Source organism: Micromonospora tulbaghiae, from assembly GCF_900091605.1.
In the GTDB taxonomy this organism is placed as follows: Bacteria; Actinomycetota; Actinomycetes; order Mycobacteriales; family Micromonosporaceae; genus Micromonospora; species Micromonospora tulbaghiae.
The window spans coordinates 1-225,139 of the sequence record NZ_FMCQ01000009.1 but is presented as its reverse complement, the minus strand read 5'-3'; the positions used below and the strand labels follow the sequence as shown (position 1 = coordinate 225,139).

Here is a 225,139-nt window from a genome sequence, read left to right as displayed (position 1 = left end):
CCAGGTAGGCGACCGCCGGGCCGAGCAGCACCGCCACCCCGCCGAGCAGGAAGATCCCGACCCCGGAGAGCACGATGTTGCCGGCCACGATCGTCGCCTCCACCTGCCCCATCCGCTCCCGGGGCGCCAGCCGCGCGAACGTGGCCTGGGCCCCGATCAGCCACCCGCCGCCCGCTCCGACGAGCGCGTTCGCCACGGCGAGCGCCCACGCCGGGGCGTCGAGCGCCACCAGCAGACCGGCCAGCAGCAGCGCGGCGCCGAGCGCGCTCGCCGCCACCACCTGGCCGGTCACCCGGGCCAGCCAGCCCCGCCGCCCCACCACCAGCACGAACACCGCACCACCGAACGACGACGCCGCCAGCACGACCGGCCGCCACCCGCCGGCAGCCAGATCCGGGGCGAGCGTCTCCGGCAGCCCGCCGGACAGGACTGTGGCCAGGGTCAGCAGCGCCACGCCCCGCAGCACCGGATTGGCGGCGATGATGCGGATGCCGGCGGTGGCGGGCGGCCGTGGACCCCGGCGCTCCTGCCGGCGCACCGGCAGGCCGGCGAGGACCACCGCCGCGAGCAGGAACGAGACCAGATCGATCACGAGCGCCACCCGGGGGCCGAGCGCCACCGTCACGCCGGCCCCGGCGAGCAGGCCGACGACCTGGCCGCTCTGGTTGGCGAAGGCGGAGAGCCCGAACAGCGGCAGCCGCAGCGGCGCCTCCACCGCCTCGGCCGTGATCGCCACGTGCACGCTCGCGTACGCGGCCCGGACCGCGCCGAGCAGCCCGGCCGCCACGATCGCCGGCACCGGCCGGGGCGCCGCCGCCGGTACGGCGATGAGCACCGCACCGGCCAGCGAGAGCCCGACCAGCATGGTGCGCCGGGCCGGCACGTCCAGCCAGCCGCTGAACACTGTCGCGACCAGCAGGGCGGGCACCGTGCGGGCGGCGTACACGGCGGCCGGGCCGAGGACCGAATCGGTCTGGTCGTAGGCGAGCAGCAGCAGGGCCGCCAGCCCGACGAAGTCACCCAGCTCGGAGACGCCCCGGGCGACGAGCAACCGGGCGGCGACCGGATGCCGGAACAGGGCCCGGTAGCCGGGCGCGGGCGTCGCGGTGTCGGTCATCGATCCGACGGGTCCGTCTCCTCGACGCCGACCGGCTCGTAGTCGGCCCGCTCACGTAGCCGGCGGACCTGCTCCCGCCGGTAGCTGCCGCGGATCTGCGGATCCTGCCGGCGGCGGCGCAGCGCCACCAGGTCCGCCCACAGGTCGTCCGGCCACTCCGCGATGCCCTGCCCGGTGACCAGTTCGGCCTGCCGCGTCGCCGCGAGCGTCGACCGGTGCACCGGCTGGAGGCACATCAGGGGGATGTTCCGGTAGAGCCGGACCACGTGGCCCGGCTCGGTCAGGCGCAGGATGGTCGGCAGGAACGACGTGTACCAGTCGGTCTCCACCACGCCCTCGTAGAGCTGAAGCCCGCGCTGCGCCGGCCAGTTCGGCACCCCGCGGCCCAGCAGGCACCAGCCGGGGGAGGTACGGGCCACCACCCCGGTGACCATCTCGATCGTGTGCGGGGCGCGCGGGTCGGCGTCGATGAAGGGCATGGTGCCGCCGTAGCGGTCGAAGATGTCCAGGCCGTCCCGGAACCGCTCCGGCAGGTCCGCGAGCTGTGCCGGCGCCTGCGGCAGCGTGCCGTCGTACCCGCCGGCCAACGACCGCCAGCCGGCCGGCTCGTTCTCGTGGAGGAGACTCCACTCGGTGTCGTGGCCGTCCCAGCGCAGCGCCACGTCGGCGGGCGGGTAGACGTACCACCCGAGACCGGAACCGGCAGCCACCGGTGGGCACTGCTGGACCGCGCGGACCGGCAGCGAACCCCGGAGGGTGGCGGACGCGGGCTCGGCGGGCCGTGCGTCGCCGTACAGGGAGTAGATCTCGACCCGCAGCGGCGCGACAGCCATGCCGCTCATCCGACCTCCGATCACGGCGGCGGCCGACCCGCCGTAGGCATGGACTCCGTTCGATCACCGAACCTACTCGTTCCCGGCGGGTAAGGCAGCCCCGCGCCGGCCGCCCGATGTGACCGACTCGACCACCGGGCCGGTCACCAGGAGCGTTAGGGTCGGAGGCTGACTCACTCGTTACTTCCCGGAGGTGCACACCGTGGCCGCACTGCGCCAGTACCAGGGCGTCTGGCGGATCCCCGGCGCGCCGATGCTGCTGATCCTCGGCATCATCGGCCGGCTCGGGATCGGCATGACCCCGCTGGCGCTGCTGCTCGTCGTCGAGCAGGTCACCGGCCGGTACTCCCTGGCCGCCGTCGCGGGCGGCATCTACGCACTCTCCGGCGCCGCGCTCAGCCCGGTCGCCGGCCGGATCGCCGACCGGGTCGGTCCCGCCCCCGTCCTGCTGCTCACCGCGCTCGCCCACCCGCTCGCCCTGATCGGGCTGCTCGTCGCCACCCGCTCCGACAGCGGCAACCTCGGCCTGATCTACCTGGCCGCGGGCGTCGCCGGCGCCACGTACCCGCCGCTCACAGCCGCGATCCGGGGAGCCTGGAACGACCTCACCGCCCCCGCCACCGGCCGGGCACACCTGCGCAACACCGCGCTCGCCGCCGAGACCACGCTGTTCGAGGTCGTGTTCGTGATCGGCCCGCTGCTGGTGGCGGGCTTCGTGCTGTTCGCCGACGCCTCCGCCGCGCTCGTCGGTGCCGCGGTGGTCACCCTGGTCGGCACCGCCACCGTCGCGCTCGGCCGGGTCATGCGCGGCTGGCGCCCGCACGCGCGCGAGCACCACGCCCGAGGGCTCGGCCCGCTGCGGCTCGGCGGCTTCCCCGCGCTGCTGCTCTGCGTGGCGAGCCTCGGCATCGCGTTCGGCGCCTCCGGCGTCATCGTCCCGGCCTTCGCCGGGGACTCCGGCGCCGACGACCCGCAGAGCCTCGCGGGCGTGCTGCTCGCCGTCTGGGGCATCGGCAGCGCCATCGGCGGTTTCTGGTTCGGCGTACGCAAGCCCGCCGCCAACATGACCCGCCAGTTCGCCTGGCTGCTCGGCACAGTCGCGGCAAGCCTGATCGTCTTCGCGTTCATCCCTGACCCGATGGCGCTGGGCGTCGCGCTGGTGCTCGGCGGCGCGGCCATCGCCCCCGCGCTCACCCTGGAGAACACGCTCGTCGGGCGGATCACCCCGGCCGGCATGCTGAACGAGGCGTACACCTGGGTGGTGACCATGTCGGTCGCGGCGAGCGCCGCCGGCGGCTCGATCGCGGGCCTGATCATCGACCACGCCGGCGGCGTCCCCTGGGCGTTCGTCTTCGCCGGGGCGGCGGTCGCCGTCGGGGCCGCGGTCGCCGCGCTGCCCGGCGGCCCGATCGCCCGGGCCGAGGCCACAGCGGTACGCGCCGAGCAGTCGCTCGCCGCCTGACCGCTCACCCGTCGACGGTCACCACCCGCTCCACGCCGGGCAGCTTCTCCACCGCGGCCCGGATCGGCGCCGGGTCCTCACCGTCCGCCAGCAGCACCGACAGGACGACCCGTCCGTCGGCGTCCGGCCGGGCCGCGGCAGTGGTGCCGCGGCAGCGCAGCCCGGTGTCCCCGCGCGCCTGCCCGATCCGGTAGTCGACCTCGCCGAGTTGCGGCGCGCCGGCACCGGGCCGGAAGACGACGTCCAGCCGTACCGGAGGGTCGGCCCGACACGCGGCCGACGCCGAGGCGGACGGGGTGGCCGCGCTGCCGGCGGACGGCATCGGCGCCGCCGGTCCGGACAGCGTCGCCATGGTCGCGGCGCCGCCGGTGACAGTCACCGCGGCCACCCCCGCCAGAACCGTGGCCCGTCGCCGGCTCCTGGCGCGCCCCCGTGCGCGCACCTCGGCCGCCGGGCTGAGCCGCAGCCCGGTCATGTCCTGCTCCAACTCCCGCAGAGCCTCACCAATGCGTGCCGACATCGACTTCCTCCTTGTCGTCGGTCAGTAGAACGGCGAGCGCGGTACGGCCCCGGGACAGGTACGACTTGACAGTCCCCTCGGGCATGCCGGTGGTCCGGGCGATCTCCGCCACCGGCAGATCGTGGAGGTGGTGCAGGACGACGACCAGCCGTTGCGCGTCGGGCAGTTGCCGTAACGCCGCCAGCAACGCCACCCGGTCCGGGTTGGGCCCGGGCGCCGGAGTCTCCCGGCCCAGCCGCGCCCGCGCGGCGAACCAGCGCCGCAGGCCGCGCCACCGGTTGGCCGTCAGGCGCCAGGCCACCGTCCGCACCCAGCCCTCCGGATCCTCGTACGCTCCGACTGTCGACCAGCGCTGCCAGGCCCGCGCGTACGCCTCCTGCGTCACGTCCTGGGCCTCGGCCAGGTCGCCGCAGAGCGCGTAGACGTGGTGCACGACCCGCCGCGCGGTCGCCGTGTAGAAGGCGTCGAAGTCCTCGGGGCCGTCCATGCCCACCTCCCGTGTCCGCTCTCACCACACGACACCCCGATGCGGCTCCGGCGGTTGCACGCGGATCAGGTCGCTCCGGGTCGTACCCGATCCGGCGCGTCCACCCGGGCGGGCGGGCCGGGCTCGTCGTGTGGGCCTGTCGCCTGCGGTCCGGGCGGGCCCGCCCGGACCGGTCCGCTCTGTGTTCTGCGCCCCGGGGCCGGGGCGTGCGGCGGCCGTCGCGGCGACCAGACCAAGCGCGAGGATCGTCACCGCGCACGCCAGGAGCGTGGGGCGTGCCCCGAGCAGTGCCGTCGCCGGACCGCCGAGCATCGTGCCCAGCGGCACCGCCAGCACGGTGACCGCCCCGTTGGCCGCCAGCACGCGGGGGAGGTCCACGGTGCCGGCGCGGCGCTGGAACAGCGCCGTCGCGGTCGGCTGGTAGGGCGCCCAGACCAGGCCGGCGAGCGCGAACGCGGGCAGCGACAGGACGACCGGCGCGCCCAGGCCGAGCGGGAGCAGCGCGGCGCCGAACAGCGCGACGATGCCGGCGAGCGTGGTCCGCAGCGGCCATCCACGCAGGTGGCCGGTGAGCAGTCCGCCGAGCAGGGAGCCGACGCCGAACGCGGTGTAGTAGGCCGCGAGCGTCCCGGCGGAGGCGTGCAGATCGTCGGTGACGTGCACCGGCATGGCCACGTAGAACGGTCCGAAGAGGTAGAAGAACGCGAAGGACAGCGAAAGCAGGCCGAGCAGCGACCGGTCCCGCGCGATGATCCGGAATCCCGACGTACGCGACGGTCCGGTCGTCGGCTTCCCGTGGCGGTCTCCGTCCTCGTGCTGGTCTCCGGGCTGGTGGCGGACGGCGCCTTCACGGCGGGCACCTTCGCGGCGGGCGGCGCTTCCACGGCGGGCGGCGGCTTCACGGCGGGCGGCCGGGACGACGAGGCGGTAGCTGACGGCCAGCACGGCGAAGCTGGCGGCGTCGACGGCGATCACCCACACCGCGCCCACCCAGGCGATGAGCAGGCCGGCCAGCGGCGGGCCGACGATCGTCGCGGCCTGGCCGAAGACCCCGAGCAGCGCGTTCGCGGCCAGGTGGTGCCGCTGCGGCAGCAGCTCGGCCACGAGCGTGAACCGGCCGGCCGACCCCCACGGGTGCAACAGCGAGGACACCGCGAGCAGGGCGACGTACAGGCCGACGTCCAGCACCCCGGCGAGGTGGGCGACCGGAATCGCGCCCAGGGCGGCGGCCCGCACTGTCGCGTCCCAGCCGGCGAGCTGCGCTCCGCTCCGCCCACCCAGCCACCGGCCGAGCAGCACCGTGCCGGCCGCACCCGGCAGCGTGTACGCCGCCACCGCGAACGCGGTCCAGGTGCCGCGCTGCCCGTCGGGTGCGAGTTGCAGGGCCAGCCAGGTCACCGCGACAAGGGCGAGCCCGTCACCGAGAGCGGAGGTCGCGAGCCCGGGGAGCAGCCTGCGCAGCACCGGTTGACCGAGCACCGGGCGGTAGGGGCGGAGCATCGCGAGCGTCATGGCTCCCACCTGACCGCACGCCCGGCCCGTACCCCAAGGAAGTTGCCTGACGGCAGAAGGAGCCGCAGCTGTTCGCGGCCGAGACGCTGGCCGCGCGTTCCGGCCCTTGGAGGATGCCTGATCCCGCACCGTGGCAGGTGACCGCGCCCGGTCACCTGCCACGCAACTCGATCGTCGTGGCTACCGGTAGTTGGTGAACTGGAGCGCCAGCCCGAAGTCCTCACCCTTGAGCAGGGCGATGACGGCCTGGAGGTCGTCCTTCTTCTTACCGGTGACTCGGAGCTGGTCGCCCTGGATCTGCGCCTGCACGCCCTTCGGGCCCTCGTCGCGGATCTTCTTGCTGATGGCCTTGGCCTTGTCGGAGTCGATGCCCTGCACCACCTTGGCGTCGATCTTGAAGGTCTTGCCCGACTGCCGGGGCTCGCCGGCGTCGAGCGACTTCAGCGAGATGTTCCGCTTGACCAGCTTCTCCTTGAAGACGTCCAGCGCGGCTCGGACCCGCTCCTCGGTCTCCGCCTGGAGGCTGATCGCCTCCTCGCCCGACCAGGAGATCTCCGCGCCGGTGCCGCGGAAGTCGAACCGCGTCGCGAGCTCCTTCTCCGACTGGCGGACGGCGTTGTCGACCTCCTGCCGGTCGACCTTGCTCACGATGTCGAACGACGGGTTCGATGCCATGCTCATGCTCCTGCTGTCCGGCGGTCTGTCCTGGTCCGTCCCCCGCTGACCAGCGTGGGACCTCCTGACGGTACCCGGTTGCGGCAGTGCCGGGGACAACCGCTATCCTTGCTTCCGCTGCCGCGTTGCGACGCGGTGGTGTGCCCTGGCGGGTTGCCCGAGCGGCCAATGGGAGCGGACTGTAAATCCGTCGCGAAAGCTTCAGAGGTTCGAATCCTCTACCCGCCACCAGGTACAGATACGGCCCCTGACCAGCAGGAATGCTGATCAGGGGCCGTTGTCGTTCGTCCGGCCGAGTCCGGCTGAGTCCAGCCGTCTACGACTCGTTGTGGGCAGATGGTGGGCAGGTCGATCTTGCCCGCTGAGGGCTCTTCTGGGGCTGCGGACGCTGGGTTGGTGACCTTGGTCCGGTCTGGCGGAGTCCGTGCGTGTAGCGATCGGCTGAGGGGTTCGCGGTGAGGTGTCGCCGGCTGCGGGAGAGGGACCTGGGGCAAGCCAGTCCCGGGGTTGGACTGGCGCGGCAGCCGGAAGCCCTGATCGTTGACGAGGCCGACCGGTTCGGCTTCCGTACCGCCTGGCCGTGATCGTGCGGTCGGCCGGACCAGCTGGACTCGGGGCGGCGGTCCGGCGGCTGTCGGTGGCTCTCCGCCCCGGCGCCGGAGGCGGCCGGGGCGGCTTGCCGCCGGCCGGGTTACCGCCCCGCGACGCGCGGAGCGCGGCGCCTTGATCCAGAACAGAGGAAATCGGCAGCAATCTTAGGCATACCGTGCGACTTGGTCGAGACGGGAGCGTAGACATCTTGCGTCGAGCACCAGCGCCCCTCGTCCGCAGATGTCGGGAGTGCTGCCTGGCCTTTGTCCGAGCTGGCACCTGACAGCGTGCGTCGTCCGGCGACCTTGCTGTCAGCGCAAGGCTATCGTCTACCTGTTACATATAGCGAGAGCCGGCTTGCCCGCCGCAGTTTTAGCTATCTACACCCGATGTCTTATCGGATTTGCTGCACCTCCGTGGCCTCCCGATCTCGCCGTTGCGGCACTCAAGCGGGCATTCGAGGGGTGGGCCAATCGGCATCGCTACAAAATAGCTTCGTCACTTCGGATCAATGACCTGGCCGCCAAAAAGCCTTGCTGTCAGGACCCCCGAATCAGTAGCCTAGTCTGTCCTCCGCATTCCCTGCTCGTGTCGTTGATCTAGTGCATGGCTGGGAGCAGCACGACATGCCCGCAGACCCACACAAAAGCTGTAGCGCAAACCACGAAAAGTATGAGATACCCCTCATGCCAGCGAAGCGCATTCTTCAAACGCGGAGGATCTCTGAATCCTGGATAAACGATTTGATCCGTCAGTTCGCATTCCTCCTTCCGGTAATCGAGCCAGCTCAAGATGCCAATCAGTAGGAGCAGTATAGTAAAACTCGCAATAATCGTGAGAAGCCACAGCAGCGCAACCAAGCCTGAGCGTGCTATAACTGGATCAATCTCCCAATTCCTGTAACCAACGAAGAGGGCTAGCCCAGCGCCAATAGTCGCGGTGGCCAACGTTTGATATAGCGCGAGGACCTTGAATGAGTTCTCGTTCAGTGCGTTCAGCTGCTGAAGAATAAACTTATATCTCTCAAGGGGCGCCGCATCGACGGCCGGACCTCCGCTCCTAAGCCGTCGGCTACCGTCGACGTGACTGAGGGAAGCTGGATTTCTCCCTTTACGAGCCGGGCGGTTCCTATTCAATGCGTACTCCAACTGGCGGCGAATGGGTGATCCCAAACCACGTTCGATGACCTCTTTGGCGGTGCTATCAGTTAAGGGATTAATCTGGCCGCACCAGACGATGCACCCGGGAGCCGACCCGTCGTCCGTTCGGCAGGGTTCCCCATTCTCGATAAAGCGGGTGAGTCGGGTCCTCTAGGGGTTGTGATATATGGGTTTCCTCCAGGCGATTCGCGACTCGAATCTGCTCCTCAACTTGTTCAGCAAGGCTTGGGCCTGCATTCCAACACTCGGCAATGCATTCCACAGCGTATTCGTACATCATTCTAAGCGGCACCGGCCACTCCTCCCAGTCAATGTAAAGATCTGACTGGCCGGACCAGTATCGCTCTTTATGGTTGAGCGGGATCTTTCCGGCCGTCGACATGACAAAAGCATCGTCATCTAGAACGCTCAAGGGAAGTTCGTCCCTCCTTCCACGGTCAGCGAGCGCGAAAGCGGCGTCCTGCACAAGGTGCACCTCACGACGATCCCGCGCCCAATTCTTCAAGTCCTGATCTGTTAGCCACCCATGGCGCGTCCGGCAAAAGGTTAACCCTCGAATATCAGCCCCAAAACTAAATGCGTCGGCGGCGAATTCGGCTTGCAATTCGGGTGGCGGATCCTCGGCGAGGTAAAGGCGAACCTGCTCTGAAGCCCAGGCGTACACGGACTGCTGGTCAGCTAAGGGCGAAGCCGTGTCTCTTGCGGCACGCTTCGTCCGGCCAAGAAAGACTCCTATCACGGGATTTACTGTCGACTGCGCTCTCGCTCCATCAACAGTAATTGGGGCGCGAAGATCACCGCGATCACCCGAAATTCTCTTTGAGGTCACAATAGCGGCGCGACCTATCGGCTCTCCGGATGCGCCTAAAATTGGCCGGATGCGTTTCACTGCGTCTTCCATAGCGAGCGAAACGCTGGGGTATAGGCGACGGACCAGGCCCTCTGCAGGAAGTGAGGTCCAGTCACCCTCAACAACTGCATTGCAAAGGGCGCCGGAGTTGTTGACGGCGTCTACATTCACGTCCATCGTCGGGAAAAGCCAAGCGCATAGTACTGCGATGTCTCCATCATCCGTATTGCCCAAAAGGCGTCTCCGGGTATCGCCGGCAAGTCGTACCGAGACCTCTGTTCCTCCGTAATCGAGACCCTCGGTGCGGGGCGTAGCTGGCCTAAGGATTGGTCGAGAGTTTAGACCTTGGCGGAATTCTAGGACGAAGGTCTCATCGGCACCACGATCAAATCTGCGTGACACCACCCGAACCTGCTCGCCGAGCATAAAGATAGAGAAGAATCCGATCCCGAATTTGCCAGTGGGAGTAAAGCCGGAACTCATCAGTCCCGGAAGGTCTCGTCGCGCCTCGTCGCTAGACCAATAGGACTTTCCGAAATCGAGCAATGCGCCGCTCATGACTTCACGCGACATGCCGATGCCGTTGTCGCGCACTACGAGCCACTCGCCATCGTCCGTCTTCTCGATCGCTACCTGAACTCGGAGGCGAAGTTCACTCTGATGCATCTGAAGTAGACGTCGGGCGCGAACAGCATCAGCGCCGTTGCTGATCAACTCACGTAATGCCGCACGAGGGGTGTTCCCGTATAGCTGTTCTCCGCCGAGCTTCTGCACTAAATCGATTACGTCGCTCACCCGAACTGATGCATCGATTGGAAACCAATCTTGAGCAGGGATTAGTCGGGAAATCCGCTCGAGATCGTCAACGTAGCCGACGGACCGTGCCTTGAAGCGAGGCCGCCCGTTATCCGCTAGCAAGGTGTCGCAGGATCTCAACTCGTGATCCACGACCCGCAACGTTTCAATGCATAGCCACCATGCGCTGGCTTCCTCTGGTCCAAACGGTTGAGATGCTGTGTACACCAGGCGATCGTGATCAAGCCATGGTCGTTGCAACTTCTCTTGAAAGATCCAGTGAGGTCGCGACGTTTCATCCAGTTCCGTCAGCGCTCGCAAGAATCCTGGCGCCCGGCGGTTATCGATGTGCGACACATCCGCACTTCTCATAATGCAGGCTAGCTTAAGTGGATCGATGGTCCACTCCCTCGGTAAATCTCCAGGAGCGCCAATAATGGAGGAGAATTCTTCTGCAACTTTCGAGTGGGGCCACCAGTGGCTAGCCGCGATTCTACCAATGAGAACGCCGTACGCATTTCTTAAACCCGGATCGGCGATAAGGAAGTACTGCGACGAGTGTGGCCCTTCGCTGAAACACTCTTGCGGTAGGTTGGCGGCCTGGTGTGCATGGAGTTCGCGGAGCAGCTCTTTCTCCGCGGCAGAAAGAACTTCATGTGGCGGGGAGGTGAGCTCTTGCGCGGAGGGAGGCCTTCCTATCTTCCTTTTGAAATGCGTGTATACGGTATCACGCCAGCGAGGTAATCCAACCGAGGCCTCTAGGCCGCCAGGGAATGCCGCCTTGCTCATCGCTAGGTCGTGAACGAGAAAGGCGCACCCTAAGACAAAAGATTCGAGCGGATTGACTGGGTAATCCGGCCCTGCGATCAGATCTGCAGATTCCCACAGCGCATCTGGATGCGAAATGTCGTGCAGTGTTAATTGCGGCAGGTCTCGTCGAATCTCTCCCGCAAGCACGGACGTTTTCTCATGGCAGTGCTGATAATTGGAGAATAGCCGCTGTCGGGCGGCTTCCTGGGTTGCATTCTCGAGTGTGTCGACCAGAGTTCGGTGAAACAGTCCGCTATCCAACGATGCCTCCGCATCTGCCGCTCTTGCTACTGTCAGTGGTTCGACGCCCCGGAGACTGCCGCTAGGACTGTGGGGGGCTTGTGTGTTCCAGCGCTAACAGACTATCGATAAGAACAACTAATACGGCTCGAGCCGGCTCCCGTCGGACATGAGATCACTGCTTGACCTGCAGTGAAGCTACTGAATTAGCCACGCAGGAGCGAGGAACGTGACGCCCTTGCGACAGCGCTTAACCGACTGCGAGGTCTAGCTAGCGGCTCTGTGTCTCACGTTCGTACCCGCCCGGCCACGCAGGGCCATCGCCCAGCGATGCGTAGGCGGCGGCGCGTGCGTCCGGCATGCGAGCCGTCGTGAAGAGGTATCGAAGGTACGCAAAGGCCTACTGGTTGGGTCCAGGTAGTCGATAGACCCTGACGACGGCTCCGACGGCTCCATTGGTCAGAGTGACGGTTTGTTGTTCAACCAGGGCTGTACCCACTGCTACAGCGAACAGCGCTGCAAGCTCCGGATCCGCCGCTACCTGGCGCTCTCGCGTCTTAACCTCAGAGCGTTCGCCTGGTCTGCCCTCGGGGCGACATGGGTTCACGTATGTGCCGCGGCCGTGTTCGGTCGCGACCAAGCGCTCATCCCGCAAGATGGCGATGGCCTGGCGGATTGTTCCGCGACTTGCCTGAAACTCGGCGGTAAGCGCGCTCTCCGCAGGTAAGAGACTCCCTGACGGGATGGCACCGCTCTCGATGCGCCGCCTCAGCTCGTCGGCGATGACGCGGTAGCGGGGCTGGCCGTAGTGCGGGGTGGGCACCCGCTCACGGTACCTGGCACTTGTCTTACCAAGTGACAACCAAGTGATCCGTTTCGACGTATAGACAACACGTCCACTTGTAGGTACGTTTCCCGGTGTGCGGCGAGGGTGACGGCTCGTATCAGGGGTGGTGCCGTGCCGGCCCTGGCCGCACCTGATGCGCGGCGTCCTGTCGGACCGGTTGCGGTAGCCGCGCGGACAAGTTGGCTCGGCGATACCCGACCCGTCTGTGTCGGACGGTGCGCCGTGCCTTCATCCGGGCCGGTGGCCGGCTGCATTCCCCCGTGGCTGGCCACCGGTCCCCGCCTACCTGTGGAGGTGCGATGTCCGGCTCTCATCGTCGGCGCGGTTGGTTCTCGACTTGGTGGTCCTGGAGGCGCCCGCCGGCTGTGGCCACCGACAGCAACGTCTCGCCGATGCGGCGCGCGCCGACCAATGCCGTGCCGACGTACTGGTGGGGTGTGGGACCGACTCGGGAGTTGCCTACGCTGCGGTACGCGCCGTTGATGACGCTGGCGCAGTCCTACCGGGGCAATGGTGGGCGGTGGCCGCGATGAGGCGGACGAACAAGCCGACCGAGATCACGGGTCACCCGGGCTGGTGCGCGCCGGATCGCTGCGGCCATTTAGTGCCTCCGTTGATGGCGCACATGGCTCGGCGTCACCGAGGACCGATGTTCCGGGTCGGTGACGTCCGATCGAGCGGAGGCGTCGTCACCTACCTCATCGGTGCTGACGCCCTGGCGCCGTTGGTCGCTGTGCACTCGACGTGCCGGGCGGGGAACGGCTGGGCAGAGTTGTCGCTGTCCCAGGTGGCCGAACTGGTCGAGCATCTGCGCAGTCTGTTGAAGCAGGTCGGCGACGACCGGGGAGCCGGCGATGAGTGAGGGCCGGCCCATGACCGACAGCGCCGCGCCGTCGGTCCCGTCGGTCGTATGCCCGGGATGGTGCCGGGGCTGCGGACCGAGCGACCCGATGCACCGCGGCTTCATCGCCACTATTGGCCGGGAGCGAACCGGCTGGGTCAGCCTTCAGCTGCTCATCGACCGCTTCGCGCGTCGCGATCTGGCCGTCAAGCTCGACGCGACCCGCTACGGCGCGACGCAAACCGTGCTCCTCTCGGCGGCGCAGCTCGACCGGCTAATCGACGAGCTGACGCGCGCCCGTGAGGTGATGCGAGCACCGGTCAGTCAGTGCGATCGGACGGGGAAGGCGCGATGAACTCCGGCAGCCGTCGGGGCGTAGCCGTTCCTCGTACTCCTGGCTTACGTCGTGGGCAACCGCCGCGAGCAGCGGTAGCGGTCCCTCCGGTTCCTGAGCGGCCCGCCGGCGGGACCACCTGGCAGACGTTGGAACGTCTAGGGGGTACGGTGACCGGTGTGCATGGCCGGGACTGGCGCCCTCGATACCTGCAACTCGCGGAGGAGTTGCGGGTAAAGATCATGAGCGGAGAGATGGCTCCGGGCACCCTGATGCCGAGCGAAACGGAGTTGGCCGAGTCGTCCGGCCTCTCCCGTACCAGCGTCCGCAATGCCATCCGGCAGCTCCGGGAATGGGGCCTGGTCCGGGCCGAGCAGGGTCGCGGCACCTACGTCCGGGCACCTCGGCAGCGGGTACGCCGTCGCAACAGCGAGCGGTACCAGTGGGAGAAGGACCGGGTCCTACTCGACGAGGCCGAGCGGTTGAAGACCGGCGCCACCGAGCACGACACCGGCCTGACCGTCGACGACCTAAAGTTCCACGCCGAGTACTCCCGGGTGGAGGCGGATGCGGAGATGGCTGCGGCCTTGCAGGTCGAGCCGGGTACGCCGCTGCTGCGCCGTGTCTACTGGACCTCTTCCCGCCACGAGAGCGCACCGCTGACCGTGTCGTACTCCTACCTGCCGTACGACCTGGTGGCCGCGAACCCGGACCTGCTCGACGAGAGCAAGGAACCGTGGCCCGGCGGCACGCAGCACCAGCTCTACACGCTCGGCATCGAGCTGGACCGGATCGACGACGAGATCCGCGCGCGTCCGCCGTCCCCGGACGAGGCCGAACTGCTGGACATCGACCCGGGCGTCTCCGTGCTCACCGTGCGGAAGACCTCCGTCGACACCACAGGGCGGGTCGTCGAGGTTGCCGACGTGGTGATGCCGGGTGACCGGACGGAGCTTGTCTACTCCCACAAGCTCCAGCGGTGGAAGACTTGACGCAGCTCGTCTCGGTCATCACTCCGGTCCACGCGCCCAGCATCGAGCACCTTGCTGGCGCCTATGAGTCGTTGGCCAAGCAGGAAATGCCGGCCGGGTGGGACTGGCAATGGCTCGTCCAAGAGGACGGGCAGACCGGCGCCCTGGTTGACGTGCTGTCCGACGATCCCCGGATCAGTCTCGGCACCGGCCGTCCCGGTGGGCCTGGCGTCGCCCGTACCCTCGCCCTTTCCCGGGTCTCCGGTGACCTCATCAAGGTCCTGGACGCTGACGACCAGTTGACACCCGGCGCGCTCGCCCGAGACATCGCTGCGTTCGACGCGCACCCGCACATCGGCTGGACCACCTCGCGGGTACTCGACCTGCTGCCCGACGGATCGACCGCCGGATGGGACAAGGACCCAGATGGCGGAGTCGTCGACCGCGGTGAGGTCCTGTCGTTCTGGCAAGCCAACGACTACCGCGCATCAGTGCACCCGGCGACTCTGTGCCTGCGGCGGGATCTCGTCTTCGCCCTGGGCGGCTGGATGGCGCTCCCCGCGTCCGAGGACACGGGCCTGCTGCTCGCTGCCAGCGCCGTCAGCGCCGGCTACTTCACCCGGGAGTACGGCCTGCTCTACCGCAAATGGCCCGGTCAGGTGACCAGCCAGGCCGCGCATCGCGAACCGGCCGAGTATCAGGCTCGGATGAGGATCATCGAGGCCAGAGCCAACACCCTGGCCTCGATGCTGCCGAACGGTTTACCGCTCACTCCTCTGGCGTAGCCTCGTGCCCCGGCATGCCGTGGGTACGCCGCCGCTCCTTCATTTCCGCCTCGTAGATGTGCCGCCGGCCGCCGGCTAGCTTTTCCCGGGCATCCCGCTCGATCTCCTGGAACGCCGCGTAGTAGCCGTCGTCGAACTCCTCCACGATCTGGAACGTCCAACGGCCGGGCAGCAGGTTGCGCCCCAACAGCTCGTGCTCTACTCGGTCGGCCGTTCCGTCGTGCCCGGCTTCACGGAGTAGCTTCACCACCCGGTCGAGGGTGAGATCCGCGCCGCCCACTAGTTGGTGCGCCGAGTACAGGTGGCCCCGTACGCGGTGGACCGTCTCTAACGCCTTGCTGAGTTCGCCTAGAGCTTCGACGGTCGTGTCATCCATGCCGGTTGGGCGTAACCGGCTCTCTCGCATGTCTTTCTCCATGCTCGCATCCATAGCGCCATAGCTACCCGGCGGCAAAGGCAATAACCCGCTGTTTTGGCGGCAGCTTAGTGCAGTGCGGGCCACAGGCTGATCACTAGAAGCAGGACGTATACGACGACGACGACGCGCACATTGAGCGAAAAGCTAACCGAGAGCACGGACCTCTCCATCCTGGTGATTCGTCGCCACTTGCGACTTCCAGAAAGTACAACCCAAGGGCGATTGGCGCAAGGATTAATTTTAAGTCTCCGTCACATGGTATTGCACTTATGACGTATGTACCCCCCATTCGTTACCGGCTCGCGTAAATGCAATACACGTCGGCTTGCATTTATGCGGCTGCGGTTCTGGCGGGGCAAATAGTAAATAGGGGGTGATACTGGTCATGGATGTCCCGGCCTTAGGTTGTTGACTTGTCTGCCAAGTGCCGTCTACGTTGGAGTCTCGACTTGGCAGACATGCCAACAACTTGGAGGTTGGGCGATGGCTCTGCGTGGCGGTACGAGGTTCGCCGTGCGTTGTGAGGACGTGTTCCCGGCGGGATGCGCCCTGGTCCCCGAGTCCCTCGGTGAGGTCGAGGACTACGACGAGAAGACCGGCCGGCGTAGCCCGGCGAAGGACAAGCTGACCGGCCAGCGGGTGTGGCAGGTCCGCGTGATGGACCTGGACCCGGAGCTTGGCAAGCGCTCCCGGGAGACGACGGTCAAGATCTCCGCCGACTACCAGCCGGTCCCGCCGACGGGCGCACCGTTCGAGGCGGTGGAGTTCGAGGGCATGACGGTCACGCCGTACGTGACCAACAACAACCGGATGGCGTACTCGCTGCGGGCGACCGGTATGCGCGCTCCGGCGGGCGTGACCAAGAAGGCGGCGGCGTAGCCGCATCAGGTGGGGGCGGGGCTGTCAGGTCTTGGCGGACGGCAGCCCCGCCCTCTGTCTCTTCCCCCTGCTCTGTCGAGAGAGGTAGTGACGTGTCCAAGCGTAGGCGTTCGCCTGCCCCGGCTCAGCCTCGGTGCGGCGTGTGTCAGTCCCGGCTCGACGCGGCCGGCGGTGCGGCTGACCGCTGCCCGCTCTGCGTCGGGCAGCTCGCTCTTCCCTTCCCTCCGGTCCGGGATACGTCGGGTCGGTTCGTGTCACTGCGGGGTGCGCGATGATGCGCCGGCCGCGTGGCGAGGTGGTGTTGACGACCGCCGGGGATCTAGTGGTGGTCCGGCCAAAGCGGTTCGTCCTGCCGATGTGGGCGGTCGTGCTCGGCCTGGTGCTGCGCTGGCTCGCCCGGGGCTGCTGGTGGTGCCTGCGCCACCCGGTCATCGTCGGCCTGGTCGTGCTCGCCGTGGTCCTCTACGCCGACTACGGCTGGGCGGGCCTGGTCGTGCCGCTGGTCCTGGCGTCTGCGGTGTCGGCCCTTTGGCGGTGGCGGGACGAAGCGTCGTGGTGGCGGTGGTGCGCCGGGCCGCTGCTCGGCCGGTTCCGTCATGTCTTCGTGTACCGGCGAGCGTGGCACGAGGCCATGACCCTCTGCGGCCTGGCCGAGACGTACGACCGCCGCGCCGTCCTGCCCGAGCTGCTGCGCGTGCGTTCAGATCAGGCCCTCGATGTGCTGACCATCCGCATGGTCCGCGGGCAGACCCCGGCCGACTTCCAACGGGTCACAGCGAACCTCGCGTACGCCTTCGGTCGGCGGCACGCCCGGGTCTACTCCGAGCGGCCCGACGACCCGACGACCCGTACCGGCTACTGGGCGCTGCTGCTGGGGTGGGTGGACCGGGTGCGGTTCCGGGACCGGCCGACTGTGGTCTACCTGGTCCTCGTCCGCACCGACGCCCTGCGGCCGGTGGTGGCGCCGTTTGACGCCCCGGCCGTACCGGACCTCACCGCTCTGCCGCTGGCGCGGCGGGAAGACCTGGGCACCTGGTCCCTGCACCTGCTCGCCACACATGTCCTCATCGGCGGGGCCACCCGGTCTGGCAAGGGCTCGGTGCTCTGGTCGCTGGTTCGCTCGCTGGCCGGCGGCATCACCTCGGGCCTGGTCCGGCTCTGGGTGATCGACCCAAAGGGCGGGATGGAGTTCGCCATGGGCCGGCCGCTGTTCGCCCGGTTCGCCTGCAAGTCGTTCGAGGCCATGGCCGACCTCCTTGACGAGGCCGTGACGGTCATGCGGGAGAGGCAAACCCGCCTCGCCGGCAGGGTCCGCGTGCACACCCCGACCGAGGCTGACCCCCTGGTCGTGGTCGTCATCGACGAGATGGCTGCGCTGACCGCGTACCTGCAAGACATCGAGCTGCGCAAGCGCATCGCCGGCTCGCTCGGGCTGCTGCTGTCCCAGGGTGCCGGCGTCGGAGTCCTGGTGGTCGCCGCGTTGCAGGACCCCCGCAAGGAGGTGCTGCCGTTCCGGGACCTGTTCCCGACCCGCATCGCGCTCGGCCTGACCGAGGCCGCTCAGGTTGACCTGGTGCTGGGCGACGGTGCCCGCAACCGGGGCGCCCTGGCCGACCAGATGCCCCGATGGGCAAAGGGCGTCGGGTACGTGATCCTCGACGGCACCCCGGAACCGATGCGGGTCCGCTTCTCGTACGTCACCGACGACCACATCCGCGACCTCGCCCGCGAATACCCGGCTCCGGCCGACGCTGCGGACATCCTCGCCCAGGTCGGCCGCGAGTCGACACCGGAACCGGTCCGGCCGGCCCTGCCCCGGCAGCGTCGCGGGCCGCTGCTGCCGGACGCGCTGCGCAACATCCTCGACGCCGACGGGGGTGAGTCGCGGTGACCGCCCCGACCTTCTACCGGCTCCGCGCACCGAACCCGGACGGCGCGAGCAGCACGGCGGTATCCGTCCGTGTCGACCCCGACCGGCCCGACCCGTACCCGGTCTATCTCGCCGTCGGCGGCGGCCGGCGCCGCATGCACCTGACTCCCGACGAGGCGTGGGCGCTGTGGCGCTGCCTCTCCGAAGCGGTCGCCTCCCTCGGCGACCCACCCGACCACATCCGTACTCGCGTCACCCCGGACCGGAGGTAGCCCCGATGTCCCTCAAGCGCTTCTTCCTCGGCACACACCGCGTCAAGCCGCTGAACATCGACCTGGACGGCTCCCCGGACCGGCTCGCCGCCGCGCTGCATGGCCTGGCGCACATGGTCCGCCGCCGGGACGACCTCGACGGGCAGCGCATCCGCATCACCGTCACCATCCGCATCCCGGAGGGCGACTTCGAATGATCCGCCACCGAGCCGAGTCCGGCGTCCGGGTGCTGATCCTGCTCGCCATCGGGATCATGGCCGGCGCCGCCGCGTTCACCCACGTCCACGATCTGACCGTGGCCCACGGCCAGCCCGACTGGATCGGCTGGGCCAACGCCGTGGCGGTCGAGCTGATGGCGATCTACCTCGGCCTGGAGCTACGCGCCCGCCGTCGCGCGGGTCGCCCGGTCGGCCTTGTCGGCGTGCTCCTGGTCGCGTTCGCCCTGCTCTCCCTCGCCGCCCAGGTCGCGGAAGCCGAACCGTCCGTGTGGGGCTGGATCGTGGCCGCCGTGCCGTCGCTGGCGTTCCTCGCCCTGGTCAAGGTCGTTCTGTCGAGCGCACCCGCCCCGGCACCGGAACCGGACCAACCGCCGGTCGACTGGACCTACGAGGTCCCGGAGCAGGTCGTCACCGAGCCCGAGCCCCAGCAGCCGACCGCGCCCGCCCCGGCGGTACGCCCGGCGCCGGCCACGGTGCTGCCTCCGCTCGGCGTCGTCCAGCCCAACCGACCCCAGGTCGTCGGGATCATCCGATGACCGCTCCCACCCTGCCCGGCCTCGCTCCCGCCGCCCCGACCCCGGTTGCTCCTCGCCCGGGGTCGCGGGCGGCCCGCATGGCGTTGCCCCGCTCGGTCGAGGTGCTCAAGGAGATCGCCGCCGAGTACGGCGTCTGTGTGCGCCCCCTGGCCATGCGCCGCACCGACCTCGACACCGGCCTGACCGAGGTCATCGACCTGCCCTGCGGCGCGACCCGGGAAGACAAGTGCGCGCCCTGCGCAAAGAAGAACCGCCGGCTGCGCCAAGCCCAGATCCGTGAGGGCTGGCACCGCGACGACGAACCACTACCCGGCCCGGAACCTGCGACCGAGGCGCAGAAGTCCTTGATCCTGTTCCGCGCACACCTGGAGTTCTCCCGCGACGAGGCCGTACGCGGCGCCCAGTGGGACCAGGTGACCGACCTCGACGAGGCGATCCGCGAGGTAGAGGAAGCTATCGCTGCCGAGGGCCTGCGCGGTCGCGTCGGGCCACCTCACGCCACCGACGACGAGGACTCCGACGACGAATCCGGCCGCCGGCGCAAGCGTTCCACCAGGCGACGTCAGGACGCCCCCGAGCTACCTCGGCGCAAGGTCGAGCGGCGCACCGTCGGCAAGACCTACACCGCTTCGGACGGCGCGACGTTCCGGCCGTCGATGTGGCTCACGCTCACCCTCGACTCATACGGCCCGGTCCGCCCCGACGGCACCCCACTCAATCCCGACCGATACGACTACCGTCGCGCCGCCTGGGACGCCGTCCACTTCCCCCGGCTGCTCGACCGGTTCTGGCAGAACCTGCGCCGCTGCGAGGGCTGGAACGTCCAGTACGCCGGCTGCGTCGAGCCGCAACGTCGACTCGCCCCACACGCCCACTTCGCCATCCGGGGCACCATCCCCCGGGACGTCCTGCGCACCGTCGCGGCGGCGACCTATCACCAGGTGTGGTGGCCGGCGGTCGACGTCCAGCGCTACACCCTCGACCGGCTACCCGTCTGGGAGGAGCAGGCAGCCGCGTGGGTCGACCCCGACACCCGGGAGCCGCTGACCACCTGGACGGAAGCCCTCGACGCCATCGACGACGACTCGGACGCCGAGCCCGTGCACGTCGTCCGCTTCGGCGCCCAGGTCGACGCCCGCGGCGTCATGCCCGGCACTGGGGACGCCGAACGGACCATCCGGTACGTCACGAAATACATCACCAAGCACACCGGCGACGTCCACAAGGCGACCACCGACCGGCAACGCAAGCACCTCGACCGGCTCTGGCAGCAACTCCAGCTCACCCCCTGCACCGAGCGATGCGCCAACTGGCTGCTCTACGGCGTCCAGCCCAAGAAGGCACACGCCAAGCTCAAGCCCGGCCGCTGCAAGGGCAAGGTCCACCAGCGCGACACCCTCGGCATCGGTGGCCGGCGCATCCTCATCTCCCGCGACTGGTCCGGCAAGACCCTCGCCGACCACAAGCACGACGTACGGGCCTGGGTGCGGGCACTGCTCGGTGCCCCCACCGACAGCGCCACGGCCGGGCAGCTCGTCGACGACCAGGACGCCACCGCCGAACGGGTCCGGCACGCCTGGGAACTCGCCCGACCCGACGACCCCGACGTGGGACCGCTGGCCCACCGGCTCATGCGCTCCATCAGCGAACGCGCCCGCTGGCGGTCCGAACTGCTCGCCGCCAAGGACCGGGCCGCGCAGGGGTCCACAGATCTTTCGGCAACTCAGCACAGCGCACAGCACGACGGGGAGGGGACGCAGTGAACGAGGAGTTGTTGACCGTGCCGGAAGTGCTCGCCGAACTGCGGGTACCGCGCTCGACCTGGTTCTACTGGCGGCAGACCGGCAAGGGACCACGGGTCATCAAGCTCCCAAACGGGCAGCTTCGAGTCCGCCGGTCGGCGCTCGGTCGGTGGCTCGGCGACCTGGAGCAGGACGCCGCGTGAAGAGCTACGAGGTCCAGATCTGGGAGATCGGCAAGCGCGCTGACCGGAAGGCTCGGCCATGGCGGGTCCGCTGGGCGGTGAGCGGCCAACGCTTTGAGGAGATGTTCCGTACCAAAGCCCTGGCGCACTCGTTCCGCGCCGAGCTGGTCCAGGCGGCCAACGCGGGGGAGCCCTTCGACCCGGCCACCGGCCGCCCGGTCTCCGAGGCCAGAACCAAGAACCCCACCACCTGGTACGCGCACAGCCGCGCGTACGTCGAGATGAAGTGGCCCCGGGCGGCGGCCAAGACCCGGCGGTCGATCGTCGAGGCGCTGACCTCGATCACGGTGACCCTGACCCGCCCGGCCAAGCGGGGCAGACCGGCTGACGCCCTGCTCCGCGAGGCGCTGTACCTCTACGGCCTCAACCCGCGCCGCTGGTCCGATGAGATCCCCACCGAGCACGCGGCAGCCCTCGCCTGGCTGGAAACCGCGTCCCTGCCGGTCGTCGAGCTGGACTCACCCGCGATGGTCCGCCGAGTCCTCGACAGCCTCTGCGTACGCCTCGACGGCAAGCCCGCGGCTGCCTCCACCGTTCAGCGGAAGCGGGCCACCTTTTACAACGTGCTCGGGTACGCCGTCGAGCTGGAGCTGATCGACTCCAACCCGGTCGACAAGGTCCAGTGGACCGCCCCCGAGGTCGCCCAGTCCATCGACCGGCGGGTGGTGGCGAACCCGGCCCAGGTCGCCACGCTGCTGGAGGCGGTGAAATCTCTCGGCAAACGCGCGGACAAGGTCACCGCGTTCTTCGGCTGCCTCTACTACGCGGGCATGCGGCCCTCGGAAGCTGCGGATCTCCGGCGAGAGGACTGCGATCTTTCGGGCCGGTGCGCCGACTGCGGGGCCGACTTCGACGACCTGGCGGCGGTCAAGCCTTCCCGGTCCTGCGACCACGAGAAGATCGAATACCGCTGGGGCCGCCTGGTGCTCGCCGGCACCTCACCGCGCGCTGGCTCCCACTGGACCGACCACGGCGGCTCCCACGAGCGGCGCGGACTGAAGCACCGAGGGAGGGCTGAGACTCGGACGGTTCCGATCCCGCCCCGGCTGGTCGAGCTGCTGTGCGCGCACGTCGACAATCACGGGGTCGCGCCGGACGGTCGGTTCTTCCGGGGCCTGCACGGTGGGCCGCTCTCCGAGTCCGTCTACGACCGGTGGTGGAAGCTCGCCCGCGAGAAGGCGCTGACCGAATCGCAGGTTGCCTCGCCGCTCGTCCGCCGACCCTACGACCTGCGGCACGCGGCGGCCTCGCTCTGGCTGAACGCTGGTGTTCCGCCGACCGAGGTCGCCCGGCGCCTGGGTCACGGGGTCGCTGTCCTGCTCCGCGTCTACGCCAACTGCATCGACGGGGGAGACGACACCATGAACGACCGCATCGGTGGGGCGCTCGGTTGAGCCAAAGGTTAACTGAACCGACAGAACTCCAGCTCTAGGTCGTTAAGAGGTGCCGGTCGAGTGATTCCACCCGGTAGACGAGTCAGATCGTCTACCTTGGCGCAACGGACACCGTCCTTCGTGAGATTCACTGCACCTCGCAGGTCCGCGCCAGTCAAATCTGCCATCGCCAGCGCCGCGCCAAGCATGTCGGCGCCTCTCAAATCGGCGCCTCGAAGATCCGCCCAAGTGAGATCGGTGGCATGCATCTTGGCGTACCTGAGATCGGCACCGACCAGGAAGGCTTTGCTCAGATTGGCGACGCTGACAGTTGAGCCGTACAGGTTCGCCCTTCCCATGAAAGCACCCTTGAGCTGCGTCTTACTCATGAAGGCACCGCGGAGATCAGCGTTGTCGAGGTTTGCACCGTCTAGCTGGGAATCGGCGAGGTTAGCCCCGCCCAAGTTCGTGCCAGCGAGGTTCAGGCCGTGGGGTAAGTAATCATGATCTCGGTTGCGACGACCAAGAACTGTCAGTGCAGCCTGAATGTCAACGGACGTCGTGGGGACTCTGAAATTTTGTGGGCTTGCGGTTGGCGCGATGGGATTTGCCGCAGACGCAGGGGCATGCACCCTAATGAAGGCGGCCACAACCTCTACAACCGCTGGTTGGTCGATGGCGGAGTCGCGCATTATGCGTTCGAGGGAGTAGAGCGCCCCAAGTCGTACATCGATCTTGTCTGCGCCTGCTTGTCCGAGTTGATCAATGGCTTGAGCGAACCGGTCTGCGATCTGTCCTGCTGCCGCGAGGTCCTGCTGTCGGCGGGTGGCCTCCTGCTGGTGCCGGTTGGCTGCGTTGGTGATGAATAAGCCGACGCCGAGGACGATCACCGAGAGGATGCTGCCGATGGCGAGCAGGCGCTGCCAGGGATCGGGTTTCAGCTCAAGAGGTGCGACCGACGCAAGTTCGAGTCGCAAGGACTGTCCTTGGTTGGCAAGCCTTCGGTGGGTAACCCCGGTCGTCGGGCGGTTGGGAGTCCTTGCCCTGCGGGAGGTCGGGCTGGCGGGGCGGACGCTGCCAGCGCGCCAGCCGCTGTGGGCAGCAAGGAAGCGGTCTCTGATCGATGGCACGCCCTCTATTGGACGCCACGCGCTCAAGTTCCGGCGTCAGGCGCGGAGGCTTGTCGTGGGCGGATCGTGGGCGGTCCGCTGATCAGATGGCTCTCAGGATGGAGAAGGCGCAGGTCAGGGGTCAGATGAGGAGCACGACCGCAGACGCTCTGTAAATCCGTCGCGAAAGCTTCAGAGGTTCGAATCCTCTACCCGCCACCAGGTGCAAGAACGGCCCCGTGAGCTGCGAAAAGCGCTCCGGGGCCATTCTCGTTCAGGCCGTGCGGTGCGCGTCGGCCCTGCCGAGATGCGCCGTTGAGCTGAGCCATGTTCGAAGCGGGCAGCCGCATGCGCGGTCAGGCGCCTCCCCCGGCCGTCGTCTTCGAGGCGCTGACCGAGCCCGACCGCGATCCGGCCCGCCCGTGGCTGCGGTTGCTCGACGACGAACAGCGGCCGCAGATCCTGCGCCGCGAACGCCCGACCCTGGTCGTCTGGTCATCGCTGTGGCCGAAGCGGCCCGACGCGCAGGTGCGCTTCGATCTCGCGTCCGACGGGCATCAAGGCACCCTGCTCCGGTGGACGCTGCTGCTCGCTGAGCCGCTACCCGATCCCTCGCTGCTCGGGCACCTGCGTAAGCGGCTGAACGAGCTGATCAATGCGAATCTGCGGTACACCTTCGGCCAGTAGTCACGCCGCCGCTCCGCCGGGCCGCGTCCACCGGCGGACGGGCCGGTAGATCGATACTGGGTCGTGGATCAGGATGAGGTTCGGGTGCTGGCGACCGCCGAGTTCACCAGACGGATGCGCGCCGGCAAGCCCCGAGGCGGGTTCCGGCTCGACGACTGGCAGATCTCCGAGCCGTACGAAACGCAGGTACGAGGACTCCGCGGAACCGAGCGCTTGCTTGTCGTCGACTTCGTCCCCCGTGTCGAGGCCCGAGCCCGGGGACACTTCAAGCTCAGCGTGGCGGTCGACCCGGGCACCGGCGGGGCGGACATGCTCAGGTAGACGTGCGCCGAAGGCGGAGGCCACCCGGTGAGCCGCTGAGCGGTTCCGGCGTGAATGAGGGAATCACCCTCTGGCGTTCATGACACGGGCAGGTATGGTGGTCAATGCCCGTGGGTCCGGTGGCGACCCGTCGGAGGATCGGCCAGGTTGAGCCGGCCCGGGCGACCCAGGGTTGGTGGTGTGGGGTTTCGTATGACTTGATCCCCTTCGTGGGTGAAGGTGGGAATCCGCAATGGACGAAGCGGCTGACGTCCCTTCACCCCCATGACCTGGCTGCGTGTCGTGGGTGGCCGGGCCGAACGGCGGAACCTGACAGCTACTCGGGCTGGGCGGGTCCTCTCCGCTTTTCTGCCCCTCAGGCTTGTGGCACGATCGGGAAACCTTCACCATCCCTGTGGCAATCTCCCGACAGGAGCAATCATGTCTGGTCGAACGCTGGGCCGGCTGCTTGGCTCGCTCCTCGTGCTCGCCGCCGTCGCAGGTGCCTTCGGCATCCTTCCCGGTACCGGTGCGGTGCAACTCGCCGACATCGTCTGGACGATGGACACCCCGCGCTGAATCATCGAGTCGTCCGCTAGCCGGCGGACGACGTCTCGGGTAGGAGGGGCATGGCAAGCCAGGGCCGACCTCGTAGGTCAACGGAACGTGCCTGGCTCGTCACCGCCCCTCTGGCGCTGCTGGCGGTGGTCTTCAGCACGTGCATCGCCCTGGTGGCGGACCACCCGTTCGGCAAGTGGCCGCTCGCCTTCGTGTTCTTCGTCGTCATGGCGGGGATCAGCTTCGCGGTGCTGAACGTCTACGTCCGGCGCCAGTCGGTGGGCGTGACGCTCACCGAGGTGCCACTGATCGTGGCGCTCTACTTCCTGCCCCCGTTGAGTGTCGTCCTGATCTACACGCTCTCGGTGCTGATCTGGAGTGCCTCGCATCGCTTCGGCGCGGCGAAGCTCTGGTTCAACGTCGCCAAGGCCGCCGCCGCCACGTCGCTGGCGAGCCTCGTACTCCTGGCACTGCCGCCGCTGAAAAATGTCGGGCCGGGCACCTGGGGCTCGCTGTTCCTCGCCGTCTGTGTGGTCACGCTGGTCAGCCTCGTGAGCGTGGTCGGGGTGCACGTGCTGCTCCAGGGCTGGCAGGCTGGGCGGGACGCGCTGCGCAGCATGCCGACGGCGCTGCTCACCGCCGGCATCAACGTGGCGATCGGCCTGCTCGTCCTGATCGCCCTGAAGACGACGTGGTGGTCGGCCTTGCTGCTCGCCGCCCTCTTCAGCGGCCTGGTCCTGGTCTACCGCTCCTACTCCCAGTTCTTCCGGCAGCACCGGACGCTGGCCGGGATGTACGAGCTCACCCGCCTTCTCGCCTCCGGCACCGAGCGGTCGCTCGCCGACATCCTGCTCGACCGGGTGCGCGCGCTGATGCAGGCCGAGTACGCGACGCTCTGGCTGCCCGCCCAGGGGCGGCATCCCGAGGTGTTGCTCACCGCCCGGGTGGACACGCCCGGCCTGCTGGACCTGGCGCCCACCCCGGCGAGCCTGCGTCAGCAGGTGCACCGGAAGGGTCGTACCCTCTCGATCGGCCGCTGGCTCGGCGGAGATCCGGCGTTGCGGCAGGCCGCGGGGGAGGAGCGGGTCAAGGACGCCATCGTGGTGCCGCTGCGTTCCGGCCAGGCCGTGATCGGCACGCTCGAGGTGACCAACCGGCTCAGCGACATCGGCCACTTCGCCCCCGGCGACATTCCCGTCTTCGAGACGGTCGCCGCGCACGCCGCGGTGGCGCTGGAGAACTCCCGCCTGGTCGACCGGCTGCGGCACGACGCCGACCACGACGCGCTCACCGGGCTGCCCAACCGGCGGCGCCTCACCTCGTCGGTGGCGGAGGCAGTCAAGATCCGAGCGCCGGGTGAGGTGGTGGCGCTGCTGCTCTTCGACGTGGACCGGCTCCGCCAGGTGAACGAGTCGCTGGGCCACGCCGCAGGAGACAAGGTGCTCATGGAGGTGGCCGAGCGGCTGCGCTCCTGCGCGCCTTCTTCCGCGCTCGTCGGCCGGGCCGGTGGTGACGAGTTCCTGGTGACGCTCCGGCTGGAGAGCACCGAGGCGGCCCTGGAGTTGGCGGCCCAGCTGCGGGAGCAGATCCGCGACGAGATGGTCTTCGACGCGCTCACCCTGGACGTGGACACGGTCGTCGGGGTGGCCGTCCACCCGGACCACGGCAGCGATGCGGTGGCGCTGCTGCAACGCGTCGACCTGGCGGCCACCGCGGCCAAGTCGGTACCGGGCAGCGTGCAGCTCTACAGCCCGGCGCTGGAGTCCCGGTCGTTGCGCCGGCTCGGTCTCGCCGGCGACCTGCAACGGGCGCTGGACGAGGGCGAACTGGAGGTCTACTTCCAGCCCAAGGTCACGCTGCGGGACCGCCGTCTGGTGGGCGTGGAGTGCCTGGCCCGGTGGGAGCATCCGGCGCACGGCAGTGTCGCCCCGGACGACTTCGTGGCGGTGGCCGAGCACACCGGCCAGCTCGGCCGGCTCACCGAGTTCGTGCTCCGGGAGAGCCTGCGGCGCAGCCGCGACTGGAGCCACGGCGAACAGCCGCTGTCCGTCGCGGTCAACCTCGCCGCGCGTACGCTCACCGACCAGCACTTCCCGGCGCTGGTACGCGATCTGCTGGCCGAGTACGGCGTACCGCCGCAGCGGCTGACGCTGGAGGTCACCGAGGCGGGTGTCCTGGACGGCACCGAACGTCCCATCCCCACCCTGCGCAGCCTGCGTGACCTCGGTGTCCGCCTTTCGGTGGACGACTTCGGCACCGGTAACTCGTCGCTGGCGCAACTGCGCCGGCTGCCGGTGCACGAGGTGAAGGTGGATCGGTCGTTCGTGCAGGGCATGGCGACCGATCCGGGCGACCTGGCGATCGTGAACGCGGTGGTGATGCTCTCCCAGCAGTTCGGCCTGACCGTGGTGGCCGAGGGTGTGGAGAGCGAGCTGACGTTGGAGCTGCTCCAGGACATCGGCTGTGAGATCGGCCAGGGCTTCCTGTTCAGCCGCCCTCTGCCGTACGAGCGGCTGGAGGCCTGGTTCGGCGCCCAGGTCGACCCGGAGACGGTCGTCGCGGGGGAGCTGCCGCGCCTGCGAGTCGTGCCCTGATCAGGGCGGACACGCACCTGGGGGATCCGATTTCACCTGCGCGACGCGGTCGTGTACTGTTTCCCCTGCGCGACACCCCCCGGGGTGATCGAGCAGGCCCCCTTAGCTCAGTCGGCAGAGCGTCTCCATGGTAAGGAGAAGGTCTACGGTTCGATTCCGTAAGGGGGCTCAGAGGGTCCGGCTGGACCCGCCACGGCGGTGTAGCTCAGATGGCAGAGCAAGCGGCTCATAATCGCTGTGTCGCCGGTTCAAGTCCGGCCACCGCTACTCTCGTCCTCCGGGCAAACCCGGTGGTCGGTGGGACGGGCGCCACAGGCGCCCACTTTGCATGTCCGCGTCGTCAGCGCGTAGGCTGACGCGCTGTAGTTGTTCCGTGAGCGAGGAAGGCACTCCGCCGTGGCGAAGGCGACCGATGTTCGGCCGAAGATCACTCTGGCGTGTGTGGAGTGCAAGGAGCGCAACTACATCACGCGCAAGAACCGCCGTAACGACCCGGACCGCATCGAGCTGAAGAAGTTCTGCCCCCGGGACGGCAAGCACACCGTCCACCGCGAGACCCGCTGACCGCGACCGGCGCAGCCGGCCCGCCCCAGCTTTCTCGAACGCCGATTCGCCCTGACGGGTGGCCTCCGGGTCGCCCGACCGGGCGGATCGGCGTTCGTGTTTTCCGTGTAGGTTCGGCGGCATGTCCCTGGACCCGTCCTTCGTCGGCCGGACGTACCCGCCGACCGCCCCCTATCAGGTGGGCCGAGAAAAGATCCGCGAGTTCGCCGCCGCCGTCGGCGCGACCGACCCGGTCCACCACGATCCGGAGGCGGCCCGGTCGCTCGGCCACTCCGACGTGGTGGCGCCGCCGACGTTCCCGGTGGTCGTCACGATGGCGGCGAGCCGGCAGATCGTCGAGGATCCGGCGCTCGGCGTCGACTACAGCCGCGTGGTGCACGGCGACCAGCGGTTCGCGTACACCCGGCCGGTGGTGGCCGGGGACGAGCTGGTGTGCGTGAGCACCATCGAGGAGGTCACCAGCCGGGGCGGTCACGGTTTTCTGACCACCCGCACGGATGTGAGCACCGTGGACGGTGAGCCGGTGGTCGCCGTGTGGTCCAAGATCGTCGTACGCGGGGAGGCCTGAGGACATGGAACTGCCCACCCAGACGTACCGGGTGACCCGCGCGGACCTGGTCCGCTACGCGGGCGCCTCGGGCGACTTCAACCCGATCCACTGGAGCGACCGCACCGCCACCGGCGTCGGGCTGCCGGGCGTCATCGCCCACGGCATGTTCACCATGGCCCTGGTCGGCCGGGCGGTGGCCGGCTGGGCCGGCGCGCCGGACGCGGTGGTCGACTTCGGCGTCCGGTTCACCCGCCCGGTGGTCGTCCCGGACACCGACGAGGGCACCGAGATCGAGGTGTCCGCGGTGGTCAAGGAGGTCACCGAAGAGGGCCTGACCAGGCTGGACATCACCGCCACCTGCCAGGGTGAGAAGGTGCTGTCGCAGGCCCGGGCACTGATCCGCGCGACGCGCTGAGGGCCCGCCCGACGCGCGAGGGGCAGACCGGTTGGGAAAGTCGCACGACTACCCGTACACTGGTCCGCCGTGGGGCAAGTGACCCCCGCTCGGCACAGCATGTCCGGGCGGAGGTGAGTTGCCGCACAGGGGTGTAGCTCAATTGGCAGAGCAGCGGTCTCCAAAACCGCAGGCTGCAGGTTCAAGTCCTGTCACCCCTGCGCCTCAGGCCTGACCGTTCCGTGGGTCGCGCCGCCCTCACCGGTGGCGTCCGGCCCGTGGTGGTGGCACCGGTGGGGTGGTTCCGAGGCGTTCGGGCCCTCCCGGCCGGTCCGCCGGCCGCGGCCCGTCGCGGGACGGTTGGTCCGGCCGGCGTGACCAACACGCCGCGTACGCCGTCCGGCGTGCGACCCCATATCCCGCACGGAGGGCGAAGTGGCCGAGAGCAAGCGCCGCGGCGAGGACGACGGCGACGAGCGTCTGAACGACGACGCGACCGTCGACGACGTGGCCGACGACGACGCCACCGACGCGGACGAACCGGTCGCCCGGGGTGGCACCGCGACCCGCAAGCGGGCGCAGGCCGAGCCGGCCGAGGGCCGGAAGACCCGCAAGGACACCGAGCGGATCGGGCTGTTCGCCCGCATCGCGCGGTTCTTCCGCGAGGTCGTGGCCGAGCTGCGTAAGGTCATCTGGCCGACCCGCAAGGAGCTGCTGACCTACACGGCCGTGGTGGTCACCTTCGTGGCGGTGATGCTGGCGATCGTGGCCGGCCTGGACTACGGCTTCGCCAAGGCGGTGCTGTGGGTCTTCGGCGAGTCCAGCTGACCTGCGGACAGCGATACTGACGGAAGTGAGCGAGCGTGCCTGAGTACGACGAGACCGCCGGAACCCCGGACGAGCAGTCCGCGGTGGCGACGGCGGCCAACAACGAGTCGGTCGAGGCCGCCAGCGAGCCGGAGTTCCCGACCACCGAGCCGGCCCCGGACGAGGACTTCGACCCGGTCGCCGAGCTGCGCCAGAAGCTGCGCTACGCGCCCGGCGACTGGTACGTGGTGCACTCGTACGCCGGCTACGAGAACAAGGTCAAGACCAACCTCGAGACCCGGATCACCTCCCTCGACATGGAGGACTTCATCTACCAGGTCGAGGTGCCGACCCGGGAAGAGGTCGAGGTCAAGAACGGCAAGCGGTCGCAGGTGCAGGCGAAGGTCTTCCCGGGTTACATCCTGGTCCGGATGGAGCTGACCGCCGAGTCCTACTCCTGCGTCCGGAACACCCCGGGGGTCACCGGCTTCGTCGGCGCGACCGACCGGGCCGACCGGCCGGCGCCGCTGAGCCTCGACGAGGTGCTCAAGTGGCTGGCCCCGGCGGTCGAGACCGAGCAGAAGAAGGCCAAGCCCGAGGTCCGGGTCCTCGACTTCGAGGTCGGCGACTCGGTCACCGTCACCGACGGCGCGTTCGCGTCGCTGCCGGCGACGATCAGCGAGATCAATGCCGATCAGCAGAAGCTCAAGGTGCTGGTGTCGATCTTCGGCCGGGAGACGCCGGTCGAGCTGAACTTCAACCAGGTCGCCAAGATCTGACGTACGTCGGCACCGGCGGCCCGCCCCTCCGGGGGTGGCCGCCGGTGCGCCGTTTCGCCACCCGCCGACCTCGGCGCGGAGGGTGGCCGACGGCTGCGCTACCCTAGAACGTCGGCTGTCCGCACCGTGCTGACCGTGCGCGCCCGCGGACCGGCGAGAATCCCAGTTCCAAGCCCCAGGAAGAGACATGCCTCCGAAGAAGAAGCTCGTCAAGACGTTCACGCTTCAGCTGCCGGCGGGCCAGGCCACTCCGGCGCCGCCGGTCGGCCCCGCGCTCGGCCAGCACGGCGTGAACATCATGGAGTTCTGCAAGTCCTACAACGCGCAGACCGAGTCCCAGCGGGGCGACATCGTCCCCGCCGAGATCAGCGTCTACGAGGACCGCACGTTCACCTTCGTGCTGAAGACCCCGCCCGCCGCCCGGCTGCTGATCAAGGCCGCCGGCGTGCAGAAGGGCTCGGGCGTCCCGCACAAGGAGAAGGTCGGCTCGGTCACCCGCGCCCAGCTGCGTGAGATCGCCGAGAAGAAGATGGCGGACCTCAACGCCAACGACATCGACCAGGCCGAGAAGATCATCGCCGGCACCGCCCGGTCGATGGGCCTGACCGTCGCCGACTGACCTCGGTACCCGCTCCACCCGATCTGTTCGTGGGAGGGCCGCGAGTGACGCGCGCCCGCCAGAGACCACAGGAGTTACCAGAAATGCAGCGCAGCAAGAGCTACCGCAAGGCCGCGGACGTCATCGACCGGTCGAAGCTCTACACCCCGGTCGAGGCCGTCAAGCTGGCCAAGGACACCACCAACACCAAGTTCGACGCCACGGTCGAGGTCGCGATGCGCCTCGGCGTCGACCCCCGCAAGGCGGACCAGATGGTCCGCGGCACGGTCAACCTGCCGCACGGCACCGGCAAGACCGCCCGCGTGATCGTCTTCGCCGCCGGCGCGAAGGCCGAGGAGGCCGTCGCCGCGGGTGCGGACGAGGTGGGCACCGACGAGCTGGTCGCCCGCATCCAGGGCGGTTGGCTGGACTTCGACGCGGCGATCGCCACGCCCGACCAGATGGCCAAGATCGGCCGGATCGCGCGGATCCTGGGCCCGCGCGGTCTGATGCCGAACCCGAAGACCGGCACCGTGACCATGGACGTCACCAAGGCCGTCTCGGACATCAAGGGCGGTAAGATCACCTTCCGGGTGGACAAGCACTCGAACCTGCACCTGATCATCGGCAAGGCCTCCTTCTCGGAGACCCAGCTGGTGGACAACTACGCCGCGGTGCTGGACGAGGTGCTGCGGGCCAAGCCGTCCGCGGCCAAGGGCACGTACCTCAGGAAGGTCACCCTCACCACCACCATGGGCCCGGGCGTTCCGGTCGACCCGAAGGTCGTGAAGAACTTCCAGGAGGGCTCGGCCGAGGGCTGAGCACGCGTACTCCCGAACGGGGCCCCGCCACCACGTGGTGGCGGGGCCCCGTTCGTCCGTCCGGTGTGGCACTCTCGGGCGCATGCGGCTCGACGGCGTCTGGCTCCGCTACCACAGGCAGGGCCCGTGGGTGCTGCGGCAGGTCGACGTCGCGATCGGTCCCGCCGAGGTCGCGGTCGTGCTCGGCCGCAACGGCGCCGGCAAGTCCACTCTGCTCCAGCTCGCCGCCGGGGTGCTGCGCCCGAGCCGGGGCCGGGTGGCCGACCGGCCGCCGGTCGTCGGCTGGGTGCCGGAGCGCTTCCCCGCCGACCAGCCGTTCACCGTCGGGGCCTACCTGTCCGCCATGGGCCGCGTCGCCGGCCTGCCCGGCCCCGCCGCCGACCGGGCGGTGCGCCACTGGGTGGAGCGGCTGGGCCTGACCCGCTTCCACGACGTCCGCCTGCCGCGCTTGTCCAAGGGCACCGCGCAGAAGGTCGGCCTGGCGCAGGCGCTGCTGCGCCCGCCCGGCCTGCTGGTGCTCGACGAGCCGTGGGAGGGGCTGGACGCCACCGCCCGCGAGTCCGTCCCCGAGATCATCGGCGAGGTGCTGGCCGGCGGTGGCACGGTGCTGGTCAGCGACCACCGGGGCGAGACGGTCCGGCTCCCGGGCGCCCGGCACCTGTCGGTCACCGACGGCACGGTGACCGAGGAGGCGACGTCCGGCGGCGCGGCCGTCGCCGTGGTCGAGCTGGCGGTGCCGGCCGCCGGGCTGGCCGCCGCCGTCACCCGCCTGCGCGCCGAGGGCCACCAGATCCTTCGGGTACGCGAACACGCCGTCCCGCCCCCGGCCACGCACCCGGTGCCGGCCTCCGCAGGCCCGTCGGGCACCGGCGGGTCGGTCGGCGAGTCCGCCGCTGGTTCCCCGGACCAGGCCGGTGCTGGGGCCGAGGACTCCGCCGGGCCCGGGCCGGCGTCGGAGGCGGCCCGGTGATCGCGCTGGCCCGCCTGCGGCTGACCGGCTTCCTGCGTACCGGACGGGCGCTGGCGCCGCTGCTGGCCGGCCTGCTCGTCCTCGGCGTCCTCTACGGCGGCGGCCGGGCCCGGCCGGCGGAGGCCTACGGCGTCTCCGCCGTGGTGCTGTTCCCGGTGCTGGCCTGGCAGACCAAGATCCTGCTGGACGTGGAACCCGACGTTCAGCGCCGGTTGGCCCGGGTGGTGGTCGGGCCGGCCCGGGAACGGGCGGCCGGGTTGCTCGCGGCGCTGGTGGCCGGGCTCGCCGTGGTGGTCGTTGCGCTGGTGCTGCCGTGGCCGCTCGGCGGGGTCACCGCGACCGTGGGGCCGGGGGAGCGGCCGGTGCTGGTCGGGGTGGCGCTCGGGCTCTGGGCCCACCTGCTCGCCCTGCCCGCGGCGGTGGCGCTGGGCGCGCTGGCGAGCCGGGCCGTGACCCGCAGTGCCGGCTACGGGGTGGCCGTTCTGGTCACCGGCGCGGTCGGGATCGTGGTGCTCGGGCTCTCCGGCTCGGTCGCGCCGTGGGTGGTCCCGCCGGTCATGGCGACGGCGCGGGCGGTCACCGGGCCGGTCGCGGCCGGGGCCGGTCTGCTGCTCACCGGCTGGGCGGTGGCGTGGACGGCGGTGGCGCTGACCGGCTACGCCTGGGCGCGGCGCACCCGGGCGTGAGCCCTGGTGACCGGGGGCACAACCGGCGATTTGGTGCTGCGGCGCACGTCGCGTAACCTGGTGCGGTAGTTCCACCCAAAGACCGCTGGTCACCGTGCTCCGGCACGGTCGAAGGTCCCGCGACGACGGACGACCCGCGCAGGGCGGTAAGCGAAACTCGGTGTCACGCACGGTCCGCCGACTGTGCCCGTGTCCCCGGCCCTCGCCCCGTGCGCCCTGCGCCGGGGCTTTTTCGTTGTCGTGATGCCTCCGCCGCCGTCGTCGAGCCTCGGCTCGCCGCCGGCGTACCAGCTCCGAGCAACGAGAGAGGAGGGACATGGCGGACAAGCCGATCCGGGCCGACAAGGCCACGGCCGTCGCCGAGCTGACCGAGAGCTTCCGCACCGCGGGAGCGACCGTGCTGACCGAGTACCGCGGGCTCACGGTTTCGCAGCTCACCCAGCTGCGGCGCTCGCTCGGCAAGGAGACCAGCTACACGGTCGCGAAGAACACGCTGGCCAAGCGTGCCGCGGCCGATGCGGGCATCTCCGGCCTCGACGAGCTGTTCTCCGGTCCTACCGCGCTGACTTTCGTTTCGGGCGACGTCGTCGAGGCGGCGAAAGGGCTTCGCGACTTCGCGAAGGCCAACCCGAAGCTCGTCATCAAGGGCGGTGTCTTCGAGGGCAAGGCCATTTCCGCGGCCGAGGTCACGAAGCTCGCCGACCTGGAGTCCCGCGAGGTGCTGCTGGCCAAGCTGGCCGGCGCCATGAAGGGCAACCTGAGCAAGGCCGCGGCCCTGTTCCAGGCTCCGCTCGCCAAGACCGCGCGTCTGGCGGCCGCCCTGCAGGACAAGCGCGAGAAGGAGGGCGCCGAGGCGGCCTGAGGCCACCCGGCGCACCCACGTTCTTAGTTTTCACTTGAGAAAGGACGCCAGACATGGCGAAGCTCAGCACTGACGAGCTGCTCGACGCGTTCAAGGAGATGACGCTGATCGAGCTCTCCGAGTTCGTGAAGCAGTTCGAGGAGACCTTCGAGGTCACCGCGGCCGCTCCGGTCGCCGTCGCCGGCGCTGCCGGTCCGGGTGCCCCGGCCGCCGAGGCCGAGCCGGAGAAGGACGAGTTCGACGTCATCCTCGACGCCGACGGTGGCAAGAAGATCCAGGTCATCAAGGTCGTGCGCGAGCTGACCGGCCTGGGCCTCAAGGAGGCCAAGGACCTGGTCGAGGCCGCTCCGAAGGCCATCCTGGAGAAGGCCAACAAGGAGACCGCCGAGAAGGCCAAGGCCAAGCTCGAGGGCGAGGGCGCCAAGGTCACCCTCAAGTGACCTTGCGGTTGACCTGACGCGCGTCCGGCTCACGTGAGCCGGGGCACACCGCGTCGCGGCGGGCGGTGATCCGGGGGACCGGGTCGCCGCCCGCCGTGTTGGTGCCACCCGCCGGCGAACGGCGTGAGCAGGGCGTACAGCGTCCTCTCATCGGCCGGTCAGCGACGTCTGTCGGTACCCCGTCGGTGGGAAAGACACCCCGAGCGGTAACCGGCCCTTGACGCGGCACGGGCCTGCCAGGCACGCTGAACATCAGCAAGACCTTCCGCGCTTGCAACGGCCGACTCTCGGGTAAGGGCAACGGCAGCACCGTCGCCACGGCGCCCGAGCGGACCGGCAGGAGCGTCGCGTTCCGAGCGGCCCGGTCGACCCGGTTTTCCGAGGTCCCAGGGCTTGTTCCGCGACGACCTGCGGGGTGGGCTGGACAGCGGTTAGCCTCTCGGCTACACTGCTAGTTTGCGCTGCCTTCCGACTTGACCCCTGCTCGGAAATGTCCGATTGTGGATATTTCTGGTGGGGTCATTGGAGTGCACGCGTACCAGCCGTTCTGCAGCACCGGTCCTCGGAAGGACGCATCTTGGCAGCTTCCCGCCCTGCGAAGACCAGTCGTACGTCGAGCGCATTCGCGCCCCGCCGAGTTTCTTTCGGTCGGATCACCGAACACCTCGAGGTCCCCAACCTCCTCGCCATCCAGAACGAGTCCTTCGACTGGCTCGTCGGCAACGAGGCTTGGCAGGGCCGGTCGGCGGACGACCCGCACGCACGCTCGGGTCTCGCGGAGATCCTCGACGAGATCAGTCCCATTGAGGACTTCTCCGGCACCATGTCGCTCTCCTTCTCGGCTCCGCGCTTCGACGAGGTCAAGGCCTCGATCGAGGAGTGCAAGGAGAAGGACCTGACCTACTGCGCGCCGCTGTTCGTGACCGCGGAGTTCACCAACAACACCACTGGCGAGATCAAGAGCCAGACGGTGTTCATGGGTGACTTCCCGATGATGACGCCGAAGGGCACCTTCATCATCAACGGCACCGAGCGCGTCGTGGTCAGCCAGCTCGTCCGCTCGCCGGGCGTCTACTTCGACAAGCAGCCGGACAAGACCTCCGACCGCGACCTCTCCAGCGTCAAGGTCATCCCGAGCCGGGGTGCCTGGCTGGAGTTCGACATCGACAAGCGCGACACGGTCGGCGTTCGCATCGACCGCAAGCGCCGGCAGGCCGTCACCGTCCTGCTCAAGGCCATCGGGTGGTCCGCGGAGCGCATCCGCGAGAAGTTCGGCTGGTCCGAGCTGATGATGACCACGCTCGAGAAGGACCACATCGCCGGGCAGGACGAAGCCCTGCTCGACATCTACCGGAAGCTCCGCCCTGGCGAGCCGCCGACCCGTGAGAACGCCCAGACCCTGCTCGACAACCTCTTCTTCAACCCGAAGCGGTACGACGTCGCCAAGGTCGGGCGTTACAAGTTCAACAAGAAGCTCGAGGTCGACGTACCGATCACCACCGGCACGCTGACCGAGGACGACATCGTCGCCACCGTGGAGTACCTCTGCCGGCTGCACGCCGGTGAGGAGGGCTACGAGGCCGACGACATCGACCACTTCGGCAACCGTCGCCTGCGTACCGTGGGCGAGCTGATCCAGAACCAGGTCCGGGTGGGTCTCTCCCGGATGGAGCGGGTCGTCCGCGAGCGGATGACCACCCAGGACGTCGAGGCGATCACGCCGCAGACCCTGATCAACATCCGCCCGGTGGTGGCGGCGATCAAGGAGTTCTTCGGCACGTCGCAGCTGTCCCAGTTCATGGACCAGACCAACCCGCTGGCGGGCCTGACCCACCGGCGCCGGCTGAGCGCGCTCGGCCCGGGCGGTCTGTCCCGCGAGCGGGCCGGCTTCGAGGTCCGGGACGTGCACCCGTCCCACTACGGCCGGATGTGCCCGATCGAGACGCCGGAAGGCCCGAACATCGGCCTGATCGGCGCGCTGTCCACGTTCGCCCGGGTCAACCCGTTCGGCTTCATCGAGACGCCGTACCGGAAGGTCATCGACGGCCGGGTCACCGACCAGATCGACTACCTGACCGCGGACGAGGAGGACCGGTTCGTCAAGGCGCAGGCCAACGCCCCGCTGAAGTCGGACGGCACCTTCGCCGAGGACCGCGTCCTGGTCCGCCGTAAGGGCGGCGAGACCGAGGACGTCGCGCCGGGCGCCGTGGACTACATGGACGTGTCGCCGCGGCAGATGACCTCGGTCGCCACCGCGATGATCCCGTTCCTGGAGCACGACGACGCGAACCGCGCGCTCATGGGCGCGAACATGCAGCGTCAGGCGGTGCCGCTGGTCAAGGCCGAGGCCCCGCTGGTCGGTACGGGCATGGAGTACCGGGCGGCCGTGGACGCCGGCGACGTGGTCGTGGCCGAGGTCGGCGGTGTGGTCGAGGACCTCTGCGCGGACTACATCACGGTCCACCAGGACGACGGCCACCGCCGGACGTACCTGCTGCACAAGTTCCGCCGCTCCAACGCCGGCTCCTGCGTCAACCAGAAGCCGGTCGTCTTCGAGGGTGACCGCGTCGAGGCCGGCCAGGTCATCGCCGACGGTCCGTGCACCGACGAGGGCGAGATGGCGCTCGGACGCAACCTGCTGGTGGCGTTCATGTGCTGGGAGGGCCACAACTACGAGGACGCGATCATCCTGTCGCAGCGCCTCGTGCAGCAGGACGTGCTCACCTCGATCCACATCGAGGAGCACGAGGTCGACGCCCGGGACACCAAGCTGGGCCCGGAGGAGATCACCCGCGACATCCCGAACGTCAGCGAGGAGATGCTCGCCGACCTCGACGAGCGCGGCATCATCCGGATCGGCGCCGAGGTCGTCCCCGGCGACATCCTGGTCGGCAAGGTCACGCCGAAGGGCGAGACCGAGCTGACCCCCGAGGAGCGGCTGCTCCGCGCGATCTTCGGCGAGAAGGCGCGCGAGGTCCGGGACACCTCGCTGAAGGTGCCGCACGGCGAGACCGGCACGGTCATCGGTGTGCGTACCTTCTCCCGCGAGGACGGCGACGAGCTGCCCCCGGGCGTCAACGAGCTGGTGCGGGTCTACGTGGCCCAGAAGCGCAAGATCCAGGACGGTGACAAGCTCGCGGGCCGCCACGGCAACAAGGGCGTCATCTCCAAGATCCTGCCGATCGAGGACATGCCGTTCCTGGAGGACGGCACCCCGGTCGACATCGTGCTGAACCCGCTCGGTGTGCCGTCCCGGATGAACATCGGCCAGGTCCTGGAGACCCACCTCGGGTGGGTGGCCAAGACCGGCTGGAGCGTGGACGGCGACGACGAGGAGTGGAAGCGTCAGCTCCGCTCGATCGAGGCGCACGAGTCCGAGCCGGACACCAACGTGGCCACCCCGGTCTTCGACGGTGCCCGCGAGGAGGAGATCTCCGGTCTGCTCGCGTCGACCCTGCCCAACCGGGACGGCAAGCAGCTGATCGGGCGCACGGGTAAGGCGCAACTGTTCGACGGTCGCTCCGGTGAGCCGTTGCCGGACCCGATCGCGGTCGGCTACGTCTACATCCTGAAGCTCAACCACCTGGTCGACGACAAGATCCACGCCCGTTCGACCGGTCCGTACTCGATGATCACCCAGCAGCCGCTGGGTGGTAAGGCACAGTTCGGTGGCCAGCGCTTCGGTGAGATGGAGTGCTGGGCCATGCAGGCGTACGGCGCCGCCTACGCCCTGCAGGAGCTGCTGACCATCAAGTCCGACGACGTCCTGGGCCGGGTCAAGGTCTACGAGGCGATCGTCAAGGGCGAGAACATCCCCGAGCCGGGCATCCCGGAGTCGTTCAAGGTGCTGCTCAAGGAGCTGCAGTCGCTGTGCCTCAACGTCGAGGTGCTCTCCAGCGACGGTGTGGCCCTGGAGATGCGCGAGACCGACGACGAGGTGTTCCGGGCGGCGGAGGAGCTGGGCATCGACCTGTCCCGGCGCGAGCCGAGCTCGGTCGAAGAGGTCTGAGGTGGTGATCCGGGGCAGGGTCACCCTGCCCCGGATCCCACTCGTTAGCTAGCAGTACAGACGACGACATAGGGGACATAGTGCTCGACGTCAACTTCTTCGACGAGCTGCGCATCGGCCTCGCCACTGCTGACGACATCCGTCAGTGGTCCCACGGCGAGGTCAAGAAGCCCGAGACCATCAACTACCGCACCCTCAAGCCGGAGAAGGACGGGCTCTTCTGCGAGAAGATCTTCGGTCCGCAGCGGGACTGGGAGTGCTACTGCGGTAAGTACAAGCGGGTCCGCTTCAAGGGCATCATCTGCGAGCGCTGCGGCGTCGAGGTGACCCGCTCCAAGGTTCGCCGGGAGCGGATGGGTCACATCGAGCTTGCCGCTCCGGTGACCCACATCTGGTACTTCAAGGGCGTGCCGAGCCGGCTGGGCTACCTGCTGGACCTCGCCCCGAAGGACCTCGAAAAGATCATCTACTTCGCCTCGTACGTCGTGACGAGCGTGGACGCCGAAGCGCGTCACCGCGACCTCTCGACCATCGAGAACGAGATCCTGGCCGAGAAGCGGCAGGCCGAGAACAGCCGCGACTCGGAGATCGAGAAGCGGGCCGCCAAGCTGGAGGCCGACCTGGCCGAGCTGGAGGCCGAGGGCGCGAAGGCGGACGTCCGGCGCAAGGTCAAGGAGGGCGGAGAGCGCGAGATGCGCCAGATCCGCGACCGGGCCCAGCGCGAGATCGACCGCCTCGACGAGGTTCTCGACACCTTCCGCAAGCTGGAGCCGAAGCAGCTGGTCACCGACGAGCTGCTCTACCGCGAGCTGCGCGACCGCTTCGGTGAGTACTTCACCGGCAGCATGGGCGCCGAGGCGATCAAGGCCCTGGTCCAGAACATGGACCTGGGGGCCGAGGCTGAGAGCCTGCGCGAGACCATCCGCTCCGGCAAGGGCCAGCGGAAGATCCGTGCGCTCAAGCGGCTCAAGGTCGTCGCGGCGTTCCAGAACACCCGGAACTCGCCGCTCGGCATGGTGCTGGACTGCGTCCCGGTCATCCCGCCGGACCTGCGCCCGATGGTGCAGCTCGACGGTGGCCGCTTCGCGACCTCCGACCTGAACGACCTGTACCGGCGTGTGATCAACCGGAACAACCGCCTCAAGCGGCTGATCGACCTCGGCGCGCCCGAGATCATCGTCAACAACGAGAAGCGGATGCTCCAGGAGGCCGTCGACGCGCTGTTCGACAACGGCCGTCGCGGTCGTCCGGTCACCGGCCCGGGTAACCGGCCGCTCAAGTCGCTGTCCGACATGCTCAAGGGCAAGCAGGGCCGGTTCCGCCAGAACCTGCTGGGCAAGCGCGTCGACTACTCCGGCCGTTCGGTCATCGTGGTCGGCCCGAAGCTCAAGCTGCACCAGTGCGGCCTGCCCAAGCAGATGGCGCTGGAGCTGTTCAAGCCGTTCGTGATGAAGCGGCTGGTGGACCTCAACCACGCGCAGAACATCAAGTCCGCCAAGCGGATGGTCGAGCGGCAGCGGCCGGTCGTGTGGGACGTGCTGGAAGAGGTCATCGGCGAGCACCCGGTTCTGCTGAACCGCGCGCCGACCCTGCACCGTCTGGGCATCCAGGCCTTCGAGCCGCAGCTGGTCGAGGGCAAGGCCATCCAGATCCACCCGCTGGTCTGCACCGCGTTCAACGCCGACTTCGACGGTGACCAGATGGCGGTCCACGTGCCGCTGTCCGCCGAGGCCCAGGCCGAGGCGCGGATCCTGATGCTGTCGTCGAACAACATCCTCAAGCCGGCCGACGGCAAGCCGGTCACCATGCCGACCCAGGACATGGTCATCGGTCTCTACCACCTCACCCACCTCACTCCGGGAGGCAAGGGCGAGGGCCGGGCGTTCAGCTCGGACGCCGAGGCGCGGATGGCGTACGACAACGGCGAGCTGCACCTGCAGGCGCCGGTCCGGATCCGGCTGCGCGACGTCGTCGGTGTGGACAACGGCGCCGGCGCCGAGCCCTGGACCCCCGCCGAGGGCTGGACCGAGGGCGAGCCGGTGACGGTGGAGACCACTCTGGGCCGGGTCCTGTTCAACGAGACGCTGCCCCCGGGCTACCGCTTCGTGAACTACGAGATCCGCAAGGGCCAGCTCTCCGCGATCGTCAACGACCTCGCCGAGCGGTTCCCGAAGGTGGCCCTGGCGGCCACCCTGGACGGGCTCAAGGAGGCCGGCTTCCACTGGGCCACCTGGTCCGGCGTCACCATCGGCATGGAGGACGTCATCGCTCCGCCGCGCAAGCGGGAGATCCTGGAGCGGTACGAGAAGGAAGCCGACCGGATCGACAAGCAGTACCAGCGTGGTCTGATGACCGCCGAGGAGCGCCGCGGCGAGCTCATCGAGATCTGGACCAAGGCGACCAACGAGGTCGCCAAGGAGATGGACACCGCGCTGCCGCAGGAGAACCCGCTGTGGAAGATGATCAACTCGGGTGCCCGCGGTAACCTGCTCCAGCTCCGGCAGATCGCGGCGATCCGTGGTCTGGTGGCCAACCCGAAGGGCGAGATCATCCCGCGGCCGATCAAGGCCTCGTACCGGGAGGGTCTGTCCGTGCTGGAGTACTTCATCTCCACGCACGGTGCCCGTAAGGGTCTCGCGGACACCGCCCTGCGTACCGCCGACTCGGGTTACCTGACCCGGCGTCTGGTGGACGTCTCGCAGGACGTCATCATCCGCGAGGAGGACTGCGGCACCGACCGTGCCATCCCGATGCAGATCGGTGAGCGGGTCGACGGCAAGCTCGTCGTGCACGAGCACGCCGAGACCAGCGTGCACGCCCGGACGCTGGCCGACGACATCAAGGGGCCGGACGGCACCGTGGTGGCCCACCGCGGCCAGGACATCAACTCCATCCTGGTCGACGCGATCGTCGCCGCCGGGACGGAGACGGTGCGGGTGCGCAGCGTGCTCACCTGCGAGTCGAAGCTGGGCGTCTGTGGTGCGTGCTACGGCCGCTCGCTGCCGACCGGCAAGACCGTGGACGTCGGCGAGGCTGTCGGCATCATCGCCGCCCAGTCGATCGGTGAGCCGGGTACGCAGCTGACGATGCGTACCTTCCACACCGGTGGTGTCGCGGGTGAGGACATCACCCAGGGTCTGCCCCGTGTCCAGGAGATCTTCGAGGCCCGGGTGCCGAAGGGTAAGGCGCCCATCGCCGACACCCCGGGTCGCATCCGGATCGAGGACGGCGAGCGGTCCCGCAAGATCGTGGTCATCCCGGACGACGGCAGCGACGAGATCGTCTACGACAAGATCTCGAAGCGGGTCCGGCTGCGGGCGCACGACGGCGACCACGTCGAGGTCGGCGAGAAGCTCACCGAGGGCACCATCGACCCGCACGAGCTGCTGCGCATCCTCGGCCCGCGCGCGGTCCAGGTCCACCTGACCCAGGAGGTCCAGGAGGTCTACCGCTCGCAGGGTGTGCTCATCCACGACAAGCACATCGAGATCATCATCCGCCAGATGCTCAAGCGGGTGACGGTCATCGACTCCGGCTCGACCGAGTTCCTGCCGGGTGTGCTGGTCGACCGGGCGCTGTTCGAGTCGGAGAACCGCCGGCTCGTCGGCGAGGGTGGCGAGCCCGCCGCCGGTCGCCCGGTGCTGATGGGTATCACCAAGGCATCGCTTGCCACTGACTCCTGGCTGTCGGCGGCCTCCTTCCAGGAGACCACCCGGGTGCTGACGGACGCGGCGATCCACGCCCGCAGCGACTCGCTGATCGGCCTCAAGGAGAACGTGATCATCGGTAAGCTCATCCCGGCCGGTACGGGCATCAGCAAGTACCGCAACGTCCGGGTCGAGCCGACCGAGGAGGCGAAGGCCAAGGTCTACTCGATGACCGGATACCCAGAGACCGATTACGGCTTCGGGCCGGCCAGCGGCCAGGCGGTTCCGCTGGACGACTTCGACTTCGGGTCGTACCGCTAAGCAGTAGAAGACGACGAGGCCCCCGGCATCTGCCGGGGGCCTCGTCGCGTCCGGAGTGCCGGGACCGGGCTGCCTTCCGTCCGGATGGACGGCCAGGTCGGGGCATGATGGAGGGCATGACGACCGTGCCCGGGCAGGTGCCCGTCGCGCCGCAGGCGTACCGCCATCCGCACGATCCGGAGCCGGTCCGCTCCACCAAGGCCCGCGCCGTCTTCGCGCTCGGGCTGATCGGCGCGCTCACCGGTCTGTTCCTCGGCGGCGCGGTGCCGGCCACTGTCGCGCTCATGCTGGCCCGGCAGGCGCGCCGGGAGGCGTACGCCTCGGGTGGTTATCTCACCGGCGCGGACTGGCTGCGGCGCGGCGAGCAGATGGCGCGGACCGGACTGGTGCTGACCGCCGCCGCCGTGGTCGCGGCGGTGGTGATCGGTGTGGTCCGGGCCGCCGACGCCTCGTTCGGCCACGACTTCGCGCCGAACTTCGACTGACCCGGTGGGGGAGCGGGCCCGCGCCCGCCCACCCGACGGTGATCGGCGACGGTAGCCTGGCCGGTGTCCGTCGCGCGGCGGGCGCGTGTGGACAGGAGGATCCCGTGACGGAACCGGCTCCGCCGGGAGGCGACCCGACCCGCGGCGGGCCGTACCCGCCGGGTCCCGCGTCCGCGCCGGCGCACCAGCCGGTGCCGTACGGGGCGTACCCGGGGAACCGGCCGGCGCACGGCGGCGGGTGGCCGGCGCCGGCGAGCGCGCCCGGCCACGGCGGCTGGGGTCCGCACGGCGGTCCGGCGTTCCCGCCGCCGCCGGCCGAGGCGCCGCGGCCGCCGAAGCGGGTCGACGCGGTGCCGGGTACGCCGTTCGGTGTGGTCCACCTCGACGTGCCGCCGGTCACCTCGGGTCTGGCCATCGGGTCGCTCGTCGCCGGCATCGCCGCGATCGGGGTGTCCCTGCTGGTGTTGTGCGTCGGTCTCGCCGGCCGGAACGTCGGCGGTGCCTGGGCGGCGGGCGCGTTCACCGTGCTCGGCGGGCTGATCGGCGTCGGCGCGGTGGTGGCCGGGCTGCTCGCCCGGCGGCAGATCCGGCGGCCGGCGCCGCCGCCCTCGGTCCGGTTCACCGGCGCCCGCCTGGCCGTCGCGGGGATCTCCTGCGGCGCGGTGGGGGTGCTGTTCGGCCTGATCGGGCTCGCCCTGGCCCTGGTGGTGCAGATCACGTGAGGCCCTCGCCGCGACGCCTGTGGCCGGTGACCTGGGTTGAGCGGTATGTCCGGGTGCCCGAAGGCCGGGCGGTGTCGGGGCCGCCGGGTCGTTCGGCGGACGGGCCGGTACACTTGTCACTGTAGGTGCCCATCGTTGGCGCATCGGCGACCCGGAGACCGGGCGGCGGACCGCGGAGCGGTCCTTCCCGACCCATCCGTTTTGACCGGCGCGGCTGTGGTAGGTACTCTTTCCCCTTGTGCCCGGGCTCGCCCGGGCAATGCGTGCGTGCGCTGGAACCGGTCAGCCGGTGATCGCGCGGTCGCACCACCAAGACCAGAACATCCGGTACGACGCGTCAGCGGCCGGCACCGGACCGTGATTTGGGCGACACGCCCGACCGCGGGTGCTGGGGCTCCGTCAGGCGGCCCCGGTTGGAATGTAAGAGAGCCGCCCATCCGGACGGCTGGAGCAGACGGCGCGGTCGCCTCGCAGCGGCCGAAGGGAGCGGAGAAACCCGGTGCCCACCATTCAGCAGTTGGTCCGAAAGGGCCGTCAGGCCAAGACGACCAAGACGAAGACCCCGGCGCTCAAGGGGTCTCCCCAGCGGCGCGGCGTGTGCACCCGTGTGTACACCACCACCCCGAAGAAGCCGAACTCGGCGCTGCGCAAGGTCGCTCGTGTCAAGCTCAGCAGCCAGATCGAGGTGACCGCCTACATCCCGGGCGTCGGCCACAACCTGCAGGAGCACTCGATCGTGCTCGTGCGTGGCGGCCGTGTGAAGGACCTGCCCGGCGTGCGGTACAAGATCGTGCGCGGTTCGCTGGACACCCAGGGTGTCCGCAACCGCAAGCAGGCTCGCAGCCGCTACGGCGCGAAGAAGGAGAAGAGCTGACATGCCGCGTAAGGGACCCGCTCCGCGGAAGCCGCTGGTCGCTGACCCGGTGTACAACTCGCCCCTGGTCACCCAGCTGGTGAACAAGATCCTGATGCGCGGTAAGCGTCAGCTCGCCGAGCGCATCGTGTACGCCGCCCTGGAGGGCTGCCGCGAGAAGTCCGGCACCGACCCGGTCGTCACGCTCAAGCGCGCGATGGACAACGTCAAGCCGACCCTCGAGGTGCGCAGCCGCCGTGTCGGTGGCGCCACCTACCAGGTTCCGGTCGAGGTCCGGCCGTCCCGCGCGACCACCCTCGGTCTGCGCTGGCTGGTGACCTACTCCCGGGCCCGGCGCGAGAAGACCATGGTCGAGCGGCTGATGAACGAGCTGCTGGACGCGAGCAACGGCCTGGGCGCCGCCGTCAAGCGGCGTGAGGACACGCACAAGATGGCCGAGTCCAACAAGGCCTTCGCGCACTACCGCTGGTAACACCTGAGGTTCCGGCGCCCGCCCGGCGCCGGAACCGCCACCAGTTGTGTCGAGACGACGATAAGTAGGGATTGAAGTGGCCGCCGCAGACGCGCTCGCCAACGTACGCAACATCGGCATCATGGCCCACATCGATGCCGGTAAGACCACTACCACCGAGCGAATCCTGTTCTACACCGGCATCACGTACAAGATCGGTGAGGTCCACGAGGGCGCCGCCGTCATGGACTGGATGGAGCAGGAGCAGGAGCGCGGTATCACCATCACTTCCGCCGCCACCAAGTGCGAGTGGAAGGGCCACACGATCCAGATCATCGACACGCCCGGCCACGTCGACTTCACGGTCGAGGTCGAGCGGTCGCTGCGGGTGCTGGACGGTGCGGTCGCGGTCTACGACGGCGTGGCCGGCGTGGAGCCCCAGACGGAGAACGTCTGGCGGCAGGCGGACAAGTACAACGTCCCCCGGATGTGCTTCGTCAACAAGCTCGACCGGACCGGCGCCGACTTCTTCCGCTGCGTGCAGATGATGATCGACCGGCTCAACGCCACCCCGCTGGTGCTCCAGATCCCGATCGGCGCCGAGTCCGACTTCATCGGCGTGGTCGACCTGGTCGAGATGCGCGCGCTCACCTGGCGCGGCGAGACCCAGAAGGGTGAGGACTACGCGGTCGAGGAGATCCCGGCCGACCTCGCCGACTCCGCCGCGGAGTGGCGCGAGAAGCTGATGGAGACCCTCGCCGACGTCGACGACTCGGTGATGGAGAAGTACCTCGAGGGCGAGGAGATCTCGGTCGACGAGATCAAGGCCGCCATCCGCCGGTCCACCATCGCCGGCAAGGCCAACCCGGTCCTCACCGGTACCGCCTTCAAGAACAAGGGCATCCAGCCGATGCTGGACGCGGTCGTCGCGTACCTGCCCTCGCCGCTGGACATCCCGGCGATCGAGGGTACGGCCACCGACGGCGAGACTCCGCTGCAGCGGAAGCCCGCGGTCTCCGAGCCGTTCTCCGGTCTGGCCTTCAAGATCCAGACCGACAAGCACCTCGGCAAGCTCACCTACGTCCGGATCTACTCCGGCACGCTCGAGTCCGGTTCCCAGGTGATCAACTCCACCAAGGACCGCAAGGAGCGGATCGGCAAGATCTACCAGATGCACGCCAACAAGCGGGAGGAGCGCAGCTCCGCCCAGGCCGGCGACATCATCGCGGTGCAGGGTCTGAAGCAGACCACCACCGGTGACACCCTGTGCGACCCGGCGAACCCGGTCATCCTGGAGTCGATGACCTTCCCGGAGCCGGTCATCGAGGTGGCCATCGAGCCGAAGACCAAGGCCGACCAGGAGAAGCTCAGCACCGCCATCCAGCGGCTGGCCGAGGAGGACCCGACCTTCCGCGTCAAGCTGGACGACCAGACCGGTCAGACGGTCATCTCCGGCATGGGCGAGCTGCACCTGGACATCCTGGTCGACCGGATGCGCCGCGAGTTCAACGTCGAGGCGAACATCGGCAAGCCGCAGGTGGCGTACCGTGAGACCATCCGCCGCAAGGTGGAGAAGATCGAGTACACCCACAAGAAGCAGACCGGTGGTTCCGGCCAGTACGCCCGCGTGATCATCAGCGTGGAGCCGCTGCCGCTGGGCAACGACGCGCCGACCTACGAGTTCGCCAACGCCGTGACCGGTGGCCGCATCCCCCGGGAGTTCATCCCCTCGGTGGACGCGGGCGCGCAGGACGCCATGCAGTACGGCATCCTCGCCGGCTTCCCCCTGGTGGGCGTCAAGCTCACCCTGGTGGACGGCCAGTACCACGAGGTCGACTCGTCGGAGATGGCATTCAAGATCGCCGGCTCGATGGCGATGAAGGAGGCGGCCCGCAAGGCCGACCCCGCACTCCTCGAGCCGATGATGGCCGTTGAGGTCACCACTCCTGAGGAGAACATGGGTGACGTCATCGGCGACCTCAACTCCCGGCGTGGCATCATCCAGGCGATGGAGGAGCGCAGTGGCGCTCGCGTCGTCCGGGCTCTGGTGCCGCTGTCGGAGATGTTCGGCTACGTCGGCGACCTGCGGTCGAAGACCCAGGGCCGGGCTAGCTACAGCATGCAGTTCGACTCCTACGCCGAGGTTCCGAACTCGGTGGCCAAGGAGATCATCGCCAAGGCGACGGGTGAGTGACGCTCACCCTCGGCTGATCCGATGACGCGAGGGCGGTCGCGGGAGGGTTCTCCCGCCCGCGGCCACCTCGATCGGGTTGCGTGAGACCGGGCCTGTAGGCTTCATCGCCGCAGAACCCACAAAAGCTCTCCGGCCTTCCGGCCGGAAAGGCTGTCGACAGAGTCCTAAGCGCCGAACCGCGCGCCGGGGCGAACGAACCAAGAAAGTCCACAGGAGGACCCAGTGGCGAAGGCGAAGTTCGAGCGGACTAAGCCGCACGTCAACATCGGCACCATTGGTCACATCGACCACGGTAAGACGACGCTGACGGCGGCCATCACCAAGGTCCTGCACGACCAGTACCCGGACCTGAACCCGTACACGCCGTTCGACGAGATCGACAAGGCGCCGGAGGAGAAGGCCCGCGGCATCACGATCTCCATCGCGCACGTCGAGTACCAGACCGAGGCGCGTCACTACGCGCACGTCGACTGCCCCGGTCACGCCGACTACATCAAGAACATGATCACCGGTGCCGCGCAGATGGACGGCGCGATCCTGGTGGTGGCGGCGACCGACGGCCCGATGCCGCAGACCCGCGAGCACGTGCTGCTGGCCCGTCAGGTCGGTGTGCCGTACATCGTCGTGGCGCTCAACAAGAGCGACATGGTCGACGACGAGGAGCTCCTGGAGCTCGTCGAGCTCGAGGTGCGCGAGCTGCTCTCCTCGCAGGAGTACCCGGGTGACGACCTGCCGGTCGTCCAGGTCTCCGCGCTGAAGGCGCTCGAGGGCGACCCGGTGTGGACCGAGAAGCTGCTCGAGCTGATGAGCGCGGTCGACACCGCGATCCCGCAGCCCGAGCGCGAGACCGAGAAGCCGTTCCTCATGCCCGTCGAGGACGTGTTCACGATCACCGGTCGTGGCACCGTCGTCACCGGTCGTGTCGAGCGTGGCGTGCTGCTCCCGAACGAGGACGTCGAGGTCGTCGGCATCCGCGAGAAGGGCTTCAAGACCAAGGTCACCGCGATCGAGATGTTCCGGAAGACCCTGGACGACGCCCGCGCAGGCGAGAACGTCGGCCTGCTGCTGCGTGGCACCAAGCGCGAGGACGTCGAGCGCGGCATGGTGGTCATCAAGCCGGGCACCACGACCCCGCACACGGAGTTCGAGGCGACGGTCTACATCCTCTCCAAGGAGGAGGGCGGCCGGCACACCCCGTTCTTCCAGAACTACCGCCCGCAGTTCTACTTCCGGACCACGGACGTCACCGGCGTCGTCACGCTGCCCGAGGGCACCGAGATGGTCATGCCGGGCGACAACACCTCGATGTCGGTGAAGCTGATCCAGCCCATCGCCATGGAGGACAACCTGAAGTTCGCGATCCGCGAGGGTGGTCGTACGGTCGGCGCGGGTCGCGTCACCAAGATCATCAAGTGAGCTGGGTAACCCCGATTAGCGTCGCCGCCGGTCGTGCGGCATACTAGTCAGGTTGCGTAACGACGGTCGGTCACCTGCGTCCGGTTAACGCTGGACCTCCGGGAGTCAGACTGTCTCGCGTAGGGTGGTTGGCTGCCATCGGGCGGTCAACCACCCTCGCGCGGCGTCCAGGTCGCGGTTCCCGCGACCGGCGCCATGACCCACCGCGTGGTCAGAGGATCGCTCCGGAGTCCCGGGGCGGAGCCTGGCCCACGGGCGCGACACGCCCGACCGCGGGGGTCGGCGGAAGTGGGCCTGTGCCAGCCGGTACAGGCGCCCGCAACACAGCGGCATCGAGAGAAGGAACAGAAGCCACCATGGCGGGACAGAAGATCCGCATCCGGCTCAAGGCCTATGACCACGAGGTCGTCGACTCCTCGGCTCGGAAGATCGTCGAGACGGTGACGCGTACCGGGGCGCAGGTCGCTGGCCCGGTGCCGCTGCCCACGGAGATCAACCGTTTCTGCGTCATCCGCTCGCCGCACAAGTACAAGGACTCGCGCGAGCACTTCGAGATGCGTACGCACAAGCGTCTGATCGACATCATCGACCCGACCCCGAAGACGGTCGACTCGCTCATGCGCCTCGACCTGCCGGCTGGCGTCGACATCGAGATCAAGCTGTAGGGACCGGACAAATGGACAGGCAAGTCAAGGGGATCCTGGGCGCCAAGCTCGGCATGACCCAGGTCTGGGACAACAACAAGGTTGTGCCCGTGACCGTGGTTCAGGCCGGCCCGTGCGTCGTGAGCCAGGTTCGTAGCGCCGACAAGGACGGCTACTCCGCGGTCCAGCTGGCGTACGGGGTCATCGACCCGCGCAAGGTCAAGAAGCCGGTCGCCGGGCACTACGCCAAGGCGGACGTCGCGCCGCGCCGGCACATCGTCGAGCTGCGCACCTCCGACGCCGCGGACTACGCGCCGGGCCACGAGGTCACGGTCGAGCAGTTCCCGGCCGGCGTCGTGATCGACGTGACCGGAAAGACCAAGGGCAAGGGCTACGCCGGCCCGATGAAGCGGCACGGCTTCCACGGCCTGCGCGCCAGCCACGGTGTCGAGCGCAAGCACCGCTCGCCCGGCTCGATCGGCGCCTGCGCGACCCCGGGTCGCGTCTTCAAGGGCACCCGGATGGCGGGCCGGATGGGTGGCGTGCGCTACACCGTCCAGAACCTGACCGTCCAGGCGGTCGACACCGAGAACAACCTCCTGCTCGTCCGCGGCGCCATCCCCGGCCCGAAGGGCGCGCTGGTCCTGGTCCGCACTGCGGCCAAGGCGAAGGTGAAGAAGGGCGGTGCGGCCAAGTGACCACCGTTGACGTCATCAACGTCGAAGGCGCCAAGAGCGGCTCCGTCGAGCTGCCGGCCGACATCTTCGACGCACAGGCCAACATCGCCCTGATGCACCAGGTCGTGGTGGCCCAGCTTGCGGCGGCCCGTCAGGGTACGCACAAGACGAAGACCCGCGGCGAGGTCTCCGGTGGAGGCAAGAAGCCGTACAAGCAGAAGGGCACCGGTCGTGCCCGCCAGGGCTCGACCCGCGCGCCGCAGTTCGCCGGCGGTGGCGTGGTCCACGGCCCGGTGCCGCGCGACTACAGCCAGCGCACCCCGAAGAAGATGAAGGCCGCCGCCCTGCGTGGCGCCCTCTCGGACCGGGCCCGCGCCGGCCAGGTGCACGTCGTCGAGGCGTTCGTCTCGGGTGAGAAGCCGTCCACCAAGGCGGCCCTGGCCACGCTGACCAAGCTGACCCAGGCCCGCCGGGTCCTGGTCGTGCTGAGCAGCACCGACGAGCTGAACTGGGTGTCGCTGCGGAACCTGCGCAACACGCAGGACGGCCGGGTGCACCTGATCGAGGCCGGCCAGCTCAACACCTACGACGTGCTGGTGGCCGACGACGTGGTCTTCACCAAGGAGGCCCTGGACGAGTTCCTGGGCGTGCCGGCCGAGACCACCGAGGAGGATGGCAAGTGAGCACGATCGCCGATCCGCGTGACGTCATCGTCGCGCCGGTCGTCTCGGAGAAGAGCTACAGCGAGCTGAACCGCAACTGGTACACCTTCCTGGTGCACCCGGACGCCAACAAGACCGAGATCAAGATCGCTATCCAGCAGATCTTCAACGTCCGCGTCCTGACGGTCAACACGCTCAACCGCGAGGGCAAGCGCAAGCGGACCCGTACCGGGTTCGGCAAGCGCAAGGACACCAAGCGCGCGATGGTGAAGCTGGCTGACGGTGACCGTATCGAGGCCTTCGGCGGCCCGGTCAGCTGAGGGGTGTAGACAATGGCTATCCGTAAGTACAAGCCGACGACGCCGGGCCGGCGTGGCTCGAGCGTTGCCGACTTCGCCGAGATCACCCGGTCGACGCCCGAGAAGTCGCTGCTGGCTCCGCTGCCGAAGAAGGGCGGACGCAACGCCCACGGCCGGATCACCACGCGGCACCACGGTGGCGGCCACAAGCGCCAGTACCGTCTGATCGACTTCAAGCGGGTCGACAAGGACGGCGTGCCGGCGAAGGTCGCCCACATCGAGTACGACCCGAACCGCACCGCGCGTATCGCGCTGCTGCACTACGCCGACGGCGAGAAGCGTTACATCCTCGCGCCGAAGGACCTGAAGCAGGGCGACCGCGTCGAGTCCGGTCCGGGCGCCGACATCAAGCCGGGCAACAACCTGCCGCTGCGCAACATCCCGGTCGGTACCACCATCCACAACGTGGAGCTGCGTCCGGGCGGCGGCGCCAAGCTGGCCCGCTCGGCCGGCGTCGGCATCCAGCTGCTCGGCCGTGAGGGCGCGTACGCGACCCTGCGTATGCCGTCCGGTGAGATCCGGCGCGTGGACGTGCGCTGCCGCGCCAGCATCGGCGAGATCGGCAACGCCGACCAGTCGAACATCAACTGGGGTAAGGCCGGCCGTATGCGGTGGAAGGGCAAGCGCCCGACCGTCCGTGGTGTCGCGATGAACCCGGTCGACCACCCGCACGGTGGTGGTGAGGGTAAGACCTCCGGTGGTCGCCACCCGGTCAACCCGCAGGGTAAGCCCGAGGGCCGCACCCGTCGTAAGGGCCAGCCGAGCGACCGGCTGATCGTCCGCCGCCGCTACGCCACGCGTAAGCGCGGCTGAGGGAGATAAGACATGCCTCGCAGCCTGAAGAAGGGCCCGTTCGTCGACGACCACCTGCTCAAGAAGGTGGAGACGCAGAACGACAAGGGCTCGAAGAACGTCATCAAGACCTGGTCGCGGCGCTCGACGATCATCCCGGAGATGCTGGGTCACACGATCGCCGTGCACGACGGACGCAAGCACGTCCCGGTCTTCGTGACCGAGGCCATGGTCGGGCACAAGCTCGGCGAGTTCGCGCTGACCCGCACGTTCAAGGGTCACGAGAAGGACGACCGGAAGAGCCGCCGGCGCTGACGCCGCGGGCATACGGATAGAGGAACAAGGGGTTACAGCGATGCCAGGAAAGGGCGACGCTCCGGTGCTTCCGGGCGCGCGGGCGGTTGCGCGGCACGTGCGCATCTCGCCGATGAAGGCGCGCCGGGTGGTCAACCTCGTCCGCGGCCTGCCCGCGAAGGAGGCGCTCACGGTGCTGCAGTTCGCGCCGCAGGCTGCGAGCGAGCAGGTGTACAAGGTGCTCGCGAGCGCGATCGCCAACGCGGAGAACAACGAGCGGCTGGACCCCGACGCGCTGCTCGTCAGTGAGGCGTTCGTCGACGAGGGCCCGACCATGAAGCGGTTCCGGCCGCGGGCGCAGGGCCGGGCGTACCGGATCCGCAAGCGCACCTGCCACATCACCGTGGCGGTCGAGGCGGTTGCGGCGGCCACGCCGAAGAAGTCGGCGAAGAAGGCCGCTCCGGCCAAGCCGGCCGCTGAGGAGCAGAGCACGACGGAGGGTGCCGAGTAATGGGTCAGAAGGTTCACCCGACCGGGTTCCGGCTCGGCATCTCGACCGACTGGAAGTCCCGCTGGTTCGCGGACAAGCTCTACAAGGACTACATCGGCGAGGATGTCAAGATCCGCCGGATGATGTCCAAGGGCCTCGAGCGCGCCGGCATCTCCAAGGTCGACATCGAGCGCACCCGGGACCGGGTCCGCGTCGACATCCACACCGCCCGGCCGGGCATCGTCATCGGCCGTAAGGGTGCGGAGGCCGACCGGATCCGCGGCGAGCTGGAGAAGCTCACCGGCAAGCAGGTCCAGCTGAACATCATCGAGGTGAAGAACCCCGAGTCGGACGCGCAGCTGGTCGCCCAGGGCGTCGCCGAGCAGCTGTCCAGCCGGGTCAGCTTCCGCCGGGCCATGCGCAAGGCGATGCAGTCCGCGATGAAGAACCCCGCCTGCAAGGGCATCCGGGTTCAGGTCTCGGGCCGTCTCGGCGGCGCCGAGATGAGCCGGACCGAGTTCTACCGCGAGGGCCGGGTTCCGCTGCACACGCTGCGGGCCAACATCGAGTACGGCTTCTTCGAGGCCCGTACCACCTTCGGCCGGATCGGCGTGAAGGTCTGGATCTACAAGGGCGACGCCGTCCCGGGCCGCGAGGCCCCGGCCGAGGCCGCCCCGTCGCGCGGCCCGCGCCGCGACCGTGGCGACCGGCCGGACCGGCCGCGCCGTGGCCGCTCGGGCTCGTCCGGTACGACCGCCGGTGGCACCGAGGCCGGCCGGGCTGCCGCGACCACCATCGCGCAGCAGGCGGAGACGCCGGCCGGTGAGCCGGTCGACAGCGCTGCGGTCGCCGCGGCAGCTTCGGCTCCGGCGGCTACCCAGCCGGCAGAAACGCAGCAGGAGGGCTGACAGATGCTGATGCCGCGCAAGCCCCCGAAGGGCTTCCGCAAGCCGCACCACCCGGACCGCAGTGGCGCGTCCAAGGGTGGTAACCGGGTGGTGTTCGGCGAGTTCGGGATCCAGGCTCTCGAGCCGGCGTACGTGACCAACCGCCAGATCGAGTCGGCGCGTATCGCGATGACCCGTCACATCAAGCGTGGCGGCAAGGTCTGGATCACGATCTTCCCGGACCAGGCCCTCACCAAGAAGCCGGCCGAGACCCGGATGGGTTCCGGCAAGGGTTCGCCCGAGTGGTGGGTCGCCAACGTGAAGCCGGGGCGGGTTCTCTTCGAGATGTCCTTCCCCAACGAGCAGATCGCGCGAGAGGCGATGCGTCGCGCGATCCACAAGCTCCCGATGAAGTGCCGCATTGTTACGCGCGAAGTGGGTGAATCCTGATGGCAGCGGTCGTCAAGGCCTCCGAGCTGCGTGAGCTCTCCGACGAGGAGCTGGTCACGAAGCTGCGCGAGGCGAAGGCGGAGCTGTTCAACCTCCGCGTGCAGGGCGCAACCGGGCAGCTGGACAACAACCGGCGGCTGCAGGTCATCCGTCGGGAGATCGCCCGGATCTACACGATCATGCGTGAGCGTGAGCTGGGTCTCTCGGCCGCGCCGACTGAGGTGACTGCATCATGAGTGAGAACACCACCGCCCCCGCGCGGGCCCGCCGCAAGGTTCGCGAGGGCCTCGTGGTCAGCGACAAGATGGACAAGACCGTCGTGGTCGAGGTCGAGGACCGGGTCAAGCACGCGCTGTACGGCAAGATCCTGCGCCGTACGCGCAAGCTGAAGGTCCACGACGAGCAGAACGCGGCCGGCATCGGAGACCGGGTCCTGATCATGGAGACCCGGCCGCTGTCCGCCACCAAGCGCTGGCGGATCGTGGAGATCCTCGAGAAGGCCAAGTAGCGAAGGCTCGAGCTCGGCCGGTCTCGGTCGGGCGCAGGTTCCGCCAGGCTCCGGCCGCCCCGAGCGGCCGGAGAACCGGCAGACATAGGAGATAGACGTGATTCAGCAGGAGTCGCGACTGCGCGTCGCCGACAACACGGGTGCCCGGGAGATCCTGTGCATCCGGGTGCTCGGCGGCTCCGGTCGGCGCTACGCGAGCATCGGCGACGTCATCGTGGCCACCGTCAAGGACGCGATCCCCGGTGCCGGTGTGAAGAAGGGCGACGTCGTCAAGGCCGTCGTCGTTCGGACCGCCAAGGAGAAGCGGCGGCCGGACGGGTCGTACATCCGCTTCGACGAGAACGCCGCCGTCATCATCAAGGACGGCGGGGACCCGCGCGGTACCCGCATCTTCGGCCCGGTGGGCCGGGAGCTGCGGGACAAGCGGTTCATGAAGATCATCTCTCTCGCGCCGGAGGTGTTGTGACCGTGAAGGTCAAGAAGGGCGACACGGTCGTCGTCATCGCCGGCAAGGACAAGGGTGCCAAGGGCAAGGTCATCGCGGCCTACCCGCGGCAGGACAAGGTCCTGGTCGAGGGCGTGAACCGGGTCAAGAAGCACACCCGTATCAGCACCACCCAGCGTGGCGCCAAGACCGGTGGCATCGTCACCCAGGAGGCCCCGATCCACGTCTCGAACGTGATGGTCCTGGACTCCGACGGCAAGCCGACCCGCGTCGGCTACCGGATCGACGACAACGGCCAGAAGGTCCGCATCGCGCGTAGCACCGGTAAGGACCTCTGATGACCACGGCTACCGAAACCAAGACCCTGCCGCGCCTCAAGGAGCGGTACCGCAACGAGGTGGTGGCCGACCTGCAGAAGCAGTTCGAGTTCGCCAACCCGATGCAGGTGCCGCGGCTGGTCAAGATCGTCGTCAACATGGGTGTCGGCGAGGCCGCTCGCGACGCCAAGCTGATCGACGGGGCTGTCCGCGACCTGGCCACCATCACCGGCCAGAAGCCGCAGGTCCGGCGGGCCACCAAGTCCATCGCGCAGTTCAAGCTCCGCGAGGGCATGCCGATCGGCGCGAAGGTCACCCTGCGCGGCGACCGGATGTGGGAGTTCCTGGACCGGCTGCTCTCGATCGCGCTGCCGCGTATCCGTGACTTCCGCGGCCTGGACGGGCGCAAGCTCGACGGGCACGGCAACTACACGTTCGGCCTGACCGAGCAGTCGGTGTTCCACGAGATCGACCAGGACAAGATCGATCGCCAGCGGGGCATGGACATCACGGTGGTCACGACCGCCACGACCGACGACGAGGGCCGGGCGCTGCTCAAGCTCCTGGGCTTCCCGTTCAAGGAGAACTGAGATGGCCAAGAAGGCGCTGATCATCAAGGCGGCCGCGAAGCCGAAGTTCTCGGTTCGCGCGTACACCCGCTGCCAGCGGTGCGGGCGTCCGAAGGCGGTCTACCGCAAGTTCGGTCTCTGCCGGGTGTGCATCCGGGAGATGGCCCACCGCGGTGAGCTGCCCGGCGTGTCCAAGGCTTCCTGGTAATAGCCCGGCGCGCTCCGGCGCGTCAGCTGAACTGTCTCTTCGCCGTAGGCCCCGGGCCTGGCCCGGGGAACCCCGGCGAGAAAGGTTGACGAGTTTTCATGACGATGACCGACCCGATCGCAGACATGCTCACGCGTCTGCGTAACGCCAACCAGGCGTACCACGACCGGGTGACGATGCCCTACTCGAAGATCAAGGCGAACATCGCCGAGGTCCTCAAGGCCGAGGGCTACATCGCCACCTGGGCGGTCGAGGAGCCCGAAGAGGGCGCCGTCGGCAAGCGACTGGTCGTCGAGCTGAAGTACGGCCAGAACCGCGAGCGGAGCCTGGCCGGCATCAAGCGCGTGTCCAAGCCCGGTCTCCGGGTGTACGCCAAGTCGGACGGGCTCCCCCGGGTGCTCGGCGGGCTGGGCGTGGCGATCATTTCGACGTCCCAGGGGCTGCTCACCGACCGGCAGGCCCGCAAGCGGAGCGTTGGCGGGGAAGTCCTCGCCTTCGTCTGGTAACGGGAGACAGGTAGAAATGTCGCGTATTGGACGTAAGTCGATCCCGGTACCTTCCGGCGTCGACATCACGATCGACGGCCAGACCGTCAAGGTCAAGGGCCCCAAGGGCGAGCTGAGCCACGTGCTGGCCGAGCCGATCACGGCGGAGCGGGGCGAGGGCGGCGAGCTGCACGTCAACCGGCCCAACGACGAGCGCAAGGCCAAGGAGCTGCACGGCCTGAGCCGTACGCTCGTGGCCAACATGATCGTCGGCGTGACCGAGGGCTACCGCAAGAGCCTGGAGATCGCCGGCACCGGTTACCGCGTGACCGCCAAGGGCAAGGACCTGGAGTTCGCGCTCGGGTTCTCGCACCCGGTCCTGGTGCAGGCGCCGGAGGGCATCACCTTCACGGTCGAGAAGCCGACGCTGTTCCACGTGGCCGGCATCGACAAGCAGCAGGTCGGTGAGATCGCCGCCAACATCCGGAAGATCCGCCCGCCGGAGCCCTACAAGGGCAAGGGCGTGAAGTACCAGGGCGAGGTCATCCGCCGCAAGGCTGGAAAGGCAGGTAAGAAGTGAGCGCCACGCTGCTCAAGCGCCGCCGCGGCGTCGCCGCCAAGCGTGCCGTCGGGCGTGCGCGTCGGCACTTCCGGGTCCGCAAGAACATCAGCGGCACCGCCGAGCGTCCCCGCCTGGTCGTCACCCGCTCCCTGCGGCACGTGGTGGCCCAGATCGTCGACGACACCAAGGGTCACACCCTGGCGTCGGCCTCGACCATGGACGCCTCGCTGCGCGGCGCCGAGGGCGACAAGCGCGCCCTGGCCGGCAAGGTCGGCGCCCTGCTCGCCGAGCGTGCCAAGGCCGCCGGCGTCTCGAAGGTCGTCTTCGACCGCGGTGGCAACCGGTACGCGGGGCGTGTCGCCGCGCTTGCCGACGCCGCCCGCGAAGCCGGGCTCGAGTTCTAGAAACCCCGTCACGAGAGAGAAGGAAGGCTGCTGATGCCAGGTCAACAGCGCCGTGGCGGCGGGTCCGGTGGCAACGAGGGTGGTCGCCGCGACAACCGCCGTGAGGGCGGCCGCGGAAACGCGCCCGTCGAGAAGACCCCGCACCTCGAGCGGGTCGTCGCGATCAACCGCGTCGCCAAGGTCGTGAAGGGTGGTCGTCGCTTCAGCTTCACCGCCCTGGTGATCGTGGGCGACGGCGACGGCACCGTCGGTGTGGGCTACGGAAAGGCCAAGGAGGTGCCCGCGGCGATCGCCAAGGGTGTCGAGGAGGCCAAGAAGCACTTCTTCAAGGTGCCGCGCATCGGTGCCTCGATCCCGCACCCGGTGCAGGGCGAGGACGCGGCCGGTGTGGTGCTGCTCAAGCCGGCCTCCGCCGGTACGGGTGTCATCGCCGGTGGTCCGGTGCGTGCCGTGCTGGAGTGCGCGGGCATCCACGACGTGCTCTCCAAGAGCCTCGGCTCGTCCAACCCGATCAACATCGTGCACGCCACGGTGGCGGCCCTGAAGGGGCTCGAGTCCCCGGAGCAGGTCGCGGCCCGTCGTGGTCTGCCGGTCGAGGACGTCGCGCCGGCCGCCATGCTGGCGTCGCGGGCGGGGGTGGCTTCCTGATGGCACGCCTGAAGGTCACCCAGCTCCGGTCCGAGATCGGGACCAAGAAGAACCAGCGTGACTCGCTGCGTTCGCTCGGTCTCAAGCGGATCAACGACGTGGTGGTCAAGGAGGACCGGCCGGAGATTCGCGGCATGATCTTCACGGTCAGCCACCTCGTGAAGGTCGAGGAGGTCGAGTAATGACGATCAAGGTGCACCACCTGCGTCCGGCGCCGGGTGCCAAGACCGACAAGACCCGGGTGGGTCGCGGTGAGGGCTCGAAGGGCAAGACCGCCGGTCGCGGTACCAAGGGTTCGAAGGCCCGGAAGAACATCTCGCCGGCGTTCGAGGGTGGGCAGATGCCCATCCACATGCGCCTGCCGAAGATGAAGGGCTTCAAGAACAAGTTCAAGGTCGTGTTCCAGGTGGTCAACCTGGACCGGCTGGCCGAGCTGTTCCCGAACGGCGGCCAGATCGGCCCGGTCGAGCTGGTCGAGGCCGGCGCGGTCCGCAAGGGTCACCCGGTCAAGGTGCTCGGCACCGGCGACCTCGGTGGCGTGTCTCTCCAGGTCTCGGCGCACGCGTTCAGCGCGTCGGCCAAGGAGAAGATCACCGCCGCCGGTGGCTCGGTCACGGAGCTGTAAGGCGATGTTCATGGCGCCCGCTCAGTTGTTCGCAACTGGGCGGGCGCCATGGTCTACCGGCCACGTGTGCGCCGGGTAACATCGGATTCGGTTTATGTAGCCGGGCACATCTGCCCGGACGGGGACCGGGCTGTTAGAGTCCGTTCCCAGCCATGGATTCCGGGCACTCCGTCCGGCACCACCCCGCCCCGCCAGGGATTCGTCACCGGCGGCCCGCGTCGCGCAGGAGGAAGAAGTTGCTGTCCGCCTTTCTCAGTGCGTTCCGTACGCCTGACCTGCGCAAGAAGCTGCTGTTCACAGTAGGCATCATCGCGGTCTACCGGCTGGGCGCCACGCTGCCCAGCCCGGGCGTCTCGTACGGCAACGTGCAGAAGTGCCTCGACACGATCCAGGGTGGCAGCACGGGTGTGCTCAACCTGCTGGATCTCTTCTCCGGTGGGGCGCTGCTCCAGCTCTCGGTCTTCGCGCTGGGCATCATGCCCTACATCACCGCGTCGATCATCCTTCAGCTGCTGACGGTGGTGATCCCGCGCCTGGAGCAGCTCCGCAAGGAGGGCCAGGCCGGGCAGGCCAAGATCACGCAGTACACCCGCTACCTGACGCTGGGCCTGGGCGTTCTGCAGGCCTCGGCGTTCGTGGCGCTGGCCCGCTCCGGGCAGCTGTTCAACAACCAGTGCGACCAGTTCCCGATCGTGCCCGAGGGCACCGGCATCCCGAACTGGCTGACCCTGGGCATCCTGGTCATGACCATGACCGCCGGCACCGGCGTGGTGATGTGGCTCGGTGAGCTGATCACCGACCGGGGCGTCGGCAACGGCATGTCGGTGCTGATCTTCACCTCGATCGCGGCCCGCCTTCCCAGCGAGGGCTGGAAGATCAAGACCACCAAGGGCTGGGGGATGTTCCTCCTCGTCATCGCCCTGGTGCTGGTGGTCATCACCGCGGTCACGTTCATCGAGCAGGCGCAGCGCCGCATCCCGGTGCAGTACGCCAAGCGCATGATCGGCCGGCGGATGTACGGCGGCACGTCGACCTACATCCCGCTGAAGGTGAACCAGGCGGGCGTCATCCCGGTCATCTTCGCCTCGTCGCTGCTCTACCTGCCGCAGCTCGCGCTCCAGTTCTTCGATCAGAACGACCCGGGCAAGGCCCAGGCGTGGATCCAGAACCACATCGTGAAGGCGAGCGCGCCGGAGCACATCGCGATCTACTTCCTGCTGATCATCTTCTTCACGTACTTCTACGTGTCGATCACGTTCAACCCGACCGAGGTCGCGGACAACATGAAGAAGTACGGCGGCTTCGTGCCGGGCATCCGCCCCGGCAAGCCGACCGCCGAGTACCTCGACTTCATCCTCAGCCGGATCACCCTGCCGGGCGCGCTCTACCTGGGCATCGTCGCGATCCTGCCGAACTTCTTCTTCATCTGGCTCGACAACCAGCAGTTCCAGAACTTTCCGTTCGGCGGCACCGCTGTGCTCATCATGGTCGGCGTCGGTCTGGAGACCGTGAAGCAGATCGAGAGCCAACTCATGCAGCGGAACTACGAAGGGTTCCTGCGGTAGATGCGACTCGTTCTGGTTGGCCCGCCGGGCGCGGGCAAGGGCACACAGGCGGAGTTCGTCGCCGCGCACCTCTCGGTGCCGAAGATCTCGACCGGTGACATCTTCCGGGCGAACGTCTCCCAGGGGACGCCGCTGGGCGTCGAGGCCAAGCGGTACATGGACGCCGGCAAGCTGGTCCCGGACGAGGTCACCATCAACATGGTGCGGGACCGGCTCGCCGAGCCGGACGCGAGCGAGGGCTTCCTGCTCGACGGCTTCCCGCGGACCACTCCGCAGGCCGCCGCGCTGGACAAGCTCCTCGCCGACCTCGGCACCGCGCTGGACCTGGTGCTGGAGCTGGTCGTCGACGACGACGAGGTGATCCGGCGGCTGTCCGGCCGGCGCACCTGCCGCGGCTGCGGCAAGATCTGGCACGTCGAGTTCGACTCGCCGAGCCGGGAGGGCGTCTGCGACCGCTGCGGCGCCGAGCTGTTCCAGCGTGACGACGACAAGCCGGAGACCATCGCCGCCCGGCTGCGGGAGTACGCCGAGAAGACCGCGCCGCTCGTGGACTACTACGGCGCCCAGGGCAAGCTCGTCGGCATCGACGCGACCGGCCCGGTGGAGGACGTCACCGTCCGCGCCATCGACGCGCTGCGCTCGTACGGCGGCTGAGGTCCCTCCGCCACCCGGCGGATAGAGTGCGAACAGCGGGGTACGTGCGACGTGCCCCGCTGCTCCGCGTACGCGCGAAGAAAGGTAAACACCACCATGCGTCGTCCCCAGCTGGACATCCAGCTGAAGACCCCCGAGCAGATCGAGCTGATGCGGGCCGCCGGTCTGGTCGTCGCCCGTGCCCTGCGCCGGATGCGGGAGGCGGTGGCGCCGGGCGTGTCGACGGCCGACCTGGACGCGATCGCCGAGTCGACCATCCGCGAGGCGGGCGCCGTGCCGTCGTTCAAGGGCTACCACGGCTTCCCGGCGTCGATCTGCTCGTCGGTCAACCAGCAGGTGGTGCACGCCATCCCGTCACCCGAGCAGGTGCTGCGCGAGGGTGACCTGATCTCGATCGACTGCGGCGCGGTGCTGGACGGTTGGCACGGCGACGCGGCGGTCACGGTGCCGGTCGGCGAGGTCGACCCGGCCCTGCTGAAGATGACGGCGGTGGCCGAGGACGCCATGTGGGCCGGGATCGCCGCCGCGGCGCGCGGGGCGGCCTCCGGCAAGGGCCGGCTCACCGACATCTCCCACGCGGTCGAGAACGCGGTCCGCCGGGGCGGCCGGTACGGCATCGTCGACGGCTACGGCGGCCACGGGATCGGCACGGAGATGCACCAGGACCCGCACGTGCTCAACCACGGGCGTCCCGGTAAGGGGCCGCGCCTGGTGCCGGGTCTGGCGCTCGCGATCGAGCCGATGATCACGATGGGCTCGCCGCGTACTGTCGAGCTGGCCGACGGCTGGACCGTGGTGACCCGGGACGGGTCGATGGCGGTGCACGTCGAGCACTCGATGGCGCTGCTTGACGACGGCGTGTGGGTGCTGACCGCCGAGGACGGCGGGCGGGCCCGCCTGGGCGACCTGGTGACCGCGCGGCAGACGTCTGTCGACTCCCCGGCCTGATCGAAGGCCCCGGCCGCGCCGGATGACCGGCGCACGCCGTGCCGCGCTGGCGATCGGGTGACATGCTTGCTCCCATGGAGGAGCGCAACCGCATGCGGGCGGCCGACGCGGACCGGGAGACCACCGCCGAGCGACTCCGGGCGGCGTTGAACGAGGGCCGGCTCGACCTGCACGAGTACGACGACCGGCTGCGCCGGGCGTACGGGTCGAAGACCTACGGCGAGCTGGACGAGCTGCTGACCGACCTGCCCGGCGCCGGACCGGCCGGTCGTCCCCTGCCGGCGCCCCGTGCGGCCGGCGAGAGCGGGGTGGCCGTACCGGGTTCGGCGGCCGTGAGCGGGGCGCGCGGCGCCTGGCTGCTGGGGGTCTGGGGCCCCTGGCTGAAGGTGGCCCTGATCCTCAGCGCGATCTGGTTCGTCTCCCAGCTCGGTGAGGGTGAGTTCGAGTTCGACGACTACTGGCCGATGTGGGTGCTCGGCCCGTGGGGCGCCGTGGTGCTCTACCAGACGATCCAAGGGCTGGCCCACGGGGCGCCGGAGAAGGACGCCGAGCGCCGGCGGCGCAAGCAGGTCGAGCGGGAGGCCCGTCGGCGGGCGAAGCGGGAGCTGCCGGAGACGTGACCTGCGTCATATCCGAGCCCTCCGGGTGACTGTCACGCCGGTCGGTTTGGCGAGCGCGTGCGGGTCGGCGTACACTTTTAGATCGGCGCACAGCGTCCACTCCGCCATGCCCACCCTGCGCTTCGGTGGGAGTCGGAGCCGCGGCTGGCGCGGGTTTCCTGATCTTGGTCAGTTCACCCGTGTAAGACGTTGTGGGCCGTCCGGAGCAACCGACGTCAGGACAGCGGAGGACATGCCGAAAAAAGACGGAGCAATCGAGATCGAGGGTCGGGTCATCGAGCCCCTGCCGAACGCCATGTTCCGGGTGGAGCTCGCGAACGGCCACAAGGTGCTCGCTCACATCAGCGGCAAGATGCGGCAGCACTACATCCGCATCCTGCCGGAGGACCGGGTCGTCGTCGAGCTCTCGCCGTACGACCTGACCCGCGGGCGCATCGTCTACCGCTACAAGTAAGCCTGACGGCGGCCGGGAGACCCGTGTCCGTCTTCGACGTCCGGATCGCGCACCGCCGCGGCTCCGGGCCAGATGGGAAGTAAGGCAACCGTGAAGGTCAAGCCGAGCGTCAAGAGGATCTGCAACAAGTGCCGGGTGATCCGCCGGCACGGCCGGGTCATGGTCATCTGCACCGACCCGCGCCACAAGCAGCGCCAGGGCTGACGCCCCACACATCACCAGCTCGTCCCAGCCGCGGTCGGGTGCGCAGCGCGTACCCCCTCGTGGTTGACCCCCGGTCGGAGGCCGGGGCCCGCTCGGGCAGCGACCGATCCCGGTCGCCGGCGTTCTTGACGCCGGAAGGACAGGGACGGCCGGTAGCGGGATGGGACGGGTCCACACCTCCGCCACAACATCACGAGGAGTACGCCCGCACATGGCACGTCTAGTCGGCGTGGATCTCCCCCGCGAGAAGCGGATGGAGATCGCGCTCACCTACATCTTCGGGGTCGGTCGTACCCGCGCCCTGGAGACGCTCGCCGCGACCGGCATCTCGCCGGACAAGCGCGTTCGGGACCTCACGGACGAGGAGCTCGTCGAGCTCCGGAACCACATCGAGGGCAACTACAAGGTTGAAGGCGACCTGCGCCGCGAGGTCGCCGCTGACATCCGCCGCAAGGTCGAGATCGGCTGCTACGCCGGTATCCGGCACCGCCGCGGTCTGCCCGTGCGTGGTCAGCGCACCAAGACCAACGCGCGGACCCGGAAGGGCCCGAAGCGGACCGTGGCCGGCAAGAAGAAGCCCGGCAAGAAGTAACTAGGAGCGCACAGACTTATGCCACCGAAGGCTCGTGCCGGAGCCGCCGTCAAGAAGGTCCGGCGCAAGGAACGCAAGAACGTCGCCCACGGGCAGGCGCACATCAAGAGCACCTTCAACAACACCATCGTGTCCATCACGGACCCGACCGGTGCGGTCATCTCCTGGGCCTCCTCCGGCCAGGTTGGCTTCAAGGGCTCCCGCAAGTCGACCCCGTTCGCCGCGCAGCTCGCCGCCGAGGCCGCCGCGCGCCGCGCGATGGAGCACGGCATGCGCAAGGTCGACGTGTTCGTCAAGGGCCCCGGCTCCGGCCGGGAGACCGCCATCCGTTCGCTGCAGGCAGTGGGCCTCGAGGTCGGGCAGATCTCCGACGTCACGCCGCAGCCGCACAACGGGTGCCGTCCGCCGAAGCGTCGCCGGGTCTGAGAGGTTAGAGAGAGATGGCTCGTTACACCGGTGCTGACTGCCGCCGTTGCCGGCGGGAGAAGATGAAGCTGTTCCTCAAGGGCAGCAAGTGCGATGGTCCGAAGTGCCCGTTCGAGTCCCGGCCGTTCCCGCCCGGGCAGCACGGCCGCGGCCGCACGAAGGAGACGGAGTACCTGCTCCAGCTCCGTGAGAAGCAGAAGGCCCGTCGTGTCTACGGCGTGCTGGAGAAGCAGTTCCGCGGCTACTACGAAGAGGCCGTGAGCAAGGAGGCCAAGACCGGCGAGGTCCTGCTGCAGATCCTCGAGTCGCGGCTGGACAACGTGGTCTACCGGGCCGGCTACGCCAGCTCCCGGGACATGGCCCGTCAGCTGGTCAAGCACGGCCACTTCACGGTGAACGGCAAGAAGGTCGACATCCCGTCGTACCGCGTCAAGGAGCACGACATCGTCGAGGTTCGGGGCAAGAGCAAGGAGCTCACCCCGTTCCTGGTGGCGCAGGCTCAGGCCGGTTCGCGGTCGGTTCCGGCGTGGCTGGAGGCCATCCCGAGCCAGATGAAGATCCTCGTGCACTCGCTCCCGGCCCGCCAGGTGATCGACACCCAGGTCCAGGAGCAGCTGATCGTCGAGCTCTACTCCAAGTAAGGGCTCGTTGCGGTGGCCCGTCCTCCGGGGCGGGCCACCGGAACAGTTGTGTCGTGGGCGTCAAATAGCGGGCGCCCCGGAAGAGAAGAGAAAAGATGCTCATCAGCCAGCGACCGTCTCTCTCCGAAGAGTCGATCAACGAGACCCGTTCCCGGTTCACCATCGAGCCGCTGGAGCCCGGCTTCGGCTACACGCTGGGCAACTCGCTGCGGCGTACGCTGCTGTCCTCCATCCCGGGTGCGGCGGTCACCTCGATCAAGATCGACGGTGTGCTGCACGAGTTCACCACGATCCCCGGGGTCAAGGAGGACGTGGTCGAGCTCGTCATGAACATCAAGGAGCTGTGCGTCAGCTCCGAGCACGACGAGCCGGTCAGCATGTACCTGCGCAAGCAGGGCCCGGGCGACGTGACCGCCGGTGACATCCAGCCCCCGGCCGGTGTCTCGGTGCACAACCCGGACCTGAAGCTCGCCACCCTCAACGGCAAGGGCCGGCTCGACATGGAGCTGACCGTCGAGCGGGGTCGCGGCTACGTCACGGCGGCGCAGAACAAGCAGGCGGGCGCCGAGATCGGCCGGATCCCGGTCGACTCGATCTACTCGCCGGTGCTCAAGGTGACGTACCGGGTCGAGGCGACCCGTGTCGAGCAGCGGACCGACTTCGACCGGCTGATCATCGACGTCGAGACCAAGCCGTCGATGGGCCCGCGTACCGCGCTGGCCTCGGCCGGCTCGACGCTGGTGGAGCTGTTCGGGCTGGCCCGTGAGCTGGACGAGACCGCCGAGGGCATCGACATCGGGCCGTCCCCGCAGGACGCCCAGCTGGCGGCGGACCTGGCCCTGCCGATCGAGGAGCTGGACCTCACCGTCCGCTCCTACAACTGCCTCAAGCGCGAGGGCATCAACTCCGTTGGTGAGCTCATCGGGCGTACCGAGGCCGACCTCCTCGACATCCGCAACTTCGGTCAGAAGTCGATCGACGAGGTCAAGATGAAGCTCGCCGGGATGGGCCTGGGGCTGAAGGACTCGGCTCCGAACTTCGACCCGGCGCACGTCGTGGACGCCTTCGGCGAGGCGGACTACGACACCGACGACTACCGCGAGACCGAGCAGCTCTAGTCCGCGCTGCCGCCACACCTGAGGAGCACCAAGCATGCCCACGCCCACCAAGGGCCCCCGCCTCGGCGGCAGCCCCGCGCACGAGCGGCTGATGCTGGCCAACCTGGCCACCGCGCTGTTCCAGCACGGCAAGATCCAGACCACCGAGACGAAGGCCCGGCGGCTGCGTCCGCTGGCCGAGCAGCTCATCACCAAGGCCAAGCGCGGCGACCTCGCCTCGCGCCGCCGGGTGCTGGGCGTCGTCAAGGACAAGGACGTGGTCTACGCCCTGTTCGACCAGATCGCGCCCCGGTACGCCAACCGCAACGGTGGCTACACCCGGATCGTGAAGACCGGTCCGCGCAAGGGTGACGCCGCTCCGATGGCGATCATCGAGCTGGTGGAGGAGCTTCAGGTCGCCGAGCCGAAGGCGAACAAGAAGACCGCCGCCCGCAAGGCCGCCCAGCAGGACAAGGTCGAGGCCCTGGCCCCGGCCGAGGAGACCCCGCGCTCCAGCGCCGGTGACCAGGACGCCGAGGCGCCGGTCTCCGCGTCGGGTGACACCGCCGCCGCCCGTGAGGACAGCGACGAGGCCACCGAGAACGACAAGGCCTGAGATCAGGCTCGACCGGGCCCGGCATCCCCTCGGGGGTGCCGGGCCCGTCGCCGTCGACAGGAGGTACGAGGTGGACGAGCGGACCCGGCTGCGGCTGGACGTCTCGTACGACGGCACCGACTTCTCCGGCTGGGCGCCCCAGCCGACCCGGCGCACAGTGGCCGGCGTGCTCATGCAGACGCTGGACCTGGTGCTCGGCGCGGGCACGGCGACCGGCCTGACAGTGGCCGGGCGTACCGACGCCGGGGTGCACGCCATCGGACAGGTCTGCCACCTCGACCTGCCGACTGCGGTGTGGCGGGAGCACGAGGGGCGGCTGCTGCGTCGGCTGGCCCGGCTCCTGCCGCCGGATGCGCGGGTACGCGCGATGACCGAGGTGCCCGCCGACTTCGACGCCCGGTTCTCGGCGACGTTCCGGCGCTACGAGTACCGGGTCACCGACGCCCCGTGGGGTGCCGAGCCGCTGCGTCGCCGGGACACCCTGGCCTGGCCGAAGCCGCTGGACCTGGCGGCGCTCAACGCCTCCGCCGCCGGGCTGGTGGGTGAGCACGACTTCGCCGCGTACTGCCGGCGCAAGGAGAACGCGACCACGTTGCGTGAGGTGACCCGGCTGGACTGGCGGCGCGACCCGGACGGGATCCTGGTCGCCACCGTGCAGGCCGACGCGTTCTGCCAGAACATGGTGCGCAGCCTGGTCGGGGCGATGCTGGTCGCGGGCGACGGGCGGCGGCCGGTCCAGTGGCCGGCCGGCCTGCTGACCCGGCGTGAGCGCTCCAGCGAGGTGACAGTGGCGCCCGCGCACGGTCTCGCCCTGGTCGAGGTGGGCTACCCGGCGGACCCGGCCGAGTACGCCCGCCGCGCCGAGGAGACCCGCCGGTTGCGGGTTCCGGTGGCCGAGGGCTGAGCCCGGCTCAGTCCGTGCCCCGCTGACCGGCGCTGTCCTCGGCCGAGTCCGCGTCGGGCTGCCCGGCTGTTCCGGCGGCCGCACGAAGGTCCAGTACGGCCCGGTTGAGGTGCAGCTCGACCAGGTCGTACATGATCTCGCGGGCGGTCGCGTCGTCGCTCGGGATGCGTTCCCCGTCGGCGCGGGTGACCAGGCAGAAAGCGACGTAGTGTCCGCGTACCTGCCAGGCGACCCGGGCGGCGGCCTTCTCCACCGACTCGGTGCCGTCGCCCGCCGCCATGCCACGGAACCGTCCCTGGCGCCCGTCGAGCAGCGGCCGGATGCGGTCGCGTACCCGCTGGGCGGTGGCCACGTCGGTGAGGTTGAACAGACCGGCGGTGACCAGGTGGTCGCCGTCGGGGGAGCGGAGCGTGCCCCGCACGACCTGGTTGCAGCCGAGCCGGGTCAGCAGGTCGGCGATCTCGCCGGTGGCCGCGACCTGGCACTTCGTGCTGGCCTGGGTCTTGAGCACCCGGTAGGCCGGCTTCCCGTCGGTGATCACCAGGTCCTTGGCCGGGAAGACCTCCTTGACGGTGAGCGCCGCCTGGTCGGTGTCCCGGGAGTCGAGGTCGGTGCCGCCGGACGGGGTGCTCGACTCAGTCGGCTGCGGGGTCGGCTGGCCGGCCGGCGGTGTGGCGGTGCGTTCGTCGAGCAGGGCCGCGACGGCCAGGCCGGTGAGCGAGAGCAGGAGCAGCACGGCGGCGCCGCCGACGAGCGTCTGCCAGAACCGGCCGCCGCCGCGGCGCTCGGCGCGCCGGGTCCGGGGCAGCTCGGAGACGTCGGCGGCGCGGGCGGTCGGGCTGGCCGGGATCGGCACTGTCGGCCGGTTCGCCGCCGCCGGTACCGGTGCCGGTACGGGTGGCGCGGGCTGCGGCACCGGGGAGGGCTCCCGTGGTGGCGCGGGCCGTCCCGGTGTCGGCGCCGGGGCCGGGGGCGCCGGAACCGGGGCGCGGGCGTCGTCCACCGCCTGCTCGTCGGGTCCGGCCGGTGGCAGCGCCTGTTGCTCGGCCGCACCGGGCGGCGGCAGCGCGGGTTGCGCGGTGGGGCGCGGAGGCCGGGGCAGCGACGGCGTGGGGAAGCGGGAGCGTGACGGTCCCGCGGGCGGGGGCGTCGCGGCTGCGGGCCCGTTCGGGGCCGACCCGGGCTTCGGGTACTCCAGGAAGGCGTCCTCATCGGACTCGTACCGGTACACCATGTGGCATAGAGTAGGGGTGATTGTCCCTTTCAGGGGTAATATCGCGAAATTCTGGCGGAGTGGCGTGCGACCCCGCCCGTGACACCGTCGCCGGAACAGCTCCGGCCCGGTGCGAGAATGCGGGCGTGACCGGCGACCACTACTTCACCGCTGAGCCCTCGACCCCGGCCCGCCCTCGCGAGGTCGAGTTCACAGTCGCCGGGCGCGACTACACGCTCGCCTCGGCCGGCGGCGTCTTCTCCGCCGACCGGCTCGACCCGGGCACCGCAGTGCTGCTGCGCAAGGCCGAACTGCCGGCCGCCGGCGTCACCGGCGCGCTGCTCGACATCGGTTGCGGCTTCGGCCCGATCACCTGCGTGCTGGCCACCATTGCGCCGAAGGCCACCGTCTGGGCGGTGGACGTCAACGAGCGCGCCCGCGCCCTCACCACCGCCAACGCGGCCCGGATCCGCGCTGCCGACCGGGTACGCGCCGTCGCGCCCGACGAGCTGCCGGACGACGTCACCTTCGCCCAGATCTGGTCCAACCCGCCGATCCACATCGGCAAGGCGGAGCTGCACGCCCTGCTGCTGCGCTGGCTGCCCCGGCTCGCGCCGGACGGCGTGGCCTGGCTCGTCGTGGCCCGGCACCTCGGCGGCGACTCGCTGCACCGCTGGCTGGTCGAGCAGGGCTGGTCGGTCGAGCGGCACGCCAGCCAGAAGGGCTACCGGGTGCTGCGGGTCACCCGGTAATCCGGTGTCGTCCACCGCCCCGGCTCGGGCAGGATGCCCGCGTGGGATACGTGGACGTGGCAGGAGTCGGGCACATCCTCCCGGACGGCCGTGAGCTGTTCGGCGACGTGTCGTTCCGGGTCGGTGAGGGCGCCAAGGTGGCGCTCGTCGGCCCGAACGGCGCCGGCAAGACCACGCTGCTGCGGATGGTCGCCGGTGACCTGCCGGTGAAGACCGGTGCGGTCGCCCGCTCCGGTGGGCTGGGCGTGATGCGGCAGTTCATCGGCATGATCGGCGACGAGTCCACGCTCGCCGACCTGGCCCTGTCGCTGGCACCGCCGGCGCTGCGCGACGCCGGGCGGCGGCTCACCGAGACCGAGGCGGCCATGCGGGCGGCCGAGGTCCGCGGCAAGTACAGCTCCACCGCCGCCAAGGCCCAGCTCGCGTACGCCGAAGCGCTCGCCGCCTGGGGCGAGACCGGCGGGTACGACGCCGAGGTGCTCTTCGACACGGTCGCCACGATCGTGCTGGACCTGCCCTGGGACAGCGCCCGCGACCGGCCGGTGCGGACGCTGTCGGGCGGCCAGCAGAAGCGCTTCGCGCTGGAGTTGCTGCTGCGCGGCCCGGACGAGGTGCTGCTGCTCGACGAACCGGACAACTTCCTCGACGTACCCGGCAAGCGCTGGCTGGAGGCGCGGCTGCGCGAGTCGGGCAAGTCGGTGCTCTACGTCTCGCACGACCGGGAGCTGCTGGCGCAGACCGCCGACCGGGTCGTCGCGGTGGAGGGCGGCAGCGCCTGGGTGCACCCGGGCGGCTTCGCGAGCTGGCACGACGCCCGGGTGGCCCGGCACGCCCGCCTCGACGAGCTGCGCAAACGCTGGGACGAGGAGCACCAGAAGCTGCGCGAGCTGATGCTGATGTACAAGCAGAAGGCCGCGTACAACGACGGGATGGCCTCCCGCTACCAGGCCGCGCAGACCCGGTTGCGCAAGTTCGAGGAGGCCGGGCCGCCGCCCGTACCCCCGAAGGACCAGGACATCCGGATGCGCCTGACCGGCGGGCGGACCGGCAAGCGCGCGGTGATCGCCGAGCAGTTGGAGCTGGACGGCCTGACGTACCCGTTCGACCTGGAACTCTGGTACGGCGATCGGGTCGCGGTGCTCGGCGCGAACGGCACCGGCAAGTCGCACTTCCTGCGGCTGCTGGCCCGGGGCGGCACCGACCCGGAGCCGGGTAACACCCCCGTCGACGGCGCCGGCGCGCTCGCGCCCGTCGCGCACGGCGGCGTGGTCCGGCTTGGCGCCCGGGTCCGGCCGGGGCACTTCTCGCAGACCCACGACCGGCCGGAACTGATGGCCAAGACGCTCGTCGAGGTGCTGTGGCGCGGCGACGACCACCGGGCCGGCATGGACCGGCACGCGGCCATGGCGGCGCTGTCCCGGTACGAGCTGGCAGGCCAGGGCGACCAGCGGTTCGGCACGCTCTCCGGCGGGCAGCAGGCCCGGTTCCTGGTGCTGCTGCTGGAGCTGTCGGGAGCGACGCTGCTGCTGCTCGACGAGCCCACCGACAACCTCGACCTGGCCTCGGCCGAGGCGCTGGAGGCCGGGCTGACCGCGTTCGAGGGGACAGTGGTCGCGGTCACCCACGACCGGTGGTTCACCCGCACCTTCGACCGGTTCGTGCTGTTCCGCGGCGACGGCGACGTGGTGGAGACGCCGGAGCCGGTCTGGGACGTGGGCTGAGCCGCTCCCCGGGTGGCCCCCGGGGAGCGGGCATAGGGTGGATCTCGTGAGTGAGATGACCTATCGCCGGCTGGGCGACTCCGGGCTCGTGGTGTCAGTGGTCGGTATCGGCTGCAACAACTTCGGCCGCAAACTCGACCTCGACGGCACCCGTGCGGTGGTGGACGCCGCGCTCGACGCCGGGATCAACTTCTTCGACACCGCCGACATCTACGGTGAGCCGCAGGGCGCCTCCGAGGAACTGCTCGGCCAGGCGCTCAAGGGCCGCCGCGACGACGTGGTGGTGGCCACCAAGTTCGGCATGGACATGAACGGCGCGAACGGGCCGGACCACGGCGCCCGGGGCGCCCGCCGCTACATCGCCCGCGCCGTCGAGGCGTCGCTGCGCCGGCTCGGCACCGACCACATCGACCTGTACCAGATTCACGAGCCCGACCCGGGCACCCCGATCGACGAGACGCTCGCCGCGCTGGACGACCTGGTGACCGCCGGCAAGGTGCGCTACCTGGGCAACTCCAACTTCGCCGGGTGGCAGATCGCCGACGCCGACTGGACCGCGTCGTCGCAGGGGCGTACCCGGTTCATCTCCGCGCAGAACCACTACTCGCTGGTGGAGCGCGGGGTGGAGGACGAGGTGATCCCGGCCTGCGAGCGGTTCGGCCTGGGCATGCTGCCGTTCTTCCCGCTCGCCAACGGGCTGCTCACCGGCAAGTACAAGCGGGGCGAGGCACCCCCGGCGGGCAGCCGCCTGGCCGGAGGCGGCCGGTACGCCGAGCGGCTGGCCGCCGCCCGCTGGGACGTCATCGAGGCGATCGAGGCGTACGCGGCCGAGCGCGGGATCAGCATGCTCCAGGTCGCCATCGGTGGACTGGCGGCCCGTCCCGCGGTCACCTCGGTGATCGCCGGCGCGACCACTCCCGAGCAGGTGAAGGCCAACGCCGAAGCCGGCACCTGGCAGCCCAGCGACGAGGACCTGGACGCCCTGGACGCCATCCTCTGACCGCCCCTGCCGGTACCGACACGCCCGCCCGCACGTTCGGCCCGCTCGCGCGTCGGGCGTGCGCTCGCGCGTCGGGCGTGGCGCTCGTCCGGGCTTGCCCGCGCGTCAGGCACCCATAACGTTCCACCCAGAGGCAGCGCTCACGACGAGTGGAACGTCATGGGTGTCAAGAGGGCCTTGAGACACCCATGGCGTTCCACCAGCGGCTGATTCTGACGATGAGTGGAACGCCATGGGTGTCTGCGAGCGGGCCCGACGCCCGTGGTGTTCGGGCAACCCGGCAACCCGGCGGGCGGGCACGGATCAGTGGCCTGCTGCGGTGGCACGACGTTCTGCCAGGGCCTGGCGCACCAGGGCGACAGTCGCGTCGGGACGGCGTAGCACGTCGTCGGCGGTGAACCGGAGCACGAGCCACCCGGCCGAGCGGAGCGCGTTCAGGCGTGCGACGTCCCGCCGGAAGTGCTCCCGCTGCCGGTGGTGGTCGCCGTCGTACTCGACCGCGAGGCGGAGTGCCCGCCAGGCCAGGTCCACCCGGGCCACGAAGCGCCCGCCGGCACGCACCTCGTGCTGGGCGGTGAGCGGGCCGAGGCCGGCGTCGAGGAGGAGCAGCCGTAGCCGTGTCTCCATGGGGGACTCGCTCAACGGCTCGGCCATCGCCAGCACCTCGCGCAACAGCGGAGCGCCCGGCCAGCCCGGCCGGTCGGCGGCGTAGGCCCGCAGGACGGGCAGCTTCACGACCCGGCGACGCAGCAGCGCGTCGACGGCGACCAGCGCCTCGGCAAGCGAGCCCTGTCGACCCAGGTCGAACGCGGTACGCAGCGGCGTGGTGACCGGCAGCCCGCCGGCGAGGGTGCGGTCCCGCTCCGGCAGCGGCGACCGGACCACCCGCAACCGTGGGTGCGGTCGCAGCCGAGCGGCAGTCGGCAGCAGGACTGTGACCGGCGCGTCGCGGGTGAGCACGTCCGCGCCGAACAACCAGGCGGCGCTGCGTCCCGCCAGCACGGCACCCGGCGGCAGGCGCAACGCCACCGCCTCGCACCACATCCGGTGCTCGTCGGCGCGGTGTCCGTCCCGGTGCACGTACACGTCCGGGAGCAGCCGGATCCACGTCGGACCGCGCAGCATCGTCCAGGTGAGCAGCCCTTCGGAGACGGCTCGGCTGCCCCGGAACGGCAGGATCGCCAGGCGGCGCGGGTCATGGGCGGGAACGGACATCCCGGCAGCGTGTCGTGACGAGACGGTCACCCGTTGCCCCGGTGCGGCATGTGAACGGTTCCTGGGAAAAACCTCCCCCGGGCTTCCGTACGGGCGGGAGGCGTCGTACGGTAGGCCGCAAGTGACCCACGGGAGCCCGGTGCGGACCGGGCTGAGAGGGGGGCTGGGAGCCCCCGACCGTCGAACCTGATCCGGGTAATGCCGGCGCAGGGAGGAGCGTTGCCGTGCTGTCCCTGGGACGACTGCATCTCATCACCGACACCCGGCCGGGGCGTGACCCGCTCGCCGTGCTGCGTGCCGCCCTGCCCGTGGCGGGCGCCGAACTCGTCGTACAGGTGCGCGTGGAGGACGACGCCACCGACCGGGAGGCGTACGAGCTGGCGTGCCGCGTGACCGAGGCGTGCCGGCCGTACGGGGCGCGCTGCCTGGTCAACGATCGGCTGCACGTGGCGCTCGCGGTGGACGCCGCCGGTGGCCACGTCGGCGCGGACGACCTGCCGGTGGCCGCCGCGCGCCGGGTGCTCGGCCCGGACGCGGTGCTCGGCGCGACCGCCCGGGAGCCGGTGCGCGCCCGCGCGGTGGTGGACGCGGGCGCGACCTACCTGGGCGTGGGCCCGTGCCACGTCACCACCACCAAGGTGGGCCTGCCGGACCCGATCGGCCCCGACGGGGTACGCGCGGTCGCCGAGGCGGTGAGCGTGCCGGTGATCGCGATCGGTGGGGTGACCGCCGCGGGCGTCCCGGCGCTGCGGGCTGCCGGGGCGTACGGGGTGGCGGTGGTCGGCGCGCTCAGCCTGGCCGCCGATCCGGGGCAGGCCACCGCCGAGCTGATGCGGGCGCTGACGCGATGAGCCCGGCCGACGTGGCGGTGGTGGGCGCCGGCCCGGTGGGACTCGCGATCGCGTGGCGGTGCGCGCAACGCGGACTGCGCGTGGTGGTGCACGACGACCGGCCCGGGTCGGGTGCCTCCTCGGTGGCCGCCGGGATGCTGTCGCCGGTCGCCGAGGCGTACTTCGGTGAGCACGAGCTGACCGCGCTGCTCGTCGAGTCCGCCGCCCGCTGGCCCGGCTTCGCGGCCGAGCTGGCCGGGGCGAGCGGCGTCGACATCGGCCACCGCACCGAGGGCACGCTCGTCGTCGGGCTCACCGCCGACGACCTGGCCGAGGCGGGGCGGCTGTGGTCGTACCAACAGGGGTTGGGGCTGCCGATCACGCCGCTGCGTCCTTCGGAGCTGCGCGACCGCGAGCCGGCGCTGGCGCCGCGTGTGCGCGGCGGCGCGGTGGCCCCCGGCGACCACCAGGTCGACCCGCGGCGGCTGGTCGCCGCGTTGCGGACGGCCGCGGAGCGCGCCGGCGTGGAGCTGCGCCCGGCCCGGGTCGGCGCGTTGTCCGAGGTGGACGCACGGATCACTGTGGTAGCGGCCGGCTGCGGCGCGGCGGCGCTGACCGGCCTGCCGGTCCGGCCGGTGAAGGGCCAGGTGCTGCGGCTGCGCGCGCCCGGTGGCGGTCCGCCGGGCTTCCGGCACGTGATTCGGGGGTACGCGGACAGCGAGTCGGTCTACCTGGTGCCCCGGGACAGCGGGGAGGTCGTCGTCGGGGCGACAGTCGAGGAGCGCGCGGACACCGAGGTCACCGCCGGTGGCGTGCTGACGCTGCTGCGCGCCGCCGCGGAGCTGGTGCCGGAACTGGTCGAGTACGAGCTGGTGGAGGCCGTCGCCGGGCTGCGCCCCGGTACGCCTGACAACGCGCCGATCATCGGGCCGCTGCCCGGACAGCCGCGCGTGCTCGTGGCGACCGGGCACCACCGGCACGGCATCGTGCTCACCCCGGTCACCGCCGACCTGGTCACCGAACTGGTCGTCACCGGCGAGCCGGACCCCGCGCTCGCCCCATTCACCCCGGACCGCTTCGGGAAGGAGCGCACGTGGAACTGATCGTCAACGGCACCGGCCGGACGCTGCCCGAGGGCGTCACCGTCGCCGAGGTGGTCCGCACCGTCACCGACCGGGAGCGCGGGCTCGCGGTCGCGGTGAACGGCGAGGTGGTGCCGCGCGGCGGCTGGCCGGCGAGCGTGCTGCGCGACGGCGACCGCGTCGAGGTGCTCAGCGCCACCCAGGGCGGGTGAGCGGATGTCCACGCTGGAGATCGGCGGGGTCGCGTTCGGCTCCCGGCTCGTCCTCGGCACCGGCGGCGCGGCCAACCTGCACGTGCTGGAGCAGGCGATCCGCGCCTCCGGCACCGAGCTGGTGACGCTGGCGCTGCGCCGGGTGGACACCACGCCCGGCGGGTCGGGCGGCCTGCTCGACCTGGTGGAGCGGTGCGGTGTCCGGCTGCTGCCGAACACGGCCGGCTGCCGCACCGCCGTCGAGGCGGTGAAGACGGCGCATCTGGCCCGGGAGGCGTTCGACACCGACTGGGTGAAGCTGGAGGTGATCGGCGACGAGCGCACGCTCCTGCCCGACGGGGTGGAGCTGCTGCGCGCCGCCGAGGAGCTGGTGGCGGACGGGTTCACGGTGCTGCCGTACACGTCGGACGATCCGGTGCTGGCCCGGCGGCTGGCCGACGTGGGATGCGCGGCGGTGATGCCGGCGGGGTCGCCGATCGGCTCCGGGCTGGGCATCGGCAACCCGCACCACATCCGGCTGATCCGGCAGGCGGTCGACGTGCCGGTGGTGCTCGACGCGGGCATCGGCACCGCCTCCGACGCCGCGCTCGCCATGGAGCTGGGCTGCGACGCGGTGCTGCTGGCCAGCGCCGTGACCCGGGCCGCCGACCCGGTGGCGATGGCCACGGCGATGCGGTACGCGGTCGAGGCGGGCCGCCTCGCGTACGGCGCGGGCCGCATCGCCCGCCGCTTCCACGCGCTGGCATCCACTCCGGACGAGGGACGGCCCGACCTGTGACCGCCGTACGCGTCACCGTTCCCGGCGATCTTGGTACGCGCGCGCCCCTGGACGGGCGGCCGGGTACCAAGATCTACGCCGGGCCGACCGGGATCGTGCTGCTGACCGACCGGCGGGTAGCCCGGAGGACGCTCGTCGACGTGGTCGCGGGTGCCGTCGGTGGGGGAGTGCGGTGGGTGGTGCTGCGGGAGAAGGACCTGCCCCGCGCCGAGCGCCTCGCGCTCGCCGCCGACCTGCGCGCGATCCTCGCCGAGGCCTGCGGCACGCTCGTCGTCGCCGGACCGGATCCGCTCGACGGGGACGCGGTGCACCTGCCCGCCGCCGGCCCGTACCCGCCGCCCGCCGTCGGACTGGTCGGCCGTTCCTGCCACGACGCCGCCGAGCTGGCCCGGCTCACCACCGAGCACTACGCGACGCTGTCCCCGGTCTACGAGACAAGGACAAAGCCCGGCTACGGCCCAGCGCTGCACCCGGCCGGGTTACGCAAGCTGATCGCGGTCAGCCCCGTGCCGGTGCTCGCACTGGGCGGCATCGAAACCCCCGCCCAGGTCACCGCATGCGTCGAGGCAGGAGCAACAGGAGTAGCAGTCCTGGGCGCGATCATGCGCGCGAAGGACCCGCGAGAAACCGCCACCACGCTGGGCAGAGCCTTCCAGGAGGCGGCCACCCGCTTGACGCGCACCCACCCCGCGCGATCCGACGAAGGCCCGCACGAGAAGGGCTGCGGCCGACCGTGACCACGGAGGGATCAAGCCTGACCGCCCGGAGTGGGCACGGTCGGCCGCAGCCCCAAACCGCAACCACCGGAGAAGACACGTGACGCCGAAAACAGTTCTCAGCATCGCCGGCTCCGACTCCGGAGCGGGAGCAGGCATCCAGGCCGACCTCAAGACGTTCGCCGCGCTCGGGGCGTACGGCACGAGCGTGCTCACCGCGGTCACCGCGCAGAGCACCAGGGGCGTGGACGCCGTCCTGCCGCTGCCCCCGCAGACAGTGCGCGACCAGATGGACAGCGTGCTCGGCGACTTCGACGTCCGCGCCGTGAAGACCGGGATGCTCGGCACCCCGGCGGTCGCCGACGCGGTGGCCGAGGCGGCCCGGGCCGGGCGCCTGCCGCACCTGGTCGTCGACCCGGTGCTGGTCGCCACGAGCGGGCACCGGCTCGGCGTGGTGGAGGCGGTCGAGCGGCTGCTGCCGTACGCGGAGGTGGCGACGCCCAACTGCGCGGAGGCCGCGGCCCTCACCGGAGGCCCGGTGGGCACCGTCGAGGAGATGGTCGCGGCGGCCGAGGTGCTTGCGGCGCGCGGCCCGGCGTTCGTGGTGGTGACGGGCGGCGACGTGGACGCCGACGGCGAGTCGGTCGACGTGCTCGCCGGCGGCGGAACCACGCGGCTGCTGCGCGCACCCCGGGTGGACACCCGGCACAACCACGGCACCGGCTGTTCGTTCTCGGCCGCCGTCGCGGTCCGGCTCGCCGCGGGCGACGCGGTGCCGGTCGCGGTGGCGGCCGCCAAGGAGTACGTCACCCGCGCGCTGACCGGCGCGCGGACCTGGGAGCTGGGCGCGGGACGCGGCCCGCTGGACCACTTCGGCTGGTCCGCATGAGCGACAGGGAGGCTGGCATGCAGGCACGTCGCAAGGTGTACGTGGAAGGGTCACGCCCGGACATCCGGGTGCCGTTCGCCGAGGTGCCGCTGACCGGGGACAACCCGCCGGTACGGCTCTACGACACCTCCGGTCCCGGCTCCGACCCGGAGGTGGGACTGCCCGCGCTGCGCGGGCCGTGGATCGCCGAGCGCGGCGACGTCGCCCCGGTACGCGGTGCCGGCACCCCGCTGGCGGGCGTGGACGGGAAGCGGCCGACGCAGCTCGCGTACGCCCGGGCCGGAATCGTCACGCCGGAGATGGAGTTCGTGGCGATCCGGGAGTCGGTGTCGCCGGAGTTCGTGCGGGACGAGATCGCGGCCGGGCGGGCCGTGCTGCCGCTCAACGTCAACCACCCGGAGTGCGAGCCGGCCGTCATCGGCAAGGCGTTCCTGGTCAAGGTCAACGCCAACATCGGCACCTCGGCGGTCACCTCGTCGGTGGCCGAGGAGGTGGAGAAGCTGACCTGGGCGACGCGGTGGGGCGCGGACACCGTGATGGACCTGTCCACCGGCAAGCGCATCCACGAGACGCGCGAGGCGATCGTGCGGAACGCGCCGGTGCCGATCGGCACGGTGCCGATCTACCAGGCGCTGGAGTCCGTCGGCGGCGACCCGGTGAAGCTGAGCTGGGAGGTGTTCCGGGAGACGGTCATCGAGCAGGCGGAACAGGGCATCGACTACATGACTGTGCACGCCGGGGTGCTGCTGCCGTACGTGCCGCTCGCGGTGGACCGGGTGACGGGCATCGTGTCCCGGGGCGGCTCGATCATGGCGGCCTGGTGCCTGGCGCACCACGAGGAGAACTTCCTCTACACGAACTTCGCCGAGCTGTGCGAGATCCTGGCCCGGTACGACGTGACGTTCTCCCTCGGCGACGGCCTGCGCCCCGGCTCCATCGCGGACGCCAACGACGAGGCGCAGTTCGCCGAGCTGCGCACGCTCGGCGAGCTGACGAAGGTCGCCTGGGAGTACGACGTGCAGGTGATGATCGAGGGCCCCGGGCACGTGCCGATGCACAAGATCAAGGAGAACGTGGACCTCCAGCAGGAGTGGTGCCACGAGGCGCCGTTCTACACGCTCGGTCCGCTGACCACCGACGTCGCGCCCGCGTACGACCACATCACCTCCGCGATCGGCGCGGCGATGATCGGCATGTTCGGCACCGCCATGCTCTGCTACGTCACCCCGAAGGAGCACCTCGGGCTGCCGGACCGCGACGACGTGAAGGCGGGCGTGATCGCGTACAAGATCGCGGCGCACGCGGCCGACCTGGCCAAGGGCCACCCCGGCGCGCAGGCGTGGGACGACGCGCTGTCGAAGGCCCGGTTCGAGTTCCGGTGGTCCGACCAGTTCAACCTGGCGCTCGACCCGGAGACCGCGCGGTCGTACCACGACGCGACGCTGCCCGCCGAGCCCGCGAAGACCGCGCACTTCTGCTCGATGTGCGGGCCGAAGTTCTGCTCCATGAAGATCACACAGGAGCTGAAGGACTACGCGGCGCGGGGCATGCGCGGCAAGTCGGAGGAGTTCGTCGCCTCCGGGTCACGGGTCTACCTGCCGCTGGCGTGAGCGAGGCCGGGGCGGGCCGTGTGATTCGGCCCGTCCCGGTGCCCGTTCAGTCGCGGTGGTGCCGTCCGGTACGCAGCGAGCGGGCGTCGTCGGCGTTGTCGTCCGAGGCGAGACCGGCGACCCAGTCGACGTACTCGTCGTCGGCGGCGTCACCCGGCTCGGCCGTACGTTCGGCCGGCTCCGGTTCGCTCTTGGCCCGGTTGCGCCGGAACAGGCCGCGCCGGGCCTTCGACTTCCCGGCGGGCGCGTCGACGTCGTCCGGTTCGGCGTGCCGCCCGCGCCGGAAGTCCGTCTCCGTCTCCGCCGAGGTGGCCTCCGGCAGCGCGGGACCGGCCTCGGCCGGTACGGCCGCCTCCGGCTCCGGCCGGGCGACCGGCCCTGCGGTCCCTGCCTCCGGCCTGGACAGCGGCCCGGCAGGACGGGCGTTCGTGGCGAGCGCGTCCCAACCGGTGCTCGCGCCCGGCTCGGGCAGGCCCCGGTGGCGGGGGCGCGGCGCCGGCTCGGCCGGGATGTTCGCCTCCGCGCCGTCGCGGGGCGGTGCGTCCGGTTCGGTGGTGGCGCGGTGCGGGCGGGCCGCCGGCGTGATCGGCCAGGCCGGGCGTACCTCGCCGGGCGCTCCGGTGACGTCCTCGAACATCGGGAACCGGGGCCGGGACGCCGGCGCCGGCACCGGATCGTCGAAGAAGAAATTGCGTCCGGTAGGCCCGGACGATGCGACATCCCCGGTGGGGGAGTCGGTGCGGGAAGCCGGGCTGCCGAGGGAACCGGTAGGCGTGCCGGAGTCCGCGCGGCCCGGTGCCGAGGTGGTGCCGGCGTCGTCCCGGGCCGGGTTGGGGGCCTGCGGGATCGGGGCGGTGTTCGTGACGTCCGGGGCCGATCGGGTCCGCCCGCCGGTCGCCGTCGTCGCGGCCTCGACCGGGCTGCTCGGCGTCGTCGACCTGGCGTCGGTCTGCCCGCTCGGCGTCGTCGGTGGAGCATCGGTCCGCCCGCTCGGCGTCGTCGGCGCGGTATCGGCCGGGCCGGACTCGGGCGAGGCCGGGGCGCTGGTGCGCGGTCCGGCCTTCGGGGTGCGGGGGCGCCGGGAGCGGGTGGAGCGACCGGTTCCGGCAGTGGAACCGGTCGGTGGCGCGGCGGGGGTGTCGCCGTCCGTGTCGGCCGGGACCGGTCCGGCGAGGGCGCCGCTGTCCGTACGCGGGCCGGGAACGTGGCTCTCGGTCGTGCCGCCGGTGACCGGTGACGCGTCCTTCGAGGTGGTGCCAGTGCTGTCGTCGGCGGGCGACGTCGATCCGTCGGCTGTCCCGCCGGACCGGCTGGTGCGGGTACGGCGTGGCCGGGTCACCCGTGGCGGGGTCGCCGCCGGTGCCGGTTCCGGTGCGGCATCGTCCGTCCCGGCTGTCGAGCTGGTGTCCGAGGCGGTGGCGGAGACGGCTTCGCTGTCCGCCGGGACGGCGGTCGCCTGCCCGGACGCAGCGGTGGTGGAGGTGCCGGAGGAGCGCTCGACGGTGGCCGCGCGATCAGTGGTGACTGTGCGGTCCGTGGTGACCGCCTCGCCGGTGCTGTCCGTGTGTGCCGTGCCTGGGACCGGGTCGGGGCGGCTCGCGGCGAGGACGTCGATGGCCGAGGTCCGGCGCCCCGGGGGCAGCAGGCCCGGCATGGGCTGGCCGCGGCTCGTGTCGACGCCGGCCGGACGGTCGGCGGCACGGTCGGCGGCGGGAAGCCCGGTATCGGCAGCCGGAGCCGACGTCGTGGCCGAGCCGCCGGGCTCCGGCCAGTTCCAGTGCGCCGGCGCGGCGGCGCCGCTGGTCACCGGAGGCGTGGGCGGGACGGCCGGGACGCCCGGAGTGGAAGTGGACGAGTGCGGCAGCGGCGCGAGGATGTCGGTGGCCTCGACGGCGTCGGGATCACCGGTGGCGGTGACCGGCCGGGGCAGCACAGTGGTGGCGGTCGAGCCGAGCGCACCGGCGATCACGGCGATCAGCGCGCCGTAGTAGGGCGCGACCTGGTAGCGGTCGGTCGCCGAGCCGGGACCGGCGGTCAGGTAGGCGAACGCGACGAGAACCGGACCGGCCGCCCCGGCCGCGCCGCCGACGAGCGGCGGCCATTCGGCCCGGCGCGCGAGTACGCCGACCGCCCCGCCGGCCAGCAGCGCGAGCACCGGCAGCACCAGCATGGACAGGCGTTGCGCCGCCTCCGGATCCAGCCAGGAGGGTTCGAGGACGCCGAGCCGTACCGTGGCCAGCGGGCGGCTGGAGACGATCGTGGGCGCGACGGACAGCAGCGCCATCAGCCAGACGATCCCGGCGGTGATCGCCACGCCCCAGCCGAACGGCGGCTTGAGCAGTACGGCGATCGCTGCGCCCGCTCCGACCACCGCGCCGAGGGCGGCGCAGATGCCGGCGGCCCAGACCGGGTCGACGGATCCGCCCAGCTCGGCCGCGCGGGCCGGTTGCATGCACAGCGGGGCGACCACCATCGCGCCGAGCGCGCTCACGCCGGCGATGGACAGCAGTTCGGTGGTGCCGCCCTGATCGTCGTCGCGGCGGGCGAAGCGCTCGGTGAGGACGGCTCCGGCGACCGTGGCGACCGCGGCGAACCAGCCCACCCAGACGAGCTGGGCGGGCCACCGGTTGACCGAGACGTCGACGAACGCGCCGTCGAGGCGTACGACTCCGAAGCCGTACGCGATGCCCAACTGGCCGGCCCCGGCCAGTACGCTCACGCCGAGCGCCGTGAGCAGCAGCCTGCCCCACGTCCGAAAGGCCATGTCCGGCACGTTACGGCCCGGTGCCCCCGATCGCCACCTTGCCGCCGCGCGGCGCGGCGAACCTGCCGGCGTGGCTACTTCAGCTCGACCAGGCGGGCGAGGTAGGTGGTGTCGCCGATGTTCGTCAGCATGTGTACCGCGCCCGGGTCCCGGTAGACCACGCCGCCGGTCGGCTCGTCGGCGTCGATGGTGGTGCCGTCGATCGTCTGCACCACGTTCTTGGCGCCCTGGATCGCCACCACCAGGTACGGGTGGTCGTGGCGGTGCAGCGGCTGCCGCTCACCCGGCTCCAGCCGGATGTGCCAGACGCGTACGCGGTCGTTCTCGTACGCGATCTCCTGGCCCACCGGGCCGAGTTCGAGGTCGGCGGAGAGTTCGGTCATCGTGGTCCGTCCAGTCGGGGGAGCACCTCGGCGGCGATGAGCTCCACGTGGTCGAGGTCGTCGAAGTCGATCAGGCGCAGGTGCACCCGGGTGGCCCCGATCGCGGCGAACTCGCCGATCCGCTCGACGAGCTGGGCGGGGGAGCCGACCACCGGGTCCTCCGGCGGCAGCGCGCTCGTGACGTGCAGCGGCGCGGCCCGCCGCTGCGCCTCGGCGTCGGTGCGTCCGATCGCCACCACGATGCCGGCGGAGAGCGTCAGCGGCGCGCGGCCGGAGGCGTCCCGCCCGGCGCGGTCGCACGCCTCCCGCACCCGCTCGTACGCGGCGGCGGTCTCGGCCACGCTCTTGAACGGCATGTTGAACTCGTCGGCGTAGCGGGCGGCCAGGTCGGGCGTGCGCTTCGGTCCCCGTCCGCCGACGATCACCGGCGGGCCGGGCTGCTGCACCGGCTTGGGCAGCGCGGGCGCGTCGACCAGGCGGTAGTGCTCACCGGTGAAGCTGTACGTCTCGTCGGACGGGGTGCGCCACAGCCCGGTGACGATCTCCAGTTGCTCGGCGAGCCGGTCGAAGCGCTCGCTCACCGGCGGGAACGGGATGCCGTACGCGGTGTGCTCGCGCTCGTACCATCCGGCGCCGATGCCCAGCTCGACCCGGCCGCCGCTCATCCGGTCGACCTGGGCGACCATGACGGCCAGCGGTCCGGGGAGCCGGAACGTGGCGGACGTGACCAGCGTGCCGAGCCGGATCCGGGAGGTCTCCCGGGCCAGCGCGGCGAGCGTCAGCCAGGCGTCGGTGGGGCCGGGCAGCGCCGGCTCGTCCCCCATGGCCCGGTAGTGGTCGGCCCGGAAGAAGCCCTCGAAGCCGGCCTCCTCGACCAGCCGGGCGAACCGGAGCTGGTCGTCGTAGTCCGCTCCGCGGTGCGGTTCGGTGAACACGGAGACCCGCATGGTCACCGTCCTCCCACGGGTAGGCCGGGGGCGTCCCGTTCCATCAGCAGTTCGTGCAGCTCGGCGCTGATCCGCGCGACGTCGGCGAGGTGTTCGTGGCGGCCCAGCGTGCGGGGCCGGGGAACGTTCACCTCGACCACCTCGCGGATGCGGCCGGGGCGCGGGCTGAGCACGACGACCCGGTCGGCGAGCAGCACCGCCTCGTCGATCGAGTGGGTGACGAAGACGATCGTCGCCTTCGTCTCCATGTGCACCCGCTGGAGTTCGCCGGAGAGTTCCTCACGGGTGAGCGCGTCGAGCGCGGAGAACGGCTCGTCCATGAGCATCACCCGGGGCGAGCCGATCAGCGACCGGCACAGCGACACGCGCTGCTGCATGCCGCCGGACAGCTCGTGCGGGAGGCGCTTCTCGAAGCCGCCCAGCCCGGCCATCTCCAGCAGCTTGCGGGCCCGGTCGCGGTGCTCGGCGCGGCGCCAGCCGAAGATCTCCACCGGCAGCAGCACGTTGTCCAGCACCGAGCGCCAGGGCAGCAGCGCCGGCCGCTGGAACAGCATCGCCACGTCGCGGCGGGGCTTCGTGATCGGCGTACCGCCGACGGTGATCTCACCGCCGGTGACCGGCAGCAGCCCGGCGATCATGCGCAGCAGCGTGGACTTGCCGCAGCCGGATCGGCCGAGGACGGCGACGAACTCGCCTTCGGCGACGTCGAGGTCGATGCCGCGCAACGCCTCCACCCGCCCCGAACGGCCGTCGAAGGTGCGGGACACCCCGGACAGTCGGATCATCTCCCGCCCGCTCCCTTCCACGTCGTCCCTAATGCGAGCCGGGCTAGCGTAGCGGACGGTGCTTATAGCACTGTCCGGGGTGGACGTCAGTCCACTTTCCGTCACGCAACTTCGTTTCCGTTCCGCAACCGGGACGGCGGCGGCAGGTCATCTGCCTTCTCGTACGCTGTTGCGCGCGAAGAGTCCCCTCACGACGGTCCAGTCGGCCGAACCCACTTGCCGACCCCGTCGGACCCACGACCCGACCGGCGAAGAAGTCCTGGTCGGAAAGGACATGGTGCACTGATGAGAAGGCTGACCCGTACGGTCGCCGCCGCGGCTCTGGCCACCGCCCTCGCCCTGGTGGGCGGCTGCAGCAGCGACTCGGAGAAGTCCGAGAGCGGCGGCGGCAACGGCGCGGCGCTGGAGAAGGTGACGTACCTCACCTCGTTCGGCAACTTCGGGCGTGACTCCTACGCCTGGGTGGCGAAGGACAAGGGCTTCTTCAAGGAGGCCGGTTTCGACGTCGACATCAAGCCCGGTCAGGGCACCGGCTCCGTGATCCAGACCATCACCGGCGGCCAGGCCGACTTCGGCCCGATCGACCTGACCGGTGGCATCCTCCAGCTCGGCAACGGCCAGGCGAAGGACTTCGTGGCGGTGGCCGCGATCCAGCAGCGCACCATGGCCGCGATCGTCACGGTCGAGGGCAAGAACATCGCCACCCCGAAGGACCTCGAGGGCAAGAAGCTCGCCGACACCCCGACGTCCGTCGTGCGCAACCTCTTCCCGACGTACGCCCGGCTCGCCGGCATCGACGGCAGCAAGGTGACCTGGGTCAACGGTGAGGCGCAGGGCCTCATCGGCATGCTCGGCTCGGGCTCGGTGGACGGCATCGGTCAGTTCGTCGTCGGCCAGCCGACGGTGGAGACGGTGACCAAGAAGAAGCCGGTCGTCCTGCCGTACAGCAACGTGATGCAGGACCTCTACGGCAACGCGCTGATCACGTCTTCGAAGATCGCCAAGGAGAAGCCGGAGATGGTGAAGAAGTTCACCGCCGCGCTGCTCAAGGGCCTGGAGTACTCGCTGGCCAACCCGGACGAGGCGGCCGAGATCCTGAAGAAGAACGTGCCGGCCGCCGTGCCGGCCGCGGCCTCCGCCGAGCTTCAGCTGATGGCCGCGTACGTCCGGTCGAGCAACTCCGGCACCGCGATCGGCACGCTGGACAGCGGCCGGGTGGCCAAGAGCATCGCGCTGCTCCAGGGCGCCGGTGCGCTGAAGCAGAACCTGACCCCGGACCAGATCATCGACTTCAACCTCGCGCCGAAGGCCTGACCGGCCCGCTCGGGCCAACGGGGGTGCGACCCGCCGGACACCCCGGTGGGGCGCACCCCCTTCGCGTGCCGGTCACACCGACCGGTGCAGAGAGGAGGACACGTTGACACAGTCGACCGAGGCCCGGCCGGAGGCGCCGCCGCGCCCGGCGGTCCGGCGCGGGATCGCCGTACGCCCGGCGGCGGTCGGGTTGCCGGCGCTGGGACTGGTGATCGCGGTGGCGGCCTGGTGGCTGGTCACCTCGGGACTGAACCTGGTGCACCCGGCCGCGCTGCCCCCGCCACAGGCGGTGGGGAAGTCCCTCACCAGCACCACCGAGGTGCTGCTGCCCGCGCTGGGCATCACCACCTGGATGACGCTGTTCGGCTTCCTGCTCTCGTCGGTGGCCGGGGTGCTGATCGGGATGGCGCTGGCCGCCTCCAGCCGGGTGGAGCGGATGTTCGCGCCGCTGCTGGTGGCGGTGAACGCGGTCCCGAAGATCGCGTTCGGGCCGCTGCTCGTGGTGGCGGTGGGCTGGGGGCAGAAACCCATCCTGACCATGGTGTTCCTGCTCTGCTTCTTCCCGATCGTGCTCTCCACCGCGACCGGGCTGACCACCACCCCGGCGGATCTGGCGGAGCTGGGCCGGTCGCTCAACGCCTCGTGGTGGCAGTCGTTCCGCAAGGTGCGCTTCCCGGCGGCGCTGCCGCAGATCTTCGTCGGGCTCAAGGTGGCCATGCCGCTGGCCGCGATCGGCGCGGTGATCGGGGAGTTCTACTCCGACCGCCCGGGCCTGGGTTACCAGATCCTCCAGTACAACGGCGTCGGCGACACCGCGACTGCCTGGGCTGCGATCGTGCTGGTGGCGCTCATGAGCATCGTGCTGTACGCCGCCCTGAGCGTGGTCGAGCGCCTGGCCCTGCCCTGGGTGAAGGCCACCACCTCAGCCCGCTGAAGGTCACCCTCAACCCCCACGGCTGGCGGCCGACCACGACAGGTGTGGCCCCACCGCAACCGGCGCAGGGATCAAGCTTGACCGCCTGGAGCCGGTTGCGGTGGGGCCACACCCCCAAAGCGAGAAGCGATCAGCCAGCGAGCCGCCAGCGACCACCACGAGCCACCAGCGTCGTCAACGCCTGCGGCATCAACCCGGAGTGGTTGTCCGGCGTCATCCGGATCGGCCCGGACAGCCCGTCGAGCTGCGAGGTCTCCAGCACGTCGCGCAGCGCCTCCCGGTCGACCTTGCCCGGCTCGCCGCCCGCCCGCTGCTCGGCGTCGGCGATCAACTGGACCGCGTCCGCCGCGAACGAGGAGAAGCCGTTGTAGCCGCCGAACCGGGCGGTGTAGTCCTGGAACCACTGCCGCCGCGCGGCCTTCGCCGGGGTGGTGGCGATCACGTCGTCGATCACCATGGTCTGGGTGAAGATCAGCGTGGCCTCCTCCGTGGAGCGGGCCGTCGGGCCCAGGAAGAGGTCGCCGGCGGCCGTGGCGTCGAAGAACAGCGAGCCGCGGAACTTGCTCTGCCGGGCGGTGGTGGCGGCGAGCGTCGCCTGCTCCGGCGTGGTCCACAGGACCAGTGCCTGCGGCTTGCCGGCGATCAGCTCGTTGATCTGCGTGCCGACCTCGGTGTCGGTGGCGCGCACCGCCTCGTTGCCGACCAGCTTGACCGAGGTCTTGCTCAGTTCGCGGCGCAGGGCGGCGAGCCCTTCCTGGCCGTAACCCTCGGCGCTGTGCAGCAACGCCGCCTTGCGGATGTTGCGCCGGTCCAGTTCGGCGGCGAGGGCGGCGGCGCTGTCGGTGGCGTTCGGGGCGAGCTTGAAGACATATCGGCGCTCGGCCACCGGCTCGGTGATGGCGCTCGATGAGCCCAGTGCGATCGTTGGAATGCGCTTCTCGCCGATCGTTCGGGCCGCGCCGACGGCGCATTCGTTGCAGCCGCCCATGATGACGGCGCTCACGCGTGAGTCACCGCTGAAATCATTGATGTTCCGCAAGGATTCCGCTGCGTCCGAGCGGTTGTCCTTGACACGCAGATCGATCTTCCGGCCACCCAGCGCGCCGGAGGCGTTCAACTGCTCGACCTTCAGTTGCAGTGCCCGTTGGTAGACCTTGCCGACCGGCGCCGACGCGCCGGAGAGTTCCAGGTCGGCGGCGATCACGATCGGGCTGGTGTCCTGCGGTTCCCCGCCGATCCCGCAGCCGGTGAGCGTGGTGGCCAGCACGGCCGATGCGAGGGCCGCGATGCTCGCGGAGCGGATGGGGCTCAACTCAGTCCTCCAGGTGCGGCGCGGGCCGGCGCCCGATCACCGCCACTCGTCCGTCCTCAGTGGAGGATCGGGATTGGTTTGCCGTACGGTGTGCGCGAAGCCTGCAAAACCTTGCCAATGCCGGGGCCTGTGGTCAAGCCGGGCTGACGAGTGCTGTTTCGGGACAGCCATCCCACATGCTGGGGCCACGGAACATTAACTAACAATTACTGCACAGATGCGCGTGACCACTCTGGAGTGACATCCCCTGATCAGGGGGTCGGAGAAAAGAAGGTATTAGGTGATCGGATCCCGGGTTGCGTCGGCCGCGACCGTTTCCTGCCTCACTGCGGCTTCCCAAACAGGATCTCGTCTGATGAAATCGCGGCCGTGCCGCGCGTGGCGCTGGCCGCTGCACCAGGCACGGGTCAGCGGGTCGCGCGTGGAAGAAACCTCGGAGGCGATGTCGTGAGCACCGGACCTACGACCCTGCCCGGGAGCCCCAACGCCGAACAGCGGAACCGGCGCCGGCGCCTGCCCAGGCTGCGCGATGCGCGGATCCGCTCCAAGCTCGCCCTCATCCTGGTCGTTCCGGTCGCGGCTGTCATCGCGCTGGCAACTATCCGACTCATCTCTGTGGGCCAGGGTGCGTACGAGGCGGACCAGGTCCGTTCGTTGAGCGCGGTGTCTGTCGACGTCTCGGCGCTCACCCAGGACCTGCACAAGGAGCGGATGGCGGCGGCGGTCTTCCTGGCCGACCCGAACCAGAAGCCGGACGCGTACAACCTGCGCGTGCGCCAGACCGACGAGCGCATCGCGGCGTACCAGGAGGAGCGGGGCAAGCTCGGCGACGTGCCGGGCGCGATCAGCAACCAGCTCAAGGTGATCGACGCGCACCTGTCCACGCTGAACGGCACTCGCCAGGAGGTGCTGGACCGGTTGCAGATGCCGGTCGCCGAGGCGAGCCTGCGCTACGGCATCGTGCTGGACGACCTGGTCGCGTACGGCGACGCGCTGGCCCAGCAGCCGGGCGCGGAGAGTCTGGCCGACGCCCGCCGCGCGGTGGCCGCGTTCGCCCGCGCCAAGGCCGAGGTGGCCGAGGAGCAGGCGGTGGCCTTCACCGCCCTCGAGGGCGGCCGGATCGACGAGGAACAGTTCTCGTCCTTCGTGGCCACGCTCACCGGTCAGCAGGAGGCGCTGCTCACCTTCTCCCGGACCGCGACGCCGAGCCAGCGGGCCCTGGTGGACCGCACCGTCTCCGGTGACGCCGTCCAGCTCGCCGACCGGGTCGCCGGTGACATCTCCCGGTCGATCGAGCGTCCCTCGCCGGTCACCCGCGACGAGGCGTCCGTCGCCATCGGCGCGGTCGACGACCTGATGCGGTGGGCCGAGATCCAGCTCCTGGACGAGATGCTGGCCGACGCCGACGAGGTACGCGCCGACGTGATCCGGCAGGCGATCGTGGAGAGCCTGCTCGTGCTGCTCACGCTCGTGGTCGCGGTGACGCTCGCCGTGGTGCTCGCCCGCTCGCTCAACGACTCGCTGCGCCGGCTGCGCGAGGGCGCGCTCGCCGTGGCCAACCACGACCTGCCGGACGCGGTGAGCCGGCTCCAGAACGTCAACGCCATCGGCGACGGTGGCGTGGACGAGATCGTCCAGCAGGTACGGGACCCGATCAAGCTGAGCAACCGCGACGAGGTCGGTCAGGTGGCGGTGGCCTTCAACGTGGTCCACCGGGAGGCGGTCCGGGTCGCGGCCGAGCAGGCCGCGCTGCGGACGAGCGTCTCGGCGATGTTCCTCAACCTGGCCCGCCGCTCGCAGAGCCTGGTCGACCGCATGATCGGCGAGCTGGACGCGATCGAGCGTTCCGAGGAGGACCCGAAGCGGCTGGCGCAGCTGTTCGAGCTGGACCACCTGGCCACCCGGATGCGCCGCAACGACGAGAACCTGCTGGTGCTCGCCGGCGCCGACTCGGCGGTGCCGCGTCGCGACGACGCGCTCCTGGTCGACGTGCTGCGTGCCGCGCAGTCCGAGGTCGAGCTCTACAACCGGATCGAGTTCGGCACCGTCGACACCGACATCTCGGTCGCCGCGCACGCCGTCAACGACGTCGTCCGGCTGGTCGCCGAGCTGCTCGACAACGCCACCCGGTTCTCGCCGCCGAACACCTCGGTGGTGGCCGACGGCCGCCGGATCCGCGACTACGTGCTGATCCAGATCGAGGACCGGGGCCTGGGCCTCAGTGACGACCAACTCGACTCGCTCAACCGGCGCCTGGCCGCACCGCCGACGGTCGACGTGGCCGCGTTCCGGCTGATGGGTCTGGCCGTGGTGAGCCGGCTCGCCTCCCGCTACGGAATCCGCGTCGAGCTGCGCCGCAACGTCGAGGGCGGCACCGTCGCCCAGGTCACGCTGCCGAACTCGACGGTGGTGCTGCCGGCCAACCGCGGCCAGGCCCCGCTGACCCGGCCGCGTCAGCCGCTCGCCGTCGAGCAGTCGCCGCTCAGCCAGGTCGGCGCCGCCGACGCGCTGGCCGGCGCCGGGCGGGGCGCGGCCACCGCGACGCTCGCGGACCAGTGGCGTGGGGCGACCACCGCCCCGCCGTCCAGGTGGCAGACGCCCGGCGAGACGCGTGACACCACGCCCGCCGTACAGCTCGGTGGGGCGACCGGCGCGCTGCCCACTGTGGCGGCACCCGCCCCGATGGCCGCGGCGCCCGCCACCGCACCGGCTCCGGTCTCCGGAGCGGGCTGGTCGGCCGGGGGACCGACGGTGGCGTACCCCGCGCTCGACCCGCTGCCCAAGCGGACGCCGGGTGTCGAGACCGCGCAACCCGCGACCCAGGCCGCACCTCCGGCCTACCAGCCGCTCGCCGCGGCGCCGGCGGTGGAGAGCACCCCGGCGACGCCGGTGGTGGCCCGGCCCGAGCAGCGGGCCGAGGCGCCGATATTCCGTGAGATGGAGGCGGTCTGGTTCCGTTCGCACGGAGAGGACGAGACCACCATCTTCACCCGGCCCACGTTCGACGAGCCGCCCGCGCCGGCACCCCCCGCGGTGGCGCCCCCCGCGGCGTCGACTCGTCCGAAGCTGCCCACCCGCACCCCCGGGGCCCAGGCGTCGGGGCTGACCACGTCGACCACGCCGCCGGCGTACAGCCCGCCGGAGGTCCCGTCCACGCCGCCGGCGGCCGCGACGCCGCCCCCGGCGCCACCCGCCGCCGAGCCCGCGCCCGCGCCGCCGATCGACCCGGAGGCCTGGCGTACGGCGGCCGACGAGGGCTGGTCGCGGGCCAGCCGTGCCGCGGAGCCCACCACCGGCGGCACCACCCGTTCCGGCCTGCCCAAGCGGGTGCCGCAGGCCCAGCTCGTGCCCGGCGGGATAGAGCCGAAGAGCGGCCGGGACCGCAGCCGGCGCACGCCGGACGAGGTACGCGGCCTGCTCTCCGCCTACCACCGTGGCGTCCAGCGGGGCCGTACGGCCGGCGCCGACCTGAACAGCACCTCGACCAAGGAGACGAACCGATGAACAGGCCGGCGGCCATGCAGGACATGGGGTGGCTTCTCACCAACTTCGCCGACAGCGTTGCGGGCATCGCGCACGTGGTGGCGGTGTCCGCGGACGGGCTGCTGCTCGCCTCCTCCCGGGACCTGCCCGGCGACCGGGCCGACCAGCTCGCCGCGATCACCTCCGGCGTGGTGAGCCTGACCGAGGGCGCGGCGCGGATGTTCAGCGCCGGCGGGGTGTTGCAGACCGTCATCGAGATGGACAGCGGCTACCTGTTCCTGATGTCAATCAGCGACGGTTCGTCGATGGCCGTGCTCGCGGCGCGCAGCTGCGACGTCGGCCAGGTGGGTTACGAGATGGCGCTGCTGGTGGAGCGGGTCGGCCAGGCGCTGGTCCCGCTGCCGAGGGATGCGGTCCGGTCCTGATCGGGCCGGGGAGCTGATGACCGGAGCCGGTGCGGCTCCGAACGAGGGGAGGTGATCGCGAGATGGACCCGCGACGTGATCCACGTGGCGCGCTGGTGCGGCCGTACGCGGTCACCCGGGGTCGCACCGAGCCGCTGCAGAACATCGCGCTCGAAGCGGTGCTGTCGAGCACACCTACGCAGTCGGCCGAGGCGCGCTTCGCCGGGCACGACAAGTACCGCATCTCCTCGGTCTGTGAGGGCCGGGCGCAGTCGCTTGCGGAAATCGCCGCTTACACCCGGATGCCGCTGGGCGTCACCCGGGTGCTGGTCGCCGACATGGTGGCCGAGGGCCTGCTGACGCTACACACTGCCGCTCCCGCGACGGGTTTCGCGGCGCGGATGAACCTGCTTGGAAGGGTGCTAAGTGGACTTCGCGAACTATGACCCCGACGGGGTGAACCGCGGCCGGGAGATCATCTCCGCGAAGATCGTGATCGCGGGTGGCTTCGGCGTGGGCAAGACGACACTTGTCGGAGCGATCTCCGAGATCCAGCCGCTGACCACCGAGGCGCTGATGACCGCGGCCGGAGTGGGCATCGACGACGCGTCGAAGGTGCCGGGCAAGGAGACCACCACGGTCGCCATGGACTTCGGCCGTATCACCATGGCCGAGGACCTGATCCTCTACCTGTTCGGCACGCCGGGCCAGACCCGCTTCTGGTTCATGTGGGACGAGATCATCCGGGGCGCTGTGGGCGCGGCGGTGCTGGTGGACACCCGCCGGATCACCGACGCGTTCGCGCCGCTGGACTACTTCGAGAACCGCAAGCTGCCGTACGTCGTGGCGTTGAACCGCTTCGGCGACGCGCCGCACTACGAGCTGGAGGAGGTCCGGGAGGCGCTCGCCATCTCCCCGGACGTGCCGATGGTCCTGTGCGACGCCCGCCAGCGGGACTCGGTCAAGCAGGTGCTGGTCACGGTGGTCGAGCACGCGATGCTCCGCCTCCAGGCCGAGCACGGCTACCCGGCCTCGGTCGGCTGACCGCCTGCGGGTCAGTCGACCCGCAGGCGGTACCCCCGCTTGACCACCGTCTGCACCACGCGGGGCGCCTTCAGCCCGGCCCGCAGGCGGGCGACAGCCATCTCCACCGCGTGCTCGTCGGCACCGCGCGGCAGCGTACGCAGCAGCGCGGTGCGGGAGAGCACCTTGCCGGGCGACGCGGCCAGCGCCCGCAGCACCGCCATCGGGGCCGGCGCCAGCTGGCGCAGTTCCCCGTCCACCACCGCGGCGTGCCCGCGCAGCGTCAGCACGTGCCCGGCCGCCTTCACCGAGACCGTGCGCCGGGGCAGCTCCTCGACGATGGTGCGGACCAGGGCGCCCAGCCGGGCCCGGCTCGGCGCGCTCACCGGCACCCCCCGCCGGATCAGCGGCTCGGCGGTGACGGTGCCCACGCACCCGGCCAGTACGTCGCCGCGCAGCGCCTCCAACACCGTCTCGGTACGGTCCCCGGCCGCCCGCAGCAGCGCCTCGGCCGCCGGGGCCGAGGTGAACGTGACCGCGTCGACGAGACGCCCGGCCACCAGGTCGATGAGCCGGTGCAGCGGTGCCGGGTCGGCCGGCGGCGCCCACCGGTACACGGGCACCTCGATCACCGTGGCGCCCGCCGCCACCAGCGCGTCGGCGCACTCGGGCTGCCGCTCGCCGTGCAGTTGCATCGCCACCACCTGGCCGGCCACCCCGCGCCGGACCAGGTGCTCGACCACCTCGTCGCAGCTCTCCGACTCCGGGGACCAGTGCTCGCGCAGCCCGGCCGCCCGGATCGCGCCGGTCGCCTTCGGACCACGGGACACCACGTACGCGTGGGCGAGCGTGCTGCGCAGCGGCTCGGCCAGCCCCCAACCCTCGGCCGCCTCCAGCCAGCCGCGCATGCCGATGCCGGTGTTGGCCATCAGCACGTCCGGCGGGTGTTCCAGGCAGGCCCGGGTGGCCTCACGCAGGTCGGTGTCGTCGGCCAGCGGGACGATCCGCAGCGCCGGGGCGAGCACCACCCGCGCCCCGCGCCGCTGGAGCAGCGCGGCCAGTTCGTCGCGCCGCCGGTCGGCGGTGACGCCGATGGTGAAGCCGGCCAGCTCGTCCCGCATCATTCCTCCTGCCGTAACCGCACCTCGACCAGGCCGTCCCGGCAGCGCACCGGGTGCCGGCGCAGCGTCACGCCCGGTAGGTCCAGGCACCGCCCGGTGGTGAGGTCGTAGACCTGCTTGTGCAGCGGCGAGGCGAGTGTGGGCAACCCGCCCCGGCTGCCGACCAGGCCCCGGGACATGACGTACGCGCCGCCGACCGGGTCGAGGTTGTCCACCGCGTACAGGCCGTGCGCGGTGCGGAAGACCGCCACCTGTACGCCGTCGACGAGGGCGGCCACGCCCCGGTCGGGGTCGAGCCGGTCCAGCGGGCAGACCGGGGTCCAGTCCAGCGTGACGACGGGGCTCATCGGCGTACCTCCGGCAGGCCCAGCACGACGGGCTGGCGGCGGTGTCCGCCGTCCGGGGGCGCGCCCCGGGCCGGCACCGGCTGGCCCCGCTCCTGGGTGAACGTGATGGACGGGTCGGGCACGTCGGGCGCGTTGACGAAGGAGGTGAAGCGGCGCAGCCGGTCCGGGTCCTCCAGGACGTCGCGCCACTCGTCGGAGTAGCTCGCGACGTGCCGAGCCATCGCCGCGTCGAGGTCGGCGCAGAGCCCGAGCGAGTCGTCCACGAGCACCGACCGGAGGTGGTCCAGGCCGCCGTCCATGGCCTCGATCCACGCGGCGGTGCGCTGCAACCGGTCGGCGGTGCGGATGTAGTACATGAGGAACCGGTCGATCAGGGTGACCAGTTCCGCGGTGCTCAGGTCGGTGGCGAACAGGTCGGCGTGCCGGGGCCGGAAACCGCCGTTGCCGCCGACGTACAGGTTCCAGCCGGTCTCGGTGGCGATGACGCCGAAGTCCTTGCTCCGGGCCTCGGCGCACTCCCGGGCGCAGCCGGAGACCGCCGACTTGAGCTTGTGCGGCGCGCGCAGGCCCCGGTAACGCAGCTCCAGCGCGACCGCCAGCCCGACCGAGTCCTGCACGCCGTAGCGGCACCAGGTGTCGCCCACGCAGGACTTCACAGTGCGCAGCGCCTTGCCGTACGCGTGGCCCGACTCGAAGCCCGCGTCGACCAGCCGGCGCCAGATCTGCGGCAACTGGTCGACCCGCGCGCCGAACAGGTCGATCCGCTGCCCGCCGGTGATCTTCGTGTACAGCCGGAAGTCGCGCGCCACCTCGCCGATCGCGATCAGCTTCTCCGGGGTGATCTCCCCGCCGGGAATCCGGGGCACCACCGAGTAGCTGCCGTCGCGTTGCAGGTTCGCCAGGAAGTGGTCGTTGGTGTCCTGGAGCGACGCCTGCTCGCCGTCCAGCACGTGCCCGGTGCCGAGCGAAGCCAGGATGGAGGCCACCACCGGCTTGCAGATGTCGCACCCCCTCCCGCGCCCGTGCTCGGCGACGAGCCGGGAGAACGTGCGGATGCCCCGCACCCGGACCAGGTCGAACAGCTCCTGCCGGCTGTGGTCGAAGTGCTCGCACAACGCTGTCGACTGGCGTACCCCGGCGGCGTCCAGCAACTGCTTGAGCATCGGCACGCAGGAGCCGCAGCTCGTGCCGGCCCGGGTGCACGCCTTCAACGCCGGCACGTCGGTCGCACCGCCGGCGATCGCCGCGTCCAGATCGGCCCGGGTCACCGCGTTGCAGGAGCAGACCTGCGCGGTGGCCGGCAACGCGCCCGCACCGGCGCCCGCGCCGCCGGCCGGCGCCAGCAACGCCAGCGGGGGAGCGGGCAGCGGCCCGCCGACACTGGCCCGCAACGCCGGGTACGCGCTCGCGTCGCCGACCAGCACGCCGCCGAGCAGCGTCCGCGCGTCGTCGGAGAGGACCAGCTTCGCGTACGCGCGGGTGGCCGGATCGGTGAACGTCACGTCGAGGCAGCCCGGGGTGACGCCGTGCGCGTCGCCGAACGAGGCCACGTCCACGCCGAGCAGCTTGAGTTTCGTCGCGGTGTCCGCGCCGGGGAACGTCGCCGCGCCGCCCAGCAGCCGGTCCGCGACCACCTCCGCGGTGGCGTACCCGGGCGCGACCAGTCCGTGGCAGACCCCGTCCACCGCCGCGCACTCGCCCACCGCCCAGATCCGCTCGTCGGCGGTCCGGCAGGCCGAGTCCACCAGCACTCCGCCGCGCGGGCCCAGCGGCAGCCCGGCGGCCCGGGCCAGCTCGTCGCGCGGCCGGATCCCGGCGGCCACCACCACCAGCTCCGCGTCGAGCGTGCGCCCGTCGGCCAGGTCGAGCGCGGCCACCGTGCCGTCCGGTCCGGGACGCAGCGCCGTGGTGGCCACCCCGAGGTACGGCGTGACGCCCAGCTCCTCGACGTACCGCCGCAGCATCGCGCCGCCCGCCTCGTCCACCTGCACCGGCATCAGCCGGGGCGCGAACTCGACCACGCTCGTGGCGAGCCCGAGCAGCCGCAGCGCGTTCGCCGCCTCCAGCCCGAGCAGCCCGCCGCCGATCACCGCGCCGGTGCGGCGGCCCCGGGCGTGCTCCCGGATCGCGGTCAGGTCGTCCAGCGTCCGGTAGACGAACACGCCGGGCAGGTCCGTGCCGTCGACCGGCGGCACGAAGGCGTACGAGCCGGTGGCCAGCACCAGCGCGTCGTACGGGTACTCACCGGTTGCCGTGGTCACCACCCGCCGTGCCCGGTCGACGCCGGTGGCCGGCTCGCCCAGGCGCAGGTCCACTCCTGCGTCGGGGGTGTGCACAGTCAGCTCGTCGGCGTCCACCCCGTCGAAGACGGCCGAGAGTCGCACCCGGTCGTACGCCGGACGCGGTTCCTCGGCGAGCACCGTGACCCGCCACCGCCCGTCGGTGTCCCGGGCCCGCAGCGCCTCGACGAAGCGCTGCCCCACCATGCCGTTGCCGACCACCACCAGCCTGCCGCTCATGACACCTCCACCGCCTCGCGATCCGCATCCGTGTCGCGTACCTCGCCGGTTGTCTGCGGGTCCGCCTCGGCCAGCCAGCCGGCGATGCCGGCCACCGCGTCCCGGCAACTGCCGCAGCCGGTGGCGGCCCGGGTCGCCGCGGACAGCGCCGCCGCCGTCCGGGCGCCCGCCCGCCAGCACGCCACCAGCGCGCCCTTGCTCACGTCGTTGCACCGGCACACGGTCGCGGCGTCCGGCATCAGCGCCGGTGACGCGGCCGGTCCGGCCGGCGTCTCGCCGAACGCCCGGCCGAGCAGCAGCGAACGCCGGTCCGCCGGCACCGGCGCGCCCCTGTCGAACAGCTGCACCACGGTGCCGACCGCCGGGTTGTCGCCGAGCAGGATCGCGCCGGTCAGCCGCTCGTCCCGGATGCGCAGCCGGGCGTAGGTGCCCCGGGCCGGGTCGGCGAAGGTCAGCTCCTCGACCGGACCGCCCGGCTCGCCGGTACCGGCCACGTCGCCCATCGCGGCCAGGTCGATGCCGGCCGCCTTGAGCCGGGTCACCGCCGGGCGGGGCCGGTAGCGGGCCAGCGGGTCCGTTCCGGTCAGCACGTCGGCCACCACCCGGGCCTGCGCCCAGGCCGGCGCGACCAGCCCGGTCAGCGTGCCGTCGTGCTGCGCGCAGTCGCCGATCGCGGAGATCCGCCGATCGCTCGTCCGCATCCGGTCGTCCACCACCACACCGCGGTCGACGGCGAGCCCGGCCGCCGCGGCGAGCGCGGTGTCGGGGCGTACCCCGCAGCAGAGCACCAGCAGGTCGGCGGCGAGCGTCTCGTCGTCGCCCAGGTGCAGGCGGACGCCGTCGGCGTCGGCGGTCACGGCGGTGGCCGCCGCCCCGAGCCGGGACCGGACGCCCAGGCCGGCGAGCGTGCCCGCGAGGACCGCGCCGGCCGGCGGGTCGAGCTGGCGCTCCATCAGGTGCCCGACCGGGTGGACCACAGTCACGTCGAGACCCCGGGCGGCCAGCCCTCGGGCCGCCTCCAGACCCAGCAGCCCACCGCCGAGCACCGTCACGCGCCGCGCGCCCTCGGCGGCGGCGAGGATCCGGCGGCAGTCGCCGAGCGTGCGGAACGGGACGGCCCGCTCGGGCAGCGGGGCGAGGCCGGGTAGTGGCGGCACCGCGGCCCGGCTGCCGGTGGCGAGCACCAGGTGGTCGTACCCGTGCCGCTCGCCGTCGTCGGTGACCACCTCCCGTGCGGCTCGGTCCACGGCGGTGACCGTCGCGCCGGTGCGGACCTCGACTCCCGGGCCGACTGCTTCGACCAGCTCCACGTCCGGCTCGCCGATGCGCCCGGCGAGCAGCGTGGAGAGCATGATCCGGTTGTACGCGCGGTGCGGCTCCGCCCCGAGCACTGTGATCCGCCGGTTCCCGCCGCGCGCGTGCAGCTCGGCGGCGAGCCGGGCGCCGGCCATGCCGTAGCCGACGACGACGATCCGCTCGTTCATGCCGCCTCCACCCGGACCGCGCAGATCTTGAACTCGGGCATCCCGGAGACCGGGTCGAGAGCGTCGTTGGTGACCGAGTTGGCGCGTTGCGCGCCGGGCCAGTGGAACGGCGCGAAGACGGTGTCCGGCCGGATCGCCGTGCTGAGCCGGGCCGGTGCGCGCAGCTCACCCCGGCGGGAGACCACCCGTACCGGCGCCCCGTCGGTCACGCCGATCCGTGCCGCCAGGTCCGGGTGCAGCTCGACGAACCCGCCCGGTGCGGCCCGGCGCAACGCGGCCACCCGCCGGGTCTGCGCGCCGGACTGGTACTGCGCGAGCACCCGGCCGGTGGTGAAGTGCAGCGGGTAGTCGGCGCAGACCGGCTCGGCGGCCGGCCGGTGGGTCACGGCGTGGAACCGGGCCCGGCCGTCCGGGGTGGGGAAGCGGTCGGCGAACAGCCGGGGGGTGTCCGGGCCGTCCCGGTCCGGGCAGGGCCAGAAGACGCCGGTGTCGGCGTCGATCCGGTCCCAGGTGATCCCGGCGTAGTCGGCCGACCCGCCGGCCGAGGCCCGGCCGAGCTCCGCGAAGACCTCACGTGGGTCGGTCGGCAGCGACGGCCCGCCGTCGGTCAGCCGCCCGGCGAGCGCGGCGAGGATCTCCAGTTCGGTACGGACCCCGGCAGGTGGCTCACGCAGCGCCCGGCGGCGCAGCACGCGGCCCTCCAGGTTGGTCATCGTGCCGTCCTCCTCGGCCCACTGGGCGACCGGCAGCACCACGTCGGCCAGCTCGGCCGTCTCGGAGCGGACGAAGTCCGCCACCACCAGCAGGTCCAGGGCGCGCAGCCGGGACTCGACCTGCGTCGCGCGGGGCGCGGACACGACCGGGTTGGAACCGAACACCAGCAGTGCCCGCGCTCCGGACGGCGTGCCGAGCGCGTCGAGGAGCTGGTACGCCGGCACTCCCGGCCCGGGCAGCGCGTCCGGGTCGACGCCCCACACCCCGGCCACGTGCTCGCGGGCCGCGGGGTCGTCGATACGCCGGTAGCCGGGGAGCTGGTCGGCCTTCTGCCCGTGCTCCCGGCCGCCCTGCCCGTTGCCCTGCCCGGTCAGGCAGCCGTAGCCGGAACCGGGACGACCGGGCAGGCCCAGGGCGAGCGCCAGGTTGATGAAGGCGGTGACCGTGTCGACCCCCTTGGCGTGCTGCTCGGCGCCCCGGGCGGTGAGGACGACCGCCCGGTCCACGGTGGCCAGCGCGCGGGCGGTCGCGTACAGGTCGGCCACCGGCACGCCGGAGAGCCGTTCCACCTCCGCCGGCCAGTAGCCGGCCACCGTCCGCCGGACCTCGTCGAAGCCGGTGGTCCGCTCCGCGACGTACGCCCGGTCCAGCCAGCCCTCGGTGAGCGCGATGTGCAGCAGCGCGTTCGCCACCGCGAGGTCGGTGCCGGGCAGGGGTTGCAGGTGCAGGTCGGCCTGGCGGGCGGTGGCGGTGGCGCGCGGGTCGACCACGATCAGCCGTCCGCCGCGCTCCCGCAGGTCGGTGACGTGCCGCATCAGCGGGGGCATGGTCTCGGCCGGGTTCGCGCCGACCAGCAGCAGCGTGTCCGCGCGGCCGAGGTCGGCCAGCGGGAACGGCAGTCCGCGGTCGATCCCGAACGCCCGGTTCCCGGCCGCGGCGGCCGAGGACATGCACCAGCGCCCGTTGTAGTCGATGTGCCGGGTCCGCAGCGTCACCCGGGCGAAGCGGCCGAGCGCGTACGCCTTCTCGTTGGTGAGCCCGCCGCCGCCGAAGACGGCTACCGCGTCCGGCCCGTGGCGGTGCTGCACGTCCCGGACCCCGGCGGCGACGCGGTCCAGCGCCTCGTCCCAGGTCGCCGGCCGCAGCTCGCCGCCGGGCCGGTCGCGCAGCAGCGGGGTGGTGAGCCGGTCCGGGTGGTCGAGCAGGTCGGCGGCGGTCCAGCCCTTCTGGCACAGCCCGCCCCGGTTGGTGGGGAAGTCGCGGGCGCCGACCTCGACACCGTCGCCGGTGGCGCGCAGCACCATGCCGCACTGCAACGCGCAGTACGGGCAGTGCGTAGCGGCCTCGACGGGGCGTGACCCCGTTCGCGTCGCCGTGCGTGCACCGTCTGTCATGTCGGAAAAGCGTGCCGTCGGGCGGTTTCCGGTCCGGGTCTGCTCTGTTTCGGTCCTGTCACGACCGCTTCACACCGCACGTAGGTGACGTCGTCCTCCGCGGGGTTTACAATGTGGGAAAGTTGTCTCAAATAACGGGAGGCTCCGATGGGCGTGGCGGACGCGTTCGACGCGGTGGCCGGCAGCTACGACCAGGCCCGGCGCCGCCTGGTGCCCTGCTTCGACGCCTTCTACGGCGCCGCCGTCGAGGTGGCCGCGCCCCCGCTGCGCGCCGCGCTCGCCGCCGGGCGTACCCCCGAGGTGCTGGACCTGGGCGCTGGTACCGGCCTGCTGTCCCTGCTGCTGACCGCAGCCGTCCCCGGGGTCCGCCTGACGCTCGTGGACGGCGCACCCGGCATGCTCGCGGTCGCCGCCGGACACCTGAAGGAACGCGGCGTGGCGCACCGCACGGTGCACGCCGACCTGGCCGACCCGCTGCCCGCCGGCCGGTGCGACGCCGTGGTGTCCGCGCTGGCCATCCACCACCTCGACGACTCCGGCAAGCGGGCGCTGTACCGGCGGGCCGCTGAGGCGCTGGTTCCCGGCGGGGTGTTCGTCAACGCCGAGCAGGTGGCCGGACCGACCCCGGCGCTGGATCGCCGCTACGACGAGGTGTGGACGGCGCGGATCGCCGAGCTGGGCTCCGACGCCGAGGAGATCGCCGCCGCCCGGGAGCGGATGCGGCACGACCGTCCGGCCCCGGTGGCCGAGCAGTGCCGCTGGCTGACCGAGGCGGGACTGGTGGACGTGGACTGCTTCTTCAAGGAATGGCGCTTCGCCGTCTTCGGCGGTCAGCGGCCGGACGGATCGGCGAGGTGATTCTCGAGCCGCTCGGCGAAACGGGGTACGCCGGCCTTGCGTAAGTGGGCGATCAATTCGACCGCGTCCTTGTCCTCGGAGACCAGGCTGCGCCGGTAGTAGTCGATCTGCCGCGCCAGTGCCCGCAGAACCAGGGGCATCGAACGGTCGGCCACCCAGTTGAGGAACCCGTCGCCGGTGAGGACCGACAGGGATTCCCGTACGCATCCCGGAGGAAAGGCGCGCCGGTCGTCGGTTACCAGGATGTCGGCGCGGCCGTGGACGGCGGCGGCCAGGACGTGCCGGTCGTCCGGGTCCGGCGGGCACGGCACGTCGTTCGGCGAATAGCCGGTGACGAGGCCGTACGGGAATGCCTGGACGAAACGGCGTCGCTGCCCGCCGATCGCCTGCTCGGAATGCTCGGGCCGCTTGCGGCGCAAGCGATACATCCATTCCGCCAGTACGTCCTCGCTGTACCGGAGATCGAAGACGGCGCAATCGCCTTCGAGTGCGAGAAGGCTGACCCAGTCGCGAATAGTCCTGGAATAGAGAACGTTCGCGTCCAGGAACACCAGTGGGGCGCTGGGGATCACAGTGGACACCCTACCCAGCGCCCCCTGGCCGGGCCGGGAACTACACGTCGTCGGTGAAACCGAGCGCGTCGGACTCCCACATCAGGGCCTCGTACGACTTCCGTCGCTCTTCCATCTGCCGTTGCCGGAATGCGAGGACGTCGCGGAGAAAGAGGCGCCGGTGGGTGCCGACCCGGTGGGACGCGATCGACTCGTTCTCCAGAAGGCGGACGAGTGTGGGGCGGGACATGCCGAGCAGCTTCGCCGCCTCGGTCGTCGTCAGTTCGCGGGAGATGGCGCTGATCGCGACGCCGTCGCCGCGGGCGAGCATCGCCGAGATCTGATGGAGGACGTCGAACATCTGGGCGGGAACCTCGACCTCTTCGCCGTCCGCCGAGACGAGGCGGGCCGCCCTTCCGCCTGCGGCAAGGGGGTGCCGCACGAGGAACTCCTCCATGGCGGCTGCCTTCTGGCGCTCCGCTCCCTCGGTGGGCATGACCGAGGCGGCCATGCCGGTGCTGAGGCTCATGCGGCTCCCTGCGGCAGATGTGCTTGCGTCGTCCCAACCGTTCGGACCTGCTCCATCATCGCTTGCAAGTGCAATATCCGCAACTAGCTTCGGTTGTTTCACCTGGCGATGTCCTAATCCCCGATCGGCGGGGACGAGGATGACTGGCGGTCATACCGATGGGTAGTCTTCCCGGCATGACCGCCAAGGTGACGCTGTCGTTCTCCGACGAGACGATCGAGGAGGCGCGCCGGTTCGCCAAGCGGGAAGGCCTCTCCCTCTCCGCCTGGATGGACCAGGCCGCCCGGGAGAAGGCGCTGCGCGAGGTCTTCACCGCGCACGCCGACGCGGTCGGCCGTGCCGGCCTGGACCTGGAATCCGCCGCCCTGGCCGACGCCCAGGAGGTCGCGCTCGTCGACGACGCCCTGTTCGGCGGGCGTCCGCGTGCTGCGTAGGGGTGAGGTCTGGCGCATCTCCGGCGCCCGCGAGCGGTTCGGTCTGGTGATCAGCTCCGACGTCTACAACGCCACGGCGGTACCCATCGTGATCGTGGCCGAGGTGGTCGAGGAGTCGCTGCTGCGCGACTCGCCGCTCGCCGTGCGGATGGGCGCGTACGTGGTGATGCCCGACCGGATCTCCTCACCGATGAAGAAGTGGTTCACCGAGTGCGTGGACGTGGCCGACACCGAGACCATGCAGCGGGTCGGTCGAGCGCTGCGGATCCTCCAGGAGCTGTGACCTCCTCACCGGCGCCGTCCGGCGGACGTGCGGTCTCCGTTGCCGGGCCGACGCGCGCGGGGCACGCCGGGGAAACCACCGGCTGAGAGCGTCGCCTCGTCATCGACGAGGAGGAGTCGCCCGTGAGCACGCTCGTTTCCGCACCCACGCCGCCGCCGGCCACCACCGCCGGCCGGCTCACCGAATGGCGGCCGGAGGACCCGGCGTTCTGGGCGGCCGGCGGCGCCCGGGTGGCCCGGCGCAACCTGTACGTCTCGATCTTCGCCGAGCACGTCGGCTTCTCCGTGTGGAGCCTCTGGTCGGTGACGGTGCTGTTCCTGGGCCCCGAGTACGGCATCGACCCGGCCGGGAAGTTCCTGCTGACCGCCGTGCCGGCCGCGCTGGGGGCGGTGCTGCGGCTGCCGTACACGCTTGCCGTCGCCCGGTTCGGCGGCCGGAACTGGACCATCGTGAGCGCCCTGCTGCTGCTCGTGCCGGCGGTGCCGATGGCCGTGCTGATCGAGCCCGGGGTGTCGTACGCCACGCTGATGGTGCTCGCCTGCCTGTCCGGCGTCGGCGGCGGCAACTTCGCCTCGTCGATGGCGAACATCAACCTGTTCTTCCCGGAGCGGCTCAAGGGCCGGGCGCTGGGGCTCAACGCCGGTGGCGGCAACCTGGGCGTACCGGCTGTGCAACTGGTGGGGCTGGCGGTGCTGGCGACGGCCGGCGCCGCGTACCCCCGGCTCGTGCCGGCGGTCTACCTGCCGCTGATCGTGCTGGCCGCGCTGGCCGCGGCCCGCTGGCTGGACAACGTGCCGGGGGCGCGCAACGAACCGGGCGCGCTGCGCGCGGCGGCCCGCGACCCGCACACCTGGGTGATGTCGCTGCTCTACGTGGGCACGTTCGGCTCGTTCATCGGCTTCGGGTTCGCCTTCGGCCAGGTGCTCCAGCTCCAGTTCCACGACCGGTTCCCGACGCCCGTCGACGCGGCCTGGCTGACCTTCCTCGGGCCGCTGATCGGCTCGCTGATCCGGCCGGTGGGCGGTCAGCTCGCCGACCGGCTCGGCGGGGCCCGGATCACGTTCTGGAACTTCGTGGCGATGGCCGCCGGGGCCGCGCTGGTGCTGTACGCCGCCCGTGACCGGTCCTTCCCGCTCTACCTGACCGGGTTCCTGGCGCTGTTCGTCTTCTCCGGCATCGGCAACGGCTCGACGTACAAGATGATCCCGGCGATCTTCCGGGCCCGGGCCGTCGCGGAGAGCGAGCTGACCGGCGACCCGGAGGCGGCGCAGCGGCGGGCCCGGCGCCTGTCCGGCGCGGTGATCGGCATCGCCGGCGCGGTCGGCGCCTCCGGTGGGGTGCTGGTGAACGTGGCGTTCCGGCAGTCGTTCCTGACCTCCGGCACCGCGGACGCCGCCTACCTGGCGTTCATCGCCTGGTACGCGCTCTGCTTCCTGGTGACCTGGGTGGTCTACCTGCGTCCCGGGCCGCGTACGCTGGTCGGCGTGTGAGCTGCGCCATGGCGAACGCGCAGACCACGCGGGGCGCGACCCCGTTTTGACCTGCCGCAGGGCGGCCGGGTATCGTTGCCTGCTGTTGTACGACATTCTTAGGCGTGCCGCATCAGGTACGCTTGGTCGTTCGTGCGCGCTGGTCCGGCTGGGTACTCCTGGTCACTTCGGCGCGCGACCCCAGACCGACGACGAGACAAGGTAGACCTGTGCGTACGTACAGCCCGAAGCCGGGTGAGATCGAGCGTCAGTGGCACGTCATCGACGCCTCTGATGTCGTGCTGGGCCGCCTGGCGACCCACGCCGCCACGCTCCTGCGTGGCAAGCACAAGCCGACTTTCGCGCCGCACGTCGACACGGGCGACTTCGTCGTCATCGTGAACGCGGGCAAGGTCGCGCTGACCGGCAACAAGCGCCAGACCAAGGTTGCTTACCGCCACTCCGGTTACCCGGGTGGTCTGAAGCGGGTCGGCTACGACGAGCTGCTCACCAAGCGGCCCGAGCGGGCCATCGAGCTGGCCGTGAAGGGCATGCTCCCGCACAACAAGCTGGGCCGTCAGCTTCTCAAGAAGCTGAAGGTCTACGCCGGTGCCGAGCACCCGCACACCGCGCAGCAGCCGGTGCCGTTCGAGATCAAGCAGATCGCGCAGTGAGCGCGGGCGAAGGAAGCAGCATGACCGACATCACCGCCACCGAGGTCGCCCCCGAGGCCACCGAGGCGCCGGCGCCCGTCGCGCGCGCGCCCCGTGGTGACCGCCCGATCCAGACCGTGGGTCGGCGCAAGGAAGCCATCGTCCGGGTCCGGATCGTCCCGGGCACCGGCAAGATCACCTGCAACGGCCGCGACCTCGAGGCCTACTTCCCGAGCAAGGTGCACCAGCAGCTCATCAAGGACCCGCTGGTCACCGCCGAGAAGCCCGAGGCGTTCGACGTGATCGCCAACCTGCGTGGCGGCGGCACCACCGGCCAGGCCGGCGCGCTGCGGCTCGCCATCGCCCGGGCGCTGATCGTCAGCGAGCCCGACGACCGCCCGGCCCTGAAGAAGGCCGGCTTCCTGACCCGTGACGCCCGGGTCAAGGAGAGCAAGAAGTACGGCCTCAAGAAGGCCCGTAAGGCTCCCCAGTACTCGAAGCGCTGATCACCACAAGCGTCTTGTACTTCTGACGGACGGCCGGTTCGCCTCCCCTTCCGGGAGGCGGACCGGCCGTTCCGCGTTTCTCTCCTCTCATCGGCAGTTCCACGGAGGTTGGCGGGTATGGGCCGGTTGTTCGGCACGGACGGCGTACGCGGGCGGGCGAACGCGGATCTCACCCCGGAGTTGGCGTTGGCGGTCGCGGTGGCCGCGGCCCACACGCTGGCCGAGACCGACAAGAGCCATCCGCCGCTCGCGGTGGTCGGCCGGGACACCCGGGCCAGCGGCGAAATGCTGGAGGCGGCGGTGGTCGCCGGGCTCACCAGCGCCGGCGCCAACGTGGTCCGGGTCGGCGTGCTGCCCACCCCGGCGGTGGCGTTCCTCACCGCCGAGATCAAGGCCGACCTGGGCGTGATGCTCTCCGCCTCGCACAACCCGATGCCGGACAACGGCATCAAGCTGTTCGCCGCCGGTGGGCACAAGCTGCCCGACGAGATCGAGATGCGGATCGAGGAGGCGGTGAAGGCCAACGCCACCACCGCCTGGAAGCGCCCGATCGGCGCCGGCGTGGGCCGGGTCAACGACCTGCTCGACGGCGCCGACCACTACGTACAGCACCTGGTCGGCACCGTGCCGCACCGCCTCGACGGGATCAAGGTGGTCGTCGACTGCGCCAACGGCGCGGCGGCCGACGTCGCCCCGGTCGCCTACCGGGAAGCGGGCGCCGAGGTGATCGCCATCCACGCCGAGCCGGACGGGCTCAACATCAACGACGAGTGCGGCTCCAACCACATCGACGCGCTGCGCGCCGCCGTGGTCGAGCACGGCGCCCACCTCGGCATCGCCCACGACGGCGACGCCGACCGCTGCGTCGCGGTCACCGCCGACGGCGACGAGGTCGACGGCGACCAGGTCATGGCGATCCTCGCGCTCGCCATGCGGGACGCCGGCGAGCTGACCCAGGACACCCTGGTCGCCACCGTGATGAGCAACCTCGGTCTCCGGCTGGCCATGTCCGAGCACGGCATCCGGCTGGTCGAGACCAAGGTCGGCGACCGGTACGTGCTGGAGGAGCTGCGCGCCTCCGGCCTGGCGCTCGGCGGCGAGCAGAGCGGGCACATCGTGCTGCCGGCGTACGCCACCACCGGCGACGGCGTGCTGACCGGCCTGCACCTGATGGCGCGGATGGCCGCCACCGGCACGACCCTGGCCGAGCTGGCCGCAGTGGTCACCAAGCTGCCCCAGGTGCTGATCAACGTGCCGGTCGGCGACCGTACCGTCGGCGCCGCCGCACCCGCCGTCCGGGCCGAGGTGGAGCGCGCGGAGGCGGAACTGGGCGAGACCGGCCGGGTGCTGCTGCGCCCCTCGGGCACCGAGCCGCTGGTGCGGGTCATGGTCGAGGCGGCCACCGAGGCCACCGCGCGTGAGGTCGCCGAGCGCATCGCCGAGCAGGTCCGCACCGCCAGCCCGGTCGCCTGAGCCATGCCGCCCGCTGGGGGATCTCCCTCCAGCGGGCGGTTCAGTCAGCGCGCAGGCGACGCAGCCGGGTCACCGCCTCGGCCAGCACCTCGGGTCGCTTGCAGAACGCGAACCGGACCAGCCGGCGGCCGGCCTCCACGTCGTCGTAGAACACCTGCGTGGGCACCGCCACCACGCCGCAGCGCTCGGGCAGCGCCCGGCAGAACTCCACCCCGTCCCGGCCACCGAGCGGCGTGACGTCGGCGGTGACGAAGTAGGTGCCCTCCGGCGCGAGCACGCCGAACCCGGCGTCGGCCAGCCCGGCGGCGAGTTGGTCCCGCCGCCGTTGCATGTCGTCCCGGAACCCGGTGAAATACGCGTCCGGCAGCCCGAGCGCCACCGCCACCGCGGGTTGCAGTGGCCCGGCGTTGACGAACGTCAGGAACTGCTTCACCCGCAGCACCGCCGCCACCAGCGGTGCCGGTCCGCTCACCCAGCCGACCTTCCAGCCGGTGCAGGAGAACGTCTTCCCGGCCGACGAGATGCGCAGCGTCCGCTCCCGCATCCCGGGCAGCGTTGCCAGCGGTACGTGCGGCGCGGCGGCGTCGGTGAACACCAGGTGCTCGTAGACCTCGTCGGTGACCGCGTACACGTCGTGTTCCCGGCACAGCCCGGCGACCACTGCCAGCTCGTCGGCGGTGAAGACCTTGCCGGTCGGGTTGTGCGGCGAGTTCAGCAGCACCATCCGGGTACGCGGCCCGAACGCGGCGCGCAGCTCGGCCGGGTCGAACGCGTACCGGCCGTCGGCGCCGGGACGCAGCGTCACCGGGCGGCGGACCGCACCGGCCAGCGCGATCGAGGCGGCGTACGAGTCGTAGTACGGCTCGAAGCAGACCACCTCGTCACCCGGCTCGCAGAGCGCGAGGATGCTCGCCGCGACCGCCTCGGTCGCGCCGGCCGTCACCACGATCTCGCCGTCCGGGTCGTACTCCAGGCCCCAGAACCGGCGCTGGTGCTCGGCGACGGCGGCGCGCAGCGCGGGGATCCCCGGGCCGGGCGGGTACTGGTTGTGGCCGGTACGCAGCGCCTCGGCCGCGGCGGCGAGCATCTCCGGCGGGCCGTCGGTGTCCGGGAAGCCCTGCCCGAGGTTGACCGCGCCGGTGCGCACGGCCAGCGCGGACATCTCGGCGAACACGGTGGTGCCGAACGGCCGCATCCGGGCCACCAGGGGATCGGTCGTCGTCACGGCGGCCAGCCTACGGCCCGCCGCCGACTGCTCACCAGCCGAAGCAGGTCGCGCCGTACTCGCCCGAGTCCTTCGACACGACCTTGCCGTTGACGGTGATCCGGCAGGTCACGTCGCCGGACTCGACCGGACTGGCGATGATCTGCACCCGCTCGCGGTCGTTCGCGGTGAAGCTCAGCCGCCAGGGGGTGTCCACGGCGCCGGGCTGGTGGAAGTTCGCGTCCGCGTCGTAGAACTGCACCTCCGCCTCGCCGTTGGTGGCGGTCACCTCGTACAGCACAGTGAACCTGCCGGGCCCGCCGGACGGGGTGGTGACCGGTCTGGCCGGGGGACGGGTGGGCTCGTCGGCCCACCCGTCGGGCTCGCCGTACAGCGGTCCGTCGTACCGCTCGCCGGAGGCCGCCCCGTCGTCCAGGGTGCTGCCGAGGAAGGACAGCCCGACGCAGCCGCAGACGATGAGCGCCAGGACGCTCACGATGCCGATCACCAGGCCGATCGCCCAGCCGCCGCCGCTGCGGCGCGGTGGCATGCCCGGATACGCGTACGGCGGCGGGTAGGGCCCGGGCGGATAGGGGCCGGGTTGGTAGGGGCCGGGCGGGTAGGCGCCCGGTGTCCAGGCCGGCTGTGCCGAGAAGTCCGGGGTGCCGGGCTGGGACGGCCACCCGGGCGTACCGGGGGCCTGTGGGTCGCCCGAGGCCGGCGGGACGGCCGGGCGCGGCGTGGTGGCCGGGTCGGCCGGAGCCGCCCACCCCGGTTCGCCCACCGGCCGGCCCGTGCCGCTCGGGGACGCGGCCGGGTCGGTTCCGGACGCGCTCTCCGGGCCGGGCGCCGCCCAGGGGCTCGGAGCCGGGGACGGCGACCAGGGTGCGGGTGGCGTCCACGGCTGCGGGGCGGCCAACGGGTCCGGCGGCGTCCAGGTGGAGGGCGGCGGCGCGGCCGGTGCGGCGGTCGGGTCGCTCGGTCCGGAGGCCGGTTCGGGGGCGGGGGTCGTCTCGGACATCGGCTCAGCTCACAGGGGTACGGCGCGGACGACCGCGGAACGGTGGGCCCGGGGGACGGCGCCCGGCCTCAATGTAGGCGGTGGCGGCCAGCCGTGCGGTCCCGGCCGCCGGCCCGCGCGCCGCGTCCCGTAGCGGTCCGGACGGGTGGAACGGCCTGGATGGTGCTATGTCCGGTAGTGGCAACCCCGGCGTTCGGTTCGCTCAAATTCAGTGATCGTTAACCGGCTTTCCGAGCACGCACGATGAGCGAAACTCGGTTAGGCTGCGGACCATGTGTGGAATCGTGGGTTACGCCGGTGCGCGCCCGGCGCTCGGCATCGTGCTTGACGGACTGCGGCGTCTCGAATACCGCGGCTACGACTCGGCCGGTGTCGCCGTGGTCTGCGAGGACGAGCTGCTGACCGAGAAGAAGGCCGGCAAGCTCGCGAACCTGGAGAAGGTCCTCTCCGAGCGGGCGGCGGACAACCCCGAGGACTGCGCCGCCAGCCCGATCGGCATCGGCGACGGCACCACCGGCATCGGCCACACCCGGTGGGCCACGCACGGCGGCCCGACCGACCGCAACGCCCACCCGCACCTCTCCCCGGACGGCCGCGTCGCGGTGATCCACAACGGCATCATCGAGAACTTCGCGAAGCTCCGCACCGAGCTGGAGGACGAGGGCGTCGAGTTCGCCAGCGACACCGACACCGAGTGCGCCGCGCACCTGATCGCCCGCGCGCTGGCCGACCTGCGCTCGGCCGGTGAGACCGACAGCCCGCAGCTCCTGGCCGCCGCCATGCGCGTGGTCTGCGCGCGCCTGGAGGGCGCGTTCACGCTGCTCGCCGTCGACGCCGGCATCCCCGGCGCGGTGGTCGGCGCCCGGCGCAACTCGCCGCTGGTGGTGGGCCGTGGTGACGGCGAGAACTACCTGGCCAGCGACGTCGCCGCGTTCATCGAGCACACCCGGGACGCGGTCGAGCTGGGGCAGGACCAGATCGTGCTGATCACCCCGGACACCATCGACATCACCGACTTCGACGGTCAGCCGGCCAGTGGCAAGGACTTCCACATCGACTGGGACTCGTCGGCCGCCGAGAAGGGTGGCTACGACTGGTTCATGCTCAAGGAGATCGAGGAGCAGCCGCAGGCCATCGCCGACACGCTGCTCGGCCGGCTCACCGAGAGCGGCGAGATCGCCCTCGACGAGGTCCGCCTCAGCGAGCAGGACCTGCGCGACGTCGACAAGATCTTCATCGTCGCCTGCGGCACCTCCTACCACGCCGGCCTGGTCGCCAAATACGCCATCGAGCACTGGACCCGCATCCCCTGCGAGGTGGAGCTGGCGAGCGAGTTCCGCTACCGCGACCCGGTGCTGGACCGGTCCACGCTGATCGTGGTGATCTCGCAGTCCGGCGAGACGATGGACACGCTGATGGCGCTGCGCCACGCCAAGGAGCAGAAGGCCCGCGTGCTGGCCATCTGCAACACCAACGGCTCCACCATCCCGCGCGAGTCCGACGCGGTGCTCTACACCCACGGCGGCCCGGAGATCGCCGTCGCCTCCACCAAGGCGTTCCTCACCCAGGTCGTGGCCTGCTACCTGATCGGCCTGCACCTGGCCCAGGTGCGCGGCATCAAGTTCGCCGACGAGGTGGGCGCCGTGGTGGCCCAGCTCCAGGAGATGCCCGCCAAGCTGCGCGAGCTGCTGGACCGGATCGAGCCGGTCCGCGAGCTGGGGCGTGAGCTGAAGTCCGAGCCGACCGTGCTGTTCATCGGCCGGCACGTGGGCTACCCGGTGGCGCTCGAAGGCGCGCTGAAGCTCAAGGAGCTGGCGTACATGCACGCCGAGGGCTTCGCCGCCGGCGAGTTGAAGCACGGCCCGATCTCGCTGATCGACAAGGGCACGCCGGTGATCTGCATCGTGCCGTCGCCGGTCGGCCGGGGCATGCTGCACGACAAGGTCGTCTCCAACATCCAGGAGGTACGCGCCCGCGGCGCCCGCACGATCGTGATCGCCGAGGAGGGCGACCAGGCGGTGGTCCGCTACGCCGACCACCTGATCTACGTGCCGCGTACGCCGACGCTGCTGGCGCCGCTGGTGACCACGGTGCCGTTGCAGGTGCTGGCCGCCGAGATCGCCGCCGCCCGCGGGCACGACGTCGACCAGCCCCGGAACCTGGCCAAGTCGGTCACCGTCGAGTAGCCGATCTCGTCCACGGTCCCTCCGCCCGGTCGACCGGGCGGAGGGACCGCGCCGTCTCTGCCTGCTCATCGGCCCAGCACGATCCGTGCCATGCCGTCCAGCGCCGGGTTGTCCGGATCCCAGTAGCCGGTGTGGCCGTGCGGTGCGCTCGGGAAGCGCCGGCCGCCGAAGCCCGGCCCGCTCGGGTCGGCGCCGAACCAGAGCCGCTCGCCGTGCCCGCCGAGCACGGCGAACGCCGGGCCGAGCGGCGTGCCGGACAGCAGCGCGCGGCGGGCCAGCTCGTCCGGCGGGCGGGCCAGCCGGATCACGTCGTCCGGCGCGGTCGACGACCAGACCTGCCCGGCGGGCATCCGCAGGTCGGCGGCGTGGTCCACGCCGACCCCGGGCGAACCGACGAAGACCAGCGCGTCAGCGCCCAATCCGTGGTCGCGGGCGGCGGCGCCGACCACGAGCGAGCCGTAGCTGTGCCCGAGCACCGTCTGCCGGGCCGGTGGCCCCTCGTGCGCGGCCCGCAGCCCCTCCTGGAACCGGTGCAGCGCCGGGCCGGCGTCCTCGGCCTGCCGGGTGCCCGCCGCCTCGGTGAGGAGGTCGGGCGCGTCGTAGTCCAGCCAGAGCACCGCCGCCGCCTCCTCGCCCGGCCCGAGCGCCGCGCACCGCTGCAACACCCGGGCCGCCCGGCCCAGCTCGGCCGGCGCATCGGCGAGATCCGAGGTCATGCCCGGGACGTAGGTGAGCACCGAGGCGGCGCGGTCCGGGTTGCCGAGCGCCACCACCGCGCGGCCGTCGCCGGCCGGATCCAGACCCAGCAGGTACGCCCGGGGCGCCCCGCCCGCGGCCAGCCGCTCGCTGAGCCCGTCCAGCCCGCGCAGCGCCGCCTCGACAGCGGCGAGCCGGACCCGCCGCGACGCCTCCAGCGGCCCGGCCGGAAGCGGGTGCAGCAGGGCGAGCCGCCGCACGAGCAACTGCTCGCGCCGATCGCCGAGCAGCAGCCGGTTCGCCTGGTCCCGGGCGGCGGCCGGAAGCCCGTCGAGACGCCCGATCCGGCCCGGTTCCCGCCCCACCAGCCATCGCCGCTCGGCCGCGCTCAGACCGGCCCACCAGCGGCTCACCTCCGCCGGGCCGGCACCGGGCCCGGGCCGCCACGCGGGCGGGACGCTCACCCAGCCGCGTACCGCAGCGGTGCTCAGTTCCGCCAGCCGGCCGGCCGCCTCCCGGTCGGCGGTGCCGGCGAGCGTCAGTGCGTCCCGGATCCCGGCCCGCGCGTGGACCACGGCCGGCCCGGTCCGCGTCACCCGGGCCGGGTCGGGCCGGACCGCGCCGGTGCGGTCGACGAGCAGGCCACCGGACTCGGCGCGGGCCACCTCGGCGCCGAGCCGGGCCTTCGCCGCGCTCAGCCGGGCACCGAACTCGGCGAGCACCTGGTCGACCTCGATCAGGGCGGGGAGCACGTCGGTGAGGCCGGTGCGCAGGTCCCCGATCCGCCGCTGCGCCGCCGTCGAGGCCGCGCCCGACCACCCGGGCCGGAGCGCGCCGATCCGGGCGGTCAGCGCGTCGGCGCGCCGCCGTACCGGCGCGGCCAGACTCCGCCACGCCGCACCGGCGGCGGCCCAGGCGCCCGGGTCGGCCCGCCAGAGCTGCGCGTAGCCGACCGGCGCGTCCGCCGCGCCGGCGGGACCGCCGCTCACCGGAGCACCCGGGTGAGGCGGCGGGCGGCGCGTTCGTCGACCGCCTCGTAGCCGTCCGCCCCTCGGCGCAACGCCTGAGCGGTGTCGGCCACCCGGGCGCCGAGCGCGCCGGACCAGCGCCGCACGGCCGATTCCAGGTCGGCCAGCGCGACAGCGGATCGCCAGCCGTCCGGTGCCGCCACCAGCAACGACTCCGGCGCCGCGCCCGGCCCGCGGGCCAGCCGGTACGCGTCGTCGGCCAGTTCGCGCGCCACCGTGCGCAGCAGCTCCGGGTCGACGTCGAACGGTCTCTCCACCACGTGACCTCCCTCGCCCGGCGCCACCGGCCGGCTCCGGACACCGGGACGCTAGGCGGCACCCGACGGCGGTCGCCGACCCCTGTGGACAACGGTCCGGGTTATCCACAGGGGTTGTCCGCCGGCCGGTCCCCGGCGCGTACCGCCGGTAGGGTGAGGCCGTGATCGGGGCAGCCGCGGGCGGAAGCTGAGCCGGCGCGACGAGCGGGGCGGGGTGGCATGAGACAGGTGTGGCGTGTCGCGGACGTTCGCGCTGCGGAAGCGGGCCTGATGGCCACCCTTCCGGCCGGCGCGCTCATGCAGCGGGCCGCGGCCGGGCTGGCCCGCCGCTGCGCGTTGCTGCTGGCCGACCGGGGCGGCGTCTACGGCGCCCGGGTGCTGCTGCTCGTCGGGTCCGGCGACAACGGCGGCGACGCCCTGTTCGCGGGCGCGCACCTGGCCCGCCGGGGCGCGGCGGTGACCGCGCTGCTCCTCACGCCGGGCCGCGCGCACGCCGAGGGCCTCACCGCCCTGCGCGCCGCCGGCGGGCGCGTGGCCGACCGGCCGCCCGCGGTGGTCGACCTGGTGCTCGACGGCATCGTGGGCATCGGCGGCACCGGTGGGCTTCGCGAGACGGCCGAGCAACTGGCCGCGAGCCTGACCGGGCAGCGCGGGCGCGACGGCACGCCCGCAACGGTGGTCGCTGTCGACGTGCCGAGCGGAGCCGCTGTCGACACCGGCCACGTCCCGCTCACCGACGCCGGGCGGCCCCGGGCGGTCCGCGCCGACGTGACAGTCGCCTTCGGCGCGCTCAAGCCGGCACTGGTCGTCGGCCCGGCCGCCGAGCTGGCCGGGGAGGTCGAGCTGGTCGACATCGGGCTGACGCCGTGGCTGCGCGGCACGCCGGCGCTCCAGGTGATCGAGCAGGCGGACGTGGCCGACTGGTGGCCGGCGCTGGGAGCGTCGTCGGAGAAGTACTCCCGGGGCGTGGTCGGCGTGGCCACCGGCTCGGCCACCTACCCGGGCGCCGCGGTGCTCTCGGTCGCCGGGGCGCTCGCCGGTCCCACCGGCCTGGTCCGCTACGCCGGGAGCGCCAAGGGCGAGGTGCTGCACCAGCACCCGTCGGTGATCGCCACCGGCCGGGTCGCCGACGCCGGCCGGGTCCAGGCGTGGGTCTGCGGCTCCGGGCTGGGCACCGGCGAGGACTCGGCCGCCGAGCTGCGGGCGGTGCTCGCCGCGCCGGTGCCGGTGGTGCTCGACGCGGACGCGCTGACGCTGCTCGTCGGCGGAAAGCTGGCCGACCGGCTGCGCGGCCGGGACGCGCCGATCGTGGTGACCCCGCACGACCGGGAGTACGCCCGGCTCTGCGGCGAGATGCCGGGGGAGGACCGGGTCGCCGCCGCCCTGCGGCTCGCCGCCTGGATGAACGCGGTGGTGCTGCTCAAGGGCGACCGCACGGTCATCGGCACGCCCGACGGCCGGGCGTACGTGAACCCGACCGGCACCCCGGTGCTCGCCACCGGCGGCACCGGCGACGTGCTGGCCGGGTTGCTCGGTTCGCTGCTCGCCGCCGGGCTGGCCCCGGAGCGGGCGGCCGGCGCCGCGGCGTACCTGCACGGGCTGGCCGGCCGGGAGGCGGCGCGCGGCGGTCCGGTGACCGCGCCCGACGTGGCCGCCGCGTTGCGTCCGGTTCTGACCCGGCTGGGCTGATCCGGGCGGCGACGACCGGTGGCGACGGGCACCGCCCGCACGGCTCACGGCTCTGATGATCACTGACGGAAGTAGGCTGAGGACATGTGGCAGTCGGAGGTGCGCGTCGACCTGGACGCGATCCGGGAGAACGTGACCCGGCTCAAGGCCGGCACCAGCGCCGAGCTGATGGCGGTGGTCAAGGGCGACGGGTACGGCCACGGCATGGTGCCGGCCGCCCGCGCGGCGCTCGACGCCGGGGCGGACCAGCTCGGCGTCTGCACGCTGGACGAGGGGCTGCGGCTGCGCGAGGAGGGCATCACCGCGCCGGTGCTGGCCTGGCTGCTCAGCCCCGGGGTGCCGCTGCACGACGGGATCACCGTCGGCGTCGACCTCGGCTGCGCCAGCCTCACCCAGCTCGACGAGATGGTCCAGGCGAGCCGCCGGGCGGGCCGTCCGGCCCGGCTGCATCTCAAGATCGACACCGGGCTGGCCCGGGGCGGCGCCACCGTCGCCGACTGGCCGACGTTGCTGGAGGCCGCCGCGAAGGCCCAGGCCGACGGCCTGGTCGAGGTGGTCGGCGTGTGGAGCCACTTCGTGTACGCGGACTCGCCCGGCCACCCCACCACCGACCGCCAGCTCGCCGTGTTCCAGGAAGGGCTGGAGATGGTGACGCGGGCCGGCCTGCGCCCGCGCTACCGGCACCTGGCCAACTCGGCCGCCACGCTGACCCGGCCGGACACCCACTTCGACCTGGTCCGTCCCGGCATCGCCGTCTACGGCCTGTCGCCGGTCGCGGGCGAGCAGTTCGGTCTGCGTCCGGCGATGACCGCCCGCGCCCGGGTGATGCTCACCAAACGGGTGGCGGCCGGCACCGGCGTCTCCTACGGCCACACCTACCTCACCGAGCAGGAGGCCAACCTGGCGGTGGTGCCGCTAGGCTACGCCGACGGGGTGCCCCGGCACGCCTCCAACACCGGGCCGGTGCAGCTCGCCGGCAAGCGCCGGGCCATCTCCGGGCGGGTCTGCATGGACCAGTTCGTGGTCGACTGCGGCGACGACGAGGTGGCCGACGGCGACGTGGCGACGCTGTTCGGCAGCGGGGCGGACGGCGAGCCCACCGCCGACGACTGGGCCGAGGCCGTCGGCACCATCAACTACGAGATCGTGACCCGTTTCGGTGGCGTGCGCGTGCCCCGCGTATACGACGGCGAGCGCGCATGAGTGTCCGGTTGCCGCGACCGCGTACCGCCGCCGGCAAGGTGGCCGGGCTGGTCGGCGCCGCCGTCGGCGTGGCCGCCGCCGGGCTCGCGGCGGGCGTGGTCAGCGAGCGGGTGCTGGTCCGCCGGCTCAAGAACGACCCCGCCGACCGGTACGCCGACGAGGTCTTCGGCGAGCAGCGCTACGACGAGGCGTACCGGCTGGAGATGCCGGACGGCACCGACATCCACGTGGAGGTGGTCGAGCCGGCCCGCCCGGTCGCCGGGCACCCGACGGTGGTGCTGGTGCACGGGTTCTGCCTGGACATGGGCACGTTCCACTTCCAGCGCAAGCGGCTCGCCGAGCGCGGCGACTACCGGGTGGTCGCGTACGACCAGCCGGGGCACGGCCGCTCGGGCCGGCTGGAGAGCGGCGAGTACGACCTGACCGCGCTGGGCCACACGCTGCGCCGGGTGCTCGACGAGGTGGCCCCGGACGGCCCGCTGGTGCTGGTGGGGCACTCCATGGGCGGCATGACGATCATGGCGCTGGCCGAGCTGTACCCGGAGATGTTCGGCGACCGGGTGGTCGGCACCGTGCTGATGGCCACCTCGGGCGGCCTCGCGGCGGAGACCAAGCTGGTGGCGCCCGCGCTGCTCGGCCGCGTCGGCTCGCCGGTGCTCTACATGATGAGCAACGCCACCCGGTACGGCGGCACCGTCATCGACCGGGCCCGCCGGTCGACCTCGAACGTGGCCTGGCTGCTCACCCGCAAGTACGGCTTCGGCACCTCGAAGCCGAGCCCGGCCCTGGTGTCGTACGTCGAGACGATGAACTCGCGCACCTCGGCCGACACGGTCACCCGCTACCTGCGCACGATCGCCACCCACCACCGGTTCCCGGCGCTGGCCGCACTGGCCGGCACGCCGGTGCTGGTGATCGTGGGCGACAAGGACATGATCACGCCGGTGACGCACTCCGAGGAGATCGTCCGGCGGCTGCCGCACGCCGAGTTCGTGAAGATCCACGACAGCGGGCACGTGGTGATGCTGGAGCACGCCGACGAGGTGAACGCGGCGCTGGAGAGGTTCCTGGATTCGCTATGACAGTGGGCGTGGAGCTGAAGACCGTCGACGACACCCACGAGTTCGGGCGGCGGCTGGCCGGTGTGCTGCGCGCCGGTGACCTGCTGCTGCTCAGCGGCCCGCTCGGGGCCGGCAAGACGGCGCTGACCCAGGGCATCGGCGCCGGCCTCGGCGTACGCGGGGACATCACCTCGCCCACCTTCGTCATCGCGCGGGTGCACCGGCCCGACCCGGCGCGGGGCGGCCGGGTGACGCTCGTGCACGCCGACGCGTACCGCCTGGGTGAGGCCGCCGACCCGCGCGCGGAGATCGACGACCTCGACCTGGACGCCTCGGTGGACGAGGCGGTCACAGTGGTGGAGTGGGGCGAGGGGATGGTCGAGCAGCTGGTCGACGCGCACCTGCGGGTACGCATCGACCGCCGTGACGACGACACCCGGGCGGTCACGCTGGAGCCGGTCGGCGGCGACTGGGCCGCCCGGGTCGCCGAACTGTCCTGAGTCAGGGCTGAAGGGGCATCGTCCAGCAGTTGGAGTAGGCGGTGCGCCCGGCAAGCCGGTCGGTCAGCCAGGCCACGGCGTCGCCCTGGTCGGTGATGAGCGGCGCCAGGTGGTTGGTGAGGAGCTTGTCCCCGAGGTTGGGCAGGCTGACGGCCTGGTAGGTCACGGCGCCGCCCTTGCGGCACCAGTCGACAGCCAGTTGACGGGCCTGCCGGTGGGGCACGATGTCGTCCTGGACGCCGGTCGCCACGCGTACCGGACCGGCGGGCTTGAGCGTGCCGATGCGCTGCCGGTCGAGGACGGCGCTCGCCTCGGGCGAGGCGGCGATGACGGCGGTGAGGGACCGGCCGCCGGTGATCCATTTGCTGCTCTTGGTGAACGCGTACCGGAGGATCGCGTCCCCGACGCACATGGTCGAGGTGTCGCTGAGCGCCGCCCGGCCGGCGTCGTTGACGTTCGCCTCGATGACGTCCCGCACGGCCGGGTCGGACTGGGCGAAGCCGTTGAGCGACCAGCCCAGCGCTCCCGCCAGCGCGCTGCCGTCGATGCCGCCGATGACAGCCGTCAGGTCGGCGGGAGGCGCGCCGACGTAGCTGCCGGCCAGCGGTACGTCGGGCGCGTAGGCGGGCTGGAGCTCGGCGGCGGCGGCGCTGGCGCCGCCACCCTGGCTGTAGCCGTACAGGCCGACGCGGGACCGGTCGGTGACCGATGCTCCCGGCACCGCGCGGGCGGCGCGGGCCGCGTCGAGCAGGGCTCGCCCTTCGTCGAGGCGGTTGACGTACGTGTGCAGCCGGTCGGTCGCGCCCAGGCCGACGTAGTCGGTGACGACGACAGCGGCGCCGGTGGCGAGGAGGCGGTAGATCGCCAGCGCCTCGTAGCCGACGGACAGGGTGTCGCCGGTGAGGGTGAGCGGATGTTGCAGGGCGAACGAGGGTGCGCACTGGTCGCCCTGCCCCATGGTGCCGGAGGCGACGGCGACCAGCGGGCGCGGTCCGGTGCCCCGCCACGCCGCCCACGGTTCGATGTAGGCGCCGGTCACGCCGACGGCCCGGCCGTTGGAGTCGGTGGACCGGTACATCAGCCGGGTGGCGGTGCCGGGCATCGGGCGGCCGTCGAGTCCGGGAATGCTCAGGCCGAGCGGCAGCGGCTCGGTACGGATCAGCGTGCCGTTGGTGGCGGGCAGGTCGGCGGGTGGGTGGTAGAAGGCGGGGATGGTCACGCCGCGGGAGACCACCGGCGCTGCGCCGTCGGCGGCCGCGGGTGCGCCGGATCCGGCCAGGTACACGGCTGCCGCCGCGGCGACGGCCAGCATCCGGACGCCTCTCGGGCGGCGGGGGGAGGGGGCGGTGGAGGGCGTGCGGGGACGGGTGTTCCTACTGCTCACGGGCACTCCTAGCGAGCATCGATGGTGGTGGATGCAAGCTAGCAGCGGCGATGTGGCGTAAGTAACTTGCCAGTAGGTTACGCTCCGGTAACTTTTGTTGCCAGTGTCCCGGCCCTGCCGCCGCCCGGGAGTGTCGGTTGCGGCTGGTAAGAAGGTGGCGACCGACGAGGAGAGGCTGCCGATGCCCGACGCCCCCACCCTGGACCTGCCGGCGCTGCTGCCGGAGGCCTGGCGTGCCGTGCTCACCCCCCACCTGGACCCGGCCCGCACCGCGGCGCTGGCCGAGTTCGTCGCCCGGGAGTACGCGACCGCCACCGTCTTCCCGCCGCTGGAGGACCTCTTCTCCGCCTACCGGCTGTGCGGCCCGGCCGACACCCGGGTGCTGATCCTCGGGCAGGACCCGTACCACAAGGCGGGCCAGGCGCACGGGTTGAGCTTCAGCGTGCGCGAGGGGGTCGCGGTGCCGCCGTCGCTGCGCAACGTCTTCAAGGAGCTGGGCGAGGACCTGGGCGTGCCGAAGCCGCGCAGCGGCAATCTCGACGGCTGGGCCGCGCAGGGCGTCCTGCTGCTCAACTCGGTGCTGACGGTCCGGCAGGCCACGCCCGGCTCGCACGCCAACCGCGGCTGGGAGGAGTTCACCGACGCCACCATCCGGGCGCTCGACGCGCTCGACCAGCGCGTGGTCTTCCTGCTGTGGGGCGGCTACGCACGCAAGAAGGCGGCGCTCGTGACCAACCCGCAGCACGTGGTGCTGGAGGCCGGGCACCCGAGCCCGATGAACCCGCGCGGCTTCCTCGGCAGCCGACCGTTCAGCGCGGCCAACAAGGCGCTTGCCGACGCGGGGCTGCCCACCGTCGACTGGGAGCGCTCAGCCGGCTGACCCGCCCGGCGCCTCGCCCGCCCCGGCGAGGCGCCGGCGGTACCGGGAGAGCAGTTCGGCCGTGCGCCGGTCGGTCACCTCCACCTCGACCAGCGGCTCGACCGGGTACGTACGTTCACCGAGGCGGACCTCGACGGGCTCGGGTAGTTCCTCGCACATCCGGGCCCGCAGCTCGCCGTAGCGGGTCAGCCAACGGTGCTCGCCCGGCTCCTCGGGCTCCGTGTGGATGCCGCCCCACACCTGCCATCGGGCGTCCCAGCGTTGCGCGTGGATCCGATCGAGGAGCGCGCTGAACTGCGGCGAGTCCCGCCAGCGCACCGCGATCTCGACCGCGTCCACCGGCAGCGGCGCGCCCTGCAGCAGTGCCGCCGTGCCGCCCGACAGCACGTACGGCAGGTCGCCCAGGGCGTCCATGATCCGGTCCAGCCGGAGAACTTCGATCCGCTCGGAAAGCACCATTCCGGCCATCTCGTCCAGCGCGGCGTCCAGGTGGCTGTCCAGCGGCTCGACCTCGATCCGCAGTTGCCGGCCGAGCGCGGCCAACAGGCGTTCCGCGGTCGTCAGGCTCGGCAGCCGGTCGCCGCGTTCGATCCGGGCGATGGCGGCCTGACTGAGCCCGCACCGGGCGGCCAGCGCCTGCTGGGTGAGTCCTGCTTGTTCGCGTTCACGCCGCAGGGTGCGGGCGACCTCTCGAACGAGGCGACTCTCCGTCATCTCCGGAGAATGGCAGTCCTCTTCCCAGCCTTATGCCTCGGAGTCATATTTATGACCCAGAGGCATAAGGCTCTCACCTCTCCTCCTTGATCCGGGCGCTACGCACCGTGACCGGGCGAGCAGCGAGGGCGTGCCCGGGGCGGGCGGAGCGGACGGCTAGGCTGGCTTACCGTGCTCGTACTCGTGGTGGACTCCTCGACGCCCGCGGTGACCGCCGCCCTGGCCGAGGTCTCGGCGGACGGCGTCGCGCTCCGCGCGGCCCGGTGCACCGTCGACGCCCGCGCCCACGGCGAGCTGCTCGCGCCGCAGGTCGACGCCGTGCTGGCGGACGTCGGCGCGCGGCCCGCAGACCTGGCCGCGATCGTCGCCGGCCTCGGCCCGGGCCCGTTCACCGGGCTGCGCGTCGGGCTGGTCACCGCCGCCACCATGGGTCAGGTGCTCGGCGTACCCACGTACGGCGTCTGCTCGCTGGACGGGCTCGGCCACCCGGCGGCCGCCGGCGAGCCGGTGCTGGCCGCGAGCGACGCGCGGCGCCGGGAGATCTACTGGGCCGTCTACGACGGCGCCGGTCAGCGCCTGGCCGGCCCGGAGGTGGCGGCCCCGGCGGTGGTCGCGGAGCGGGCGCGCGACCTGGCGGTCACCGTCGCGGTCGGCGACGGCGCGCACCGGTACGCGGACGTGCTGGGGTTGCCGGTGCGCGACGAGCCGCGCTACCCGGACCCGCTGGCGCTGGCCCGTCTCGCCGCGCCGCGGATCCGCGCGGGCGCGCCCGGTGAGACGCTCACCCCGCTCTACCTGCGTCGCCCGGATGCGGTCGCGGCCACCGGCCACAAGCCGGTCCTGCCATGAGGCTGGGCCGGTTCCGCTGGTGGCACATCGACGAGGTGCTGCCCATCGAGGCGGACCTCTTCGGCGCCGAGAAGTGGTCGGCGGGGATGTTCTGGAACGAACTCGCCAACGGGCACTTCTACCTGGTCGCCACCGACGACGACGGCGCCGTGCTCGGCTACGCCGGGCTGACCGTGTCCCCGCCCGACGAGGCGTGGGTGCAGAACGTCGCGGTCCGCCGCGACGCCCAGCGCCGGGGGATCGGCCGGCTGCTGCTGGAGGCGCTGCTCGCCGAGGCCGCCCGGCGCGGTGCCCGCAGCACGCTGCTGGAGGTCGCCGCGGACAACGCGCCGGCGCAACGGCTCTACGCCGGCTACGGCTTCGAGCCGATCGGCGTACGGCGCGGCTACTACCAACCGAGCAACACCGACGCGCTGGTCATGCAGCGCAACGAGGACTGACGCGCATGGCTGACGAACCCCTGGTCCTCGGCATCGAGACCTCCTGCGACGAGACCGGCGTGGGCATCGTGCGCGGGCACACGCTGCTCGCCGACGCGCTCGCCTCCAGCGTCGAGGAGCACGCCCGGTTCGGCGGCGTGGTGCCCGAGGTGGCCAGCCGCGCCCACCTGGAGGCCATCGTGCCGACCATGGACCGGGCGCTGCGCGAAGCCGGCGTCACCATCGCCGACGTCGACGCCATCGCCGTGACCTCCGGGCCGGGCCTGGCCGGCGCGCTGCTCGTCGGGGTCGCCGCCGCCAAGGGGTACGCGGTCGCGGCGGAGAAGCCGGTTTACGGCGTGAACCACCTCGCCGCGCACGTCGCGGTGGACACGCTGGAACACGGCCCGCTGCCCGAGCCCGCCATCGCGCTGCTGGTCTCCGGCGGGCACTCCTCGCTGCTGCGCGTCGACGACCTGGCCCGCGACGTGGTACCGCTCGGCGCCACCATCGACGACGCGGCCGGCGAGGCGTTCGACAAGGTGGCCCGGCTGCTCGGGCTGCCGTTCCCCGGCGGACCGTACATCGACCGCGAGGCGCGCGCCGGCGACCCGGCGGCGATCGCCTTCCCGCGCGGGCTGACCGCCGCGAAGGACCTGGCCGGGCACCGGTACGACTTCTCCTTCTCCGGCCTGAAGACGGCGGTGGCCCGCTGGGTGGAGGCGCGGCAGCGGGCCGGTGAGCCGGTCCCGGTCGCCGACGTGGCCGCGTCCTTCCAGGAGGCGGTCTGCGACGTGCTCGTCGGCAAGGCGATCGACGCCTGCCGCAGCAGCGGCATCGACACGCTGGTGATCGGCGGCGGCGTGGCCGCCAACTCCCGGCTGCGGGCGATGGCCGAGCAGCGGGCCGGCAAGCACGGCATCCGGGTGCGTACGCCCCGGCCGAAGCTCTGCACGGACAACGGCGCGATGGTGGCCGCGCTCGGCTCCCACCTGGTCGCCGCGGGCGTCGCGCCGAGCCGGCTGGACCTGCCGGCCGACTCGGCGCTGCCGCTGACAGTGGTCAGCGTGTGAGCGGGGAGGGGACCGACATGATCGTCCGCATGTGGGAGGCCAAGGCCGAGCCGTACGGCTTCGCCGACCTGATCACCTGGGTCTGTGAGACCGCGCTGCCCGAGTTCGAGCACGACCCGATGCACGTCTCCAGCGAGGTGTTCTCCTCCACCGACCACCGGCTCGTGGTCATCTCCAAGTGGCGGAACAACCCCCGGGAGCTGCCCGAGCCGCCGGCGCGCCTGATCGCCCGCCCGCCGCACAGCTGGGATTTCACGCAGGTCGACCGCTGACGCGACGGCCGTCACGACGGCCGGAATTGGTTGGCGCGCGGGGCGCCCCGGCACCTAGCGTCGGTGGGCCATGCGCTTCTCACCGGCCGGTGATCCCGGCACCCCCGACGCGCGCTCGGCCACCCGATACCTCGTGTGGCTCGCCGGGCGGCACCCCGTCATCTTCGGCGCCGGTCTCGCGCTCGGCGTGATCTGGATGCTGGCCCAGGCGCTGGTGCCGGCCGTGCTCGGCCGCGCCGTGGAAGCCGGCCTGGCCCAACGCGACCCGGACGCGCTGGTGCGCTGGGGGCTGGCCCTGCTCGGGCTGGGCCTGGTGCAGGCCGTCGCCGGGATCCTGCGCCACCGCTGCGCCGTGCACAACTGGCTCGGTGCCGCCTACCGCACCGTCCAGGTGACGGTGGACGCCACCAACCGCCTCGGCGCCGCGCTGCCCCGGCGGGTCGCGGCGGGCGAGGTGGTGAGCATCGGCACCGCCGACATCGAGCACATCGGCGGCGCCATCGACATCACCGCCCGCGGCGCCGGCTCGGTGGTCGGCATCGTCACCGTCGCGGTGATCCTGCTCAACGCCTCCCAGCCGCTCGGCCTCGTGGTGGTGCTCGGGGTGCCGCTGCTGATGGCGCTCGTGGCGTTGCTGATCCGCCCCCTGCACCGGCAGCAGGCCGCGTACCGGGACTCGACCGGCCGGCTCACCGCCCGGGCCGCGGACATCGTCTCCGGCCTGCGCGTGCTGCGCGGAGTCGGCGGCGAGCCGGTGCTGTCCGAGCGCTACCGGCAACGGTCCCAGGCGTTGCGCGCGGACGGGCTGCGGGTGGCCCGGGTCGAGTCGCTGTTGCAGGCCGCGCAGATCCTGGTGCCCGGCGTCTTCGTGGTGCTGGTGACCTGGCTCGGCGCCCGGTTCGCGCTGCGCGGCGAGATCAGCGCCGGGGAGCTGGTCTCGTTCTACGGCTACACCGCGTTCCTGGTCAGCCCGCTGCGCAACCTCACCGAGGCGGCCGACAAGCTGACCCGGGGACACGTCGCGGCCCGCCGGGTGGTCCGGTTGCTGCGGCTCGCACCGGAGTTCACCGATCCGGCCACCCCGGTGCCGGTGCCGGCCGGGCCGGGCGAGCTGGCGGACGTACGCTCCGGGCTGGTGCTGCGACCGGGCCGGCTCACCGCGCTGGCCACCGCCACCCCGCAGGACGCCACCGAGATCGCCGACCGGCTCGGCCGGTACGCCGACGGGGACGTCACGCTGCACGGCGTACCGCTGCGGGACGTGGCGCTGGCGACGGTGCGGGAGCGGATCCTGGTGGCCGACAACGACGCGCAGCTGTTCAGCGGCGTGCTGCGCACCGAGCTGGACCCGCACGACCGGGCCGAGCCCGGCGCGGTGGCGGCGGCGCTGGCCGCGGCGAGCGCCACCGACATCGTCGAGGCGCTGCCCGGCGGCCTGGACGGCGAGGTCGCCGAACGCGGCCGGGAGTTCTCCGGCGGGCAGCGGCAACGGCTGCGGCTGGCCCGAGCGCTCGTCGCCGACCCGGAGACGTTGATCCTGGTCGAGCCGACCAGCGCGGTGGACGCGCACACCGAGGCCCGCATCGCCGAACGGCTCGGCCCGGCCCGCCACGGCCGGACCACGCTCGTCTGCACCACGAGCCCGCTGGTGCTCGGCCACGCCGACCACGTGGTCTTCGTGGAGGACGGCAAGGTCGTCGCCGAGGGCCGGCACGAGGAACTGCTCGCCGCCGAGCCGCGTTACGCCGCCACGGTGAGCCGGGAGGAGGACCGATGAGCAACGCGCTGCCCGTCGCCGACATCGCCCAGGTCCGCCGGTACGTGCGCGAGCTGATCCGCCGTCACCCGCGTGGCCTGGCCGCCGCGCTCGGTCTGCACGCGCTCGCCGCGGGCGCCGGGCTCGTCGCCCCGCGCCTGCTCGGCGACCTGGTGGAGGGGATCTCCCAGGGCGTCGCCGCGACGACTGTGGACCGGGTCGTGGCGGCCATCGCCGCGTTCGTGGTGGTGCAGGCGGTGCTGGTCCGCTTCGCGCACCTGGCCTCGGCCCGGCTCGGGGAGCGGGTGCTCGCCGAGCTGCGGGAGGAGTTCGTCGACCGGGTGCTCGCGCTGCCGCTGGCCACGGTCGAGCGGGCCGGCACCGGCGACCTGCTCACCCGCACCTCGCGGGACGTCGCCGCGCTCTCCCGTACGGTCCGGTTCGCCGGGCCGGAGACGCTCATCGCGGCGCTGACCGTGCTGCTGATCCTCGGCGCGCTGGTGCTGACCGGCCCGCTGCTGGCGCTGCCCAGCCTGCTGGCGGTGCCGGTGCTGTGGGCCGGCACGCGCTGGTACCTGCGCCGCGCGCCCCAGGGCTACCTGCGGGAGAACGCCGCCTACTCGGACATCACCGACGGGATCAGCGAGACGGTCGAGGGGGCGCGGACCACCGAGGCGCTGCGCCAGGCGGCCCGCCGCCGGGCCCGCGGCGACGCGGACATCCGCCGGTCGTACGCGGCCGAGCGTTACACGCTCCACCTGCGGACCGTGTTCTGGCCGGTGGCCGAGTTCGGCTACCTGGTGCCGATGGTGGCGACCCTGCTCATCGGCGGCTGGTTCCACCTGAAGGGCTGGGCCAGCCTCGGCCAGGTCACCGCCGCCACGCTCTACGCCCAGCAGCTCACCGACCCGATCGAGCGGCTGCTCGGCTGGCTGGACGAGTTCCAGGTCGGCGGCGCGTCGCTGGCCCGGCTGCTCGGGGTGGCCGCCGAGCCGGACGAGCGCGCCAGGGCATCCGCCACGCCGGACGAGCGCGCCGCCGCTCCGGGCAGTGCGGGCGGCGCGGGCCGGCTCGCCGCGCACGACGTCCGGTACGCGTACCGCCCGGGGCACGACGTGCTGCACGGCGTGACGCTGGAGCCCCGGCCGGGGGAACGGCTGGCGATGGTCGGTCCGTCCGGGGCGGGCAAGTCGACGCTGGGCCGGCTGCTGGCCGGCGTGCACGCCCCGAGCGCCGGCACGGTGACCGTGGACGGCCGGCCGCTGGCCGGAATGCCCCTGGCCGAGCTGCGTACCCATGTCGCGCTCGTCAGTCAGGAGCACCACGTGTTCATCGGCACGCTCGCCGACAACGTGGCGATGGTCCGGCCGGACGCCGACCCGGCGCGGGTACGCGCGGCGCTGGCCGCCGTCGACGCGCTGGACTGGGCGCTGGCCCTGCCGGACGGGCTCGACACGGCGGTCGGCGCGGGCGGGCACCCGCTCACCCCGGCGCAGGCGCAGCAGCTCGCGCTGGCCCGGCTGGTGCTCGCCGACCCGCACACGCTGGTGCTGGACGAGGCCACCTCGCTGATCGACCCGCGGGCGGCCCGGGCTCTGGAGCGATCGTTGGCGGCGGTGCTTCAGGGCCGTACCGTCATCGCCATCGCGCACCGGCTCTTCTCCGCGCACGACGCGGACCGCGTGGCGGTGGTCGCCGACGGCCGCATCACCGAGCTGGGATCACACGACGAGCTGGTCGCGGCCGGTGGCTCGTACGCCGCGCTGTGGCGTTCCTGGCACGGCTGAGGACGCGCGACGGGCCCCGGCAGGAGTGCCGGGGCCCGCTCGACGGCCGGGTCAGGAGCGGCGGGTCAGCCGCCAGGTCGCGTACCCGCCGGTGCCGAGCGCGATCAGGAACACCGCCCACACCACCCCGGTGCCGACCTGGAGCCCACCGCCGCTGCCCACGTTGGCCTGGGCGGCGGCGACGAGCGAGTCGCTCTGCGCGGGCGGCAACGCGGCCGGCGGCAACTGCTGCCAGCGCACCAGCCCGGTGCTCTCCAGCATGGTCATGTGGTCGTTGACGAACTTGTTGGCGTCCTCGGCCAGCTTTCGCACGATCGGGTCGCGGGTGCTGGCGCGTACCGCGCCGATCACCGGGAAGATCTTGCCGTGGGCGACCCGCAGCCGGGTGACGAAGATCTGGTCGAACCGGGCGCCGTTGGCGTTCCGCATCTCGGTCAGCCATCCCTGCTGCTCGGCCGTCGGATCCGTCGGCAGGGTGGCGCCGAGCTTGTTGGCCGCCTCGACCACCAACTGGTCCAGCTCCGCGTGCTGCTTGGCGATCTCCGCGCCGACCTCGCGTACCCGGGCGGACTGGCCCTTCTCGGCGGCCATCTGCCCGGCCGGCATCTCCCACAGCCCGGCCAGCCGCACGCCGTTGAGCAGCGTCATGTCGGCGGCGTTCATCTGCACGCCGGGGTTGGGTGCGGCCTGCGCCGTCCCGGGAATGACGCCGATCCCCGCGCCCAGCGCGGCGAGCAGCAGTACCACCCGGTGCGCCAGCTTGCGGCGTGCGGATTCCAGCGATGCCATGGTTGCGGTGCCTCCTCGGTCCGGACCGGTACGCGGGGTCGTGGACGGCCGCGCAAGCCGGCCGTCCGTCCGCACACTGGTACGGATCGGCGGGCCGATCAGTTCAGCGGGTCGGCGAGGAGTCGCTCGAACGCCAGCTCGGCGGCGCCGATCAGCGCCGCGTCGTCGCCGAGCTTCGGGGTACGCAGCCGCACGTGCTCCAGGCACGCGGGCAGCCCGTTGGAGTTGAGCCGGCTGCGCACCTGCGCCGCGGAGGCCAGGTAGAGGTCGCGCATGGTGCCGCCGAAGATGACCATCTCCGGGTTGAAGATGTTCACCAGGTTCGCGACGCCGAAGCCGAGCCAGTCGCCGGCCTGCCGTACCGCGGTCTGGGCGCGGGCGTCGCCGCGGTCGGCGGCGTCGAAGACGGCGAGCAGGGCGTCCCGGCCGCGTGCCTCGGACCGGCCGGCGGCGCGCAGCAGCCCGTGCTCACCGATCTCGGTCTCCCAGCAGCCGCGCCGGCCGCAGTCGCAGCGCACCCCGTCGCGCACCACCACCATGTGGCCGACCTCGCCGCCGTAGCCGCCGTGCCCGGTCAGTCGCCGCCCTCCGGCGATGATGCCCGCGCCCACGCCGACGTCGCCGTAGATGTAGATGACGTTGTCGCAGCCGACCGCCGCGCCGCGGGCGTGCTCGGCGTACGCGGCCACGTCGGCCACGTTGCCCACCGTGATCGTTACGTCTATTCCCAGCTCGACGGCGAGCGCCGCACCGATCGGCTCGTCCACCCAGCCGGTTGTGGGGCTGAGCCGGACCAGCCCGTCCTCCCGGCGGACCATGCCGCACACCGCCACCCCGGCGCCGACGCAGATCGCGTCCGGCGGCACCGACTGGTGCATCTCCTTGACCGCGCCGGCGAGCAGCGGGGCGGCCTCCCCGGCGACCAGGTTGCGCGGCCGGTCCATCTCCCGGCGGTCGAGCACCTCACCGCCGAGTCCGACCCGCGCGGCCCGCAGCCGGTCCACCTCGACGCTGTACGCGTACGCGTAGACCCGCTCCGACTCGGGCCGGACGACGAGTGACGGTCGTCCGGCCCGGCCGGTCTCCTTCGGCGTCCCCTCGCTGACCAGACCGGCGCCGGCCAGGTCAGCGGTCAGCGCGCCGATGGTGCTGCGGTTGAGTCCGAGCGCGGTGGTCAGCTCGGCGCGGGTGGTGGCTCCGTGAACGTGTACGTAGCGGAGCAATGCGCCCAGGTTCTGCCGACGGATCTCGTCCTGACTGGGGCCCGCGCGCATTGCCACTGCCATGGTGTCGATAACCGGGATCAGCGGGTACCGGTTGCGGCCGAACGTCGCCGGGACAGCGCGTCGACGCCGGCGGCGAGGAGCAGCACCAGGCCGGTGAAGATGAACTTCAGCCCGGAGCTGAGGTCGAGCAGTCCCATACCGTTGATGATGACAGCCACCACCGCGCCGCCCAGCACCGCGTTGATCATGCGGCCTTTGCCCCCGAAAAGGCTCGTGCCGCCGATGACGGCCGCGCCGACCGCGTAGAGGAGCACGTTGCTGCCGCCGGTGTTGGGATCCACCGACCGGTCCCGGCTCGCGGCGATGATGCCGCCGACGGCCGCCATGCCCGAGCAGATCACGAAGGCCGAGATCTTGAGCCGGTCGACGTTGATGCCGGCCCGTCGCGCCGCCTCGGCGTTACCGCCGACCGCGTAGAGGTGACGGCCGTAGGCCGTGCGGTTGAGCACGAATGTCCAGAACACCAGGAGGAGCGCGACGATCGGCACGACCACCGGCATGCCCTTGTTCGAGGTGATCAGCGGGTTGATGCTGCGCTCCTGGTTGAGCACGTAGACCGCGAGCACGATCAGCAGCGCCAGCCCGCCGATCCGGGCGCCCATCACGGCTGCCGGTTCGGTCACCAGTCCCCGGGAGATCCGGTTGCGGTGACGCAGCAGCTGGACGACGGCGTAGCCGAGGATCGCGACGGCGGCGAGCAGCCAGCCGATGGCCGGCGCGATGCGGCCGTTCTCGATGCCGACGATCACGTCGTCGCTGATCGAGATGTTGCTGCCCTCCTTCATGAGCAGCAGCACCACGCCCTGGAAGGCGAGGAAGCCGGCCAGGGTCACCACGAAGGACGGGATGCCCACCTTCGCGACCAGGAATCCGAGGATCAGGCCGATCAGCACACCGGTGACCAGGGCCGCGAGGACGGCGACGTACCAGGGGTAGCCGAGCACGCTGACCACGTTCGCCAGGATTCCGGCGCAGACGCCGCTGGCGAAGCCGGCGGAGAGGTCGATCTCGCCGAGCAGGAGCACGAAGATCAGCCCCATGGCGATCACGGTGACCGCGGCACCCTGGGTGAAGAGGTTGGCGAAGTTCCCCGCGGAGAAGAAGACCGGGCGCACGATGGTGAACACCACGCAGAGCACTACGAGGCCGATGACCGCGGGCAGGGCGCCCAGGTCACCGCCGCGTACCCGGGCGAGGTAGTTGCGGACGTGGTCGCCGACGGTGTGTGCGGGCGTGACGGCGGCCGGTCCTTCCTTCTTCACGGCGGTGGCGGTCATCGGAGCGCTCCCGAGGTTGCGTCGGCGGATTCGGTGCCGTTGCCGGGGTCGGTGGAGAGACCGAGGTTGCCGGAACGGCCCGCGGTGATCAGCTCGACCACCTGCGAGTGGGTGATGTCGCTGGTCTTCACCTGGGCGACCATCTGGCCGAGGTAGAGCGCGGCGATCCGGTCGGAGACGGCGAAGACGTCGTTCATGTTGTGCGAGATGAGCACCACGGCCAGGCCGTTGTCGGCCAGCCGGCGCACCAGCTCCAGCACCTGGGCGGTCTGCGCGACGCCGAGCGCGGCGGTCGGCTCGTCCAGGATGACGAGCCTGCTGTTCCAGAGCACGGCCTTGGCGATGGCCACCGTCTGCCGCTGGCCGCCGGAGAGGCTGGCCACGTGCTGGCGCAGCGACTTCACGGTGCGCACGCTCAGGCCGGCGAGCGTCTCGGCGGCCATCTGCTCCATGGTCGGCTCGTCGAGCACGATGCCGCTGCGCTTCTCCCGGCCGAGGAACATGTTCTGCACGATGTCGAGGTTGTCGCAGAGCGCGAGGTCCTGGTAGACGACCTCGATTCCGAGGTCGGCGGCGTCGCGGGGGCTGTTGATGCTGACCGGCTTGCCGTCGAAGAGGAACTCGCCGGCGTCGGTGGGGTGGATGCCGCTGATGCACTTGACCAGGGTCGACTTGCCGGCGCCGTTGTCGCCGACGAGCGCCGTCACCTCGCCGGGGTGCGCGGCGAAGGCGACGTCACGCAGCACCTGGACGGGGCCGAAGCTCTTGTCGATCCCGCGTAGCTCCAGCAGGGGGGTTGCGGACACGGGGTTCTCCTTTGGGCGGAGGGAGGTCTCGGATCCCGTCCGGCGCGGGCGCCGCCCGGCACGGGTCTCCCCGTGCCGGGCGGCGCCGCCTGAGGCGGGTGGGTCAGCTCACGCCGGCGTCGGTGCAGAGCTTGGCGAACGCACCGGTGCAGAGCTCTTCCTTGGTGACGTAGCCGTCGGCCACCACGTCCTTGACGTTGTCCTTGTAGATGGCCTTGGGCTCCAGCAGCACGGACGGGACGTCCCGGTTGCCCTCCGGGTCCTTGACCGTCTGGCCGGTGTCCTTCCGCTCGCCCTTTGCGAGGGCGATGGCCAGGTCGGCGGCGGCGTCCGCCTCCTTCTTGACCGCCTTGTAGACGGTCATGCACTGGTCACCGGCGAGGATGTTCTGCAGGCCCTGGACGGTGGCGTCCTGGCCGGTCACCGGCACCTTGCCGTTGAGCTGGTTCTTCTTCAGCACCGAGATGGCTGCGTTGCCCAGGCCGTCGTTGGCGGCGAGCACGCCGTCGATCTTGCCCTTCTGCTGGGTGAGCATCTGCTCGAAGATCACGCCGGCCTGCGCGTTGTCCCAGTCCGGGACGTTCTGGTCCGGGCCCTTCGTGTAGTCACCGGAGTCGAACTTCGGCTTGAGGATCGAGTCGTAGCCGTTCTTGAACAGGGTGGCGTTGTTGTCGGTCTGGGAGCCGTTCAGGTAGGCGACGACCGGCTTCTGCGCGCCCTTGTCGGTCAGGCACTTGCTGAGGCCCTCGCCCTGGAGCTTGCCGACCGCCTCGTTGTCGAAGCTGACGTAGTACTGGGCGGAGCCGCCCAGGGTCAGCCGGTCGTAGTCGATGGTCGCGACGCCCTGCGACTTGGCCTTCTCCAGCACGGCCTTGCCGGTGCCCGAGTCGAGGTTGACGATCATGAGGGCGGTGACGCCGCTGGTCAGCATGCCGTCGGCGATGGTGGAGAAGGCGGACTTGTCGCCCTGGGCGTTCTGGATCGTGTAGTCGACGCCGGCGGCCTTGAACGCCGCCTCCAGGTACTTGCGGTCCGCGCCCTCCCAGCGGGCGGAGGACTTGCTGTCCGGCAGGATCACGCCGATCTTCGGCTTCTTGGCGTTGGAGCCGCCGGCCTCGTCGGAAGAACCGCCGTTGTCACCGCATGCGGCCATGCTGCCGGTCGCGAGGAGACCGACGGCCGCGAAGGTGAGGAAGCCCTTGCGCATGTGCAGGGTCCTTTCGGAGGTGGGGGAGTGGTGATGTTTTGTTGTGTCCGGCAACGTATTCCCCGTCTCCCATGCGCCGCAAGACTGCCGAGGTCAGAAGTTTGTTGGCGGCGGTAACAATTCAGCAACGCGGTTGTCACCCGCGGGACACCGCCGGGAGAGCGCGTTCCGGGAACGCTCCCACACGTACCGTCACGACCCCGCTCAGGTGGCGGCGATCGATGCCGTCGTCGCCCCGGTGAGCGCCACCAGATCCGTCGGCGCGAGCTGCACCTGCAACCCCCGGCGACCCGCCGAGACGTACACGGTCGGGTGCGCCAGCGCGGAGACGTCGATGACCGTCGGTAGCCGCTTGCGCTGCCCGAGCGGGCTGATGCCGCCGCGGACGTATCCGGTCGCCCGCTCGGCGGTCGTCCGGTCCGCCATCGTGGCCCGCTTGCCACCCGCTGCGGCGGCGAGCGCCTTCAGGTCCAGCTCGCCGGTCACCGGCACCACCGCCACGGTCAGCCCGCCGTCGACCTCGGTGACGAGCGACTTGAACACGCGCTCCGGCGCCACGCCGAGCGCGGTCGCCACGAGCGCGCCGTAGTTCGGCGCGTCCGGCGAGGCGTCGTAGGTGTGGGTGCTGTGCGCGATCTTCCGCTTGCTCAGCAACGCGATCGCCGGAGTGCCAGGGCCCGCCACGGGCTCAAGCTAGCCCGGCCGTCGGCCGATCGCGAGCCGAAACCGCGCGCCGGGGTCAGCCGCCGGCCGGAACCGGCCGGCAGACGAGCACCGTGGGAGCGCCGGCCACCCGGGTCAGCGCCAGACCGGCCGCCTCGTCGCCGGACAGCCGCAGGTCGCGGCGCAGCTTCTCCGGCTCCAGCGCCGACCCGCGCTTGCGGATCTCGACCCGGCCGACCCGCCGCTCCCGCAGCAGGGTGCGCAGCCGTTTCAGCGAGAACGGCAGCACGTCGGTGATCTCCAGGCAGCGGGCGAACGGGGTGGTCCGGGCCTCGTCGGCGTACAGGTAGGCGATCGACGGGTCGGCGAGCGTGGCGTCGAGGCCGGCGGCCAGTTCGGCGACCAGGTGCGCGCGCACCACCGCCGGATCCGGGTCGTAGAGGAACCGCCGGACCGGTCCCACCGGCGCCTCCTGCGCGCCCGTGCCGGTGAGGAGCGAGACCGCGTCGTCGCGCTCCCGCAGCACCGTGGCACGGCGCGGGACCTCGGCCAGCTCGCCGCACCACAGCGCCGCCTCGACCAGGTCGCCGTCCACGCTCACCCACTCCGCCTCGGCGCCGGCCGGGATCAGCGCGTGGTCCAGTCCGGGCGCTACCTTCACCACCGTGCGCGGCACGCGCGCGGCCAGGCCGGTGACGAAGTCCCACGGTGGCGAGTAGGCGTTCGGGTCGAAGACGCGCCGCCCGGTGCCGGCCCGCCGCCGGGCCGGATCGCAGAACACCGCGTCCACCCCGGTCACGTCGAACGCCGTGGCGTCACCGCACTCCACCGTCACCAGATCCGCGAGCCCGGCCGCCTCGGCGTTCGCGGCGGCCATCGCGGCGGTCACCGGGTCGGCCTCCACCGCGTACACCCGGATGCCGGCGCGGGCCGCGGCGAGCGCGTCGGCCCCTAGGCCGCACCCCAGGTCGGCCAGCGTGGTCACGCCCGCGGCGCGCAGCCGCGCCGCGCGCCGGTCGGCGACCGCGCGGCGGGTGGCCTGCTCCAGCCCTGCCCGGGTGAGGAACATCCCGGCCGCCGCCGCGCCGAACTTGCCGGCCGCCCGGTGGCGCAGTTCCGCCTGGGTCAGCGCGGCGGCGGCGAGGTCGCCCGGGATCCCGCCCGAGCGCAGCGCGGCGGCCGCCGCCAGCGGGTCGCCGCCGGCCACCCGCCCGGCCGCGGCGAGCGCCGCCGACCCCTCGGGGGTACGCAGCGCGGCGAGCTGGTCGAGATCCACGCGCTCATTCTCCCGGCCCGGTTCCGGCGCGACACGGAGGGCGACGCGTTGGCACTCTCCTTGACGGAGTGCTAGCCGAGGAATAACCTGCGATTAGCACTCTCACCCTGAGGGTGCCAACACCCGAGCCTCGTGCCCGGGGGTTGAGCGCCAGGCGGACCGGCACCCGCGACGACGGCCCCGCCCGGTGGCATGTGGCAGATTGACGCTGGTCGGCGTGCCGGCCGGCAACGACACCAAGTACCCGGGAGGGTATGCCCGTGACTACCGCGACCAAGGTTGCGATCAAGCCGCTCGAGGACCGCATCGTGGTCCAGGCGAACGAGGCCGAGACCACCACCGCCTCGGGCATCGTGATCCCCGACACCGCCAAGGAGAAGCCGCAGGAGGGCACCGTCCTCGCTGTGGGCCCGGGCCGGATCGACGACAAGGGCAACCGCGTGCCGATCGACGTGAAGGTCGGCGACACCGTCCTCTACTCGAAGTACGGCGGCACCGAGGTCAAGTACGCCGGCGAGGAGTACCTGGTGCTCTCCGCCCGCGACGTCCTCGCGGTCATCGAGAAGTAAGCAACCGATCAGTGTCGTTGCCCCGGTCCGGCTCGCCGGGCCGGGGCAACGTCGCTTCGAAGGGATACTGATGGCGAAGATCCTCAGCTTCTCGGACGACGCCCGGCACCTGCTCGAGCACGGTGTCAACGCCCTCGCGGACGCGGTCAAGGTCACCCTCGGCCCGCGCGGGCGCAACGTCGTCCTGGACAAGAAGTTCGGTGCGCCCACGATCACCAACGACGGCGTGACCATCGCCAAGGAGATCGAGCTCACCAACCCGTACGAGAACCTCGGCGCGCAGCTGGTCAAGGAGGTGGCGACCAAGACCAACGACGTCGCCGGCGACGGGACCACCACCGCCACCGTGCTGGCCCAGGCCATGGTCCGCGAGGGCCTGCGCAACGTGGCCGCCGGCACCAACCCGACCGGCCTGAAGCGGGGCATCGACGCGGCGGCCGCCAAGGTCTCCGAGGCGCTGCTCGGCAAGGCCGTCGAGGTCGCCGGCAAGGAGTCGATCGCGCACGTCGCGACCGTCTCCGCGCAGGACGCCGCCATCGGCGAGCTGATCGCCGAGGCGATGGAGAAGGTCGGCCGCGACGGCGTCATCACCGTCGAGGAGGGCTCCGCGCTCACCACCGAGCTGGAGGTGACCGAGGGCCTCCAGTTCGACAAGGGCTTCATCTCGCCGAACTTCGTCACCGACCTGGAGGCGCAGGAGGCGGTCCTGGAGGACCCGTACATCCTGATCACCACCCAGAAGATCTCGGCGATCGAGGAGCTGCTGCCGCTGCTGGAGAAGGTTCTCCAGAACAACAAGCCGCTGCTCATCGTCGCCGAGGACGTCGAGGGGCAGGCCCTGTCCACGCTGGTGGTCAACGCGCTCCGCAAGACCGTCAAGGTCTGCGCCGTCAAGGCCCCCGGCTTCGGCGACCGCCGCAAGGCGATGCTCCAGGACATGGCGATCCTGACCGGCGCCGAGCTGGTCGCCCCGGAGCTGGGCTACAAGCTCGACCAGGTGGGCCTGGAGGTGCTGGGCACCGCCCGCCGCGTCGTGGTCGACAAGGAGAACACCACGGTCGTCGACGGTGGCGGGCAGGCCTCCGAGGTCGCCGACCGGGTCGCGCAGATCCGCAAGGAGATCGAGGCCTCCGACTCCGAGTGGGACCGGGAGAAGCTGGCCGAGCGGCTGGCGAAGCTCTCCGGCGGCATCGCCGTGATCAAGGTCGGCGCGGCCACCGAGGTCGAGATGAAGGAGCGCAAGCACCGCATCGAGGACGCCATCGCCGCGACCAAGGCCGCGGTCGAGGAGGGTACGGTCCCGGGTGGCGGCGCCGCCCTGGCCCAGATCCTGCCGGTGCTCGACGACGACCTGGGCTTCACCGGTGAGGAGAAGGTCGGCGTCTCGATCGTGCGCAAGGCGCTCGTCGAGCCGCTGCGCTGGATCGCCCAGAACGCCGGCCACGACGGCTACGTGGTGGTGCAGAAGGTCGTCGCCCAGGACTGGGGCCACGGCCTCGACGCCGCCACCGGCGAGTACGTCGACCTGGCCAAGTCCGGCATCATCGACCCGGTGAAGGTGACCCGCAACGCGGTCAGCAACGCCGCCTCGATCGCCGGCCTGCTGCTCACCACCGAGAGCCTCGTGGTGGAGAAGCCGGCCGAGCCGGAGCCCGCCGCCGGTGGGCACGGCCACTCGCACGGCCACGGCCACCAGCACGGCCCGGGCTTCTGACCCGAGGAGTACGTCCCGACGTCGGGGCACACCGCCGACCAGGTGGTGTGCCCCGACGCGTATCTGCTTACGGAACGCTGACGACATTGGCAGCCGGCCCGGCGGGTCGACCAGACTGGACGCCGTGAGCACCCTCTCCCGCCGCCGCGCGGCGACGGCCGGTGTCGTCGCCACCGTGGTGGCACTCGGCACCGCCGAACCCGTGGCGGTCCTGACCGGTCCCCGGTCCGCTCCGCTCGTCGCCGTCGGCGGACTCGTCGTCGACCTGGTCCCCGAGCCGCTCAAGCAGTTCGCCATCGACGTCTTCGGCACGTACGACAAGGTCGCCCTGCTGGTCGGGACGGCGCTGCTGCTGGCCGCGTTCGGGGCGCTGCTCGGCCTGGCGGCGGCCCGGCGGCTGGTGGTCGGCCTGGCCGGCATCGCCGCGTTCACAGCGCTCGGCGTCGCCGCCGCGCTGACCCGGGCCGGCGCGAACGCGTTCGACGCGCTGCCCTCCCTGGTCGGCGGCGGGCTCGGCGCGCTGACGCTCCGGGCCTTCGTGGCCGGACCACTGAGCCCTGATCCGGGACGCCGGGAGCGGGCCGGGACCGATCCGGCCGAGCGCGGCGGGACCGACCCGGCAGGCGGCGATCGGGCACCTCGCGCCACGCAGCCGTCCGCCCCGCCCCCGGCGGTCGCCGCGCTTGCCCGCGAGGGGGAGAGCCCCGGCGGCTGGGAGCCGGTCCGGCACGACGACGACGCGGAGTCGCGGCGGCGTTTCCTGCGTGGCGCCGGCCTGCTGACCGGCGCGGCGGCGGTGGCCGGGCTGGGCGGGCACTGGCTGGCCGGCCGGCGTGGCGTGTCAGCGGCCCGGGAGGCGGTGACGCTGCCCGCCCCGGCCGCGCCCGCACCGCAGGTGCCGGCCGGAGCGGACCTGTCGCTGCCCCGGCTCGCGCCGTACGTCACGCCGAACCGGGAGTTCTACCGGATCGACACCGCGCTCGTGGTGCCGCAGGTGGACCCGGCGACCTGGCGGCTGCGCATCCACGGGCGGGTGCGCAACCCGATCGAGCTGAGCTTCGACGACCTGCTGGCCCGCCCGATGGTCGAGCGGTACGTGACGCTCGCCTGCGTCTCCAACGAGGTGGGCGGCGACCTGATCGGCAACGCCCGCTGGCTCGGCGTGCCGATCAAGGAGCTGCTGGACGAGGCCGGACCGGAGGACGGCGCGGACCAGGTGGTCGGCCGCGCGGTCGACGGCTGGACCTGCGGTACGCCCACCTCGGTGCTGCGCGACGGGCGGGACGCGCTGCTCGCGGTCGGCATGAACGGCGAGCCGCTGCCGATCCAGCACGGCTTCCCGGTGCGGATGGTGGTGCCCGGCCTCTACGGGTACGTGTCGGCCTGCAAGTGGCTCACCGAGCTGGAGCTGACGAGCTTCGCCGACTTCGACGCGTACTGGGTGCCGCGCGGCTGGTCCGCGCAGGGACCGATCAAGACGCAGTCCCGGATCGACACGCCCCGGCCTCGCAGCCGCCCGGCCGCCGGCCCGGTGACGGTGGCGGGTGTGGCGTGGGCGCAGCATCGTGGCATCCGCCGCGTCGAGGTACGCGTCGACGGCGGCCCCTGGCAGGAGGCGACGCCGGCCCCGGCGGTGTCGGCTGACACCTGGGTTCAGTGGTCCTGGCGGTGGGACGCGACGCCGGGCGAGCACACGCTCCAGGTCCGGGCGACCGACACGACGGGCGAGACGCAGACGGAACAGCGCGCCCCGGTCGCCCCCGACGGCGCGACCGGCTGGCACACGGTGCGGGTCACAGTCGGCTGACCCGCCGACCCGGGGTGCGACGTGACGACGCCGCGCCCCGAGGGTCGGGGCGCGGCGTCGGAGATCAGTGGACCGGGTCAGGCGACCTTGCGCTGGTCCGGCACGGCGGTGTTGTGCGGCCGGCCGAGGCGGGTCTCCAGCCGGGCGATGTCCACCCGGGTCTGCCGGCGGTCGGCCAGGTCCTCCCAGCCGAGCGCGAGCAGCCGCAGCCGCTCGGACTCGCTGAAGCCGCCCCAGACGCCGTACGGCTCGCGCACGGAGAGCGCGTGCGCGGCGCACTCGGCGCGTACCGGGCAGGCGCGGCAGACGGACTTGGCGCCCATCTCGCGGCGCAGCCGGGAGGAGCCGCGCTCACCGTCCGGGTGGAAGAACTGCGCGCTGTCGCGGCCACGGCAGGCTCCGAGCCGCTGCCAGTCCCAGAGCTCGTCGATCGGTCCAGGCAGCCTACGTACGTTCGACATCAGCACCCCTCCTCCCGCGCGGCACCGCGGAGAATGTTCGTTGCCAGCTACCGGGCGGCGGTCCGCGCGGGATGCCGGTTCCGGATGAACCCCTCGGTACCCGAGCGGTCCGCGCCTCACACATCTGTGATCGAAAACCTCGGACACTCGGCGGCATATGCCCCATCTGTCGGAAAAGTTCGGATGATTGCCCGGAACCCCCTCCCGAGCCCACCTCCGCATGGTCTGCTCTGAGTCGGAGAGGAGACCACCGTGCGTAGTGTTCTTGTGTGCGTTCGGACACCATTGGCGGCCCAGCATCTGACCTCCGCGGCGGCGCGGCTCGGGCTGTCCGGCGTCGTCCGGACGGCCGTCTCCGATCCGGAGGTGATGTTGCGGCTCGCCGAGCGTCCGGTGGACGTGGTGCTCGCCGACACCGCGCTGACCCGCCCGGACAGCGCCGGCTTCGTCCGGCGGGTGCTCGCTCGCGCCCCGCAGGCGGCGGTGCTGCTGCTCGGCGCCGAGGAGTCGGAGTCGGCGGCGGCCACCATCAGCGCCGGGGCGCGCGGCCTGATCCAGAACGCCGACCACGACCTGACCAGCGCGGTCGCCAAGGCGCTGCTGCTGCTCTCCGCCCCCGGCCGGAGCAACAGGCACCGGGTGGCGGACACCGCTCGGGACGCGGCGGCGGTGGGCGGGCCGACCCGGTCGGCGGCGCCGGGGCGTACCCAGGGTGGGCCCGGCTGGCCGGCGACAGCGCCGGTGGATGCCGCGGGCCTGCCCACAGTGGTGCCGGTGCAGCGGGGTGAGGACCCGGACGACCCGGCGGCGGCCGACGGCGCGGAGGCGCCCCGGCCCGGTACGGCCCAGCGGCCGGCGCGGACGCCGCGCAGCGCGATCGGGCTGACCGAGCGGGAGCTTCAGGTGCTGCTCGGCATGGCCGAGGGCAAGAGCAACGCGGAGATCGGGCGGGAGCTGTTCGTGTCCGAGGACACGGTCAAGACGCACGCCCGGCGGCTGTTCCGCAAGCTCGGCGCGCGCGACCGGGCGCACGCCGTGGCGGCCGGATTCCGGGCGGGCCTGGTCGCCTGACCCGGGCGGGAGTCACTCCGGGGCGGAGTCGTCGGTGCCCTCGGTGAGCGTGTCGTGCACGCCGTCGGCGTAGCCGCGGGCGTAGTCCCAGCTCACGTAGTGGTCCGGGTCGGGGTCGTAGGCCGGCTCGTGCACCCGGGGACGCCCCGAGTTGAGCAGGTGACGCAGGTTGCCGCGGAGCAGGTCCCAGTCGAAGTAGTGCGGCTCGCGGCAGTCCTCGCACTCGATCACCAGGCCGCGCACGCCGATCGGCTGGAGCAACGCCTGGTAGATCTCCAGGTCGGCGAGATCCTCCAGGACGTCCTGGCGCTCGACCTCGGTCAGCGGGTCGAGCGCGTCGTCGTCGCCGGGGTCGTGCAGGCCGGCAGCCGGATCGGCCGGGTCGCCGTTGAACGGGTCGATGGGCTCGTCGTGCACCCCCTCACCGTAGACCCCGAGCCGCCGGAAAGCCCGCCCCAGCCCGTGCTGTGGCCCGGCCTACCCTCGGGCCCGCCGCTGCCCGGGCCGGGACGGGCCAGTGGGTACGATGAGGCGACGCGCCGTCACCAGGCGCCTGCCGGTGCCCCCGCGCGCCGCCTCGCTGCAGCCCGATCGACCAGCTCAGGGGAGCAATCGTGGAGAATTCGCCCAGCACCGAGATCCCGGCCGGCACCGACGGCGGGGAGCTGGGTGGCCATCTGCCCGAGCTGCCGGCCGGTTCGGCCCGGGTGGTGCCGCTCGGGCTGACCTTCGACGACGTGCTGCTCCAGCCGGGCGAGTCGGACGTCGTGCCCAGCCGCGTCAACACCCGCACCCGCCTCACCCGCAACATCGAGCTGACCGTGCCGCTGCTGTCCAGCGCGATGGACACGGTCACCGAGGGGCGGATGGCGATCGCCATGGCCCGCCAGGGCGGCATCGGCGTGCTGCACCGCAACCTCTCCGTCGAGGACCAGGCGCTCCAGGTCGATCTGGTGAAGCGCTCCGAGTCCGGCATGATCACCAACCCGGTGACCGCCAGCCCGGAGGACACGCTGCGCGAGGTCGACGCGCTCTGCGGGCGTTACCGCATCTCCGGCGTGCCGGTGGTGGACGGGCAGGGCCAGCTGGTCGGCATCGTCACCAACCGCGACATGCGGTTCGTCTCCGACCCGGCCACGCCGGTGCGCGAGATCATGACCCGCACCCCGCTGATCACCGCGCCGGTCGGCGTGAGCAAGGACGACGCGCTCGGCCTGCTGCGCCAGCACAAGATCGAGAAGCTGCCGATCGTGGACGCGGGCGGCAAGCTGCGCGGCCTGATCACGGTGAAGGACTTCACCAAGAGCGAGCAGTACCCGAACGCCACCAAGGACGACGCGGGCCGGCTCCGGGTCGCCGCCGCGGTCGGCGTGGGCGAGGACGGCTACAAGCGGGCCCGCGCGCTCGTCGACGCCGGGGTGGACGTCGTCATCGTGGACACCGCGCACGGTCACCAGCGGGCCGTGCTGGAGATGGTGGCCCGGCTCAAGCGGGACGTCAGCATCGACATCGTGGGCGGCAACATCGCCACGTACGCCGGGGCGAAGGCGCTCGTCGAGGCCGGCGCGGACGGCGTGAAGGTGGGTGTCGGCCCGGGCGCCATCTGCACCACCCGGATCGTGGCCGGCGTGGGCGTACCGCAGATCACCGCGATCATGGAGGCGGCCCGCGCCGCCCGCCCGGCCGGCGTGCCGGTGATCGGTGACGGCGGCATTCAATACTCCGGCGACATCGCCAAGGCCCTGGTGGCCGGTGCCGACACGGTGATGCTCGGCAGCCTGCTGGCCGGCTGCGAGGAGAGCCCCGGCGAGCTGATCTTCATCAACGGCAAGCAGTACAAGGCGTACCGGGGGATGGGCTCGCTCGGCGCCATGCAGTCGCGCGGCCAGGGCAAGTCCTACTCCAAGGACCGCTACTTCCAGCAGGACGTGCTCGCCGAGGACAAGCTGGTCCCGGAGGGCGTCGAGGGCCAGGTGCCCTACCGGGGGCCGCTGTCCGCGGTCGCCCACCAGCTCACCGGCGGGCTGCGCGCCGCGATGGGGTACGTGGGCGCGGAGAGCATCCCGGAGCTGCACCGGCGTGGCCAGCTCATCCGGATCACCGCGGCCGGGCTCAAGGAGAGCCACCCGCACGACATCCAGATGACCGTCGAGGCGCCCAACTACCACTCCCGCTGACCCACCACCCCCAACCACCTGGAGTCCCCCATGCGTGACGTGGTCGAGATCGGGCTGGGCAAGACCGCGCAGCGCGGCTACCACCTGGACGACATCGCCATCGTGCCGAGCCGCCGCACCCGGGACGTCGACGACGTCTCCACCGCGTGGCAGCTCGACGCGTACCAGTTCGGCATCCCGTGCGTCGCGCACCCCTCGGACGCGACCATGAGCCCCGCCTCCGCCGTCCGGCTCGGCCAGCTCGGCGGCCTCGGCGTGCTCAACGTCGAGGGCCTCTGGACCCGGTACGAGAACCCGGCCAAGATCCTGGAGGAGCTGGCCGGCCTCGACGAGGACGCGCGGGCGACCAAGCGCCTCCAGGAGGTCTACGCCGAGCCGATCCGCCCCGACCTGATCGCCGAGCGGGTGCGTGAGCTGCGCGAGGGCGGCGGCACGGTGGCGGTGCGGGTCTCCCCGCAGCACACGCTGGCGCTGGCCCCGGTGATCCTCGACGCCGGTGTGGACATCCTGGTCATCCAGGGCACGCTCGTCTCCGCCGAGCACGTCTCGACCACCGACGAGCCGTTGAACCTCAAGGAGTTCATCGCCGACCTCGACCTGCCGGTCGTCGTCGGCGGCTGCACCGACTACAAGACCGCGCTGCACCTGATGCGTACCGGCGCGGCCGGCGTGATCGTGGGCATCGGCGGCGACGACTGGTCGACCACCGAGTCGGTGCTCGGCATCCGGGTGCCGATGGCCACCGCCATCGCCGACGCGGCCGCGGCCCGCCGCGACTACCTGGACGAGACCGGCGGCCGGTACGTGCACCTGATCGCCGACGGCGACATGCAGACCTCCGGTGACATCGCCAAGGCGCTCGGCTGCGGCGCGGACGCGGTGATGCTCGGCGAGCCGCTCTCGCTCTGCGAGGAGGCACCGGCCGGCGGCGCCTGGTGGCACTCCGCGGCCAGCCACCCGTCGCTGCCCCGGGGCGCGTTCGAGGTGGCCGGCGAGCCGCTCGGCTCGATGGAGAGGCTGCTGTTCGGCCCGGCCGACGAGCCGGACGGCCAGCTCAACCTCTTCGGCGGCCTGCGCCGGGCGATGGCCAAGTGCGGCTACCGCGACCTGAAGGAGTTCCAGAAGGTCGGGCTGGTCCTCGACCGCTGAGCACCGGCTGAGCACCGCGTGACGGCGCGGGCGGCGGCGCGGACGTGTTCCGGCCCCGCCCGCGCCGCCGCGCGTCTAGGCTCGCCGGGTGAGACGGGGGCGGGTCTGGGCGGCAGGGCTGGTGGCGGCGGCGCTCGCGCTGGGCGGGTGCACCGGCGGCGACGAGAGCGGGTTCCGGCCGGGCGCGGCGGACGCCGGTGACCCGTACGTGCCGGGGGCCGGCAACGGCGGCTACGACGTCGGCCACTACGCGCTGGACGTGCGCTACGACCCGGCCGGCGACCGGCTCACCGGCACGGCCACGCTGACGGTCACCGCCACCCGGGCGCTGTCCCGGTTCCAGCTCGACCTGGCCGGGCTGGACGTCGAGCGGGTGCGGGTGGACGGCGAGGCGGCGAAGCACCGCCACGACGGCGCCGAGCTGATCGTCACCCCGGCGGGCGGGCTGCCGTCCGGGCGCCGGTTCACAGTCGAGGTGACGTACGGCGGGGTGCCGCAGCCGCTGCCCAACGCCGAACTCGGCGACGGCGGCTTCCACGCCACACCGGACGGCGCGATAGCGCTCGGCCAGCCGGAGTCGGCGAGCACCTGGTACCCGGTGAACGACCACCCGTCGGACAAGGCGACATACGACCTCGCGGTCACCGTGCCGGACGGGCTCGCCGCGCTGTCCAACGGCGTGCCGGAGGGCCGGACGTCCGACGGCGGCTGGACCACCTGGCGCTGGTCGGAGCGCGCGCCGATGGCCAGCTACCTGAGCACGCTGGTGATCGGCGACTACCGGGTCAGCAGCGGCACGCACGCCGGCAAGCCCATCGTCACCGCCGTCGCCGCGGCGCTGCCCGCGGACGGGCCGGCCGCCGCGTCGGTGGCCCGCACCGGCGAGGTCGCCGACTTCCTGGCCGAGCGCTTCGGCCCGTACCCGTTCGAGGCGTACGGCGGCGTGGTGGTCGCCGACGAGCGGATCCGGTACGCGCTGGAGACGCAGAGCCGGCCGGTCTACGGGCCTGCGTTCTTCCGGGGGGAACGGCCGAACACCGAGGTGGTCGCGCACGAGCTGGCGCACCAGTGGTTCGGCGACAGCGTCTCGGTGGCCCGGTGGAGCGACATCTGGCTCAACGAGGGCTTCGCCACGTACGCCGAATGGCTCTGGGCCGAGCACGACGGCGGGCGGACCGTGGCGCAGACCGTCGCCGAACGTTACGCGGCCACCGACTGGTCGAAGCCCACGGTCGACCCGGGCCGGGCCGGGATGTTCAGCGACGCGGTCTACCAGCGCGGCGCGCTCGCGGTGCACGCGCTGCGCCGCGCGGTGGGCGACGAGACGTTCTACCGCGTGCTGCGCGGCTGGCTGGCGCAGCACCGCGACGGCAACGTCACCACCGCCGACTTCGTCGGGTACGCCGAACGCACGTCGGGGCGGCCGCTGCGGGCGCTGCTGGACGCCTGGCTGGTCGGTGGCACGCCGCCGGGACTGCCGTGACGCACACGTGACCGCCGCTGGGTAGGCTGCCGCGGTCGGAGCGGCCCGTGGGCGGGGCCGCCGAACGGGCCCGGGAGGGATCGAGGCGATGACGCGGCGCGGCGCACGACGACGGCTCGGGTTGCTGACCTGCGGCACCCTGCTGGTGGCCGGCTGCGGTTCGGCCGAGCCGGACCCGGGTCCGTCGTCCCCGGCCGGCCCGGCGCCGGCGACCTCGCGCAGCTTCGCACCGGGCGCCGCCGGGGCGGGCGATCCGTACTTCCCGAGCTACGGCAACGGCGGGTACGACGTCGCGCACTACACGGTCAAGGTGCGCTACGACCTGGAGACCGACAAGCTCAGCGGCACCACCACGCTGCGGGCCACCGCGACCGCCGACCTGTCCGCGTTCAACCTGGACCTGGCCGGGCTGACCGTCCGGTCGGTGACAGTGGACGGCACCGCCGCCCGGCACAGCCGTACCGAGGACGAGCTGGTGATCACCCCGGCCATCGGGCTGACCTCCGGCAACGGCTTCACCGCCGAGATCCGGTACGACGGCCGGCCGGAGCCGCTGCGTACCGAGGCGCTGGGCGAGGGTGGCTGGCTGCACACGACCGACGGGGCGATCGCGCTCGGTCAGCCGGAGTCGGCGAGCACCTGGTTCCCGGTCAACGACCACCCGTCGGACAAGGCCACCTACGACATGGAGATCACCGTCCCGAAGGGACTGACGGCGGTCTCCAACGGCGTGCCGAAGGGCAGGTCGACAAGCGGTGCCTGGACCACCTGGAAGTGGTCGGAGACCGCGCCGACGGCCAGTTACCTGACCACCGTGGCGATCGGGAAGTTCCGGGTCACCACCGGGGAGCACAAGGGACGGCCGGTCTACAGCGCGGTCACCACGCAGGTGGCGCAGGGCGCGCCGGACCGGTCGATCGCGCGTACGGTCGAGGTCGCCGACTACCTGGAGAGCGTCTTCGGGCCGTACCCCTTCGACGCGTACGGCGGCGTGGTGGTCGCCGACGATCGGATCCGGTACGCGCTGGAGACGCAGAGCCGCCCGGTCTATTCGGCGAGCTTCTTCCGGCAGGGCGACAACACCGGCGTGGTGGCGCACGAGCTGGCCCACCAGTGGTACGGCAACAGCGTGTCGATCCAGCGCTGGCAGGACATCTGGCTCAACGAGGGGCTGGCCACGTACGCCGAGTGGCTGTGGGCCGAGCACGACGGCTCGACCACCGTGCAGCGCTCGTTCGAGCAGAAGTACGCGAACGCCGGCGGTCAGGTGTGGCGTACGCCGCCGGGCAAGCCGGGCGTCGCCAACCTGTTCAGCCGTTCGGTCTACGACCGGGGCGGGATGACCGTGCACGCGCTGCGGGTGGCGGTGGGCGACACCGCGTTCTTCACCATCCTGCGCACCTGGGCGGCGGAGCGGAAGAACGGCAACGCCACCACAGCCGACTTCGTGGCGCTGGCCGAGCGGATCACCGGCAAGAAGCTGGCGAAGGTCTTCGACCCGTGGCTGTACGGCACCGAGCGTCCGCCCGCCCCGAAGGCGCTGTAGCGCCTCAGTTCTTGACCCGCAGCGACGGGTGGGCGGCCAGGAACGCGTCGGCCCGCCCGCCGCGCAGCGCGGTGAGGAAGTCGCGGCCGAGCGGCTTGAGCTGCTCACCCCGGTACGCGCCGCCGCTGCTCACCCCGGCGCCGGGCAGCACGACGAGCGTGAGCCGGTCGGCCGGCAGGCCACCCAGCGCGTACGCGTAGTCGATCAGCTTCCGGTCGCCGCCGGCGTACACCAGGGTCCTGCCCAGCGCGGCCACCACCTGCTCGACCCGCTGCGGGTCGCGGGCGGTGCCCTGGTCGACGATCTTGCGGGCCAGCGCCCGGAGCAGTTGCTGCTGGTGCCGCTGCCGGGTGTAGTCGCCGCCCGCGGTGTAGCGCTGCCGCGCGTAGTCGAGCGCCTGCCAGCCGGTCAGGTGCCGGGTGCCCTTCTCGTAGACCATCTGCGGCCCGATGTACCCGCCGCCGGTCAGGGTCCGCATGGTGCCGTCGGGGCGGCGGTGCCGGGAGGCGACCTGCTGGTCGACGTAGAGGTCCACCCCGCCGAGCGTGTCCACCAGCTTGTCGAAGCCGCCGAACGTGATCACCGCCCCGGCGTCGATGCGCAGCCCGGTGTAGCGGGAGACGGTGGTGCGCAGCAGTTCGTACCCCTGGGCGGTGCTGGGGTGGGCCTTGTCGCCCGGCACCCGGCTGCCGTAGCTCATCGCGTGGGTGAGCTTGGTCCGCCCGCCCGGGTAGCGGGCCTTCGGGTAGGCGGGGATGTCCACGACCAGGTCGCGGGGGAGCGAGAACAGGTACGCCCGGTCCAGCCCGGCCGGTACGTGCAGCAGCAGCACGGCGTCGGCGTGCGGCTCCCAGCCGGGGATGCTGACCCGGGTGTCGACGCCGACGAGCAGCAGGTTGAGCGGGCCCTTCAGGTCGGCGCCGGGCGGCGGCGTCGGGCTGGCGGTGGTCGGGGCGGGTGTGGGCGGGGCCGGGGGCGCTGTGGTCGGGCCGGCGACCGGGGCGGCCGGGCGGTTCGCCACCAGCCGGGTGGTCACCACCGCTCCGGTGGCCACCAGCAGCGCGGCCACCAGTGCGGCCAGGCCCAGCAGGCGTCGTCTCGTCACGTTCGTTCCTCCCCGTGGAGTTCGACGCGCCGGGGCGGCCCACGGGTTGCAGCGGCGGGAATCCCGGCGATCGAGCGCTCTGCATGATGTGCGAAAAAGCCTCGTTGGCGCTATAGCTACTCGTCGGTAATGATGCGTCCATGCGCTACGACGTGGTCGTCATCGGGTCCGGGTTCGGCGGCAGCGTCACCGCGCTGCGGCTGGCCGAGAAGGGTTACTCGGTCGGCGTGCTGGAGGCCGGGCGGCGCTTCGCCGACGACGAGTTCCCGCGTACGTCCTGGCGGGCGCGGCGGTTCCTCTGGGCGCCCCGGCTCGGCTGCTTCGGGCTCCAGCGGATCACGCTGCTGCGCTCGGCCGACCGCAAGGCCGGCGGCGGCGTGCTGGTGCTCTCCGGCGCCGGGGTCGGCGGCGGGTCGCTGGTCTACGCGAACACGCTCTACGAGCCGCTCGACGCGTTCTACGCCGACCCGCAGTGGCGGGACATCACCGACTGGCGCGACGAGCTGGCCCGCCACTACGACCAGGCGAAGCGGATGCTCGGCGTCACCACGTACCCGATCGACACCCGCGCGGACCAGGCCGTGCGCGCGGTGGCCGAGCGGATGGGGGTGGCGCACACCTACCACCCGACGCCGGTCGGGGTGCACATCGGGCGCCCCGGCGAGCGGGTGGCCGACCCGTACTTCGGCGGGGCCGGGCCGGACCGCACCGGGTGCAGCCACTGCGGGTCGTGCATGACCGGCTGCCGGCACGGCGCCAAGAACACGCTCGTGAAGAACTACCTCTGGCTGGCCGAGCGCCTCGGTGTGCAGGTGCACCCGCTGACCACTGTGACCGCCGTACGCCCCGACCCGGCCGGCGGCTACGCGGTGCACACCGAGCGCACCGGCGCCTGGTTCCGCAAGCGGCGCGAGGTGATCCACGCCGACCAGGTGGTCTTCGCGGCCGGCGCGCTCGGCACCCAGCGGCTGCTGCACGGAATGAAGGCGACCGGCGCGCTGCCGGCGCTCTCGCCCCGGCTGGGGGAGCTGACCCGGACCAACTCCGAGGCCATCCTCGGCGCCTCGGTGGCGCCCGGCGCGGCCCGCCGGCGCGGCCTCGACTTCACCGAGGGGGTGGCGATCACCAGCTCGTTCCACCCCGACCCGCAGACCCACATCGAGCCGGTCCGCTACGGCAAGGGCTCCAACGCGATGGGCCTGCTCCAGTCGCTGCTCGTCGACGGCGGTCCCCGCCGGGTCCGGCGCTGGCTGGGCAGCATCGTCCGGCAGCCCGCGCTGGCGGCGCGGATGCTGTCGGTACGCCGCTGGTCCGAGCGCACCGTGATCGCGCTCGTCATGCAGTCGGTCGACAACTCGCTGACCACCCGCTACCGCAAGGGCCGGCTGGTCTCCGGCCCCGGCCACGGCGCGCCCAACCCGACCTGGATCCCGGCCGGCAACACGGCGGCCCGGCTGCTCGCCGAGGAGATCGGCGGCACGCCCGGCGGGGCGGTCACCGAACCGTTCAACATCCCCGTGACGGCGCACATCCTCGGCGGCGCGGTGATCGGCGCCACGCCGGACGACGGCGTCATCGACCCCTGGCACCGCGTGTACGGCCACCCGGGCCTGCACGTCGTGGACGGCGCGGCGGTCTCGGCGAACCTGGGCGTCAACCCGTCGCTGACGATCACCGCGCAGGCCGAGCGGGCCATGTCGTACTGGCCGAACAAGGGCGAGGCGGACCCGCGTCCGGCGCTCGGGTCGGCGTACACCCGGGTCGAGCCGGTCCCGCCGCGGCGGCCGGCCGTCCCCGCGCACGCCCCGGCCGCGCTGCGCTGAGCGCACCGCCGCCAGGTTCATCCCGCCACACCGCCGGGGCGCGTCCGCGCGGCCGGTGACTGTCGGTAGGCTTTGCGCACATGAGCACGCCTCGCCCCGTCCTCGTGGTGGACTTCGGAGCCCAGTACGCCCAGCTCATCGCGCGCCGTGTCCGCGAGGCGAAGGTCTACTCGGAGATCGTCCCGCATTCCATGCCGGTGTCCGAGATGCTGGCCAGGAACCCCGCCGCGATCATCCTGTCCGGTGGCCCGTCCAGCGTCTACGCGCCGGGCGCCCCGCAGATCGACGCCGGCATGTTCGAGACCGGCGTACCGGTCTTCGGCATCTGCTACGGCTTCCAGGCCATGGCCCAGGCGCTCGGCGGCACCGTCGCGCGCACCGGCAACCGCGAGTACGGCGGCACCCCGCTGCGCCCGCGCCTGACGGAGCCCGGCGTGCTGCTGCGCGACCTCCCGGCCGACATGCCGGTCTGGATGAGCCACGGCGACTGCGTCACCGAGGCCCCGGAGGGCTTCACCGTCACCGCCGAGTCGGCGGGCGCCCCGGTCGCCGCGTTCGAGGACGTGGCCGGCCGCCGAGCCGGCGTGCAGTTCCACCCGGAGGTCGGGCACACCGCGCACGGCCAGGAGATGCTCACCCGCTTCCTGTACGACATCGCCGGCATCGAACCGACCTGGACGCCGTCGAACATCATCGACGAGCAGGTCGCCCGGATCCGCGAGCAGGTGGGCGACAAGGAGGTCATCTGCGGCCTCTCCGGTGGAGTCGACTCGGCGGTCGCCGCGGCGCTCGTGCACCGCGCCGTGGGCGACCAGCTCACCTGCGTGTTCGTGGACCACGGCCTGCTGCGGGCCGGTGAGGCCGAGCAGGTCGAGAAGGACTACGTGGCGGCCACCGGCATCAAGCTCAAGGTGGTCGACGCCCGGGAACGGTTCCTCGGCGCGCTCGCCGGGGTGACCGACCCGGAGCAGAAGCGCAAGATCATCGGCCGGGAGTTCATCCGCGTCTTCGAGGCCGCCGCCCGGGAGATCGCCGCGCACGGCGACGTGGAATACCTGGTGCAGGGCACGCTCTACCCGGACGTGGTGGAGTCCGGCGGCGGCACCGGCACCGCCAACATCAAGAGCCACCACAACGTCGGCGGCCTGCCCGAGGACCTGAAGTTCTCCCTGGTCGAGCCGCTGCGCACGCTGTTCAAGGACGAGGTCCGCACGATCGGCCTGGAGCTGGGGCTGCCCGAGGCGATGGTGTGGCGGCACCCGTTCCCCGGCCCGGGCCTGGCCATCCGGATCATCGGCGCGGTCGACGAGGAGCGCCTCGCCGTGCTCCGCAAGGCCGACCTGATCGCCCGGCAGGAGCTGACCGCGGCCGGCCTGGACCGGGGCGTCTGGCAGTTCCCGGTGGTGCTGCTGGCCGACGTGCGCAGCGTCGGGGTGCAGGGCGACGGGCGCACCTACGGTCACCCGGTGGTGCTGCGCCCGGTCTCCAGCGAGGACGCGATGACCGCCGACTGGTCCCGGCTGCCCTACGACGTGGTGGCCCGGATCTCCACCCGGATCACCAACGAGGTCGCCGAGGTCAACCGCGTGGTCCTGGACGTGACGAGCAAGCCGCCGGGCACCATCGAGTGGGAGTGACGCCGCTCAGGCCGCGGGCGGCGCGCCGGCGTCCGGACGGGTCGCCTGCGCTCCGGCGTCCGGCCCGGCCGGCGTCCGCGGCGGGGCCGGCGTAGCCGGCGGGACCCACGGGCCGGGCGTCGTCGGCGGGACCGGCGGCCAGCCCGGCGCGGTGCCCGGCGGATGCGGCCAGGCGGGCGCGCCGTCCGGCTCCTCGGGCATCAGGAACCACATGATCGGGTACGCGAGCGCGGCGACGCCGCCGGTGAGCAGCGTGGCGGTCGCGAAGATCACCCGGATCAGCGTGGGGTCGGCGGCGAAGTAACGGCCGAGGCCGCTCGCCACACCGGCGATCATGCGGTCGCTGACCGGCCGGCGGAGCTGCTTGTACGGAGCCTGGGAGGGGTTCGGAGAGGTCATGTGTCAACGGTCCCGCGCGCCGCGACGGTCGACCTCGGTGACCGCCCGGACACTTACCCTGACCCATCCCTGAGGCGCCAGCCAAGAGTCAGGAATCTGACTCTTTTCGATCTCGGTAACCCGGTCCGGGGAGAATTTGCTCCCGTGACCACCTCGCTGGAGCCGCTCCGCAGGATCGCGGCATACGCAGTTTGTGCTGATTCAAACGGCCGAGTGTTGCTGGTCCGCGCATCGGAGCGCTCCGGCACCCCCGGCACCTGGTCGCTCCCCGGAGGAGCTGTCGACCACGGTGAGGACCCCAAACACACAGTCGTACGGGAGACCGCGGCCGAGACCGGGCTCTCGGTGGCGGTCGCCGGCCTCCAGGACGTGCTCGCCGACATGCGGGCGCTGCCGGAGCGGCGCATCACGATCCACACCGACCGGCTGCTCTACACCGTGTCGGTCCGCGGCGGGACGCTCACCGAGCGGGTCGACCGCCCGACCGACCTGGCCCGCTGGTTCACCCTCGACGAGGCCCGGGAGCTGCCGCTGCGGTCGTTCACCGCGCGTGCCCTGGGCCTGCCCACCTCCACCGACGACATCGTGCCGGAGGAGGTACCCGAGTTCCCCTCGTTCTATGCCGTCCCCGGCCCGGACGGGCTGCACCGGGCGCAGCGCTTCGCCGCGTACGCGGTGGTGACCGACCCGGAGGAGCGCGTGCTGCTGACCCGGGTCTCCGACGGCTACCCCGGCGCCGGCTGCTGGCACCTGCCCGGCGGCGGCACCGACTACGGCGAGCAGCCGGGCGCGGCGCTGATCCGGGAACTGGTCGAGGAGACCGGCCAGACCGGCCGTCTCGTCGAGCTGCTCGGGGTGGCCAGCCACCGGGACGCCGCCTCGCTCGGCCCGGAGGGCTACCCGATCGACTGGCACGGCGTACGCGCCTTCTACCGGGTGGTCGTCGACCAGCCCGCGCCGCCCACCGTGGCCGACGTCGGCGGCTCCACCTGCGAGGCCCGCTGGTTCCGCCGGGAGGAACTCGGTGCCCTCCCCACCGACCGTCTCACCGAGGTGACAGCCGAAGCAGTCCAGGCCGCCCACCTCCTCTGACCCCACCCCGTGACCCCACCCCGGTGCGCCCACCCCGTCGATCATGAAGTTAACGGCGCGAAATGCCCGCCTCGATGCCGCTAACCTCATGATCGACGGAGCGGGGCGCGGGGAGTGCGCGGGGGCGCGCGGGCGGGGGAGGGTGCTGTGGAGCAGCGGCGGCGGGTCGGGGCCTACGGGATGCTGCGGGACTCCGAGGGGCGGGTGTTGCTCGCGCGCGGCGCGGCGCGGTGCCCGTACCCGGGGGTGTGGCAGTTGCCCGGCGGCGGCGTCGAGCACGCGGAGCACCCGGCCGACACCGTGGTACGCGAGTTCGCCGAGGAGACCGGGCTGACCGTGGCGCCCGGCGCGATCCGGGCCGCCGTCGCCGACGTGGCCGCGTTCCGCGCCGAGGACGTCGCGATGCACACCGACCGGTTGATCTTCGAGGTCGAGGCGCGGGGCGGGCGGCTGCGACCCGAACCGGCCGGTGGTACCGACGAGGTGGGCTGGTTCACCCCGGAGGAGGCCGCCGGCCTCCCGCTGATGGTGTTCACCGCCGAGCTGCTCGGCCTGCCGGTGTCCCCGCTGCCGGCCGACATGCCCCGGGGCCTGCCCGCCGAACCGGCCGGTCCGGCCGCCGACCGCCGGCAGCGCTTCGCCGCGTACGGGCTGGTCACGGATCCCGCCGACCGGGTGCTGCTCACCATGATCGCCGACGGTTATCCGGGCGCGGGCCGCTGGCACCTGCCCGGGGGTGGCACCGACCACGGCGAGCAGCCCGCCGCCGGGCTGCTGCGTGAGCTGGTCGAGGAGGCCGGGCAGCTGGGCCGGGTGGTCGACCTGATCGCCGTGGACAACCTGCACAACCCGGCCGCGCTCGGTCCGGAGGGCCGCCCGCTGGACTGGCACGGCGTCCGGGTGATCTACCGGGTACGCGTGGACGCGCCGACCGACGCGGTGGTGACGGAGCTGGCGGGAGGCTCGACCGCACGGGCCGCCTGGTTCGCCCCGGAACAGGTCACGGCCCTGTCGATGACCGACGTCGCCGTTCGGGCCACCGGGCAGCGGGTGACCTGAATCGCTCGCCGAGCCGCCCTGGGTGACCTCCGGTACAGTCGGAAGTACGGCTGACCGACGAAAACGGGCGTTGCGGCCCGAGATGGGAATGAGTGGGCGGTTCGCGCGGTTAAGGGAGATATAAGTACCGCCGGCAGCTATCGCCAAGCCCCTGTCCCCTGTGCAATGGTGTACTCCGCAAAAGGGCTGCCGGACCCGAAAGGTCCGGCACGAGACAGCCGGACACCCGCCCCGCAATGGGCGGCCAGCCGATCCGGTGATGGAGGAAACGTGCCGAGAGCCCCATGGCGCCGGCGTCGTACGACTGACAGTCCGCGCCCCGCAGGGCGTCGCTGGGCGGGCAGGTTGCGCCGCAGCAGTACGTTCGCCCGCCAGGTGCTGCTGGTCCGGGTGGGCCGCCGGGACGGCGCGACCGTCTCGGGGACCGACCTGGTCACCCCCGACCACCGTTACGCCGACCGCCAGCGCCTGCGCTACGGCCGGCTCGACACCGACATCGAGGCGGTACGCCCGGTCAGCCCGGCGCTCGCGCCGGCCGCCCCGGTCGACGACGAGTCCCCGGCGATGTCGATCCCGCTTCTGCCGGGTGAGCGCACCGCCGCCCGCCGGGCCAAGTTCGCGCTCGTCAACGCGTGCACGCTGAGCAGCCTCATGCTCGGCATGCTGGCCATCTTCCTGGCCATGCGCGGTGACGTGCAGATCGCCGCGATCTTCCTGATCGCGTGCGTCGCGTTCGACGGCCTCGACGGCGCGCTGGCCCGCAAGCTCGGCGTGGCCAGCCCGTTCGGCGCGCAGATGGACTCGCTCGCCGACATGTGCTCGTTCGGCCTCGCCGCACCGGTCGTGGTCTACGCCTCGCTCGCCGGTTCGGCGCCCCCGGCGGCCGCCGCGGTGTCCTGCGCGCTCGTCGCCGCGTGCGCGGCGGTCCGGCTCGCCCGGTTCAACGTCTCGCCGAAGGACGGCCGCTTCTTCTGCGGCGTGCCGACCACCATGGCGGCAGCGGTGCTCGCACTGACCGTGGCCATCGGCGTGCCGGTCCCCGGCCTGGTCATGGTGGCCGCCGTGGCGCTGCTCGCCTTCGCCATGGTGTCCAGCTTCCCGTACGCGAAGCTCGCCCGGCTGCTGAAGCTGCCGCCGTGGCTCTGGCTGGCTCCGGTGGTCGGCGCGCTCGTCGACATCCGGCTCACGTTCGCCCTCGTGGTGGTGGGCTACCTGGTCAGCGGGCCGCTGCTCTGGCTGCACCAGCGCCGTACCGCCTGACCCGAGAACGACAGACAAAAAGGGGCGCCGCGAGAGCGGCGCCCCTTTTCTTCGTGTCCTGCGCTCAGCGCCAGCGGGCGATCACAGTCGCGCCGCCGACCACCTTGTCGCCCGGACCGACGAGCGGGTCCGCGGCGTCGGCCGGCAGGTAGACGTCGGTACGCGAGCCGAACCGGATCAGGCCGAAGCGCTCGCCCCGGGCCAGCAGCGACCCGACGGGTGCCCGCTGCACGATCCGGCGGGCGATCAGCCCGGTGCGCTGCGCCACCACCACGGTGCCGTGGTCGGTGTCCAGCACCGTGTACGCGGCCACGTTGTGCTCGGCGTCCGGCTTCATGGCGTTGACGAACCCGCCGTCGGCGACGAAGTAGTCCACCACCTTGCCGGCCACCGGAGCGCGGTTGACGTGCACGTCCAGCACCGAGAGGAAGACCGCGATCCGCAGCCACTCGCCGTCACCGAAGCGCTCGTCCTGGAGGCGCTGCACGGACAGCACCTGACCGTCCGCCGAGGCGACGACTGCCGACGGGTCCTCCGGCACGTCCCGCTCCGGGTCCCGGAAGAACGCGGCCACCGGAGCGGCGGCCAGCGCCGGCAGCAGCCAGAGCTTCGACTTCGGCCGCGTGGCCCGGGCCAGGGCGGCCAGGCCGAGCGTGATGCCGGCCGCGGCCACCCCGTTCGAGTCGATGTGCATGCCCCGGGTCAGCGGCACGCTCGACGGCCGGTACGCCGGGGACAGCGAGGCCGCGAGCGCGACCGGCGCCGCGGTGAAACGCAGGTGGTGCACGCGTACCGGCGGGGTGTTGCGCAGCACCAGGTCGGTGCGCACGCCGTGCAGCACGCCCTGCCGGTCCAGCTCGCCGTCGGCGCCCTCGGTGCGGAACAGCGGCGCGGCGACGCTCAGCACCCCGCCCTCGGCGAGGTATTTCGCCAGCCCGTCGATCGCGGCGCGCGCCTCGTCCGCGGTGCCGGTGAACGGCTCGGCGACGACCACCACTGCGGCGGCGGCGTCCGCCTCGGCGAGGGTGTCGACCACGCGTACCCGGTCGTCGACCCATCGGCCCTGCGCGGTGACGTGTTCGCGCAGCGCCGCCGCCGAAGCGCCCTCCGCCGGCACCACAGTGAGCCGGTCGCCTGGGAGCAGCGCCTCGATCGCGGAGGCCAGCACCGCGGACTCCGGGGTCGCGCCGACGAGCAGGCCGGCCTTCGGGTCGTTACGCCGGGCGAACTCGCTGACGAGCGTGCGGGCGGCGCGCTCGCCGATGCGGACCGCACCGGAGGGACCGGTGACGCGCACGGCGGGGGACTGGGTCATGTCGGACGGGCTCCTGACGAGATAGCGAACGGACGGGGCGGCTCCGGCGACCCGACCGGCGGCTCCGCCCTGTCGGGGGCGCGGGCCGGCCGGCGGAGGCGAGATCTCCGCCGACCAGCATAGGCCGCGTCCGAAGGGCTCCGCAGTGGCGCGGTCAGGCCGGATCCCCCGGCGTACGGCGCTGCGGAGCCGTCTCGTCGGCCGGTGGATCGAGCGGCGGCAGTTCGCGGGTGGCCGGCTCCGAGGAATCGGTGGTGGCCGCGGTGGCCCACTCGTCGGCGCCGTCGGGCGTCTCCGCGCCGGCACCCGTCTCCGCGCCGGGGGCCGTCTCCGCGCCGACGGCCGGGGAGCCGTACGGCGCCGCGACCGTGACCTCCGGCGCGGACTGCGGCCCGGGCTGCTCCGGGGCGCGGCCCGAGCGCAGCGCGCCGATCAGCCCGAGCAGGCCGATCAGCACCAGCCCGCCGGCCAGGAACCAGCCGACCGGGGGCACGGAGAGGCCGAGGATCCGGGCCAGCAGCCACCAGACGGACAGGCCGAGGAAGACGAGTCCGAAAGCGAACGACACGATGTCGGTACGGTGTGCCTTCACCGGGTCACCTCCAGCTTGCCGGCGTTCACGTGGACGTAGAGGCGCAGCTTGCCGCCACCGGGACCGTCGGCGCCCGGGTCGGTGGTCTCCCACTGACGACCGCCGAGCCCGCCGCTGCGCCGGCCGAAGACCGTGGCGTCGCCGGCGTTCACGTCGGCCACCGTGGTCACGTCGACGTTCGGCGGTACGACCACAGTCGCGTTGCCGAGGTTGACGTCGACAGTCACCTGGACGTCCTGCTTGTCGAAGTCGATCCCGCGCAGGTCGAGCGTCGCGTCGCCGAGGTTGTTCTCGTACCGGTCGGCCAGGTCGCGCAGGTCGGTCGGCGCCCAGGTGACGTTGCCGTCGATGCCGCGTACCCGGTCGTAGGACTCGGCGACGGTGGCGATGCCGAGCGCCGCCGCTGTCACCAGGCCCAGGGCGATCAGCCAGCGCGCCCGGCCGAACCAGGTGCCGACGAGCAGGCCGAGGCCGATGGTCGCGAGCACCGCGGCGAAGTAGCCGGCGGCGCCGACCGGGAAGACGTCGAGCAGGTCGAGCATGGCCACCACGCCGAGCGCCAGGAAGATCAGCGAGAACGTGATCGCGCCGAGCGGCGAGCGCTCCTTGGGCCGCTTCGGCGGTCGCGGCGGCCGGACCGGTGGCGGGACGGGCGGCGATCCGGCGTAGGGGCCGTGCGGGGCGAACGGCGGCCGGTACCCGCCGGGCGGCAGCGGTGCGCCCACCGGCGCGGGCGGCGGCACGGCGGCCGGCTCGTCCAGCCGGGCGCCCGCGTCCCGTGCGCCCGGCCAGGCCGGGCCGGCGCCGTAGGCCGGCCAGGTGGCGGTGTCGGCGACCGGGCCGGTCACCTGCTGCATCGCGACTGTCGGCTCGGACGGGCCCGGCCGGGTGCCGGCCGCGGCGGGCCAGCCCGGCGCCGGCAGCGTCGGGTAGCCGGTCGCGGGCCCGGGGTGGCCCGGCTCGCGCTCGGCGTCGGACGTCGCCGGGCGCTCCAGCTCGGACGGCGACACCGGCGGGTAGCCGGGCTCCGACGGCGACACCGGCGGGTAGCCCGGCTCGGACGCAGAGGCCGGCGGGTAGCCGGGCTCGGACCCGGGCGCCGGGGGAAAACCCGGCTCGGGCCGGCCGGGCGGCGGGTAGCCGGGCTCGGCGGGCAGTCCGCTGGACGGAACCGCCCCGGGGTGTGCCGGTCCGGCGGGTGTGCCGGTCCACTGTGCCGCGGGGGGAGCCGCGGTCCACGTACCCGGCGCCGGGGCCGATGGTGCGGGCCAGGCCACCGGTGGCACCGGGCCCGGCGAGGGACCGTGCGGGGGCACCGGCTGAGCCGGCCGCTGCGCCGGGCCACGCTGCTCGCGGTTGAGCAGGAGCGCTCCGCCGATCAGGATCACCGCACCGAGCAGGATCGCCCGGAACCCGTCGGTGACGACGTAGGCGAAGCCGAGCGCCACCACGATGCCGAGCACGATCACCGTGATCGGGGACATGCTGGACCGGCCCCGGCCGAGCATGGCCTCCACGGGTGAGGCGGTGTCGCCCTCGCCGGGGATGATCAGCCAGCCGGCGACGTACACGATGATCCCGATGCCGCCGAAGAAGCCGAGCACGGCCAGCAGCACGCGCCACAGCACCGGGTCGGTGTTCGTGGCCCGGCCGATGGCGGCGCACACCCCGGCCAGGTAGCGGCCCTCGCGGGGGCGTACCAGGCCGTACCGGGTGGTGAAGCCCGCGGCGCCGGGCGGTGGGGCGTACCCACCGGGTGGTGGACCGCCGAACGGCGTGCCGCCGGGCGGCGGGGGCGCCTGGTCGGTGGTGGGCGCCGGTCCCGGCGGGGGCGGCGGCGGGGCGTCCTGTGCTGCCGCCCAGGGGCGGGGCGGACGGGCAGCGTCCTCGTTCATGCCTTCGATACTGCTGCCCCGGCCGCCCGAGCAGCCTCCGGACCCGACCCTGACCCCACCCTGAGATCCGCCGCCGGTGAAACTCCGGGGCGTCCCCGTGGTCCGGGGTGTCGCCGCCGTGTGACGATCTGAGCGTCGGCGCCGCCGGCGCGTCCGCCTCGACCTGGGAGTCTCCGATCAGCAGCACCCCCGCCCCGCACGCCCCGCGCCTCTACCGGGCAACCGACCACCGGCTGGCCGCCGGGGTGGCCGCGGGCATCGCCGAGCACCTGGGCATCCCGGTGCTGCGGGTACGCGTGGCGTTCATGGTGCTGCTCGGGCTGAGCGGTCTCGGTCTGTTGCTCTACGCCGCCTTCTGGGCGGTGGTCCCGCCCCGCCCCGGCGACACCGCCGTCCCGCCCCGCCGCGACCTCGCCCAGTTGCTGCCGTTCGTGGTGATCGGGCTCGGCGTGCTGCTGCTGCAGGTGGTCGCGTTCAACTCGGTGGGCGCGGCCGGCACCGCCGGCTGGCTGGTGGCGATCATCGCGGTCGGCGCGGGCGTCATCTGGCACCAGTCCGGCCCGGAGCGCCGCCGGCAGTGGGGCGACTCGGCGGTGCCCTGGCTCGGCGCGGTGGTGGAGGAGAGCGACAGGCGCGCGTTCGTGCTGCGCTTCATCGGCGGCGGCGTGCTCGTCGCGGTCGGCATCATCGGCGTGGCGGCCGTCTACTCGCCGGCGCAGAACGTCGACGCGGTGCTCAACGGCGTGATCTTCGCGTTGGTCGGGCTGGCCGGCGTGGGTGTGGTCACCGGTCCGGTGCTCTGGCGCACCTGGAACCAGCTCCGCTCCGAGCGGGAGGGCCGCATCCGGGAGCAGGAGCGCGCCGAACTGGCCGCGATGGTGCACGACCAGGTGCTGCACACGCTGGCGCTGATCCAGCGCAACGCCAGCGACGTCAAGACGGTGCAGCGGCTGGCCCGCGGTCAGGAGCGCTCGCTGCGCAACTGGCTCTACAAGCCGACCGCCTCGCCCACCGAGCGCTTCGCGGCCGCTCTGGAGCAGGCCGCCGCCGAGGTGGAGGACACGTTCGCCATCACGGTCGAGGTGGTGGTGGTCGGCGACCGGGAGACCGACGAGCGGGTGGGCGCGATCGTGGCCGCCGCCCGGGAGGCCCTGGTCAACGCGGCCCGGCACGCCGGTGTGCAGACCGTGTCGCTGTACGCCGAGGTGGAGCCGGAGCAGGTGAGCGTATTCGTCCGGGACCGGGGCAAGGGCTTCGACCCGGATACGGTGGAGAATCACCGGCACGGCGTCCGGGGCTCGATCATCGGACGGATGAAGCGGCACGGCGGCCGGGCGGAGATCCGGTCCGAGCCGGGGGAAGGGACCGAGGTCCGGCTGATCCTGCCGATCAGCGGCTCCGGCTCCACGGCGGAAAGGGACAAGTGACATGTCCGAGCAGGAACCGGTCGAGGGTACGGCGCCCCGCGGGCCGCTGCGGGTGTTCCTCGTCGACGACCACGCGATGTTCCGGGCCGGCGTCCGCGCCGAACTGGGGGCGCGGGTGGAGGTCGTCGGCGAGGCCAGCTCGGTGGCCGAGGCGGTGACCCGGATCGCGGCCACCGCGCCGGACGTGGTGCTGCTCGACGTGCACATGCCCGACGGCGGCGGTCGCGCGGTGCTGGAGGCGATGCGGCGCACCCACCCGCAGGTGCGGTTCCTGGCACTGAGCGTCTCCGACGCCGCCGAGGACGTGATCGGCCTGATCCGCGCCGGCGCGCGGGGGTACGTCACGAAGACGATCTCCCCGGAGGAGCTGACCGACGCGATCCGGCGGGTGGCCGACGGCGACGCGGTGTTCAGCCCACGGCTGGCCGGGTTCGTGCTCGACGCCTTCGCCTCCCGGCCGGACGCGCCGGTGGCCGACCCCGAGCTGGACCAGCTCACCAACCGCGAGCGCGAGGTGCTGCGGCTGCTCGCCCGGGGGTACGCGTACAAGGAGATCGCCAAGGAGTTGTACATCTCGATCAAGACGGTCGAGACGCACGTCTCCAACGTGCTGCGCAAGCTCCAGATGTCGAACCGGTACGAGCTGTCCCGCTGGGCCGCCGACCGCCGGCTGGTCTAGGAGTCCACGCCCGCCCTCGGGGGCGGGGCCTCGACGGCCTCGTACCCCAGGGGCCCTGTTGGTGTCCGCTCAGTCGGCATGGCATCATCCGGACGGACAAAAAACGCCGCAGTCGTGCGCCCGTGAGAGACGCCGAGGCCGGCGCGGCGAACGTCACAGCCCCGCGTGCCGCAGGGACGTCTGTCGACCCCTCTGTGCCCGTCTTGCCTGTTCAGGGCCCTATCGTCCGTACGCTTTGTGATCTTTTCTCAAGTATCGGCAACGTGGCGACCAACTAACGGCTTGATAACGGCACCTTCACGGAAAGGGCCGGTTGGTGTCACAGTGGCAGCACCTCACCCCCCGGTGTGAGGCATCTCGTCGGGCCTGCCGACCACGTGACGTCGTCTTTTGCGCCGCCGCGTGGCCGCCGACCCTGCGCGGTGCCTCGTCCAGGGTGTGGCGCCCGGCGGATCGGTACCCCTGGGGTGTCCCGAATTCCTCTGCGGTAAACCGGCGTCCTGCGGCTCGGGTCGCCGGTGGTGTCACCCCCAAAGACGTGCGTGAAACTCACGACGGAACCAGGTTAGAAAGAGGAGGCCCCTCGGAATGAGAGTCTCGAAGCGGGCGAGCGGCGCGCTCGCGGTGGGCGCGGCATTCGCGCTCGTCGCGTCCGGCTGCTCCAGCGGGAACAACGACGGTGGCGACGCCGGCGCTAGCAAGGACGGCGCGATCGTCATCGACGGTACCCAGCCGGAGAACCCCCTGGTTCCGGCGAACACCACCGAGACCGGTGGCGGCGCGATCATCGACTGGCTGTGGAGCGGTCTGGTCGAGTACCCCAACAACGGTGGGGCGCCGCAGAACCTGCTCGCCGAGTCGATCGAGACGAGCGACTCGAAGGTCTTCAAGATCAAGATCAAGCAGAACACCAAGTTCCACGACGGCACCACCGTCAAGGCCGAGAGCTTCGTCAAGGCCTGGAACTGGGCGGCGTACGGCCCGAACGGCGCGCAGAACGCCTCCTTCTTCGCCGACATCCAGGGCTTCGACGAGGTCTACACCGAGGACCCGGACGGCCCGGACGGCCCGCAGAAGGCCCCGGAGCCGAAGGCCAAGGAGATGTCCGGCCTGAAGGTTGTCGACGACTGGAACTTCGAGGTCACGCTCACCGCGCCGACCGCCGTGTTCCCGACCAAGCTCGGCTACAGCGCCTTCGTGCCGCTGCCGGACGCGTTCTTCTCGTCCACCCCGGCGGACTTCGGCAAGAAGCCGATCGGTAACGGCCCGGTGAGCCTCGTCTCCTGGCAGGACGACGTCGAGATCAAGCTGACCCGCTTCGACGACTACAGCCTGCGCGACAAGATGAAGGTCAAGGACGTCACCGTCAAGATCTACCAGGACGACACGGCGGCGTACAACGACCTGCTCGCCGGCAACCTGGACTTCCAGCAGCAGGTTCCGGTCTCCGCGCTGGCCGGTGACAAGTGGAAGACGGACCTGACCGACCGGGCCATGGCCTCGACCACCCCGTCGACCGGCATCATCGCCTTCCCGATCTACGACAAGCGCTTCCAGAACCCGAAGCTGCGCAAGGCGATCTCGCTGTCCATCGACCGGCAGTCGATCACCGACAAGATCTTCTTCGGTACCCGTAAGCCGGCCGACAGCTGGGCCAACCCGCTGACCCCGGGCGCCGAGCCGGGCAACTGCACCGCCTGCAAGTTCGACGTGGCCCAGGCCAAGCAGCTCCTCCAGGAGGCCGGTGGCTTCCAGGGCAAGCTGACCCTGTCGTACAACGCGGACGCCAGCCACAAGGAGTGGATGGAGGCCGTCGCGCAGCAGATCAAGACCAACCTGAACATCGACGCGGTTGCCGTCGGCGTGCCGACCTTCGCGGTCTTCCGCGCCAACATCAACGCCTACAAGATGACCGGCGCGTACCGGGCCGGCTGGCAGCAGGACTACCCGGACGTGGAGAACTGGATCAACCCGCTCTACGTCACCGGTGGTTCCTCGAACGACGGCAAGTACAGCAACCCGCAGGTGGACGCCCTCGCCAAGGAGGCCACCGCGGCCCCCAGCATCGAGGAGGCCCACAAGAAGTTCGCTGAGGCCGTCAAGCTGATCGACCAGGACGTCCCGTCGATGCCGATCTACTTCGGTGGCCAGCAGTCCGGCCACTCGGAGAAGATCAAGAAGCTGGAGCTGACCAACGTCGGCGAGCTCGACATCACCTCGGTCGAGCTCTGATCCGAACGGTCTGACCCCGGGTCGGGCTCGCCTACCGGTGAGCCCGACCCGGGGCCGTTCCGCGAGGGGGTGTACAACGAACCCCTCGCACGTTGTCGCCGCCGCGCCGGCTCACCCGGCGCTCCCTGTCTGGAGGACCACCCCATGGGCCGTTATCTCTTGAGACGGCTGCTGCAACTCGTGCCGGTGTTCATCGGCACGACGTTCCTGATCTACTGGCTCGTCTGGTCCGTGCCCGGTGACCCCTTCGCCGGCAAGTGCGGCGACCGCGGTTGCCCCCCGAACTACCGGGCCATGATGACCGAGAAGTACAACCTCGACGAGTCGATCTGGGTGCAGTACGCCAGCTACATGAAGAACCTTCTCCAGGGTGACTTCGGTATCACGTTCGGCGGTCGCGAGATCAGCGACATCATCGCCACGTCGTACCCGAACACCCTGAAGCTGGCGGTGGTGGCCCTCGCCATCGAGGCCGTGATCGGTCTCGGCGCGGGCATCCTGACCGGTCTGCGGCGCAACGGCTTCCTGGACAACCTGGTCCTGGTCTCCACCCTCTTCCTGATCGCCCTGCCGGTCTTCGTCATCGGCTTCGTGCTGCAGTGGCTGCTGGGCGTCAAGTGGGGCATCATCAACCCGACCGTGTCCAACGAAATGCGGTTCAGTGAACTGATCGTGCCGGGCTTCGTGCTCGGAAGCGCATCGATGGCGTACATCGCCCGGGTGGCGCGTACGAGCATCGCCGAGAACCGGCGTGCCGACTACGTCCGCACCGCGATCGCCAAGGGCCTCCCGATGCGCCGCGTGGTCGGCGTGCACCTGCTGCGCAACTCGCTCATCCCGGTGGTCACGCTGCTCGGCACCGACCTCGGCGCCCTGATGGGTGGCGCGATCGTGACCGAGGGCATCTTCGGCATCAACGGCATCGGCCGGCAGGTGCTCCGCTCGATTGTCACGAAGGAGAGCGCTACCGTTGTCGGCATCGTCGTGGTGCTGGTGGTCGTCTATCTCGTGATGAACCTGGTGGTCGACCTGCTCTACGCCGCCCTCGACCCGAGGATCCGCTATGAGTGACCGCCGCAGCGAACGAATCGTCCCAGCAGTCTGCGCGGGCAACCACGCCCGCGCCGAGCGCAACGAGGTGCGGGCATGAGTGACCCGAATACCGCGTCGATCGTGACGACGCCGCCCGCGACCATGCCCACCCAGGCCGGTTCGGGCGCTCCCACAAACGCCGGCCTGCCGGAGAGCGCGAAGCAGCAGAAGCCGCGTGGTCTGCTCGGCGACGCCTGGATCGACCTGCGCCGCAAGCCCCTGTTCTGGATCTCGGCGACGATCATCGTGGTGTTCCTGGTGATGGCGGCCTTCCCCTGGCTGTTCACCTCCGGCGACGCGGTAAACGGCACGCTGGAGCGCAGCCGGGTCGAGCCGTCCTCCTCCGCCTGGTTCGGCTACGACGTGCAGGGCCGCGACGTCTACGCCCGGGTCATCTACGGCGCCCGCGCCTCGATCGTCGTCGCTGTGGTCTCCACCGTCCTGACGCTGCTCGTCGGCGGCACGATGGGCATCATCGCCGGCTACCGCGGCGGCTGGGTGGACGCGCTGCTGTCCCGCATCGCGGACATCTTCTTCGGCCTGCCGTTCGTGCTCGGCGCGATCGTCATCCTGACCACGTTCAACGGGTCCGGCACCGACAACGGCGAGTGGACGATCATGGGGCTGGTCATCCTGTCCCTGAGCGTGCTGAGCTGGCCGGTCGTGATGCGGCTGATGCGCTCCTCGGTGCTCGCCACCAAGGAGGCCGACTACATCGTGGCGGCCCGCGCGCTCGGCGCCGGCACCGGCCGGATCATCCTCAAGCACCTGCTGCCGAACTGCCTGGCCCCGCTGCTGGTCTACGGCACGATCATGGTCGGTTCGTTCATCGGCGCGGAGGCCACGCTCTCGTTCCTGGGCATCGGCCTGAAGAGCCCGGTTGTCTCCTGGGGCATCATGATCAGCGAGGCGCAGAACTACATCCGGGTCTCGCCGTTCCTGCTGTTCTTCCCCGCCGCGTTCCTCGTCGCCGCTGTGCTGAGCTTCGTCATGCTCGGCGAGGCGGTCCGCGAGGCCCTCGACCCGAAGCTCCGATAGGGGAACTGAGTTGTCCGACATTCTCGTGTCCGAGCAGTCCGCCCCGGGCGCCGACGGATCCGGCCGCCCCTCGGGCCGCCTGCTCGAGGTCGACGACCTTCGGGTTGAGTTCCGCACCCGGGACGGCGTCGCCAAGGTCATCAACGGAGTCACGTACCACGTCGACGCGGGGGAGACCCTCGCCGTGCTCGGCGAGTCCGGCTCCGGCAAGAGCGTCACCGCGCAGACCATCATGGGCATCCTGGACACCCCGCCCGGCTTCGTCACCGGCGGCCAGGTCCGCTTCCACGGCAAGGACATGCTCACCATGTCCCCCGAGCAGCGGCGGCGGATCCGGGGCGAGGGCATCGCCATGATCTTCCAGGACTCGCTCTCGGCCCTCAACCCGGTTTTCACTGTCGGTTTCCAGATCGCCGAGCAGTTCCGCGTCCGGCGCGGCATGAGCCGCTCCGACGCGAAGAAGCGCGCGATCGAGATGCTCGACCAGGTGAAGATCCCCAACGCCAAGGGCCGGTTCAGCAACTACCCGCACCAGTTCTCCGGCGGTATGCGGCAGCGCGCCATGATCGCCATGTCGCTGGCGCTGGACCCCGAGGTGCTGATCGCCGACGAGCCGACCACCGCGCTGGACGTGACCGTGCAGGCCCAGATCATGGACCTGCTCGGCGAGCTGCAGCGGGAACGGCAGATGGGCATGATCCTGATCACCCACGACCTCGGCGTGGTTGCCGACGTCGCGGACCGGATCGCGGTCATGTACGCGGGCCGGATCGTCGAGGAAGCCGACGTCTACGACCTGTACCGCAAGCCGGCACACCCGTACACGCTCGGCCTGCTCAACTCGATCCCGCGGATGGACGAGAAGGGGCAGGAGCTCCGGACCATCAAGGGCCTCCCGCCGAACCTGATGAACATCCCGCCGGGCTGCGCGTTCAACCCGCGCTGCCCGATGGCGCAGCCGGTGTGCCGGGAGAAGGTCCCGCCGCTGCTGCAACTGGGCAACGGCCGGGCCAGCGCCTGCCACTTCGCCGAGGAACTGGTGAACCGTGACTGAGAACATCATCGAGGTTCGTGACCTGGTCAAGCACTACCCCGTGACCCGGGGTGTGGTGTTCAAGAAGACCATCGGCCAGGTCAAGGCGGTCGACGGCGTCTCCTTCGAACTCAAGGCCGGCGAGACGCTCGGCGTGGTCGGCGAGTCCGGCTGCGGCAAGTCGACGCTCGCCCGTGTGCTGATGAACCTGGAGAAGCCGACCGGCGGCCAGGTGCTCTACAAGGGCCAGGACATCTCCAAGCTCTCCGGTGGCGCGCTGCGGCGGCTGCGCCGGCAGATCCAGCTGGTGATGCAGGACCCGTACACCTCGCTGAACCCCCGGATGACCGTCGGTGACCTGATCGGCGAGCCGTTCGAGATCCACCCCGAGGTGGCTCCGCGCGGCAGCCGGCGCAGCAAGGTCAAGGAGCTGCTCGACCTGGTCGGCCTCAACCCGGAGCACATCAACCGGTACCCGCACCAGTTCTCCGGCGGTCAGCGGCAGCGCATCGGCATCGCCCGGGCGCTGGCGCTGCGGCCCGAGGTGATCGTCTGCGACGAGCCGGTGTCGGCCCTGGACGTCTCGATCCAGGCCCAGGTGATGAACCTGCTGGAAAAGCTCCAGGCCGAGTTCGGGCTGTCGTACGTCTTCATCGCGCACGACCTGTCGGTGGTGCGGCACCTCTCCGACCGGGTCGCCGTGATGTACCTGGGCAAGATGGTGGAGATCGGCACCGAGGACGAGATCTACGAGCGGCCGACCCACCCGTACACCCAGGCGCTGCTGTCGGCGGTGCCGGTGCCGGACCCGACCGTGCGGCAGAGCAAGGCGATCATCCGGCTCCAGGGCGACGTCCCCTCGCCGGTCAGCCCGCCCTCGGGCTGCCGGTTCCGGACCCGCTGCTGGAAGGCGCAGGACATCTGCGCCCAGGAGGTGCCGCTGCTCCAGATCCGGCCGGGCTCGGACCACCCGAGCGCCTGCCACTTCGCGGAGAAGCGGGAGATCGTCGTCACCCACGAGGTGGCCTGATCCAACCGAACCGCCTGCCGGTGTCGATCACGACACCGGCAGGCGGTTCGTCGTCTCCGTGGGCGTCACCGCGTCTCCGCCGGCGTCACAGCGGGCCGCGGCCGGCGCGCAGCAGCAGGAGCGCGAGCTGGGTGCCGTCCGCGCCGAGCTCGGCCCGGAACCGCTCCAGGATCTCCCGCTCGCGGGAGAGCACCAGCCGGGTGCCGCCGGATGCCATGCGGGTCGCGCCGACCTCCTGGGAGAGCGCTGCCCGCTCCTGCCAGAGCGCGACGAGGGTGCGGTCGATCTCGTCGATCCGCCGCCGGATCTCGCCGATCCGCTCCGCCGCCGCCGCGTCGTCGGTGCCGGTCCGGGCGGCCGCGGCCCCGGTCGGGTCGCCGGCCGGCCGGTCGTGCGGCGCCAGGCTGCCGCTGGACTCCACCACGTCAGTCATCATCGTCGTCCCTCTCGGGGCTCGGGCCCGGTACCCGGATCCCGGAACGAAAACGCCCCGGGCTCTGGGGAGCCCGGGGCGTTTCGTAGGTCTGTGATCAGGCGCGACCCACGGCTGCCGGACTCCCGGTGCCGTAGTAAAAGTAGAAGCGCTGATCGAACACGTCGTCGAGTATGCCGACCACCTGGGCGGGCGCGCAAGAAGACGCACCAACAGGTGAGACGTGACGCGTGCGCCGAGCGGCGGCGCGGGCGGGGAAGTGTCCGCCCGGCGGCATAGACTCGGGCTGCGATGCATCCTCTCTTCGACATCCCCGCGTCCCCGCCCGCGCCGGAGTCCCGGCCGACCCCGCCGCGCCGTCCCGGGGGCGCCGGGTCGGACCCGGGCGCCCTCCTCGACGGCCTGAACGGCCCCCAACGGGACGCGGTGACACACGCCGGCTCCCCGCTGCTGATCGTGGCCGGCGCCGGGTCCGGCAAGACCCGGGTGCTGACCAACCGGATCGCCTACCTGCTCGCCGCCCGCGACGTGCACCCCGGCGAGATCATCGCGATCACGTTCACCAACAAGGCCGCCGGCGAGATGAAGGAGCGGGTGGCCGCGCTGGTCGGCCCGCGCGCCCGGCTCATGTGGGTCTCGACGTTCCACTCCGCCTGCGTACGCATCCTGCGTGCCGAGCACGAGCACGCCGGCCTGAAGTCGACGTTCTCGATCTACGACGCGGACGACTCGCGCCGGTTGATGCAGATGGTCGCCCGCGAGCTGGACCTGGACCCGAAGCGTTACCCGGCCCGGGGCCTGGCGGCCCAGGTGTCGAACCTGAAGAACGAGCTGGTCGACCCGGAGGAGTTCGCCGGCCGGGCCAAGGGGCCGAACGAGCGGGCGCTGGCCGAGGCGTACACGCTCTACCAGCGGCGGCTGCGCGAGGCGCACGCGCTGGACTTCGACGACCTGATCATGACGACGGTGCACCTGCTCCAGTCGCACCCGCACGTGGCGGAGAGCTACCGACGCCGGTTCCGGCACGTGCTGGTGGACGAATACCAGGACACCAACCACGCCCAGTACGTGCTGATCAAGGAGCTGGTCTCCGGGACCGAGGGGATCCCGCCGGCCGAGCTGTGCGTGGTCGGTGACGCCGACCAGTCGATCTACGCGTTCCGCGGCGCGACCATCCGCAACATCCTGGAGTTCGAGCGGGACTTCAGCGACGCCCGCACGATCCTGCTGGAGCAGAACTACCGCTCGACCCAGACCATCCTCAACGCGGCCAACGCGGTGATCGACCGCAACACCTCCCGGAAACCGAAGCGGCTGTGGAGCGACGCCGGGTCCGGCGAGCAGATCGTCGGGTACGTCGCCGACACCGAGCACGCCGAGGCCGACTGGGTGGCCCGGGAGATCGACCGGCTGGTCGACGACGGCGAGACCCGCCCGGGTGACGTGGCGGTGTTCTACCGCACCAACGCCATGTCCCGGGTGTTCGAGGAGGTGTTCATCCGGGTCGGCCTGCCCTACAAGGTGGTCGGCGGGGTGCGCTTCTACGAGCGCAAGGAGGTCCGCGACGCGCTCGCGTACCTGCGCGCGGTGGTGAACGACGACGACACGGTCAGCCTGCGCCGCGTGCTCAACACCCCGCGCCGGGGCATCGGCGAGCGCGCCGAGGCGTGCGTGGAGGCGCTGGCCGCGCGGGACCGCATCTCCTTCGGCGCCGCGCTGCGCCGAGCCAAGGACGCGCCCGGCATCTCCACCCGCGCGGCGAACGGCATCGCCGAGTTCGTCGCGCTGCTCGACGCGGCACGGGAGCTGGCCGACACCGGCACGCCGGAGGAGGTACTGGAGGCGGTGCTGACCCGCTCCGGCTACCTGGCCGAGCTGGAGGAGAGCCTCGACCCGCAGGACGCCGGCCGGGTGGACAACCTCCAGGAACTGGTGAGCGTCGCGCGGGAGTACACCGAGCGGATCGAGGCGCTCGGCGCCGACGACGAGCGGGCCACGCTCGCCGGTTTCCTGGAGCAGGTGGCGCTCGTCGCCGACGCCGACCAGATCCCGTCCGACGACCCGGACCATCAAGGTGTCGTCACGCTGATGACGCTGCACACGGCCAAGGGCCTGGAGTTCCCGGTGGTGTTCCTGACCGGCCTGGAGGACGGCGTCTTCCCGCACCTGCGCTCGCTCGGCGACACGCGTGAGCTGGAGGAGGAACGGCGGCTGGCGTACGTCGGCATCACCCGGGCCCGCCAGCGTCTCTACCTGTCCCGTGCGGTGACCCGGTCGGCGTGGGGCGCGCCCGCCTACAACCCGCCGTCGCGGTTCCTGGAGGAGCTGCCGCCGGAGCTGGTCCGCTGGGAGCGCACCGAGGGGTCGTACACCTCGTGGGGCGGCGGAGGCGGCGGCGTCGGCGGCCGGGCGGACCGGCTGGGCCGCGGCGGCTTCGCCGGTGGCACGCCCAAGGCGACCGAGCTGGCGAAGCGGCTGGGCGTGGACGCCAGCCGCCTGGCCACCGCCAGCGAGCTGAAGCAGGCCCCGAAGGTCTCGGTGGGCGACCGGGTCAACCACCAGCGGTACGGCCTGGGCCGGGTGCTGGCGGTGGAGGGTGCCGGGCCGGGAGCCCGGGCCCAGATCGACTTCGGCGACCAGACCATGTGGCTGGTGCTGCGGCACGCCCCGATCGACAAGCTCTGAGCGTCGGGCGGTCCTGACCGCCCTCACTCAACCCCGGACGTCACCGATCGCGTCTCACCCTGCATCCGCTCGTGGACGCGAGCCGGATGCGACCTGGAGGTGGCGTGAGTCGCGACGAGGACGACGAACAGTTCCGGCTGTTCGTCCAAGGACAGTGGGGAAGGCTGGTCCGAACCGCCTACCTGCTGACCGGCGACCGGGGGACAGCCGAGGACCTGGTCCAGTCGGCGCTGGAGAAGACCCATCGGCGCTGGGGGAGGGTGCTGCGCAGGGACGCGCCCGAGGTCTACGTACGCCGGGCGATGGTCAACACGGCCATCTCCTGGCGGCGTCGGCGGCGGCCCCTGGAGGTGCCGCTGCTGACCTCCGACAGCGCGCCGGTGCCTGATGCGTACGCGCAGGTGGAGGAGCGGCGGCTGCTGCTCGCCGCGCTGCGCCGGTTGCCGCCCAGAACCCAGGCCGTTCTGGTGCTGCGCTACTTCGAGGACCTCAGCGAGGCGGACACCGCCCGGGTTCTCGGCTGCTCCGTCGGCTCGGTGAAGAGCCAGGCGTCGCGCGGGCTGGCCCGGCTGCGGGTCGAGTTCGCCCCGCCCGCCCCTGCGTCCCCGGTACGGCTTCAGGAGGACCCGGCATGACCGAGAACTTCGCCCGCTCGACGCTCGGTCCCGCGCTGGGCCAGGCCGCGCACGGTGTCGGCGTACCCGAGGACCCGTGGCCGGGGTTCGCCCGGCGCGAGCGACGGCACCGGCGCAACCGGCTGATCCGGACGGCTGTGGCAGCGGTCGTGGCCGCGCTCGCCGGGGTCCAGGCCAACGTGGTGCCCCTCCCGGGCTGGGCGCCCGGCATCGCGGTCGCCGCCGCCCCGGCGGCGCTGCTCGACGCGCCGCCCCGGGGCGCGCTCGCCGGCGATCGGGCCTGGCTGGACACGCTACGGGAGCGGATCAGCGCCGGTCCGGCGACGGGGGTGCCCACCGCGCTGGGCGGCTCGAAGACGGACGGCTTCTGGAAGGTCGGGGATCGCGACCGGATCCGTCTGCTCTACGGCAGTGACCGACCGGGCCGCCGGGTCGCACTGGTGGCGGTGCCGCTGCGGTTCGGCCTGCTCACCAAGGAGGCGCTGGTCTGGTACGCGGGCCCGGCCGGGGCCGACGCCGGGCAGATGCGCTACGCCGGTCACAGCGAGGCCGTCGACGACCCGGTCATGACTCTGATGCAGGCCGGTCCGGACGGGGGCGCAGTCGCGGTCGTCGTCGGGCCTGCGGGCTCCACTGTGACGATCAGTGGCGACCCCCGGTACACGCCGAGGGGAACGCTGGAGTACGAGGACATCGCGCGGGCGGACGGCAGCGGGGTCGGCTTCGCCGTCCTGCCTCCCGGGCCGCTGCGGCACGAACCCGTCGTCCGGGTCAGCGGCGACAGCCGTGTGATCTTCCAGGGCGGCCTGGGCGGCGGCCCGTACGCCGGGATCGACCCGACCGCGCGGGAGATGGACGTCCTGCTCACCGCCGCCCGGCGGGACTCCCGAGGTACGCCGCTGGCCGACGCCGACCTGCGCGACGTCGTCGGATGGGCACTCCTTGACAGTCGCCTCCCGGCGGCCGGGACGACGGTGCGGGTCCGGTGGTCGGGTAGCGAGGGCGGCCGGCCCGCCGCGCTGCTCACCGTGCAGCCCGCGGGCGGCGGGGTGATCGCGTACGCGATGCACGGCGACCACCGCACCGGCTGGGGGGTCGACCTGCGGCTGCTGCTGCCGGCCGAGGGCACCGACCGGCGGCCGATCGGCTGGCGGATCCGGGCCGAACACGGCACCCGTCCGCCCACCGACCAGGTGCGGGTGATCGCCCCGCCGGACGCGGCCCGGGTCACGGTCACGGTCGGCGGCGCACCTCCGGTCGCCGTCGCGCTCGACGCGTCGAACGCGGGCACCACCCGGGTGCCGCCGGACCAGCCGGCCACCCTCACCGCGTACGCCACCGACGGCAGCGTCCTCGGCGCCACTCCGGTGCCGCCGGTCGAGGCCGACATGTCGGGCCTGCCCGGCGACAGCCCGGCCACCCGGGTGACCCCCTGACGAACCGCAGGCGTGGCCGAGCCGGAGACGGCTCGGCCACGCCGGTGGATCGCCCGCGTCAGCAGGCCACGTTGATGCCCCGGGCACGCAGGAACGGCGCCGGGTCGATCTGGCTCCACATCGCGCCCTGGTGCACCTCGAAGTGCAGGTGCGGGCCGGTGGAGTCGCCGGTGGAGCCTTCGTACCCGATGACCTGACCGGCCTTGACCTTGTCACCTACGCCGACGGCGAGCCGGCTCTGGTGGGCGTAGTGGGTCAGGTAGCCGTTGTGGTGGTCGATGAAGACCGAGATGCCGTAGCCGTCGCCCACGTCACCGGCCTTGACCACGGTGCCCGCGGCGGCGGCGTGGATCGGCGTGCCGGCCGGCATGGCGAAGTCGATACCGGCGTGCTGGGTGCCCCAGCGGGGCCCGTAGCAGGACGTGATGTCGGCGCCCTTCATCGGGATGACCCAGGTCGGCTTCTTCGCCGCTGTCTTCTTCTTGGGCTTCGGCTTGGGTTTCGCGGTCGCCGTCTTCTTCGGTGCCGGGCTGCTCGCGCTCGCGCTCGGGCTCGGCGAAGGGCTGGCCGGTACGGCGGACGGGCTGAGCGGCTCACGGGCCGAGCGGTCGGCGCGGGCGGCGTCGTCGGCGCGGGCCGCTGCGCCGAGGTCGACGGCGGCCGGCGTGGGGCCGGACGGGGCGGTGGTGACGGCCACGCCACCGATGCCGAGGCCGAGCAGGGCCACCGCGCCGGTGACCACGTAAACGGTGCGCCGGGCGCGGCGCGGACGCCGGTGCCGGGCGGGAGCGTTGTCCGGGGTGGGGCTGCTGTGCTGCACGGGATCCTTCACGGTTTCGAGGGGCACGTGACCTCGAAATACTGGTGTCGGTGCAGCTCGCAGCGGGTATCGGGGGTACGGACGCGGTGGTCCGCAGCGCCACCACACGTCCGGTTTCGGACCGGCCAGCCGGTTCGGCCGAAGAGACGATCATCTGTCGTTGTGGTACCGCTCACATCGGCAGGTGTGACGTGGCAGACATCGGCACAGACGAAACCGCCCGGACCGTGCGGTCCGGGCGGTGACGGGGCGTACGGAGCGTCAGGACGCGGCTACGTCGCTGTAAACTTCCTCGACTTCGAGCTGAATGTCCACCCCGCGGTCCTTGAGGAACGCCACCGGGTCCTGCGGCTGGCCCTTGACATGGATCTCCAGGTGCAGGTGGGAGCCGTAGGAGTGGCCGGTGTTGCCGACCAGGCCGAGCTGGTCGCCGGCCTTCACCTCCTGCCCCTCCTTGACCGTCACGGCGGAGGAGTGGCCGTAGATGGCCTCGCTGCCGTCGGCGTGCTTGACGATGACGGCGTAGCCGTAGCCGCCGAACCAGCCGGCCTTGGTGACAGTGCCGGCGTGGACCGCCTTGTAGGGCGTGCCCTCCGGGGCGACCAGGTCGATGCCGGTGTGCAGCTTGCCCCAGCGCATGCCGTACGGGGACTTGAAGTCGTAGCCGTGCAGCGGCAGGAGCCACGGGTCCTGCTCGGCGGCCCTGCTGTCGGAGCGGTCGGACCGGGAGGCGGTGTCCGCGCTCTTGCCACGGTCGGCGGCGTCCTGGCTGGCGACCGAGGCCTGCCGGAGCTCGTCGAGGACCGACGGGTTGACGCTCTTGGCGTCGGGGAGGGCGTTCGCGCCGATGGCGACGATGCCGGCGCCGACGAACGCGGTGGTGACCACCGCGGCGTAGCGGCTCCGCGGGGGGGTGGGTACGCGGCGGCGGCCCCGATAGCGATCGGGCTCAGACGACAGGCGCTGGCGCACGCACACCCTCCGTTGTCGGGGATCCGATGCGACTCCGGACCGTTCGGTGAAGCTCGGTCGAACCTCCGGTGTCGCGTCGTCACCCGTCCGTAGACCTGATGACAACCGTGGACACGTTAGCCAACCGCCACTCCTGTCACAAGCCGAAGCGCCGAACTGCTGATTCGTTATGTCCAATTCCATCCGACCTTGTCATACCTCGTGTCGCCGATCGGATGGCCTGTTGACTGCCCGTTCGTCGCGGACAGTGACCGAACGGCGGAGGTGTCCGGCTTCCCGCGTGCCCGAGTGGGCGGTAGAGGGTCGGCTCGTATGTGGGAAGGTCCGGCCCGGCTTCCCGCCTCCCGCCCGGCCGGGTTACCGTTCGTTCAGGTCAGGAGTGCCGGTGAAAGGTGTGCGCAGATGAGCTCTCGTATCCGGGTCGTCGTCGCGAAGCCCGGCCTGGACGGCCACGACCGGGGCGCGAAGGTCGTCGCCCGCGCCCTGCGCGACGCGGGCATGGAGGTCATCTACACCGGCCTGCACCAGACGCCCGAGCAGATCGTCGAGACCGCGATCCAGGAGGACGCGGACGCGGTCGGCCTCTCGGTGCTCTCCGGCGCGCACATGACGCTGTTCAAGCGCGTCGTCGAACTGCTCGCCGAGCGCGACGCCACCGACATCGTGGTGTTCGGCGGCGGCATCATCCCCGAGGCCGACATCCCGGAGCTGGAGCGGCTCGGCGTCGCGAAGATCTTCACCCCGGGCGCCACCACCGGGTCGATCGTCGGGTGGGTGCGGGAGAACGTCGCCCAGCCGGTCGGCTGACCCGCCGCGACCCGGCCCCTGCGTCCCTGGCCCCTGCGTTCCCGGCGCCGCGTTCCCGGCTCCGGGCACGGGGGAGGGGCCGGACGCACCCCTCACACGCCCGGCCCCTCTATGCACGATGCCCCGCCGCCACCCCTCGACCGACAGGGCATCGGCCGCTCCCGTCGTCGCGCTTGACCAGCGCGCCGACATCACACTCAACGACGCCCCCGACGGGCGGTTACGCCCCGGCCCGGACATCCCCCGGACGGCTGACGCCCGCGTGCGCCGGCGTGGCGGTGACCGGCCCGACCGACCCCGGCCTGTGCATTACCGCACACCCCGCACCCGCTCGGTTGCCGCCCGTTCCCATCTCGTTAGGCTGCGGCAAATGGCCTGTCTCATCTGATGACAGGCGTCAAACTGATTTTCCGAAGCTGGTGGCGGCGCGACGGCGCGCCGCGGAGACGGGACGGGACGCGCAATCGTGGACCTGTACGAGTACCAGGGGCGGGACCTGTTCGAGCGGCACGGCTTGCCCGTGCTCGCCGGCGGCGTTGCCACTACCCCGGAGGAGGCCCGCGCGATCGCCGAACGCCTCGGCGGCCGGGTGGTCGTCAAGGCGCAGGTGAAGGTCGGTGGCCGCGGCAAGGCCGGCGGCGTGAAGCTGGCCGAGGGCGCGGAGGAGACGGTGGCCCGCGCCACCGACATCCTCGGCATGGACATCAAGGGTCACACCGTCCACAAGGTCATGATCACCGTGACCGCGGACGTGGCCGAGGAGTACTACTTCTCGTACCTGCTCGACCGGGCGAACCGCACCTTCCTCTGCATCGCCAGCGTGGCCGGCGGTATGGACATCGAGCAGGTCGCGGCCGAGACCCCGGAGCGGGTCGTGAAGGCGCCGATCGACGCCAACACCGGCGTGGACGAGGCGAAGGCGCGGGAGATCGTCACCGCGGCCGGCTTCCCGGCCGAGATCGCCGACCAGGTGGTCGAGGTCGCGGTCAAGCTGTGGCAGGCGTTCGTGGCCGAGGACGCCACGCTCGTCGAGGTGAACCCGCTGGCCACCACCAAGGACGGCAAGCTGCTGCTCCTGGACGCCAAGGTCACCCTGGACGAGAACGCCGCGTTCCGGCACCCGGACCACGAGGCCCTGGTCGACCAGGCGTCGGTGGACCCGCTGGAGCAGGCCGCGAAGGCCAAGGACCTCAACTACGTCAAGCTCGACGGCGAGGTCGGCATCATCGGCAACGGCGCGGGCCTGGTCATGTCCACGCTCGACGTGGTCGCGTACGCGGGCGAGCGGCACGGCGGCGTCAAGCCGGCCAACTTCCTCGACATCGGCGGCGGCGCGAGCGCCGAGGTGATGGCGAACGGCCTGGAGATCGTCCTGTCCGACCCGTCGGTCAAGAGCGTCTTCGTCAACGTCTTCGGCGGCATCACCGCCTGTGACGCGGTCGCCAACGGCATCGTGCAGGCGCTGGCGCTGCTGGAGCAGCGCGGCGAGAAGGCCACCAAGCCGCTCGTCGTGCGCCTCGACGGCAACAACGCCGAGGCCGGTCGGGCGATCCTCGACGGCGCGGCCAACCCGCTGATCCAGCGGGTCGACACCATGGACGGCGCGGCCGAGCGGGCCGCCGAGCTGGCAGCTGCGGGGGTCTGACAATGGCTATCTGGCTGACCAAGGACTCCAAGGTCATCGTGCAGGGGATGACGGGTTCCGAGGGTTCCAAGCACACCCGGCGGATGCTCGCCGCCGGCACCAACGTGGTCGGCGGCGTCAACCCGCGCAAGGCCGGCACCACTGTCGACTTCGACGGCACCGAGCTGCCCGTCTTCGCCTCCGTCACGGACGCGATGAAGGCGACCGGCGCGGACGTCACAGTCATCTTCGTGCCGCCGCAGTTCACCAAGGCCGCCGTGGTCGAGGCCATCGACGCCGGCATCGGCCTGGCCGTGGTGATCACCGAGGGCGTGCCGGTGCACGACACCGCGGCGTTCTGGGCGTACAACAAGTCCAAGGGCGAGCGCACCCGGATCATCGGCCCGAACTGCCCCGGCATCGCCTCGCCGGGCGCGTCCAACGCCGGCATCATCCCGGCCGACATCACCGGCTCCGGCCGGATCGGCCTGGTCAGCAAGAGCGGCACGCTGACCTACCAGATGATGTACGAGCTGCGCGACATCGGCTTCTCCACCTGCGTCGGCATCGGCGGTGACCCGATCATCGGCACCACCCACATCGACGCCCTGGCCGCCTTCGAGGCGGACCCGGAGACCGACGCGATCGTCATGATCGGTGAGATCGGCGGCGACGCCGAGGAGCGGGCGGCCGAGTTCATCAAGGCCAACGTCACCAAGCCGGTGGTCGGCTACATCGCCGGCTTCACCGCCCCGCCCGGCAAGACCATGGGCCACGCCGGCGCGATCATCTCCGGCTCGGCGGGCACCGCCGACGCCAAGAAGGCGGCGCTGGAGGCGGTGGGCGTCAAGGTCGGCAAGACCCCGACCGAGACCGCCAACCTGATGCGGGAGCTCATGTCCGGCCGCTGAGCGGCCGTACGACGCGTACCGAGGGGGTCGACCGGGAAGCCGGTCGGCCCCCTCGCGTTCAGCGGTACCAGTACGGGTAGTACGAGTTGCCCCGGGCCCGCACGATGGCGCTGGCGACGATGTTGATCACACCGAACGCGATGGCCAGCCAGCCCAGCAACTGCGACTTGCCGTTGCGCCGGGCGTCGCGGATCGACAGCGCCCCGAAGACGATGCCCAGGATCCCGCAGCAGAACAGGCCGAAGACGATGCCGAGGACGCCCCAGAGCGTGGTCCGGTCCCGGCCGACGGCCGGTGGCGGCGGGGGTGGCGGATACGGAGCGTGCACGGCTTCCTCCGAGCGGTCGGCACCGCGACGGGAACGGTCGCGTCTGAGGCCGAGGCTAGACCGGATCACCGCCGTGGGACCGGGGTTCGGCGAACTCGCCACGCTGCCGACCGGGTATCGGACTGCCGTCCTCCGCGCGGCGTGCCAGAGTAGACACGATGTCACGCGTCACCCCTGACCAGCCCCGCCGTCCGGCCACCGGTCCCCCCGCCGGCGCCCGGCCGCCCGGCCGTGCCCGCCCGGCCGCCCGGGTGCCCGCGCCCCGATCGGGTGAGGAGCCCCGCAGCCGGGCCCCGCTGCCGGTCGCCGCCGGGGTGGCCGCGCTCTGGGCGGCGCTGACCTCCTGGCTGCCGGTCTCCGCCGTGCTGGGCCTCGCCCAGCTCAGCGAGGACGCCGGATCGTTCGGCGGCGCGTTGCGCGCCGGCCTGGCCGGCTGGCTGCTCGGGCACGGGGTGTCGTTGGGCACCACCGCCGGGCCGCTCGGCCTGGCGCCGCTCGCGCTCAGCGCGCTCGCCGTCTGGCGGCTCACCCGCGCCGGGGTGCACGTCAGCCGGGCCGTCGGCGCGCGCGGGGCCGGCTCGCCCCGCCAGGCGCTCACCGTCGCGGTCGCCGTCGGCATCGGGTACGCGCTGCTCGGCGCGCTCGCCGCGTTCGCCGTCGACGCGGGCGGCCTGCAGGTCTCCCCGGTCACCGCCGCGCTCGTGTTCGCCGCGTTCGGCATACCCGCCGCCCTGGTCGGCGCGCTGCGCACCACAGGCGTGTGGGCGCTGCTGGCGGCGCGCTGCCCACCGCCGGTACGCGACGGTCTGCGCACCGGACTGGTCGCGGCGCTGCTGCTGTGCGGCGCGGGCGCCGGGGCGGCCGGGCTGGCGGTGGCCACCGGTGGCGGCGACGCGGCCGACATGATCGGGGCGTACCGGACCGGGGTGGCCGGTCAGGCGGGCATCACCCTGGTCAGCCTCGCCTACGCGCCCAACGCCACCGCCTGGTCGGCGAGCTATCTGCTCGGTCCCGGGTTCGCCGTCGGCACCGACACCGCCGTCCGTACGAGTGAGGTCTCCGTCGGCGCGCTGCCGGCCGTACCGTTGCTGGCCGGCCTGCCGCGCGGCCCGATGGACGGGCTGGGCGGCGCGCTGCTGGCGGTGCCGGTGCTGGCCGCGATGGCGGCCGGCTGGCTGCTGGCCCGGCGGCTGCTGCGCGCGGCGGCCGAGGAACGCGCCGAGGTGGGCTGGCCGGCGCTGCTGCTGCCGGCCGTGCTCGCCGGACCGGTCGCCGGCGCGCTGCTGGGGCTGTTCGCGGCGGCCTCCGGCGGCTCGCTCGGTGGTGGCCGGCTGGCCGAGGTCGGGCCGTCGCCGTGGGCGGTGGCAGCGGTGGCCACGCTCGTGATCGGGGTGGGCGCGGTGCTCGGCGCCGCCGCCACCCGCACGCTGACCCGCACCCGCTGACCCGCACCCGCCCGGGCCGGCAGACGCGTCAGGGGCGCCCACCGGTCGGTGGACGCCCCTGGACGGCGGACGATCAGGGCTGTGCCGGCAGGCTGACGTTGGCGACGATGCCCAGGATGATCAGGATGATGCCCAGGCCGGCGCCGATCGCGCCGCAGATCAGACCGGTCTTGGCCTGGCCGTCGTTGTTGGCGAGCCCCTGCGCGGCCTTCTGGCGGCCCAGGTAGCCGGTGACGACAGCGGCGATACCCAGCGGGATGCCGAGGTAGAAGCAGCAGACCAGCGGGATCGAGGCGATACCGAGGATCATGGACACGAGGCCCAGCGTGTTGTTCGGGGTCTGACCCGCCCCGGCCGGGTAGCCGGCGCCCGGGTACTGCGGTGCGGCGCCGTACGGCTGCTGCTGCTGCTGCGCGTACGGGTCCTGGCCGTAGGCGGGCTGACCCGACGTGGGCTGGCCGTACGGCTGGCCCGAGGTCGGCTGCTGGCCGTACTGCGGCTGCTGCCCGTACTGGGGCTGCTGGCCGTACTGCGGGGCCTGCGGCGGCTGGGCGTACGGGTCGTGCGGCTGGGCGGTCGGATCCTGGTTCGGCTGCTGGCCGTACGGGTCCTGTCCGGGGTAACCGGGCTGCATGTCTGGGTGCTCCTCAGGTCGGTTCGGGTTGTCGGTCAGTTCGTGCCGTTGCTGCCACCGACGAGACCAGCCAGACCGCCGAAGAGGCAACACACCACGATGATGCCGATCCACACCAGGCCGACGATCACGGCCCACTTGGACCACTTCTTGGACTCGGCTGCGGCAGCCTGGGCGCCGGCGTAGTCACCCTGCTGAATCAGCGGGTTGACCTTCGACGCGTTGATGATGGCCGGGATCGCGAGCGGCCAGAACAGGAAGATCGCGACGATGGACATCGTCATGTTGTTGTCGATCTGCTGCGGCTGCTGCGGGGGGTATCCGGGCTGCATGGGGGTACTCCTCGGTCCGACGGCACGGCGTGCCGGATTCATCATGGGGGTGCGGGCCGGGCACGGGGCCGGACACCGGGCGACCGGCAGCGTACCGCGATCACGCCATCCGGGAGGTCACCCGATGAGCCGCCGCCCCGCGGCCGGGCCGCCTGACCTGCCCGATAGGGTTGCCCGGTGACCGAGCCCGCGTCCGTCGCCCGCCTCGTCGTCCTCGTCTCCGGTTCCGGCAGCAACCTCCAGTCGCTGCTGGACGCCACCGCCGACCCCGGGTACGGCGCCCGGGTGGTCGCGGTCGGCGCCGACCGGGACGGGATCGCCGGCCTGGACCGGGCCGCCGCCGCTGGTGTGCCGTCCTTCGTCGAGCGCGTCAAGGACCACCCCACCCGTGCCGACTGGGACAAGGCGCTAACCGCGCGGGTCGCCGAGCACCGGCCCGACCTGGTCATCAGCGCCGGGTTCCTCAAGCTGGTCGGCCCGGAGTTCCTGGCCGCGTTCGGCGACCGCTACCTCAACACGCACAACACGCTGCTGCCGGCGTTCCCCGGCATCCACGGCCCGCGAGACGCGCTGGCGTACGGCGTCAAGGTCACCGGGGCCACGCTGTTCTTCGTCGACGCCGGCATGGACACCGGCCCGATCGTGGCCCAGGTCGCCGTGCCGGTGCACGACGACGACGACGAGGACACGCTCACCGAGCGCATCAAGTCCGCCGAGCGGCACCAGCTCGTCGAGCAGGTCGGCCGCCTGGTCCGTGAAGGTTGGACGATCACCGGAAGAAAGGTCACCATCCCGTGAACGCCACTGAGGACGCCGGCCGCCGCCCGATCCGGCGCGCGCTGGTCAGCGTCTACGACAAGACCGGCCTGGCCGAGCTGGCCCGCGCCCTGCACGAGGCCGGTGTGGAGATCGTGTCGACCGGGAGCACCGCGTCGACGATCTCCGGCGCCGGGGTGCCGGTGACGCCGGTCGAGCAGGTCACCGGCTTCCCGGAGATCCTCGACGGGCGGGTCAAGACGCTGCACCCGAAGATCCACGGCGGCCTCCTCGCCGACCTGCGCAAGGACGCGCACGCCGCCCAGCTCGACGAGCACGGCATCGCCGGTATCGACCTGCTGGTCTCCAACCTCTATCCGTTCCAGGCCACTGTTGCCTCCGGCGCCGACGCCGACGAGTGCGTGGAGCAGATCGACATCGGCGGTCCGGCGATGGTGCGTGCCGCGGCGAAGAACCACGCCTCGGTGGCGGTGGTGACCGACCCGGCCGCGTACCCGGCGGTGCGGGCGGCGCTCGCCGACGGCGGTTTCACTGTCGTCCAGCGCCGGGCGCTCGCCGCCCGGGCCTTCGCCGACATCGCCGACTACGACGTGGCGGTGGCCGACTGGTTCGCCACCACTGTGGCACCGGCCGAGGACGGCTGGCCGCAGTTCGCCGGCCTGGCGCTGCGCCGCCAGGCCGTGCTGCGGTACGGCGAGAACCCGCACCAGGCGGCGGCGCTCTACACCGACCCGGGCGCGCCGGCCGGGCTGGCCCAGGCCGAGCAGTTGCACGGCAAGGAGATGTCCTACAACAACTACGTCGACGCGGACGCCGCCTGGCGGGCCGCGAACGACTTCCCGGACCAGCCGGCGGTGGCGATCATCAAGCACGCCAACCCGTGCGGCATCGCGGTCGGCGCGGACGTGGCCGAGGCGCACCGCAAGGCGCACGCCTGCGACCCGGTCTCCGCGTTCGGCGGCGTGATCGCGGTGAACCAGCCGGTGAGCGTGGAGCTGGCCGGTCAGGTCGCGGAGATCTTCACCGAGGTGCTCGTGGCGCCGGGCTTCGACGAGGGCGCGCTGGAGGTGCTGCGGGCCAAGAAGAACATCCGGCTGCTGCGGGCGCCCGCGTTCGCCACCCGGCCGGCCGAGTGGCGGCAGGTCAGCGGCGGCGTGCTGGTGCAGATGCGGGACGCCGTCGACGCGCCCGGCGACGACCCGTCCGGGTGGACGCTCGCCACCGGCGACCCGGCCGACGAGGCGACCCTGCGCGACCTGGCGTTCGCCTGGCGGGCGGTACGCGCGGTCAAGAGCAATGCGATCCTGCTGGCCCGCGACGGCGCCACAGTCGGCGTCGGCATGGGCCAGGTCAACCGGGTGGACTCGGCGCGGCTGGCGGTCAGCCGGGCCGGTGACGAGCGGGCCCGCGGCGCGGTCTGCGCCTCGGACGCGTTCTTCCCGTTCGCCGACGGCCCGCAGATCCTCATCGACGCCGGGGTGCGGGCGATCGTCCAGCCGGGCGGCTCGATCCGGGACGAGGAGACCATCGCGGCCTGCAAGGCGGCCGGCGTGACCATGTACCTCACCGGCACCCGGCACTTCTTCCACTGACCGGTCCGGCGTCCGGGTGCGTCAGCCGTCCACACGGCGGACGCACCCGGACGCCGTGCCGTTGCCTGCCGCCGGAGGCGGTTGCTAGCGTGTGCGCGGCGACGATCGACCGTCTCCGCTGTCTGTGAGCCCGGCAGGTGTGCCATGCGCGTTCGCGACCGGTTGACCGCCGTCGTCGTCACGCTGGCGTTCGTCCTGGCCGGACTGGGATCGGCTGCCGCACCCGCACCCGCACCCGCACCCGCAGCCACCGCGCCGGCCGCCGCGGTCGTCGAAGCGCTCGCCGCCGCCGCGCCGCCCGCTCCCGACGCCGCCGCACCACCCGCCGGATCGCTCGCCGCCGCGCCGCCCGCTGCGACCGCCGCCTCGGCGAGCGGAGCGAGCCCGGTCGCGCTGCGTGCCGCGTACCCCGAAACCTCCTGGTCGGAGTTTGCCGCCGGGCCCTGGCACCACCACGGCGGCGGCCTCGGTTACGCCGACGGGCCGGACGACCTGGTCCCGGTCGCGCTCCCGCGCGTGGCCGGCCCGGCCGTGCCGGAGCCCGTCGTGCCCGCGCCCCGGCCGCCGGTCGTGCCGCTGCCGCCGCGCGGCCCGCTCGCCGCGCGCGCCCCGCCGGCCGCCTGAGCCGCACCGAACCCGCAGCCCGCACCGGGACGCCGCGCTCGCGCCGCACCGGAACCGCCGCGTCGACCCGGCGGTTCCGCCGCGAGCTGCCGTCCACCGGTACGGCGGCGCGCCTCACGCCGCCGGTCCGCCTCGGGTTCGTCCCGGGTCCGCCTTCCGCACGCGTGCCCGCATCGGAGGCCCCGCCCCCTCTTCCTCCGGGGGACGGGGCCTTCGTCGTCACACCTCGGTGCGCACCTCGGCGAAGTGGCAGGCGCTGGGGTGCGGGTCCGCCGCGCGGGGCACCGCCAGCGGGTCCTGCGTCGCGCAGACCTCCTCGGCCTTCCAGCAGCGGGTCCGGAAGTGGCAGCCGGACGGCGGCTCGGCCGGGCTGGGCACGTCGCCGGTGAGCCGGATGATGGTCCGCCGGTCGCGGGCCTCCGGGTCGGGCACCGGCACCGCCGACAGCAGCGCCTGGGTGTACGGGTGGGTCGCGCGCTGGTAGATCTGCTCCTCGGTGCCGATCTCCACGATCCGGCCCAGGTACATCACCGCCACCCGGTCGGAGATGTGCCGCACCACCGACAGGTCGTGCGCGATGAAGATGTACGACAGCCCCAGCTCGTCCTGGAGCTGTTCCAGCAGGTTGATCACCTGGGCCTGGATCGACACGTCCAGGGCCGACACCGGCTCGTCGCAGACGATGATCTCGGGCCGCAGCGCGAGCGCCCGGGCGATGCCGATGCGTTGCCGCTGGCCGCCGGAGAACTGGTGCGGGTAGCGGTTGAGGTGCTCCGGGTTGAGCCCGACCACGTCCAGCAGCTCCTGCACCCGCTGCCGCCGGCTGCGCTTCGGGGCGACCTCCGGGTGGATCTCGAACGGCTCGCCGATGATGTCGCCGACGGTCATCCGCGGGTTCAGCGAGGTGTACGGGTCCTGCATCACCATCTGCATGTTCCGGCGCAGCCGGCGCAGGTCCGCCCCGGTGGCCCGGAGCAGGTCGCGCCCCTCCAGCGTGACCCGCCCGGCGGTGGGCGTCTCCAGGCGCATGAGCAGCCGGGCCAGTGTGGACTTGCCGCAGCCGGACTCGCCCACCACGCCGAGCGTCTCGCCGCGCCGCAGCTCGAACGAGACGCCGTCGACGGCCTTGACCTGGCCGATGGTCTTCTTGAACAGCACGCCCTGGCTGATCGGGAAGTGCTTGACCAACTGGTCGACGGCGAGGATCGTCTCGCCGCGCACCTTGGCGGGTTCAGCCGTCGCGGTCATCGTGCACCTCCTGGGCGAAGTGGCACGCGCTGGTCCGCCCGTCGCCGAGCACCAGGTCGTGCGGCACCTCGTCCACACAGACCTGCTGGACGTACGGGCACCGGGGGTGGAACGGGCAGCCGGACGGGATCGCCATCAGGTTCGGCGGCAGCCCGCGGATGCTGGACAGCGCCTGCCCGCGCACGTCCAGTCGCGGGATCGACTCCAGCAACCCCTTCGTGTACGGGTGGGCCGGCGCCCGGTACAGCGCGTGCACGTCGGCGTGCTCGACGATCCGGCCCGCGTACATGACCGCGATCCGGTCCGCCACACCCGCGACCACGCCCAGGTCGTGGGTGATCAGGACGAGCGCCATGCCGAGGTCCCGGCGCAGGTCGGCCAGCAGGTCCATGATCTGCGCCTGCACCGTGACGTCCAGCGCGGTGGTGGGCTCGTCGGCGATCAGCACCTTCGGGTCCAGCGCCAGCGCCATGGCGATCATGACGCGTTGCCGCATGCCGCCGGAGAACTGGTGCGGGTAGTCGCCGAGCCGCTTCGCCGCGGCCGGGATCCGGACCAGGTCCATCAGCTCGACACTGCGCTTGCGCGCGTCGGCGCGCGACATCCCGGCCCGCTCGCGTAGCGACTCGCCGATCTGCCAGCCGACCGAAAAGACCGGGTTCAACGCCGACAGCGCGTCCTGGAAGATCATCGCGATCTCGGCGCCGCGTATCTGCCGGCGTTCCTCCTCCGGCCTGGTGAGCAGGTCCCGCCCCTGGTAGAGGATCTGCCCGGCGCGCACGTACGCGGGCGGGGTGTCCAGGATGCCCATGATCGCCTGGGCGGTGACGGACTTGCCGGAGCCGGACTCACCCAGCACCGCGAGCGTCTCGCCGGCGTCCAGGTGGTACGTCACCCCGTTGATCACCCGGGCCACGCCCTCCCGGGTACGGAACTCGACGTGCAGGTCCCGTACCTCCAGCAGGTGCCCGCCGGGCGGGGTGGGTGAGGCCGGCGTGGGCCGGACCGCGTTCTGCGTCATGGCTGTGCCTGCCTCTCGCTCGCGACTGCGGGGCTCGCTGCGCTCACTCCTCGCGCTCGCACGGGTCACCGCAGCTTCGGGTCGAAGGCGTCGCGGATCGCGTCGCCGAGCATGATGAAGGCGAGCACGGTCAGGGCGAGGAACGTCGACGGCACGATCAGCGGCGTCGCCGACTCCCGCATGTGCACCCGGCCGGCGTCGATGTCGATGCCCCAGGAGATGGTCGGCGCCTTCAGGCCGATGCCGAGGAAGCTCAGCGTCGCCTCGGCCGCGATGAACGACCCGAGCGCGATGGTGAGCACCACGATGGCCGGGGCGAGCGCGTTCGGCAGGATGTGCCGCCACATGATCCGGCCGTTGCCGGCCCCGAGCATCCGGGCGGCTGCCACGTAGTCCTGCTCCCGGGCGGTGATCACCGAGGAGCGGACCACCCGGGCCGCCGTGGTCCACCCGAGCAGCGCCAGGACGAGGATCACCGCGAACAGCCGTACCGTGTCGCCGCTGGTGCTGACGCGCTTGAGCAGGACGATCGCGGCCAGCAGCAGCGGGATGCCGAGCACGATGTCGATCACCCGGGACAGCACCGCGTCGACCCACCCGCCGAAGTAGCCGGCGAGCATGCCGACGACTAGCGCGATCACGCCGGTGATCAGCGCGGAGAGCGCGCCGACGAGCAGCGAGGCACGGGCGCCGTAGACCGCGCGGGCGAACGTGTCGCAGCCCTGGAAGTCGTACCCGAAGATCGCCCCGCCGGACGGCCCGGCGTGCTGCCGCGACAGCACGCAGTCGCGCGGGTCGTTGGCGGCGAACAGCCCGGGCGCCACTGCCATCGCGGCGACCAGCACCACCAGGAGCAGGCTGATCCAGAAGACCGGGTTGCGGCGCAGGTCCCGCCAGGCGTCACCGGCCAGGCTGCGGGCCCGGTCCGGCCGCCCGGCCCGGCCGGGTGTGCCCGGCTCGCCGGAGACGCCGCGCCGCGCGGCCTGGTTCTCCGTGGCCGCCACCGTCTCGAAGTCACTCATAGCGGATCCTCGGGTCGAGTACGGCGTAGAGCACGTCCACCACCAGGTTGGACAGCAGGTAGACCACGACGAGCACGCTGACGATGCCGACCACCAGTGGGCCGTCCTCGGTGCGGATGCCGCGGAACAGGTTGAAGCCGACGCCCGGGACGTTGAACACGCCCTCGGTGATGATCGCGCCGCCCATCAGGTTGCCCAGCTCGACGCCGAGGAAGGTGACCACCGGGATGAGCGAGTTGCGCAGCACGTGCACGCCGACGATCCGGCGTCGCCGCAGGCCCTTGGAGCGGGCGGTCCGGACGTAGTCGGCGCGCAGGTTCTCGGTCACCGAGGTACGCGTCAGCCGCAGCGCGGTGGCCAGGGACAGCGAGCCGAGCACGATTCCGGGCAGCAGCAGCGCGTAGAAGGACGGCTGGGCTCCGGCGGTGGGCGGGAAGACCGGCCACCGGACACCGAGGAAGTACTGGGCCAGCGGGGCCAGCACGATCGTGGGGATGCCGAGCACCAGCAGCGTGAGCACGAGCGTGGCGTGGTCGAACACGCCGGAGCGCCGGATCGCCGCGATCACGCCCGAGGTCACCCCGAAGATCACCGTCACGGCCATCGCGATCACGGCGAGCTTCACGGTGACCGGCCAGGCGGCGGCGAGGATGTCGCTGATCTGCCGCCCGGTCAGCGACTGCCCGAGGTCGCCCCGGACCAGGCCGCCCAGATAGTCGAAGTAGCGGTAGAAGAAGCCGCCGACGCCTGTCGCGTCCAGGTGGTACTTCTCGGTCAGGTAGGCCCGCTGCGCGGCGGTCACCGGCCGCTCCCCGGCGAGGGCCTGGATCGGATCGCCCTGCCCGGCGAACATCAGCGCGTAGACGATCAGAGTGGTCCCGAAGAAGGCGAGGACCATCTGGAGCAGTCGCCGCAGGATGAACCGGAGCATGCTGGCAAGTCTGCCGAAACCGGGCGAATGGTGTGCCGATGCGAGGGCCGGGCCACCCGGTGGGGGTGGCCCGGCCCGTCAGCGGGGTGTCAGGCGCGTTCGATCTTCAGCAGGTCCACCCGGTCGAAGAGGTCCACGTGGACGTTCTTGACCTTGGTCGAGTGGCCGAAGTTGTTCTGCCCGTACCGCAGCGGGATCACCGGCATGTCCTGCGCGAGCAGGTCCTCCGCCGCCTGGTACTTCTTGATCGCCTCGTCCTCGGTCGCCGCCCGGGCGCCCTCGGCGAGCAGCTTGTCGAACTCCGGGTTGCTGTAGCCGTAGTAGTTCGACGAGCCGGTGGTGCTGTACAGCGGGCCGAGGTAGTTCTCCATCGACGGGTAGTCCATGACCCAGCCCATCCGGAACAGGCCGACCGGCTGCTTCTGCTTGAGCTTGGTCAGCAGGTCCGCGAACTTCGGCTCGGCGGTGCCGACGCAGTCCACGCCCAGGTTGGCCTTGAGCTGGTTGCAGGTGGCGTCGATCCAGTCCTTGTGGCCGCCGTCGCCGTTGTAGGACAGCTCGATCTTCTTCGGGCCGCCCGCGGCCTCGTACATGGCCTTGGCCTTGACCGGGTCGAACGCGCCGGCGGTGCCGATGGTGTTCTCCCGGTAGCCGGCGACCACCGGCGAGACGAACGAGCGGGCCGGCTGCTGCGAGTCCTTGAAGATCGACTTGGTGATCTCGTCCCGGTCGATCGCCATCGAGATCGCCTTGCGCACCTCGGGCTTGCTGAACTCCTCCTGGAACGTCGGGAAGGCCAGCACCTGCAGCGACGAGGCCGGGCTCTGCTGGAAGCGGTCGCCCAGGTCGGTCGCGGCGGTCGACAGGTTCTCGGTCGGGATCGTCTTGATCACGTCGAGGTTGTCCGACAGCACGTCCGCGTACGCGGCGGTCGGCTGCTGGTAGATGCGGAACTCGACGCCGCCGACCTTGGGCTGCTGGCCCGGGAACGCGTCGTAACGCTCCACCTCGACCTTGGCGTCGTGCTGCCAGTTGCCCTTCATCTTGAACGGGCCCTGGCCGATCGGCGACTGCTCGTAGCCCTCGGCGAGCACGCCCGGCGCGGAGAAGGCCGCCTTGGGCAGCGGGTAGAAGGCGGTGTAGCCGAGCATGGACTTGAAGTCCACGTACGGCTGGCTGAGCGTCACGGTGAAGGTCAGGTCGTCGACCTTCTTCAGGCCGCTCATCGTCGTCGCCTTCGGGCTCTCGCCCTGCAGGTCGTCGTAGCCGGCCACCTTCTCGAAGAAGTAGCTGGAGTTCTGGCCGTTGGGCGCGTAGGCGCCGTAGTTCCAGGCGTCGATGTAGTTGTCGGCGGTGACCTTCTCGCCGTTGTGGAACGTGTAGCCGGGCTTCAGCTTGATCGTCCAGACCTTGTTGTCCGACGTCGTCACCTTCTCGGCCGCCACCTCGTGCGGCTTGTTCGCGTCGTCGTAGTCGACGAGCGGGCTGAACAGGGCCGACAGGACCTGGGAGCCGCTCGTCTCGTTGGTGTTGGTGGGCACCAGGTGCTGCGGCTCGGCGATCTCGATCCGCACGGCCGCGTCGGAGTCGTCGGCACTGCCGCCGCCACCGCCCGAGCCGCAGGCCGTCAGGCCCAGTGTCACCGCGAGCGGGAGCGCGGCCCAGGCCGCGAGCCTACGAACACGCATGGAGTCTCCTCATCTCCTCACGCTGCGCTGCCGTCCCGACGCTGGGTGACTCTGCGCAACGAGCGGTAACGGTAGGTCGCGATCCGGCCCATCGACAACTAGTGCGTGGTCAACTGATGACAGATCGTGTTCAGCGAGCCTTGTCGCTGCCGCGCGTGCGTGCTAAACCCCGCCTCTTCCTGGCCTTTTCTTCGTCGTCGCTGGCCGGATCAGGGCGTGGTCGGGGGCACCTGAGGCACCTGGCCCGTCTGTCCGGTCTCTGCCTGTCCGGGTGCTCCCGGGCGGCCGCGTCACAGTGACTGGTCACTCTCCGTGATTTAGGGCACCTTGCGCAGCGTGATCGTCGGCCGTCGTCGTCCGGGCCCGGCCGGGGCGTGAGACGATCACGACGTGACGGCGACGATCCTGGACGGCAAGGCCACCGCGGCGGAGATCAAGGACGAGCTACGGGTCCGGGTCAAGGCGCTCGCGGAGCGCGGCATCACTCCCGGCCTCGGCACGGTGCTGGTCGGCGAGGACCCCGGCTCCCAGGCGTACGTCAACGGCAAGCACCGCGACTGCGCCGAGGTCGGCATCGCCTCGCTGCGTGTCACGCTGCCGGCCGACGCCACCCAGGAGCAGCTCGACGCGGCGCTCGCCGAGCTGAACGCCGACCCGGCCTGCCACGGCTACATCGTCCAGCTCCCGCTCCCCGGGCACCTCGACACCCAGCGCGCGCTGGAGTCGATCGACCCGGACAAGGACGCCGACGGGCTGCACCCGGTCAACCTGGGCCGGCTCGTCCTCGGGTACGACGCGCCGTTGCCCTGCACCCCGCGCGGCATCGTGGAGCTGCTGCGCCGGCACGACGTGCCGCTGCGCGGCGCGAACGTGGCTGTCGTCGGCCGGGGCAACACGGTCGGCCGCCCGCTGGGTCTGCTGCTGACCCGGCGCAGCGAGAACGCCACCGTGACGCTCTGCCACACCGGCACGCTCGACCTGGCCGCCCACACCCGCGCCGCCGACGTCGTCATCGTCGCCGCCGGGGTGCCCGGGCTGCTCACCGCCGACATGATCAACCCGGGTGCGACGGTGGTCGACGTCGGCATCACGCGGGTCATCGGCGAGGACGGCAAGGGCCGCTACACCGGCGACGTGGACCCGGAGGTGGCCGAGGTCGCGGGCAAGCTGGTGCCGATGCCCGGCGGCGTCGGTCCGATGACCCGGGCGATGCTGCTGACGAACGTGGTCGAACGGGCCGAGCGGGCGGGCTGACACCCACCCAGGTCATAACCGTCCGCCCCTGGCCCGATCGGTGCCAGGATGGCTGATACGGTCCGGAAAACCGACTGGTATCAGGGAGTGGGACGACCATGGGTAAGAAGGTCACTGTCGTCGGCGCCGGATTCTACGGCTCCACCACCGCACAGCGCCTGGCCGAGTACGACGTCTTCGACACCGTCGTCATCACCGACATCGTGGAGGGCAAGCCGGCGGGTCTCGCACTGGACCTCAACCAGTCCCGCGCGGTCGAGGGCTTCGAGACCAAGGTCGTCGGCGTCACCACCGGCCCGAACGGCGAGGGCTACGACGCCATCGAGGGCTCGGACGTCGTCGTCATCACCGCCGGCCTGCCGCGCAAGCCGGGCATGAGCCGGATGGACCTGCTGGAGACCAACGCCAAGATCGTCCGGCAGGTCGCCGAGAACGTCGCCAAGTACGCCCCGAACGCCGTCGTCATCGTGGTGTCGAACCCGCTCGACGAGATGACCGCGCTGGCGCAGCTCGCCACCCAGTTCCCCAAGAACCGGGTGCTCGGCCAGGCCGGCATGCTGGACACCGCCCGCTTCACCAACTTCGTCGCCGAGGCGCTGGGCGTACCGGTGAAGTCGGTACGGACCCTGACGCTCGGCTCGCACGGCGACACCATGGTCCCGGTGCCGTCGAAGAGCACCGTGAACGGCAAGCCGCTGCGTGACGCCATGCCGGCCGAGCAGATCGAGGAGCTGGTCGTCAAGACCCGCAACGGTGGCGCCGAGGTCGTCGCGCTGCTCAAGACCGGTTCCGCGTACTACGCCCCGTCCGCTGCCGCGGCCCGGATGGCGAAGGCCGTGGCCGAGGACTCCGGCGAGGTCATGCCGGTCTGCGCCTGGGTCGACGGCGAGTACGGCATCTCCGGCGTCTACCTGGGCGTCGAGGCCGAGATCGGCGCCGAGGGCGTGAAGCGGGTCGTCGAGACCGACCTGGACGCCGACGAGCTGGCCGCGCTGAAGGAGGCCGCCGAGGCCGTCCGCGCCAAGCAGGGCGACGTCGCCAGCATGTGACGCCCGACCCATCGAGCAGAAGGCCCGCCGGCTCCGCCGGCGGGCCTTCTGCCGTCCCGCCCGCGGCCCACCCCGTCGATCATGAAGTTGACGGCGGAAATGGAGATCGACAAGGCCGCCAACTTCATGATCGACGCGGCGAGGGGTGGGGGTGGGGGGTGAAGGGGGCGGTCAGGTGGGGGGTGGCCAGGGTGGCGGGGGAGAGGGTCCTCAGCAGGCTCGTACGGGAGTGGCGGGCCGTTTCCGGGTCCTCCTCGTGGGCGTATGCCAACTCCGGGTCGACCAACTGGATCGCGTGCACCAGCAGGTCGCCGGTGATCAGGACGCGCTCGTCGTCCGCCTCGACCAGCACCGACTGGTGGCCCGGCGTGTGCCCGGGCGTGTGCAGCAGCCGTACCCCCGGGGCCAGGGACGTGTCGCCGTCGACCACCCGCAGCCGGCCGGCGGCGCGCAACGGCGTCAGCAGCCGGGCCGGCAGCTCCGGGTGGAACAGCTCCAGCGCGTCCACCTCGGCGCGCTGGAGCAGGTGGTCCGCGTTCGGGAACAGCGGGCCGGCCCAGCCGACGTGGTCGGTGTGCAGGTGGGTGAGGACCACGGTGCGTACGTCCGCCGGGTCGATCCCGGCGGCGGCCAGCTCGGCCGGCAGCCGGCCCGGCACCGGCGCCCAGCTCGCGGCGAGCGAGTCGGCCGGGCCGATCCCGGCGTCGACCAGCGTGACCGGCCCGTCCCCGGCCCGCACGGCGAAGGCGCGGAACCGCAGCCACCACCGGTCGTCGTCGGTGACGGCGCCCGGGTCGAGCCGGTCGGCCGCCTGCCAGTGCGCCTCGGTGGCGTCGGGAAACGCCTCGCCGCGGGGCTGGAAGAAGGGCCCCTCGCCGTCGGAGAGCGCGGTGACCGTGATAGACCCGAGGGTGCGGCTGCGTGGCATCGGCCGATGATGCCAGCGGGCCGCGGCGCGGCGCAGCCCGCTTTTCCGGCGGCCACCCGGGCCGCCTGGGGACTGCCGGCCAGTTTCCAGTACGCTCGTACTGCTTGAGCACGTGTCCCCCGAGAGGAGCGCCGGCCGATGGCGAAGATCAAGGTAAACAACCCGGTCGTGGAGATCGACGGCGACGAGATGACCCGGATCATCTGGAAGCAGATCCGGGAGCAGCTGATCCTGCCCTACCTCGACGTCGACCTGCACTACTACGACCTGTCGATCCAGCACCGTGACGCCACCGACGACCAGGTCACCGTCGACGCCGCCAACGCCATCAAGGAGCACGGCGTCGGCGTCAAGTGCGCCACCATCACCCCGGACGAGGCCCGGGTGGAGGAGTTCGGCCTGAAGAAGATGTGGCGGTCGCCGAACGGCACCATCCGCAACATCCTCGGCGGCGTGGTCTTCCGCGAGCCGATCATCATGTCGAACGTGCCGCGGCTCGTCCCGGGCTGGACCAAGCCGATCATCATCGGCCGGCACGCGCACGGCGACCAGTACAAGGCCACCGACTTCGTCGTCCCCGGCCCGGGCACGGTGACCATCACCTACACCCCGGCCGACGGCGGCACCCCGATGGAGATGGAGGTCGCCAACTTCCCCGGTGGCGGCATTGCCATGGGCATGTACAACTACGACGAGTCGATCCGGGACTTCGCCCGCGCCTCGTTCCGGTACGGCCTGGACCGCAACTACCCGGTCTACATGTCCACCAAGAACACCATCCTCAAGGCGTACGACGGCCGGTTCAAGGACATCTTCGCCGAGGTGTTCGAGAGCGAGTTCAAGGCCGAGTTCGACGCCGCCGGCCTCACCTACGAGCACCGGCTGATCGACGACATGGTCGCCGCCGCGCTCAAGTGGGAGGGCGGGTACGTCTGGGCGTGCAAGAACTACGACGGTGACGTGCAGTCCGACACCGTCGCGCAGGGCTTCGGCTCGCTCGGCCTGATGACCTCGGTGCTGCTCTCCCCGGACGGCCGCACCGTCGAGGCCGAGGCCGCGCACGGCACCGTCACCCGGCACTACCGGCAGTACCAGAAGGGCGAGAAGACCTCGACCAACCCGATCGCCTCGATCTACGCCTGGACCCGGGGCCTCGCCCACCGGGGCAAGCTGGACGGCACCCCGGCGGTCACCGAGTTCGCGAACACGCTGGAGAAGGTCATCGTGGACACCGTCGAGGGCGGCCAGATGACCAAGGACCTCGCGCTGCTCATCTCGCGGGACGCCCCGTGGCTGACCACCGACGAGTTCATGAACGCGCTCGACGAGAACCTGGCGCGCAAGCTCGCCGCCTGATCACTCCCGTCGATCACCACGGAGCCCGCCGGCACCCGCCGACGGGCTCCGTCGTGTCCGGGCTCGTGCGTCACCGGGTCCGGGCCGGGCTCGTTGTACCGGGTGGACGCGATGCCAGTCTCGTCCAGCCGTCCCTTCCCTTGCGGGGGGCCCTGTCCCGGGCCCCCCGCGCCCTGTTGTGCGCCGCGCGCCTCCCGCTTAGGCCTCGCCGATCTCAGGCCGCGGCGGCCCGCTCAGGCGGCGCGCAGCAGCTCGGCGGCGCGTTCCGGGGCGATGTCGTTGATGAAGACGCCCATGCCGGACTCCGACCCGGCCAGGTACTTCAGCTTGTCCTTGGCCCGCCGGATGCTGAACAGCTGAAGGTGCAGGTGGCCCAGCTCCCGGTCGATCCGTACCGGCGCCTGGTGCCAGGCCGCGATGTACGGCATGGGCAGGTCGAACAGCCCGTCGAAGCGGCGCAGCAGGTCCAGGTAGAGCGGCCCGAACGCGTCCCGCTCGGCGTCGTCGAGCGCCGGGATGTCCGGCACCGGCCGGTGCGGCGCCACGTGCACCTCGAACGGCCAGCGGGCCGCCGCCGGGACGTACGCGGTCCAGTGCTCGTTGCTCGCCACCACCCGCTCCCCGGTGGCCCGTTCGGCGGCCAGCACGTCGGCGTAGAGGTTGCCACCGGTGCGGTCGGCATGCCGCCGGGCGGCGGCCAGCATGGTCCGGGTGCGCGGCGTGACGAACGGGTACGCGTAGATCTGCCCGTGCGGATGGTGCAGCGTCACCCCGATCTCCACGCCCCGGTTCTCGAACGGGAAGACCTGCTCCACGCCGGGCAGCGCGCTCAACGCGGTGGTGCGGTCGGCGAGCGCGTCGAGCACCGTCCGGACCCGCCGCGGGGAGAGCCGGGCGAACGAGGCGTTGTGGTCGTCGGTGAAGCAGACCACCTCGCACCTGCCGCGCCCGGGGCGTACCGGGGTGAACGGCGTGATCTCGGCCGGTTCGTCGGCCACTCGCTGGCTCAGCGACGGGAACCGGTTCTCGAAGACGACCACGTCGTAGTCGGGCGCCGGGATCTCGCTGTGCCGCTCGCCCCGTGACGGGCACAGCGGGCACTGGTCGGCCGGGGGCAGGAAGGTGCGGGTCTGCCGGTGCACCGCCACCGCCACCCACTCGTCGGTCAGCGGGTCGTACCGCAGCTGCGAGGCGGGCGGGGGAGGGGGCAGATCCCGCCGGTCCGGCTGGTCGCGGACCGCGTCGTCCCGCTCGTCGAAGTAGATCAGCTCACGGCCGTCGGCCAGCGCGATCTGCGTACGCTTCACTCCGCCCCCCTCGTCGTGGGCACCGTCACCAGCTCACCCACCCTGTCCTCGAGTACCCGTCGGGCCCCGGGTGCCAACCGGTCGTCGGTGACCAGCACGTCCGCCGCGTCCAGCGGCACGATCGACGAGATGCCGACGGTGCCCCACTTGGTGTGGTCGGCGAGCACCACCAGCCGGTCCGCCGCTGCCACGAGTGCCCGGTTGGTGTCCGCCTCCATCAGATTGGGCGTGGTGAAACCGGCCCGTTCGCTGATCCCGTGCACGCCGAGGAAGAGCAGGTCCAGGTGCAGCGCGGCGATCGCGGCCACTGCCAGCGGGCCGACGAGCGCGTCCGACGGCGTGCGTACGCCGCCGGTGAGCACCACCGTCTGGTCCGGCCGGCCACCGACGTGCAGGGCCTCCGCCACCGGCAGCGAGTTGGTGACCACTGTCAGGCCGGGCACGTCCACCAGCCGCCGGGCCAGCTCGGCGGTGGTGGTGCCGGCGGAGAGCGCGATCGCGGCGCCGGGCCGGACCAGCCCTGCGGCGTGCTCGGCGATGGCGGCCTTCTCCGCGGACTGGCGGACGGCCTTCGCGTGGAAGCCGGGCTCGTCGGTCGAGCCGGGACCGGCGGGCGTCGCGCCCCCGTGCACCTTGGCGAGCAGGCCCTGCTCGTGCAGCGTGTCCAGGTCGCGCCGGATGGTCATGTCGGAGACGCCGAACTCGGCCGCCAGTTCCGTGACCCGGACGCCACCGGAGCGGCGCAGTCGTTCCAGGATGGCGGTCTGCCGCTGCCGCGCCAGCATCCCCGGCTCACCTCCGCGCCTCACCGACCACGCGGGCGCCCCACGCGGTCGAACGTGTTCCAACAAAGACGAACACTACCGCGCAGCCAGGAGCGATGCGAGGCCGCCGCCGTCCGGAAGCCGGACGACGGCGGTCGAGGTGCTCGCAGGCCGGGACGGACCCGGCGGTGAGACGGTCAGGCGGGCTGGAGTCGGGGCTCCACCCAGCCGGTCTCGGTCAGGTGCTCCATCACCTTCCCGATGGCCTCCTCGACGCTCAGATCCGAGGTGTCCACCACCAGGTCGGCGTCGGTGGGCTCCTCGTACGGGTCGTCGATGCCGGTCATCCCGGTGATCAGGCCGGCCCGGGCGCGGGCGTACAGCCCCTTGCGGTCGCGCTGCTCGCACACCGCCAGCGGCGTCGCGACGTGGACCAGCAGGAAGCCTGCCCCGGCCGTCTCCGCCATCTCCCGGGCGGTGGCACGGGCCGCCGCGTACGGCGCGATCGGGCAGCAGATGCCGACGCCCCGGTGCCGGGCGATCTCGGCGGCCACCCAGCCGATCCGGCGTACGTTGAGATCCCGGTCGGCCTTGCCGAACCCCAGCCCGGCGGAGAGTTCCCGCCGCACCACGTCGCCGTCGAGCAGCGTGATCGTACGGTCGCCCTGCTCACGGAGCACGTCGGCCAGCCCACGGGCGATCGTCGACTTGCCCGAGCCGGACAGGCCGGTCAGGAAGATCACCAGACCCCGGTGCCGCCGCGGTGGGCGGGCCCGCGTCAGTTCCTTGGCCACCGCCGGCGGGGTGTGCCACTCGGGCAGCGGGAAACCGCGGTCCAGCAGGTCGTCGATCTCCCGCGTGCTCAGCGCCAGCCGCCGGTTGCGCGGCGGGATGTCCTCGCGCCAGCGCCACTGCCCGTCCCGGTTGTCGTAGGCCAGCTCGCGGGGCACCAGCACGCGCAGGCCGGCGCCGGAGAGCATGCCCTCGGTGGAGAGCAGGTGGGTCACCCCGTACGCGGCGGCGACCCGGGCCCGCAGCAGCGCGTCGCTGATCTCGTCGCGCCGCCGGGCCAGCGGCACCGCCACGAGCGTCGCCGGGGGCATCCGGTCGCGGGCGGCGAACACGGTGCGCACCAGCGACTCGGCCGGCAGGCCGCCGATCGACTCCTCGCCCACCGGGATCATCACCAGCAGGTGCGCGCCGAGCGTACGGGCCGCGTGCGCGATCTGCGCCAGCTGCGGCCGGTGCAGCGGGCGGTCGGCGAACACGCCGAGCACCCGGCCCGGCGGCAGCAGCCCGCGTACCTCGTCGGGACCGCGCCGCAGCCGCTGGAACGGCCCGTGGCCGCCGTCGCCCAGACGGCGCACCATGCCCCCGACACCCACCATGCCCTCGCGGCCCGGCCAGACGTCGGTCACGTCCATCGCCGCCACCGGTGCGCCCTCGCCGTCGGTGAGCACCACCGCCCGGCGGGCCGGGTCGGCCGGGTCCAGCCCGTCGGCGAGCGCCGCCGGCACCTGGAGCGTCACCGGCACCGGCCACGGTGTGCCGTCGGCCAGCCGGCCGCGCCGGTTCAGCGAGGCCAGGTCGGCCCGGCTCATGAAACCGGTGAGCGGTGCGTACGCCCCGCTCAGCAACAACTGGAGATCGGCCAGCTCAGCGGGTCTGGGCGCGTACGACGGCGCATCCCGCAGAACGTCCTCGGGCAGCAGCCACCCGTTGCTCATGGAACCCCCAACTCGCCGGCCGGCACACAGTTTCGCAGCCCACCGGCGATCGGTCGAGAGCGCCACCCGGCCTCCCGGTGATCGCGTGTCCGGCGACCGCGCCGAGGACGAACCGGGGTCACCGAATCCTTACCGGCGGGCCCCGGCCGGTCGATCGTGCGAACGGCTGCCTGCGCGCGCCGACCGGCCGAGCGCGCGGTCCCGTATCCGACGGACCGCGCGGCGGAGACGGGACCGGAGCCGGCGCGAGTCCTCCACGCGGGGCACGCCGCCGTCGGCCGCGCAGCGCACCACGAGCGGCAGGCGGGCGTCCAGCGCCCAGCCGGCCTGGATCACCCGGGCCCGGATCTCCCAGGTGCCCCGGGTACGGCCGCCGCCCAGCGCCGAGAAGTCGGCAGTGGCGGTGCTGCGGTGGCGCACCCGGGTGGCCCCGACCCGCTCGGTGGTGGCGACGACAGGCAGGAAGAACTCCTCCCGGGTCTCCCGGCGGCGGACGACGACGTCGGTCCTCGCCCCGCCGGCCCGCATCACGACCCCGGCCGGCACCGCCTCGGCCACCGGGAGCACCGGCAGCCCCTGGTCGTCGAAGCGCAGCGGCTCGTCACCAGCGCGCAGGTCGGCGGAGACGGAGACCGTCAGCGTCCGCCCCTCGACCCGCCACCCGTCGACTGTGGCGTGGGCCCGGACGCTCACCTCCCACTCCGCCAGCCGGCGCAGGTCCGCCACCCGTCCCTGCGCGGCGAGGTGCGCGATCACCTGGAACATCGGCGGCAGCCCGGCGACCGCCTCCGGCGTGAACCGCTCCCCGACGAGCCGGCCCACCTCGCCGGCCACCTGGTCGGCCCACTGCTCCGGCGCGCTCAGCAGGGCCTGCCCGCGCAGCCGGCTCAGCATCTCCTTGCGCAGCCAGCGCCGGTGCAGCCGGAGGCGGGCCGCGGCGGGCGGCCGGTGCGCGTCCACGATGTCCAGCGCCGCCCGGAGAGCCGCGTAGTACTCGGCCGGGTCCATCCGGGTGGCCGTGACGTTGCCCGCGTCCACCCGGCGGACGTGGTGGTAGCAGGGGTGGTCGGCCAGCACGCAGACGCGCTCGGCGCGCAGGTAGGCCGCCGCCATCAGCCGGTGGTCCTCCAGGCGGCGGGGGCGGCCCTCGGGGAACCGCAGCCCGTGCCGGTCGAGGAAGGACCGCCGGAACAGCTTGTGACAGGTCATGCTGTCGGCCAGCGGCGCGTTCGCCAGCGTGGCGTCGAACCGGTTCTCCCGGAACAGCTCCCGCGGGACGCCCCGCCGGTGCCCGATCATCCGGCCGACGACGATGTCCGCGTCGTGTTCCCGGGCGCAGGCGTGCAGGCGGGCCAGCGCCTCGTCGCCGAACCAGTCGTCGTCGTCGGCGAAGAAGACGTACTCGCCGCGTGCCTGCTCCAGCCCTCGGTTGCGCGGGTGCGACGGCCAGCCCGAGTGCTCCAGGTGCAGCACCCGCACGTGCGGGTCGGCGGCGGCCAGCTCGTCCAGGCGCTGCGGGGTCCCGTCGGTAGACCCGTCGTCGGCGAAGACGACCTCGTACGAACCGGACGGCAGTCCCTGCCGTGGCAGCGACGCGACGAGCGGATCGAGGTTCGCGCCGCAGTTGTACGTGGGCACCACCACACTCACCACCGGCCGGTCCGCACCGTCGCTCATGTCGCCCCCCGTCGAGTCGGCCCCCACACGGTGGCAGCTTCCCCGAGCGGTCGCCACCCCGTGTCCGCCACCTAGGGGCTGCGGCGGCCGAGGATCAGGGGATCGCAGGGGTCAGGAAGGGCTCCGGGCCAGCGCCGGAGTTCTACGCTGAACGGCGTGACACTGCTCGCGACCGAGTCGCTGACCAAGACGTACGGAGGCCGGGTCACCGCGTTGGCCGACCTCACCGTGTCGGTCGAGCCGGGGATCATCGGGCTGGTGGGCGCGAACGGCGCCGGCAAGTCCACTCTGATCAAGATCCTGCTGGGTCTGCTCCCGCCGACCAGCGGCCGGGTACAGGTGCTCGGCCTCGACCCCACCACCGACCCGGCCGCGGTCCGCGCCCGGGTCGGCTACATGCCCGAGCACGACGCCCTCCCGCCCGACCTGTCCGCCGCCGAGCTGGTCACCCACCTCGGTCGGATCAGCGGGCTGCCGCGCACCGTCGCCCGGGAACGGGCCTCCGAGGCGCTGCGCCACGTCGGTCTGCACGAGGAGCGGCACCGGGCCGTCGGTGGCTACTCCACCGGCATGAAGCAGCGGGTCAAGCTCGCCCAGGCGCTCGTACACGATCCCGATCTGCTGCTGCTCGACGAGCCGACCAACGGCCTCGACCCGGCCGGCCGGGACGCCATGCTCGCGCTGATCCACCGGATCGGCACCGAGTTCGGCATCTCGGTGGTGGTCTGCTCGCACCTGCTCGGCGAGGTGGAGCGGATCTGCGACACGCTCGTCGCCATCGACGGCGGCCGGCTGCTGCGTGCCGACCGGGTGTCCGCCATGACCACCGCCACCGACGTGCTCGCCGTCGAGGTGAGCGAGGGCACGGAGGAACTGGCCGCCCGGCTCGCCGCGCTCGACCTGCCGGTGACCCGCGACGGGCGGCTGCTGCTCGTCCCGCTCGCCGACGACGCCACCTACGACCAGATCCTCGGCGCGGTCGCCGAGCTGGACCTGCCGCTGCACCGGCTGGACCAGCGGCGGCACCGGGTGGCCGAACTCTTCGCCGCGAGGGAGCCCAGCCATGTCTGACGCGACCGGGGTCATCCACGACATCGGCTACCAGCGCTACACCGGTCCGCGGCTCGGCCGCCGGCAGGTCTTCGGCGCGCTCTACCTGCACGGCGTGCGTACCGTCTTCGGGCTGGGCCGCAGCGCCAAGGCCAAGATCTTCCCGTGGCTCGTGGTCTCCGTGGTCACCGTGGTGGCCGCCGGGGTCACCGCGGTACGCAGCCAGATCGGCGAGGTGGTGATGACGTACGCCCAGTTCGCCGACGCGATGAGCTGGCTGGTCATCTTCTTCGCCGCGGTGGCCGCGCCCGAACTGGTGTCCCGCGACCTGCGCAGCGGCGTGCTGCCGCTGTACTTCTCCCGGCCGCTGCCGCGCGGCGACTACGCCCTGTCCAAGCTGCTGGCGCTCGTCACCGCGCTCTGGCTGCTGCTCGGGGGCCCGCAGCTGGTGATGTTCCTCGGCGCCGCGTTCACCACGAACCGGGGCGTACGCGGGGTGTGGGACGAACTGCTCGACCTGCTGCCCGGCCTGCTCTACGCCGGGCTCTGGGCGGTGGTGTTCGCCTCGATCGCCCTGCTGGTCGCCTCGCTCACCGGCAAGCGCGCGTTCGCCGCCGGCGGCATCGTGGCGGTCTTCCTGATGACCACGCCGGTGGTCGGCGTGCTGTCCATCCTGCCCTCGGCCACCGTCAACGAGCTGGCCTTCCTCGCCTCCCCGCCGACGCTCGTCGGTGGCGTGGGCACCTGGGCGCTCGGCGACGCGCTCACCCAGGGACAGGGCGGCGGCATGCCGATCGGCGACTTCGGGCCGGTCTACGCCGCAGTCGCCGTGCTGCTGGTCGCCGGCTGCGTCAGCCTGCTGCTCCTGCGATACCGGAAGGTGGCCGCCCGATGACGGCGATCAGCACCCAGTCGACGGCCGGTGCGCCCGCCGCCGCGACGAGCACGCTCGACCTGGTGGGCGTCTCCCGCTGGTACGGCAACGTGGTGGCGGTCAACGACGTCACCATGCGGCTCGGCCCCGGCGTGACCGGCCTGCTCGGTCCCAACGGCGCCGGGAAGACCACGCTGCTGCACATGATGGCGGGCTTCCTGTCCGCGTCCCGGGGCACCGTGACCCTGGACGGGGAGCCGACCTGGCGCAACCCCGCCGTCTACCGGCGTCTCGGCCTGGTCAGCGAGCGCGAGGCGGTGCACACGTTCCTCAGCGCGTACGAGTTCGTGCTCGCCAGCGCCAAGCTGCACCGGCTGCCCGACCCGGAGGCCGCGACCCGGCGGGCGATCGAGCTGGTCGAGATGGAGGACGCGCAGACCCGGCGGATCGGCACCTACTCCAAGGGCATGCGGCAGCGCACCCGGGTCGCCGCCGCGCTCGTGCACGACCCGCAGGTGCTGCTGCTCGACGAGCCGTTCAACGGGATGGACCCGCGCCAGCGGCTGCACATGATGGCGCTGCTGCACCGGCTCGGCGACGCGGGGCGGACCATCCTGTTCAGCTCGCACATCCTGGAGGAGGTCGAGCAGGTCTCCGGCACGGTCCAGGTGATGGTGGCCGGCCGGCTCGCCGCCTCCGGCGACTACCGGACCATCCGCCGCCTGATGACCAACCGGCCGCACGTGTTCGCGGTGCGCTCCACGGACGACCGGGCGCTGGCGGTGGCGCTGATGGCCGAGGCGTCGGTCTCCGGCGTCGAGCTGGGCCGTACCGGCCTGACGGTCAAGGCCGGCGACTACGGCGCGTTCACCCGGGCACTGCCCCGGATCGCGCTCCGGCACGGCATCCGGGTCCGGCAGCTCCTGCCGGAGGACGAGTCGCTGGAGAGCGTCTTCTCGTATCTGGTGGAGGCATGATGTCGACAGTCACCTGGATCACCGCGCGCGGCCTGTTCGGCCGGAGCCGGTTCCTCATGCTGCTGCCGTTGCCGCTGGTCCTGATCGGCCTGGCGGTGCTCTGCCGGTCGCTCGGCGTCGACCCGGGCCAGTGGGGACCGCCAGTGCTCGTCGGCCTCGGCCTCGCGGTGGTGCTGCCGGTCGTGGCGCTGATCGTGGGCACCGGCGTGCTCGGCGCGGAGATCGACGACGGCACCGTCGTGCACATCCTCACCAAGCCGCTGCCGCGCTGGCAGATCGTGCTGCCGAAGCTGGCGGTCGCGGCCGGCGTCAGCGCGGTCACAGTGGGCATCCCGATCTACGTCGCGGGCGTGCTCGCCGATTCGGTACGCCTCGGACTCGCACTGGTCGCCGCCTCGGCGGCGGGCGCGCTGGCGTACTCGGCGCTGTTCCTGGCGCTCAGCCTGGTGACCCGTCGGCCGGTGCTGCTCGGCCTGGTCTACGTGCTGATCTGGGAAGGGCTGCTGGGCCGGTTCGTCGGCGGCACCCGGGTGCTGTCGATCCAGCAGTGGGTGATCGCCCTGGCCGACCGGATGGCGCCGACGCCGCTGCTCGGCACCACCGTTTCGGTGCCGGTCGCGGCGGTGCTCACCGCCCTGGTGGCGGTCGGGTTCACGGTGCTGGCGATCGACCGCCTGCGTTCGTTCAGCGTGGCCGGCGAGACGAGCTGAACCCCGGGGCGGAACCCGTTTTCCGGCACGAGCGCCGGAAAACGGGTTCTGCCCTGCCGTGTCCGGTCTGTTAGTTTGCGGCGGCTACGCACACCGACACGGGGAGAACACCTTGCGTTCAGCTCGCCTCGCCCTGCTGGCTCCGGCCGCGGTCGCGATGATAGTCATGTCCGGCTGCGGCGACGACGACAAGCCCTCGGCCGGGCCGGCGGCGCCCTCCGCCCCCGCCGCCACCTCCGTGCCGCCGGTGACCCCGGCGCCGGCGGGCCTCGACGAGGCCACCCGGAAGACCTGCGCGAAGGCGGGGAAGGACATCACGGCCGCCCTCAAGGAGGTGGCCGAGGCGGAGAAGATCGGCCCGCCGGCCGGCCACTCGGCGGTCAGCGCCCAGTACTCGGCGGGCGCGGCCACCCTCTACACGCACGCCTTCACCAGCAGTGACGAGGTGAACGCCGCGGTGAAGGGGGTCGCCACCGCCATGACCGACCTCGCCGACACCTGGGCCAAGGCGCCGGGCAAGTCGCCGAGCAAGGCGGATCTGGCTACCGCCCGGGACAAGCTCAAGGCGGCCTGCGCGGCCGAGTGAGGCATGCACCGCCGAGGGCGGCCGGCGTCACGCCGGCCGCCCTCGGCGTACCTGACGGATCAGAACGCGCAGGCGACGACCAGTTCGGTCGTGCGGTCGGGCAGCATGTCCAGCTTGGCGATCCGGCCCGCTGCCCGCAGGTCGTCGGCGACGGTACCGAGCTGGTCGAGCACGGCCGCCGGTCCGAGCGCCTCGGCCAGCGGCACGTCCGCCTTCATCGACAGCTTCCGTTCCGACTTGGCGCGGCGCACCTGACCCAGCGCGTCCGCCGCCAGCCGCAGCAGGTCCGGGTCACCCGGCGCCTCCATCGCGCGGCCCACCTCGTACGTGGTCGGCCAGGGCGCGCGGTGCACCGACCCGTACCGCCACCACGACCAGACCTCCTCGGTGACGAACGGCAGCACCGGCGCGAACAGGCGCAACTGCACCGACAACGCGGTCGCCAGCGCCGCCCGGGCCGAGTCCGCCGCCGGCCCGGTGCCGTAGGCGCGCTCCTTCACCAACTCGATGTAGTCGTCGCAGAACCGCCAGAAGAACGCCTCGGTGGCCATCAGGGCGGCCGTGTGGTCGTACCCGTCGAAGGCGGTGGTCGCGGTCGCGACCACGCCGGACAGTTCGGCGAGCATCGCGGTGTCCAGCGGTCGGGTCGCCGCGGCCCGCAGCGCGTCGGCCGCGCCCAGCCCGAGCGCGAACCGCGATGCGTTGAGCAGCTTGGTGGCCAGCCGGCGGCCCACCTTGACCTGGGCCGGGTCGAAGGCGAGGTCCATGCCCGGTTTGCCGTTGGCGGCCCAGTAGCGGACCGCGTCGGACCCGTTGCGCTCCAGCAGCGCCATCGGCGTGACCACGTTGCCCTTGGACTTCGACATCTTCTTGCGGTCCGGGTCGAGGATCCAGCCGGAGAGCACCGCCGTGTGCCAGGGCAGCGCGCCGTGCTCCAGGTGGGACCGGGCCACGGTGGCGAACAGCCAGGTGCGGATGATGTCGTGCCCCTGCGGGCGCAGGTCCATCGGGAAGACCCGGGCGAACAGGTCCGGATCGGTCTCCCAGCCGCCGACGATCTGCGGGGTCAGTGACGAGGTGGCCCAGGTGTCCAGCACGTCCGGGTCGCCGGCGAAGCCGCCGGGCCGGCCGCGCTGCGACTCCTCGTAGTCGGGCGGCGACTCGCTGCTCGGGTCGATCGGGAGTGTCGCCTCGTCCGGTGTGAGAGGGTGGGACCAGTCCGGCTCGCCAGTGTCGTCGAGCCGGTACCACACCGGCACCGGCACGCCGAAGAACCGCTGCCGGCTGACCAGCCAGTCACCGATGAGGCCGCCCACCCAGTGCTCGTAGCGGTGCCGCATGTGCTCCGGCACCCAGCGCAGCTCCCGGCCCCGGGCCAGCAGTTCCTCGCGCAGGCCGGCGTCCCGGCCGCCGTTGCGCAGATACCACTGCCGGGTCGAGACGATCTCCAGCGGTCGGTCGCCGCGCTCGTAGAACTTCACCGGGTGGGTGATCGGCCGCGGCTCGCCGACCAGGTCGCCCGCGTCGGCGAGCAGCTCCACGAGCGTCCGCCGGGCGCCGTTGACCGTCTGTCCGGCCAGCGCCGCGTAGGGCTCCGCCGGCACGCCGGCCGGCGGCTCCGGCAGCAGGCGCCCGTCCCGGCCGATCACCACCCGGGTGTCCAGCCGCAGCTCACGCCACCAGGTCACGTCGGTCAGGTCACCGAACGTGCAGACCATCGCGATGCCCGTGCCCTTGGCCGGGTCCGCCAGCGGGTGCGCGCGCACCGGCACCTCGACCCCGAAGACGGGGGTACGCACGGACGCGCCGACCAGGCCGGCGTACCGCTCGTCGTCGGGGTGGCAGACGAGCGCAACGCAGGCCGGCAGCAGCTCCGGCCGGGTGGTGTCGATCAGCACCTCGCGGCCGTCCGGACCGGCGAACCGCAGCCGGTGGTACGCGCCGGGCCGCTCCCGGTCCTCCAGCTCCGCCTGCGCGACAGCGGTGCCGTACCCGACGTCCCACAGCGTCGGCGCCTCGGCCTGGTACGCCTCGCCCCGGGCCAGGTTGCGCAGGAACGCGCGCTGGCTGGCCGCGCGGGCCGCCGAGCCGATCGTGGTGTACGTCAGCGACCAGTCCACCGACAGGCCGAGCCGCCGCCACAGCGCCTCGAACGCCTTCTCGTCCTCCACCGTGAGCAGCTCGCACAGTTCGATGAAGTTGCGCCGGGAGATCGCTGTCGGGTTCTTTCGGGCCGCGTCGTCCACGGGTGCGGCCGGCGGGCGCCAGTTGCCGTCGTACGGCAGCGCCGGGTCGGGACGCACGCCGTAGACGTTCTGCACCCGGCGTTCGGTGGGCAGCCCGTTGTCGTCCCAGCCCATCGGATAGAAGACGGTCCGCCCGCGCATCCGCTGGAACCGGGCCACCGTGTCGGTGTGCGTGTACGAGAAGACGTGCCCCATGTGCAGTTCGCCCGACACGGTCGGCGGGGGAGTGTCGATCGCGTATACGTCCGGCCGCTCCTTCGTGCGGTCGAACGCGTACGTGCGGTCGGACTCCCAGCGGCGGGCCCAGGTCTCCTCGAGGCCGTCCAGGCTCGGACGCTCGGGGACGCCGCCGCGGGCGCTGATCGTCGTGTCGGTCATCAGCCGATGGTAGGCAGCCACCCCGCCGCACTCCACGACTTTCCCCACCCTGCGCGTCCTCGGCGATCTTGCACTTGCCGCCCCGGCACAAGCCACTTTCCGGGCATCCCTCGGACCGCAAGTGCAAGATCAACTAGGACCGGAGGGGAGGGCTAGAGCAGCGAGTCGCGCCACTGGCGGTGCAGGGCGGCGTAGCGGCCGTCGGCGGCGATCAGCTCGGCCGGCGGGCCGTCCTCCACGATCCGGCCGTCGTCGAGCACCAGCACCCGGTCTGCCGTCTCCACTGTGGAAAGGCGATGGGCGATCACCAGGGCGGTGCGGTCGCGCAGCACGTTGTGCAGGGCCCGCTGCACCAGCCGTTCGGTCGGCACGTCGAGCGACGAGGTCGCCTCGTCCAGGATCAGCACCCGCGGGTCGGCGAGGAACGCGCGGGCGAACGCGACGAGCTGCCGCTGCCCGGCGGAGAGCCGTCCGCCACGCCGGTGCACGTCGGTGGCGTACCCGTCGGGCAGCGCGGCGATGAAGTCGTGCGCGCCGATCGCCCGCGCGGCAGCCACCACCGCGTCGTCGTCGGCGTCCGGCCGGCCGAACCGGATGTTGTCCGCCACGGAACCGCTGAACAGGTGGGTCTCCTGGGTCACCAGCACCACCGCCCGGCGCAGCTCGGCGTCGGTCAGGTCGCGCAGGTCCACCCCGTCCAGCCGGACCGCGCCCGCGTCCGGGTCGTGGAAGCGGGCCACCAGCTTCGCGACCGTGGACTTCCCGGCGCCGGTCGGCCCGATCAGCGCCACGGTCTGCCCGGGCGGCACGGTCAGGTCCAGGCCGGACAGGATCGGCGTCTGGCGGCGGTAGCCGAAGCCGACGGCGCGGAACGTGACCGCCCCGCGCGGGGGCCCGGCCGGCAGCGGCACCGGCCGGGCCGGTTCGGCCACCGCCGGGCGCTCGTCCAGCACCCCGGCCAGTTTCTCCAGCGCGGCGGTCGCCGACTGGAGCGAGTTGTAGAACTGACTCAGCTCCTCCATCGGCTCGAAGAACCGGCGCAGGTAGAGCAGGAACGCGGCGAGCACACCCACCTCCACGCCGCCGCCCAGCACCCGCCACCCGCCGTACCCGAGCACCACCGCCGTGGTCAGGTTGCCGATCAGCCGGATGCCCGGCGAGTAGATCGCGATCAGCCGGAACGCGCGCAGGCTGGAACGCCGGTAGTCGTCGCTCACCGCGCCGAAGATGTGGTCGTTGCGGTCCTCCCGCCGGTACGCCTGCACGGCCCGGATGCCGCGCAGCGACTCGACGAAGTGCACGATGACCAGCGCCACAGCCTCCCGGGTACGCCGGTACGCCCCGGCCGAGGCGCGGGCGAACCAGCGCGACAGCACGAACAGGAACGGGAAGGCGAGCAGCGTCACCGCCGCCAGCGGCAGGTCCAGCCAGAGCAGGATGCCCGCAACGGACAGCACGGACAGCCCGGCCATCACCAGCTTGTCGATCCCTCCGTCGACCAGTTCGGCGATCGACTCCAGGTCGCTCGTCAGCCGGGACACCATCCGCCCGGACGTGTAGCGCTCGTGGAACCCGACGTCGAGGCGGAGGAAGTGCCCGTACACCCGGCGGCGCAGGTCGAGCAGGACGGCCTGGCCGATCCGGGCGGCGAGGGTGAGGAACGCGCGCCGGGCCGCGTACTCGACGGTGGTCGCGACCACGAAAGCGGCGGCGACAGCGATCAGGGGGCCGGGATCACCGGCCCGCAGCGGCCCGATGCCCCGGTCGATGCCGAGCATGACCAGGTACGGCCCGGACATCGCGGCGGCGTTCTGGGCCAGCAGCAACGCCACCGCCAGCCCGAGCGCACGCCGGTGCGGACGCAGCAGCCGCCGCAACAGGTCCCGGCTGCGGACCCGCAGCCGGGTCACCGCCGCCGGGGACGAGTCCTCGGCCCGGCTGCGGTCGGCATCCGGGTCGGTGGCCCGCCCTCGCCAGCGCGACAGGTCCGCGTCCGGAGCGGTGCCGCCCGGCCCGGTCGTCGCGTGACCGCCCGGATCGGTCGTCGCGCGGCCGGCCGGTGCGTCCGGGTCGCCGCGGTGGCGCGCGCCGGTCGTCCCGTTGCCGTTCGGCGCGTCGCGAGGCCGGGGCACCCGCGGCGCGCCGCCGGTCACGAGCGCACCAGGCCGACGCCGTCGCTCCGTCGCTCCGGCTCGGCGGACAGCACCGCCCGGTAGGCGGGTAGGCGGGCCAGCATCTCCGAGTGGGTGCCGACGGCGACGATCCGGCCGTCGTCGAGCAACGCCACCCGGTCCGCCAGCGCCACTGTCGAGGGGCGGTGCGCCACCAGCAGGGTTGTGGTGGCGGTTTCCCGCAGCACCCGGCGCAGGGCCGCCTCGACGAGCGCCTCGGTGTGCACGTCCAGCGCGGAGAGCGGGTCGTCGAGCACCAGCACCGCGGGCCGGCCGAGCACCGCACGCGCCAGCGCGAGGCGCTGGCGCTGCCCGCCGGACAGCGACAGCCCCTGCTCACCGACCCGGGTGGCCAGCCCCCACGGCAGCTCGTAAGCGAACTCCGCCTGGGCCAGCGTCAGCGCGGCCCGGACCTCGTCCTCGCCCGCGTCCGGACGGCCCAGGGTCAGGTTCTCCCAGACCGACATGGAGAACAGCGTCGGCTCCTCGAACGCCACGGCGACCAACCGGCGCAACGAGTCCAGCCGCAGGTCACGCACGTCGTGGCCGTCGAGGGTGATCCGGCCACCGGTCACCTCGTGCAGCCGGGGGACGAGCGACAGCAGCGTGCTCTTGCCGCAGCCGGTGGCGCCGACGAGCGCCATCGTCTCGCCCGGCTCGACGGTCAGGTCCAGTTCGCGCAGCACCGGCGCAGAGGTGCCGGGGTAGCGGAAGCCCACTCCCTCGAAGCGGAGCCGGCCGCGTACCTCGCCCCGGTCGAGCGGCCGGGCGTGCGGCGAATCCACAATGGTCGGCGGCGTGTCCAGAACCTCCTGGATCCGGTCGGCGGCGGTCGCGGCCTCCTGGGCGTTGGCGATGATCCAGCCCAGCGACTGCACCGGCCAGATCAGCATGAGCTGGAGGCTGACGAACGCGACCAGCTCACCGATGGACAGCACGCCCTCGGCGACCGCCGCGGCGCCGGCCACCAGGACCGCGCCGAGCGTCAGGTTGGGTACCAGGTCGAACAGCGCGGAGGTACGGGCCAGCAGCCGCGCCTTGCCGATCCCGGTGTCGTGCAGCCGGCGCGCGCCGACGGCGAACCGGGCCGCCAGTTCCGGCCCGCGCCCGTACGCCCGCATGGTGCGCAACCCCAGCGCCGTCTCCTCGACCAGCGTGGCGACGTCGCCCTGCTGGTCCTGCATGCGGCGCGACGCCGCGTGGTAGTGGCGCGCGAAGCGGCGGCTGATCAGGAACAGCGGTACGGCGCTCGCCGCGACCAGCAGCCCCAGCCACTGGTGCAGCCGGATCAGCAGCGCCACCACCGCCGCGTAGGTGATCAGGTTGAGCACCAGGAACAACAACCCGAAGGAGAGGAACCGCCGGATCACCGAGAGGTCGCTGGTGATCCGGGACAGCAACTGGCCGGACTGCCAGCGGTCGTGGAAGCCGGCCGGAAGCCGCTGCAGGTGGGCGTAGATGTCGGCGCGGATGGCGGCCTCCATGCCCACCGAGGACGACGACTGCGTCCAGCGGCGGATGAAGATGAGGACGGCCTCCGCCACGCCGAGCAGCAGCGCCAGGGCGCCGAGCCGGAGCAGCCCGGCCTCGTCGTGCCGGGCCACCGGCCCGTCGACCACCCGCTGCACCACGAGCGGAACGGCCAGGCTCGCCGCGGTGGCGGCCAGCGCCGCGACCAGCAGCCAGGCGAACTCCATCGCGTACGGGCGCAGGTAGGGCCGCAGCCGCCATAGGTTGCGCAGCGGCTGGGACCGGGCGTCGGTATGCGCCGCGGGGTTGCCGTCGCTGGACGCGGGCACTACCCGACGGTAGCGGCCGGGGGTGACAGTCCGGCTGTCAGCTAGCCGTCACCCGTCCCTCATGCCCGAGAAGCCACTTCTTCACGTCCAGCCCCCAGCGGTAGCCGCCGAGCGAACCGTCGGTGCGCAGCACCCGGTGGCAGGGCACGAACAGCGCGGCGGCGTTGCGCGCGCAGGCCGCCGCGGCGGCCCGGATCGCAGCCGGTCGCCCGGCCAGTGCGGCGAACCCGGTGTAGGTGACCGGGTCGCCGGGCTTCACGTCGCGCAGCACCTGCCATGCGTGCGTCAGGAACGCCCCGCCGGTGTGCTGCTCGACCGCGACCGCGTCGATCGCGGTGAGGTCACCGTCCAGGTAGGCCCGAACGGCGGCGGTCACCGGACCGAGGTCGGCCCGTTCGCGCAGCTCGCCGCGCAGGCTCGGGTGGATCAACGGCATCAGGGCCGCAGGGTCGGCGGTGAACCCCGCCGCGCGTACCGCCCCGGCCGGGCCGGCGAGCACGCTCAACGGGCCGGCGGGGGTGTCGATGACGGTGCTGTCCACAGTGCTCATGCTGCTCTCCAGAGTCGGATGGTCGCGTACGACCGCCAGGGGCGCCAGCGGTCGGCGTACGCGGACAGGGTCTTCGGGTCGTCGGACAGGCCGAGCGCTGCTGCGCCGCGGCGCACGCCCAGGTCGGTGGTGAGCGCGACATCGGGGTCGCCGAGTGCGCGCATGGCCAGGTAGCCGGTGGTCCACGGGCCGACGCCGGGCACCGCGGCCAGGAGCCGGACCGCCTCCTCCCGGTCGCCTCCGGGTTCCAGGTCCAGCTCGCCGTCGGCGACCGCGCGGGCGAGCGCCCGGATCGTCTCCCGGCGAGCGGCCGGCATCCGGAAGGCCGTATCCGGCGCCGCGAGCACCTCCGCCGGACCGGGGAACGCCACCAGGCCGTCCGCCGGGTCGTCGGCGCCCGCCCCGCCGGTGGACCGGGTGGCGGCGAGCAGGCGGGTGAGCGTGGTCCGCGCCGAGGTCAGCGAGACCTGCTGGGTGGTGACGGCGCGAACGGCCAGCTCGAAACCGTCGACCGCGTGCGGCAGCCGCACGCCGGGCTCGGCCGCGACGGCCGGGGCCAGCGCCGGGTCGGCGGCGAGGGTGGCGTCCACCGCGACGGGGTCGGCGTCCAGGTCGAGCAGGCGGCGGCAGCGGGCCACCGCGGGGGCCAGGTCACGCATGTCGGCCAGCCGCAGCGTCGCGGCCACGTGGCCGTCAGCCGGGGCCAGCGCCACCGTGGCGGGACCGTGCGGCAGGCGCAGCCCTCGGTGGTAGGTGCCGTCGCGGACCACTTCGACGCCGGGTAGCGCGCGCAGCGCGAGGAAGTCCAGCAGCGCGCCCGCGTGCAGCGGGGGCCGGTATGCCAGCCGCAGCGAGAGCGTGCCCGCCCCGGTGGTCGCCGCCGGGCCACGCCGGCCGGCCCGCAGCTCGGACGGGGTGCCGCCGTAGACGTCGCGGACCGTGTCGTTGAACTGCCGGACGCTGCCGAACCCGGCGGCGAAGGCCACCTCGGCCAGGCCGAGGCCGGTGGTCTCGATCAGGATCCGGGCGGTCTGCGCGCGCTGGGCCCGGGCCAGCGCCAGCGGGCCGGCGCCCAGCTCGGCCCGGAGCATCCGGTGCAGGTGCCGCTCGGTGTAGCCCAGCCGGGTGGCCAGGCCGGGCACCCCGTCCCGGTCCACCACGCCGTCGGCGATCAGCCGCATGGCGCGGCCGACCAGGTCGGCCCGGACGTCCCACTGGGGCGAGCCGGGTGCCGCGTCCGGCCGGCACCGGCGGCACGCCCGCAGCCCGGCGCCCTGCGCGGCGGCGGCGGACGGGAAGAACCGGACGTTCTGCCGCTTGGGCGTCATCGCCGGACAGGACGGCCGGCAGTAGATCCCGGTCGACGTCACGCCGGTGTAGAACCAGCCGTCGAACCGCGGGTCGCGGCTGTCGACTGCTCGGTAGCACCGCTCGAAGTCCAGCTCCATGCCACGATCCTGCCTCGCAGCTCCCGGGCTCGGCTGGCGGGATTCAGACATGACGTGCGGCAGTCGCGCCAGCTCGGGGAAGTGGCGGCATCCCGCTTCCCGGGACACCGCCACTCCGGCGAGGTGGCGTGGATCATGGCCGACGGACCCGAGAAAGTGTCGTAAGTGGTCGGTAGCGTCCCGCCACCAACTCAAGAAGAGGTGCGGGGCATGGCGAGCGTGGCCGGGCGGGGTGTCCGCTGATGCGATCGGGGCGAGCACCGTTGGACGCCGCGGTGGTGGAGGGCTTCTACGAGCGGATGCGGGTGGTGGCGCCGGCCGCCTACGGCGCGATCGAGCGCGACCGGGCCGGTGACCCCGGTCGCCCCTTCGCGGACACCGCCTGCGGGCGGCTGGCCGGCTCCCTCGACCCGGACGGGCTGCGCGCGCTCGGCATGTGGGCGCATCACTGGTGCATGCGCTTTTACGACGACGACACCCGGGTCGGCCTGCGGCTGGTCCGCGAGATCGCCGCCCGTTCCGGCCTGGGCTGGACCGCCGACGAGGTGCGGTGGCTGCTCGACCGGTCGTACGCGGCCGGGCCCGCCGCCGCGCACCGGTTCACGCTGCCGCTCGCGGCCGCGGCGCAGCTACCGGCCGGTGTGCTGCCCGAGGGCGTCGCCGCCGACGCGTGGCCGGACGACTGGCGTCGGCTACGGGCCGGCTGACCGCGCAGCCACCAGGCCGCCCTCCCGCTGCCCTGCCGGGTGCCGGCGAGCGTCGTCGGCAGGCTGCGCACGCCGCCTGCCGACGTGCCGGCGAGCGCCGCCGCCGGGCTGTCCGCGTCGCCGGCCGGCTGCGGGCGCGGCGACCGGTCCGGCATCTGGGCGAGCACCATCGCCGCCACTGCCACCGCGAAACCGGTGAGCTGGACCGGGTCCAGCGCCTCGCCGAGCACCACCCAGCCGAGCGCCGCCGCGGTGAGCGGGCTCAACGCGCCGAGCACCGACACGCGGGACACCGGCAGTCGTGCCGCGCCACGGAACCACAGCACGTACGCCAGGGCGGTGCCGGCCAGCCCGAGCCACGCGTACCCGAGAAGGGCCGGCCCGTCGGGCGCGGGCGGCGCGCCCTCGACGGCGGCGGCGACCGGCACGATCATCAGGCCGCCGGCGACGAGCTGCCAGCTCGTCGCGGCGAGGACGCCCACTCCGGGCGGCCGGCCCCAGCGGCGGGTGAGCACCAGCCCGGCGGCCATCGCCACGGCGCCGGCCAGTCCGGCGGTGACGCCGAGCGGGTCGAGGCCGGCGCCCGGACGCAGCACCACGAGGGCGACGCCGAGCGGGGCGGCCACGGCGGCGACCAGCGCCGGCCGGGTGGGGCGGTCGCGAAGCAGCGCGACTGTCAGCACCGCCACCAGCAGCGGCTGCGTGGCACCGAGGACGGCGGCGGTGCCGCCGGGCAGCCGGTACGCGGCGAGGAACAGCAGCGGGAAGAACACCCCGATGTTCAGCGCGCCGAGCACTGCGGTTCGCCCCCACCAGAGGCCGTGTGGTCGTCGGCGGGTCAGTGCGAGCAGTAGCAGGCCGGCCGGGAGGGCGCGGATCGCCCCGGCCCAGAGCGGCCGGTCCGGGGGAAGGAGTTCGGCGGTGACCAGGTAGGTGGTGCCCCAGGTGACGGGTGCGGCGGCGGTGAGCGCGACGTCGGTCCAGCGGCGGTCCATGGCATCCTCTTCTTGGCCCTAAGTATCTTAGCGCTAAGCTAATCAGCCTCGAGCGAAAAGCGGAAGTGGGACGTGCGGCACAATCAGCAGCCGTGACAGGCGACGAGGTGGACGCGATCGTCGAGCAGTGGCGGCGGGAACGGCCCGGCATGCGACCGGAGCCGATGGCCGTGTTCGGCCGCATCTACCGGCTGGCCCGGCTGGTCGGCGACGGCCAGGAGAAGGTGTACGCGGGCTGGGGCATCGGCCGGGGCGAGTTCGACGTGCTGGCAGCGCTGCGGCGCTCCGGCTCGCCGTACACGCTGGCGCCGAAGGCGCTCGCCGCCTCGCTGATGCTCACCTCCGGCGGCATGACCGGGCGGCTCGACCGGCTCGAACGGGCGGGCCTGGTGCGGCGCTCACCGGACCCGGCCGACCGGCGGGCGCTGCGTGTGACGCTCACCGACACCGGCCGCCGGGTGGTGGAGGAATCGGCCGAGGCCGGGCTCGCGGTGCAGCGGCGGATCCTCGACGCGCTGCCGCCCGCCGACCAGGACCGGCTGGCCGATCTGCTGCGCGCGTTGCTCGCGGCGGCCGAGGCAGGGCCTGCGGATCCGGCACAATGATCGGCACCGCCACCGCCCGGAAGGACAACCGTGCCCGCCACCGAACCGACGATCGTCGCCACCAGCATGGGTTTCGCCAGCCGTCGCCGTGGCCCCTGGGACGCCCGGCCCACTGCCCTGTTCGACCTGATGGCCGAGCTGGCCGGGGCCGGTGACGCGCCCCGCGTCTGCTACCTCGGCCAGGCCACCGGCGACCAGCCGACCGGGTTCACCGTCTTCTACGGCGCCTTCGCCGGCACCCGGTTCCGCGCCTCCCACCTGGCGCTCTACCCGATGCCCAACGTCGAGGACATCCGCGCGCACCTGCTCGCGCAGGACATCATCTGGGTCGGCGGCGGCAGCGTGGCGAACCTCTGCGCGGTCTGGCGGGTGCACGGCCTGCCGGAGATCCTGCACGAGTGCTGGCAGGCCGGAGTGGTGCTCGGCGGGGTCTCCGCCGGCTCGATCTGCTGGCACACCGGCGGCGCCACCGACAGCTACGGCCCGACGCTGCGGCCGTTCACCGAAGGGCTGGGCTGGCTCCCGTACGGCAACGGCGTGCACTACGACAGCGAGGAGCAGCGCCGCCCGCTGATGCACCGGCTGGTCGCCGACGGCACGCTGCCGGCGAGCCACTGCACCGACGACGGCGTGGGGCTGATCTACCGGGGCACCCGGCTGGCCGAGGCGGTGGCCGACCGGCCCGGCGTGGCCGCGTACGAGCTGGTCCGCGCCGAGGACGGCACCGCCCGGGAGACCCGGATCGAACCGCGCCTGCTGTCCGCCGCGCCGCAGTGACCGGCTTCGCGCACCTGCCTGCCCGGCGGTGGCGGCGAGGCGCGTAAGCTGGTTCGTCGTGAGTCTCACCATCGGCATCGTCGGCCTGCCCAACGTTGGCAAGAGCACCCTGTTCAACGCGCTGACCAAGAACGACGTGCTCGCCGCGAACTACCCGTTCGCCACCATCGAGCCGAACGTCGGCGTGGTCGGGCTCCCCGACGATCGGCTGGCCAAGCTGGCCGAGATCTTCTCCTCGCAGAAGGTGCTGCCGGCGCCCGTCTCGTTCGTCGACATCGCCGGCCTGGTCCGGGGCGCGTCCAAGGGGCAGGGCCGGGGCAACGCGTTCCTCGCCAACATCCGCGACGCCTCGGCGATCTGCCAGGTGGTGCGCGCCTTCTCCGACCCGAACGTGGTGCACGTCGACGGCAAGGTCTCCCCGGCCGACGACATCGAGACGATCAACACCGAGCTGATCCTGGCCGACATCCAGACGCTGGAGAAGGCGCTGCCCCGGCTGGAGAAGGAGGCCAAGCTCCGCAAGGACCGGGCCGCCGCCGTCGAGGCAGCCAAGAAGGCGGTCGAGGTCCTCGACAACGGCGTCACGCTGTACGCGGGTGCCGCCGCCGCGAAGGTCGAGCTGGAGCACCTGCGTGAGCTGCACCTGCTCACCACCAAGCCGTTCATCTACGTCTTCAACGTCGACGAGGCCGAGCTGGGCAACGCGGAGTTCCTCGACGAGCTGCGCGGCCTGGTCGCGCCCGCCGAGGCGGTCTTCATGGACGCCAAGATCGAGTCCGAGCTGGTGGACCTGCCCGAGGATGAGGCCCGCGAGCTGCTGGAGTCGATCGGGCAGTCCGAGCCGGGCCTGGACCAGCTGGTCCGGGTGGGCTTCCGGACGCTCGGGCTCCAGACGTACCTGACGGCCGGCCCCAAGGAGGCGCGGGCCTGGACCGTCCCGGTCGGCGCGACCGCGCCGGAGGCCGCCGGGGTGATCCACAGCGACTTCCAGCGCGGCTTCATCAAGGCCGAGGTGGTCTCCTACGCCGACCTGGTCGAGGCCGGATCGATGGCGGCGGCCAAGGCCGCCGGCAAGGTCCGGATCGAGGGCAAGGAGTACGTCATGCAGGACGGCGACGTGGTGGAGTTCCGCTTCAACGTCTGACGGCGGAAGCGCGGCCCTGACTCACCGGGGCCGCTTGTCCTCGACGTGTACGACGTCGAGCTCGTGGCCGTCCTGGTCTCGCTTGCGGCGTCCGTACAGACCGACAGCGAGGTCGCTGCTGTCGGAGATCTCGTCGGGTCCCACGTAGGTCAGCACGTCGTTGTGGTGGCCGTAGACCACCCATCCGGGACCGGGATCGAGGGTGACGGTGCCGAAATCTCCAGCGGGTGAGCCGGCGTGGACGGGCCCGTACTCGCGCAGGATGTCGACGGCCTGAGCGGCGAGGTCAACGCCGGGTCCGGGGTCTGGTAGCACGACGCAGGTGCCGTGGGCGAACACCACCCAGGACTTGCTGTCCCCTCGGATGATGCGACGCCAGGTTCCGGCCAGGTCCTGCTCCGACATGAGGATGATCATCCCCGAGTTGGTCGACCGGCGCTACCCGCGAAGCGAGCCCGAGACAGCGGACCGGCTCTCGGTGTGGCCTGCCGATGGTTTCCCGGCGCCGTGCTGGTCTGTACGTCGAGCACCGACCCACGGGAGGCTGGCACGATGCGCAAACTGACCTTCGCCATGAGCCTGAGCCTGGACGGCTACGTCGCCGCGCCCGGTGACGACCTCGGCTGGAGTGCGCCGAGCGACGAGTTGTTCCAATTCTGGTCCGACCGGGTGGGGGCGACCGGCACGGCGCTGTACGGCCGGCGACTGTGGGAGGCGATGAGTTCCCACTGGCCGACCGCCGACCAGCAGCCGGGCGTCACACCGGCGCATGCCGAGTTCGCCCGCCGCTGGCGGGACATGCCGAAGGTGGTGTTCTCCTCGACGACCAGGCCGGTCGACTGGAACACCCGCCTGGTCACCGGCGACGCGGTCACCGAGATCACCCGGCTCAAGGCCGAGGAGGGTCGCGCCATGGACATCGGCGGCGCCACCCTCGCCGCGGCGGCCATGCGGGCCGGGTTGATCGACGAGTACGTGCTCGTCACCCATCCGGCCCTGGTGGGTGGCGGTAAGCCGTTCTTCACGGCCCTGGACAACTGGGTGAACCTGGCCCTGCGGGAGACCCGGACGTTCCCGGGCGGCGTGCTCCTCACCAGGTACGAGACCAGGCGCTGACTGCCCCCTCCACACGGAGCCCCGGCGTCACTCCTGCGCGTCGAGGTCGCGCAGTGCGAACCGGAGGTGCTCCCACTCCTCGTCGAGGATCACGTGGAGGCAGTGCAGGACCGGTGCCTCGTGTTCGGGTGACCAGGGTGTCGGCCGGGGCTCGGCGAGCAACTCCGGCGTGACGGCGGTGAGGAAGTCCCGGACCATGGCCTGCCGCCCGGCACGCAGTTCGAGCACCTCGTCGAGACTCGGCCGCGTTGTGGTGAAGACGGACATGTCGAACCCGTCCGTCTCGTACTCGGCGTGCGGCTGTCCGAGCGGATGGAAGGGCTGCGGCAGTCGCAGGATCGCCCTGCCGAGCCACGCGTCGGTGGCGAACGCGAGATGGCGCAGGGTCTGCGCGAACGACCACTCGCCGTCGACCGAGACGTCGGCGGCTCCGTCGGGCATGGACCGGACCCGGTCGACCGCGGCCGCCCAGGCCCGTTCGAGCGCCGCCCACGCCGCGCGCAGGCCATCGGGATCCTCGGCATGCCTCAGCTCGCGCCCGGGGAACCGCCGGTTGAGTTCGGCCTCGACGAGCGGCACGACGTCGACACCGTTGACCAGCAGCGCGCCGTCGGTGAGCCACGGCGCATCGACGTCGAGCCCGCGCACGTCGACGCCGCGCATCACCGCCCCGGCCAGCGTCGACCTGGTGAAGCGCGCGCCTTGCAGGTCCCTGTCCACGAACGTCGTGAGGTCGCTCTGGGCCACGGCGCACCCCTCTCGTCGGCGATCGCGGCAATGCTAGCGAGCGGGTCCGACAACGACTGCCGATGCGACCGGGCGAAGTTGTCGGCCGCCGGAACATAAGTGTGGCGGCCGCCAGCCCGCATCGCGCGGACCGGCGACCGCCACCCGTGCCTGTCGTCAGGCGTTCGCCCGGCGGATGGCCGCCATCCCCCCGAGCGCGGCCACCGCGGCGATCAGGGCGGGCCACCCCACCAGCAGGCTGATCTGGTGCTGGCTGCTCAGCCACTGCCAGATGTCACCGAACCATCCCTGCCAGGTGATCAACGCGACGAGCAGACCGGTCACCAGGATCAGGGCCGCGCCGGCCCCGAGTAGGCCGTTCATGCCGAACCGGACGTACCAGACGGCGACGAAGATGGAGAGGAAGTTCAGGAACAGGAACGGCACCGCGTAGACGGCGATCTGCAGCAGCCCGTTGTCGACGTCGATGTACGGGATCCGGAAGAACCGCAGCTCGATCCCGAAGCCGCCGGTGGCGCCCTCGATCAGGTTGAGCAGGTAGAGCAGGACGCCGTAGGCGACCGCCTGCACCACGTTGACGAGCACCGTGGCGAGGTAGAAGGTGCGCCGGGTGACGCCCATGCCGAGCGCGAACGGGAACACCTGGCTGATCGAGGCGGCGGCGACGATCGAGCAGACGATGTAGAGGCTGGCCAGACCACCTGTGGTGTTCTTGCCCGGCGCGGCCTCGTCGATCGAGGCGAAGATCAGCAGGTTGACGCCGAGCGAGAGGGCCATGATGCCCCACGGCCAGGCGAGCTGGCCGACCCAGGCGATGGTGTGCATCCGGGCGACGTCGAGGATACGAGTCATCGCGCGTTCGTCCTTTCCGTCGTCAGGCGCACCACGGCCTGCTGGAGTGACACCGGTGCCAGGTCGATGCCGAGCTTCTTGGCGCGCGTCCGTTCGGCGTCGTCGAAGGACCCGCGCAGCGACGCGCGGACCGCGCCGCCGAGTTGCTCGCGGTGCAGCACCCGGTACCCGGCGGCGAACTCGTCCACCGCGGCGGCCGGGCCGGACGCCTCCATCACCTCGCCGCGCAGCTCGTCGCTGGGTGCGTCGAGCAGCAGCTTGCCGCGGTCGAGCAGGAGTACGTGCTCGATCAGGTCGGCCACCTCGTCGATGAGGTGTGTGGAGAGCACGACGGTGCGCGGGTTCTCGGCGTAGTCGGCGAGCAGCCGGTCGTAGAAGAGCTGCCGGGCGACCGCGTCGAGACCGAGGTACGGCTCGTCGAAGAAGGTCAGCGGCGCGCGTGCGGCCAGGCCGATCGTCACGCCCAGCGCGGACAGCATGCCGCGGGACAGCTTGCGCACGTTGCGCTTGCGCGGCAGGTCGAAGTCGTCCAGGAGGGACTGCGCGAAGTCCTCGTCCCAGTTCGGGAACAGGCGCCTCGCCAGGCTCATGACGTGCCGGACCTGATAGGCCGTCGGGTACGTCTGGCTCTCCTTGATGAAGACCACCCGCGACAGTGCCCGCTCGTTCTCGTACGGCCGCTCGCCGAAGAGCGTGAGGTCCCCGCTGATGCCGCCGTTCTGGCCGGTGATCAGCTGCATCAGCGTCGTCTTGCCGGCGCCGTTGCGGCCGAGGAGGCCGTAGATCTTGTTACCTGTCAAGGTGAAGGTGACGTCGTCGAGAGCGGTCACCTCACCGAACCGTTTCGTGAGGCCGGCTGCCGCCACGACGCTCATCGCTGTTCCTCCCCTGTCTCGATGAGCTTCTTCAGCTCCTCGGTGCCGATGCCCAACTTGCGTGCCTCCTCGATGAGGGGCCGCACGTACTGGTCGGAGAACTCGCGCCGGCGGCGTTCCCGGAGTGTTTCGACGGCCCCCGTTGCCACGAACATTCCGATCCCCCTGCGCTTGTAGAGAATCCCGTCATCGACCAGGCGGTTGATCCCCTTGGCTGCGGTCGCCGGGTTGATCCGGTGAAACGCCGCCAGCTCGTTCGTCGACGGCACCTGGGTCTCCTCCGCGAACGTCCCGTCGATGATCGAGTTCTCGATCAGCTCTGCGATCTGGACGAAGATCGGCCGGCCGTCATCCATCTCGGTTCTTTGGTTCATTACTCATGTAACTAACCATCGCACCGCTGGGCGTGGACGTCAAGTCCTCTCGGGGCACACGCGTACGCCCGCGGCTCGCTAGGGTTCGCGCCGTGACACTGAGGATCGACGAGAGCACGCGCCAGGTACGGGAGTTCGTCTGCGGCTGTTGCGACACTGCCGCGGAGCGGACCTGGGCGGACATCCGCGCCGATGACGCGACGGCGGCCGTCTACTTCGCGAGCTGCTACCACCACGACGGCGTGCACGAGGTCTGGATCGACGCGATCCTGGGCAGCTGGGGCCGCGACGACTTCGACGACCACGTCACCTTCGGCTGCCGGGTCGGACCGGTGGCCGGCTCGCCGGAACCGGCCGCGACGCTCGTCAACGGTGGTGAGGTCGCGGGGGACAGCCCGATCTTCGGCCGCAAGCTCGGCCGCGAGGAGGGCCTGGCCCATCCCCGGCTCCCCGAGTTCTGGCAGATGGTCGACCTGGTCCTCGAGGGGGACGCCCTGGTGCGCCGTCACCTGATCGGCGCCTGACCGACCCGGTGATCAAGGGGTCAGATCTCGGGGCTGCGGCGTTCGATCAGGGTCACGTCGCGCCAGGTGCCGTGGTGGCGGCCCACCCGCTCGCGGGTGCCGACGACGCGGAAGCCGCACGTCGCGTGCAGCGCGAGACTCGCGGTGTTCTCCGGGAACACACCGGACTGGATGGTCCAGATCCCGGCCGCCTCGGTCGAGGCGATCAGCGCCTCCAGCAGGGCCCGCCCGACCCCGCGCCCCCGCCCCCGCGGGTGCACGTAGACGGAGTGCTCCACCACGCCGGCGTAGACGCAGCGGTCGGAGACGGCCGAGCAGGCCACCCAGCCGAGCACGTCGCCGGCCTCGTCGAGCGCCACCCAGCGGTGGCCGGGCAGCCGGGTGGCGGTGAAGCGCGCCCAGTCCGGCGGCGCGGTCTCGAACGTGGCGTTCCCCTCGTCGATGCCGAGGCGGTAGATGTCCAGCACGGCCTCGGCGTGCGAGTCGTCCATGGCGGCGACGGTGACTGTCATCGGCTCTCCTGTCCGGACCCGGCGGTCGTCAGCGTAGTCGCGCGACCGAGGGGCCGGGACGGGACGCCCGGCCCCTCGGTGTGAGCGCTACCGCCGCCGGTAGACGGAGATGTGCGCGCGGCTGTCCGCGTCGAACGGCGTCCGGTCCCAGTCGGCGTACCGCTCGGCGAGCCGCAGCCCGGCCCGCTCCGCCAGTTCGTCGATCTGCTCCGGCCAGGCGTACCGCATGGCGAACGGCTTGAGGTGCACGCCGGCGGCGTCGAACGTGACGGTCTGGCGCACGAACGTCTGCGCCGCCCGGTCGTACCGGTGCATGCGGATGGTGGCCGAGTCCTCGGTCACCTCCCGCACCTGGACCTGCTCGTCCCGGTCGAAGTCCGCCGGGTCGGGCACGAAGGTCTCGATGACGAACGCCCCGCCGGGCGCGAGCACCCGGGCGACGTTGCGGAAGCACGCCGCCTGGCGCTCCTCGGAGACCAGGTTGAACAGCGTGTTGAACACCAGGAAGACCAGACGGTACGGCCCGGCGACCGGGACGTCCGCCATGTCGCCGACGGTGACCGGCATGTCGGCGCCGCCCGGCTTGGCGCGCAGGTGCGCGACCATCTCCGGGGACGCCTCGACGCCCTCCACGGCCAGGCCGCGGGCGGCCAGCGGCAGGGCCACCCGGCCGGTGCCGACCGCCAGTTCGAGCACCGGGCCGCCCTCGGCAAGCGGCGCGAGGAAGTCGACAGCCGGGGCCGGGTCGGGATTGCCGGGGCCGTCGTAGGTGGCGGCCCAGAGCCGGCCGAACAGGCCGAGATCGTCGAAGACGGACATCACGCGCCCTCCCGCCGGGCGGAAGGTACGCGACGCGGCGCGAGGTCAGTGACCTGCGCCGAAATGGGGTACGACAAGACGAAGCCTCGTTTCGGATGAGGTGACGACGGGTCGGCTGGGCTTCGCAGCGTTCGGCATGGCGGTGCTCCCTCCGGTCGGCTTCGAGGGGTTCAGCAGACCAGCGGCCGTGCTCGGGGACAACCGGATTACGCCCGCAGCGCGTCGTCCACGCCGGTCTCCCGGCGGCCGAGGTGCACCGGGTCCCGCCCGGTGAGCACGTCCACGGCGGCCTTCATGCACGCCCCGTACTCCCGGGTGGAGCTGATCCGCCACTGGTCGGCGTACCGGCGGGCGGTGTCGTCGCCGACGCCGACGGCCTCGATGCCGGCGTCGCGGCACAGCGCCACCGCGCGCGGCAGGTGGAACGACTGGGTGACCACTGTGGCTCGCCGGACCCCGAAGACGCGGTGCGCGCGGACGCACGAGTCGTACGTGTCGAAGCCGGCGTGGTCCAGCACCGTCTTCTCCGCCGGGACGCCCCGCTCGACGAGCCAGCGCCGCATCGCGTCCGGCTCGTCGTAGTCCCAGTCCATGTGGTCGCCGGAGAGCAGGAGCACCTTGACCTTGCCGCTCGCGTACAACTGGCGGGCGATCTCCAGCCGGCCGGCGAGGAACGGCGCCGGCGTGCCGTCCGGCTCCACCTTGGTGCCCAGCACCAGGGCCACCGGCGTCTCGGGCACGTCCGCGGCGGCGAACACGCGGCCCTCGGCGGCGTCGCGGACCCAGGTCACGCTGGCGAGCGTGGCGGCGCCCAGCAGCACCACGGCGGCCGTGGCGAGCACCAGGAGGCGGCGGAGCAGGCGTACGGCCCGCCGATGGTCACCCCGCCAGGCCCGCCACCGCGCCGTCAGCCCTCGCATGGCGGCGATTGTGCCAGGCGGGTCAGGAGATGTGGTGCAGGATCACGTTGTGCACGTGGTGGCTCTTCTGCGCGCCCCGGAACTCGACCTCGTAGGTGTGCGTGCCGACGTGCACAGCGATCGAACCGGTGGAGAAGAACGAGCCACCCCAGGACTTGTTGCTCACCACGCTCACGCTGGTGATCTTCGAGTACGGGATGCTGGTGATCGCGTACCGCTTGCCGACGAAGGAGCGGTCCTGGATGATCACGCGCCGGTCGGTCAGGCCGATGAAGCCGGTGCCGGTGCCCACCGCGTCGTAGACGGCGATGATCTGCTCACCGGGCAGCAACCCGCTCTCGATCTGCTGGAACTGTTCCTTGCGGTCGTACGTGGGGCCAGACATGCAACCGAGGGTAGGCGGGGCGTGCCAGCTCTCACGCGCCCGCACAGTTGCGGCCCCGTCCACCGGGACGGGGCCGCAAGCGTGTACAGGGGTCAGTGGTCGACGCGCGGGTCGTGGTCGCGGCTGCGGCTGCCGGCCTTGGCCAGGCCCCGGCTGACCAGGTAACCGATGGTCAGCAGGGTGATGTACCACCACGCCTTGTCGGCGGCGAAGTAGTCGGCGCCGTTGTCCGCCGCGCCGTCGCCGACGGCGTTCGAGGCGATCAGGACACCGATCACGGCGAGCACGTAGACCGCCAGCTCGGTGGTCTTCCACGCCGGCTTGGTCTCCTCGCCGTGCCGGCGCGTGTGCCGTACGTCGCGGTCGACGTGGCCGGTGTGCCCGTGGTCGGTGGATCGGTCGGTGGCCGCGGTGGGCGTCGCCATGGTCAGCTCCTAAGAGGTCCTAACTTAATGATGTTGGGCGTAACCGGCCGGATGTGAGGGTCGTTTCGTCTGGACGTGAGGAGGGGTGAGCAGCCGCCGTGGATCGTCTCGGATGAGTTGTGGGCCGAGATCGCACCGCTGCTGCCACCCCGCCCACCACGCCGCCGCCGGTACCCGGGGCGCAAGCCGCTGGATGACCGCAAGGTGCTGTGCGGGATCTTGTTCGTGCTCTACACCGCGATCCCGTGGGAGTACCTGCCCCAGGAGTTGGGGTTCGGCTCCGGGATGACCTGCTGGCGCAGGTTGCGGGACTGGAACCAGGCGGGGGTGTGGCAACGGCTGCACGAGGTGCTGCTGGCCCGGCTGCGGGGCGCGGGCCAGTTGGACATGTCGAGGGCGGTGATCGACGGCTCCCACATCCGGGCGCTCAAGGGCGGCCCAAAACTGGTCCGAGCCCGGTCGACCGCCGCAAGCCTGGCTCGAAACACCACGTCATCACCGACGCCGGCGGCATCCCTCTCGCGGTCACGCTGACCGGCGGCAACCGCCACGACTCCACCCAGACCACCGCCCTGCTCGACGCCATCCCCCCGATCGGCGGACGCCCCGGCCCGCCACGGCGGCGCCCCGACCGGCTGTATGCCGATCGGGGCTACGACTACGACAGCCACCGCCAACAGATCCGGGCCCGCGGCGTCACCCCCGTCATCGCCCGACGCGGCACACCCCACGGCTCTGGCCTCGGCACCCGACGCTGGGTCGTCGAACGCACCATCGCCTGGCTGCACTGGTTCCGCCGCCTGCGCATCCGCTGGGAAATCCGCGACGACATCCACCAAGCCTTCCTCAGCCTCGCCTGCGCCCTCATCTGCTGGCGCCAACTCCAACGCACCCAAAGTTAGGAGTTCTAA

224 protein-coding genes, 4 tRNA genes, 1 pseudogene and 1 riboswitch (1 of these 230 cut by a window edge) are annotated in these 225,139 nt (G+C 71.8%); of the genes and pseudogenes, 153 read left to right on the top strand and 76 right to left on the bottom strand.

What is annotated here, in order from left to right; all coding sequences use genetic code 11:
- Both GA0070562_RS24620 and GA0070562_RS24615 read right to left on the bottom strand, forming a co-directional pair.
- Positions 1-1,117, bottom strand: the 5' portion of a protein-coding gene (locus GA0070562_RS24620; protein WP_091426470.1) for an MFS transporter. It extends 83 nt beyond the left edge of the window; only the first 1,117 of its 1,200 coding nucleotides appear in the window; its start codon is at positions 1,115-1,117; the stop codon falls past the left edge of the window.
- Entirely contained in the window at positions 1,114-1,959 is an 846-nt protein-coding gene (locus GA0070562_RS24615) for a DUF6065 family protein (protein ID WP_091426468.1), read from the bottom strand. Before GA0070562_RS24615 ends, GA0070562_RS24620 begins: the two co-directional genes overlap by 4 nt.
- 193 nt (positions 1,960-2,152) lie before the next feature.
- On the opposite strand from GA0070562_RS24615, the gene GA0070562_RS24610 reads away from it, so the two are divergent.
- The gene (locus GA0070562_RS24610; protein ID WP_091426776.1) at positions 2,153-3,412 is read left to right on the top strand and encodes an MFS transporter; all 1,260 of its coding nucleotides are present in this window, start codon (positions 2,153-2,155) and stop codon (positions 3,410-3,412) included.
- A gap of 4 nt (positions 3,413-3,416) precedes the next feature.
- On the opposite strand, the gene GA0070562_RS24605 is transcribed toward GA0070562_RS24610, so the two are convergent.
- The 4 genes from GA0070562_RS24605 to GA0070562_RS24590 form a co-directional block, all read right to left on the bottom strand.
- Positions 3,417-3,932 (bottom strand): hypothetical protein, encoded by a 516-nt coding sequence (locus GA0070562_RS24605; protein WP_091426465.1) that lies wholly within the window; start codon positions 3,930-3,932, stop codon positions 3,417-3,419.
- The gene (locus GA0070562_RS24600) at positions 3,913-4,419 is read right to left on the bottom strand and encodes a SigE family RNA polymerase sigma factor (protein WP_091426462.1); all 507 of its coding nucleotides are present in this window, start codon (positions 4,417-4,419) and stop codon (positions 3,913-3,915) included. The genes GA0070562_RS24605 and GA0070562_RS24600 overlap by 20 nt, the downstream gene beginning before the upstream one ends.
- A gap of 21 nt (positions 4,420-4,440) precedes the next feature.
- Positions 4,441-5,931, bottom strand: a complete 1,491-nt coding sequence (locus GA0070562_RS24595; RefSeq protein WP_254663862.1) for an MFS transporter — start codon at positions 5,929-5,931, stop codon at positions 4,441-4,443.
- A 180-nt stretch (positions 5,932-6,111) separates the two neighbouring features.
- Positions 6,112-6,606 (bottom strand): YajQ family cyclic di-GMP-binding protein, encoded by a 495-nt coding sequence (locus GA0070562_RS24590; RefSeq protein WP_091426773.1) that lies wholly within the window; start codon positions 6,604-6,606, stop codon positions 6,112-6,114.
- A gap of 147 nt (positions 6,607-6,753) precedes the next feature.
- On the opposite strand from GA0070562_RS24590, the gene GA0070562_RS24585 reads away from it, so the two are divergent.
- Positions 6,754-6,837 (top strand) — tRNA-Tyr (locus GA0070562_RS24585).
- 1,575 nt (positions 6,838-8,412) lie between these two features.
- On the opposite strand, the gene GA0070562_RS24575 is transcribed toward GA0070562_RS24585, so the two are convergent.
- Together GA0070562_RS24575 and GA0070562_RS31090 are read right to left on the bottom strand one after the other, a co-directional pair.
- Positions 8,413-11,073 (bottom strand): HD domain-containing protein, encoded by a 2,661-nt coding sequence (locus tag GA0070562_RS24575; RefSeq protein ID WP_139135498.1) that lies wholly within the window; start codon positions 11,071-11,073, stop codon positions 8,413-8,415.
- Positions 11,074-11,452: 379 nt separating this feature from the next.
- A complete protein-coding gene (locus GA0070562_RS31090; protein WP_175438860.1) occupies positions 11,453-11,875 on the bottom strand; it encodes a GntR family transcriptional regulator in 423 nt (140 codons plus the stop codon).
- 673 nt (positions 11,876-12,548) lie between these two features.
- Between GA0070562_RS31090 and GA0070562_RS24565 the strand changes: the two genes are divergently transcribed.
- From GA0070562_RS24565 to GA0070562_RS24550, 4 genes are all read left to right on the top strand, one after another.
- On the top strand, positions 12,549-12,761 hold the full coding sequence (locus GA0070562_RS24565; RefSeq protein WP_091426458.1) for a hypothetical protein: 213 nt from the start codon (positions 12,549-12,551) through the stop codon (positions 12,759-12,761).
- A gap of 10 nt (positions 12,762-12,771) precedes the next feature.
- Complete coding sequence (locus GA0070562_RS24560) at positions 12,772-13,095, top strand: precorrin-4 C11-methyltransferase (RefSeq protein WP_254663861.1); 324 nt, start codon at positions 12,772-12,774, stop codon at positions 13,093-13,095.
- 149 nt (positions 13,096-13,244) lie between these two features.
- Positions 13,245-14,066: a GntR family transcriptional regulator gene (locus GA0070562_RS24555; RefSeq protein ID WP_091426454.1), complete on the top strand. Its 822-nt coding sequence runs from the start codon at positions 13,245-13,247 to the stop codon at positions 14,064-14,066.
- Entirely contained in the window at positions 14,054-14,830 is a 777-nt protein-coding gene (locus tag GA0070562_RS24550) for a glycosyltransferase family 2 protein (protein ID WP_254663860.1), read from the top strand. Before GA0070562_RS24555 ends, GA0070562_RS24550 begins: the two co-directional genes overlap by 13 nt.
- Here GA0070562_RS24550 and GA0070562_RS24545 read toward each other — a convergent pair.
- Complete coding sequence (locus tag GA0070562_RS24545) at positions 14,814-15,260, bottom strand: hypothetical protein (RefSeq protein ID WP_091426453.1); 447 nt, start codon at positions 15,258-15,260, stop codon at positions 14,814-14,816. The two genes, GA0070562_RS24550 and GA0070562_RS24545, sit on opposite strands and share 17 nt — an antisense overlap.
- A 471-nt stretch (positions 15,261-15,731) precedes the next feature.
- Here GA0070562_RS24545 and GA0070562_RS24540 point away from each other — a divergent pair, with 471 nt between their 5' ends.
- From GA0070562_RS24540 to GA0070562_RS24505, 8 genes are all read left to right on the top strand, one after another.
- The gene (locus tag GA0070562_RS24540; RefSeq protein WP_091426451.1) at positions 15,732-16,127 is read left to right on the top strand and encodes a transcriptional regulator; all 396 of its coding nucleotides are present in this window, start codon (positions 15,732-15,734) and stop codon (positions 16,125-16,127) included.
- 274 nt (positions 16,128-16,401) lie between these two features.
- Positions 16,402-18,018, top strand: a complete 1,617-nt coding sequence (locus GA0070562_RS24535; RefSeq protein WP_175438859.1) for an FtsK/SpoIIIE domain-containing protein — start codon at positions 16,402-16,404, stop codon at positions 18,016-18,018.
- Positions 18,015-18,269, top strand: a complete 255-nt coding sequence (locus GA0070562_RS24530) for a hypothetical protein (protein ID WP_091426450.1) — start codon at positions 18,015-18,017, stop codon at positions 18,267-18,269. Before GA0070562_RS24535 ends, GA0070562_RS24530 begins: the two co-directional genes overlap by 4 nt.
- Before the next feature lie 5 nt (positions 18,270-18,274).
- Positions 18,275-18,466: a hypothetical protein gene (locus GA0070562_RS24525; RefSeq protein WP_091426448.1), complete on the top strand. Its 192-nt coding sequence runs from the start codon at positions 18,275-18,277 to the stop codon at positions 18,464-18,466.
- Entirely contained in the window at positions 18,463-19,023 is a 561-nt protein-coding gene (locus tag GA0070562_RS24520) for a DUF2637 domain-containing protein (RefSeq protein ID WP_091426446.1), read from the top strand. Before GA0070562_RS24525 ends, GA0070562_RS24520 begins: the two co-directional genes overlap by 4 nt.
- Positions 19,020-20,786: a replication initiator gene (locus GA0070562_RS24515; protein ID WP_091426444.1), complete on the top strand. Its 1,767-nt coding sequence runs from the start codon at positions 19,020-19,022 to the stop codon at positions 20,784-20,786. The genes GA0070562_RS24520 and GA0070562_RS24515 overlap by 4 nt, the downstream gene beginning before the upstream one ends.
- A gap of 17 nt (positions 20,787-20,803) precedes the next feature.
- Positions 20,804-20,968, top strand: coding sequence for a helix-turn-helix transcriptional regulator (locus GA0070562_RS24510; protein ID WP_181518402.1), 165 nt, complete (start codon positions 20,804-20,806; stop codon positions 20,966-20,968).
- Positions 20,965-22,401: a tyrosine-type recombinase/integrase gene (locus GA0070562_RS24505; protein ID WP_091426442.1), complete on the top strand. Its 1,437-nt coding sequence runs from the start codon at positions 20,965-20,967 to the stop codon at positions 22,399-22,401. The genes GA0070562_RS24510 and GA0070562_RS24505 overlap by 4 nt, the downstream gene beginning before the upstream one ends.
- Before the next feature lie 8 nt (positions 22,402-22,409).
- On the opposite strand, the gene GA0070562_RS24500 is transcribed toward GA0070562_RS24505, so the two are convergent.
- Entirely contained in the window at positions 22,410-23,357 is a 948-nt protein-coding gene (locus GA0070562_RS24500; protein WP_091426440.1) for a pentapeptide repeat-containing protein, read from the bottom strand.
- 459 nt (positions 23,358-23,816) lie between these two features.
- Between GA0070562_RS24500 and GA0070562_RS24495 the strand changes: the two genes are divergently transcribed.
- The 59 genes from GA0070562_RS24495 to truA all read left to right on the top strand — a co-directional run bounded on the left by GA0070562_RS24495 (position 23,817) and on the right by truA (position 67,965).
- Complete coding sequence (locus GA0070562_RS24495) at positions 23,817-24,176, top strand: hypothetical protein (protein WP_091426438.1); 360 nt, start codon at positions 23,817-23,819, stop codon at positions 24,174-24,176.
- A 63-nt stretch (positions 24,177-24,239) separates the two neighbouring features.
- A complete protein-coding gene (locus GA0070562_RS24490) occupies positions 24,240-24,497 on the top strand; it encodes a hypothetical protein (RefSeq protein ID WP_254663859.1) in 258 nt (85 codons plus the stop codon).
- 420 nt (positions 24,498-24,917) lie between these two features.
- Complete coding sequence (locus tag GA0070562_RS30385; RefSeq protein ID WP_175438858.1) at positions 24,918-25,055, top strand: hypothetical protein; 138 nt, start codon at positions 24,918-24,920, stop codon at positions 25,053-25,055.
- Positions 25,056-25,105: 50 nt separating this feature from the next.
- The gene (locus tag GA0070562_RS24485) at positions 25,106-27,628 is read left to right on the top strand and encodes a putative bifunctional diguanylate cyclase/phosphodiesterase (RefSeq protein ID WP_091426436.1); all 2,523 of its coding nucleotides are present in this window, start codon (positions 25,106-25,108) and stop codon (positions 27,626-27,628) included.
- 96 nt (positions 27,629-27,724) lie between these two features.
- Positions 27,725-27,797, top strand: a tRNA-Thr gene (locus GA0070562_RS24480).
- A gap of 25 nt (positions 27,798-27,822) precedes the next feature.
- Positions 27,823-27,895: transfer RNA gene (locus GA0070562_RS24475), tRNA-Met, on the top strand.
- Positions 27,896-28,024: 129 nt separating this feature from the next.
- A complete protein-coding gene (gene rpmG, locus GA0070562_RS24470; RefSeq protein ID WP_013288652.1) occupies positions 28,025-28,192 on the top strand; it encodes a 50S ribosomal protein L33 in 168 nt (55 codons plus the stop codon).
- Positions 28,193-28,313: 121 nt separating this feature from the next.
- Entirely contained in the window at positions 28,314-28,760 is a 447-nt protein-coding gene (locus GA0070562_RS24465) for a MaoC family dehydratase N-terminal domain-containing protein (RefSeq protein ID WP_091426434.1), read from the top strand.
- A 4-nt stretch (positions 28,761-28,764) separates the two neighbouring features.
- Positions 28,765-29,157, top strand: coding sequence for a MaoC family dehydratase (locus tag GA0070562_RS24460; RefSeq protein WP_091426432.1), 393 nt, complete (start codon positions 28,765-28,767; stop codon positions 29,155-29,157).
- A gap of 127 nt (positions 29,158-29,284) precedes the next feature.
- A tRNA-Trp gene (locus tag GA0070562_RS24455) sits at positions 29,285-29,357 on the top strand.
- 214 nt (positions 29,358-29,571) lie between these two features.
- Entirely contained in the window at positions 29,572-29,964 is a 393-nt protein-coding gene (gene secE / locus GA0070562_RS24450) for a preprotein translocase subunit SecE (RefSeq protein WP_013288649.1), read from the top strand.
- A 35-nt stretch (positions 29,965-29,999) separates the two neighbouring features.
- Positions 30,000-30,722 carry a transcription termination/antitermination protein NusG gene (gene nusG, locus GA0070562_RS24445; protein WP_091426429.1) on the top strand — a complete coding sequence of 241 codons (723 nt, stop codon included), beginning with the start codon at positions 30,000-30,002 and terminating at the stop codon, positions 30,720-30,722.
- A gap of 187 nt (positions 30,723-30,909) precedes the next feature.
- Complete coding sequence (gene rplK / locus GA0070562_RS24440) at positions 30,910-31,341, top strand: 50S ribosomal protein L11 (protein ID WP_013288647.1); 432 nt, start codon at positions 30,910-30,912, stop codon at positions 31,339-31,341.
- 83 nt (positions 31,342-31,424) lie between these two features.
- A complete protein-coding gene (gene rplA / locus GA0070562_RS24435; protein ID WP_091426427.1) occupies positions 31,425-32,141 on the top strand; it encodes a 50S ribosomal protein L1 in 717 nt (238 codons plus the stop codon).
- An 82-nt stretch (positions 32,142-32,223) separates the two neighbouring features.
- Entirely contained in the window at positions 32,224-33,111 is an 888-nt protein-coding gene (locus GA0070562_RS24430; protein WP_091426425.1) for an ATP-binding cassette domain-containing protein, read from the top strand.
- Positions 33,108-33,797, top strand: coding sequence for a hypothetical protein (locus tag GA0070562_RS24425; protein WP_091426423.1), 690 nt, complete (start codon positions 33,108-33,110; stop codon positions 33,795-33,797). Before GA0070562_RS24430 ends, GA0070562_RS24425 begins: the two co-directional genes overlap by 4 nt.
- 316 nt (positions 33,798-34,113) lie before the next feature.
- Positions 34,114-34,659 (top strand): 50S ribosomal protein L10, encoded by a 546-nt coding sequence (gene rplJ, locus GA0070562_RS24420; RefSeq protein ID WP_091426421.1) that lies wholly within the window; start codon positions 34,114-34,116, stop codon positions 34,657-34,659.
- 53 nt (positions 34,660-34,712) lie between these two features.
- A complete protein-coding gene (rplL, locus tag GA0070562_RS24415) occupies positions 34,713-35,099 on the top strand; it encodes a 50S ribosomal protein L7/L12 (protein WP_091426420.1) in 387 nt (128 codons plus the stop codon).
- A 577-nt stretch (positions 35,100-35,676) separates the two neighbouring features.
- A complete protein-coding gene (gene rpoB / locus GA0070562_RS24410) occupies positions 35,677-39,108 on the top strand; it encodes a DNA-directed RNA polymerase subunit beta (protein ID WP_091426417.1) in 3,432 nt (1,143 codons plus the stop codon).
- An 80-nt stretch (positions 39,109-39,188) separates the two neighbouring features.
- Positions 39,189-43,076, top strand: coding sequence for a DNA-directed RNA polymerase subunit beta' (locus GA0070562_RS24405; RefSeq protein WP_091426414.1), 3,888 nt, complete (start codon positions 39,189-39,191; stop codon positions 43,074-43,076).
- Between the two features lie 116 nt (positions 43,077-43,192).
- Complete coding sequence (locus GA0070562_RS24400; protein ID WP_175438857.1) at positions 43,193-43,561, top strand: hypothetical protein; 369 nt, start codon at positions 43,193-43,195, stop codon at positions 43,559-43,561.
- A gap of 350 nt (positions 43,562-43,911) precedes the next feature.
- The gene (locus GA0070562_RS30380) at positions 43,912-44,283 is read left to right on the top strand and encodes a hypothetical protein (RefSeq protein ID WP_175438866.1); all 372 of its coding nucleotides are present in this window, start codon (positions 43,912-43,914) and stop codon (positions 44,281-44,283) included.
- A gap of 499 nt (positions 44,284-44,782) precedes the next feature.
- Positions 44,783-45,157, top strand: a complete 375-nt coding sequence (rpsL, locus tag GA0070562_RS24390; RefSeq protein WP_007465318.1) for a 30S ribosomal protein S12 — start codon at positions 44,783-44,785, stop codon at positions 45,155-45,157.
- A gap of 1 nt (position 45,158) precedes the next feature.
- Complete coding sequence (gene rpsG, locus GA0070562_RS24385) at positions 45,159-45,629, top strand: 30S ribosomal protein S7 (protein WP_073828950.1); 471 nt, start codon at positions 45,159-45,161, stop codon at positions 45,627-45,629.
- Between the two features lie 76 nt (positions 45,630-45,705).
- Positions 45,706-47,802, top strand: coding sequence for an elongation factor G (fusA, locus tag GA0070562_RS24380; RefSeq protein ID WP_091426409.1), 2,097 nt, complete (start codon positions 45,706-45,708; stop codon positions 47,800-47,802).
- 222 nt (positions 47,803-48,024) lie between these two features.
- Positions 48,025-49,218, top strand: coding sequence for an elongation factor Tu (gene tuf / locus GA0070562_RS24375; RefSeq protein WP_091426406.1), 1,194 nt, complete (start codon positions 48,025-48,027; stop codon positions 49,216-49,218).
- A 356-nt stretch (positions 49,219-49,574) separates the two neighbouring features.
- Positions 49,575-49,883, top strand: coding sequence for a 30S ribosomal protein S10 (gene rpsJ, locus GA0070562_RS24370; protein ID WP_007073037.1), 309 nt, complete (start codon positions 49,575-49,577; stop codon positions 49,881-49,883).
- 11 nt (positions 49,884-49,894) lie between these two features.
- Entirely contained in the window at positions 49,895-50,560 is a 666-nt protein-coding gene (gene rplC, locus GA0070562_RS24365) for a 50S ribosomal protein L3 (RefSeq protein WP_091426403.1), read from the top strand.
- A complete protein-coding gene (rplD, locus tag GA0070562_RS24360) occupies positions 50,557-51,222 on the top strand; it encodes a 50S ribosomal protein L4 (RefSeq protein WP_073828946.1) in 666 nt (221 codons plus the stop codon). The genes rplC and rplD overlap by 4 nt, the downstream gene beginning before the upstream one ends.
- Complete coding sequence (rplW, locus tag GA0070562_RS24355; RefSeq protein ID WP_013288632.1) at positions 51,219-51,521, top strand: 50S ribosomal protein L23; 303 nt, start codon at positions 51,219-51,221, stop codon at positions 51,519-51,521. Before rplD ends, rplW begins: the two co-directional genes overlap by 4 nt.
- 12 nt (positions 51,522-51,533) lie before the next feature.
- A complete protein-coding gene (gene rplB / locus GA0070562_RS24350; RefSeq protein ID WP_091426400.1) occupies positions 51,534-52,373 on the top strand; it encodes a 50S ribosomal protein L2 in 840 nt (279 codons plus the stop codon).
- A gap of 12 nt (positions 52,374-52,385) precedes the next feature.
- Positions 52,386-52,667, top strand: a complete 282-nt coding sequence (rpsS, locus tag GA0070562_RS24345) for a 30S ribosomal protein S19 (protein ID WP_007073032.1) — start codon at positions 52,386-52,388, stop codon at positions 52,665-52,667.
- Between the two features lie 40 nt (positions 52,668-52,707).
- On the top strand, positions 52,708-53,157 hold the full coding sequence (gene rplV / locus GA0070562_RS24340) for a 50S ribosomal protein L22 (RefSeq protein ID WP_013288630.1): 450 nt from the start codon (positions 52,708-52,710) through the stop codon (positions 53,155-53,157).
- Positions 53,157-54,044 carry a 30S ribosomal protein S3 gene (gene rpsC, locus GA0070562_RS24335; protein WP_091426398.1) on the top strand — a complete coding sequence of 296 codons (888 nt, stop codon included), beginning with the start codon at positions 53,157-53,159 and terminating at the stop codon, positions 54,042-54,044. Before rplV ends, rpsC begins: the two co-directional genes overlap by 1 nt.
- Before the next feature lie 3 nt (positions 54,045-54,047).
- Positions 54,048-54,473, top strand: coding sequence for a 50S ribosomal protein L16 (gene rplP, locus GA0070562_RS24330; protein WP_007465292.1), 426 nt, complete (start codon positions 54,048-54,050; stop codon positions 54,471-54,473).
- A complete protein-coding gene (gene rpmC, locus GA0070562_RS24325) occupies positions 54,473-54,709 on the top strand; it encodes a 50S ribosomal protein L29 (protein ID WP_091426394.1) in 237 nt (78 codons plus the stop codon). The genes rplP and rpmC overlap by 1 nt, the downstream gene beginning before the upstream one ends.
- Entirely contained in the window at positions 54,706-54,981 is a 276-nt protein-coding gene (rpsQ, locus tag GA0070562_RS24320) for a 30S ribosomal protein S17 (RefSeq protein WP_091426392.1), read from the top strand. The genes rpmC and rpsQ overlap by 4 nt, the downstream gene beginning before the upstream one ends.
- Positions 54,982-55,078: 97 nt before the next feature.
- Entirely contained in the window at positions 55,079-55,447 is a 369-nt protein-coding gene (gene rplN, locus GA0070562_RS24315; protein ID WP_007073026.1) for a 50S ribosomal protein L14, read from the top strand.
- Entirely contained in the window at positions 55,444-55,764 is a 321-nt protein-coding gene (gene rplX / locus GA0070562_RS24310) for a 50S ribosomal protein L24 (protein ID WP_013288626.1), read from the top strand. Before rplN ends, rplX begins: the two co-directional genes overlap by 4 nt.
- A complete protein-coding gene (gene rplE / locus GA0070562_RS24305; RefSeq protein WP_091426389.1) occupies positions 55,764-56,333 on the top strand; it encodes a 50S ribosomal protein L5 in 570 nt (189 codons plus the stop codon). The genes rplX and rplE overlap by 1 nt, the downstream gene beginning before the upstream one ends.
- 1 nt (position 56,334) lies before the next feature.
- Positions 56,335-56,520 carry a type Z 30S ribosomal protein S14 gene (locus tag GA0070562_RS24300; protein WP_007465272.1) on the top strand — a complete coding sequence of 62 codons (186 nt, stop codon included), beginning with the start codon at positions 56,335-56,337 and terminating at the stop codon, positions 56,518-56,520.
- Between the two features lie 98 nt (positions 56,521-56,618).
- The gene (gene rpsH, locus GA0070562_RS24295; RefSeq protein ID WP_091426388.1) at positions 56,619-57,026 is read left to right on the top strand and encodes a 30S ribosomal protein S8; all 408 of its coding nucleotides are present in this window, start codon (positions 56,619-56,621) and stop codon (positions 57,024-57,026) included.
- Between the two features lie 16 nt (positions 57,027-57,042).
- Entirely contained in the window at positions 57,043-57,585 is a 543-nt protein-coding gene (gene rplF, locus GA0070562_RS24290; RefSeq protein WP_091426385.1) for a 50S ribosomal protein L6, read from the top strand.
- Entirely contained in the window at positions 57,582-57,971 is a 390-nt protein-coding gene (rplR, locus tag GA0070562_RS24285) for a 50S ribosomal protein L18 (RefSeq protein ID WP_091426382.1), read from the top strand. Before rplF ends, rplR begins: the two co-directional genes overlap by 4 nt.
- Positions 57,972-58,004: 33 nt before the next feature.
- A complete protein-coding gene (gene rpsE, locus GA0070562_RS24280) occupies positions 58,005-58,619 on the top strand; it encodes a 30S ribosomal protein S5 (RefSeq protein ID WP_088987583.1) in 615 nt (204 codons plus the stop codon).
- Positions 58,619-58,801: a 50S ribosomal protein L30 gene (rpmD, locus tag GA0070562_RS24275; RefSeq protein ID WP_091426379.1), complete on the top strand. Its 183-nt coding sequence runs from the start codon at positions 58,619-58,621 to the stop codon at positions 58,799-58,801. Before rpsE ends, rpmD begins: the two co-directional genes overlap by 1 nt.
- Entirely contained in the window at positions 58,801-59,244 is a 444-nt protein-coding gene (rplO, locus tag GA0070562_RS24270; RefSeq protein WP_091426377.1) for a 50S ribosomal protein L15, read from the top strand. The genes rpmD and rplO overlap by 1 nt, the downstream gene beginning before the upstream one ends.
- 236 nt (positions 59,245-59,480) lie before the next feature.
- Positions 59,481-60,809, top strand: a complete 1,329-nt coding sequence (secY, locus tag GA0070562_RS24265) for a preprotein translocase subunit SecY (protein ID WP_091426376.1) — start codon at positions 59,481-59,483, stop codon at positions 60,807-60,809.
- Positions 60,810-61,463 (top strand): adenylate kinase, encoded by a 654-nt coding sequence (locus GA0070562_RS24260; RefSeq protein WP_013288618.1) that lies wholly within the window; start codon positions 60,810-60,812, stop codon positions 61,461-61,463. It abuts the gene before it with no gap.
- A 96-nt stretch (positions 61,464-61,559) separates the two neighbouring features.
- Entirely contained in the window at positions 61,560-62,411 is an 852-nt protein-coding gene (map, locus tag GA0070562_RS24255; RefSeq protein ID WP_091426373.1) for a type I methionyl aminopeptidase, read from the top strand.
- Between the two features lie 92 nt (positions 62,412-62,503).
- Positions 62,504-63,031, top strand: a complete 528-nt coding sequence (locus GA0070562_RS24250) for a DUF1707 SHOCT-like domain-containing protein (protein WP_091426753.1) — start codon at positions 62,504-62,506, stop codon at positions 63,029-63,031.
- Positions 63,032-63,263: 232 nt separating this feature from the next.
- Entirely contained in the window at positions 63,264-63,485 is a 222-nt protein-coding gene (infA, locus tag GA0070562_RS24245; RefSeq protein WP_007073013.1) for a translation initiation factor IF-1, read from the top strand.
- A gap of 90 nt (positions 63,486-63,575) precedes the next feature.
- A complete protein-coding gene (rpmJ, locus tag GA0070562_RS24240; RefSeq protein ID WP_012184307.1) occupies positions 63,576-63,689 on the top strand; it encodes a 50S ribosomal protein L36 in 114 nt (37 codons plus the stop codon).
- A 211-nt stretch (positions 63,690-63,900) separates the two neighbouring features.
- A complete protein-coding gene (gene rpsM / locus GA0070562_RS24235) occupies positions 63,901-64,281 on the top strand; it encodes a 30S ribosomal protein S13 (protein WP_013288614.1) in 381 nt (126 codons plus the stop codon).
- 18 nt (positions 64,282-64,299) lie between these two features.
- Positions 64,300-64,707, top strand: a complete 408-nt coding sequence (gene rpsK, locus GA0070562_RS24230) for a 30S ribosomal protein S11 (protein ID WP_013288613.1) — start codon at positions 64,300-64,302, stop codon at positions 64,705-64,707.
- 14 nt (positions 64,708-64,721) lie between these two features.
- The gene (gene rpsD / locus GA0070562_RS24225) at positions 64,722-65,348 is read left to right on the top strand and encodes a 30S ribosomal protein S4 (RefSeq protein WP_091426370.1); all 627 of its coding nucleotides are present in this window, start codon (positions 64,722-64,724) and stop codon (positions 65,346-65,348) included.
- A 95-nt stretch (positions 65,349-65,443) separates the two neighbouring features.
- Complete coding sequence (locus GA0070562_RS24220; RefSeq protein ID WP_007073009.1) at positions 65,444-66,466, top strand: DNA-directed RNA polymerase subunit alpha; 1,023 nt, start codon at positions 65,444-65,446, stop codon at positions 66,464-66,466.
- Between the two features lie 34 nt (positions 66,467-66,500).
- A complete protein-coding gene (gene rplQ, locus GA0070562_RS24215; RefSeq protein ID WP_013288611.1) occupies positions 66,501-67,061 on the top strand; it encodes a 50S ribosomal protein L17 in 561 nt (186 codons plus the stop codon).
- A 70-nt stretch (positions 67,062-67,131) separates the two neighbouring features.
- A complete protein-coding gene (gene truA, locus GA0070562_RS24210) occupies positions 67,132-67,965 on the top strand; it encodes a tRNA pseudouridine(38-40) synthase TruA (RefSeq protein ID WP_091426369.1) in 834 nt (277 codons plus the stop codon).
- 7 nt (positions 67,966-67,972) lie between these two features.
- Here truA and GA0070562_RS24205 read toward each other — a convergent pair whose 3' ends face one another.
- Positions 67,973-69,199, bottom strand: coding sequence for a hypothetical protein (locus tag GA0070562_RS24205; RefSeq protein ID WP_244255036.1), 1,227 nt, complete (start codon positions 69,197-69,199; stop codon positions 67,973-67,975).
- Positions 69,200-69,324: 125 nt separating this feature from the next.
- Between GA0070562_RS24205 and GA0070562_RS24200 the strand changes: the two genes are divergently transcribed.
- From GA0070562_RS24200 to GA0070562_RS24190, 3 genes are read left to right on the top strand one after another with little or no spacing between them, the layout of a single operon-like run.
- Positions 69,325-69,930: a class I SAM-dependent methyltransferase gene (locus GA0070562_RS24200; RefSeq protein ID WP_091426367.1), complete on the top strand. Its 606-nt coding sequence runs from the start codon at positions 69,325-69,327 to the stop codon at positions 69,928-69,930.
- A 41-nt stretch (positions 69,931-69,971) separates the two neighbouring features.
- Positions 69,972-71,651, top strand: coding sequence for an ABC-F family ATP-binding cassette domain-containing protein (locus GA0070562_RS24195; protein WP_091426364.1), 1,680 nt, complete (start codon positions 69,972-69,974; stop codon positions 71,649-71,651).
- Positions 71,652-71,688: 37 nt separating this feature from the next.
- Positions 71,689-72,651, top strand: coding sequence for an aldo/keto reductase (locus GA0070562_RS24190; RefSeq protein ID WP_175438856.1), 963 nt, complete (start codon positions 71,689-71,691; stop codon positions 72,649-72,651).
- Between the two features lie 303 nt (positions 72,652-72,954).
- On the opposite strand, the gene GA0070562_RS24185 is transcribed toward GA0070562_RS24190, so the two are convergent.
- Positions 72,955-73,866: a DUF559 domain-containing protein gene (locus GA0070562_RS24185; RefSeq protein ID WP_091426358.1), complete on the bottom strand. Its 912-nt coding sequence runs from the start codon at positions 73,864-73,866 to the stop codon at positions 72,955-72,957.
- Positions 73,867-73,984: 118 nt separating this feature from the next.
- Positions 73,985-74,096, top strand: a riboswitch (TPP riboswitch).
- Between GA0070562_RS24185 and thiE the strand changes: the two genes are divergently transcribed.
- The 7 genes from thiE (at position 74,094) to thiC (ending at position 79,983) form a co-directional block, all read left to right on the top strand.
- Entirely contained in the window at positions 74,094-74,717 is a 624-nt protein-coding gene (thiE, locus tag GA0070562_RS24180; protein WP_393351868.1) for a thiamine phosphate synthase, read from the top strand. Its footprint overlaps the riboswitch before it by 3 nt.
- Entirely contained in the window at positions 74,714-75,799 is a 1,086-nt protein-coding gene (gene thiO, locus GA0070562_RS24175) for a glycine oxidase ThiO (RefSeq protein ID WP_091426356.1), read from the top strand. Before thiE ends, thiO begins: the two co-directional genes overlap by 4 nt.
- The gene (thiS, locus tag GA0070562_RS24170) at positions 75,790-75,990 is read left to right on the top strand and encodes a sulfur carrier protein ThiS (protein ID WP_030501591.1); all 201 of its coding nucleotides are present in this window, start codon (positions 75,790-75,792) and stop codon (positions 75,988-75,990) included. The genes thiO and thiS overlap by 10 nt, the downstream gene beginning before the upstream one ends.
- A gap of 4 nt (positions 75,991-75,994) precedes the next feature.
- Complete coding sequence (locus GA0070562_RS24165) at positions 75,995-76,768, top strand: thiazole synthase (RefSeq protein ID WP_091426354.1); 774 nt, start codon at positions 75,995-75,997, stop codon at positions 76,766-76,768.
- Between the two features lie 71 nt (positions 76,769-76,839).
- Positions 76,840-77,505 (top strand): thiamine phosphate synthase, encoded by a 666-nt coding sequence (locus tag GA0070562_RS24160; RefSeq protein ID WP_091426743.1) that lies wholly within the window; start codon positions 76,840-76,842, stop codon positions 77,503-77,505.
- A gap of 79 nt (positions 77,506-77,584) precedes the next feature.
- Complete coding sequence (gene thiD, locus GA0070562_RS24155; protein ID WP_091426352.1) at positions 77,585-78,373, top strand: bifunctional hydroxymethylpyrimidine kinase/phosphomethylpyrimidine kinase; 789 nt, start codon at positions 77,585-77,587, stop codon at positions 78,371-78,373.
- A 17-nt stretch (positions 78,374-78,390) separates the two neighbouring features.
- Positions 78,391-79,983: a phosphomethylpyrimidine synthase ThiC gene (gene thiC / locus GA0070562_RS24150; RefSeq protein WP_091426350.1), complete on the top strand. Its 1,593-nt coding sequence runs from the start codon at positions 78,391-78,393 to the stop codon at positions 79,981-79,983.
- A 46-nt stretch (positions 79,984-80,029) separates the two neighbouring features.
- Here the strand turns inward: thiC and GA0070562_RS24145 are convergent, their stop codons facing one another.
- The 4 genes from GA0070562_RS24145 to GA0070562_RS24130 form a co-directional block, all read right to left on the bottom strand.
- On the bottom strand, positions 80,030-82,747 hold the full coding sequence (locus tag GA0070562_RS24145; RefSeq protein ID WP_091426348.1) for a hypothetical protein: 2,718 nt from the start codon (positions 82,745-82,747) through the stop codon (positions 80,030-80,032).
- Positions 82,748-82,821: 74 nt separating this feature from the next.
- Complete coding sequence (locus GA0070562_RS24140; RefSeq protein WP_091426346.1) at positions 82,822-83,130, bottom strand: cupin domain-containing protein; 309 nt, start codon at positions 83,128-83,130, stop codon at positions 82,822-82,824.
- Positions 83,127-84,077: an LLM class F420-dependent oxidoreductase gene (locus GA0070562_RS24135; protein WP_091426344.1), complete on the bottom strand. Its 951-nt coding sequence runs from the start codon at positions 84,075-84,077 to the stop codon at positions 83,127-83,129. Before GA0070562_RS24135 ends, GA0070562_RS24140 begins: the two co-directional genes overlap by 4 nt.
- A gap of 2 nt (positions 84,078-84,079) precedes the next feature.
- Entirely contained in the window at positions 84,080-84,862 is a 783-nt protein-coding gene (locus GA0070562_RS24130; protein WP_091426341.1) for an ABC transporter ATP-binding protein, read from the bottom strand.
- Between the two features lie 285 nt (positions 84,863-85,147).
- Between GA0070562_RS24130 and GA0070562_RS24125 the strand changes: the two genes are divergently transcribed.
- Together GA0070562_RS24125 and GA0070562_RS24120 are read left to right on the top strand one after the other, a co-directional pair.
- On the top strand, positions 85,148-86,176 hold the full coding sequence (locus GA0070562_RS24125; protein WP_091426339.1) for an ABC transporter substrate-binding protein: 1,029 nt from the start codon (positions 85,148-85,150) through the stop codon (positions 86,174-86,176).
- Positions 86,177-86,279: 103 nt separating this feature from the next.
- Positions 86,280-87,110 carry an ABC transporter permease gene (locus GA0070562_RS24120; RefSeq protein WP_091426336.1) on the top strand — a complete coding sequence of 277 codons (831 nt, stop codon included), beginning with the start codon at positions 86,280-86,282 and terminating at the stop codon, positions 87,108-87,110.
- Between the two features lie 130 nt (positions 87,111-87,240).
- On the opposite strand, the gene GA0070562_RS24115 is transcribed toward GA0070562_RS24120, so the two are convergent.
- Entirely contained in the window at positions 87,241-88,422 is a 1,182-nt protein-coding gene (locus GA0070562_RS24115) for an ABC transporter substrate-binding protein (protein WP_091426334.1), read from the bottom strand.
- A gap of 447 nt (positions 88,423-88,869) precedes the next feature.
- Here GA0070562_RS24115 and GA0070562_RS24110 point away from each other — a divergent pair, with 447 nt between their 5' ends.
- The 4 genes from GA0070562_RS24110 to GA0070562_RS24095 all read left to right on the top strand — a co-directional run bounded on the left by GA0070562_RS24110 (position 88,870) and on the right by GA0070562_RS24095 (position 93,353).
- The gene (locus GA0070562_RS24110) at positions 88,870-91,926 is read left to right on the top strand and encodes a sensor histidine kinase (protein WP_091426332.1); all 3,057 of its coding nucleotides are present in this window, start codon (positions 88,870-88,872) and stop codon (positions 91,924-91,926) included.
- A complete protein-coding gene (locus GA0070562_RS24105; RefSeq protein WP_013288588.1) occupies positions 91,923-92,330 on the top strand; it encodes a roadblock/LC7 domain-containing protein in 408 nt (135 codons plus the stop codon). The genes GA0070562_RS24110 and GA0070562_RS24105 overlap by 4 nt, the downstream gene beginning before the upstream one ends.
- A gap of 62 nt (positions 92,331-92,392) precedes the next feature.
- Positions 92,393-92,755 carry a DUF742 domain-containing protein gene (locus tag GA0070562_RS24100; protein ID WP_013288587.1) on the top strand — a complete coding sequence of 121 codons (363 nt, stop codon included), beginning with the start codon at positions 92,393-92,395 and terminating at the stop codon, positions 92,753-92,755.
- Entirely contained in the window at positions 92,736-93,353 is a 618-nt protein-coding gene (locus GA0070562_RS24095; RefSeq protein ID WP_013288586.1) for a GTP-binding protein, read from the top strand. The genes GA0070562_RS24100 and GA0070562_RS24095 overlap by 20 nt, the downstream gene beginning before the upstream one ends.
- An 11-nt stretch (positions 93,354-93,364) precedes the next feature.
- On the opposite strand, the gene GA0070562_RS24090 is transcribed toward GA0070562_RS24095, so the two are convergent.
- The 5 genes from GA0070562_RS24090 to GA0070562_RS24070 are packed head-to-tail and all read right to left on the bottom strand — an operon-like array spanning position 93,365 to position 100,911.
- Complete coding sequence (locus tag GA0070562_RS24090) at positions 93,365-94,453, bottom strand: uroporphyrinogen-III synthase (RefSeq protein WP_091426330.1); 1,089 nt, start codon at positions 94,451-94,453, stop codon at positions 93,365-93,367.
- Complete coding sequence (gene nirD / locus GA0070562_RS24085; protein WP_091426328.1) at positions 94,453-94,800, bottom strand: nitrite reductase small subunit NirD; 348 nt, start codon at positions 94,798-94,800, stop codon at positions 94,453-94,455. The genes GA0070562_RS24090 and nirD overlap by 1 nt, the downstream gene beginning before the upstream one ends.
- A complete protein-coding gene (gene nirB / locus GA0070562_RS24080; RefSeq protein ID WP_091426327.1) occupies positions 94,797-97,319 on the bottom strand; it encodes a nitrite reductase large subunit NirB in 2,523 nt (840 codons plus the stop codon). The genes nirD and nirB overlap by 4 nt, the downstream gene beginning before the upstream one ends.
- Positions 97,316-98,803 (bottom strand): FAD-dependent oxidoreductase, encoded by a 1,488-nt coding sequence (locus GA0070562_RS24075; RefSeq protein WP_091426325.1) that lies wholly within the window; start codon positions 98,801-98,803, stop codon positions 97,316-97,318. Before GA0070562_RS24075 ends, nirB begins: the two co-directional genes overlap by 4 nt.
- Positions 98,800-100,911, bottom strand: coding sequence for a molybdopterin oxidoreductase family protein (locus tag GA0070562_RS24070; RefSeq protein ID WP_091426322.1), 2,112 nt, complete (start codon positions 100,909-100,911; stop codon positions 98,800-98,802). Before GA0070562_RS24070 ends, GA0070562_RS24075 begins: the two co-directional genes overlap by 4 nt.
- Before the next feature lie 147 nt (positions 100,912-101,058).
- Between GA0070562_RS24070 and GA0070562_RS24065 the strand changes: the two genes are divergently transcribed.
- On the top strand, positions 101,059-101,769 hold the full coding sequence (locus GA0070562_RS24065) for a class I SAM-dependent methyltransferase (protein WP_091426318.1): 711 nt from the start codon (positions 101,059-101,061) through the stop codon (positions 101,767-101,769).
- Here the strand turns inward: GA0070562_RS24065 and GA0070562_RS24060 are convergent.
- Entirely contained in the window at positions 101,742-102,341 is a 600-nt protein-coding gene (locus GA0070562_RS24060) for a PIN domain-containing protein (protein WP_091426316.1), read from the bottom strand. The genes GA0070562_RS24065 and GA0070562_RS24060 overlap by 28 nt on opposite strands.
- Positions 102,342-102,381: 40 nt before the next feature.
- Positions 102,382-102,849 (bottom strand): excisionase family DNA-binding protein, encoded by a 468-nt coding sequence (locus GA0070562_RS24055; protein WP_091426311.1) that lies wholly within the window; start codon positions 102,847-102,849, stop codon positions 102,382-102,384.
- A gap of 176 nt (positions 102,850-103,025) precedes the next feature.
- Here GA0070562_RS24055 and GA0070562_RS24050 point away from each other — a divergent pair, with 176 nt between their 5' ends.
- From GA0070562_RS24050 to glmM, 6 genes are all read left to right on the top strand, one after another.
- Positions 103,026-103,283, top strand: coding sequence for a DUF6364 family protein (locus GA0070562_RS24050; protein ID WP_151499179.1), 258 nt, complete (start codon positions 103,026-103,028; stop codon positions 103,281-103,283).
- A complete protein-coding gene (locus tag GA0070562_RS24045) occupies positions 103,273-103,566 on the top strand; it encodes a type II toxin-antitoxin system PemK/MazF family toxin (protein WP_091426307.1) in 294 nt (97 codons plus the stop codon). Before GA0070562_RS24050 ends, GA0070562_RS24045 begins: the two co-directional genes overlap by 11 nt.
- A 122-nt stretch (positions 103,567-103,688) precedes the next feature.
- Positions 103,689-105,056 carry an MFS transporter gene (locus GA0070562_RS24040; RefSeq protein ID WP_091426305.1) on the top strand — a complete coding sequence of 456 codons (1,368 nt, stop codon included), beginning with the start codon at positions 103,689-103,691 and terminating at the stop codon, positions 105,054-105,056.
- Positions 105,057-105,265: 209 nt separating this feature from the next.
- Entirely contained in the window at positions 105,266-105,709 is a 444-nt protein-coding gene (rplM, locus tag GA0070562_RS24035; protein ID WP_013288574.1) for a 50S ribosomal protein L13, read from the top strand.
- 20 nt (positions 105,710-105,729) lie between these two features.
- On the top strand, positions 105,730-106,194 hold the full coding sequence (rpsI, locus tag GA0070562_RS24030) for a 30S ribosomal protein S9 (RefSeq protein WP_018784602.1): 465 nt from the start codon (positions 105,730-105,732) through the stop codon (positions 106,192-106,194).
- Between the two features lie 117 nt (positions 106,195-106,311).
- Positions 106,312-107,667, top strand: a complete 1,356-nt coding sequence (gene glmM / locus GA0070562_RS24025) for a phosphoglucosamine mutase (protein WP_091426303.1) — start codon at positions 106,312-106,314, stop codon at positions 107,665-107,667.
- A 40-nt stretch (positions 107,668-107,707) separates the two neighbouring features.
- Here glmM and GA0070562_RS24020 read toward each other — a convergent pair whose 3' ends face one another.
- Together GA0070562_RS24020 and GA0070562_RS24015 are read right to left on the bottom strand one after the other, a co-directional pair.
- Positions 107,708-108,892, bottom strand: a complete 1,185-nt coding sequence (locus tag GA0070562_RS24020) for a pyridoxal phosphate-dependent aminotransferase (RefSeq protein WP_091426301.1) — start codon at positions 108,890-108,892, stop codon at positions 107,708-107,710.
- Positions 108,893-108,923: 31 nt separating this feature from the next.
- Entirely contained in the window at positions 108,924-109,892 is a 969-nt protein-coding gene (locus GA0070562_RS24015) for an MmpS family transport accessory protein (protein ID WP_091426299.1), read from the bottom strand.
- 272 nt (positions 109,893-110,164) lie between these two features.
- Between GA0070562_RS24015 and glmS the strand changes: the two genes are divergently transcribed.
- Entirely contained in the window at positions 110,165-112,078 is a 1,914-nt protein-coding gene (glmS, locus tag GA0070562_RS24010; RefSeq protein WP_091426298.1) for a glutamine--fructose-6-phosphate transaminase (isomerizing), read from the top strand.
- A 65-nt stretch (positions 112,079-112,143) separates the two neighbouring features.
- On the opposite strand, the gene GA0070562_RS24005 is transcribed toward glmS, so the two are convergent.
- Positions 112,144-113,763 carry an alpha/beta hydrolase gene (locus tag GA0070562_RS24005; protein WP_091426296.1) on the bottom strand — a complete coding sequence of 540 codons (1,620 nt, stop codon included), beginning with the start codon at positions 113,761-113,763 and terminating at the stop codon, positions 112,144-112,146.
- Entirely contained in the window at positions 113,760-114,062 is a 303-nt protein-coding gene (locus GA0070562_RS24000; protein ID WP_091426294.1) for a type VII secretion target, read from the bottom strand. Before GA0070562_RS24000 ends, GA0070562_RS24005 begins: the two co-directional genes overlap by 4 nt.
- A gap of 216 nt (positions 114,063-114,278) precedes the next feature.
- Between GA0070562_RS24000 and GA0070562_RS23995 the strand changes: the two genes are divergently transcribed.
- The 4 genes from GA0070562_RS23995 (at position 114,279) to tsaE (ending at position 118,512) form a co-directional block, all read left to right on the top strand.
- Positions 114,279-115,748: an NAD(P)H-hydrate dehydratase gene (locus tag GA0070562_RS23995; RefSeq protein ID WP_091426292.1), complete on the top strand. Its 1,470-nt coding sequence runs from the start codon at positions 114,279-114,281 to the stop codon at positions 115,746-115,748.
- A gap of 84 nt (positions 115,749-115,832) precedes the next feature.
- Complete coding sequence (alr, locus tag GA0070562_RS23990; protein WP_091426289.1) at positions 115,833-116,951, top strand: alanine racemase; 1,119 nt, start codon at positions 115,833-115,835, stop codon at positions 116,949-116,951.
- On the top strand, positions 116,948-118,033 hold the full coding sequence (locus tag GA0070562_RS23985; RefSeq protein ID WP_091426286.1) for an alpha/beta fold hydrolase: 1,086 nt from the start codon (positions 116,948-116,950) through the stop codon (positions 118,031-118,033). Before alr ends, GA0070562_RS23985 begins: the two co-directional genes overlap by 4 nt.
- Complete coding sequence (gene tsaE / locus GA0070562_RS23980) at positions 118,030-118,512, top strand: tRNA (adenosine(37)-N6)-threonylcarbamoyltransferase complex ATPase subunit type 1 TsaE (protein ID WP_091426283.1); 483 nt, start codon at positions 118,030-118,032, stop codon at positions 118,510-118,512. The genes GA0070562_RS23985 and tsaE overlap by 4 nt, the downstream gene beginning before the upstream one ends.
- 1 nt (position 118,513) lies before the next feature.
- Here the strand turns inward: tsaE and GA0070562_RS23975 are convergent, their stop codons facing one another.
- The gene (locus GA0070562_RS23975; RefSeq protein WP_091426280.1) at positions 118,514-119,896 is read right to left on the bottom strand and encodes a lipase family protein; all 1,383 of its coding nucleotides are present in this window, start codon (positions 119,894-119,896) and stop codon (positions 118,514-118,516) included.
- A gap of 181 nt (positions 119,897-120,077) precedes the next feature.
- Here GA0070562_RS23975 and ung point away from each other — a divergent pair, with 181 nt between their 5' ends.
- The gene (gene ung, locus GA0070562_RS23970) at positions 120,078-120,776 is read left to right on the top strand and encodes a uracil-DNA glycosylase (RefSeq protein ID WP_091426740.1); all 699 of its coding nucleotides are present in this window, start codon (positions 120,078-120,080) and stop codon (positions 120,774-120,776) included.
- Here ung and GA0070562_RS23965 read toward each other — a convergent pair.
- Complete coding sequence (locus tag GA0070562_RS23965; RefSeq protein WP_091426277.1) at positions 120,765-121,490, bottom strand: helix-turn-helix domain-containing protein; 726 nt, start codon at positions 121,488-121,490, stop codon at positions 120,765-120,767. The two genes, ung and GA0070562_RS23965, sit on opposite strands and share 12 nt — an antisense overlap.
- 171 nt (positions 121,491-121,661) lie before the next feature.
- Between GA0070562_RS23965 and tsaB the strand changes: the two genes are divergently transcribed.
- The 6 genes from tsaB to GA0070562_RS23935 all read left to right on the top strand — a co-directional run bounded on the left by tsaB (position 121,662) and on the right by GA0070562_RS23935 (position 127,646).
- A complete protein-coding gene (gene tsaB, locus GA0070562_RS23960) occupies positions 121,662-122,339 on the top strand; it encodes a tRNA (adenosine(37)-N6)-threonylcarbamoyltransferase complex dimerization subunit type 1 TsaB (RefSeq protein WP_091426275.1) in 678 nt (225 codons plus the stop codon).
- Positions 122,336-122,779, top strand: a complete 444-nt coding sequence (gene rimI / locus GA0070562_RS23955) for a ribosomal protein S18-alanine N-acetyltransferase (RefSeq protein WP_091426272.1) — start codon at positions 122,336-122,338, stop codon at positions 122,777-122,779. The genes tsaB and rimI overlap by 4 nt, the downstream gene beginning before the upstream one ends.
- Before the next feature lie 5 nt (positions 122,780-122,784).
- Complete coding sequence (tsaD, locus tag GA0070562_RS23950; protein WP_091426267.1) at positions 122,785-123,831, top strand: tRNA (adenosine(37)-N6)-threonylcarbamoyltransferase complex transferase subunit TsaD; 1,047 nt, start codon at positions 122,785-122,787, stop codon at positions 123,829-123,831.
- 17 nt (positions 123,832-123,848) lie between these two features.
- A complete protein-coding gene (locus GA0070562_RS23945) occupies positions 123,849-124,103 on the top strand; it encodes a hypothetical protein (RefSeq protein ID WP_091426737.1) in 255 nt (84 codons plus the stop codon).
- 70 nt (positions 124,104-124,173) lie between these two features.
- Positions 124,174-125,880, top strand: coding sequence for an ABC transporter ATP-binding protein (locus GA0070562_RS23940; RefSeq protein ID WP_091426264.1), 1,707 nt, complete (start codon positions 124,174-124,176; stop codon positions 125,878-125,880).
- On the top strand, positions 125,877-127,646 hold the full coding sequence (locus tag GA0070562_RS23935; protein WP_091426261.1) for an ABC transporter ATP-binding protein: 1,770 nt from the start codon (positions 125,877-125,879) through the stop codon (positions 127,644-127,646). The genes GA0070562_RS23940 and GA0070562_RS23935 overlap by 4 nt, the downstream gene beginning before the upstream one ends.
- Before the next feature lie 51 nt (positions 127,647-127,697).
- Here GA0070562_RS23935 and GA0070562_RS23930 read toward each other — a convergent pair whose 3' ends face one another.
- The 7 genes from GA0070562_RS23930 to GA0070562_RS23900 form a co-directional block, all read right to left on the bottom strand.
- Positions 127,698-128,435 carry a DUF4142 domain-containing protein gene (locus GA0070562_RS23930; protein ID WP_091426259.1) on the bottom strand — a complete coding sequence of 246 codons (738 nt, stop codon included), beginning with the start codon at positions 128,433-128,435 and terminating at the stop codon, positions 127,698-127,700.
- 98 nt (positions 128,436-128,533) lie between these two features.
- Entirely contained in the window at positions 128,534-129,709 is a 1,176-nt protein-coding gene (locus GA0070562_RS23925; RefSeq protein WP_091426256.1) for an ROK family protein, read from the bottom strand.
- 29 nt (positions 129,710-129,738) lie between these two features.
- Complete coding sequence (locus GA0070562_RS23920) at positions 129,739-130,998, bottom strand: sugar ABC transporter permease (protein WP_091426253.1); 1,260 nt, start codon at positions 130,996-130,998, stop codon at positions 129,739-129,741.
- Positions 130,995-131,804, bottom strand: coding sequence for an ATP-binding cassette domain-containing protein (locus GA0070562_RS23915; protein WP_091426249.1), 810 nt, complete (start codon positions 131,802-131,804; stop codon positions 130,995-130,997). Before GA0070562_RS23915 ends, GA0070562_RS23920 begins: the two co-directional genes overlap by 4 nt.
- 103 nt (positions 131,805-131,907) lie before the next feature.
- Complete coding sequence (locus GA0070562_RS23910; RefSeq protein ID WP_091426248.1) at positions 131,908-133,011, bottom strand: sugar ABC transporter substrate-binding protein; 1,104 nt, start codon at positions 133,009-133,011, stop codon at positions 131,908-131,910.
- Positions 133,012-133,215: 204 nt separating this feature from the next.
- The gene (gene ybaK, locus GA0070562_RS23905; RefSeq protein WP_091426247.1) at positions 133,216-133,695 is read right to left on the bottom strand and encodes a Cys-tRNA(Pro) deacylase; all 480 of its coding nucleotides are present in this window, start codon (positions 133,693-133,695) and stop codon (positions 133,216-133,218) included.
- A gap of 55 nt (positions 133,696-133,750) precedes the next feature.
- Positions 133,751-134,950: a THUMP-like domain-containing protein gene (locus GA0070562_RS23900; RefSeq protein WP_091426245.1), complete on the bottom strand. Its 1,200-nt coding sequence runs from the start codon at positions 134,948-134,950 to the stop codon at positions 133,751-133,753.
- Positions 134,951-135,204: 254 nt separating this feature from the next.
- On the opposite strand from GA0070562_RS23900, the gene groES reads away from it, so the two are divergent.
- The 3 genes from groES to GA0070562_RS23885 all read left to right on the top strand — a co-directional run bounded on the left by groES (position 135,205) and on the right by GA0070562_RS23885 (position 139,040).
- Positions 135,205-135,519, top strand: a complete 315-nt coding sequence (gene groES, locus GA0070562_RS23895; RefSeq protein WP_018222648.1) for a co-chaperone GroES — start codon at positions 135,205-135,207, stop codon at positions 135,517-135,519.
- 70 nt (positions 135,520-135,589) lie between these two features.
- Complete coding sequence (gene groL, locus GA0070562_RS23890) at positions 135,590-137,233, top strand: chaperonin GroEL (protein WP_091426243.1); 1,644 nt, start codon at positions 135,590-135,592, stop codon at positions 137,231-137,233.
- A 124-nt stretch (positions 137,234-137,357) separates the two neighbouring features.
- On the top strand, positions 137,358-139,040 hold the full coding sequence (locus GA0070562_RS23885; protein WP_091426241.1) for a sulfite oxidase: 1,683 nt from the start codon (positions 137,358-137,360) through the stop codon (positions 139,038-139,040).
- Positions 139,041-139,117: 77 nt separating this feature from the next.
- Here GA0070562_RS23885 and GA0070562_RS23880 read toward each other — a convergent pair whose 3' ends face one another.
- Entirely contained in the window at positions 139,118-139,501 is a 384-nt protein-coding gene (locus GA0070562_RS23880; protein ID WP_091426735.1) for a WhiB family transcriptional regulator, read from the bottom strand.
- A gap of 252 nt (positions 139,502-139,753) precedes the next feature.
- On the opposite strand from GA0070562_RS23880, the gene GA0070562_RS23875 reads away from it, so the two are divergent.
- Complete coding sequence (locus tag GA0070562_RS23875) at positions 139,754-140,572, top strand: response regulator transcription factor (protein ID WP_091426239.1); 819 nt, start codon at positions 139,754-139,756, stop codon at positions 140,570-140,572.
- Between the two features lie 12 nt (positions 140,573-140,584).
- Here GA0070562_RS23875 and GA0070562_RS23870 read toward each other — a convergent pair whose 3' ends face one another.
- Complete coding sequence (locus GA0070562_RS23870; protein WP_091426236.1) at positions 140,585-140,989, bottom strand: DUF5319 domain-containing protein; 405 nt, start codon at positions 140,987-140,989, stop codon at positions 140,585-140,587.
- 197 nt (positions 140,990-141,186) lie between these two features.
- Between GA0070562_RS23870 and guaB the strand changes: the two genes are divergently transcribed.
- The 4 genes from guaB to GA0070562_RS23850 all read left to right on the top strand — a co-directional run bounded on the left by guaB (position 141,187) and on the right by GA0070562_RS23850 (position 146,927).
- The gene (guaB, locus tag GA0070562_RS23865; protein WP_091426234.1) at positions 141,187-142,749 is read left to right on the top strand and encodes an IMP dehydrogenase; all 1,563 of its coding nucleotides are present in this window, start codon (positions 141,187-141,189) and stop codon (positions 142,747-142,749) included.
- Positions 142,750-142,779: 30 nt separating this feature from the next.
- Entirely contained in the window at positions 142,780-143,898 is a 1,119-nt protein-coding gene (locus GA0070562_RS23860; protein WP_091426231.1) for a GuaB3 family IMP dehydrogenase-related protein, read from the top strand.
- Positions 143,899-143,986: 88 nt separating this feature from the next.
- A complete protein-coding gene (locus GA0070562_RS23855; protein ID WP_091426229.1) occupies positions 143,987-145,381 on the top strand; it encodes a M1 family metallopeptidase in 1,395 nt (464 codons plus the stop codon).
- A gap of 88 nt (positions 145,382-145,469) precedes the next feature.
- The gene (locus GA0070562_RS23850) at positions 145,470-146,927 is read left to right on the top strand and encodes a M1 family metallopeptidase (protein ID WP_091426227.1); all 1,458 of its coding nucleotides are present in this window, start codon (positions 145,470-145,472) and stop codon (positions 146,925-146,927) included.
- A gap of 4 nt (positions 146,928-146,931) precedes the next feature.
- Here the strand turns inward: GA0070562_RS23850 and GA0070562_RS23845 are convergent, their stop codons facing one another.
- Positions 146,932-148,032 carry an LCP family protein gene (locus tag GA0070562_RS23845; RefSeq protein WP_091426224.1) on the bottom strand — a complete coding sequence of 367 codons (1,101 nt, stop codon included), beginning with the start codon at positions 148,030-148,032 and terminating at the stop codon, positions 146,932-146,934.
- 140 nt (positions 148,033-148,172) lie between these two features.
- Here GA0070562_RS23845 and GA0070562_RS23840 point away from each other — a divergent pair, with 140 nt between their 5' ends.
- Both GA0070562_RS23840 and guaA read left to right on the top strand, forming a co-directional pair.
- Positions 148,173-149,855 (top strand): FAD-dependent oxidoreductase, encoded by a 1,683-nt coding sequence (locus GA0070562_RS23840; protein WP_091426222.1) that lies wholly within the window; start codon positions 148,173-148,175, stop codon positions 149,853-149,855.
- Positions 149,856-149,935: 80 nt separating this feature from the next.
- The gene (gene guaA, locus GA0070562_RS23835) at positions 149,936-151,492 is read left to right on the top strand and encodes a glutamine-hydrolyzing GMP synthase (protein ID WP_091426220.1); all 1,557 of its coding nucleotides are present in this window, start codon (positions 149,936-149,938) and stop codon (positions 151,490-151,492) included.
- Positions 151,493-151,498: 6 nt separating this feature from the next.
- Here guaA and GA0070562_RS23830 read toward each other — a convergent pair whose 3' ends face one another.
- Positions 151,499-151,891 carry a PspC domain-containing protein gene (locus tag GA0070562_RS23830; protein WP_091426219.1) on the bottom strand — a complete coding sequence of 131 codons (393 nt, stop codon included), beginning with the start codon at positions 151,889-151,891 and terminating at the stop codon, positions 151,499-151,501.
- Between the two features lie 144 nt (positions 151,892-152,035).
- Between GA0070562_RS23830 and GA0070562_RS23825 the strand changes: the two genes are divergently transcribed.
- The 3 genes from GA0070562_RS23825 (at position 152,036) to GA0070562_RS23815 (ending at position 155,302) form a co-directional block, all read left to right on the top strand.
- A complete protein-coding gene (locus tag GA0070562_RS23825; RefSeq protein WP_091426217.1) occupies positions 152,036-152,983 on the top strand; it encodes an NUDIX domain-containing protein in 948 nt (315 codons plus the stop codon).
- Positions 152,984-153,163: 180 nt separating this feature from the next.
- The gene (locus GA0070562_RS23820; RefSeq protein WP_393351862.1) at positions 153,164-154,042 is read left to right on the top strand and encodes an NUDIX domain-containing protein; all 879 of its coding nucleotides are present in this window, start codon (positions 153,164-153,166) and stop codon (positions 154,040-154,042) included.
- A 345-nt stretch (positions 154,043-154,387) separates the two neighbouring features.
- Complete coding sequence (locus GA0070562_RS23815) at positions 154,388-155,302, top strand: CDP-alcohol phosphatidyltransferase family protein (protein ID WP_091426213.1); 915 nt, start codon at positions 154,388-154,390, stop codon at positions 155,300-155,302.
- A 64-nt stretch (positions 155,303-155,366) separates the two neighbouring features.
- On the opposite strand, the gene GA0070562_RS23810 is transcribed toward GA0070562_RS23815, so the two are convergent.
- The 3 genes from GA0070562_RS23810 to GA0070562_RS23800 form a co-directional block, all read right to left on the bottom strand.
- On the bottom strand, positions 155,367-156,617 hold the full coding sequence (locus tag GA0070562_RS23810; protein WP_091426211.1) for a phosphatidylserine decarboxylase: 1,251 nt from the start codon (positions 156,615-156,617) through the stop codon (positions 155,367-155,369).
- 154 nt (positions 156,618-156,771) lie between these two features.
- Complete coding sequence (locus tag GA0070562_RS23805; protein WP_091426209.1) at positions 156,772-157,209, bottom strand: hypothetical protein; 438 nt, start codon at positions 157,207-157,209, stop codon at positions 156,772-156,774.
- On the bottom strand, positions 157,206-159,104 hold the full coding sequence (locus tag GA0070562_RS23800) for a PspC domain-containing protein (protein ID WP_091426208.1): 1,899 nt from the start codon (positions 159,102-159,104) through the stop codon (positions 157,206-157,208). Before GA0070562_RS23800 ends, GA0070562_RS23805 begins: the two co-directional genes overlap by 4 nt.
- Before the next feature lie 176 nt (positions 159,105-159,280).
- Between GA0070562_RS23800 and GA0070562_RS23795 the strand changes: the two genes are divergently transcribed.
- From GA0070562_RS23795 to GA0070562_RS23765, 7 genes are all read left to right on the top strand, one after another.
- The gene (locus tag GA0070562_RS23795; RefSeq protein ID WP_091426733.1) at positions 159,281-160,531 is read left to right on the top strand and encodes an ATP-binding protein; all 1,251 of its coding nucleotides are present in this window, start codon (positions 159,281-159,283) and stop codon (positions 160,529-160,531) included.
- A 1-nt stretch (position 160,532) separates the two neighbouring features.
- Positions 160,533-161,210 (top strand): response regulator, encoded by a 678-nt coding sequence (locus tag GA0070562_RS23790; RefSeq protein ID WP_030501521.1) that lies wholly within the window; start codon positions 160,533-160,535, stop codon positions 161,208-161,210.
- Between the two features lie 588 nt (positions 161,211-161,798).
- Entirely contained in the window at positions 161,799-163,442 is a 1,644-nt protein-coding gene (locus GA0070562_RS23785; protein ID WP_091426206.1) for a peptide ABC transporter substrate-binding protein, read from the top strand.
- 144 nt (positions 163,443-163,586) lie between these two features.
- Entirely contained in the window at positions 163,587-164,513 is a 927-nt protein-coding gene (locus GA0070562_RS23780; protein WP_091426204.1) for an ABC transporter permease, read from the top strand.
- A 75-nt stretch (positions 164,514-164,588) separates the two neighbouring features.
- Positions 164,589-165,572 (top strand): ABC transporter permease, encoded by a 984-nt coding sequence (locus GA0070562_RS23775; protein ID WP_091426202.1) that lies wholly within the window; start codon positions 164,589-164,591, stop codon positions 165,570-165,572.
- A 25-nt stretch (positions 165,573-165,597) separates the two neighbouring features.
- Positions 165,598-166,626, top strand: coding sequence for an ABC transporter ATP-binding protein (locus tag GA0070562_RS23770; RefSeq protein WP_091426199.1), 1,029 nt, complete (start codon positions 165,598-165,600; stop codon positions 166,624-166,626).
- Positions 166,619-167,635, top strand: coding sequence for an ABC transporter ATP-binding protein (locus GA0070562_RS23765; protein ID WP_091426196.1), 1,017 nt, complete (start codon positions 166,619-166,621; stop codon positions 167,633-167,635). The genes GA0070562_RS23770 and GA0070562_RS23765 overlap by 8 nt, the downstream gene beginning before the upstream one ends.
- Before the next feature lie 85 nt (positions 167,636-167,720).
- On the opposite strand, the gene GA0070562_RS23760 is transcribed toward GA0070562_RS23765, so the two are convergent.
- The gene (locus GA0070562_RS23760) at positions 167,721-168,071 is read right to left on the bottom strand and encodes a chorismate mutase (protein WP_091426193.1); all 351 of its coding nucleotides are present in this window, start codon (positions 168,069-168,071) and stop codon (positions 167,721-167,723) included.
- A 288-nt stretch (positions 168,072-168,359) separates the two neighbouring features.
- On the opposite strand from GA0070562_RS23760, the gene pcrA reads away from it, so the two are divergent.
- From pcrA to GA0070562_RS23745, 3 genes are all read left to right on the top strand, one after another.
- Complete coding sequence (gene pcrA / locus GA0070562_RS23755) at positions 168,360-170,753, top strand: DNA helicase PcrA (protein ID WP_091426190.1); 2,394 nt, start codon at positions 168,360-168,362, stop codon at positions 170,751-170,753.
- 104 nt (positions 170,754-170,857) lie between these two features.
- Positions 170,858-171,388 (top strand): SigE family RNA polymerase sigma factor, encoded by a 531-nt coding sequence (locus GA0070562_RS23750; protein ID WP_225853305.1) that lies wholly within the window; start codon positions 170,858-170,860, stop codon positions 171,386-171,388.
- Positions 171,385-172,824 (top strand): hypothetical protein, encoded by a 1,440-nt coding sequence (locus tag GA0070562_RS23745; RefSeq protein WP_091426188.1) that lies wholly within the window; start codon positions 171,385-171,387, stop codon positions 172,822-172,824. Before GA0070562_RS23750 ends, GA0070562_RS23745 begins: the two co-directional genes overlap by 4 nt.
- Before the next feature lie 58 nt (positions 172,825-172,882).
- Here the strand turns inward: GA0070562_RS23745 and GA0070562_RS23740 are convergent, their stop codons facing one another.
- Both GA0070562_RS23740 and GA0070562_RS23735 read right to left on the bottom strand, forming a co-directional pair.
- The gene (locus GA0070562_RS23740) at positions 172,883-173,644 is read right to left on the bottom strand and encodes a M23 family metallopeptidase (protein WP_393351632.1); all 762 of its coding nucleotides are present in this window, start codon (positions 173,642-173,644) and stop codon (positions 172,883-172,885) included.
- A gap of 261 nt (positions 173,645-173,905) precedes the next feature.
- Positions 173,906-174,616 carry a M23 family metallopeptidase gene (locus GA0070562_RS23735; protein ID WP_091426181.1) on the bottom strand — a complete coding sequence of 237 codons (711 nt, stop codon included), beginning with the start codon at positions 174,614-174,616 and terminating at the stop codon, positions 173,906-173,908.
- A gap of 402 nt (positions 174,617-175,018) precedes the next feature.
- On the opposite strand from GA0070562_RS23735, the gene GA0070562_RS23730 reads away from it, so the two are divergent.
- The 3 genes from GA0070562_RS23730 to sucD all read left to right on the top strand — a co-directional run bounded on the left by GA0070562_RS23730 (position 175,019) and on the right by sucD (position 177,958).
- Positions 175,019-175,423: a coenzyme B12-dependent isobutyryl CoA mutase small subunit gene (locus tag GA0070562_RS23730; RefSeq protein WP_091426178.1), complete on the top strand. Its 405-nt coding sequence runs from the start codon at positions 175,019-175,021 to the stop codon at positions 175,421-175,423.
- Positions 175,424-175,889: 466 nt separating this feature from the next.
- Positions 175,890-177,068, top strand: coding sequence for an ADP-forming succinate--CoA ligase subunit beta (gene sucC, locus GA0070562_RS23725; protein WP_091426175.1), 1,179 nt, complete (start codon positions 175,890-175,892; stop codon positions 177,066-177,068).
- A 2-nt stretch (positions 177,069-177,070) separates the two neighbouring features.
- On the top strand, positions 177,071-177,958 hold the full coding sequence (gene sucD / locus GA0070562_RS23720; RefSeq protein WP_091426173.1) for a succinate--CoA ligase subunit alpha: 888 nt from the start codon (positions 177,071-177,073) through the stop codon (positions 177,956-177,958).
- A gap of 58 nt (positions 177,959-178,016) precedes the next feature.
- On the opposite strand, the gene GA0070562_RS23715 is transcribed toward sucD, so the two are convergent.
- Positions 178,017-178,286 (bottom strand): hypothetical protein, encoded by a 270-nt coding sequence (locus GA0070562_RS23715; protein ID WP_043328358.1) that lies wholly within the window; start codon positions 178,284-178,286, stop codon positions 178,017-178,019.
- A gap of 158 nt (positions 178,287-178,444) precedes the next feature.
- Between GA0070562_RS23715 and GA0070562_RS23710 the strand changes: the two genes are divergently transcribed.
- Complete coding sequence (locus GA0070562_RS23710) at positions 178,445-179,731, top strand: cell division protein PerM (protein WP_091426171.1); 1,287 nt, start codon at positions 178,445-178,447, stop codon at positions 179,729-179,731.
- A 73-nt stretch (positions 179,732-179,804) separates the two neighbouring features.
- Here GA0070562_RS23710 and GA0070562_RS23705 read toward each other — a convergent pair whose 3' ends face one another.
- Entirely contained in the window at positions 179,805-180,365 is a 561-nt protein-coding gene (locus tag GA0070562_RS23705; protein WP_091426167.1) for a DUF4190 domain-containing protein, read from the bottom strand.
- 35 nt (positions 180,366-180,400) lie between these two features.
- The gene (locus tag GA0070562_RS23700) at positions 180,401-180,697 is read right to left on the bottom strand and encodes a CD225/dispanin family protein (protein WP_091426165.1); all 297 of its coding nucleotides are present in this window, start codon (positions 180,695-180,697) and stop codon (positions 180,401-180,403) included.
- Positions 180,698-180,874: 177 nt separating this feature from the next.
- Between GA0070562_RS23700 and purN the strand changes: the two genes are divergently transcribed.
- From purN to GA0070562_RS23685, 3 genes are all read left to right on the top strand, one after another.
- Positions 180,875-181,495: a phosphoribosylglycinamide formyltransferase gene (gene purN / locus GA0070562_RS23695; RefSeq protein WP_091426163.1), complete on the top strand. Its 621-nt coding sequence runs from the start codon at positions 180,875-180,877 to the stop codon at positions 181,493-181,495.
- Entirely contained in the window at positions 181,492-183,066 is a 1,575-nt protein-coding gene (purH, locus tag GA0070562_RS23690; RefSeq protein ID WP_091426160.1) for a bifunctional phosphoribosylaminoimidazolecarboxamide formyltransferase/IMP cyclohydrolase, read from the top strand. The genes purN and purH overlap by 4 nt, the downstream gene beginning before the upstream one ends.
- 144 nt (positions 183,067-183,210) lie before the next feature.
- Positions 183,211-183,690, top strand: coding sequence for a hypothetical protein (locus GA0070562_RS23685; protein WP_091426156.1), 480 nt, complete (start codon positions 183,211-183,213; stop codon positions 183,688-183,690).
- Between the two features lie 219 nt (positions 183,691-183,909).
- On the opposite strand, the gene GA0070562_RS23680 is transcribed toward GA0070562_RS23685, so the two are convergent.
- From GA0070562_RS23680 to GA0070562_RS23660, 5 genes are all read right to left on the bottom strand, one after another.
- Complete coding sequence (locus GA0070562_RS23680; RefSeq protein WP_091426154.1) at positions 183,910-184,938, bottom strand: ABC transporter ATP-binding protein; 1,029 nt, start codon at positions 184,936-184,938, stop codon at positions 183,910-183,912.
- Positions 184,922-185,959 (bottom strand): ABC transporter ATP-binding protein, encoded by a 1,038-nt coding sequence (locus GA0070562_RS23675; protein WP_091426151.1) that lies wholly within the window; start codon positions 185,957-185,959, stop codon positions 184,922-184,924. The genes GA0070562_RS23680 and GA0070562_RS23675 overlap by 17 nt, the downstream gene beginning before the upstream one ends.
- Before the next feature lie 65 nt (positions 185,960-186,024).
- On the bottom strand, positions 186,025-186,981 hold the full coding sequence (locus GA0070562_RS23670; protein WP_091426149.1) for an ABC transporter permease: 957 nt from the start codon (positions 186,979-186,981) through the stop codon (positions 186,025-186,027).
- Positions 186,974-187,912 (bottom strand): ABC transporter permease, encoded by a 939-nt coding sequence (locus tag GA0070562_RS23665; protein WP_091426147.1) that lies wholly within the window; start codon positions 187,910-187,912, stop codon positions 186,974-186,976. The genes GA0070562_RS23670 and GA0070562_RS23665 overlap by 8 nt, the downstream gene beginning before the upstream one ends.
- An 89-nt stretch (positions 187,913-188,001) precedes the next feature.
- The gene (locus GA0070562_RS23660; RefSeq protein ID WP_091426146.1) at positions 188,002-189,600 is read right to left on the bottom strand and encodes a peptide ABC transporter substrate-binding protein; all 1,599 of its coding nucleotides are present in this window, start codon (positions 189,598-189,600) and stop codon (positions 188,002-188,004) included.
- A gap of 390 nt (positions 189,601-189,990) precedes the next feature.
- Here GA0070562_RS23660 and GA0070562_RS23655 point away from each other — a divergent pair, with 390 nt between their 5' ends.
- Together GA0070562_RS23655 and mdh are read left to right on the top strand one after the other, a co-directional pair.
- Entirely contained in the window at positions 189,991-190,854 is an 864-nt protein-coding gene (locus GA0070562_RS23655) for a bifunctional methylenetetrahydrofolate dehydrogenase/methenyltetrahydrofolate cyclohydrolase (RefSeq protein ID WP_091426143.1), read from the top strand.
- A gap of 98 nt (positions 190,855-190,952) precedes the next feature.
- Complete coding sequence (gene mdh / locus GA0070562_RS23650; protein WP_091426141.1) at positions 190,953-191,903, top strand: malate dehydrogenase; 951 nt, start codon at positions 190,953-190,955, stop codon at positions 191,901-191,903.
- A gap of 124 nt (positions 191,904-192,027) precedes the next feature.
- Here the strand turns inward: mdh and GA0070562_RS23645 are convergent, their stop codons facing one another.
- Positions 192,028-192,831, bottom strand: a complete 804-nt coding sequence (locus GA0070562_RS23645) for an MBL fold metallo-hydrolase (protein WP_091426140.1) — start codon at positions 192,829-192,831, stop codon at positions 192,028-192,030.
- Between the two features lie 138 nt (positions 192,832-192,969).
- Between GA0070562_RS23645 and GA0070562_RS23640 the strand changes: the two genes are divergently transcribed.
- On the top strand, positions 192,970-194,187 hold the full coding sequence (locus GA0070562_RS23640; protein ID WP_091426137.1) for an NADP-dependent isocitrate dehydrogenase: 1,218 nt from the start codon (positions 192,970-192,972) through the stop codon (positions 194,185-194,187).
- Positions 194,188-194,420: 233 nt separating this feature from the next.
- Here GA0070562_RS23640 and galT read toward each other — a convergent pair whose 3' ends face one another.
- From galT to GA0070562_RS23620, 4 genes are all read right to left on the bottom strand, one after another.
- Positions 194,421-195,494, bottom strand: coding sequence for a galactose-1-phosphate uridylyltransferase (galT, locus tag GA0070562_RS23635; protein ID WP_091426135.1), 1,074 nt, complete (start codon positions 195,492-195,494; stop codon positions 194,421-194,423).
- Entirely contained in the window at positions 195,491-196,279 is a 789-nt protein-coding gene (locus tag GA0070562_RS23630; RefSeq protein WP_091426133.1) for a DeoR/GlpR family DNA-binding transcription regulator, read from the bottom strand. The genes galT and GA0070562_RS23630 overlap by 4 nt, the downstream gene beginning before the upstream one ends.
- A 176-nt stretch (positions 196,280-196,455) precedes the next feature.
- The gene (gene cysC, locus GA0070562_RS23625) at positions 196,456-197,985 is read right to left on the bottom strand and encodes an adenylyl-sulfate kinase (protein WP_091426130.1); all 1,530 of its coding nucleotides are present in this window, start codon (positions 197,983-197,985) and stop codon (positions 196,456-196,458) included.
- A 129-nt stretch (positions 197,986-198,114) separates the two neighbouring features.
- Positions 198,115-199,662, bottom strand: a complete 1,548-nt coding sequence (locus tag GA0070562_RS23620) for a glycosyltransferase family 2 protein (protein ID WP_091426128.1) — start codon at positions 199,660-199,662, stop codon at positions 198,115-198,117.
- 156 nt (positions 199,663-199,818) lie between these two features.
- Here GA0070562_RS23620 and GA0070562_RS23615 point away from each other — a divergent pair, with 156 nt between their 5' ends.
- The 5 genes from GA0070562_RS23615 (at position 199,819) to GA0070562_RS23595 (ending at position 203,859) form a co-directional block, all read left to right on the top strand.
- Complete coding sequence (locus GA0070562_RS23615; protein ID WP_091426126.1) at positions 199,819-200,733, top strand: ABC transporter ATP-binding protein; 915 nt, start codon at positions 199,819-199,821, stop codon at positions 200,731-200,733.
- Positions 200,726-201,607 carry an ABC transporter permease gene (locus GA0070562_RS23610; RefSeq protein WP_091426124.1) on the top strand — a complete coding sequence of 294 codons (882 nt, stop codon included), beginning with the start codon at positions 200,726-200,728 and terminating at the stop codon, positions 201,605-201,607. The genes GA0070562_RS23615 and GA0070562_RS23610 overlap by 8 nt, the downstream gene beginning before the upstream one ends.
- Positions 201,604-202,563 (top strand): ABC transporter ATP-binding protein, encoded by a 960-nt coding sequence (locus GA0070562_RS23605; RefSeq protein ID WP_091426122.1) that lies wholly within the window; start codon positions 201,604-201,606, stop codon positions 202,561-202,563. Before GA0070562_RS23610 ends, GA0070562_RS23605 begins: the two co-directional genes overlap by 4 nt.
- A complete protein-coding gene (locus tag GA0070562_RS23600) occupies positions 202,563-203,273 on the top strand; it encodes an ABC transporter permease (protein WP_091426120.1) in 711 nt (236 codons plus the stop codon). The genes GA0070562_RS23605 and GA0070562_RS23600 overlap by 1 nt, the downstream gene beginning before the upstream one ends.
- 157 nt (positions 203,274-203,430) lie before the next feature.
- A complete protein-coding gene (locus GA0070562_RS23595; protein WP_091426118.1) occupies positions 203,431-203,859 on the top strand; it encodes a hypothetical protein in 429 nt (142 codons plus the stop codon).
- 59 nt (positions 203,860-203,918) lie between these two features.
- Here the strand turns inward: GA0070562_RS23595 and valS are convergent, their stop codons facing one another.
- The 5 genes from valS to GA0070562_RS23570 form a co-directional block, all read right to left on the bottom strand.
- Positions 203,919-206,483, bottom strand: coding sequence for a valine--tRNA ligase (valS, locus tag GA0070562_RS23590; RefSeq protein ID WP_091426727.1), 2,565 nt, complete (start codon positions 206,481-206,483; stop codon positions 203,919-203,921).
- Positions 206,484-206,635: 152 nt separating this feature from the next.
- Entirely contained in the window at positions 206,636-208,615 is a 1,980-nt protein-coding gene (locus tag GA0070562_RS23585; protein ID WP_419781155.1) for an ABC transporter ATP-binding protein, read from the bottom strand.
- 17 nt (positions 208,616-208,632) lie between these two features.
- A complete protein-coding gene (locus GA0070562_RS23580) occupies positions 208,633-210,453 on the bottom strand; it encodes an ABC transporter ATP-binding protein (RefSeq protein WP_091426113.1) in 1,821 nt (606 codons plus the stop codon).
- A gap of 37 nt (positions 210,454-210,490) precedes the next feature.
- Positions 210,491-211,003, bottom strand: coding sequence for a methylated-DNA--[protein]-cysteine S-methyltransferase (locus tag GA0070562_RS23575; RefSeq protein ID WP_091426111.1), 513 nt, complete (start codon positions 211,001-211,003; stop codon positions 210,491-210,493).
- A complete protein-coding gene (locus GA0070562_RS23570; protein WP_091426108.1) occupies positions 211,000-212,451 on the bottom strand; it encodes an AlkA N-terminal domain-containing protein in 1,452 nt (483 codons plus the stop codon). The genes GA0070562_RS23575 and GA0070562_RS23570 overlap by 4 nt, the downstream gene beginning before the upstream one ends.
- 242 nt (positions 212,452-212,693) lie before the next feature.
- Between GA0070562_RS23570 and GA0070562_RS30795 the strand changes: the two genes are divergently transcribed.
- Positions 212,694-213,158, top strand: a complete 465-nt coding sequence (locus tag GA0070562_RS30795) for a hypothetical protein (protein WP_225853285.1) — start codon at positions 212,694-212,696, stop codon at positions 213,156-213,158.
- A gap of 221 nt (positions 213,159-213,379) precedes the next feature.
- Here GA0070562_RS30795 and GA0070562_RS30790 read toward each other — a convergent pair.
- A pseudogene (locus GA0070562_RS30790) lies at positions 213,380-214,153 on the bottom strand (EamA family transporter); the annotation flags it as partial.
- A gap of 92 nt (positions 214,154-214,245) precedes the next feature.
- Here GA0070562_RS30790 and GA0070562_RS23560 point away from each other — a divergent pair.
- Genes GA0070562_RS23560 through ychF form a run of 3 tightly spaced genes read left to right on the top strand, consistent with a single transcriptional unit; the run spans position 214,246 to position 216,679 of the window.
- Entirely contained in the window at positions 214,246-214,758 is a 513-nt protein-coding gene (locus GA0070562_RS23560; RefSeq protein ID WP_013475216.1) for a MarR family winged helix-turn-helix transcriptional regulator, read from the top strand.
- A 30-nt stretch (positions 214,759-214,788) separates the two neighbouring features.
- Complete coding sequence (locus tag GA0070562_RS23555) at positions 214,789-215,535, top strand: Type 1 glutamine amidotransferase-like domain-containing protein (RefSeq protein WP_091426103.1); 747 nt, start codon at positions 214,789-214,791, stop codon at positions 215,533-215,535.
- Positions 215,536-215,593: 58 nt separating this feature from the next.
- Positions 215,594-216,679, top strand: a complete 1,086-nt coding sequence (gene ychF / locus GA0070562_RS23550; protein WP_091426101.1) for a redox-regulated ATPase YchF — start codon at positions 215,594-215,596, stop codon at positions 216,677-216,679.
- A gap of 21 nt (positions 216,680-216,700) precedes the next feature.
- On the opposite strand, the gene GA0070562_RS23545 is transcribed toward ychF, so the two are convergent.
- The gene (locus tag GA0070562_RS23545; RefSeq protein ID WP_091426724.1) at positions 216,701-217,084 is read right to left on the bottom strand and encodes a hypothetical protein; all 384 of its coding nucleotides are present in this window, start codon (positions 217,082-217,084) and stop codon (positions 216,701-216,703) included.
- Positions 217,085-217,231: 147 nt separating this feature from the next.
- Here GA0070562_RS23545 and GA0070562_RS23540 point away from each other — a divergent pair, with 147 nt between their 5' ends.
- Positions 217,232-217,795, top strand: coding sequence for a dihydrofolate reductase family protein (locus GA0070562_RS23540; protein WP_091426721.1), 564 nt, complete (start codon positions 217,232-217,234; stop codon positions 217,793-217,795).
- A 27-nt stretch (positions 217,796-217,822) separates the two neighbouring features.
- Here GA0070562_RS23540 and GA0070562_RS23535 read toward each other — a convergent pair whose 3' ends face one another.
- The 4 genes from GA0070562_RS23535 to GA0070562_RS23520 form a co-directional block, all read right to left on the bottom strand.
- Entirely contained in the window at positions 217,823-218,542 is a 720-nt protein-coding gene (locus GA0070562_RS23535; RefSeq protein ID WP_217493442.1) for a DinB family protein, read from the bottom strand.
- Positions 218,543-218,698: 156 nt separating this feature from the next.
- Positions 218,699-219,394 (bottom strand): ABC transporter permease, encoded by a 696-nt coding sequence (locus tag GA0070562_RS23530; RefSeq protein WP_091426098.1) that lies wholly within the window; start codon positions 219,392-219,394, stop codon positions 218,699-218,701.
- A complete protein-coding gene (locus GA0070562_RS23525; RefSeq protein ID WP_091426096.1) occupies positions 219,391-220,269 on the bottom strand; it encodes an ATP-binding cassette domain-containing protein in 879 nt (292 codons plus the stop codon). The genes GA0070562_RS23530 and GA0070562_RS23525 overlap by 4 nt, the downstream gene beginning before the upstream one ends.
- Positions 220,266-220,625 carry a GntR family transcriptional regulator gene (locus GA0070562_RS23520; protein ID WP_091426094.1) on the bottom strand — a complete coding sequence of 120 codons (360 nt, stop codon included), beginning with the start codon at positions 220,623-220,625 and terminating at the stop codon, positions 220,266-220,268. The genes GA0070562_RS23525 and GA0070562_RS23520 overlap by 4 nt, the downstream gene beginning before the upstream one ends.
- 110 nt (positions 220,626-220,735) lie before the next feature.
- Between GA0070562_RS23520 and GA0070562_RS23515 the strand changes: the two genes are divergently transcribed.
- On the top strand, positions 220,736-221,167 hold the full coding sequence (locus GA0070562_RS23515; RefSeq protein WP_091426091.1) for a hypothetical protein: 432 nt from the start codon (positions 220,736-220,738) through the stop codon (positions 221,165-221,167).
- Between the two features lie 20 nt (positions 221,168-221,187).
- Here the strand turns inward: GA0070562_RS23515 and GA0070562_RS23510 are convergent, their stop codons facing one another.
- From GA0070562_RS23510 to GA0070562_RS23490, 5 genes are all read right to left on the bottom strand, one after another.
- On the bottom strand, positions 221,188-221,679 hold the full coding sequence (locus tag GA0070562_RS23510) for a GNAT family N-acetyltransferase (protein ID WP_091426087.1): 492 nt from the start codon (positions 221,677-221,679) through the stop codon (positions 221,188-221,190).
- A gap of 87 nt (positions 221,680-221,766) precedes the next feature.
- The gene (locus GA0070562_RS23505) at positions 221,767-222,498 is read right to left on the bottom strand and encodes a class I SAM-dependent methyltransferase (protein ID WP_091426084.1); all 732 of its coding nucleotides are present in this window, start codon (positions 222,496-222,498) and stop codon (positions 221,767-221,769) included.
- A gap of 206 nt (positions 222,499-222,704) precedes the next feature.
- A complete protein-coding gene (locus GA0070562_RS23500) occupies positions 222,705-223,418 on the bottom strand; it encodes a SanA/YdcF family protein (protein ID WP_091426082.1) in 714 nt (237 codons plus the stop codon).
- A 22-nt stretch (positions 223,419-223,440) separates the two neighbouring features.
- Positions 223,441-223,803 (bottom strand): PH domain-containing protein, encoded by a 363-nt coding sequence (locus GA0070562_RS23495; protein WP_091426081.1) that lies wholly within the window; start codon positions 223,801-223,803, stop codon positions 223,441-223,443.
- Between the two features lie 92 nt (positions 223,804-223,895).
- The gene (locus GA0070562_RS23490) at positions 223,896-224,228 is read right to left on the bottom strand and encodes a hypothetical protein (protein ID WP_091426079.1); all 333 of its coding nucleotides are present in this window, start codon (positions 224,226-224,228) and stop codon (positions 223,896-223,898) included.
- A gap of 102 nt (positions 224,229-224,330) precedes the next feature.
- On the opposite strand from GA0070562_RS23490, the gene GA0070562_RS23485 reads away from it, so the two are divergent.
- Positions 224,331-225,130 (top strand): IS5 family transposase gene (locus GA0070562_RS23485; protein ID WP_210893946.1). Its coding sequence is split into 2 segments (ribosomal slippage): positions 224,331-224,667 and positions 224,667-225,130, totalling 801 coding nucleotides; the frame shifts between segments, so codons are not numbered across the junction.
- The last annotated feature ends 9 nt before the right edge of the window (positions 225,131-225,139 follow it).

Bases quoted from the DNA above. Each gene is read 5' to 3' on its own strand.
- GA0070562_RS24615 (WP_091426468.1), bottom strand. From the start codon at position 1,959: ATGAGCGGCATGGCTGTCGCGCCGCTGCGGGTCGAGATCTACTCCCTG.
- GA0070562_RS24605 (WP_091426465.1), bottom strand. From the start codon at position 3,932: ATGTCGGCACGCATTGGTGAGGCTCTGCGGGAGTTGGAGCAGGACATG.
- GA0070562_RS24600 (WP_091426462.1), bottom strand. From the start codon at position 4,419: ATGGACGGCCCCGAGGACTTCGACGCCTTCTACACGGCGACCGCGCGG.
- GA0070562_RS24595 (WP_254663862.1), bottom strand. From the start codon at position 5,931: ATGACGCTCGCGATGCTCCGCCCCTACCGCCCGGTGCTCGGTCAACCG.
- GA0070562_RS24590 (WP_091426773.1), bottom strand. From the start codon at position 6,606: ATGGCATCGAACCCGTCGTTCGACATCGTGAGCAAGGTCGACCGGCAG.
- GA0070562_RS24565 (WP_091426458.1), top strand. From the start codon at position 12,549: ATGTTCCGGGTCGGTGACGTCCGATCGAGCGGAGGCGTCGTCACCTAC.
- GA0070562_RS24560 (WP_254663861.1), top strand. From the start codon at position 12,772: ATGACCGACAGCGCCGCGCCGTCGGTCCCGTCGGTCGTATGCCCGGGA.
- GA0070562_RS24545 (WP_091426453.1), bottom strand. From the start codon at position 15,260: ATGGATGCGAGCATGGAGAAAGACATGCGAGAGAGCCGGTTACGCCCA.
- GA0070562_RS24540 (WP_091426451.1), top strand. From the start codon at position 15,732: ATGGCTCTGCGTGGCGGTACGAGGTTCGCCGTGCGTTGTGAGGACGTG.
- GA0070562_RS24535 (WP_175438859.1), top strand. From the start codon at position 16,402: ATGCGCCGGCCGCGTGGCGAGGTGGTGTTGACGACCGCCGGGGATCTA.
- GA0070562_RS24525 (WP_091426448.1), top strand. From the start codon at position 18,275: ATGTCCCTCAAGCGCTTCTTCCTCGGCACACACCGCGTCAAGCCGCTG.
- GA0070562_RS24520 (WP_091426446.1), top strand. From the start codon at position 18,463: ATGATCCGCCACCGAGCCGAGTCCGGCGTCCGGGTGCTGATCCTGCTC.
- GA0070562_RS24515 (WP_091426444.1), top strand. From the start codon at position 19,020: ATGACCGCTCCCACCCTGCCCGGCCTCGCTCCCGCCGCCCCGACCCCG.
- GA0070562_RS24495 (WP_091426438.1), top strand. From the start codon at position 23,817: ATGTTCGAAGCGGGCAGCCGCATGCGCGGTCAGGCGCCTCCCCCGGCC.
- GA0070562_RS30385 (WP_175438858.1), top strand. From the start codon at position 24,918: ATGTCTGGTCGAACGCTGGGCCGGCTGCTTGGCTCGCTCCTCGTGCTC.
- GA0070562_RS24485 (WP_091426436.1), top strand. From the start codon at position 25,106: ATGGCAAGCCAGGGCCGACCTCGTAGGTCAACGGAACGTGCCTGGCTC.
- GA0070562_RS24465 (WP_091426434.1), top strand. From the start codon at position 28,314: ATGTCCCTGGACCCGTCCTTCGTCGGCCGGACGTACCCGCCGACCGCC.
- GA0070562_RS24460 (WP_091426432.1), top strand. From the start codon at position 28,765: ATGGAACTGCCCACCCAGACGTACCGGGTGACCCGCGCGGACCTGGTC.
- rplK (WP_013288647.1), top strand. From the start codon at position 30,910: ATGCCTCCGAAGAAGAAGCTCGTCAAGACGTTCACGCTTCAGCTGCCG.
- rplA (WP_091426427.1), top strand. From the start codon at position 31,425: ATGCAGCGCAGCAAGAGCTACCGCAAGGCCGCGGACGTCATCGACCGG.
- GA0070562_RS24430 (WP_091426425.1), top strand. From the start codon at position 32,224: ATGCGGCTCGACGGCGTCTGGCTCCGCTACCACAGGCAGGGCCCGTGG.
- rplJ (WP_091426421.1), top strand. From the start codon at position 34,114: ATGGCGGACAAGCCGATCCGGGCCGACAAGGCCACGGCCGTCGCCGAG.
- rplL (WP_091426420.1), top strand. From the start codon at position 34,713: ATGGCGAAGCTCAGCACTGACGAGCTGCTCGACGCGTTCAAGGAGATG.
- GA0070562_RS24400 (WP_175438857.1), top strand. From the start codon at position 43,193: ATGACGACCGTGCCCGGGCAGGTGCCCGTCGCGCCGCAGGCGTACCGC.
- rpsG (WP_073828950.1), top strand. From the start codon at position 45,159: ATGCCGCGTAAGGGACCCGCTCCGCGGAAGCCGCTGGTCGCTGACCCG.
- rpsJ (WP_007073037.1), top strand. From the start codon at position 49,575: ATGGCGGGACAGAAGATCCGCATCCGGCTCAAGGCCTATGACCACGAG.
- rplC (WP_091426403.1), top strand. From the start codon at position 49,895: ATGGACAGGCAAGTCAAGGGGATCCTGGGCGCCAAGCTCGGCATGACC.
- rplB (WP_091426400.1), top strand. From the start codon at position 51,534: ATGGCTATCCGTAAGTACAAGCCGACGACGCCGGGCCGGCGTGGCTCG.
- rpsS (WP_007073032.1), top strand. From the start codon at position 52,386: ATGCCTCGCAGCCTGAAGAAGGGCCCGTTCGTCGACGACCACCTGCTC.
- rplV (WP_013288630.1), top strand. From the start codon at position 52,708: ATGCCAGGAAAGGGCGACGCTCCGGTGCTTCCGGGCGCGCGGGCGGTT.
- rpsC (WP_091426398.1), top strand. From the start codon at position 53,157: ATGGGTCAGAAGGTTCACCCGACCGGGTTCCGGCTCGGCATCTCGACC.
- rplP (WP_007465292.1), top strand. From the start codon at position 54,048: ATGCTGATGCCGCGCAAGCCCCCGAAGGGCTTCCGCAAGCCGCACCAC.
- rpmC (WP_091426394.1), top strand. From the start codon at position 54,473: ATGGCAGCGGTCGTCAAGGCCTCCGAGCTGCGTGAGCTCTCCGACGAG.
- rpsQ (WP_091426392.1), top strand. From the start codon at position 54,706: ATGAGTGAGAACACCACCGCCCCCGCGCGGGCCCGCCGCAAGGTTCGC.
- rplE (WP_091426389.1), top strand. From the start codon at position 55,764: ATGACCACGGCTACCGAAACCAAGACCCTGCCGCGCCTCAAGGAGCGG.
- GA0070562_RS24300 (WP_007465272.1), top strand. From the start codon at position 56,335: ATGGCCAAGAAGGCGCTGATCATCAAGGCGGCCGCGAAGCCGAAGTTC.
- rpsH (WP_091426388.1), top strand. From the start codon at position 56,619: ATGACGATGACCGACCCGATCGCAGACATGCTCACGCGTCTGCGTAAC.
- rplF (WP_091426385.1), top strand. From the start codon at position 57,043: ATGTCGCGTATTGGACGTAAGTCGATCCCGGTACCTTCCGGCGTCGAC.
- rpsE (WP_088987583.1), top strand. From the start codon at position 58,005: ATGCCAGGTCAACAGCGCCGTGGCGGCGGGTCCGGTGGCAACGAGGGT.
- rpmD (WP_091426379.1), top strand. From the start codon at position 58,619: ATGGCACGCCTGAAGGTCACCCAGCTCCGGTCCGAGATCGGGACCAAG.
- rplO (WP_091426377.1), top strand. From the start codon at position 58,801: ATGACGATCAAGGTGCACCACCTGCGTCCGGCGCCGGGTGCCAAGACC.
- GA0070562_RS24260 (WP_013288618.1), top strand. From the start codon at position 60,810: ATGCGACTCGTTCTGGTTGGCCCGCCGGGCGCGGGCAAGGGCACACAG.
- map (WP_091426373.1), top strand. From the start codon at position 61,560: ATGCGTCGTCCCCAGCTGGACATCCAGCTGAAGACCCCCGAGCAGATC.
- GA0070562_RS24250 (WP_091426753.1), top strand. From the start codon at position 62,504: ATGCGGGCGGCCGACGCGGACCGGGAGACCACCGCCGAGCGACTCCGG.
- infA (WP_007073013.1), top strand. From the start codon at position 63,264: ATGCCGAAAAAAGACGGAGCAATCGAGATCGAGGGTCGGGTCATCGAG.
- rpsM (WP_013288614.1), top strand. From the start codon at position 63,901: ATGGCACGTCTAGTCGGCGTGGATCTCCCCCGCGAGAAGCGGATGGAG.
- rpsK (WP_013288613.1), top strand. From the start codon at position 64,300: ATGCCACCGAAGGCTCGTGCCGGAGCCGCCGTCAAGAAGGTCCGGCGC.
- rpsD (WP_091426370.1), top strand. From the start codon at position 64,722: ATGGCTCGTTACACCGGTGCTGACTGCCGCCGTTGCCGGCGGGAGAAG.
- GA0070562_RS24220 (WP_007073009.1), top strand. From the start codon at position 65,444: ATGCTCATCAGCCAGCGACCGTCTCTCTCCGAAGAGTCGATCAACGAG.
- rplQ (WP_013288611.1), top strand. From the start codon at position 66,501: ATGCCCACGCCCACCAAGGGCCCCCGCCTCGGCGGCAGCCCCGCGCAC.
- GA0070562_RS24205 (WP_244255036.1), bottom strand. From the start codon at position 69,199: ATGGTGTACCGGTACGAGTCCGATGAGGACGCCTTCCTGGAGTACCCG.
- GA0070562_RS24185 (WP_091426358.1), bottom strand. From the start codon at position 73,866: ATGTCCGTTCCCGCCCATGACCCGCGCCGCCTGGCGATCCTGCCGTTC.
- thiO (WP_091426356.1), top strand. From the start codon at position 74,714: ATGAGCCCGGCCGACGTGGCGGTGGTGGGCGCCGGCCCGGTGGGACTC.
- GA0070562_RS24165 (WP_091426354.1), top strand. From the start codon at position 75,995: ATGTCCACGCTGGAGATCGGCGGGGTCGCGTTCGGCTCCCGGCTCGTC.
- thiC (WP_091426350.1), top strand. From the start codon at position 78,391: ATGCAGGCACGTCGCAAGGTGTACGTGGAAGGGTCACGCCCGGACATC.
- GA0070562_RS24145 (WP_091426348.1), bottom strand. From the start codon at position 82,747: ATGGCCTTTCGGACGTGGGGCAGGCTGCTGCTCACGGCGCTCGGCGTG.
- GA0070562_RS24140 (WP_091426346.1), bottom strand. From the start codon at position 83,130: ATGACCGAACTCTCCGCCGACCTCGAACTCGGCCCGGTGGGCCAGGAG.
- GA0070562_RS24135 (WP_091426344.1), bottom strand. From the start codon at position 84,077: ATGCGGGTCTCCGTGTTCACCGAACCGCACCGCGGAGCGGACTACGAC.
- GA0070562_RS24130 (WP_091426341.1), bottom strand. From the start codon at position 84,862: ATGATCCGACTGTCCGGGGTGTCCCGCACCTTCGACGGCCGTTCGGGG.
- GA0070562_RS24125 (WP_091426339.1), top strand. From the start codon at position 85,148: ATGAGAAGGCTGACCCGTACGGTCGCCGCCGCGGCTCTGGCCACCGCC.
- GA0070562_RS24105 (WP_013288588.1), top strand. From the start codon at position 91,923: ATGAACAGGCCGGCGGCCATGCAGGACATGGGGTGGCTTCTCACCAAC.
- GA0070562_RS24100 (WP_013288587.1), top strand. From the start codon at position 92,393: ATGGACCCGCGACGTGATCCACGTGGCGCGCTGGTGCGGCCGTACGCG.
- GA0070562_RS24090 (WP_091426330.1), bottom strand. From the start codon at position 94,453: ATGCGGGACGAGCTGGCCGGCTTCACCATCGGCGTCACCGCCGACCGG.
- nirD (WP_091426328.1), bottom strand. From the start codon at position 94,800: ATGAGCCCCGTCGTCACGCTGGACTGGACCCCGGTCTGCCCGCTGGAC.
- nirB (WP_091426327.1), bottom strand. From the start codon at position 97,319: ATGAGCGGCAGGCTGGTGGTGGTCGGCAACGGCATGGTGGGGCAGCGC.
- GA0070562_RS24075 (WP_091426325.1), bottom strand. From the start codon at position 98,803: ATGAACGAGCGGATCGTCGTCGTCGGCTACGGCATGGCCGGCGCCCGG.
- GA0070562_RS24070 (WP_091426322.1), bottom strand. From the start codon at position 100,911: ATGACAGACGGTGCACGCACGGCGACGCGAACGGGGTCACGCCCCGTC.
- GA0070562_RS24065 (WP_091426318.1), top strand. From the start codon at position 101,059: ATGGGCGTGGCGGACGCGTTCGACGCGGTGGCCGGCAGCTACGACCAG.
- GA0070562_RS24055 (WP_091426311.1), bottom strand. From the start codon at position 102,849: ATGAGCCTCAGCACCGGCATGGCCGCCTCGGTCATGCCCACCGAGGGA.
- GA0070562_RS24050 (WP_151499179.1), top strand. From the start codon at position 103,026: ATGACCGCCAAGGTGACGCTGTCGTTCTCCGACGAGACGATCGAGGAG.
- rpsI (WP_018784602.1), top strand. From the start codon at position 105,730: ATGACCGACATCACCGCCACCGAGGTCGCCCCCGAGGCCACCGAGGCG.
- glmM (WP_091426303.1), top strand. From the start codon at position 106,312: ATGGGCCGGTTGTTCGGCACGGACGGCGTACGCGGGCGGGCGAACGCG.
- GA0070562_RS24015 (WP_091426299.1), bottom strand. From the start codon at position 109,892: ATGTCCGAGACGACCCCCGCCCCCGAACCGGCCTCCGGACCGAGCGAC.
- glmS (WP_091426298.1), top strand. From the start codon at position 110,165: ATGTGTGGAATCGTGGGTTACGCCGGTGCGCGCCCGGCGCTCGGCATC.
- GA0070562_RS23995 (WP_091426292.1), top strand. From the start codon at position 114,279: ATGAGACAGGTGTGGCGTGTCGCGGACGTTCGCGCTGCGGAAGCGGGC.
- alr (WP_091426289.1), top strand. From the start codon at position 115,833: ATGTGGCAGTCGGAGGTGCGCGTCGACCTGGACGCGATCCGGGAGAAC.
- GA0070562_RS23985 (WP_091426286.1), top strand. From the start codon at position 116,948: ATGAGTGTCCGGTTGCCGCGACCGCGTACCGCCGCCGGCAAGGTGGCC.
- tsaE (WP_091426283.1), top strand. From the start codon at position 118,030: ATGACAGTGGGCGTGGAGCTGAAGACCGTCGACGACACCCACGAGTTC.
- ung (WP_091426740.1), top strand. From the start codon at position 120,078: ATGCCCGACGCCCCCACCCTGGACCTGCCGGCGCTGCTGCCGGAGGCC.
- GA0070562_RS23965 (WP_091426277.1), bottom strand. From the start codon at position 121,490: ATGACGGAGAGTCGCCTCGTTCGAGAGGTCGCCCGCACCCTGCGGCGT.
- rimI (WP_091426272.1), top strand. From the start codon at position 122,336: ATGAGGCTGGGCCGGTTCCGCTGGTGGCACATCGACGAGGTGCTGCCC.
- tsaD (WP_091426267.1), top strand. From the start codon at position 122,785: ATGGCTGACGAACCCCTGGTCCTCGGCATCGAGACCTCCTGCGACGAG.
- GA0070562_RS23945 (WP_091426737.1), top strand. From the start codon at position 123,849: ATGATCGTCCGCATGTGGGAGGCCAAGGCCGAGCCGTACGGCTTCGCC.
- GA0070562_RS23940 (WP_091426264.1), top strand. From the start codon at position 124,174: ATGCGCTTCTCACCGGCCGGTGATCCCGGCACCCCCGACGCGCGCTCG.
- GA0070562_RS23935 (WP_091426261.1), top strand. From the start codon at position 125,877: ATGAGCAACGCGCTGCCCGTCGCCGACATCGCCCAGGTCCGCCGGTAC.
- GA0070562_RS23930 (WP_091426259.1), bottom strand. From the start codon at position 128,435: ATGGCATCGCTGGAATCCGCACGCCGCAAGCTGGCGCACCGGGTGGTA.
- GA0070562_RS23925 (WP_091426256.1), bottom strand. From the start codon at position 129,709: ATGCGCGCGGGCCCCAGTCAGGACGAGATCCGTCGGCAGAACCTGGGC.
- GA0070562_RS23920 (WP_091426253.1), bottom strand. From the start codon at position 130,998: ATGACCGCCACCGCCGTGAAGAAGGAAGGACCGGCCGCCGTCACGCCC.
- GA0070562_RS23910 (WP_091426248.1), bottom strand. From the start codon at position 133,011: ATGCGCAAGGGCTTCCTCACCTTCGCGGCCGTCGGTCTCCTCGCGACC.
- groES (WP_018222648.1), top strand. From the start codon at position 135,205: ATGCCCGTGACTACCGCGACCAAGGTTGCGATCAAGCCGCTCGAGGAC.
- groL (WP_091426243.1), top strand. From the start codon at position 135,590: ATGGCGAAGATCCTCAGCTTCTCGGACGACGCCCGGCACCTGCTCGAG.
- GA0070562_RS23880 (WP_091426735.1), bottom strand. From the start codon at position 139,501: ATGTCGAACGTACGTAGGCTGCCTGGACCGATCGACGAGCTCTGGGAC.
- GA0070562_RS23860 (WP_091426231.1), top strand. From the start codon at position 142,780: ATGCGTGACGTGGTCGAGATCGGGCTGGGCAAGACCGCGCAGCGCGGC.
- GA0070562_RS23850 (WP_091426227.1), top strand. From the start codon at position 145,470: ATGACGCGGCGCGGCGCACGACGACGGCTCGGGTTGCTGACCTGCGGC.
- GA0070562_RS23840 (WP_091426222.1), top strand. From the start codon at position 148,173: ATGCGCTACGACGTGGTCGTCATCGGGTCCGGGTTCGGCGGCAGCGTC.
- guaA (WP_091426220.1), top strand. From the start codon at position 149,936: ATGAGCACGCCTCGCCCCGTCCTCGTGGTGGACTTCGGAGCCCAGTAC.
- GA0070562_RS23830 (WP_091426219.1), bottom strand. From the start codon at position 151,891: ATGACCTCTCCGAACCCCTCCCAGGCTCCGTACAAGCAGCTCCGCCGG.
- GA0070562_RS23820 (WP_393351862.1), top strand. From the start codon at position 153,164: ATGCTGCGGGACTCCGAGGGGCGGGTGTTGCTCGCGCGCGGCGCGGCG.
- GA0070562_RS23810 (WP_091426211.1), bottom strand. From the start codon at position 156,617: ATGACCCAGTCCCCCGCCGTGCGCGTCACCGGTCCCTCCGGTGCGGTC.
- GA0070562_RS23800 (WP_091426208.1), bottom strand. From the start codon at position 159,104: ATGAACGAGGACGCTGCCCGTCCGCCCCGCCCCTGGGCGGCAGCACAG.
- GA0070562_RS23790 (WP_030501521.1), top strand. From the start codon at position 160,533: ATGTCCGAGCAGGAACCGGTCGAGGGTACGGCGCCCCGCGGGCCGCTG.
- GA0070562_RS23785 (WP_091426206.1), top strand. From the start codon at position 161,799: ATGAGAGTCTCGAAGCGGGCGAGCGGCGCGCTCGCGGTGGGCGCGGCA.
- GA0070562_RS23780 (WP_091426204.1), top strand. From the start codon at position 163,587: ATGGGCCGTTATCTCTTGAGACGGCTGCTGCAACTCGTGCCGGTGTTC.
- GA0070562_RS23775 (WP_091426202.1), top strand. From the start codon at position 164,589: ATGAGTGACCCGAATACCGCGTCGATCGTGACGACGCCGCCCGCGACC.
- GA0070562_RS23760 (WP_091426193.1), bottom strand. From the start codon at position 168,071: ATGATGACTGACGTGGTGGAGTCCAGCGGCAGCCTGGCGCCGCACGAC.
- pcrA (WP_091426190.1), top strand. From the start codon at position 168,360: ATGCATCCTCTCTTCGACATCCCCGCGTCCCCGCCCGCGCCGGAGTCC.
- GA0070562_RS23745 (WP_091426188.1), top strand. From the start codon at position 171,385: ATGACCGAGAACTTCGCCCGCTCGACGCTCGGTCCCGCGCTGGGCCAG.
- GA0070562_RS23730 (WP_091426178.1), top strand. From the start codon at position 175,019: ATGAGCTCTCGTATCCGGGTCGTCGTCGCGAAGCCCGGCCTGGACGGC.
- sucD (WP_091426173.1), top strand. From the start codon at position 177,071: ATGGCTATCTGGCTGACCAAGGACTCCAAGGTCATCGTGCAGGGGATG.
- GA0070562_RS23710 (WP_091426171.1), top strand. From the start codon at position 178,445: ATGTCACGCGTCACCCCTGACCAGCCCCGCCGTCCGGCCACCGGTCCC.
- GA0070562_RS23705 (WP_091426167.1), bottom strand. From the start codon at position 180,365: ATGCAGCCCGGTTACCCCGGACAGGACCCGTACGGCCAGCAGCCGAAC.
- GA0070562_RS23700 (WP_091426165.1), bottom strand. From the start codon at position 180,697: ATGCAGCCCGGATACCCCCCGCAGCAGCCGCAGCAGATCGACAACAAC.
- GA0070562_RS23685 (WP_091426156.1), top strand. From the start codon at position 183,211: ATGCGCGTTCGCGACCGGTTGACCGCCGTCGTCGTCACGCTGGCGTTC.
- GA0070562_RS23680 (WP_091426154.1), bottom strand. From the start codon at position 184,938: ATGACCGCGACGGCTGAACCCGCCAAGGTGCGCGGCGAGACGATCCTC.
- GA0070562_RS23675 (WP_091426151.1), bottom strand. From the start codon at position 185,959: ATGACGCAGAACGCGGTCCGGCCCACGCCGGCCTCACCCACCCCGCCC.
- GA0070562_RS23670 (WP_091426149.1), bottom strand. From the start codon at position 186,981: ATGAGTGACTTCGAGACGGTGGCGGCCACGGAGAACCAGGCCGCGCGG.
- GA0070562_RS23665 (WP_091426147.1), bottom strand. From the start codon at position 187,912: ATGCTCCGGTTCATCCTGCGGCGACTGCTCCAGATGGTCCTCGCCTTC.
- GA0070562_RS23660 (WP_091426146.1), bottom strand. From the start codon at position 189,600: ATGCGTGTTCGTAGGCTCGCGGCCTGGGCCGCGCTCCCGCTCGCGGTG.
- mdh (WP_091426141.1), top strand. From the start codon at position 190,953: ATGGGTAAGAAGGTCACTGTCGTCGGCGCCGGATTCTACGGCTCCACC.
- GA0070562_RS23645 (WP_091426140.1), bottom strand. From the start codon at position 192,831: ATGCCACGCAGCCGCACCCTCGGGTCTATCACGGTCACCGCGCTCTCC.
- GA0070562_RS23640 (WP_091426137.1), top strand. From the start codon at position 192,970: ATGGCGAAGATCAAGGTAAACAACCCGGTCGTGGAGATCGACGGCGAC.
- GA0070562_RS23630 (WP_091426133.1), bottom strand. From the start codon at position 196,279: ATGCTGGCGCGGCAGCGGCAGACCGCCATCCTGGAACGACTGCGCCGC.
- cysC (WP_091426130.1), bottom strand. From the start codon at position 197,985: ATGAGCAACGGGTGGCTGCTGCCCGAGGACGTTCTGCGGGATGCGCCG.
- GA0070562_RS23620 (WP_091426128.1), bottom strand. From the start codon at position 199,662: ATGAGCGACGGTGCGGACCGGCCGGTGGTGAGTGTGGTGGTGCCCACG.
- GA0070562_RS23610 (WP_091426124.1), top strand. From the start codon at position 200,726: ATGTCTGACGCGACCGGGGTCATCCACGACATCGGCTACCAGCGCTAC.
- GA0070562_RS23605 (WP_091426122.1), top strand. From the start codon at position 201,604: ATGACGGCGATCAGCACCCAGTCGACGGCCGGTGCGCCCGCCGCCGCG.
- GA0070562_RS23600 (WP_091426120.1), top strand. From the start codon at position 202,563: ATGTCGACAGTCACCTGGATCACCGCGCGCGGCCTGTTCGGCCGGAGC.
- GA0070562_RS23595 (WP_091426118.1), top strand. From the start codon at position 203,431: ATGATAGTCATGTCCGGCTGCGGCGACGACGACAAGCCCTCGGCCGGG.
- valS (WP_091426727.1), bottom strand. From the start codon at position 206,483: ATGACCGACACGACGATCAGCGCCCGCGGCGGCGTCCCCGAGCGTCCG.
- GA0070562_RS23575 (WP_091426111.1), bottom strand. From the start codon at position 211,003: ATGAGCACTGTGGACAGCACCGTCATCGACACCCCCGCCGGCCCGTTG.
- GA0070562_RS23570 (WP_091426108.1), bottom strand. From the start codon at position 212,451: ATGGAGCTGGACTTCGAGCGGTGCTACCGAGCAGTCGACAGCCGCGAC.
- GA0070562_RS30795 (WP_225853285.1), top strand. From the start codon at position 212,694: ATGCGATCGGGGCGAGCACCGTTGGACGCCGCGGTGGTGGAGGGCTTC.
- GA0070562_RS23545 (WP_091426724.1), bottom strand. From the start codon at position 217,084: ATGTCGGAGCAGGACCTGGCCGGAACCTGGCGTCGCATCATCCGAGGG.
- GA0070562_RS23540 (WP_091426721.1), top strand. From the start codon at position 217,232: ATGCGCAAACTGACCTTCGCCATGAGCCTGAGCCTGGACGGCTACGTC.
- GA0070562_RS23530 (WP_091426098.1), bottom strand. From the start codon at position 219,394: ATGACTCGTATCCTCGACGTCGCCCGGATGCACACCATCGCCTGGGTC.
- GA0070562_RS23525 (WP_091426096.1), bottom strand. From the start codon at position 220,269: ATGAGCGTCGTGGCGGCAGCCGGCCTCACGAAACGGTTCGGTGAGGTG.
- GA0070562_RS23520 (WP_091426094.1), bottom strand. From the start codon at position 220,625: ATGGATGACGGCCGGCCGATCTTCGTCCAGATCGCAGAGCTGATCGAG.
- GA0070562_RS23510 (WP_091426087.1), bottom strand. From the start codon at position 221,679: ATGACAGTCACCGTCGCCGCCATGGACGACTCGCACGCCGAGGCCGTG.
- GA0070562_RS23505 (WP_091426084.1), bottom strand. From the start codon at position 222,498: ATGTCCGTCTTCGACGATCTCGGCCTGTTCGGCCGGCTCTGGGCCGCC.
- GA0070562_RS23500 (WP_091426082.1), bottom strand. From the start codon at position 223,418: ATGCGAGGGCTGACGGCGCGGTGGCGGGCCTGGCGGGGTGACCATCGG.
- GA0070562_RS23495 (WP_091426081.1), bottom strand. From the start codon at position 223,803: ATGTCTGGCCCCACGTACGACCGCAAGGAACAGTTCCAGCAGATCGAG.
- GA0070562_RS23490 (WP_091426079.1), bottom strand. From the start codon at position 224,228: ATGGCGACGCCCACCGCGGCCACCGACCGATCCACCGACCACGGGCAC.